At 61.7% G+C, this 208,189-nt stretch carries 207 protein-coding genes, 5 pseudogenes, 1 riboswitch and 1 other annotated feature (1 of these 214 cut by a window edge); of the genes and pseudogenes, 104 read left to right on the plus strand and 108 right to left on the minus strand.

Annotated elements, in window-relative coordinates:
* From OVY29_RS23595 to OVY29_RS23715, 25 genes are all read right to left on the minus strand, one after another.
* On the minus strand, positions 1-58 hold the 5' end (the start) of the coding sequence (locus OVY29_RS23595) for a hypothetical protein (RefSeq protein ID WP_209612877.1). 212 nt of this gene lie to the left of the window's left edge; the window shows 58 of its 270 coding nt (coding positions 1-58); its start codon is at positions 56-58; its stop codon lies beyond the left edge, outside the window.
* 115 nt (positions 59-173) lie between these two features.
* Positions 174-641 carry a hypothetical protein gene (locus tag OVY29_RS23600; RefSeq protein ID WP_313912397.1) on the minus strand — a complete coding sequence of 156 codons (468 nt, stop codon included), beginning with the start codon at positions 639-641 and terminating at the stop codon, positions 174-176.
* Positions 638-916 (minus strand): hypothetical protein, encoded by a 279-nt coding sequence (locus tag OVY29_RS23605; protein WP_209612878.1) that lies wholly within the window; start codon positions 914-916, stop codon positions 638-640. The genes OVY29_RS23600 and OVY29_RS23605 overlap by 4 nt, the downstream gene beginning before the upstream one ends.
* Positions 917-1,170: 254 nt before the next feature.
* Positions 1,171-1,299: a hypothetical protein gene (locus OVY29_RS23610; RefSeq protein ID WP_313912398.1), complete on the minus strand. Its 129-nt coding sequence runs from the start codon at positions 1,297-1,299 to the stop codon at positions 1,171-1,173.
* The gene (fabI, locus tag OVY29_RS23615) at positions 1,296-2,069 is read right to left on the minus strand and encodes an enoyl-ACP reductase FabI (RefSeq protein WP_209612879.1); all 774 of its coding nucleotides are present in this window, start codon (positions 2,067-2,069) and stop codon (positions 1,296-1,298) included. Before fabI ends, OVY29_RS23610 begins: the two co-directional genes overlap by 4 nt.
* Positions 2,066-3,262: an acetate/propionate family kinase gene (locus OVY29_RS23620; protein ID WP_209612880.1), complete on the minus strand. Its 1,197-nt coding sequence runs from the start codon at positions 3,260-3,262 to the stop codon at positions 2,066-2,068. Before OVY29_RS23620 ends, fabI begins: the two co-directional genes overlap by 4 nt.
* On the minus strand, positions 3,259-4,680 hold the full coding sequence (locus OVY29_RS23625; protein ID WP_209612881.1) for a bifunctional enoyl-CoA hydratase/phosphate acetyltransferase: 1,422 nt from the start codon (positions 4,678-4,680) through the stop codon (positions 3,259-3,261). The genes OVY29_RS23620 and OVY29_RS23625 overlap by 4 nt, the downstream gene beginning before the upstream one ends.
* 3 nt (positions 4,681-4,683) lie before the next feature.
* Positions 4,684-6,444, minus strand: coding sequence for a PHA/PHB synthase family protein (locus tag OVY29_RS23630; protein WP_209612882.1), 1,761 nt, complete (start codon positions 6,442-6,444; stop codon positions 4,684-4,686).
* 158 nt (positions 6,445-6,602) lie between these two features.
* A complete protein-coding gene (locus tag OVY29_RS23635; protein ID WP_209613474.1) occupies positions 6,603-8,984 on the minus strand; it encodes a phosphoketolase in 2,382 nt (793 codons plus the stop codon).
* 212 nt (positions 8,985-9,196) lie between these two features.
* Positions 9,197-10,063 (minus strand): F0F1 ATP synthase subunit gamma, encoded by an 867-nt coding sequence (locus tag OVY29_RS23640; protein WP_209612883.1) that lies wholly within the window; start codon positions 10,061-10,063, stop codon positions 9,197-9,199.
* A complete protein-coding gene (locus OVY29_RS23645) occupies positions 10,060-11,580 on the minus strand; it encodes a F0F1 ATP synthase subunit alpha (RefSeq protein ID WP_209612884.1) in 1,521 nt (506 codons plus the stop codon). Before OVY29_RS23645 ends, OVY29_RS23640 begins: the two co-directional genes overlap by 4 nt.
* On the minus strand, positions 11,561-12,313 hold the full coding sequence (locus tag OVY29_RS23650) for a hypothetical protein (protein WP_209612885.1): 753 nt from the start codon (positions 12,311-12,313) through the stop codon (positions 11,561-11,563). Before OVY29_RS23650 ends, OVY29_RS23645 begins: the two co-directional genes overlap by 20 nt.
* Position 12,314: 1 nt before the next feature.
* Complete coding sequence (locus tag OVY29_RS23655; RefSeq protein WP_010405656.1) at positions 12,315-12,557, minus strand: F0F1 ATP synthase subunit C; 243 nt, start codon at positions 12,555-12,557, stop codon at positions 12,315-12,317.
* Positions 12,554-13,258 carry a F0F1 ATP synthase subunit A gene (locus OVY29_RS23660; protein WP_209612886.1) on the minus strand — a complete coding sequence of 235 codons (705 nt, stop codon included), beginning with the start codon at positions 13,256-13,258 and terminating at the stop codon, positions 12,554-12,556. Before OVY29_RS23660 ends, OVY29_RS23655 begins: the two co-directional genes overlap by 4 nt.
* Entirely contained in the window at positions 13,255-13,521 is a 267-nt protein-coding gene (locus OVY29_RS23665) for an ATP synthase subunit I (protein ID WP_313912399.1), read from the minus strand. Before OVY29_RS23665 ends, OVY29_RS23660 begins: the two co-directional genes overlap by 4 nt.
* Positions 13,518-13,799, minus strand: coding sequence for an AtpZ/AtpI family protein (locus OVY29_RS23670; protein WP_313912400.1), 282 nt, complete (start codon positions 13,797-13,799; stop codon positions 13,518-13,520). The genes OVY29_RS23665 and OVY29_RS23670 overlap by 4 nt, the downstream gene beginning before the upstream one ends.
* Positions 13,796-14,206: a F0F1 ATP synthase subunit epsilon gene (locus OVY29_RS23675; RefSeq protein WP_209612887.1), complete on the minus strand. Its 411-nt coding sequence runs from the start codon at positions 14,204-14,206 to the stop codon at positions 13,796-13,798. Before OVY29_RS23675 ends, OVY29_RS23670 begins: the two co-directional genes overlap by 4 nt.
* Positions 14,203-15,621: a F0F1 ATP synthase subunit beta gene (gene atpD, locus OVY29_RS23680; protein ID WP_313912401.1), complete on the minus strand. Its 1,419-nt coding sequence runs from the start codon at positions 15,619-15,621 to the stop codon at positions 14,203-14,205. The genes OVY29_RS23675 and atpD overlap by 4 nt, the downstream gene beginning before the upstream one ends.
* 171 nt (positions 15,622-15,792) lie before the next feature.
* Positions 15,793-17,031 (minus strand): hypothetical protein, encoded by a 1,239-nt coding sequence (locus tag OVY29_RS23685; RefSeq protein WP_281822825.1) that lies wholly within the window; start codon positions 17,029-17,031, stop codon positions 15,793-15,795.
* Positions 17,032-17,243: 212 nt separating this feature from the next.
* Positions 17,244-18,008 carry a polyphosphate kinase 2 gene (gene ppk2, locus OVY29_RS23690; RefSeq protein WP_313912402.1) on the minus strand — a complete coding sequence of 255 codons (765 nt, stop codon included), beginning with the start codon at positions 18,006-18,008 and terminating at the stop codon, positions 17,244-17,246.
* A gap of 82 nt (positions 18,009-18,090) precedes the next feature.
* Positions 18,091-20,499, minus strand: coding sequence for a heavy metal translocating P-type ATPase (locus OVY29_RS23695; protein ID WP_010405647.1), 2,409 nt, complete (start codon positions 20,497-20,499; stop codon positions 18,091-18,093).
* A gap of 102 nt (positions 20,500-20,601) precedes the next feature.
* Positions 20,602-21,351: a Bax inhibitor-1/YccA family protein gene (locus tag OVY29_RS23700; RefSeq protein WP_375713690.1), complete on the minus strand. Its 750-nt coding sequence runs from the start codon at positions 21,349-21,351 to the stop codon at positions 20,602-20,604.
* Positions 21,352-21,513: 162 nt separating this feature from the next.
* Complete coding sequence (locus tag OVY29_RS23705) at positions 21,514-22,188, minus strand: methyltransferase family protein (protein ID WP_010405645.1); 675 nt, start codon at positions 22,186-22,188, stop codon at positions 21,514-21,516.
* Positions 22,185-22,448 carry a DUF2933 domain-containing protein gene (locus tag OVY29_RS23710; RefSeq protein ID WP_010405644.1) on the minus strand — a complete coding sequence of 88 codons (264 nt, stop codon included), beginning with the start codon at positions 22,446-22,448 and terminating at the stop codon, positions 22,185-22,187. Before OVY29_RS23710 ends, OVY29_RS23705 begins: the two co-directional genes overlap by 4 nt.
* Positions 22,449-22,513: 65 nt before the next feature.
* Positions 22,514-22,780 (minus strand): hypothetical protein, encoded by a 267-nt coding sequence (locus OVY29_RS23715; RefSeq protein ID WP_010405643.1) that lies wholly within the window; start codon positions 22,778-22,780, stop codon positions 22,514-22,516.
* Positions 22,781-23,248: 468 nt separating this feature from the next.
* Here OVY29_RS23715 and OVY29_RS23720 point away from each other — a divergent pair.
* The 28 genes and pseudogenes from OVY29_RS23720 to OVY29_RS23855 all read left to right on the plus strand — a co-directional run.
* Positions 23,249-23,488 (plus strand): annotated as a pseudogene (locus tag OVY29_RS23720) (IS110 family transposase); the annotation flags it as partial.
* Between the two features lie 169 nt (positions 23,489-23,657).
* On the plus strand, positions 23,658-24,887 hold the full coding sequence (locus OVY29_RS23725) for a site-specific integrase (protein WP_066489022.1): 1,230 nt from the start codon (positions 23,658-23,660) through the stop codon (positions 24,885-24,887).
* A complete protein-coding gene (locus tag OVY29_RS23730) occupies positions 24,884-26,251 on the plus strand; it encodes a tyrosine-type recombinase/integrase (RefSeq protein ID WP_313912368.1) in 1,368 nt (455 codons plus the stop codon). Before OVY29_RS23725 ends, OVY29_RS23730 begins: the two co-directional genes overlap by 4 nt.
* Positions 26,248-27,252: a tyrosine-type recombinase/integrase gene (locus OVY29_RS23735; RefSeq protein WP_066489027.1), complete on the plus strand. Its 1,005-nt coding sequence runs from the start codon at positions 26,248-26,250 to the stop codon at positions 27,250-27,252. The genes OVY29_RS23730 and OVY29_RS23735 overlap by 4 nt, the downstream gene beginning before the upstream one ends.
* An 87-nt stretch (positions 27,253-27,339) precedes the next feature.
* A pseudogene (locus OVY29_RS23740) lies at positions 27,340-28,122 on the plus strand (IS110 family transposase); the annotation flags it as partial.
* Between the two features lie 456 nt (positions 28,123-28,578).
* Positions 28,579-28,938, plus strand: coding sequence for a hypothetical protein (locus OVY29_RS23745; protein WP_010405642.1), 360 nt, complete (start codon positions 28,579-28,581; stop codon positions 28,936-28,938).
* A gap of 139 nt (positions 28,939-29,077) precedes the next feature.
* Positions 29,078-29,440: a hypothetical protein gene (locus OVY29_RS23750; RefSeq protein ID WP_313912403.1), complete on the plus strand. Its 363-nt coding sequence runs from the start codon at positions 29,078-29,080 to the stop codon at positions 29,438-29,440.
* A gap of 174 nt (positions 29,441-29,614) precedes the next feature.
* Positions 29,615-30,094 carry a MerR family transcriptional regulator gene (locus OVY29_RS23755; protein WP_010405640.1) on the plus strand — a complete coding sequence of 160 codons (480 nt, stop codon included), beginning with the start codon at positions 29,615-29,617 and terminating at the stop codon, positions 30,092-30,094.
* Positions 30,095-30,096: 2 nt separating this feature from the next.
* The gene (locus OVY29_RS23760) at positions 30,097-30,312 is read left to right on the plus strand and encodes a hypothetical protein (RefSeq protein WP_010405639.1); all 216 of its coding nucleotides are present in this window, start codon (positions 30,097-30,099) and stop codon (positions 30,310-30,312) included.
* An 86-nt stretch (positions 30,313-30,398) separates the two neighbouring features.
* Complete coding sequence (locus OVY29_RS23765) at positions 30,399-30,737, plus strand: hypothetical protein (protein WP_010405638.1); 339 nt, start codon at positions 30,399-30,401, stop codon at positions 30,735-30,737.
* Between the two features lie 102 nt (positions 30,738-30,839).
* Positions 30,840-31,304: a heavy metal-responsive transcriptional regulator gene (locus OVY29_RS23770; RefSeq protein WP_010405637.1), complete on the plus strand. Its 465-nt coding sequence runs from the start codon at positions 30,840-30,842 to the stop codon at positions 31,302-31,304.
* A gap of 80 nt (positions 31,305-31,384) precedes the next feature.
* On the plus strand, positions 31,385-31,762 hold the full coding sequence (locus tag OVY29_RS23775) for a hypothetical protein (protein WP_137902814.1): 378 nt from the start codon (positions 31,385-31,387) through the stop codon (positions 31,760-31,762).
* Complete coding sequence (locus OVY29_RS23780; protein WP_033963148.1) at positions 31,759-32,130, plus strand: DUF1622 domain-containing protein; 372 nt, start codon at positions 31,759-31,761, stop codon at positions 32,128-32,130. The genes OVY29_RS23775 and OVY29_RS23780 overlap by 4 nt, the downstream gene beginning before the upstream one ends.
* Before the next feature lie 165 nt (positions 32,131-32,295).
* Positions 32,296-32,652: a hypothetical protein gene (locus OVY29_RS23785; RefSeq protein WP_313912404.1), complete on the plus strand. Its 357-nt coding sequence runs from the start codon at positions 32,296-32,298 to the stop codon at positions 32,650-32,652.
* 12 nt (positions 32,653-32,664) lie between these two features.
* A complete protein-coding gene (locus OVY29_RS23790; protein WP_313912405.1) occupies positions 32,665-34,644 on the plus strand; it encodes an FAD-binding oxidoreductase in 1,980 nt (659 codons plus the stop codon).
* Between the two features lies 1 nt (position 34,645).
* Entirely contained in the window at positions 34,646-35,329 is a 684-nt protein-coding gene (locus tag OVY29_RS23795) for an iron reductase (RefSeq protein ID WP_029622672.1), read from the plus strand.
* A complete protein-coding gene (locus OVY29_RS23800; protein WP_313912406.1) occupies positions 35,326-36,021 on the plus strand; it encodes a cytochrome c3 family protein in 696 nt (231 codons plus the stop codon). Before OVY29_RS23795 ends, OVY29_RS23800 begins: the two co-directional genes overlap by 4 nt.
* A gap of 86 nt (positions 36,022-36,107) precedes the next feature.
* Positions 36,108-37,511 carry an NRAMP family divalent metal transporter gene (locus tag OVY29_RS23805; protein ID WP_010405628.1) on the plus strand — a complete coding sequence of 468 codons (1,404 nt, stop codon included), beginning with the start codon at positions 36,108-36,110 and terminating at the stop codon, positions 37,509-37,511.
* Positions 37,512-37,976: 465 nt separating this feature from the next.
* Positions 37,977-38,231: a hypothetical protein gene (locus OVY29_RS23810; protein WP_313912407.1), complete on the plus strand. Its 255-nt coding sequence runs from the start codon at positions 37,977-37,979 to the stop codon at positions 38,229-38,231.
* A 72-nt stretch (positions 38,232-38,303) separates the two neighbouring features.
* A complete protein-coding gene (tnpA, locus tag OVY29_RS23815) occupies positions 38,304-38,651 on the plus strand; it encodes an IS66-like element accessory protein TnpA (RefSeq protein ID WP_313912408.1) in 348 nt (115 codons plus the stop codon).
* A complete protein-coding gene (gene tnpB, locus OVY29_RS23820; RefSeq protein ID WP_313912409.1) occupies positions 38,648-38,995 on the plus strand; it encodes an IS66 family insertion sequence element accessory protein TnpB in 348 nt (115 codons plus the stop codon). Before tnpA (OVY29_RS23815) ends, tnpB (OVY29_RS23820) begins: the two co-directional genes overlap by 4 nt.
* A gap of 59 nt (positions 38,996-39,054) precedes the next feature.
* Positions 39,055-40,686 carry an IS66 family transposase gene (tnpC, locus tag OVY29_RS23825; protein WP_313912473.1) on the plus strand — a complete coding sequence of 544 codons (1,632 nt, stop codon included), beginning with the start codon at positions 39,055-39,057 and terminating at the stop codon, positions 40,684-40,686.
* A gap of 153 nt (positions 40,687-40,839) precedes the next feature.
* Positions 40,840-41,187: a Tn3 family transposase gene (locus OVY29_RS23830; protein WP_313912410.1), complete on the plus strand. Its 348-nt coding sequence runs from the start codon at positions 40,840-40,842 to the stop codon at positions 41,185-41,187.
* A gap of 74 nt (positions 41,188-41,261) precedes the next feature.
* Positions 41,262-41,618 (plus strand): IS66-like element accessory protein TnpA, encoded by a 357-nt coding sequence (tnpA, locus tag OVY29_RS23835; RefSeq protein ID WP_145204632.1) that lies wholly within the window; start codon positions 41,262-41,264, stop codon positions 41,616-41,618.
* Positions 41,615-41,956, plus strand: coding sequence for an IS66 family insertion sequence element accessory protein TnpB (tnpB, locus tag OVY29_RS23840; RefSeq protein ID WP_145204634.1), 342 nt, complete (start codon positions 41,615-41,617; stop codon positions 41,954-41,956). Before tnpA (OVY29_RS23835) ends, tnpB (OVY29_RS23840) begins: the two co-directional genes overlap by 4 nt.
* A 60-nt stretch (positions 41,957-42,016) precedes the next feature.
* Complete coding sequence (gene tnpC, locus OVY29_RS23845; RefSeq protein ID WP_145204637.1) at positions 42,017-43,681, plus strand: IS66 family transposase; 1,665 nt, start codon at positions 42,017-42,019, stop codon at positions 43,679-43,681.
* Positions 43,682-43,708: 27 nt separating this feature from the next.
* Positions 43,709-44,729, plus strand: a pseudogene (locus tag OVY29_RS23850) (Tn3 family transposase).
* Between the two features lie 77 nt (positions 44,730-44,806).
* Positions 44,807-45,922: an IS110 family transposase gene (locus tag OVY29_RS23855; protein ID WP_075151936.1), complete on the plus strand. Its 1,116-nt coding sequence runs from the start codon at positions 44,807-44,809 to the stop codon at positions 45,920-45,922.
* Between the two features lie 478 nt (positions 45,923-46,400).
* Here OVY29_RS23855 and OVY29_RS23860 read toward each other — a convergent pair whose 3' ends face one another.
* The 8 genes from OVY29_RS23860 to OVY29_RS23895 all read right to left on the minus strand — a co-directional run bounded on the left by OVY29_RS23860 (position 46,401) and on the right by OVY29_RS23895 (position 55,157).
* The gene (locus tag OVY29_RS23860) at positions 46,401-47,567 is read right to left on the minus strand and encodes an acetyl-CoA acetyltransferase (protein ID WP_313912411.1); all 1,167 of its coding nucleotides are present in this window, start codon (positions 47,565-47,567) and stop codon (positions 46,401-46,403) included.
* A complete protein-coding gene (locus OVY29_RS23865) occupies positions 47,564-49,072 on the minus strand; it encodes an AMP-binding protein (RefSeq protein WP_313912412.1) in 1,509 nt (502 codons plus the stop codon). The genes OVY29_RS23860 and OVY29_RS23865 overlap by 4 nt, the downstream gene beginning before the upstream one ends.
* Entirely contained in the window at positions 49,069-50,244 is a 1,176-nt protein-coding gene (locus OVY29_RS23870; RefSeq protein WP_313912413.1) for an alpha/beta hydrolase, read from the minus strand. The genes OVY29_RS23865 and OVY29_RS23870 overlap by 4 nt, the downstream gene beginning before the upstream one ends.
* A 39-nt stretch (positions 50,245-50,283) precedes the next feature.
* Positions 50,284-50,919 (minus strand): VOC family protein, encoded by a 636-nt coding sequence (locus OVY29_RS23875; RefSeq protein WP_313912414.1) that lies wholly within the window; start codon positions 50,917-50,919, stop codon positions 50,284-50,286.
* An 89-nt stretch (positions 50,920-51,008) separates the two neighbouring features.
* Positions 51,009-51,644 carry a 3-isopropylmalate dehydratase small subunit gene (gene leuD / locus OVY29_RS23880; RefSeq protein WP_313912415.1) on the minus strand — a complete coding sequence of 212 codons (636 nt, stop codon included), beginning with the start codon at positions 51,642-51,644 and terminating at the stop codon, positions 51,009-51,011.
* Positions 51,641-53,059 (minus strand): 3-isopropylmalate dehydratase large subunit, encoded by a 1,419-nt coding sequence (gene leuC, locus OVY29_RS23885; protein ID WP_313912416.1) that lies wholly within the window; start codon positions 53,057-53,059, stop codon positions 51,641-51,643. The genes leuD and leuC overlap by 4 nt, the downstream gene beginning before the upstream one ends.
* Positions 53,056-53,970 carry a hydroxymethylglutaryl-CoA lyase gene (locus OVY29_RS23890; protein WP_313912417.1) on the minus strand — a complete coding sequence of 305 codons (915 nt, stop codon included), beginning with the start codon at positions 53,968-53,970 and terminating at the stop codon, positions 53,056-53,058. Before OVY29_RS23890 ends, leuC begins: the two co-directional genes overlap by 4 nt.
* On the minus strand, positions 53,967-55,157 hold the full coding sequence (locus OVY29_RS23895; RefSeq protein WP_313912418.1) for a CoA transferase: 1,191 nt from the start codon (positions 55,155-55,157) through the stop codon (positions 53,967-53,969). The genes OVY29_RS23890 and OVY29_RS23895 overlap by 4 nt, the downstream gene beginning before the upstream one ends.
* A 282-nt stretch (positions 55,158-55,439) precedes the next feature.
* Between OVY29_RS23895 and OVY29_RS23900 the strand changes: the two genes are divergently transcribed.
* Positions 55,440-56,489 carry an amidohydrolase family protein gene (locus OVY29_RS23900; RefSeq protein WP_313912419.1) on the plus strand — a complete coding sequence of 350 codons (1,050 nt, stop codon included), beginning with the start codon at positions 55,440-55,442 and terminating at the stop codon, positions 56,487-56,489.
* Between the two features lie 12 nt (positions 56,490-56,501).
* Here the strand turns inward: OVY29_RS23900 and OVY29_RS23905 are convergent, their stop codons facing one another.
* The gene (locus tag OVY29_RS23905) at positions 56,502-57,479 is read right to left on the minus strand and encodes a zinc-binding dehydrogenase (protein WP_313912420.1); all 978 of its coding nucleotides are present in this window, start codon (positions 57,477-57,479) and stop codon (positions 56,502-56,504) included.
* A 176-nt stretch (positions 57,480-57,655) separates the two neighbouring features.
* Between OVY29_RS23905 and OVY29_RS23910 the strand changes: the two genes are divergently transcribed.
* Positions 57,656-59,128 carry an MFS transporter gene (locus OVY29_RS23910; RefSeq protein ID WP_313912421.1) on the plus strand — a complete coding sequence of 491 codons (1,473 nt, stop codon included), beginning with the start codon at positions 57,656-57,658 and terminating at the stop codon, positions 59,126-59,128.
* Between the two features lie 174 nt (positions 59,129-59,302).
* Here OVY29_RS23910 and OVY29_RS23915 read toward each other — a convergent pair whose 3' ends face one another.
* The gene (locus tag OVY29_RS23915; RefSeq protein ID WP_313912422.1) at positions 59,303-59,863 is read right to left on the minus strand and encodes a recombinase family protein; all 561 of its coding nucleotides are present in this window, start codon (positions 59,861-59,863) and stop codon (positions 59,303-59,305) included.
* A gap of 169 nt (positions 59,864-60,032) precedes the next feature.
* Complete coding sequence (locus tag OVY29_RS23920) at positions 60,033-60,455, minus strand: MerR family transcriptional regulator (protein WP_039330852.1); 423 nt, start codon at positions 60,453-60,455, stop codon at positions 60,033-60,035.
* Between the two features lie 76 nt (positions 60,456-60,531).
* Between OVY29_RS23920 and OVY29_RS23925 the strand changes: the two genes are divergently transcribed.
* The 8 genes and pseudogenes from OVY29_RS23925 to OVY29_RS23960 all read left to right on the plus strand — a co-directional run bounded on the left by OVY29_RS23925 (position 60,532) and on the right by OVY29_RS23960 (position 68,759).
* Positions 60,532-60,927: a mercuric transporter MerT family protein gene (locus tag OVY29_RS23925; RefSeq protein WP_014072602.1), complete on the plus strand. Its 396-nt coding sequence runs from the start codon at positions 60,532-60,534 to the stop codon at positions 60,925-60,927.
* 12 nt (positions 60,928-60,939) lie between these two features.
* The gene (locus tag OVY29_RS23930) at positions 60,940-61,269 is read left to right on the plus strand and encodes a heavy-metal-associated domain-containing protein (RefSeq protein WP_004213249.1); all 330 of its coding nucleotides are present in this window, start codon (positions 60,940-60,942) and stop codon (positions 61,267-61,269) included.
* Between the two features lie 37 nt (positions 61,270-61,306).
* Complete coding sequence (gene merA / locus OVY29_RS23935) at positions 61,307-62,725, plus strand: mercury(II) reductase (protein WP_313912358.1); 1,419 nt, start codon at positions 61,307-61,309, stop codon at positions 62,723-62,725.
* Between the two features lie 91 nt (positions 62,726-62,816).
* A complete protein-coding gene (locus tag OVY29_RS23940; protein ID WP_014072601.1) occupies positions 62,817-65,786 on the plus strand; it encodes a Tn3 family transposase in 2,970 nt (989 codons plus the stop codon).
* A 61-nt stretch (positions 65,787-65,847) separates the two neighbouring features.
* Positions 65,848-66,159, plus strand: a pseudogene (locus OVY29_RS23945) (integrase core domain-containing protein); the annotation flags it as partial.
* A gap of 108 nt (positions 66,160-66,267) precedes the next feature.
* A protein-coding gene (locus OVY29_RS23950; protein WP_313912423.1) for an IS5 family transposase occupies positions 66,268-67,022 on the plus strand; the annotation gives its coding sequence in 2 pieces (ribosomal slippage) (positions 66,268-66,586 and positions 66,586-67,022; 756 coding nt in all).
* A 93-nt stretch (positions 67,023-67,115) separates the two neighbouring features.
* A complete protein-coding gene (locus tag OVY29_RS23955; protein ID WP_313912424.1) occupies positions 67,116-68,123 on the plus strand; it encodes an IS110 family transposase in 1,008 nt (335 codons plus the stop codon).
* Between the two features lie 273 nt (positions 68,124-68,396).
* Positions 68,397-68,759: a DUF3703 domain-containing protein gene (locus OVY29_RS23960; protein ID WP_313912425.1), complete on the plus strand. Its 363-nt coding sequence runs from the start codon at positions 68,397-68,399 to the stop codon at positions 68,757-68,759.
* A gap of 43 nt (positions 68,760-68,802) precedes the next feature.
* On the opposite strand, the gene OVY29_RS23965 is transcribed toward OVY29_RS23960, so the two are convergent.
* The 18 genes from OVY29_RS23965 to OVY29_RS24050 form a co-directional block, all read right to left on the minus strand.
* Positions 68,803-71,286 carry a heavy metal translocating P-type ATPase gene (locus OVY29_RS23965; RefSeq protein ID WP_313912426.1) on the minus strand — a complete coding sequence of 828 codons (2,484 nt, stop codon included), beginning with the start codon at positions 71,284-71,286 and terminating at the stop codon, positions 68,803-68,805.
* Positions 71,279-71,890 carry a cation diffusion facilitator family transporter gene (locus OVY29_RS23970; protein ID WP_313912427.1) on the minus strand — a complete coding sequence of 204 codons (612 nt, stop codon included), beginning with the start codon at positions 71,888-71,890 and terminating at the stop codon, positions 71,279-71,281. The genes OVY29_RS23965 and OVY29_RS23970 overlap by 8 nt, the downstream gene beginning before the upstream one ends.
* 148 nt (positions 71,891-72,038) lie before the next feature.
* Positions 72,039-72,512, minus strand: coding sequence for a hypothetical protein (locus OVY29_RS23975; protein WP_313912428.1), 474 nt, complete (start codon positions 72,510-72,512; stop codon positions 72,039-72,041).
* A gap of 19 nt (positions 72,513-72,531) precedes the next feature.
* Positions 72,532-75,777, minus strand: a complete 3,246-nt coding sequence (locus OVY29_RS23980) for a CusA/CzcA family heavy metal efflux RND transporter (RefSeq protein WP_313912429.1) — start codon at positions 75,775-75,777, stop codon at positions 72,532-72,534.
* A 3-nt stretch (positions 75,778-75,780) separates the two neighbouring features.
* On the minus strand, positions 75,781-76,932 hold the full coding sequence (locus OVY29_RS23985) for an efflux RND transporter periplasmic adaptor subunit (protein ID WP_313912430.1): 1,152 nt from the start codon (positions 76,930-76,932) through the stop codon (positions 75,781-75,783).
* A 2-nt stretch (positions 76,933-76,934) separates the two neighbouring features.
* Complete coding sequence (locus OVY29_RS23990; protein WP_313912431.1) at positions 76,935-78,209, minus strand: TolC family protein; 1,275 nt, start codon at positions 78,207-78,209, stop codon at positions 76,935-76,937.
* A 562-nt stretch (positions 78,210-78,771) separates the two neighbouring features.
* The gene (locus tag OVY29_RS23995; RefSeq protein WP_313912432.1) at positions 78,772-79,155 is read right to left on the minus strand and encodes a copper-binding protein; all 384 of its coding nucleotides are present in this window, start codon (positions 79,153-79,155) and stop codon (positions 78,772-78,774) included.
* Entirely contained in the window at positions 79,152-82,286 is a 3,135-nt protein-coding gene (locus OVY29_RS24000; protein ID WP_313912433.1) for an efflux RND transporter permease subunit, read from the minus strand. The genes OVY29_RS23995 and OVY29_RS24000 overlap by 4 nt, the downstream gene beginning before the upstream one ends.
* The gene (locus tag OVY29_RS24005; RefSeq protein WP_313912434.1) at positions 82,283-83,515 is read right to left on the minus strand and encodes an efflux RND transporter periplasmic adaptor subunit; all 1,233 of its coding nucleotides are present in this window, start codon (positions 83,513-83,515) and stop codon (positions 82,283-82,285) included. The genes OVY29_RS24000 and OVY29_RS24005 overlap by 4 nt, the downstream gene beginning before the upstream one ends.
* The gene (locus OVY29_RS24010; protein WP_110300199.1) at positions 83,512-84,753 is read right to left on the minus strand and encodes a TolC family protein; all 1,242 of its coding nucleotides are present in this window, start codon (positions 84,751-84,753) and stop codon (positions 83,512-83,514) included. The genes OVY29_RS24005 and OVY29_RS24010 overlap by 4 nt, the downstream gene beginning before the upstream one ends.
* A gap of 474 nt (positions 84,754-85,227) precedes the next feature.
* Positions 85,228-85,578, minus strand: a complete 351-nt coding sequence (locus OVY29_RS24015) for a hypothetical protein (RefSeq protein WP_409581504.1) — start codon at positions 85,576-85,578, stop codon at positions 85,228-85,230.
* A gap of 161 nt (positions 85,579-85,739) precedes the next feature.
* Entirely contained in the window at positions 85,740-86,420 is a 681-nt protein-coding gene (locus tag OVY29_RS24020) for a cytochrome c3 family protein (RefSeq protein WP_244182013.1), read from the minus strand.
* Between the two features lie 44 nt (positions 86,421-86,464).
* Positions 86,465-87,193 carry a hypothetical protein gene (locus OVY29_RS24025; protein ID WP_110300202.1) on the minus strand — a complete coding sequence of 243 codons (729 nt, stop codon included), beginning with the start codon at positions 87,191-87,193 and terminating at the stop codon, positions 86,465-86,467.
* On the minus strand, positions 87,193-89,100 hold the full coding sequence (locus OVY29_RS24030; RefSeq protein ID WP_110300203.1) for a 2Fe-2S iron-sulfur cluster-binding protein: 1,908 nt from the start codon (positions 89,098-89,100) through the stop codon (positions 87,193-87,195). The genes OVY29_RS24025 and OVY29_RS24030 overlap by 1 nt, the downstream gene beginning before the upstream one ends.
* Before the next feature lie 25 nt (positions 89,101-89,125).
* Complete coding sequence (locus OVY29_RS24035; RefSeq protein WP_110300204.1) at positions 89,126-89,467, minus strand: hypothetical protein; 342 nt, start codon at positions 89,465-89,467, stop codon at positions 89,126-89,128.
* An 86-nt stretch (positions 89,468-89,553) separates the two neighbouring features.
* Positions 89,554-90,012, minus strand: coding sequence for a heavy metal-responsive transcriptional regulator (locus tag OVY29_RS24040; RefSeq protein WP_110300205.1), 459 nt, complete (start codon positions 90,010-90,012; stop codon positions 89,554-89,556).
* A 122-nt stretch (positions 90,013-90,134) separates the two neighbouring features.
* Complete coding sequence (locus tag OVY29_RS24045; RefSeq protein ID WP_110300206.1) at positions 90,135-90,485, minus strand: hypothetical protein; 351 nt, start codon at positions 90,483-90,485, stop codon at positions 90,135-90,137.
* A gap of 397 nt (positions 90,486-90,882) precedes the next feature.
* Positions 90,883-91,056, minus strand: coding sequence for a hypothetical protein (locus OVY29_RS24050; RefSeq protein WP_313912480.1), 174 nt, complete (start codon positions 91,054-91,056; stop codon positions 90,883-90,885).
* Between the two features lie 24 nt (positions 91,057-91,080).
* Here OVY29_RS24050 and OVY29_RS24055 point away from each other — a divergent pair.
* Positions 91,081-91,131, plus strand: a pseudogene (locus OVY29_RS24055) (hypothetical protein); the annotation flags it as partial.
* A 196-nt stretch (positions 91,132-91,327) separates the two neighbouring features.
* Here the strand turns inward: OVY29_RS24055 and OVY29_RS24060 are convergent.
* From OVY29_RS24060 to OVY29_RS24070, 3 genes are all read right to left on the minus strand, one after another.
* Entirely contained in the window at positions 91,328-93,613 is a 2,286-nt protein-coding gene (locus tag OVY29_RS24060; protein ID WP_279629506.1) for a heavy metal translocating P-type ATPase, read from the minus strand.
* A gap of 190 nt (positions 93,614-93,803) precedes the next feature.
* Positions 93,804-94,235, minus strand: a complete 432-nt coding sequence (locus OVY29_RS24065) for a DUF411 domain-containing protein (protein ID WP_244182016.1) — start codon at positions 94,233-94,235, stop codon at positions 93,804-93,806.
* Positions 94,235-94,909, minus strand: a complete 675-nt coding sequence (locus OVY29_RS24070) for a class I SAM-dependent methyltransferase (RefSeq protein WP_110300208.1) — start codon at positions 94,907-94,909, stop codon at positions 94,235-94,237. Before OVY29_RS24070 ends, OVY29_RS24065 begins: the two co-directional genes overlap by 1 nt.
* Before the next feature lie 174 nt (positions 94,910-95,083).
* On the opposite strand from OVY29_RS24070, the gene OVY29_RS24075 reads away from it, so the two are divergent.
* The 9 genes from OVY29_RS24075 (at position 95,084) to OVY29_RS24115 (ending at position 102,283) form a co-directional block, all read left to right on the plus strand.
* On the plus strand, positions 95,084-95,362 hold the full coding sequence (locus tag OVY29_RS24075; RefSeq protein ID WP_110300209.1) for a hypothetical protein: 279 nt from the start codon (positions 95,084-95,086) through the stop codon (positions 95,360-95,362).
* Positions 95,359-95,799 carry a periplasmic heavy metal sensor gene (locus OVY29_RS24080; RefSeq protein ID WP_110300210.1) on the plus strand — a complete coding sequence of 147 codons (441 nt, stop codon included), beginning with the start codon at positions 95,359-95,361 and terminating at the stop codon, positions 95,797-95,799. Before OVY29_RS24075 ends, OVY29_RS24080 begins: the two co-directional genes overlap by 4 nt.
* The gene (locus OVY29_RS24085; RefSeq protein WP_110300211.1) at positions 95,796-96,362 is read left to right on the plus strand and encodes an RNA polymerase sigma factor; all 567 of its coding nucleotides are present in this window, start codon (positions 95,796-95,798) and stop codon (positions 96,360-96,362) included. The genes OVY29_RS24080 and OVY29_RS24085 overlap by 4 nt, the downstream gene beginning before the upstream one ends.
* A gap of 246 nt (positions 96,363-96,608) precedes the next feature.
* Positions 96,609-98,486, plus strand: coding sequence for a copper resistance system multicopper oxidase (locus OVY29_RS24090; RefSeq protein ID WP_110300212.1), 1,878 nt, complete (start codon positions 96,609-96,611; stop codon positions 98,484-98,486).
* A complete protein-coding gene (locus tag OVY29_RS24095; RefSeq protein ID WP_313912435.1) occupies positions 98,483-99,574 on the plus strand; it encodes a copper resistance protein B in 1,092 nt (363 codons plus the stop codon). Before OVY29_RS24090 ends, OVY29_RS24095 begins: the two co-directional genes overlap by 4 nt.
* A gap of 16 nt (positions 99,575-99,590) precedes the next feature.
* Positions 99,591-99,980 (plus strand): copper resistance protein CopC, encoded by a 390-nt coding sequence (locus OVY29_RS24100; protein WP_110300214.1) that lies wholly within the window; start codon positions 99,591-99,593, stop codon positions 99,978-99,980.
* Between the two features lie 31 nt (positions 99,981-100,011).
* Positions 100,012-100,914, plus strand: a complete 903-nt coding sequence (locus OVY29_RS24105) for a CopD family protein (protein ID WP_167398603.1) — start codon at positions 100,012-100,014, stop codon at positions 100,912-100,914.
* Positions 100,915-100,944: 30 nt separating this feature from the next.
* On the plus strand, positions 100,945-101,469 hold the full coding sequence (locus tag OVY29_RS24110; RefSeq protein WP_110300216.1) for a YybH family protein: 525 nt from the start codon (positions 100,945-100,947) through the stop codon (positions 101,467-101,469).
* 172 nt (positions 101,470-101,641) lie between these two features.
* The gene (locus OVY29_RS24115) at positions 101,642-102,283 is read left to right on the plus strand and encodes a GNAT family N-acetyltransferase (protein ID WP_146215407.1); all 642 of its coding nucleotides are present in this window, start codon (positions 101,642-101,644) and stop codon (positions 102,281-102,283) included.
* Positions 102,284-102,676: 393 nt separating this feature from the next.
* On the opposite strand, the gene OVY29_RS24120 is transcribed toward OVY29_RS24115, so the two are convergent.
* Positions 102,677-103,063 (minus strand): MerR family transcriptional regulator, encoded by a 387-nt coding sequence (locus OVY29_RS24120; RefSeq protein ID WP_110300218.1) that lies wholly within the window; start codon positions 103,061-103,063, stop codon positions 102,677-102,679.
* 109 nt (positions 103,064-103,172) lie between these two features.
* Here OVY29_RS24120 and OVY29_RS24125 point away from each other — a divergent pair, with 109 nt between their 5' ends.
* From OVY29_RS24125 to OVY29_RS24135, 3 genes are all read left to right on the plus strand, one after another.
* Entirely contained in the window at positions 103,173-103,889 is a 717-nt protein-coding gene (locus OVY29_RS24125) for a glutaredoxin family protein (protein ID WP_110300219.1), read from the plus strand.
* Positions 103,890-104,239: 350 nt separating this feature from the next.
* Positions 104,240-104,602 (plus strand): antitoxin Xre/MbcA/ParS toxin-binding domain-containing protein, encoded by a 363-nt coding sequence (locus OVY29_RS24130; RefSeq protein WP_110300220.1) that lies wholly within the window; start codon positions 104,240-104,242, stop codon positions 104,600-104,602.
* Positions 104,599-105,132 carry an RES domain-containing protein gene (locus OVY29_RS24135; RefSeq protein ID WP_313912436.1) on the plus strand — a complete coding sequence of 178 codons (534 nt, stop codon included), beginning with the start codon at positions 104,599-104,601 and terminating at the stop codon, positions 105,130-105,132. Before OVY29_RS24130 ends, OVY29_RS24135 begins: the two co-directional genes overlap by 4 nt.
* Before the next feature lie 945 nt (positions 105,133-106,077).
* Here the strand turns inward: OVY29_RS24135 and OVY29_RS24140 are convergent.
* From OVY29_RS24140 to OVY29_RS24155, 4 genes are all read right to left on the minus strand, one after another.
* Positions 106,078-106,746, minus strand: coding sequence for a hypothetical protein (locus OVY29_RS24140; protein WP_146215408.1), 669 nt, complete (start codon positions 106,744-106,746; stop codon positions 106,078-106,080).
* A gap of 66 nt (positions 106,747-106,812) precedes the next feature.
* Positions 106,813-108,069, minus strand: coding sequence for a DEAD/DEAH box helicase (locus tag OVY29_RS24145; RefSeq protein WP_313912474.1), 1,257 nt, complete (start codon positions 108,067-108,069; stop codon positions 106,813-106,815).
* On the minus strand, positions 107,997-109,580 hold the full coding sequence (locus OVY29_RS24150; RefSeq protein ID WP_313912437.1) for a type IV secretion system DNA-binding domain-containing protein: 1,584 nt from the start codon (positions 109,578-109,580) through the stop codon (positions 107,997-107,999). Before OVY29_RS24150 ends, OVY29_RS24145 begins: the two co-directional genes overlap by 73 nt.
* Positions 109,573-109,866 carry a ribbon-helix-helix domain-containing protein gene (locus OVY29_RS24155; protein ID WP_313912438.1) on the minus strand — a complete coding sequence of 98 codons (294 nt, stop codon included), beginning with the start codon at positions 109,864-109,866 and terminating at the stop codon, positions 109,573-109,575. Before OVY29_RS24155 ends, OVY29_RS24150 begins: the two co-directional genes overlap by 8 nt.
* A 457-nt stretch (positions 109,867-110,323) precedes the next feature.
* Between OVY29_RS24155 and OVY29_RS24160 the strand changes: the two genes are divergently transcribed.
* Entirely contained in the window at positions 110,324-110,656 is a 333-nt protein-coding gene (locus tag OVY29_RS24160) for a hypothetical protein (protein WP_067490225.1), read from the plus strand.
* A 48-nt stretch (positions 110,657-110,704) separates the two neighbouring features.
* On the opposite strand, the gene OVY29_RS24165 is transcribed toward OVY29_RS24160, so the two are convergent.
* The 3 genes from OVY29_RS24165 to OVY29_RS24175 all read right to left on the minus strand — a co-directional run bounded on the left by OVY29_RS24165 (position 110,705) and on the right by OVY29_RS24175 (position 113,283).
* Positions 110,705-110,956 carry a hypothetical protein gene (locus OVY29_RS24165; protein WP_231727470.1) on the minus strand — a complete coding sequence of 84 codons (252 nt, stop codon included), beginning with the start codon at positions 110,954-110,956 and terminating at the stop codon, positions 110,705-110,707.
* Between the two features lie 433 nt (positions 110,957-111,389).
* The gene (locus tag OVY29_RS24170) at positions 111,390-111,953 is read right to left on the minus strand and encodes a hypothetical protein (protein ID WP_313912439.1); all 564 of its coding nucleotides are present in this window, start codon (positions 111,951-111,953) and stop codon (positions 111,390-111,392) included.
* Positions 111,954-112,290: 337 nt separating this feature from the next.
* A complete protein-coding gene (locus OVY29_RS24175) occupies positions 112,291-113,283 on the minus strand; it encodes a DUF2493 domain-containing protein (RefSeq protein ID WP_054735694.1) in 993 nt (330 codons plus the stop codon).
* Between the two features lie 697 nt (positions 113,284-113,980).
* Here OVY29_RS24175 and OVY29_RS24180 point away from each other — a divergent pair.
* Positions 113,981-115,279, plus strand: coding sequence for a DUF5623 domain-containing protein (locus OVY29_RS24180; protein ID WP_313912440.1), 1,299 nt, complete (start codon positions 113,981-113,983; stop codon positions 115,277-115,279).
* A 303-nt stretch (positions 115,280-115,582) separates the two neighbouring features.
* Entirely contained in the window at positions 115,583-115,819 is a 237-nt protein-coding gene (locus OVY29_RS24185; protein ID WP_054735701.1) for a hypothetical protein, read from the plus strand.
* 37 nt (positions 115,820-115,856) lie between these two features.
* On the opposite strand, the gene OVY29_RS24190 is transcribed toward OVY29_RS24185, so the two are convergent.
* From OVY29_RS24190 to OVY29_RS24225, 8 genes are all read right to left on the minus strand, one after another.
* Positions 115,857-116,192 carry a single-stranded DNA-binding protein gene (locus OVY29_RS24190; RefSeq protein ID WP_313912441.1) on the minus strand — a complete coding sequence of 112 codons (336 nt, stop codon included), beginning with the start codon at positions 116,190-116,192 and terminating at the stop codon, positions 115,857-115,859.
* 469 nt (positions 116,193-116,661) lie between these two features.
* Positions 116,662-117,066 carry a hypothetical protein gene (locus OVY29_RS24195; protein ID WP_313912442.1) on the minus strand — a complete coding sequence of 135 codons (405 nt, stop codon included), beginning with the start codon at positions 117,064-117,066 and terminating at the stop codon, positions 116,662-116,664.
* The gene (locus tag OVY29_RS24200; protein WP_313912443.1) at positions 117,047-117,349 is read right to left on the minus strand and encodes a type II toxin-antitoxin system prevent-host-death family antitoxin; all 303 of its coding nucleotides are present in this window, start codon (positions 117,347-117,349) and stop codon (positions 117,047-117,049) included. The genes OVY29_RS24195 and OVY29_RS24200 overlap by 20 nt, the downstream gene beginning before the upstream one ends.
* Positions 117,350-117,424: 75 nt before the next feature.
* Entirely contained in the window at positions 117,425-117,796 is a 372-nt protein-coding gene (locus OVY29_RS24205) for a hypothetical protein (protein ID WP_313912444.1), read from the minus strand.
* Positions 117,790-118,305: a hypothetical protein gene (locus OVY29_RS24210; RefSeq protein WP_313912445.1), complete on the minus strand. Its 516-nt coding sequence runs from the start codon at positions 118,303-118,305 to the stop codon at positions 117,790-117,792. Before OVY29_RS24210 ends, OVY29_RS24205 begins: the two co-directional genes overlap by 7 nt.
* A 183-nt stretch (positions 118,306-118,488) precedes the next feature.
* Positions 118,489-118,995 carry a DUF736 domain-containing protein gene (locus OVY29_RS24215; RefSeq protein WP_313912446.1) on the minus strand — a complete coding sequence of 169 codons (507 nt, stop codon included), beginning with the start codon at positions 118,993-118,995 and terminating at the stop codon, positions 118,489-118,491.
* Positions 118,996-119,197: 202 nt separating this feature from the next.
* Positions 119,198-119,545: a hypothetical protein gene (locus OVY29_RS24220; protein ID WP_058456870.1), complete on the minus strand. Its 348-nt coding sequence runs from the start codon at positions 119,543-119,545 to the stop codon at positions 119,198-119,200.
* A gap of 73 nt (positions 119,546-119,618) precedes the next feature.
* The gene (locus OVY29_RS24225; RefSeq protein WP_155645944.1) at positions 119,619-119,756 is read right to left on the minus strand and encodes a DUF3768 domain-containing protein; all 138 of its coding nucleotides are present in this window, start codon (positions 119,754-119,756) and stop codon (positions 119,619-119,621) included.
* Positions 119,757-119,775: 19 nt separating this feature from the next.
* Here OVY29_RS24225 and OVY29_RS24230 point away from each other — a divergent pair, with 19 nt between their 5' ends.
* A complete protein-coding gene (locus OVY29_RS24230; RefSeq protein WP_066564845.1) occupies positions 119,776-120,927 on the plus strand; it encodes an IS110 family transposase in 1,152 nt (383 codons plus the stop codon).
* A 255-nt stretch (positions 120,928-121,182) separates the two neighbouring features.
* On the opposite strand, the gene OVY29_RS24235 is transcribed toward OVY29_RS24230, so the two are convergent.
* The 4 genes from OVY29_RS24235 to OVY29_RS24250 form a co-directional block, all read right to left on the minus strand.
* Positions 121,183-121,509: a hypothetical protein gene (locus OVY29_RS24235; RefSeq protein WP_313912447.1), complete on the minus strand. Its 327-nt coding sequence runs from the start codon at positions 121,507-121,509 to the stop codon at positions 121,183-121,185.
* Between the two features lie 59 nt (positions 121,510-121,568).
* A complete protein-coding gene (locus OVY29_RS24240) occupies positions 121,569-123,242 on the minus strand; it encodes an ATP-binding protein (RefSeq protein WP_313912448.1) in 1,674 nt (557 codons plus the stop codon).
* Between the two features lie 103 nt (positions 123,243-123,345).
* Positions 123,346-123,981 carry a DUF7007 domain-containing protein gene (locus tag OVY29_RS24245; RefSeq protein WP_409581505.1) on the minus strand — a complete coding sequence of 212 codons (636 nt, stop codon included), beginning with the start codon at positions 123,979-123,981 and terminating at the stop codon, positions 123,346-123,348.
* A gap of 47 nt (positions 123,982-124,028) precedes the next feature.
* Entirely contained in the window at positions 124,029-125,315 is a 1,287-nt protein-coding gene (locus tag OVY29_RS24250; protein ID WP_313912450.1) for a hypothetical protein, read from the minus strand.
* 67 nt (positions 125,316-125,382) lie between these two features.
* On the opposite strand from OVY29_RS24250, the gene OVY29_RS24255 reads away from it, so the two are divergent.
* Positions 125,383-125,880: a hypothetical protein gene (locus tag OVY29_RS24255; protein WP_313912451.1), complete on the plus strand. Its 498-nt coding sequence runs from the start codon at positions 125,383-125,385 to the stop codon at positions 125,878-125,880.
* A 23-nt stretch (positions 125,881-125,903) separates the two neighbouring features.
* Here the strand turns inward: OVY29_RS24255 and OVY29_RS24260 are convergent, their stop codons facing one another.
* The 11 genes from OVY29_RS24260 to OVY29_RS24310 all read right to left on the minus strand — a co-directional run bounded on the left by OVY29_RS24260 (position 125,904) and on the right by OVY29_RS24310 (position 134,459).
* Complete coding sequence (locus OVY29_RS24260) at positions 125,904-126,245, minus strand: hypothetical protein (protein WP_313912452.1); 342 nt, start codon at positions 126,243-126,245, stop codon at positions 125,904-125,906.
* Between the two features lie 14 nt (positions 126,246-126,259).
* Complete coding sequence (locus OVY29_RS24265) at positions 126,260-126,526, minus strand: Txe/YoeB family addiction module toxin (protein WP_081095537.1); 267 nt, start codon at positions 126,524-126,526, stop codon at positions 126,260-126,262.
* The gene (locus OVY29_RS24270; RefSeq protein ID WP_060977715.1) at positions 126,523-126,777 is read right to left on the minus strand and encodes a type II toxin-antitoxin system Phd/YefM family antitoxin; all 255 of its coding nucleotides are present in this window, start codon (positions 126,775-126,777) and stop codon (positions 126,523-126,525) included. The genes OVY29_RS24265 and OVY29_RS24270 overlap by 4 nt, the downstream gene beginning before the upstream one ends.
* Positions 126,778-126,872: 95 nt before the next feature.
* Complete coding sequence (locus OVY29_RS24275; protein WP_313912453.1) at positions 126,873-127,073, minus strand: hypothetical protein; 201 nt, start codon at positions 127,071-127,073, stop codon at positions 126,873-126,875.
* A 17-nt stretch (positions 127,074-127,090) separates the two neighbouring features.
* Entirely contained in the window at positions 127,091-127,465 is a 375-nt protein-coding gene (locus OVY29_RS24280) for a DUF6927 domain-containing protein (protein ID WP_313912454.1), read from the minus strand.
* A complete protein-coding gene (locus OVY29_RS24285) occupies positions 127,462-129,384 on the minus strand; it encodes a reverse transcriptase domain-containing protein (protein WP_024018999.1) in 1,923 nt (640 codons plus the stop codon). Before OVY29_RS24285 ends, OVY29_RS24280 begins: the two co-directional genes overlap by 4 nt.
* Positions 129,385-129,975: 591 nt before the next feature.
* Positions 129,976-130,269, minus strand: coding sequence for a hypothetical protein (locus OVY29_RS24290; RefSeq protein WP_313912455.1), 294 nt, complete (start codon positions 130,267-130,269; stop codon positions 129,976-129,978).
* 12 nt (positions 130,270-130,281) lie between these two features.
* Positions 130,282-130,923 carry a hypothetical protein gene (locus OVY29_RS24295; RefSeq protein WP_231471959.1) on the minus strand — a complete coding sequence of 214 codons (642 nt, stop codon included), beginning with the start codon at positions 130,921-130,923 and terminating at the stop codon, positions 130,282-130,284.
* 47 nt (positions 130,924-130,970) lie between these two features.
* A complete protein-coding gene (locus OVY29_RS24300) occupies positions 130,971-131,363 on the minus strand; it encodes a hypothetical protein (protein ID WP_313912456.1) in 393 nt (130 codons plus the stop codon).
* Positions 131,332-132,282, minus strand: a complete 951-nt coding sequence (locus OVY29_RS24305; RefSeq protein ID WP_313912457.1) for a zincin-like metallopeptidase domain-containing protein — start codon at positions 132,280-132,282, stop codon at positions 131,332-131,334. Before OVY29_RS24305 ends, OVY29_RS24300 begins: the two co-directional genes overlap by 32 nt.
* Before the next feature lie 83 nt (positions 132,283-132,365).
* Positions 132,366-134,459 (minus strand): ParB/RepB/Spo0J family partition protein, encoded by a 2,094-nt coding sequence (locus OVY29_RS24310; RefSeq protein WP_313912458.1) that lies wholly within the window; start codon positions 134,457-134,459, stop codon positions 132,366-132,368.
* Positions 134,460-134,880: 421 nt separating this feature from the next.
* Positions 134,881-134,935 (plus strand) — a sequence feature (sul1 is cis-regulatory element that is thought to sense ions involved in sulfur or methionine metabolism; They are found in Alphaproteobacteria).
* A gap of 38 nt (positions 134,936-134,973) precedes the next feature.
* On the opposite strand from OVY29_RS24310, the gene OVY29_RS24315 reads away from it, so the two are divergent.
* The gene (locus OVY29_RS24315) at positions 134,974-136,458 is read left to right on the plus strand and encodes a SulP family inorganic anion transporter (RefSeq protein WP_292948227.1); all 1,485 of its coding nucleotides are present in this window, start codon (positions 134,974-134,976) and stop codon (positions 136,456-136,458) included.
* 188 nt (positions 136,459-136,646) lie between these two features.
* Here the strand turns inward: OVY29_RS24315 and OVY29_RS24320 are convergent, their stop codons facing one another.
* The 4 genes from OVY29_RS24320 to OVY29_RS24335 are packed head-to-tail and all read right to left on the minus strand — an operon-like array spanning position 136,647 to position 142,147.
* Positions 136,647-139,742 carry an efflux RND transporter permease subunit gene (locus OVY29_RS24320; RefSeq protein WP_313912459.1) on the minus strand — a complete coding sequence of 1,032 codons (3,096 nt, stop codon included), beginning with the start codon at positions 139,740-139,742 and terminating at the stop codon, positions 136,647-136,649.
* 1 nt (position 139,743) lies between these two features.
* Entirely contained in the window at positions 139,744-140,856 is a 1,113-nt protein-coding gene (locus OVY29_RS24325; protein ID WP_292941642.1) for an efflux RND transporter periplasmic adaptor subunit, read from the minus strand.
* Positions 140,850-141,263 carry a PaaI family thioesterase gene (locus tag OVY29_RS24330; RefSeq protein ID WP_292941640.1) on the minus strand — a complete coding sequence of 138 codons (414 nt, stop codon included), beginning with the start codon at positions 141,261-141,263 and terminating at the stop codon, positions 140,850-140,852. The genes OVY29_RS24325 and OVY29_RS24330 overlap by 7 nt, the downstream gene beginning before the upstream one ends.
* Positions 141,260-142,147 (minus strand): alpha/beta fold hydrolase, encoded by an 888-nt coding sequence (locus tag OVY29_RS24335; protein ID WP_292941638.1) that lies wholly within the window; start codon positions 142,145-142,147, stop codon positions 141,260-141,262. Before OVY29_RS24335 ends, OVY29_RS24330 begins: the two co-directional genes overlap by 4 nt.
* Before the next feature lie 74 nt (positions 142,148-142,221).
* On the opposite strand from OVY29_RS24335, the gene OVY29_RS24340 reads away from it, so the two are divergent.
* Positions 142,222-142,695, plus strand: a complete 474-nt coding sequence (locus tag OVY29_RS24340; RefSeq protein WP_292941636.1) for a MarR family winged helix-turn-helix transcriptional regulator — start codon at positions 142,222-142,224, stop codon at positions 142,693-142,695.
* Between the two features lie 138 nt (positions 142,696-142,833).
* Here OVY29_RS24340 and OVY29_RS24345 read toward each other — a convergent pair whose 3' ends face one another.
* From OVY29_RS24345 to OVY29_RS24370, 6 genes are all read right to left on the minus strand, one after another.
* Positions 142,834-143,466 (minus strand): tyrosine-type recombinase/integrase, encoded by a 633-nt coding sequence (locus OVY29_RS24345; protein WP_292941634.1) that lies wholly within the window; start codon positions 143,464-143,466, stop codon positions 142,834-142,836.
* Between the two features lie 231 nt (positions 143,467-143,697).
* Entirely contained in the window at positions 143,698-144,000 is a 303-nt protein-coding gene (locus OVY29_RS24350; RefSeq protein WP_313912461.1) for a HigA family addiction module antitoxin, read from the minus strand.
* Positions 144,000-144,281: a type II toxin-antitoxin system RelE/ParE family toxin gene (locus OVY29_RS24355; RefSeq protein WP_313912462.1), complete on the minus strand. Its 282-nt coding sequence runs from the start codon at positions 144,279-144,281 to the stop codon at positions 144,000-144,002. The genes OVY29_RS24350 and OVY29_RS24355 overlap by 1 nt, the downstream gene beginning before the upstream one ends.
* A gap of 98 nt (positions 144,282-144,379) precedes the next feature.
* Positions 144,380-148,597, minus strand: coding sequence for a strawberry notch-like NTP hydrolase domain-containing protein (locus OVY29_RS24360; RefSeq protein ID WP_409581506.1), 4,218 nt, complete (start codon positions 148,595-148,597; stop codon positions 144,380-144,382).
* Between the two features lie 113 nt (positions 148,598-148,710).
* Positions 148,711-148,977, minus strand: coding sequence for a WGR domain-containing protein (locus OVY29_RS24365; RefSeq protein WP_081095480.1), 267 nt, complete (start codon positions 148,975-148,977; stop codon positions 148,711-148,713).
* Between the two features lie 406 nt (positions 148,978-149,383).
* Complete coding sequence (locus OVY29_RS24370) at positions 149,384-152,275, minus strand: Tn3 family transposase (protein ID WP_313911111.1); 2,892 nt, start codon at positions 152,273-152,275, stop codon at positions 149,384-149,386.
* 125 nt (positions 152,276-152,400) lie between these two features.
* Here OVY29_RS24370 and OVY29_RS24375 point away from each other — a divergent pair, with 125 nt between their 5' ends.
* From OVY29_RS24375 to cobJ, 13 genes are all read left to right on the plus strand, one after another.
* Positions 152,401-153,021: a recombinase family protein gene (locus tag OVY29_RS24375; protein ID WP_008832583.1), complete on the plus strand. Its 621-nt coding sequence runs from the start codon at positions 152,401-152,403 to the stop codon at positions 153,019-153,021.
* A complete protein-coding gene (locus OVY29_RS24380) occupies positions 153,018-153,548 on the plus strand; it encodes a GNAT family N-acetyltransferase (protein WP_007686150.1) in 531 nt (176 codons plus the stop codon). The genes OVY29_RS24375 and OVY29_RS24380 overlap by 4 nt, the downstream gene beginning before the upstream one ends.
* A gap of 37 nt (positions 153,549-153,585) precedes the next feature.
* Complete coding sequence (locus OVY29_RS24385) at positions 153,586-154,596, plus strand: TonB-dependent receptor domain-containing protein (RefSeq protein WP_313912476.1); 1,011 nt, start codon at positions 153,586-153,588, stop codon at positions 154,594-154,596.
* A gap of 113 nt (positions 154,597-154,709) precedes the next feature.
* Complete coding sequence (locus tag OVY29_RS24390) at positions 154,710-155,501, plus strand: ABC transporter substrate-binding protein (RefSeq protein ID WP_160328032.1); 792 nt, start codon at positions 154,710-154,712, stop codon at positions 155,499-155,501.
* A complete protein-coding gene (locus OVY29_RS24395) occupies positions 155,498-156,484 on the plus strand; it encodes a FecCD family ABC transporter permease (RefSeq protein ID WP_039330624.1) in 987 nt (328 codons plus the stop codon). Before OVY29_RS24390 ends, OVY29_RS24395 begins: the two co-directional genes overlap by 4 nt.
* Positions 156,481-157,263 carry an ABC transporter ATP-binding protein gene (locus OVY29_RS24400; protein WP_052241777.1) on the plus strand — a complete coding sequence of 261 codons (783 nt, stop codon included), beginning with the start codon at positions 156,481-156,483 and terminating at the stop codon, positions 157,261-157,263. Before OVY29_RS24395 ends, OVY29_RS24400 begins: the two co-directional genes overlap by 4 nt.
* Entirely contained in the window at positions 157,260-158,240 is a 981-nt protein-coding gene (locus OVY29_RS24405; RefSeq protein WP_052241778.1) for a DUF6925 family protein, read from the plus strand. Before OVY29_RS24400 ends, OVY29_RS24405 begins: the two co-directional genes overlap by 4 nt.
* An 89-nt stretch (positions 158,241-158,329) precedes the next feature.
* Positions 158,330-158,561: riboswitch (cobalamin riboswitch) on the plus strand.
* 180 nt (positions 158,562-158,741) lie between these two features.
* On the plus strand, positions 158,742-159,779 hold the full coding sequence (cobW, locus tag OVY29_RS24410) for a cobalamin biosynthesis protein CobW (protein ID WP_039330625.1): 1,038 nt from the start codon (positions 158,742-158,744) through the stop codon (positions 159,777-159,779).
* Positions 159,780-159,787: 8 nt separating this feature from the next.
* The gene (gene cobN, locus OVY29_RS24415) at positions 159,788-163,066 is read left to right on the plus strand and encodes a cobaltochelatase subunit CobN (protein WP_039330627.1); all 3,279 of its coding nucleotides are present in this window, start codon (positions 159,788-159,790) and stop codon (positions 163,064-163,066) included.
* On the plus strand, positions 163,063-164,190 hold the full coding sequence (locus tag OVY29_RS24420; RefSeq protein WP_039330629.1) for a cobalamin biosynthesis protein CobG: 1,128 nt from the start codon (positions 163,063-163,065) through the stop codon (positions 164,188-164,190). The genes cobN and OVY29_RS24420 overlap by 4 nt, the downstream gene beginning before the upstream one ends.
* Positions 164,190-164,819 (plus strand): precorrin-8X methylmutase, encoded by a 630-nt coding sequence (locus tag OVY29_RS24425; protein WP_039330631.1) that lies wholly within the window; start codon positions 164,190-164,192, stop codon positions 164,817-164,819. Before OVY29_RS24420 ends, OVY29_RS24425 begins: the two co-directional genes overlap by 1 nt.
* Entirely contained in the window at positions 164,816-165,553 is a 738-nt protein-coding gene (gene cobI, locus OVY29_RS24430; protein ID WP_039330633.1) for a precorrin-2 C(20)-methyltransferase, read from the plus strand. The genes OVY29_RS24425 and cobI overlap by 4 nt, the downstream gene beginning before the upstream one ends.
* Positions 165,550-166,326, plus strand: a complete 777-nt coding sequence (gene cobJ / locus OVY29_RS24435) for a precorrin-3B C(17)-methyltransferase (RefSeq protein ID WP_039330635.1) — start codon at positions 165,550-165,552, stop codon at positions 166,324-166,326. Before cobI ends, cobJ begins: the two co-directional genes overlap by 4 nt.
* Here the strand turns inward: cobJ and OVY29_RS24440 are convergent.
* Positions 166,290-167,051, minus strand: a complete 762-nt coding sequence (locus tag OVY29_RS24440) for a cobalt-precorrin-6A reductase (RefSeq protein ID WP_039330637.1) — start codon at positions 167,049-167,051, stop codon at positions 166,290-166,292. The two genes, cobJ and OVY29_RS24440, sit on opposite strands and share 37 nt — an antisense overlap.
* Between OVY29_RS24440 and OVY29_RS24445 the strand changes: the two genes are divergently transcribed.
* From OVY29_RS24445 to cobU, 16 genes are read left to right on the plus strand one after another with little or no spacing between them, the layout of a single operon-like run.
* Positions 167,050-168,258 carry a bifunctional cobalt-precorrin-7 (C(5))-methyltransferase/cobalt-precorrin-6B (C(15))-methyltransferase gene (locus OVY29_RS24445; RefSeq protein ID WP_039330640.1) on the plus strand — a complete coding sequence of 403 codons (1,209 nt, stop codon included), beginning with the start codon at positions 167,050-167,052 and terminating at the stop codon, positions 168,256-168,258. The two genes, OVY29_RS24440 and OVY29_RS24445, sit on opposite strands and share 2 nt — an antisense overlap.
* Complete coding sequence (locus OVY29_RS24450) at positions 168,255-168,620, plus strand: cobalamin biosynthesis protein (protein WP_039330641.1); 366 nt, start codon at positions 168,255-168,257, stop codon at positions 168,618-168,620. Before OVY29_RS24445 ends, OVY29_RS24450 begins: the two co-directional genes overlap by 4 nt.
* Positions 168,617-169,402, plus strand: coding sequence for a precorrin-4 C(11)-methyltransferase (gene cobM / locus OVY29_RS24455; protein WP_039330643.1), 786 nt, complete (start codon positions 168,617-168,619; stop codon positions 169,400-169,402). Before OVY29_RS24450 ends, cobM begins: the two co-directional genes overlap by 4 nt.
* Positions 169,399-170,712: a cobyrinate a,c-diamide synthase gene (locus tag OVY29_RS24460; protein ID WP_039330645.1), complete on the plus strand. Its 1,314-nt coding sequence runs from the start codon at positions 169,399-169,401 to the stop codon at positions 170,710-170,712. The genes cobM and OVY29_RS24460 overlap by 4 nt, the downstream gene beginning before the upstream one ends.
* Positions 170,613-171,431 (plus strand): uroporphyrinogen-III C-methyltransferase, encoded by an 819-nt coding sequence (cobA, locus tag OVY29_RS24465; protein ID WP_230962559.1) that lies wholly within the window; start codon positions 170,613-170,615, stop codon positions 171,429-171,431. The genes OVY29_RS24460 and cobA overlap by 100 nt, the downstream gene beginning before the upstream one ends.
* Positions 171,428-172,192 (plus strand): precorrin-6A synthase (deacetylating), encoded by a 765-nt coding sequence (cobF, locus tag OVY29_RS24470; RefSeq protein WP_039330650.1) that lies wholly within the window; start codon positions 171,428-171,430, stop codon positions 172,190-172,192. The genes cobA and cobF overlap by 4 nt, the downstream gene beginning before the upstream one ends.
* On the plus strand, positions 172,182-172,808 hold the full coding sequence (gene cobO, locus OVY29_RS24475; protein ID WP_039330652.1) for a cob(I)yrinic acid a,c-diamide adenosyltransferase: 627 nt from the start codon (positions 172,182-172,184) through the stop codon (positions 172,806-172,808). The genes cobF and cobO overlap by 11 nt, the downstream gene beginning before the upstream one ends.
* Complete coding sequence (gene bluB, locus OVY29_RS24480; RefSeq protein WP_081095568.1) at positions 172,805-173,452, plus strand: 5,6-dimethylbenzimidazole synthase; 648 nt, start codon at positions 172,805-172,807, stop codon at positions 173,450-173,452. The genes cobO and bluB overlap by 4 nt, the downstream gene beginning before the upstream one ends.
* Positions 173,453-173,477: 25 nt before the next feature.
* Positions 173,478-173,885 (plus strand): DUF1636 domain-containing protein, encoded by a 408-nt coding sequence (locus tag OVY29_RS24485; protein WP_039330657.1) that lies wholly within the window; start codon positions 173,478-173,480, stop codon positions 173,883-173,885.
* On the plus strand, positions 173,882-174,898 hold the full coding sequence (gene cobT, locus OVY29_RS24490; RefSeq protein WP_039330659.1) for a nicotinate-nucleotide--dimethylbenzimidazole phosphoribosyltransferase: 1,017 nt from the start codon (positions 173,882-173,884) through the stop codon (positions 174,896-174,898). Before OVY29_RS24485 ends, cobT begins: the two co-directional genes overlap by 4 nt.
* Positions 174,895-175,464 carry a histidine phosphatase family protein gene (locus OVY29_RS24495; protein ID WP_039330661.1) on the plus strand — a complete coding sequence of 190 codons (570 nt, stop codon included), beginning with the start codon at positions 174,895-174,897 and terminating at the stop codon, positions 175,462-175,464. The genes cobT and OVY29_RS24495 overlap by 4 nt, the downstream gene beginning before the upstream one ends.
* 13 nt (positions 175,465-175,477) lie before the next feature.
* Positions 175,478-176,194 carry an adenosylcobinamide-GDP ribazoletransferase gene (gene cobS / locus OVY29_RS24500; protein WP_039330663.1) on the plus strand — a complete coding sequence of 239 codons (717 nt, stop codon included), beginning with the start codon at positions 175,478-175,480 and terminating at the stop codon, positions 176,192-176,194.
* Entirely contained in the window at positions 176,191-177,180 is a 990-nt protein-coding gene (locus OVY29_RS24505) for a threonine-phosphate decarboxylase (RefSeq protein WP_039330665.1), read from the plus strand. Before cobS ends, OVY29_RS24505 begins: the two co-directional genes overlap by 4 nt.
* Positions 177,173-178,126, plus strand: coding sequence for an adenosylcobinamide-phosphate synthase CbiB (cbiB, locus tag OVY29_RS24510; RefSeq protein ID WP_039330667.1), 954 nt, complete (start codon positions 177,173-177,175; stop codon positions 178,124-178,126). Before OVY29_RS24505 ends, cbiB begins: the two co-directional genes overlap by 8 nt.
* Complete coding sequence (locus OVY29_RS24515) at positions 178,114-179,577, plus strand: cobyric acid synthase (protein WP_039330669.1); 1,464 nt, start codon at positions 178,114-178,116, stop codon at positions 179,575-179,577. The genes cbiB and OVY29_RS24515 overlap by 13 nt, the downstream gene beginning before the upstream one ends.
* Positions 179,570-180,076, plus strand: a complete 507-nt coding sequence (gene cobU, locus OVY29_RS24520) for a bifunctional adenosylcobinamide kinase/adenosylcobinamide-phosphate guanylyltransferase (RefSeq protein WP_039330671.1) — start codon at positions 179,570-179,572, stop codon at positions 180,074-180,076. The genes OVY29_RS24515 and cobU overlap by 8 nt, the downstream gene beginning before the upstream one ends.
* A gap of 359 nt (positions 180,077-180,435) precedes the next feature.
* Here cobU and OVY29_RS24525 read toward each other — a convergent pair whose 3' ends face one another.
* Positions 180,436-181,446 carry a site-specific integrase gene (locus OVY29_RS24525; protein WP_230960947.1) on the minus strand — a complete coding sequence of 337 codons (1,011 nt, stop codon included), beginning with the start codon at positions 181,444-181,446 and terminating at the stop codon, positions 180,436-180,438.
* A gap of 193 nt (positions 181,447-181,639) precedes the next feature.
* Here OVY29_RS24525 and OVY29_RS24530 point away from each other — a divergent pair, with 193 nt between their 5' ends.
* A complete protein-coding gene (locus OVY29_RS24530) occupies positions 181,640-182,566 on the plus strand; it encodes a hypothetical protein (RefSeq protein ID WP_058803369.1) in 927 nt (308 codons plus the stop codon).
* Between the two features lie 5 nt (positions 182,567-182,571).
* On the opposite strand, the gene OVY29_RS24535 is transcribed toward OVY29_RS24530, so the two are convergent.
* The 4 genes from OVY29_RS24535 to OVY29_RS24550 form a co-directional block, all read right to left on the minus strand.
* Positions 182,572-182,853, minus strand: coding sequence for a WGR domain-containing protein (locus tag OVY29_RS24535; RefSeq protein ID WP_082660524.1), 282 nt, complete (start codon positions 182,851-182,853; stop codon positions 182,572-182,574).
* 1,013 nt (positions 182,854-183,866) lie between these two features.
* Positions 183,867-185,120 (minus strand): replication initiator protein A, encoded by a 1,254-nt coding sequence (locus tag OVY29_RS24540; RefSeq protein WP_082660526.1) that lies wholly within the window; start codon positions 185,118-185,120, stop codon positions 183,867-183,869.
* Positions 185,121-185,298: 178 nt separating this feature from the next.
* The gene (locus OVY29_RS24545) at positions 185,299-186,315 is read right to left on the minus strand and encodes a ParB/RepB/Spo0J family partition protein (protein WP_058803371.1); all 1,017 of its coding nucleotides are present in this window, start codon (positions 186,313-186,315) and stop codon (positions 185,299-185,301) included.
* Positions 186,312-187,511 (minus strand): AAA family ATPase, encoded by a 1,200-nt coding sequence (locus tag OVY29_RS24550; protein ID WP_058803372.1) that lies wholly within the window; start codon positions 187,509-187,511, stop codon positions 186,312-186,314. Before OVY29_RS24550 ends, OVY29_RS24545 begins: the two co-directional genes overlap by 4 nt.
* Positions 187,512-187,733: 222 nt before the next feature.
* Here OVY29_RS24550 and OVY29_RS24555 point away from each other — a divergent pair, with 222 nt between their 5' ends.
* Positions 187,734-191,951: a strawberry notch family protein gene (locus OVY29_RS24555; protein ID WP_058803373.1), complete on the plus strand. Its 4,218-nt coding sequence runs from the start codon at positions 187,734-187,736 to the stop codon at positions 191,949-191,951.
* Between the two features lie 314 nt (positions 191,952-192,265).
* Here the strand turns inward: OVY29_RS24555 and OVY29_RS24560 are convergent, their stop codons facing one another.
* Together OVY29_RS24560 and OVY29_RS24565 are read right to left on the minus strand one after the other, a co-directional pair.
* On the minus strand, positions 192,266-193,003 hold the full coding sequence (locus OVY29_RS24560) for a type II toxin-antitoxin system PemK/MazF family toxin (RefSeq protein ID WP_062344765.1): 738 nt from the start codon (positions 193,001-193,003) through the stop codon (positions 192,266-192,268).
* 33 nt (positions 193,004-193,036) lie between these two features.
* Positions 193,037-194,158, minus strand: a complete 1,122-nt coding sequence (locus OVY29_RS24565) for a hypothetical protein (protein WP_058818313.1) — start codon at positions 194,156-194,158, stop codon at positions 193,037-193,039.
* 698 nt (positions 194,159-194,856) lie between these two features.
* Between OVY29_RS24565 and OVY29_RS24570 the strand changes: the two genes are divergently transcribed.
* From OVY29_RS24570 to OVY29_RS24615, 10 genes are all read left to right on the plus strand, one after another.
* Positions 194,857-196,974, plus strand: a complete 2,118-nt coding sequence (locus OVY29_RS24570; RefSeq protein WP_058803376.1) for a ParB/RepB/Spo0J family partition protein — start codon at positions 194,857-194,859, stop codon at positions 196,972-196,974.
* A gap of 82 nt (positions 196,975-197,056) precedes the next feature.
* Positions 197,057-198,007 (plus strand): ArdC family protein, encoded by a 951-nt coding sequence (locus OVY29_RS24575; protein ID WP_058803377.1) that lies wholly within the window; start codon positions 197,057-197,059, stop codon positions 198,005-198,007.
* Entirely contained in the window at positions 197,976-198,368 is a 393-nt protein-coding gene (locus OVY29_RS24580) for a hypothetical protein (protein ID WP_058818314.1), read from the plus strand. The genes OVY29_RS24575 and OVY29_RS24580 overlap by 32 nt, the downstream gene beginning before the upstream one ends.
* A gap of 26 nt (positions 198,369-198,394) precedes the next feature.
* Entirely contained in the window at positions 198,395-199,057 is a 663-nt protein-coding gene (locus OVY29_RS24585; protein ID WP_231729645.1) for a hypothetical protein, read from the plus strand.
* Between the two features lie 12 nt (positions 199,058-199,069).
* The gene (locus OVY29_RS24590) at positions 199,070-199,363 is read left to right on the plus strand and encodes a hypothetical protein (RefSeq protein ID WP_066684523.1); all 294 of its coding nucleotides are present in this window, start codon (positions 199,070-199,072) and stop codon (positions 199,361-199,363) included.
* A 591-nt stretch (positions 199,364-199,954) separates the two neighbouring features.
* Positions 199,955-201,877: a reverse transcriptase domain-containing protein gene (locus OVY29_RS24595; protein WP_024018999.1), complete on the plus strand. Its 1,923-nt coding sequence runs from the start codon at positions 199,955-199,957 to the stop codon at positions 201,875-201,877.
* Complete coding sequence (locus OVY29_RS24600; RefSeq protein ID WP_156416647.1) at positions 201,874-202,248, plus strand: DUF6927 domain-containing protein; 375 nt, start codon at positions 201,874-201,876, stop codon at positions 202,246-202,248. The genes OVY29_RS24595 and OVY29_RS24600 overlap by 4 nt, the downstream gene beginning before the upstream one ends.
* A 16-nt stretch (positions 202,249-202,264) precedes the next feature.
* Complete coding sequence (locus OVY29_RS24605; RefSeq protein WP_058456862.1) at positions 202,265-202,465, plus strand: hypothetical protein; 201 nt, start codon at positions 202,265-202,267, stop codon at positions 202,463-202,465.
* Positions 202,466-202,575: 110 nt separating this feature from the next.
* Positions 202,576-202,926, plus strand: coding sequence for an antitoxin Xre/MbcA/ParS toxin-binding domain-containing protein (locus tag OVY29_RS24610; protein WP_054590611.1), 351 nt, complete (start codon positions 202,576-202,578; stop codon positions 202,924-202,926).
* A gap of 4 nt (positions 202,927-202,930) precedes the next feature.
* Entirely contained in the window at positions 202,931-203,425 is a 495-nt protein-coding gene (locus OVY29_RS24615; RefSeq protein WP_058456863.1) for an RES family NAD+ phosphorylase, read from the plus strand.
* 7 nt (positions 203,426-203,432) lie between these two features.
* Here OVY29_RS24615 and OVY29_RS24620 read toward each other — a convergent pair whose 3' ends face one another.
* The gene (locus OVY29_RS24620) at positions 203,433-203,930 is read right to left on the minus strand and encodes a hypothetical protein (RefSeq protein ID WP_058803380.1); all 498 of its coding nucleotides are present in this window, start codon (positions 203,928-203,930) and stop codon (positions 203,433-203,435) included.
* A 67-nt stretch (positions 203,931-203,997) separates the two neighbouring features.
* Here OVY29_RS24620 and OVY29_RS24625 point away from each other — a divergent pair, with 67 nt between their 5' ends.
* From OVY29_RS24625 to OVY29_RS24645, 5 genes are all read left to right on the plus strand, one after another.
* Positions 203,998-204,813, plus strand: a complete 816-nt coding sequence (locus tag OVY29_RS24625) for a hypothetical protein (protein WP_313912463.1) — start codon at positions 203,998-204,000, stop codon at positions 204,811-204,813.
* Between the two features lie 74 nt (positions 204,814-204,887).
* Positions 204,888-205,568: a hypothetical protein gene (locus tag OVY29_RS24630; RefSeq protein ID WP_313912464.1), complete on the plus strand. Its 681-nt coding sequence runs from the start codon at positions 204,888-204,890 to the stop codon at positions 205,566-205,568.
* Positions 205,569-205,578: 10 nt separating this feature from the next.
* Complete coding sequence (locus OVY29_RS24635) at positions 205,579-206,010, plus strand: hypothetical protein (protein ID WP_152998738.1); 432 nt, start codon at positions 205,579-205,581, stop codon at positions 206,008-206,010.
* Entirely contained in the window at positions 206,000-207,316 is a 1,317-nt protein-coding gene (locus OVY29_RS24640; RefSeq protein WP_058803396.1) for a hypothetical protein, read from the plus strand. The genes OVY29_RS24635 and OVY29_RS24640 overlap by 11 nt, the downstream gene beginning before the upstream one ends.
* 140 nt (positions 207,317-207,456) lie before the next feature.
* Positions 207,457-207,666 (plus strand): hypothetical protein, encoded by a 210-nt coding sequence (locus tag OVY29_RS24645; protein ID WP_054136348.1) that lies wholly within the window; start codon positions 207,457-207,459, stop codon positions 207,664-207,666.
* A 128-nt stretch (positions 207,667-207,794) separates the two neighbouring features.
* Here OVY29_RS24645 and OVY29_RS24650 read toward each other — a convergent pair.
* On the minus strand, positions 207,795-208,189 hold a 395-nt coding region (locus OVY29_RS24650), incomplete at its 5' end, for a hypothetical protein (protein ID WP_313912465.1).

The following is a 208,189-nucleotide window of genomic DNA, read 5'->3' on the forward strand; positions in this document are numbered from 1 at the left end:
CTGCCGCTGCGTATAGCGCGAGCCAGTTGGCGATCTCTGTTTGAGACAGAGCTGTCATAGGCAAAACTCCAATCTCCACACGCGCAATGCCTCGACGTTCTCATTCGAGGATCGATTCCGCCGCAGGCGATCGCCGAAACGGCAACACGGCTGACCTGACTGATGTAACAACCTCATTTTAACAATGCGCTGGCCACGTCACCATAGCGAAGGGGGTGAACCCGATCTCGCGTCGGAAACCGACCCAGATCCAGCGTCTCGTCGCCGAATATGAGTGCTACCGAAGCCACCGCATAGGCCGCAGGCCGAGAATGTGGCAGCAGCCAAATCACGCGCCGCGTGCTGATGCGTCGCCTGATTTCGGCGAGACCGCGCTGCAATGTCCGTCCTGGTGGGTCGTTGGAGCCAATTGCCATGATGGTCATACCGTAGTTCTTGGCCGGTTTGCGCCATGCCCGGATCTGCTTAGCCGACGCGCGCTCCACGGCCATGACGTCGCAGTGCAAGGCAGCCCGCGCGTTGATCGCTTGCGCCGTACCTACACCGATGCTGTCGCCGAGAATGAGGCACTCGAACATTTCTCTATGCCCCAGGGCCAGGCGCCTTACCGCCTGGAGCGGCGCCGCGACGGGTTCGCTCAAAAATTGGCACATTTACCTCGACAAAGCGACTCGAGCTGCGCCTCGAGGTCGTCCAATTCCGTCTCGGCGATGATATAAAAGTCTTCCTCCGCAGCGAAGAATCGCTCGATATGGTCTTCTTCTCGCGCAGCCATCACGGCGGGCCTTTCCCCGAGCTGTTCGGGCCATCGACTGACGACGAAATCCACGAGAGCGGTGTGCGCCGCCGCATGGTTGTCGTGGATCGTAATGAACTCCGCGCCTTGGTGTATAATCACCAGAACGGTCGCCTCCATAGTCTCGCTCCCTAGCAACCAAAGCCGATCGACAAAAAGGCGGTGCGCCGCAATTCCCTGAGGCCTCGCACGGTACGGCGCCTGTCCGATGCCGTGGATCCTGCGCGGCGGATCAGCGCCTCGAAAAGGGTGACGGCTATCGCAGCCTCTTTAGAATGATCGCGACCGCTCCTCAGGAGCGCCAACAACGGATCCAGATCCTCCATGTAGCCTCCAGCGCCTAATTTCTAATACGCAGCCCGAGGAATGATCCCTCATGGAGCTGCGGCATCGTTCACTTCCAACGGAACCGACGGCTGCGCCGGCACCATTTTCGACAACTGATCGGCCGGCGGCGCATCGATAGTCCGGCAAATGCCCGCCTCACTGTCGACGACCGTCATGCCAGCAAGTGCTGACCACCATCGACCGGGATGATCGTGCCGGTGATGCGGTGAGCTGCGTCGCTCACCAGAAACGCGGCCAATGCGCCGACATCTGCGATATCGACGCGGTGGCGGGCCGGGGCGCTGGCGGCGGCGCGTTCAAGCAGTTCGTCGAATCTTTCCAGGCCGCTTGCCGCGCGCGTCGCGATCGGTCCGGGCGAGATCGCATGCGCCCGGATGCCCTTGGGCCCGAGCTCCGCCGCCACATAGCGCGTCGCACTTTCCAGGGCAGCCTTCACCGGCCCCATCAGGTTGTAATTCTCCACGACCCGTTCCGAGCCGTAGAAGGTGACACAAAGCAGACAGCCGCCATCGGTCATCAGCGGTTCGGAAAGCCGTGCCATGCGCAGGAAGCTGTGGCACGATACGTCCATCGCCGTCGCAAAGCCCTCGGCCGAACTGTCGACGACGCGGCCATGAAGATCCTCGCGTGGCGCATAGGCGATCGAGTGCAGCACGAAGTCGAGCCCGCCCCAGTGCGATCTGACCTGTTCGAACAGCGCTTCCAGTTCGCCCGGAACCCGCACGTCGCATGGTGCCATCCACTCGATGCCGAGCCGTTCGGCGACCGGGGCGACATGGCTTTTCGCCTTCTCGTTGAGATACGTTGCGGCCAACCGCGCACCACAATGTGCAAAGGCCTCCGCGCACCCGGCCGCAATACTGCTTTCGTTGGCGATCCCGACAATCAGCCCGCGCTTGCCCGAAAGGTCGACGAGCGGCTTCATAGCTGAGCCCCTGTATCAGGTCCGAGAAGCGCGACGACATGATCGGCGATCACGCGTTCCTCGTCTGTTGGGATGACGCGTACGATCACCCTGCTGTCCGGCGCGCTGATGACAGGCGCGTTCGTCGCATTGGCATCGGGATCAAGCATCACCCCAGCCCAGGCCAAGCGCTCGCAAATCGCGGCCCGGATCATCGAATCATTCTCGCCAATGCCGGCGGTGAAGACGAGACCGTCGAGACCGCCAAGCGCGGGGATGAGAGCGGCGGCTTGGCGGCCGGCTTGCTGGACGAAGAGGGCGACCGCCTCCTGCGCTTCCGGCGCGTCGCTTGCATGCAACGTACGCATGTCGCCTGAAATCCCGGACACACCGAGTAGGCCCGACTGCTCGTAGAGCAACGTCTCCACCGCCTGTGTGGCCATACCGAGCTGAGTCTGAAGATGAAGCACCACGCCGGGGTCGATCGCGCCCGAGCGCGTGCCCATCATCAATCCATCAAGCGCCGTGAAGCCCATGGTCGTATCGACGCTCGCGCCGGCACGCATTGCGCACATGCTCGCGCCGTTGCCGAGGTGCGCCGCGATGACGCGGCCTGCGGCCAGTGCAGGGTCGATCTCGCGGAGGCGGCCCGCGATATATTCATAGGACAGACCGTGAAAGCCATACCGGCGCACGCCCTGGCCGTGAAAGGCGCGCGGAATCGGCAGGCGCGTCGCCAATGGCGGCATGCCATGGTGAAACGCGGTATCGAAGCAGGCGATCTGCGGGAGCAAAGGCGCCAGCACACGCAAGGCCCGGACCGCGGCGAGGTTATGCGGCTGATGGAGCGGCGCCAGTGGGATAAGGGCGTCGAGCGCATCCAGCAAAGTATCATCGATGATCTGCGGCGCGGCGAAGCGAACGCCGCCATGGACGATACGATGGCCGATCGCGGTGACCTTGCGGTCTCCCAATTGGGTTGCGGCCCAGGCAAAGAGGTCCTCGAGCAGATTCTCGTGGGAGAGTGCGTCCCCGCCCGGCCACGTCTTTTCGACGATGGTCTCGCCGCCCGCGTCGCGCGCGATTAGCCGGGGGCTGGAGCCGATCGCCTCGATCTTGCCACCCGCATCGAAGTCGAGCTGTCCGCCCGACAAGCGATAGAGCGCGAACTTGATGCTCGACGAGCCGGCATTGAGGCTGACGATCGCCTTCATGCCGGGCTCGCAATCGGGCCGGGCGTCGCCTTGGGAGCGGCGCGCGCCAGCAGGACCGCGACGGCGCAGGACGCCAGGCTGGTCCGCAGCGAATCCGCCCGGCTAGTCAGGATGATGGGCACGCGCGCGCCCAGCACCACGCCGGCAGCGTCGGCGCCGCCGAGGAAGGTGAGCTGCTTGGCGAGCATGTTGCCGGCTTCCAGATTAGGAACGACGAGGACTTCGGCGCGCCCTGCAACGGGGGAGACGATGCCCTTGTCCTTTGCCGCCTTCTCGCTGATCGCGTTGTCGAAGGCGAGTGGACCGTCAAGGACGCCCCCGACGATCTGTCCGCGATCGGCCATCTTGCACAAGGCGGCCGCATCGAGCGTCGAGCGGATCGCCGGATTGACCGTCTCCACGGCCGACAAGATCGCGACCTTCGGACAGGCGATGCCGATGACATGCGCGAGGTCGATCGCATTACGGATGATATCGGCCTTGTCTTCCAGGCTCGGCTCGATGTTGATCGCCGCGTCGGTGATGATGAGCGGCGCTGGATGCCCGGGGACGTCCAGCAGATAGGCATGGCTGATGCGGCGCTCGGTTCGCAGGCCCGTCGCAGCCGGAACGACAGCACCCATAAGTTCGTCGGTGTGCAGCGATCCCTTCATCAGCAGCAGTGCTTCGCCCGAGCGGACCAGTTCGACCGCACGCTCCGCGGCGGCATGGCTGTGGGGCACATCGATCAGGCGGAAGGCACCGATATCCTTGCCGGCGTCCTTGGCAGCCGCACGGATGCGAGCCTCGGGGCCGATCAGGATCGGCACGATCAGGCCGGCTTCGGCAGCGGCTGTCGCAGCCAGGATCGCGGCTGCGGTGCAGGGATGTGCGATCGCCGTGGGAACGGGCTCGACGCTTCTCGTCATCTCGATCAACCGGCGAAAGCCGTCATGATCGGAGAGCTGGATATCGGGCAGCGCCATGCGCGGGCGCCTCACTTTCTCGGTCGGCGCCTTGACCTCGGCCTCGCCGTTGATCACCTCCTCGCCGGCCTGGTTGACGCAGCGACAGTCGAAGATGACGATATGATGTTCGGCGCGTTTCTCGCGTACCGTGACCGACGCGATGATCGTGTCCCCCAGCCCTACGGGCCGCTTGAACCGAAGGCTTTGGCTCAGATAGATCGCGCCGGGCCCAGGAAGCTGCGTGCCGAGCACGGCGGAGATCAGACCACCACCCCATAGGCCGTGCGCGATCACCCGCCCGAACATGTCGCCGGCGGCATATTCGGCATCGAGATGCGCCGGATTGACGTCGCCCGAGACCAAGGCGAACAACTGGATGTCCTGTTCGCCCAAGGTCCGCGTCACGCTCGCCGTCTCGCCCACGACGATCTCGTCGAAGGTCCGGTTCTCGATCATTTCGAGGCTGCTCATTGCTCAGCGCTCCAGCACATAATGGCCTGGCGCGTCGCAGAGCGCTGCGAGGCCCCTGTCCGGATTACCCATCGGCGGCGGGGCCTGCGGCGCGCCGGAATGATCGCCGAGCCATGCCACCCAGTCCGTCCACCACGGTCCCTCGCGCGCCTCGGCCTGGTCCAGCCAATCGTCCGGATCGAGCGCGGGGCCGTCGAGGACGCGGGTCGCGACATGATAGCTGCGGTGGCGATGCCCGGGCTCGGACACGATGCCGGCATTGTGGCCGCCGCTGGTCAGGACGAAGCGGATTTCGGCGCTGCTTAGCCAGTGCAGCTTGTGGACCGACTGCCACGGCGCGACGTGATCGCGCTCGGTCCCCACCACGAAGATCGGCTGCCGCAGCGACGAGAGCGTAATCGTGCGCCCGTCGACCTTGAACCGGCCTTCGGCCAGATCGTCGTCGAGAAAGAGCGCGCGCAGATATTCGCTGTGCATGGCGTAGGGCATGCGGGTGCCGTCCGCATTCCACGCCATCAGGTCGGTCATGGGCTCGCGCTCGCCCATCAGATAGGTGCCCAGGATCTGGGACCAGATCAGGTCGTTGGACCGCAATATCTGGAAGGCGCCGCCCATCTGGCTACTGTCGAGATAGCCGCGGCTCCACATCATATTGTCGAGCAGGTTGAGCTGCGCCTCGTCGATGAACAGGCCAAGCTCGCCCGGCTCGCTGAACTCGGTCTGCGCCGCGAACAGGCTGAGCGATGCGAAGCGCTCGTCGCCGTCGCGGGCCATGGCGGCCGCCGTGATCGCCAGCAGCGTTCCGCCGAGACAATAGCCGACGCCGTGGACCTTGTCCGAGCCTGTGATCGCTATGACCGCGTCGAGCGCCGCCATCGGCCCGAGGCGGCGATAGGCGTCGATATCGAGGTCGCGGTCCGCGCTCTGCGGATTATGCCAGGACAGGACGAACACGGTATAGCCTTCGGCCACCAACCAGCGGATCAGCGAGTTCTCAGGCGACAGGTCGAGAATGTAATATTTCATGATCCAGGCGGGCACGATGAGGACCGGCTCGGGGCGAACCGTCCCGGTCGTCGGCGCAAATTGGATGAGCTCCATCAGCGCGTTACGGAAGACCACCTTGCCGGGCGTGATCGCCACCGTCTCGCCGGGGCGGAACGCCTCCGTCCCCACGGGCGGCTCGCCTCGAGCACGGCGCTCCGCATCCTCCATCCAATGCTTCGCACCCTCGATCAGGCATTGGCCGCCGGTTTCGACGATCTTGCGCTGGAGCACGGGATTGGTCGCGAGGAAGTTGGTGGGCGCGACCACATCCAGCATTTGGCGCGCGGCAAACGCAACCATCTCTTCGTGATGCCTGGACACGCCGCTGATCCCGGTGGTCGCGGCGTGCCACCATTGCTGGGTCAGGAGGAAGGATTGCGAGATCAGGTCGAAAGGGAACCCGCGCCAGGCCGGATCGGCAAAACGCCTGTCCTGCGGCAGCGGCTCGATCGCCGGCGCGGCATCGCCCTCTCCTACACGCCGCGTCGCATAGTCGGCGATCCGCTGGACCTTGCGGCCCGCCTTGCCGACAAGCTGCAGTCGCCTGCCCGGCGAAATGGCGAGGTGGGCACACCAGTCCAGCCAGGCTTGCAGCATCGTCACCGGCGACAGGCCGGAGGTCATCTGCGCGATCACCGCGGCCGAGGCATGGTCGAGCGTCTGGGCGATGCCATCGAGCGGGTCGCACTTGGCACAGTCTGCGGACGTATCGATCATGCAGCGTTTCTCCGTGGGACGTCGCGGCATGCCCGGCATGCCTCGAAACAACATTACGTAATGTCCCCAGATGCTTGTCCTTTGACGGGCGCACACGCAGAATGACGGCCATGTCTCCCGAGGCGCGGCTCTCCCAACCCGCCCGTCTCGGTGACCCGTCAGGCTCCGGAGGGCCACCGCCAGTCGCGAACGGCAGGCATATCGATCCCGTGTGCCGCAATGTACCGCTTGTGCTCGACCAGTTCATCATCGATCGTCTGCTTGGCGTAGGCGGCCGCGCTATCGGGCAGCTCGACGTGGTCGATAACCTTCCCCATGAGATGGAAGCGGTCGAGATGGTTGCGGACCACCATGTCGAAAGGCGTCGTCGTCGAGCCCTCCTCTTCGAACCCGTGGACGTGGATATTCTGGTGGTTGGTGCGCTTGTAGGTGAGCCGATGAATCAGTGCCGGATAACCATGATAGGCGAAGATTACCGGCTTATCCGTCGTGAAGAGCGCGTCGAACGCGCTGTCGCTGAGCCCATGAGGGTGCTGGCTGTTGGGCTGCAAGGTCATCAGATCGACGACGTTGACGACGCGGACCTTGAGCTCGGGGAGCTGCACGCGCAACAGGCTGACCGCGGCTAGTGTCTCCAGCGTTGGAACGTCGCCAGCACACGCCATGACGACATCCGGCTCCCCGCTGCGGTCGTTGCTGGCCCAATCCCAGATACCTATGCCGCGCGTGCAGTGCTTGATCGCCGCATCCATGTCGAGCCACTGGGGCGAAGGCTGCTTGCCGGCGACGATGACGTTGATTCGGTCCCAACTGCGCAGGCAATGGTCGGTGACATAAAGGAGGGTATTGGCGTCGGGCGGAAAGTAGACCCGCACGATGTCAGCCTTCTTGTTGACGACATGATCGACAAATCCGGGATCCTGATGGCTGAAGCCATTATGATCCTGGCGCCAGACATGAGACGTCAGCAGATAATTGAGCGAAGCGATCGGCCGACGCCAAGGCACCTCTTTTGCCGTCTTTAGCCATTTGGCGTGCTGGTTGACCATCGAATCGACGATGTGGATGAACGCCTCGTAGCAGGAAAACAGGCCGTGGCGGCCCGTCAGCAGATAGCCCTCCAGCCATCCCTGGCAGCAATGTTCGCTCAGCACCTCCATGACGCGTCCGCTGGGATCGAGATGGACATCGTCCGCAATCGTCTCCGCGTCCCAGCTGCGGTCGGTGGCTTCGAAGATCGTCTGCAACCGGTTGGATGCCGTCTCGTCCGGACCGAAAACGCGGAAGTTGCGGGCCTGGGCGTTCTCCCGCATCACGTCGCGCAGGAACTTGCCCATCACCTGGGTCGCCTCGCCGTCGCTCTGGCCGGCATGCGAGACCGGCACCGCGTAGGAAGCGAAGTCAGGGAGGCGGAGCGGGCGCATCAGAGCCCCGCCATTGGCATGCGGATTAGCACTCATCCGCCTGTCGCCCGCCGGTGCCAGGGCCGCGATTTCGGGTCGAAGCCGCCCGCCATTATCGAACAGTTCTTCCGGATGGTAGCTGCGCATCCATTCCTCGAGCAGCCCAAGATGCTCGGGCCTGTCCATCGTGAAGGGGACCTGGTGGGCGCGCCAGAAGCCTTCGCTCTTCTGCCCGTCGACGATCTTGGGCCCGGTCCAGCCCTTCAGGCTGCGCAGGACGATCATCGGCCAGAGCGGACGCGTCGTGATTCCGCCCTCGCGCGCGGCTTTCTGGATCGCGTGTATCCGATCGACCGCCTCGTGGAGCGCGGCCGCCATCGCCTGATGCATCGCGTCCGGCTCCTCGCCGTCGACGAAGATCGGCAGGTAGCCATAACCGCGAAACAGCGCGTCGAGCTCAGTGTGCGAAATGCGCGCAAGGACAGTCGGGCTTGCGATCTTGTACCCGTTGAGATGCAGGATTGGCAGGACGGCCCCGTCGGTCGCGGGATTGAGGAACTTGTTGCTGTGCCACGAGGTCGCAAGCGGCCCGGTCTCCGCTTCGCCGTCGCCGACGACGCAAGCAACGATCAGATCGGGATTGTCGAAGGCGGCGCCAAACGCATGCAGAAGCGAATAGCCCAGTTCACCACCTTCATGGATTGAACCGGGCGTATCGGGTGACGCATGACTGGGAATGCCGCCAGGGAAGGAAAATTGCCGGAATAGCTGGCGCAGGCCATCTTCGTCCGGACCGATGGCAGGATAGACCTCGCTATAGGTGCCCTCGAGCCATGTGTTGGCGACGACACCCGGTGCGCCATGACCAGGCCCGGCGATGAAGAGCGCATTGAGACCGCGCGCCTTGATGACACGGTTGAGGTGCACATAGAGGAAGTTGAGCCCGGGGGTCGTACCCCAGTGTCCAAGGAGCCGCGGCTTGACGTGATCCATCTTGAGCGGTTCGCGGAGCAGTGGATTATCGAGCAGATAAATCTGGCCAACCGAGAGATAATTGGCGGCGCGCCACCAAGCGTGGATCAGGCCGATCTCATCGCTGGAGAGTGGCTGGCCAGTCGCCTCGGGCTGCGGGTCCATGGTCATTCTTCCTGAAACTGAAAGGGCATGCGTTCCCGGCCGCCGAGCCGGAGCGGGTGTTTGCCGGAACGCTGATGCGCCACCGCGCAGCGCTCGAACGGCTTGCGCACCCATGAATGGCGCAGGCCGCTCGCAACATGCGTATTGATACGGATGGCAGTGCCGCACAGTCTGCAAGGCAATCACGTCGCCACCGGCGTCAACTCAGAGCCCTACTCCGATACCGTCCGGGTTCGGCCGCGTGCGCGTGCTCCGGCCGCGAGTTCAACCACCTCGGCGGTGATTTCCTCCTGGCGCGTCAGCCGTTCCTCGCGTTCAAGCGCCTGGAGTCTGGCGTCGATATTGGTTTTCGCGGCAGCCATCGTCGCCATGCGAGCCTCGTTTTCAGCGGCGAACGCCTCGGTGGCCGCTTCGCATAACTGGGCGAAGACATATTCCTGGGCCAAGCGCTCGACGAGGTCGCCGGCGGGCAGATTAATCAGGGGTATCGACCCCGTCGGTTCCGGCGGAAACATGTCGGGATCGAGCGGCAAGAGACTACGGCGGACGACCGATGCACCATGCCCTGCCGTCCAGACCGGATAGATCATTGCGACCGGGACCGCGCCGGCCACGGCCACATAGTCGTAGAGGGCGGCGAGCAGCTCGGTTGCCATATCGGCAAGCGCAGCGGCGCGACTGGGAAGGCTGGTGGCCCAAGCGACGGGCAGTGACCGCTCGGCAGCAAGCGCGGCGGCACGGTCGCCGACGAGGAAGATGTGCGCCACTTGGGAATCGCTCGCAGCTGCGTTCAATATCTGCTCTGGAAAGGCGCCCGCGAACCCCTGCTCCGCGCCGAAGACGATAAGACCGGCCTTGCCCTTTGGGGTGTTCAGCGGGGGTGCAGAAGATCCTGTTTGTAGCTGCCGCGCCTTCCCAATCGCATGACCCGCCGTCGCGGCATAGGCGCGGATCGCGGGCAACAACGCGCGGCCCTGCTGGGCACGGGCGCCGGCGATGCCGCGCATCGCATTGACCACCGCACCGAGTTGCCGCACCGTTGCAATCCGTCGCCCTACATCGGCCAGACGATCGCTCATATCGCGGCGCCGGCGCTGGAGCCGGCGTTCATCCGCTGTAGGGCCGCCAACAATGCGGCGCGCAAGTCCGCATCCATTGTCCCCTTATCCTCGACCTGCCCGACGAGAGCGGACGCATTGGCATCGAGCCATGACGGCAGCGCCGCGCGGATCGCAGCGATGTCGGGGATCGCCACGGCATCCAGGAGGCCCTCGGTGAGCGCGATCGCCAGCGCCACCTGATCCACGACCCGCAGAGGCTCGAAGCGCGGCTGGGCGAGCAATGCGCGCAGCCGCCTGCCACGCTCGATCTGGGCCTTCACGCGCGGCTCCGGCTGCTCGCCGAAGCGGGTGAACATCTCGAGCTCGAGGAACTGGGCATAGTCGAGCCGCATCGTGCCGCTCGCGTCCCGCAACGCCCGGGCCTGCGTCTTGCCGCCTACGCGGCTGACGCTGGTGCCGACATCGACCGCGGGTTTGTGGCCTTCGGCGAACAACCGGGTGTCGAGCACGATCTGCCCGTCGGTGATCGAGATCAGGTTGGTCGGGATATAGGCGCTGACATTGCCGGCATCGGTCTCCGCAATCGGCAGCGCCGTGAGCGAACCGCCGCCCTTTTCGGGCGACATCCGGGCGGCGCGCTCCAGCAGCCGCGAATGGAGGTAGAAAACGTCGCCCGGATAGGCCTCGCGTCCGGGCGGCTGGCCGGTCAGCAGCGCGATCTCGCGGTGCGTGGCGGCATGCCTGGTGAGGTCGTCGAGCACGACGAGCGCATGACCGCCCTGATCGCGGAAATATTCCGCCATGGTGAACGCGGCAAATGGCGCGACCCATTGCAACCCCGGTGCGGAAGCCGGGCTCGCGACCACGAAGATGCAGCGTTCCGGCGCGCCATGGCGGCGCACCTGATCGATCACGCGCGCGACACTGGAGGATTTCTGGCCGATCGCGACATAGATGCATATCATGTCGCTCGACCGCTGGTTGATGATCGCATCGACGGCGAGCGCGGTCTTGCCGGTCGCGCGGTCGCCCAGGATCAGCTCGCGCTGGCCGCGGCCGAGCGCGAACATCGCGTCGATGACCAATATCCCGGTCTGCACCGGCTGAACGACGAGGTCGCGCTCGATAATCGACGGCGCGGGACGCTCCACCGGCTCGAACCGCTCGGCGACGATCGCCGGCCCGCCGTCGAGTGGCCGGCCGAGTGGATCGACGATACGGCCGAGCAGTCCCCGCCCCACTTGCGTGCGCACCACTGCGCCGGTGCCCGAGACGATGTCCCCCGCCTCGATGCTGTCAGCATCCTCGAGCATCACGCAGCCGATGCGATCGCGGTCGAGCGTTTGTACGAAGCCCGCCTGACCTCCGGCAAACTGCAGCAATTCGTCGAGCCGGGCCTCCGCCAAACCCGAGACCAGCGCTACGCCATCGCCGATGGATTCGACGCGGCCGATCTGGCGGACCTGTGCGCCGATTTCCGCCGCGGCCACGCGCGTCGCGGCCCGGGCAAGCCATTCATCCGCGGAGCCCGGCATGATCGTCCTCCTTGAGTGCCGCCAGCTGCGTGTCGAGATCGGCTCGCCAGCTGTTGCGGACGAGCATGTGCGGTCCATGGAGCTCGAACCCGGCAATCAGCGCGGGATCGACGGTGAAAGTCGGTGCTGCAAGCCCCGGCAGCGCCTCTGCGAGCTTTTGCACGCACCGCGCCTGGGCCTCCCCATCGAGCGCGGCCGGCGTCACGATGGCGAGAGGAGCGTCACCGGCCAGGGCCCGGCGTTCCTCGATCGGCAGGCGTTCGATCCGTTCGAGCAGGGCAGCGAACATCATATCGGTGGTGGCCCCGGCCGGTAGCCGGTGCAGCAACGCAGACGCCATCTGTCCCGCGAGCACCGCCGCTTTTTCCTCTAGCTGTATCGCCATGCCCTTTTGCGCGTCCTCGACAGAAGCAAGCGCCAGCTTCGCTTTTGCATCGGTCTCGGTCCTGGCCGCATCCAGGAGGCGGCTGCGCTCGGCCTCTATGCTGGCCAGCAAATCTGTCCGGCGTGCGTCTCCATCGGCGGCGAAGGCGTCGCTCTGCGCCTTGAGGTCCGCTTCCTGCTTGAGCGCAGCTGCCTTTGCAGACTCCGCATCGGCGAGCAGCTGGTCCATAGCGGTCTGGCGCGCGGCGATAGCCCCCATCACCGGACGAAACAGAAAGCGTGCGAGCAGCCAGACGAGGATGACGACGTTGATCGCCTGCAGCGCCAGCGTCCACCAGTCGATACGCATGTCAGGCGAAGGGATTGGCGAAGAGCAGCAGCAGCGCGATCACGAGACAATAGATCGCCATCGTCTCGATCATGGCCAGGCCGACGAACAGGGTGCGCGAGACGGTGTTCGCCGCCTCTGGCTGGCGGGCGATCGCATCCATCGCTGCGGCGACCGCCTTGCCCTGGGCGAGTGCCGGCGCGATCGCGCCGATGGCGATGGCGAACGCCGCGCCGAGGATGCTGACGATGTGGATCCAGTTCATGAAGAGACCTCGTGGTTCGGCGCTTTCGGGGATGGGTTCGCTTCGCTGATGGCGCTGCCGATAAAGACCATTGCGAGCGCGCCGAAGATGTAGGCCTGGACGGCTCCTGTCAGCATCTCGAGCGCCATTAGCGGGATCGGTACGAGCAACCCCGCAAGGCTCAGCACGACGCCGATCATGAACACGCCGCTCATGACATTGCCGAACAGGCGCACCATCAGGGAGAAGCTGCGGGTAAACAGTTCAACGAGATTGAGCGGCGCGAGCAGAATCGACGGCTGCGCGAAACTGCGCAGATAACCGCGCGCGCCAAGCGCCCGGACACCGAACCAGAGCGTCGCGCCGAACACGATCAAGGCCAGCGCCGCATCGGTTTCAAGGGCCGCCGTAGGCGGTTCGACGCCCGGCAAGAGCGATGACCAGTTTGCGACCAGCAGGAAGATGAAAAGCGTCCCGATCAAAGGCAGATAGGGCTGGGGTTCCGCTTCCATCGTCTCGCGAATCTGGCGCGCGATCACATCGACCACCAGTTCCAGCGCCGCCTGGGTCTTGGTGGGACGAAGACCGAGCCGCCGGGTCAGTAACCAACAGCCGATCGTCAGCACCGCCATGATGCCCCATGTCGTGACGACCGGCTGGCTGATCGGAACCGGTCCGATCGTGAACAGAATATGGCTTTCGAGCGGCGAGGCGATCTTCATGACACCGCTCCCAGTCGGTGGAGCACGACCTGTCGCGCCGCCATGAACCCGGCCGCAGCCGCAAGTAGGTCCCCCCAGCCCTGCCTTGCGGCAACGAGCAGCACGCCGAGCGTCAGAAGCATCCGGCCGAGCCGCAGGCCGAGCGACAGCATGAGCGATCCGCCATGGACGAGCAGGTCAGCATCCTTCGCGATAGCGAGGTAATGTGCTGTTCCGGCAGCGGCGCCGAGCAGCAGAAACAGGAGGACGGCCCAGGGCGTCATTGCCGCCCGATCCACTTCCAGGCCGACCAGCAGCCCAGGCTCACGCCCAGGATCAGCAGCGGCGCGGTCCAGAAGATGCCGCTGGACAGCCGATGGTCGAGCCAGCGCCCGATCGCGAGCGCGATCAGCGCCGGCACGACGACCTGCCAGCCAAGCACACCAATCTGGCCGAAATTGGGCGCAAAAGAGGGCAATCCCCGCGCCCTGCGTCGACGTTCGGCGCGCTGTTTGACGGCGTCCACGAGCCGTTCCTGCTCGGGTGGCAGATCCTCGGTCATAGACCGATCTCCGCCGGCCCGCCCTGCAGCGCCTCGACCATGCGCCGGATCGCGCGCATGCGCAGCCGCGTCGCAGCGGTGCGGCCGCTGCGTTCGGCGTCGCCGCGCTCCCGGTAACCCCTAAGCACTACGGTCTCGAGTTCGTCGAGATCGTCGCCGACATGCGCCTCGCGCGTCGCGATCTCGACCTCCTTGCCGCCACTCACCGTCAGAATGCCGTTGCGCACCGCGCAGTAGCCGGCGCGACCTTCCATGTCGCGCCAGGAGACGACCGAGATGTCGAGCGCGGTCAGGAAATCGGCGTGGCCGTTCAGGATGCCAAAGCTCCCCGTGGCATCCTCCGCGCGGATCGCAGCGACCTCTCGGTCGACCATGATCGCGGTGGGATCAGTGATGCGCAGCCTCATGGCCTGGGCCCCACCTTGCCGCGTGCCTCTTCCAGGTCTCCGACCATATAGAAGGCGCTTTCGGGCCAATCGTCGGTCTCGCCGGCGAGGATGGCGCGCACGCCTTCGAGCGTGGCGTGAAGCGGCACGGATCGTCCGGGCTGGCCTGTAAACGCCTGCGTTACGGCAAAAGGCTGCGTCAGGAAGCGCTGGAGCCGGCGGGCACGACCAACGATTAGCCGATCCTCCTGTCCCAGCTCTTCCATGCCGAGCAGCGCGATGATGTCCTGCAGCTCGCGATAATGGGCTATCGTCTCGCGGACTTTTTGGGCCAGCGCATAATGGTTCTCGCCCACGACCAGCGGATCGAGCAGGATCGAGGTTGACGCAAGCGGATCGATCGCCGGGTACATGCCCTCCGCGGCCATGCTGCGCGACAGGAGCACATTGCTGTCGAGATGCGCCGAGATCGCCGTCACGGCCGGATCGGTGAAATCATCGGCGGGCACATAGACCGCTTCAATCGCGGTCACCGATGCTCCCGCAACCGAGGCGATCCGCTCCTGGAGCGCCGCGACTTCGCTCGCAAGCGTCGGCTGATAGCCCACCCGCGACGGCATCCGGCCCAAGAGTCCCGAGACTTCGCTGCCCGCCTGGACGAAGCGGAAGACATTATCCATCAACAGCAGCACATTGCGCTTCTGCTCGTCGCGAAAATATTCGGCGATGGTAAGCGCGGTCAGACCGACCCGCCAGCGCGCGCCCGGCGGCTCATTCATCTGTCCGAAGACCAGCACGGTCTTCGCGATCACGCCGGACGTGCGCATGTCGGTGAGCAGTTCATGCCCTTCGCGCGAGCGCTCGCCGATACCCGCAAAGACAGACACGCCCTCGTAGCGCGCGACCATGGCGTTGATCAGTTCCATCACCAGCACGGTCTTGCCAACCCCGGCGCCGCCGAACATCGCCGCTTTGCCGCCCTGCGCGAGCGGCGCAAGCAGATCGATCACCTTGATCCCGGTCTCGAACATCGTCGTCGCTGTGCTCTGGACATCGAGTGGCGGCGGTTGGCGATGGATTGGGCGAAGCGGAACGTCCACGGGAAGCGCTGCCCCACCGTCGCCGAGGACGCCGGTGGCATCGAGCAGGCGGCCCAGGACCGCATCGCCGACCGGGACCATGATCGCCGCACCCGTGGCCTCGACGTGGACGCCGCGCGCGAGTCCGCTGGTGGTCTGGAGTGCGACCGCTCGGACGGTCCGCGCGTCGACATGGCTCTGCACCTCGGCGATGTGCATTCCCGTTGGGGTTGCGATGCGCAGCGCATCGTTGACTGGCGGGAGCGAGCCGGCGGCAAATTCCACGTCGAGCACGGGACCGCGGATCGCGCAGACGCGTCCGCTCGCCTTATCGATGTCGGTTGCCGCGCTGCTCATCTCAAGCTTCTCATAACGGGAGCTAAAGCGAGATCGGGCGCCATCGATATGCGGGACAATACGGATGCTCGTCTCTGCGCCGCGGCTTCGCCGGATCGCTCATGCAAACCGGTCTGGCGAAGTTTGATGCGTCCCGAATTCCAGGACGCCAATTCCGATGCTCTGTCCGGCTCACGCCTCGCCGGTGGCGCACCTGTCGCAGTCCTGCGACGGATCGCCGCCGCCCGTCAGCAGCACCGGCGCGAAACCACCACCGGCGGTGCGCATATTGGTGGTTTGGCCCTGATATAGTCGTGCAGCGGCAACAAGCGGCTCCCCATCATAGGTGTAGAGACGGACGTCGATCTTGCGCTTGACCATCTCTCCATCCAGCCGGATGGTCCGCTCGCTTGGCCGCACATAGGCTTGGGCGACGTAGTCGCTCTCCAGTATCTCGGCCCATACCGATTTCGTCAGCTTGTCGCCACGATACGCCGCTTTGCTTCCATAGCCTCCCGCTGGCTTGAAGAAGAATTGCCTGCGGCCGGCCCAAAGCCGCTTGGCGGAAGCCTCGTCGACCCGTTCGGTTGCCGGAATGCCGGTATCAAGCGTGTCGACTATTGCCTGGTCGAAACCCCATTCCCGCAGCAGCGCGGTGTCGGACAGCAGGGTGAGATTGCGCTTGTCCGCGAATTTCGCGTGGACATGGGGATTGGGCGTTACGACCACCGAGCCGTCAAGATATGCCGCTCGCAATGCCGAGTGCTCGGGTCGATCGAGCGAGAAATCGACGAGCCGGTTGTAGATGAGATCCACATTCCGGTCCCCATAGCGGAGAGTGCCGGACGCATAGTCGAATTCAGAAGGATCGGCGATGCAGACGCTATGGCCGGCCCGCTCCAGCATATGGCGGGTCAGCAGAAATTCGGGAAACAGATATTGCGATACGGGATCGTCATCGACGATGGCGATGGAGACCGGTTCGCCGCTGCCGCGTTGATAGCGCCATTCCTTCGAGAACATGGCCGCGACCACGGCCTCGAACGAATCTGCGCCAAGAAAATCTGTCGACTCGGAAGGGCAGCAGACTCGTTGTGCCCGCGCGAGCACGGCATTCAACATTGCTCCGCCAGCATTGGTATTTATTTCGATCAGGGCCGGGCCGCGCTCGCTCAGATGGAAGTCATAGCCCATGAAGACGCCGTGCGGACCAAAGTCCTGTCGAGCACTCGGGGGCGCCCAGTCCATGGTGGCGGCCAGATAATCCGGGTGGCGCGCGACCGTCTCGATCGCGGCGATGATGCGCCGCATCCCGGCGAGCTGGGATGCATTGATGAACACCGCCACGTCCGAAAACAGATGCGGGCGCGTTTCCAGAAATGACGCCCCCATCGCCAGATCGCCCGTCTCCAAGATGAGCGCGTCGCTCAAGGCGAGGCGATCCAAGGTCAGACACACGCATTCCAGACATCCGTTCTGCAGGCTTGAGATCCTGGTTTCCTCTAGGCTCGGCACGCTATCGCGTTCCCTGGAATAGCGACGGGACCCAGCGACATAGCCTGATCCTTCTTTGGCTCATGCAAATTTCATTTCACGTGAGCGACGACGACCTCGCCCGCCGCGTGATGACGCAAAAGGCCCGCTCACTGCGCGATCAGCCCCTGTTCTCGGGCGGCATCGTCATAAAGGAAGGCGGTGTTGGGATCAGGGTGGCCATAGCGATCAGAATCCGTTTCCCCCAGCCGGGTCAGCAGATCCCTGATCAGTGCGAGGCGTGCCTGATGCTTGTCGTCCCCGCGAACCACCGTCCAGGGTGCCGCGATGCTGTGCGTGCGGGCGAGCATTGCATCGCGCGCCTTGCTGTAGGCCTTCCAGCGCTTGTTCGCCTGGTCGTCGATCGGGCTGATCTTCCACTGTTTGAGCGGATCCTCGCGGCGGGCGGTCAGGCGCTTCTTCTGCTCCTCCCTCGAGATATCGAGATAATATTTTACCAACGTGACCCCGCAATGTTCGAGCAACTGCTCGAACATCGGCACGGTCGTCAGGAACTCCTCATATTCCTTATCGGTGCAAAACCCCATCACGCGCTCCACGCCGGCGCGATTGTACCAGCTCCGATTGAACAGGACGATCTCGCCGGCAGCCGGCAGATGAGGGACCCAGCGCTGGAAATACCAGGACCGGCGATCGTGATCCGATGGCGGCCCGAGTGCCACCACGCGGGTTTCGCGCGGGCTCAAGTGCTCGACGACACGCTTTATCGTGCCGTCTTTGCCGGCCGCGTCGCGCCCTTCAACGATGACCAGCACCTTGCGGCCATCCTCGATAATTCCCCGCTGCAGGGCGGTGAGCCCGATCTGGAGCGCGCGCAGCTGCTCGGCGTAACGGGGCTCGTTCTTCGCCTTCACCACCGGTTCTTTCTCCTGTCGGCAATCATACACACCACGGTAGCGGGCCGCGAGGGGCCGGGGCCGCACTCGTGGGCCGGTCTCAAACAGCGGCACCAACGGCATTGTGCTCCACCGCTGATGCCCGACTCATGCCGCCCCGACTGATACCCGCCAGCCGGGTGCGCTTCAGCAGCAGCGCGTTGACCGCGACGAGTGCGGAGCTGCCCGACATAGCCAGCGCAGCGACCTCGGGGCTCAGCAGCACCGGATAGAGCACACCTGCCGCGAGTGGAAAGGCGATCACATTGTAGCCGACCGCCCACCACAGATTTTGGTGCATCTTGCGAAGCGTGGCGCGTGAGAGCGCTATGGCACCGACAATATCATAAGGATCGCTCTTCATCAGGACGACATCGGCGCTTTCCATCGCGACGTCAGTGCCCGCCCCGATCGCAAACCCTACGTCGGCCTGGGTAAGCGCGGGGGCATCGTTGACTCCGTCACCGACCATGCCGACACGCTGGCCCTGGGCCTGCAGCTCCTTGACCTTCTCCGCCTTTTGACCGGGAAGCACGTCGGCAAGGACGATGTCGATGCCAAGCTCATCGGCGATTCGCTTGGCCGTGCCGGCGTTGTCGCCGGTAATCATCGCGACCTTGACGCCGCGCTCCCGAAGCGCCGCGACGGTCGCCTTCGCGGTTGGCCGCGCCGCATCCGCTATGGCGATCAACCCGAGAATCTCGCCGCCGCGCGCAACATGGACGACGGTGCGCCCAGCCCCTTTCAGGCGTTCGCCAGGTTCCTCGAGGGCACCCAGCGCGACTTTTCCTTCATCCATGAGGCGCCGGTTGCCAAGCAGCACGGTTGCGCCCTCGACTTGGGCGCTGGCGCCCTTCCCCTCGATATTGGCAAAGTCGCGCGTCTCAGGAAGGGTGATACCGGATGCACCTTCGAGGACCGCGATCGCAAGCGGGTGGTCGGAGTTGCGCTCGATCGCGCCGGCGATGCGAAGCACCTCGTCCCGGGTTATGCCTTCCGCTGTGACAACCTCGACAACGTTGGGCCGGCCCATGGTGAGCGTGCCCGTTTTGTCGAACACGATGACGTCAAGCTTGGTCGCATCCTCGAGCGCGCTGGCATTCTTGAACAGGATGCCGTTCATCGCGCCAAGGCCGGTGCCGACCATTATCGCCATCGGCGTGGCAAGGCCAAGGGCGTCCGGGCAGGCGATCACGAAGACCGTGATCGTCATGGTCAGCGCAAACAGCAGTGTCCCACCCAGCATCCAGTACCAGATGGCGAACGTCGCGAGACCGATCAGAATTGCCGCGAGCACCAGCCACTGCGATGCCCGGTCGGCGAGCAGTTGTGCCGGCGCCTTCGAGTTCTGCGCTTCCTGGACGAGCTTGACGATCTGGGCGAGCGCGGTGTCGGCGCCCACCTTGGTCGCACGGTAGCGGAAGCTGCCGCTGCGGTTGATCGTCGCGCCGATCACTGTGTCGCCGGGCGCCTTCGACACCGGCATCGATTCGCCCGTGAGCATCGACTCGTCGACCTCGGATTTGCCTTCGAGGATTTCGCCGTCGACAGGAATCTTGTTGCCCGGCCGGATCAGCACGACATCGCCGGCCAGTACCTCCGCGGTCGGCACTTCGACGTCCTTTCCGTCGCGCTCCACGGTCGCCATAGGCGGCGCCAGATCCATGAGCGCGCGGATTGCCTGGGACGCGCCGGCGCGGGCGCGCATCTCCAGCCAATGGCCGAGCAGGATGAAGATGAGCAGGACCGCGGAAGCCTCGTAAAATTGCTGGCCCTTGAACAGGAATGTCGACGCCACGCTGAACAGATAACCGGTACCGACGCTCAACAGGACGAGCACCGCCATGTTGAGCACACCGTTTCGAAGCGCGCGGATCGCGGCGACCACGAAGGGCCAGACCGGATAGAGGATCGCGGCGCTGGCAAGCAGGAACAGGGTCAGGTCGAGACTGAGTCCGAACATCGGTTTCAGCAGGGGATGGTCCAGGCCCATTGGCGACAGCGCGAAGATCGGCAGGCCAAAAACGAGGCTGACGATAAACCTGTTGCGCATGTCGCGCGCCATCGTCGCCATGTCCTTGCCGTCGCCATGGCCCATCTCGTGCGCCATGGCGTCGTGTTCGGCCGTCACGGGCTTGCGATCGGGAGCAACCGATTTGGCGGCGACTCCATCGGAACGATGATCGGCAGGGTGCGTCGCGGCGGGCAAGACAGAGGACAGGGTTGTGCTTCCGATCACGCACACATGCCGCGGGACGAGCCGGCCGCCGCAATGGAAGCCGCAATCCGCGATCTTCTCCTCTATCGCGGCTTCGCTGGTGCGCGCTTCATCAAAGCTGACGGTGACGCTGTCGGAGGCGGCGTTCGCGGAGACCCGCGTTACGCCGGGAACCCGCAGCAACTGCTTTTCGACCCCGAGATGGTCGAGTGTTCCGAATGATCCACGCAGATCGAAGGTCGACGTCTTCAAGGCAGGTCTCCGAAATCGAGGCAAGGCGCTGCCGACGGGTCGGCAGCCATAGATGCGCCCGCCGCGAAGGCCTGCGCGTGTGGGCCAGTCATCACGGCTGACCTATTGCCGCCGATCACCCATGAAGCGCAGCAGGAACAGGAACAGGTTGAGGAAGTCGAGATAGAGCGTCAGCGCTCCCATCACGACCGCCTTGCCGCGAAACTCGGTACCGGCCACATCGAAGTAGACGCTCTTGATCTTTTGCGTGTCAAACGCGGTCAGGCCCGCAAACAGAAGCACGCCGATCGCGCTGACGATGAGATCCAAAGTGGACGACCGCAGGAACATGTTGACAATCATGGCGATGAGCAGGCCGACGACGCCCATGATCAGGAAGGTCCCGAACGCCGACAGGTTCCTCTTGGTAGTGTACCCCCACAGGCTCAGGCCTCCGAAGGCTGCGGCCGTAACGAAGAATGTGCGTGCGACACTCACGCCGGTATAGGCGAGAAGGATGGTCGACAGCGACACGCCCATCAGGATCGCATACGTCCAGAACAATGCCTTGACGGTGGGTTCGGACAGCCGGTTGATACCGACGCTTAGCGTGAAGACGAGGGCGAGCGGTGCGAAGACCGCTATCCATCCGAGCAGTGTCGGAGTGCCGCTCGCGGCGAAAAACACGGCGCGTACCCCGGCGCTGTTCGCAACCAACATCGCGACGATCCCGGTCAACAACAGACCGCTGGCCATGTAGTTGTAGACTGCGAGCATATATGTTCGCAGTCCCGCATCGGAGGCGACCGCGGGGATTACCGGATTCCTGCCAGCAGTAAGCGGCGATGTGGTCGGTTTCAGCGGATCTGCCATAGCCAGTGCTCCTTCTCGGTGTGGCGGTTTCAAGGTTCAGTCACTTCGGCGAGGCGACCGGCACCGTACATGCAGCCGCGCCAGTCTGTGCGCCGCGTCCCGATGCCGGGCGGACGGCTGAGCGGTTCCCTCGGGATTTGCGCCGGTCGGCTGGTAGGGAATTCATCGCTGACCCGCTCCTGCGTCACGCTTTGCCCCGAACAGGCGCGCGAGGTGGGGCACGAACGGTGGAACGGTCTTTGTGTAGCGACGATAGGCATCGCCAAATTCGGCCAGCGCCTCACGCTCCTCGGTCCGCGCCAACCGCAAATACATGACGACGAGCACCGGGAACATCGCGAGCGTCAGGATCGTCGGCCATTGCAGCAGGAACCCGAATATCACCAATACGAACCCGACATATTGCGGGTGCCGCACATAGGAATAGATGCCCTGGGTCGCGAGCTCGTGGACCTTTTGCGCGTCGTACAGCGCCTTCCAACCTGTCGAGATCAGAATGAACCCGCCGCCGATCAGGAAAAAGCTCATGATATGGAATGGCCCGGCATGCGGATTAGCCCGCCAGCCGAAAAGCATCTCAAGCAGATGCCCGGCATCATGTGAGAACCAGTCGATATTGGGATAATGGCTCTGCAGCCACCCGGACAGGACATAGAGGGTCAGTGGGAAGCCGTACATTTCGACGAACAGCGCCACAAGGAACGCGCTGAATGCGCTGAACGATCGCCAGTCCCGAGTGGTTCGCGGCTTGAAGAAACTGTAGGCGAACAGGATGAACACCGCCGCATTGACGACGACGAGATCCCAAAGGCCATAGGCTTGCGCATGGCCCGTCACTGGCCCTGAACCTCATGGGGCGAACGATCGGCCCCCGGCTGCGGTGTTCCATCGTGACTATGCCCATGTCCGTGATGCATGAAGAGGTGCATCAGGGGACACGACAGCAGCAGCAGAAAGGGCAGCGCGCCAAGTACATGCGCGCGATGCTCCGTGAACAGCAGCACGAAACCGAGCGCAAGAAAGCCCATCATCACGATGCCCGCGCGCGACGTCAGGAAATTCTCTTTCCCAGTATGTGCCGGTCGTTGCCGTTCCATGATCACGTTTCCTTGAATATAGAACTCGTTAAAAATTGCTGATTGCTCACTTGCGCTGCGCCGTCCTAGGGACGCTGCCAATGACCGATCCAATTGTGGAATGCGGCGAAGAGACCTCCCACGGCTGCTCCGAAGACGATCGACCAGCACAACCCCGCCCCCAGCGCGACGAACGATCCCGGCGGAGCTGGCGTGAACATCGTCACAAACATGTGTGACCCGATCGGACCGAACAAAGTCGCCGCGAGCCAGCAAAGCACGAAGACAGTGGAAAGAGCGGCAGCGCTGCTCGCGGCACATCGTATCACACTGAGCTTGCTTGCATCGGTCATGACGGCTTCCTTTCCCCCCAAATTTGGGCCGGATCGAAGACAGCCACTATACGTATTCCACCCAAGGCTTGGTCACTCGACGCTGGTCGATGCTGCCGTCAGCGGGAGGGCATCGCCCATGCCGCAGTCCTTGGCGTGACAACCATAAACCGCCGCATCGTACGGGAGAGATGCGCGTGGTCATTGAACCTCGCATCCGCTGCGGCTGCCATAAGGGGCCGCCAAGCGCTCGGAGGCCGCGCATAGCCCTGCAAGGCCAATGAGCCTTGCCGGACATCGTGGCCATTCCGGTCGGTCTGGGATTGTCTCTTGACCTGATTCTTCTTTTCGGGCTGGCGATGTTCGGTCTCTATCTATGGTGCAGGGCCGAGCGGGAATCCGGCTGGGTCCTCCCCTTATGGGATGGCCCGCCCCTTTTCACCAGCATCAGGTATGATGCTGGTGCTTGAAAGGGAAAGGAGCGGACCGATGTCTATTGTGATCCTTGGCGTTGATTTGGGCAAGAATGCCTGCAGTGTCGTAGGCGTTGATGCAGCAGGCGCTGTCATCGTGCGTAAGTCGATGCGCCGACAGACACTTATCGATTACGTGACCAAGCTTCCGGCTTGCGTGATTGCAATGGAGGCGTGCTGTGGTGCCCACCACCTTGGTCGACTTTTCGCCGCGCAGGGGCACGAAATCAGATTGATGTCGCCGGAGTACGTGCGCCCGTATGTGAAGTTATGGCGAGGTGAGCATAAGCGGACTAATCACGAGGTCCCCATAATGCGGAGGAACGCGGCCTGATTGGCGGATTTTCGTTGTTTTCGGATCGACTTGCTTCGCATTATTTGGCGCCGAACCTCTGCGGGTCAATAGACCAGCAGAGGAGCCGCCAATGTCGGATAAACATCACGAACTAATCGCCACACTTAAGTCGTCGCTTATCGGTCAGCGATACAGCCCGGTGGTGGCGAGGAATTACTGCGCCTACGCTTCTGGATTTCTCGATTATCTGGAGCAGCGGGGTATCCCCGTCACGGGCGTGATCGACGTGCATGTGGAACGATATCTGCGGCACGCAATCGTCCAGTTCGAAAAGCAGCGTGGTCGACGTCCCAGTGCGCGCTGGCACGAGGTCCCACGCTCCGGAATTCACGCACTGATGCGGCTTGTTCACGGCCAATGGCCGCCAGCCATCAAGCCAGCCTGTGAGGCCGATGAGGTCCGATTTTCAATCTGTGACGAATACGAAATCTGGCTGCGTGAGGAACGCGGGATGGCTTGCGCGAGCGTCGCAGCGCTGATGTGGGAAGCCCGGAACTTCCTGGCTTGGCAGATCGATTGCGGAAACGACGGCTTGGCGGATCTGAGCGTCACTGACGTTGACCGTTATATGGATTTGCGCGCGCCGAAACTGACGCGCTGTTCGCTGAAGTCTGTGGCAGAGCGGCTTCGCTCGTTGCTGCGCTACCTCCATATCACAGGTCGCGTTACGACGGATCTGTCAGGGCATGTGCTGGCGCCGACGCTTTATGCATATGAAGGCGTACCTTCGGTCCTGAGCCGTGGGCAGATCATCGCCGTTCTGGAGAGTGCCGAGAAGGACAAGTCACCGGCGGGGTTGCGGGATTATGCGATCCTGCAACTCCTCGCAGCCTATGGTCTGCGGTCAGGTGAAATCCGCCATCTCCGGATCGAGGACATCGACTGGCGAACGGAAGCCATCCATGTGCGTCACCACAAGACGCGAGCCAGCACATTCCTGCCCCTTCTTGAGCCGGTCGGCGAAGCGGTGCTCGCCTATCTGCGATCCGGGCGCCCCTCGACCGATGCCAGGGAGATCTTCGTTCGTACACGCGCGCCCTACCGAAAGCTCGATAAGCTATACAGCATGGTTCGGCGGCGGCTCCGTGACGCTGGCGTTCAACCGCCTGGTAAGTGCGGCCCCCACATCTTCCGTCATGCGCGCGCGGTCGAAATGCTGCGCGCCGCGGTGCCTCAAAAGGTCATCGGCGACGTGCTGGGACATCGTTCGACAGGATCGACGGCTCCCTATCTCAAACTTGCTACCGAAGACCTCAGGGCCATCGCGCTAGACGTGCCGGGAATGGAGTTGGTGGCATGACCGCACGCTGGCCCGATCCCGACCGAGCGATCATTGGCCGCTATGTCGCGAGCCTTGATCTGCGCAGCACGAAAAGCCGAGCCGGTTATGCCCAGGTCTTGCATGGCTTGCAGGATGTCGCTGAACGTTACGAGGCACTGGATCAGGAAGTGCTGCTGGCCTGGCTACGAGAATCGGCCGTTCGTCGAGCGCCGTCCACGCTCTTGCACCGCACCCGCATCGTTGACCGGTTCCTCGAACGCCTGGCGAAAATCGGCGCGATCCAACGCAATCCCGTCGCCGCTCTGCGCGATGAGTGCAATATCAAGCAGTGCATGCCGATCTGGCGGGCATTGGCGTCGCGGAATCCGCAAGAGGCACTTGCCGAACTCCGCCAGCCCAGACCGTTCGGAAGCGTGCTGGGCGAAATAATGGCCGAGCATGTCGCGATGATGCGGCGCAGAGGATACAAATACACATCGCAGCCCCAGTTGCTTTTGCGGTTCGACCGGTTCCTCCAGTTGCATCCGGGACCGGAAGCCGAGCCGCTGAGCTCCATGATGGATCGATGGGCAGCAACGAATGGCACGCTTCATCACGCTGAGGAATGCGAAAAGCTCGCGCGCGTCTTTGCGAAAATCCTGCGTCACCGCGACCCGTCGATACCCATGCGCCGACCTGACCCGAGACCGAGGAAGGAGGCCTCCAAGCAATGGCGAACGCCTCATATCTACTCGCCTGCCGACGTTCGGCGGATGCTCGAGATCGCACGTAACTACCCGTCGCCGCAGGCACCACTTCGCCCACAGAGCATGTACACCATGCTGCTCCTCGCCTATTGCGCGGGCTTGCGGCGCGGTGAGCTTGCCCGTCTAGATCTTGGTGATGTTGACCTGCACGCGGGTAGCATTACCATCCGGCAGACCAAGTTCTTCAAGACCCGCATTTTGCCACTACCGGGCAGCGTTGTAGTCGAGCTTCGGGCCTACATCGATGCGCGCCGGCGTGCCGGTGGATCACAGGACGCACGGTCGGGTCTGTTCTGGCACGAGCGAGGCGACGGCCATTACACCCCGGAAATGATCACCTGGTTGCTCTCCGACGTCATACGCCGCGCCGGGTTGAAACCATTGCGAGGAAAAGCAGGCCCGCGCGTGCATGACCTGCGCCACTCGATGGTCGTGAACAGAATCCTCGAATGGTACCGAACGGGCATCAATCCGCAGGAGCGCTTGCCGTTCCTTGCGACTTACCTCGGCCATCGGGATATCAACTCCACGCTGGTCTACATTACGGTCACGCAGGAGTTGCTGCACCTCGCCAACGAGCGGTTCCGCACGATGGGCGCACAATGCCTCAGCCTGGGGCGGGAGGCGCAGCCATGAGCAAAGCCGACCCGTTCCCGAAACTGTTGCGCGCGTTCTTCTACGAATGGCTGGTCGAGCAGCGCAACGCGTCCATCCATACGGTTCGCTCATACCGTGACACCTGGCGGCTGTTGCTGCGGTTCGTCGCACAGCGTGCAGGAAAGAAGGTGGTGGTTATCACGCTGGCCGATCTGACCGCCAGCGCCGTCATTGCGTTCCTCAGCCACGCCGAACATGAACGCGGCGGCACAATCGGCACGCGCAACTGCCGGCTTGCCGCGATCCGCAGCTTCTTCCACTTCGTGGCCACCAAGGATCCCGCGTCGATCGCCCAATGCGTCGAAATCCTCCATATCCCGATCAAGCGTGCTCCCGTGTCGGCGCCGAGCTATCTGGATCCGGCGGAAGTGACGGCGATCCTCGCTCAGCCAGACCGTTCGACCGTTGAGGGTGCGCGCGACCATGCGCTGTTCTCGTTCCTCTACAACAGCGGCGCACGGATACAGGAAGCGCTAGATCTATGCCCCGAGGCGATCCGGTTCGAAAGCCCGAGCTGCGTGCGTCTGACCGGCAAGGGGCGGAAGGAACGCATCTGCCCGCTATGGCCGGAAACGGTCCTGCTGTTGCGCAAACTGCTCGAGCGGCAGCCACGGGCGCCTGACCAGCGGCTGTTCGTCAACCGCTATGGCGAACCCCTCAGTGCCTCGGGGGTTCGGTTCAAGCTTGCTGCCTACGTGAGGTCTGCGGCCGAAACCATGCCAACGCTATGTGCCAAGCATGTGACGCCACATGCCTTCCGCCACGCCACCGCCGTGCATCTCATCTCGGCGGGCGTCGACGTTACAATCATACGCAGCTGGCTCGGCCATGTGAGCCTCGATACAACCAACCACTATGCCAGGGCCAATCTGGAAACGAAGCGGAAAGCCCTGGAACAGGTCGCCGCTCCGACCACACCTGGCGGCAAACCATCCTGGAAACGCGATGCAAGCGTGCTCGCCTGGCTCGACAAGCTCTGAAATAATGAGGAGGAGCATGGCCCAGAAAGGCGAAAATCCGCCAATCAGGCCGCGTTCCTCCGCATTATGGGGACCTCGTGATTAGTTAAAGCGCAGAAGAATGATGATCGTGATGCGGAGGGGATTGCCGAGGCCGCCTCGCGCCCGACGATGCGCTTCGTCGAACTCAAGACTCAGGAGCAGTTGGACATCCAGACCCTCCACCGCGTCAGGTCCCGCCTGGTAGCCGAGCGCACAAACCTCATCAACCAACTGCGGGCGATCCTGCTGGAGCGGGGGACCATTTTCCCGGCCGGACGGCGCAAGCTGGAGCTGGGCATTGATGCCATGCTGGCCGCCGAAGATACGACCCTATCACCACGCTTGAAGCAACTGGTGGGTGAACTGCGTGCCGAATGGCACGAACTTGATACCAAGGTCGAGGCACTGAACGGCGAGTTTGTCGAACTGGCTCGCAATGATGCAGCTGCCCGGCGGCTCACGTCCATCCCCGGCATCGGTACATTGAACGCAACCGCTTTGATTGCAGCCGTGGGCGATGCCAGCAGCTTTGCCAAAGCGCGAGACTTGGGTGCCTGGCTCGGCCTGGTACCCAGGCAACATACTACCGGCGGCAAGCCCCGGCTGCTCGGCATCTCCAAGCGTGGCAACACCTATTTGCGCACTTTGCTCATCCATGGCGCCCGGGCAGCATTACCGTCACTGGCGCGCAGCGAAACCCCGCTGGGACGTTGGTTAACAGGAATGATCGAGCGAGGAGTTCATCGCAACGCAATCGTCGTCGCATTGGCGAATAAACTGGCGCGGATCGCTTGGGCAGCCCTCCGCAAAGAAGTGAGCTTCGAACGCGGCTATCCAGCAGCGGCATAACGGATCGGCTGCGTGCTTCTGCACGCGTAGCCCAACGATGTTTGCAGGAAGGATCGTGAAGATGGCCTGACAGTCGATCGGCGTCTGGAAAGCCCGGGCAAAAAAATGGCACCTGTTGCCGGTTCCCTTATTGTGGCTCCAGACGTGCGGATGTCCATCTTGGCCACGGGATGCTCCCGTGAGACCGCATACGTTGACGCAGACTGATCAGAACACCGTAAAATCCTACTTGCAAACGGGGCGGGCCATACGTTTTTGTGCGATGTTCCAAGCAAATGAGTAGCGAATAGAGAAGCGTAAGACGCAAAGATGTCTCCCCGGAGCCTTTGATCCGTCCTCGTAACATTACGCATATTGAGTCGGGAGCTGGGTCCATAGTTCTGGTGGCGAAGAAAGGTTCTTCACCGCCAGGTTTCCTCGGCGGGTCTTGTAAACTCAGCCAAGGAGGCTTCCACCATGTTGCTCAAGAAGAAGATCACCATCGCGCTTGCTGGCCTCGCCATGCTCGGCGCCGCGCCCACCTTCGCCCAGGGCATCGGCCACAGCTTTTTCATGCGCGGATCGATCGTCGGCAAAGACTCGACCGGAACGGTCGTCTGCGTCGGCAAGGCCGATGGCGCGACTGTCGGACAGGTCCTCGAGGTCTACCGTGTGCAAAGCACGCCTGGTCCTTCGAAGACCCCCGGCGCGGGCTTCCGTCGCGTGGCCGTCGGGCACGTCAAGATCGATCATATCTTCGATGACCATTTCGCGCATGTGAGCGTCGCCGATGGCACTCCCGCGGTCCACGACATCGTCGAACTCCGCAAGAAATAAGCTGGCAGCGGGGACTGCGATCGCCGTCCCCTACCATCAACGCGACACCTCGCTGCGAAACCAGACCGGCACCAGCGCTCGCAATCAAACGACGAACACCGGACTTGGCGCTCGGGGACATGAATTGAAAGGAATCGAGATGCGTTTCAGGAAATCAATATCGCTGGCCCTCGCTGGTATCGCCCTCGCCGGCGCGGTTCCCGCTCTGGCGACCGGCATCGGCCACACATTCTTCATGCGCGGAGCCATTGTCGGCAAAGACACGACCGGAACGATCGTGTGTGTCGGCAAAGCCGATGGCGCGACAGTCGGACAGGTGCTCGACGTCTATCGCATGAAGACGCTGCCCGGCTCCGGCTTCAAAGGAACTGGCCTCGCTTATCGTCGAGACCTCATCGGCCACGTCAGGGTCGACCATATTTTCGATGACCATTTCGCGCATGTGAGCGTCGCCGACGGCACGCCCGCAGTTCACGACATCGTCGAGCTCCGCAAGAAATAAGGGAGTGCCGGGGAGGGGCTTGCCGCTCCCCATGATGCCTGATGGCGACCGCAAGCAACGAAAAATCGCGCGGCGTTTGAGCGGACAGGAGAGCGGCGATGATCGACCGACGTCCAAATATTTCTCTTGACCCTGGACCTAGGTCCAAGCGGCACGGTGCCTCCGAGACTTGCGATGTCACGGCTTAGAATCGGTGAGCTGGCCGAGGCTGCCGGCGTTCGAAAGGATACCATACGCTATTATGAGCGCACCGGCCTGCTCCCCGCTCCGCAACGGACCAGTGCAGGATACCGCGTCTATCATCCTGCAGACGTCGAACGCATCAAGTTCGTTCGCGCTGCACAGGGGCTCGGTTACACCCTCACCGAAACGCAGGCGCTCCTGCTGGTGCGGGCCGGAGACGCCCTCGCCGGGTCGGAGATCCTCGCCGTCACGCGGGTCAAACTGCGCGAAGCACTGGCCAGGGTGGAACAGCTCAAGCTTATCGAAACAGGCCTTGAGCAGCTGGGTGAAGCGCCCTCGCACGAAGCCGAAAGCGACCCTTGCCCGATCCTCTTTCTGGTTCGGGACGGGCGGCTGTCTCAATTGGCCGCAGATCAACCAGAACAAATTTCCGTGGGAGAGGACCACACCACCTGCACCGGGAAGGACTGAACATGAAATACTCTATCTCGCTGGGATTGCTACCACTGGCGCTGCTCGGCGCTTGCGCGACCATTCCGCCGACTAGCGCGCAGATCGCGAGCTGCAAGGCCATGGAAGACAATATGGGTCTCGCGACGCCCCATGATCACAACGAGATGAAGGGACAGGGGCGCAACCCGATGAATCTCTCGCACGATCGCTGCCTGCAGATTCTCAAGCAGCAATGACACCCTGATCCGTCGGTCGAGCACGCTTATCAAGCTCGTCCGACGGGATTTGCGTTCGACCGCTCACTCTCATTCGGAGACACATCATGAAGACTCACCTCACGAATACGTCCGGGAAGATCGTCTCGGGGCTCACAGCCCTTGCGCTTCTCGGAACGCTTGCTGCGTGCGGCAAGAAGACGGACGGCACGCAAAACCAGGCTGCCTCCAATGCCTCTGCAAGCGCGCCCGGCGCGCTTGAAAACGACACCGCCGCCGCCACGGACTCTGTCGGGACCGACAACGCGGCGGCCGATATGGATGAGCGCCACCGTCAGGATATGGACCACAGCGACATGCGCCGGGGTGGGCCGATGATGCCCAATGGCGCCCCGCCTACGAGCACGCCCGACAACAGTCAGTCCGCCCCGATGAAGGACATGTAAGCAAAGCGGGCGGGAACGCCCGGCGCTGCCTGGGCCGAGCAAGATCAAATCGAAGGAATAATGCCGCGACCTTTCGAATGGTCGCGGCAACGGAGACGCGCCATGACATATTTCACGATCGGAAAGCTGTCGCGTGCGCTCGGCATCCGTCCCGATACCATCCGCTATTACGAGCGCAACGGTCTGCTTCCTCCGCCCGCCCGGTCTTCTGCCGGTTACCGCACCTATGGCGACGCCGATCTCGAGCGCGTGCGGTTCATCCGCAAGGGGCAGCTGCTGGGTTTCACGCTTCGCGAAATCGGAAGCCTGCTCGATTTGCGCGCGTCCGACACCGCGACAACTGCCGATGTCCTGGCCATCACCGAGAGCAAGATCAATGAAGCGACCACCCGTATCGATGATCTGACCCGCATCAAGACCGCCCTGTCCGCCCTGTCCGCCCAATGCTCGATCGACATTCCCATCGCGGATTGCCCGATCCTCGCGCATCTCGCGAGCATTCCCAGGGAAGACGCACCAGGGCACGGAAACCCTCCTGCAGCCGGCGCGGTGAAGGCGCCCTCATGAGACCCGTTTTGCAGCGCTTGGGTCCGCCGTTGCTTTGGCCCGGCCGGTCCCCGTCGCTCCGCCGCCGAGCAGGTTTGGCCTTGGCTATCGTCGCTGCAGCTGGCGGCCTGGCCCAGCCTTCTGTTGCGGAGAGCCAGCCCGCCCAGGGTCGTGGCACGAAAACGGATCTTGTCGGTATCTGGTCGTTCGATGCCCGGTCCGGATGCGAGACCGGCACAGCCTGGGAGTTCAGGGCAGACGGCTCTTACAACGAACTCCGTTTGCCCGACCGGACACCGCGCGCCACCGGGAAGTGGTACGAACTCGGTGACACCATCTTCTATTCCCTGGCGCGGCCGGAGACCGCCGCCCCGGGGCCGCCCGAAAAACGCATGGTGATCATCGAACGCGAACCCGATCGCCTCGTCGCATTGGGCGGTCGCAGGGTTCGCCACGTGATGCACCGGTGCCCGCGATGACCGAGAGCCTCATCGTGGAGGGCATCCACTGGATCACGCGGGCAATTGAAGTCACGGGGACGGCGATCATCGTCGTGGGCGCGGGTTCTTCGCTGATCAGATTCCTGCAGCAATCCGTGAAAGGTCCGATCGACCAGCATGTGGTGGGCAGCTTCAGGTCGAGCCTTGGCGAAGCCATTCTTCTCGGACTCGAATTCCTGGTCGCGGCCGACATCATCAACACCATCGCGATCCAGCCCACGCTCAGCAGCCTCGCGGTCCTTGCCGGCATCGTACTGATACGAACCTTCCTGAGTTTCTCGCTCGAGGTCGAGATCAAGGGCCGTTGGCCGTGGCAGAGAGCGACAGGAACCCCACGCGATGATTGAGTGTCGTCGCCGGCTCCTGGCGGCCAGGCGACGACGCCGGGCGAATAGGAAATTACGTATATTGGCCAAAATCCATCTGTGGTCCCTCAGAACCGTGGCCAGCCGGATGATCGGCCAGGTCATTGCAATGGAGTATTGATTATGATCATGACAGGTTCTTTCCGCTTGCGCGCGCTTGCGCTGGCAGGTTCCATCTTGCTGTCGCCCGCCATCGCTTCCGCCCAAGGGCAAGCCGCCGGCCAGACTTCGGCCCAGCCCGCGCCTCCCGCCGACAGGTCGATGCCGGCAGGCGGCATGATGGAGAAGCACGACGCGATGCCGGGCATGGCCGGCATGCCGATGCAGCACGACAAGATGCCCGCGGCCATGCCTCCGATGGCGAAGAAGGCCGGATGCTGCGGCATGAAGAAGAAGCCGATGGCCAAGCACAAGGCCGCCCCGCACCGCCATCCGAAACCCGCCGCCGCGAAGCCGGCGCCGATGCCCGCGGACAAGCCGATGCCCATGAAGGATGACATGTAAGGAAGTCCTCAGGTGACGCGCCCTCACAACAACATCACCGGCCTCAAGCTATCGCGGGCTTTGAGGACGAGCGGTATCGCACTCGCGCTGGCGATGATCTCCGGATCACCGCCAGCGTCGGCGCAGATGGCCGAGTCCGAGCACGCGTCGCATCATCCAGCGGGCGGAGCCGCCGCGCCAGCGGCGATGCCAGCGGGCAACGTGATGGGGGCAGCAGCTCCGGCCGCGGCGAAAGCTGCCGATCCCATGGCGGCGATGATGAAAGGGATGATGGCGCCGTCGCCGGGTGCCAAAATGGGCGCGGGACCGGCGGGATGCTGTGGGAACGGCGGCGCCAAACCCTTCTACCCCTCGCTGATGGACTGGCCCGTCCTGACCGATGAGGCACGACGGACGGTACGCGCCGCGGCTCTCGCCCGCCTGGGGTCGGGCGCCGAGGTCCTGACCGCGGAGCAAGCCCGGCTTCACCACGCTCTCATGTCGAACGACACGAAAGGAGCCCAGGATGCGATCAGGGGCGCTCGCGAAGGCCTCGCACTCGCGGACAGCGGAGCAGGCGCGCTCAGGGGCCTCGAAGAGGGCCGCCCTCCCCGGCAGATTGCCCTGAGCTGGTTCAAGACCCAGTCGGGTTTTGCCGACAGCGACCAGATGGCATACGGAAACGAGCTGGCGGGCCTTTCCTGGTGGCACCTGATCGCGATGGCGCTGCTGGCGGCGGCTCTGGTTGCGGCGCTGCTACTCCGATGGGCGCGGCTGCGCCGCATCGCAAGCTTGGTGGAGCGGCTCGCACCAGGCGGGGCTACACCACCGGCCAGGCCGGCCACCTCTCCGGCCCCGGCCGCTATCGTGCCGGCGCCCGCTGCTCCTGCAGGCGCAGCTACGCCCGGAAGCGCCACGCCGGCAGCGCCGCGACTGTGGAAAGGCGTCCTGCGGATCACCGCGATCTTCGACGAGACCCCGAGCGTCAAGACGTTCCGGCTCATGGAACCGAACCGCGGGCCGATGCCGTTCACGTTCCTGCCCGGCCAATATGCCTCGATCACCTCGGAGATCGAAGGCCAGAAGGTCCGCCGATCCTACACGATCTCGTCATCGCCCACACAGCGCGACTATATCGAGCTCACGATCAAGCGCGAACAATATGGGCTGGAATCGCGCCATCTCCATGATCATGCCGCCACGGGCGACCTTCTCGAGATTGCGGCGCCCGCGGGCCGGTTCTTCTTCACCGGCAAGGAAGCCGAGGGGATCGTCCTGATCGCCGGCGGAGTCGGCATCACACCGATGATGAGTGTGCTGCGCAGCCTGACGGACCGCTCCTATGAACACGACATCTACCTCCTCTACGGTGTCAACACGCCGACGGATCTGATCTTTCGCGAGGAATGCGACTATCTGGCGCGGCGCCACCACAAGCTTCACATCGTCTCCATCGTCGCAAAGCCCGAAGGGACCGACTGGGCCGGGCCTTCCGGTTATTTGACGGCCGATTTCATCGCCGCTTCCGTTCCCGAAATCGCCAGCAGGCGCGTTCACCTGTGCGGCCCGCCGCCGATGATGGACGCGGTGAAGGCGGCGCTTGCGCAGCTCAAGGTGCCGGCGGAGCAGGTCAAGACCGAGGAATTTGCCCCCCCCAAGGGCGGCCCCGTCCTTGAAGATGAACCGGCAGCGACCGCGACCGACAGCCAGGCATCGGCCACCCCGCAGACGCCGCCCGCCATTCCTTCTGCGCAGGCGACGATCTCATTTTCGAAGTCCGGCAAGAACGGCGCGCTCGCGCCCGACCAATCCGTCCTCGAGGCGGCCGAGGCGATTGGCGTGGCCATCGACTATGAATGCCGGGTCGGCATCTGCGGAAGGTGCAAGGTCCCCTTGCGGCAAGGCCAAGTGACGATGGAAGTGGAAGACGCGCTTGCCGCCGACGAGAAGGCTGACGGCATCATCCTCGCCTGCCAGGCAAAATCGGTGGGTGATCTCGTGGTGGACGCATGAAATGACCGAAACCGAGAAAGTAACGGTCGGCGCTCTGCTGAGCGCTCTTGCGCTGCTGGTCCCGGCCTTCCTGCTGCATTCCGCACCGCGTTTCCCCGGGAGCCTGGCAGGCGGACTGTTCGGCATCGCCGCCGCCCTGCTTTTCGTGCTTCTGCTCGTCTACAGCATCGTAAAGCGGCAGGCGTGGGTCAAGGAGCGCACGCAGCGCCTCGTCTCCCTCGGAGGACTGCTCAGCTTCCATGTGTATGCCGGCGCGATCGGCGCTCTGCTCGGAATCATCCATTCGGGGCACAAGTTTCAAAGCCCGATCGGCATCGCCCTCGTGATCGCGATGCTGACTGTCGTCGTCACGGGCTTCATTGGCCGATATTATCTGGCGCAGGTCGGGCAGGAATTGCGGTTTCAGCAAAAGGAACTCAAGGTTCTGCGCGACCGCTATGATGTGCTTGCCGCCGTATCGGCCGATCTGCGCCATCAAAGCGTCGTTGATCCGTCAGGGTTGCCGCTGGACTCGCTCCTTGGCGCAATATCCGACCTCGAATTCACGATTACTGCACGCGACGTCATCAAGGCCACGCTCGACAAGTGGGTCGTCGTGCATATTGTCGCTGCGATCATCATGTACGGATTGCTGACGATCCACATCTGGAGCAGCGTCTACTTCGGCTTGCGGTGGTGGCCATGAAGCGGACTGGTATCGTCTGCCTGATCCTCGCGACACTGGTCCTGGCCACCGCGATCATCATCCCCCTTACCATTTACCGCTCGGGCAGCGCCGCGCTGCCGCAATGGACGGCGTCGGTTCGACCCGGTTCGCTGTCGAACGCCCATGCTTTTCTCGAGGGCAAATGCGAGAGTTGCCATACACCCAATCGGGGCATCAAGGCCGAGACCTGCATAGCCTGCCACGCAGCTTCGCCGGAAATCCTGAAGAAGCCTTCGACCGCTTTCCATGTCAACATCAAGGAATGCAGTGGCTGCCATATCGAGCATCAGGGAAACACGCTCCGTCCGGTCCGGATGGATCACCAGGTTCTCGAGCGCATCGCCGAACGGGCGACAGGGCGTGACACTCCTCTCGATTGCCAGTCCTGTCACGCCCCCCGCGACAAGCACCTGGGGTTCTTCGGCAGTGATTGTGCAAGCTGCCACACCACAACGAGCTGGAAAATCAGCGGGTATCTGCACCCCAGCCCCAAATCCACCGAATGCTCGCAGTGCCACAAGCCGCCGCCGAGCCACAACATGATGCACTTCGAAATGATGGACAAGATGATCAGCGGTGAAAAACGGGCGCGGGTTGATCAATGCTTCAGTTGCCACCAGACCGACTCGTTCAACAATATCAAGGGTGTCGGCATGGTCAAAGTGCACTGAAAATCCTCGCCAAACCCGACCTGCCATCGAAGAGCCCTCCAATTATCAAACCCGGCGACATCTTCGCCCAGGCGAGGAGTGTCACCGTGAACGCGCCCAATGATCCTGCGGAACGCTGTGTCCCCTTGCCCGGGCAGGCCGGGCAAGGGACCACGCTTCTTGAAGCCGATCTGCACTTGCCGCCGACCCCTGGCCAGGCCGCGGGCGAGGGGCAAGTGGCGATCCCGCACGCTCACCGGCTTCAGAGTATCGGGCGGATTTTTGGCCCGGGATTCATTGCCGGGGCGGCCGACGACGATCCAAGCGGGATTGCAACCTATGCGCAAGCGGGAGCGGCTTACGGTTACACGCTCGGTTGGACGATGTTGCTTACCTGGCCGCTCGCCGCAGCTGTGCAGGAGACGTGCGGGCGGATCGGCAGAACGACGGGCGAAGGTTTGACGGCGGCGATCAGCAAGCGCTGCCCGCTCGCGCTGCTCCGAACGGTCGTTCTGCTCCTCGTGGTCGCCAATGTCATCAACCTTGGTGCTGATCTGGGAGCGATGGGTTCGGCAATGTCGCTCATCGGCGGCGGCGCGCCGCACCTCTGGGTCATCATATTCGCCTTGCTCTCAACGCTGTTAGAGACCTTCCTCGACTACAAGCGCTACGCGCGTTTCCTGAGATGGATGACGCTGGCATTGCTGGCCTATGCGGCTACGGCATTTGCCGTGCACCTGTCATGGAGCGATGTGCTGCGTGGAGTCCTGCTACCGAGCATGCCGGACTCAAGCGCCTGGATGCTGGTAGCCGCGATCTTCGGCACCACGATCAGCCCCTATTTGTTTTTCTGGCAGGCCTCCCAGGAAGCAGAAGATGCCAGAGCTAAAGCGAAAAGCCTTTCGACATCGGAAGTCAGCGCCGGCGAAGAGCGCCGGATTAGCCTCGATAGCTGGTTCGGTATGTTTTTTTCAAACCTCATTGCCATTTTTATCATCATAACCACCGCCGCGACCTTGCATATCGCTGGTATTACGCAGATCGATACGGCCGCGCAGGCGGCCGAAGCACTCAGGCCGCTGGCGGGCGACTTTGCCTTTGCACTTTTTGCCAGCGGTATCATCGGGACCGGCCTTCTTGCCGTCCCGGTTCTAGCCGGCTCGGCGGCGTATGCGGTCTCCGAAGCCTTTGGGTGGCGTGCGGGCCTTGGGCTGGCACCTCGGAATGCCAAGGCTTTTTACAGCGTGATAGCTTCGGCCGGCATTCTGGGCATTCTCGTTCATTTCTCGCCGATCAGTCCCATGCAGGCGCTGCTGTGGAGTGCTGTCATCAACGGCTTTGTTGCAGCCCCACTTATTGCCCTGGTGATATGGCTCGGCTCGGATTCCGAAGCGATGAACGGTCACCCCATTCCCCGGCGGCTGCAACTGCTCGGTGGCGCGGCCTGTCTGGTCATGGTTGGCGTCGCCATCATGACGACGGTTTCGTGGATCGCGCCGGCCGCGCGGTAAATGATGATTGGCGCCTAGCGATCCAGCTTTCGCACTGACAGGTCAAGCTCGGCTTGAGATTGAAGCTTTCCGCCTCAGCCAATGCAGCATCGCGAATCCGAACGACGCGCGGCCTCGCTCAGGACGACATCGGTCAGCAAGTCTTGTGAACATTACGTAACGCTACGTGTGTGTGCCTGACATAAATCAAGGAAATGCAAGCCAATCGCCCAAGCCACCGCGCAAGCACTGACGCCTTAAAGCCGGCTTGGGTGCGCAATCCTGCGTCCAAGCTGCTCGGGCCGTGGGGACAGAATATCGGCCTTGACTCTGGACGGTGGTCGAAGCCCGACAACATGGTCGGGTCACGAATCCCACTCCTCAGAAACCGGCGTCCTGCCGCGGCGCGATCATGAGGGAGCAGCGGACGCGGCCTCCAGCCAGTGTAAGCCACTCCCAGAGACACTTTCATATTTGAGGTTGAGCATGAACCACTCTGTGATCATTCCCCCGCTCAAGCGTATTGCCGTGATAGGAACGTGCGTTCCGAGGCAGTGTGGCATCGCCACCTTCACCAACGATCTGCAGCAGGCATTGAAGAACTGCGATTCCGATCTTTCTTCAACGACGATCGCGCTGACGGACGATGCCAACACTTACGCCTATCCGCCCGATGTCGCCCTGGAGATCCAGCAGGCCACGCCCGCGTCCTATGGTATCCCTTCGCTGAGGGCCGCTTGAGCGTGGAGGCGAGTGCGTCGAGATAGTGACGGTGCAAGTATCGGTGCTTGTACCGGTGTTAGCGACGGTGCCATGTCCCAGATCACGGTAATATCGGGCGTTGAGCGGCGCCGCATGTGGAGTCACGAGCAGAAGCTGGCGCTGGTCGAAGCGACGATGATGCCGGGCGCGAACGTTGCGGAGATTGCGCGACGCGCCGACGTCCGGCCGAGCCAGATCTACCGCTGGCGTCGTGACCTTCTTGATCCGACGCCGACGCCGGCATCGGGGTTCGCGCCGGTGGTTGTCGGCCCTGACCAACACGAGGCGCCGGAACGCCCGCTGGCGATGGTAATCGAGTTGGGCGGCGCGATTGTGCGGATCGCCGCCGACGCGCCCGCGGCGCTGGTGACGGCGACGCTCAGATCGCTGAAGCGATGATCCCGATCCCGAGTGGGGTCCGCATCTGGATTGCGACCGGGCGGACCGATATGCGGCGGGGCATGCATGGGCTGGCGCTGCAGGTGCAGCAGGTTCTCAAGCGTGATCCCCATGGCGGCGACCTCTACATATTTCGGGGGCGCAAAGGCGATCTTTGCAAGATCTTGTGGCACGACGGGATCGGTCTGTCGCTTTACGCCAAGAGGCTGGATCGCGGGCGCTTTGTGTGGCCGTCGGCGACCGACGGCGTGATCGCGATCACCGCGTCGGCGATGGCCTGCATGCTCGAGGGCATCGATTGGCGCAACCCGCAGATGACCTGGCGTCCCAGTGCGGCGGGATGAGCGTTGCGGCACCGTAAAGGCTTCAGGATTCCGCGGTTTTGTGCCATATTGCCAAGGCGATGGCGGGGCGTTCCTCTTCCGATATTCTGGCGCTTCGCCAAGCGGTTGACGAGGCCCGCGCGCGCGCCGAACGCGCCGAAGCCGAGGCGGCTCGCGCGAAGGCCGTTGCCGCCGATGCGGAGGCCCGCAACGCATTGCTCGAGTTGCAGATCGAGAAGATGCGCCGCGCGCTTTACGGCCAACGCTCCGAACATCGTCAGCGCCTGATCGACCAGATGGAGCTCGGGCTCGAGGAGGCCGAAGCGAGCGCCGGCGAGGATGAGGTACTCGCCGCGGCTGCCGCGGCGAAGATATCGGTCGAGCCGTTCACACGCACCCGACCGACCCGCCGGTCCTTTCCCGACCATCTGCCCCGCGAACGCATTGTCGTACCCGCGCCGACGAGTTGCCCGTGCTGCGGTTCGGAGAAGCTGTCGAAGCTCGGCGAGGATATTACCGAGACGCTCGAGGTGATCCCGCGCCAATGGAAGGTCATCCAGACCGTGCGCGAGCGGTTCGCCTGCCGGGCCTGCGAGAGCCTCGCCCAGCCACCGGCGCCGTTCCATGTCACTCCGCGCGGATTGATGGGGCCCAGCCTGCTCGCGATGATCCTGTTCGAGAAGTTCGGGCAGCATCAACCGCTCAACCGCCAGCGCGACCGCTATGAGCGTGAGGGCGTGCCTCTCAGCCTGTCGACGCTCGCTGACCAGGTCGGCGCCTGTGCCGCCGCGCTCCGGCCGCTCTATCTCCTCATCGAGGCGCATGTCCTCGCCGCCGAGCGGCTCCACGGGGACGACACCACGGTGCCCGTTCTCGCCAAGGGGAAGACCGACATCGGAAGGCTGTGGACCTATGTCCGCGACGACCGCCCCTTCGGCGGCCGAGCCCCGCCGGCGGCGCTGTTCCATTATTCGCGAGACCGGCGCGGCGAGCATCCCGTCCACCACCTGACGAGCTATGGCGGCATCCTCCAAGCCGACGCCTATGCCGGCTATAATGAGTTGTTCCGGCCTGGCCGGTCGCCGAAGCCGCTCACCCGCGCGCTCTGTTGGGCACACGGCAGGCGCAAGCTGTTCGAGCTTGCCGATGCCGCTCACCAACTCAAGCGGCGGCGGCGCGCCACACCCGTCATCTCGCCGATCGCTCTCGAAGCGGTGAAGCGGATCGACGCGATCTTCGACATCGAGCGCGCCATCAATGGACGGGACGCCGCAGAACGGTTTGCCATGCGCCAGGAACTCGCCGCGCCGCTGGTCGCCGAGCTTGAGCGCTGGATGCGCGACCAGCGTGCGGGCCTTGCTCGCCACAACCCCGTCGCCGGCGCCATCGACTATATGCTCAAGGACTGGAACAGCTTCACCCGTTTCCTCGATGACGGTCGGATTTGCCTGACGAACAATTGCGCCGAACGAGCCTTGCGCGGCGTGGCCCTCGGCAGGAAGGCGTGGCTATTTGCCGGCTCCGACCGCGGCGGCGAGCGCGCCGCGTTCATGTACACGCTCATCACCACCGCTCGGCTCAACGACGTCGACCCCCAAGCATGGCTCGCCGATGTCCTTGCCCGCATCGCCGATATCCCACAGCAGCGGCTCCACGAACTGCTTCCATGGAACTGGCAAGCAGGGCAGACGCCAATCGCTGAAGCGGCCTAAACCGCGGCCCTCACCGAAGGAATACCTTCAACCTGATGCGAGCCGAGGGTCGCCTGGGGCTCGCCGTACCGGACAGCTTCGATGCATGGCGCAAGGAGCGTACCGTGACGCTCGATGCCCGGCTGAAGGCACTCGCCCAGGCGGCCGCGGTCGATGCGATCCCAGACGCCACCTTGTGACGACAAGGGACTCTCGATCAGCCCGATCGGCGAGGAGGAGCGTGACCGGATCAACGCGCTCAGCCGTCGTCTTTATACTCTCGTGCCCCGCGTCAGGATCACCAGCCTGCTCGCCGAAGTGCATCGCTGGACGGGATTTCTCGACAGCTTCACCCATTACCGCACCGGAGAGACCGCGGGCGACGAGGCGGCGCTGATGGCCGCGATCCTCGCCGATGCGACCAATGCCGGGGCCGAGCGCATGGCGGAGAGCTCGCGCGGCGTCACCATCCACCAGATGATGCTGATGATCGATCGCCATCTTCGTAACCGTCCGGCCTGACCCGCTTGCCGAAGCGCAGAGGAGTGCGCAGGACGTCCTTAAGGTCGCACATAAGGACGCGCTTAAGGACAGCCATGACGCAGGTGACGGTGTTGACGGGGGCTGCTCGCCGCCGGGATTGGTCGGATGAGGAACGGCTCGAGATTCTTCGTGAGGCGTTTTCGCCTGGTGCCAAGGTCCAGCACGTTGCGCGGCGGTACGACGTCTCTCGTAGCCTGATCTATCAGTGGCGTCGTGCGGCTCTGCGCCGGGTGCAAGAGGCGTTCGTCCCGGCGGTGATCGACAATACGCCGGAGCCGGCCGTGGTCCCCACCGCACCGACCGAGCCGGAAGCGGCGATCGTGCTGGAGCTGACCGATGGTCGGCGGATGCGCATTTCGGCATCGACGCCGCCGGCGTTGGCAGCGGCTGCGCTGAGGGCGGTGCGATGATCCCGTCGGGTGCGCGGGTGTGGATCGCGATGGGCCATACCGATATGCGGCGCGGGATGCAGAGCCTGGCGGCGATGGTCCAGCAGCACTTCACCAGGGACCCGTTCGCCGGCGATCTCTGGGTCTTCCGGGGCCGCTCCGGATCGCTGATAAAGATTATCTGGCATGATGGGATTGCCATGTCGCTGTACACACGGCGGCTCGAGAAGGGTAAGTTCATCTGGCCCTCCGCGAAGGACGGCGTGGTGTCGCTGACGAGTTCGCAATTGGCCTGCCTGCTCGACGGGATCGACTGGCGCAACCCGCAGTATAGCTGGCGTCCGCAGAGTGCCGGATAACTTCACAAGACCGCGCATTTTCGGCTTGCCCTCGGGGCCTGGGGATGATTCACTTCGTTCATGGAAGCCGCCGTTTCGCCCTTTCCGGACGACGCCGATGCGCTCAAGGCGCTCCTCGCAACGGCGCTTCTGAGGGCTGACGAGGCTGAGCAACGCGCCGCAAGCGTCGAGGCCGAGCTGGCCAACGCCCGCGCCCTCGCGAGCGCCACCGAAGCGCTGATCGCACACCTCAAGCTGCAGAACGCCAAGCTGAGGCGTGAGCAGTTCGGCCCCAGTGCCGAACGCACGGAGCGGCTGCTCGCGCAGTTTGAGCTCCGGCTCGAAGACCTCGAAGCCGACGCGGCCGAGGACGAACTCGCCGCCGAAGCCGCCGCGGCAATGACGGCAACCGTTTCCGCTTTCCAGCGCAGGAAGCCGGTCAGGAAGCCATTTCCCGACCACCTGCCGCGCGAGCGCGTCGTCGTGCCCGCGCCGTGCTCGTGCCCGGCTTGTGGGGGCGGGCGCCTGTCGAAGCTCGGCGAAGATATAACCGAGACGCTCGAGGTGATCCCGCGTTCGTGGAAGGTCATCCAGACGGTGCGTGAGAAGTTCGCCTGCCGGGATTGCGAGAAGATCACGCAGCCGCCCGCACCCTTCCACGTCACCCCGCGCGGATGGGCTGGCCCCAGCTTCCTCGCCATGCTGCTGTTCGACAAGTACGGCCAGCATCAGCCGCTCCACCGCCAGGCCGAGCGCTTCGCCAGCGAAGGCGTGCCGCTCAGCGTGTCAACACTGGCTGACCAGATCGGTGCGGCCTGTCAGGCGCTCATGCCAGTCTTCCACCTGATGGAGGGCCACACCTTCGCCGCCGAGCGCCTGCACGGCGACGATACCACCGTGCCGGTCATGGCCAAGGGCAAGACCGTCACCGGTCGATTATGGAACTATGTGCATGACGATCGACCCTTCGGGGGCAATGATCCGCCCTCGGTCGTCTTCTACTATTCCCGCGACCGATGCGGCGACCATCCACGGCGCCACCTCACGGCCTGGTCAGGGATTCTGCAAGCCGACGCCTATAGCGGCTACAATGAGCTCTATGCGCCCAACCGGCAGCCCGGGCCGATCCTCGAGGCGGGATGCTTCGCGCACGCGCGGAGGAAGTTTTTCGAGCTCGCCGACGTCGAGGGCGCGGCACGCAAGAAGAGCCGCGGCAAGAAGGCGCCGATCGTCTATCCGATCGCGCTCGAGGCCGTGCAGAAGCTCGACGCCCTGTTCGCGATCGAGCGCGACATCAATGGCAAGAGCCCGGCCGAGCGCCTCGCCGTCCGTCAGGAACTCAGCGCGCCGTTGATGGCCGAGCTCCACAAATGGCTGAACGCGCAGCTGGCCCGGATCTCGCGCAACCACGACCTCGCCAAGGCCATCAACTATATGCTGCGCCGCTGGGACGCGTTCACCCGCTTCCTCAGCGATGGCAAGGTCTGTCTCTCAAACAACGCCGCCGAGCGTTCACTGCGCTGCGTGCCTCTCGGGCGCAAGTCGTGGCTGTTTTGCGGCTCGGATCGCGGTGGCCAGCGGGCGGCGGTCGCCTATTCGCTGATCCTGACCTGTCGACTCAACAACGTCGATCCGCAGGCATGGCTCGCCTACGTCCTCGCCCGCATCGCCGACCATCCCGTCAGCCGCCTCGACGAACTGCTCCCGTGGAATTGGAAGGCCGCCCAAGTCGCGCTCGCCGCCTGATCCAAACTGCGCCGCGGTACTCGGCGTATGCTTACCCATCTTCGCCCCGAGACCTACGCGATCGCGACGGCCGTGCTGGTCGATGCGCAGCAGGCCCACCCGTTCGCGGCGGTGTGGGGCGACGGTCACGTGTCATCGTCCGACGGGCAGTTCTTCCCCGCCGGTGGTCGCGGCGAGGCCAGCCTCGACTATAACGCCAAGTACGGCAAGCGCCCCGGTGCCTCGCTCTACGGGTTCCTCTCCAACCGGTTCGCCTCCTTCTTCTTCTCCCGGCTGATCTCGACCTCCGAGAGCGAAGCGCCCTATGTGCTCGACGGGCTCGTCCACAATGAAAGCTCGATCGAAATACACGAGCATGCGACCGACACCGCGGGCGCGACCGAGACGACCTTCGCCATGTTCCACGCGTTCGGCTACCGGCTCATCCCGCGCATCCGCAACCTGGGCGATCGCCGGCTGTTCGTGATCGCCCCCGACAGCGCCTACGATCCGCTCGACGCGCTGATCGGCGGCACGATCAACATGAACAGGATCGAGCCGCACTGGGACGAGGTGCTGCGGCTCGGCGCCTCGGTCGCCGCCGGGCTCGTACCCCCTTCAGTAATCCTCAAGAAGATCGCCGCGACGCCTCGCCAGAACGGGCTGTCGGTCGCGCTGCGAGATCGGGCGGATCGAGCGCTCGATCTTCATCTGCGACTGGCTCCTCGATCCCAAGCTGCGCCGGCGGTCCAACGCCATCCTCAACAAGGGCGAAAGCCGCCATGCCCTGGCGCGCGCCGTGTTCCTTCATCAGCTCGGCGAACTGCGCAACCTCGTCGTCAACGCGATCGTCCTGTGGAACACCATCTATCTCAGCCGCGCCGTCCGCTTCGTCCACGACCAGGGGACCACGATCCCCGATGCGCTTCTCGCCCAGGTCGCGCCGCTGCCCTGGAGCCATATCGCGCTGACCGGCGATTATCTGTGGAACGAGATCGACCGCCCCCTCGAACGCTACCGCCCGATCCGCGCCAACCGCTTCAATCCCAAGAACTTCGTGTTCCCTTAGACCCAATGACTGCCTGAGCCATGAGGGCTTTGATCTGCGATGCTTCACCTGCGGAGGGTCAGCAACGGAGATGATCGATGGCAAAGAGATTGAAGTACATCGGGCTGGACGTGCACAAGGAGACGATCGCGGTGGCCGTGGCGGAGGGCGAACGCGGCGGCGAGGTTCGCTTTCATGGCACGATCCCGAATGAAGACGATGCCGTACGCGGTATGGTCAAGCGTCTGGCTGGACCTGGCATCACCCTTGATTTTTGTTACGAGGCGGGACCTTGCGGCTACGGCCTGCAGCGCCTTCTGACCCGACAGGGGCAACCCTGCATTGTCATTTCCCCCTCAATGATGCCGAGACGTCCTGGTGACCAGATCAAGACCGATCGGCGCGATGCAATGACGCTGGCGCGCCTGCTCCGCGCCGGAGAGCTGGCCCCGATCTGGGTGCCGGATGAAGCTCATGAGGCAATCCGCGATCTCATCCGTGCGCGGCGGTCGGCGCAGGAAGACACTTCGGCTGCCAAGCAATCGGTGCGCAGCTTCCTGCTTCGCCATGATCGCAGATTTTCCGGAAAGTCGGCATGGACCAAAACCTACTGGCGCTGGCTGTCGGAGCAACGTTTCGATTTCGCGCATCAGCAACTGGCTTTTGAGGAGGCCAAGCGTCGTGTCCTGGAGGCGCAGGCACGAACTGCACGCCTCGAGGCGGCGCTCGTCGAAGCGGTCGATGGCTGGCGGTTCGCACCGCTGGTTCGCAGTTTGCAAGCCCTTCGCGGTGTTCGCCTGATTGTCGCGGCAACCCTGGTCGCGGAGGTCGGCGACTTGACGAGGTTTCAGAACCCCAAGCAGTTGATGGCTTACCTCGGGCTGGTCCCGTCGGAATATTCGAGTGGCGCGCGAGTTCAGCGTGGCCGGATCACGCGCGCCGGAAACGCTCATGCCCGCACCATGCTGGTCGAGGCGGGATGGACCTATCGACTTCCTGCCCGCGAAGAGCGACGTTACCGGGATCGCGTTGCGGATCTTCCCGAAGATATTCAGGCGATCGGTTGGAAGGCTCAGGTGCGGCTATGCCAGCGGTTCCGCCGCCTCTCGGCGACAGGCAAGCCGCAACCCAAGGTCAACACGGCGATCGCCCGTGAACTTGTGGGTTTCGCCTGGGACATCGCCCGTCGCGTGCAACCGGTGGTGGCGGTCTGACCCGCCAGGGGTAGAGCTTGGGCTCTGGCCTTTGGCGACATAGGCATGGCCGGTGTGTCGCGGGCGCCCGACTGTGATGGGCAATCCTCGGTGTACGTTGGGGCAGGCAAGTCCGATGCCCGTGCTTAGAGTGAGGAAGGTCCAGCGACGGAAACGGGTATTGCGGTAATCAATCCGCGGATGAGAGCGTGATCAATCGTCGTCGATCAGGAGCCCGCGGCACTCCGGCCATGCCAAATTCACCGCTAGCCCAAAGGCCAGCGGACGCGTAAACTCGCCTTGTAACGCAGATGGCAGTCATGAGAGCGTACACGGCTGAAGAAACTCCCACGGGGCCCTAGGAAGATCGACGTCGACAGGGCGCGCAACGACGCCGCCGATGATGAGCATCGGAACTTCAATCCTGGTCATGCGCGCCGCCTCTGGATGCCGCGAGCTTCTGCGCGGAACGCCGGGAACCCTGCGCGGCTGTCCGCCGTCAATGTATCCGTTCCAACGCTGTGGCGTAGTTCGCCACCGCCGTCCCCCCCATGTTGAACACCGCCCCGACGGAGGGGCTGGCAAGTTGCATTCCCGCCGGCGCTTCGCCGCACAATTGCATCGCGGCAATGGCGTGCATCGATACGCCAGTAGCACCGATCGGATGTCCCTTCGCCTTCAGCCCGCCCGAAACATTGACCGGCAGCTTGCCCGTCTTTTCGGTCAAGCCTTCCAGGATCGCATGGGCCCCTTCGCCGGGCGCCGCAAGCCCGATCGCCTCATACTGCATCAGCTCGGCGATGGTGAAGCAGTCGTGCAGCTCCGCGAACGACAGGTCCGACAGCTGCAAGCCTGAGCGCTCCATCATCTTGCCCCAGGCTACTTGGGCACCGTGAAGCTCGGTGGCGTCGCGGGCGGACATCGGCAGGAAGTCGGTAGCGTGAGCACGACCGCGCAGGCGCACCGCCCGCCGCATCGTCCGGGCGGTCTCGTCATCGGTCATCACCAGCGCTGCCGCACCGTCGGATACCAATGAGCAGTCGGTGCGCTTCAGGGGACCCGCCACGCGGGGATTATCGAGGCTCTCCTGCCTGCAGAAATCGTAGCCGAGGTCCTTTCTGATCTGCGCGTACGGATTATCGAGGGCGTTGCGGTGGTTCTTGGCCGCTATCGCGGCCAACGCATCCGACTGGTCGCCAAAGCGGGCGAAATATTGACTCGCAATGTCGCCAAATACACCGACAAACCCGCCTTTGACATTGCTCTGCTCCGCGAGGTAGGAAGCACGCAACAGGTTGTCCCCGATCGCGGGCCCCATGGTGTCGGTCATCTTCTCCACGCCGACCACGAGCACGATACGTGCGTCGCCCGCCTCGATAGCGCGGGCACCCGCGTAGACGGCGGCAGAACCCGACGCGCATGCATTCTCGACACGGGTGGCGGGCTTATGGCGAAAGATCGGATACGCCTGTAGGACCAGCGCCGCGGTAAAATCCTGACGGGAGAAGCCGGCATTGAAGTGACCGAGGACGATCTCGTCCACGTCCTCGGCGGCTATGCCGGCATGGTCCAGCGCTTCCCGGGCCGCACGGACGACCAAGGTCTCCACGGTCTCCTCCGTGAGCTTCCCAAATGGTGTATGTCCCCAACCGACGATCGATGTCATGATGCTTCCTCGTGGGTGTGGGCGAACTGCTCGATCAGCACGCGCTTCAATACCTTGCCGTAATTGCTCTTGGGCATCGCATCGAGGAAGATGTAGCGCTTCGGCCGCTTGAAACGCGAAATCCGCTCGATGCAGTGAGCGTCGAGAGCGGCATCATCCACCGAGCCGTCCGGCTCGCGCACGACCGCTGCGACCACAACCTCGCCCCAATCGGCGTCGGGCAGCCCGATCACGCTGACTTCGGCTACGTCGGGATGGGTCAGCAGCACTTCCTCCACTTCCCGCGGATAGATGTTGGTGCCCCCCGAGATGATCACATCCTTCGACCGATCGCGAAGGGTGAGGCAGCCCGTCTCGTCGAAGCTGCCCATGTCGCCCGTGTAGAGCCAGCCATCCTTCAGCGCGGCCGCCGTCGCCTCTGGATTGTTCCAATAGCCGCGCATCACGATGTCGCTGCGGCAGATGATCTCGCCGATCGTGCCAACCGGCGTGTCGCTTCCCTGCTCATCAACCACGCGCACCTCGACCCCCGACCGCGGCCAGCCGACAGAGCCAAGCACTGCATCGTCCGCGCCGACATGGTCCCGCTGGCGGAGGCCGGTGATCGTCATCGGAGCCTCTCCCTGGCCGTACAGCTGCCGAAAGACCGGTCCCATCACCTCGAGCGAGCGCTTCAGCTCCTCCAGATACATCGGTCCACCGCCGTAGAGCACCGAGCGGATGGCGTGACGGGAGCGTCCCGAAGCCTCCATTTCGACTCGAAGCCGGCGGACCATGGTGGGCGCGAGGAAGGCGCCTGCTCCACCATGAGCGTCGGCCAGAGCCAGAAACTCGGATGGATCGAAGCCGTTCGAGGCGGGAATCACCTGACGGGCGCCACGCAGGGCGTAGGGCAGCATGTAAAGGCCAGAACCGTGGGACATTGGAGCCGCATGGATGATGCAGTGGTCGTGCTCGACCGCATCCAGGTCCGCAACGTGGCATAGCGACATCGCGACGAGGTTGCGGTGCGTCAGCATCGCGCCCTTCGAGCGTCCCGTGGTACCGCTGGTGAAGAACAGCCACGCCAGATCGTCCGCCTTTACCGCGATCGGCGGAGAAGCTGGCTGAGCGCACATCGCGGCATAGGCTTCGGAATCGATCGTCACGACCCGTTGGACGCTTCCCTCCAGCTCGGGGGCCAGGTCCCAGGAGCCGAATGCGAGCGATGCCCCAGCGTCGGCGGCAATTTCGCGCATTTCGCGCCCGTGGAGCTTCGCGTTGACGGGTACCGCGACCATTCCCGCAGCCCAGATGCCGAACATTATCTCCGGATATTCCGGACAATTGGCGGCTCCGACTAGGACACGGTCGCCTGCCGAGCCGATCGCGCGCAGCGCCACGCCGAGGCTCAGCGATCTTTCATGCCATTCGGCGAAGGTCAAGTGCTGCCGCGTCCCGTGGAACACCGCTCCTTCGCCTGCATAGCGGCGGGCGCTGTTCTGCAGGAAAGTAAAGAGGCTCACGTACCGAGGCCCCGTTCCTCAAGCCAGCGCGCCGTGAGCGTCGTCACTTCTCCCAGCTTGTCAGGCTGCCCAGCATAATAATGGGTCGCGCCCTCGATCGTGGCGAACGTCTTGTCCAAACTCGCCGCTGCCTCGAAGACGGCGTGGATATGCGGCTGCGGCACTGCGTCGTCGGCGCTATTCTCGATGGCCAGGAAAGGCACGGTGATCGCGGGTGCGCAGTGGAGAGCGTCTGCATTGGTGTCATCGATCGACCATTGCGACAGCCATGCCCTCAAGGTGGAAAAGCGCGCGAGGCCGACAGGCCCGTTGTTAACAGTCTCAGGATTGCCGAGATAACACCAGCCGGGACGCCGATCGTTGCGGTCAAGCGAGGGATCGAGAAAGCGCGGATCAGCCAGCGTCCGGTGCACCACGAAGCCCCGCTCGACCTCTCCAGTCCGGAGCGCCTTCAGATGTTCGAGCGTCTGCTTCACCCAAGCGGTGATGCGACGCATTCGGGCAAGCTGGGCGGCGCGATACCGATCGATATAATCGCCCGAGTAAGGCGGCCGCTCAGGATTGTCGGGCGCGTAGATATCCAGGTCGGCGTCCCTGTCGTCAGGATCGAGCTCGTTTCGTACCGACGGATCGATCCAATCGAGGAGAATCCGCGCACGGGAGGTGTGCGCAGCCTGGAAGATAACGGCATCGGCCGGAATCAGCCCTGCGGAGGCGACGTTCACCGGGTCGCCCGCCGGGCTGTGTGTAATGGTCGGGCGCTCGGCCTGTGACTGATAGAACAGGGCGAGCGAGCCGCCGCCACTCCACCCGACAAGAACGATATGCTCGTAGTGCCACACATTCTTTGCGTGGGCGATATACGTGCCGAGATCGAGCAACACCTTTTCCATTATGCACGCGCTGTCGTTCCGTGCGTAACGGCTGCCGGCGCATAACACATGGGCACCGCCGCGAGCGGCTGCACGAGGAATCGGCAGAAGCTGCAGCGTCGAGGCGGGATGCATCATGACCTGCAACGTGCGCGAAGGCGCGTTGCGGGGGCGGATTAAGACACCCTCTAGATTGACGGCCCCCTGGTTGCCGGCAAAGCCATAGGTCTCGGTGAACGACGACGCCTCGTCATAGGCAAGGTGGACCCATTCGAATTCGAGTTCATGATCTACCAGCATGCGTCGGAGATTCCCTGCTTCGGCAAGCCGCGATGCCCCTCAATAGCCACTGTAGCGCCTGCGTTGATCCCGGATCAGCTCAAGCAGCGATTCCGCCACGTCCCTTCCCTCGGTCGCGGCCTTTTTCTTCGTGTCGCACCACAATTTGAGGTCGATGTGTCCCTGCTCGGTATGCTGATTCCAGTCAGGGTCGAGTGGCGCGGTAATCTCCAGGCGGACGCCGTTGGGATCGTGGAAGTAGATGCTGTAGATGAGCCCCTTGTGATCGGTCGGCCCTACCAGCGCGATCCCGTTCTGCCGCAACCAGTCCGCCCAGCGGTCGACTTCCTCGCGATCGGCTGCCTGCAGGGCGATATGATCGAAAATATCATAAGCGGGATGGGTCGCCTCGGCGCGGTCCGGTAGGCCGGGAGCCTCGAAAAAGGCAATGGTGGAGCCGTCCTGCATCCTGAAGAAGATGTGGAAATAGGCAAAATTGTCCCCGGTGGACGGGATGCTGTCGTCGAAGATGGTGCTCGCAAGCTCCATCCCCATGATCTTCGTATAGAAATTCGCGGTGGCTTCCACGTCATGGGTTACCCATGCCGCATGATTCAACATCAAAGGCGTCAAGCCGGAACCAGATACGGTTTCGGTCACGGCATCGGCCCGCTCGGCTTGAACAACTTCTGTCATCAAAAAACTCCTAGTGCATATATTTGCGATCAGCTGTTCAGACCAGTTTAGGCGCGACCGGCAACGCGCGCTGTCCCTGATCGCCGGGACTAACTATCGGTAAGGTCGATATCGGACGAAATCGACGGCCGCCAGTAGCTCGCCCGAGCATCGTGGGCCTCGATCGCCCCACTCAACGCCAGCGTCGAGTCTATATCGTCGCGCCCATCCATGAGTCTCTGCCGGCGTTCGGGTGAAACGTCGAACGGATAGGTGTGGCCATCGACGCTGGTAAGCAGCTGGCGCGGCAGATCGACGGCCAGAAGCGCGGTCTCAGGCATTGAAACCGTCTCGATCAGCTTCTCGCACTGCGCGCGCGGCAGCTCGATCGTGAGCATTCCGTTCTTCGTGCAATTGTTGGCGAAAATGTCGGCGAAGCTTGGCGCTATCAAGCATCGAATGCCAAAGTCGAGCAATGCCCACGGCGCATGTTCGCGGCTAGACCCGCAGCCGAAATTGTCGAGCGCGACGAGAAACACAGCGTCGCGCCAAGGCTGCCGATTGAGCACGAAATCCATCTTCATCCCACCGGCTTCGTCGGTTCGCATCGTATGGAACAGCGCGTCGGCCAGACCTTCGCGGGAGATCGTCGAGAGGAAACGCGCCGGCAGAATTTTGTCGGTGTCGATGTTCGCGAGAGGCAGCGCCGCTCCAATGCCTTCCAGGTGCCGGAAAGCCCGGCTCATAGCGACTGCTCCTTGAATTCGCGGATGTCGACCAGCGCTCCCGCGATGGCGGCGGCCGCCGCCATCGCGGGCGAGACGAGATGGGTTCTTCCGCCCGGCCCCTGTCGGCCCTCGAAGTTACGGTTCGACGTCGAAGCGGCGCGTTCGCCTGGGCGAAGCCGGTCGGCGTTCATCCCGACGCACATCGAGCAGCCGGCATCGCGCCATTCGAATCCAGCATCGAGGAAGATCCGGTCGAGCCCCTCCGCCTCGGCCTCTGCCTTGACCGCGCCAGAGCCCGGCACCACCAAGGCGCGCAGGCCATAAGCCACATGCCGGCCCTTCGCTACCGCCGCGGCCGCGCGCAGATCTTCGATCCGACCGTTCGTGCAGCTGCCGATGAAGACGGCGTCGAGACGGAGCCCGGCGAGGCGCTGCCCCGGGTTGAGGCCCATATATTCGAGCATGGCAGCCATCTGCGCCGCCCGAAGCGGATCCTGCTGGTCTCCCGGGTCCGGAACGCGGCCGGCGATCGTCGTGACCGCCTCTGGGGTCGTGCCCCAGGTCACCATCGGAGCGATTACGCTGGCGTCGACTTCCACCTCCCGATCGAAGCGCGCGCCGGCATCGGACGCCAGCGCCCGCCATTCGGTAGCTGCTTCGTCGAACGCCTGCGCCTTCGGCGCGAATGGCCGCTTCCGCAAATAGGCGAAAGTGGTCTCGTCGGGAGCGATCATGCCAGCGCGTGCGCCTGCCTCGATCGACATGTTGCACACGGTCATGCGACCAGCCATGTCGAGGCCGCGTATCACGCTGCCCGCATACTCGATGACGTAGCCGGTGGCTCCCCCGCTGCCGATCCGACCAATCATCGCGAGCACCACATCCTTCGCGGTCACGCCCTGTCCTAGAGACCCCTCGAAGCGCACCAGCATCGTCTTCGAGGGCTTTTGCACCAGCGTTTGCGTAGCGAGCACATGCTCCACTTCGGAAGTGCCTATCCCGAACGCCAGGGCACCGAAGGCGCCGTGCGTGGAGGTATGGCTGTCGCCGCATACTATGGTGGTGCCGGGAGCGGTAAGGCCGAGCTCCGGGCCGACCACATGGACAATACCCTGCCGCCTGCTGAGCAGGGGGATGTAGGGCACTGCGAATTCGCGGACGTTGGATTCCAGCGTCTCCACCTGGACCCGACTCAGCGGGTCCGCTATGGTCAAGCGTCTTTCACTGGTCGACACATTGTGGTCCGCCACGGCCATGGTGCGCTCCGGGTGCCGAACCGTGCGTTTCGCAACGCGGAGGCCCTCGAATGCCTGCGGGCTCGTGACCTCGTTGACCAGGTGAAGGTCGATAGCGATCAGCCGTTCGTCGCCCGGCAGATCCGCTATCAGGTGACGGTCCCAGATCTTGGCGAACATGGTCTTCGGAGCGGTCATGCCGCAGGCTCCCGTCGTCGCCGCGAAGCGAGCAGCGCGTCGCGAACCCGCCCGCCCGTAAGAGCGCCCGGCAGGACCGCGCTCTCGGCAGCAAGATCGATGAGACTATTGAGGTCGATGCCGGTTTCGATGCCCATCTGCTGGAACGTCCAGACGACGTCCTCCGTTGCAACATTACCCGTCGCCCCCGGCGCGAATGGGCAGCCGCCGAGGCCGGCAACGGAGGCGTCTATCACCGTAACCCCCGAGGACCAGGCCGCCAGCACGTTGGCGACGCCGAGCCCGTAGGTGTCATGGCCATGAAACGCCCATCCCGATACATTGGGGAAACGTGCAAAGACCGACCGGAACAGCGCGGCTACCCTGTCGGGCGAAGCCCTTCCGGTGGTGTCGCACAATGCGATCTCCACGTCGGCGCGGATCGCGACCAGATCCTCGATCAGCTCCAACGCTGCTTGCGGAGGCACGGGGCCCTCGAACGGACAGTCGAACGTCGTGCCAAGATTGATGCGGAACTTCGTTCCTTCCGAGGCACCGGCAACTATCGTACGGAAATCCGCGACCGATTCCTTCGGCGAGCGGCGGACGTTGTTGCGATTGTGCGCCTCCGATACGGACAGCACGAAGGCAAGATGCCTCGCGCCCGCTTCCAAGGCCGCAGCGGCCCGCCGAGGGTTGGGCACGAGTACCTGCGGGTCAAGTCCTGGAAGCGCGTTCGCGGCGGCCAACACCTCGGCGGCGTCGGAAAGCTGAGGCACCGCGCTGTCGCTGACGAACGCGGTCACCTCCGCACGCCGAATCCCGGCTTCGTGGAGCCGCCGCATCATCGCAATCTTCGTGCCGGTCGGCACCCGTGGGACGATTGGCTGCAAGCCGTCGCGGAGCGCGACGTCGACCAGCTCGACCCTCATCCGATCACCCCCTCTTCGCGCATCTGCAGGATCGCCTCAGGTGAAAGACCCAGCATATCGCCGAAAATTTCCGCATTATGGGCGCCAAGTTCGCAACCAGGCCAGCTGACCTCGCCCGGTGCCTCGACCACATGGGGAACGATGCCGGGATGCAGGACGGTCCCGAAGGCAGGATCGGCCACTTCACGTACCATGCCGCGCTCACGGAACTGGGGATCCTGAGCTATGTCCGCAACCGTGAACACTTTCGAGTTGGGGATGTCGGCTGCGTTCAGCACTTGCTCCAACTCTACGGCCGGCATGGTCCTGGTCCAGCCCGAAATTACCCCGTCGAGCCGCGTCGCATTGTGCACTCGGTTGCGATTCCCGGCAAAATCGGAGTGTAAAAGCTCGGGGGCATCGATGAGGGCAACCAGTCGGGCAAACAAGCGATCCGAATTCGCGGCAATCAGGATCCATGCGCCGTCCGAGGTAGGATAAGCGTTCGAAGGGGCGGCGGTGGCGATGGCGCCTCCGGTTGGCTGCTTCACTATATTAAGCGCACCGAATTCCGGGAGCATACCCTCCATCATGCTTAACACCGATTCGGTTAGCGCCACGTCCAGCGTAAGCCCAGCTTCGCCGGGACTTCGATAGCGACGGCAGAGAGCGGCCACGATTCCGAAGGCCGCGTAGAGGCCGGCGATACTGTCTCCGATGCTCACGCCGACGCGCACCGGCGGGAGCCCGGTTGTGCCCGGGCCGTGATTGGTGAGATGACGGAGACCACCTATCGCTTCGCCGATGACTCCGAACGCCGCACGATCGCGATACGGGCCGTCCTGCCCGTATCCCGAGACGTGAGCTATGATCAGATCCGGACGCGCGCGCCGCAACTCGTCGTCGCCGAGACCCAGTTTCGCAAGCTGTCCCGGACGAAAATTTTCGACCACGGCATCGCATTGGGTGGCCAAGCTGCGCGCCAAATCGCGCCCCTTCTCCGTCTTCAAGTTTAGCGTAACGCTGCGCTTATTGCGGCCATGCACCGACCACCAGACCGACTTCCCGTCGATGTGCGCCCCCCATTGCCTGACGGGATCCCCATCGGGCGGCTCGAGCTTGATGATGTCGGCGCCCAGGTCTGCGAGCAGACGCGTGCAGAACGGAGCCGCGACGAAATGCCCGATCTCCAAGATACGCAGCCCCACCAACGGCCCGTTTCGAATGCCTGCGTCTGGGCGGGATCGGGCTTGCTCGGGAGGTGATTGCGCGGAGTCGCTCATGCCGGCCGTCTAGCCCCGCCATCTTCCGAGTGATCGTCCCTCCGCGGAGGGACACTGCGGCGACCTGGCGCGACCGGTACCTGGACGCGGGGACATTCGGCGATGCCGGACAGGTGTAGCGGTAGCAACTGGCGTCAGATCGACTCGCCCGACAGTCAGGCCGATCGAAGGCTGCTCATTGCGCCGCGATCGAAGGGAACCTCAAGGATGATAATCGACGTTCACCACCATTACCTCCCGCCGCGCTACTTCGAGGAATTCGACAGGCTGCTGCCCGAGCGGATCGACGCGGTTCGCCATTACGGGCGCATCGCCGGCCATGACCGCGAGGCCGGCTACACAACCACGCCGGCGATCGACCCGATATGCTGGTGCGACGAGACGCTGCAGTTGGAGGCGATGGACGCTGCCGAGGTCGACCATGCCGTGCTGTCGGCAGCCTGCTTCCAGGATTGGATGACGATGGATGCGGCGAGGATCATCAACGAAGGAACCGCCCACCTCGTCAGCCGTCATCCCGATCGCTTCTCGGGCATGATATCCGTTCCGCCGGATGGCGGCGAGGAAATGGTGGAAGAAATCCGGCGTGCACGTGACCTTGGTCTATGCGCTGTCAACATGACGACGACACATAGGGGACGTTATCCCGATCACAAGGATTTCCGGCTAATGTTGGAAACGGCTGCCAACCTCAAACTGCCGGTCTACGTGCATCCGAGCTGGCGCGGGCCGCTGCAGCACATGGAACGCTGGAACTTGGAACGATCCATCGGCAAGCCGACCGACCTGAATCTTGGGATCGCTAATCTCATGTTCGGCGGCGCGTTTGCGGAATTACCCGACCTACGGATGGTTTTCGCTCATCTCGGCGGGTCGCTCCCCGTCACGATGAGGAGACTCTTCTTCGGCCAGCCGGGATGGCTGAGCGCGCCCGACTATGATTATCCGACCCTGCTCAAGCGCCTGTTCGTCGATACCGCTCCCGGCATGTGGCAGTCACCCCTTGAGATACAATGCGCCGCCATGATCCTTGGCGTCAGCCAGATGCTGATGGGATCGGACTATCCGCTGTCGAACGATCCGGCCGGCGTCCTGAAGGCGTCAGTCGACCATGTGCGCCTCACAAACCTTTCCGACACCGAAAAGGAAAGGATATTAGCGACGAACGCCATCGAGGTGTTCGGGCTTCACCATCTCGACGCCCTCAGCAACAAAGGTGGGGCACAGCAGATTCATCCTGCTGCCGGCTGTTGCTGATGCGCCACCGGTCTAGCAGTCGAGAAGGATTTTTCCGAAGTGCTGGTTGCCGGCCATATAGGCATGCGCTGCCACCGCATCCGCTAAGTCGAAACGGCGATCGATCGGCAATGACAGGCTGCCCGACTCTACTGACGGCCATAACTCATCCGTGACCCCACGAACGATGTCCCGGACCTGCTCCAGCGACCGAGTGCGAAAGGTAACGCCGTGGAAGCTGATGCGGCGGAGGGCATGCAGGTTGAAGTCGAACTCGCCGATAGTACCCCCCAGCCGGCCGACGTTGACGATCCTTCCCGCGATCGCTGTACCCTTCATCAGCTCGCCGAAGCACGGGCCGCTCACCATATCGACGGCGACGTCCGCGCCCTTCGAATCGGTCACTTCAAACAAGGCCTGCGACCAGTCGGCAGCACCGGTGTCGATCGTCCCATCGGCGCCGAACGTCACGAGCCGTAAACGTTTATCGCCGGAACGGGCCCCGCCTATCACCTTGGCGGCGCCAAGGATCTTGGCTATCTGTAAGGTCGCGAGACCTACCGCGGAGGTTGCGCCGTGGACGAAGACCGTCTCGCCTCTCCGCAACCCGGCGACGACCAGCGCATCATGCGCCGTCATGAGCGCCAGCGGCAAAACCGCGGCTTGGGCGGCCCCTTCGCCCGACCTGAGCTTGAAGATGCGATGCTGATCCGCCACCGCATATTCGGCATAGCCGCCGGTGCCGGAGCAGGCGACCCAATCCCCTACCACGCAATCCGTGACTGTCGATCCAATCTCGACGACTTCGCCTGCCCATTCCATGCCGATTGGCTTTCCGTACGAATTGGCACTTGCGACTCCCATTCCCTTCGCGGCGGCGAGATCCGCCCGGTTCATTCCCGCCGCTACGACGCGGACGAGTATCTGTTCGTCGGAGGGTGTGGGCCGAGCGACCTCAGCGACCGTCAATCCCTCGGCCGTCGCGATTCCTGCTATCATGGTCGTGGTCATGGAATCCCCTATTTTGCGTCCCAGGTCCAACAGGCAACATTGACCGCACGCCTAGCCGACTCCCGAGAGGCTGGCCCGTCCCTAGACAGAGGGACGGGCCAGCCTCGCCGCCTTCGGCGGGGACAGCGCCGAGCGCTCTCCCGCAATATGCGGATAGAAGTCACGGAAAATCGACTATGAACGATCGCGAACTGGCTGAGTCGGCCACTGCCGGAAATGTCGCCGAGAAACGAATAGTGCCGACTGTGGCGGCACAAGCGATTAGCTCCGAGCTGGCCGACGGGCTCCCGGTACCGCGTCGCTACTGGGCCATGACGGCTATGTGGTTCGCGTTGGCGATGTCCGTCCTCGACACGTCCATCGCCAATATCGCACTGCCCGCCATCGCGGGCGATCTGAGCGCCAGCGCCGCGCAATCCATCTGGGTGGTCAACGCCTACCATATCGCGATCGCCATGGTGCTGCTCCCGATCGCTACGCTCGGCGAGATCGCCGGATATCGCCGGATATACATTTCCGGTCTCGCTTTGTTCGTGGCAGCCTCGCTCGCATGCGGGCTGGCGCCCAGCCTCACGGGCCTTGCCGTGGCGCGCTTCGTCCAGGGCCTCGGCGCTGCTTCCACGATGGCCATCAGCGGCGCTCTCCTGCGCGTCATCTATCCGAAGGCTAGGATGGGGAGGGGCATCAGCTACAATGTGCTGATCGTGGCGATTTGCTCGGCGGCCGGACCGAGCCTTGCCGCGGCAATCCTGGCTCTTGGATCGTGGCGTTGGCTGTTCGCGATAAACATCCCGCTCGGGCTGGTCGCCTGCATCCTCGCCTATTACTATCTCCCCTCGGCTGAGGGTGCGACCAAACGGTTCGACTATTTGTCCGCCATTCTGAATTGTTCAGCCTTCGGCGCCTTGTTCCTCGCTTTGTCCGACGCCGCCCAGGGAACGATGTCCACGCTCACCGTGGTCGAGCTCGCGCTCGGGGTCGCTTCAGGCGTATTGCTCATTCACCGATCATGGGCGGCGGGGGATCCGATGGTTCCGCTCGATCTGCTGCGCATCCCGATATTGCGCCTGTCCTACTCGACCTCCTCCTGTGCATTCGCGGCGCAGATGATCCTCATGGTGTCCCTGCCCTTCTACCTTCAGGGCCATTTCGGGTTCAACGAGGTCAGCACCGGCTTGCTGATCACGCCGATGCCGGTCGGCATCGCGATTGCTGCGCCGATAGCCGGTCGCCTCGTCGAGCGGATACCGGCCGGCCTGCTCGGCGGAGTAGGCTTGTTCGTCGTCGCGGGCGGCCTCTGCCTGCTCGTACTCACGCCTATCCGTTCGCCACTTCTGCTGCTGATCGTCGCGATGGTGACGTGCGGGCTCGGCTTCGGGCTATTCCAATCGCCCAATAGCCGAACCATGCTGGGCGTCGCCCCGATACGCCGGAGCGGAGCCGCCGCCGGTATGCTCGCGACAGCACGGCTGGTGGGGCAGACCGTCGGGGCGGTGCTAGTTGCTTTGCTGTTCCGCAGTTTCGGCGATGCCCATGTGGCGCCGGTGCTCTTCGCAGCAGCGCTCTCCGTAGTCGCTGCTCTGCTCAGCCTGAGAAGGTTGCGCCTTGCGAGCGATCCGCATTTCGCCTCGGGCGGCGACCGGATATGAGGTGCTACAGGCGAGGCGTGCCCCACTGGTACTCGTGAAAATGGCTCAGCCGGATACCGTCGACAGCAGAAAGTACCGAAGAATGCGCCGACAATTCCTTATTGACCTCAACCTCATCATATCAAGGTTTGTTCGCCAGACACCGATTTCGCGGACATAGTGTGAACGTCGACGTCAAGCGGTCGGTCGAAGATATTGGTAGAGGGTTTCGCGGCTGATCCCGAGGTCCCGGGCAACCGTGGCCTTCGGTTCACCCTCGGCAATGCGTTTCTTCAGTTCGGCCACCTTCTCATCGGTCAGGGCCTTTTTCCTGCCGCGATATGCGCCGCGCTGCTTGGCGATGACGATGCCTTCGCGCTGCCGTTCCCTGATGAGCGCGCGCTCGAACTCGGCAAAGGCGCCCATGACCGAGAGCATCAAATTGGCCATAGGGGAATCTTCGCCAGTGAAGGCGAGGCTCTCTTTCAGGAACTCGATCCGGATGCCGCGGGCGGTCAGCGACTGCACGAGCCTGCGCAAATCATCGAGGTTGCGGGCGAGGCGATCCATGCTGTGCACGACCACCGTGTCGCCTTCGCGGATGAAGGACAGCATGGCTTCGAGCTGGGGGCGTTTGACATCCTTGCCCGAGGCCTTGTCGGTGAAGATCTTGTCGAGCGCCACGCCCTCAAGTTGGCGATCGACATTCTGCTCGAAAGCGCTGACCCGGACGTAGCCGATCCTCTGTCCCTTCATCACTGGCTCCCCCACCAAACCGTCAGGTTGAAATCTATGGGGTTGGACGACGAGCGTCAATAAATGAGTTTCTACACCCTTTCCTGACATATGCCGATCAATCGACCTGACGTCCGGTTAGGCTATACTCCAAGCTGACATCACAAAATCAAATCCCTCAAAGATGGCGTCAATTGCCTTGATGGGGTAAAAACTGGAGTGCTTCCAGGATGGGACATTCGGCAACGTCATCTCCAGTGCATCTGGCTAACGTGGTCGCCAGCGTCACCTCTATCTTCTGCAAATCTGCAATGCGGCGGCGGACATCTTCAAGGTGGAGTTCGGTTCTCGCCATAACCTCCGCGCAGGTTTGTGCACCGGTATCGGTGAGCGACAACAATGACCGTATGTCATCCATTGCATAGCCAAGGTCGCGCGCGCGCAGGATGAACTGCAACCTTTGCACCAGTTCCGGCGAATAGACGCGGTAGCCGTTGGAACTGCGAGGCGGCCCCGGCAGCAATCCCACCTTCTCGTAATAGCGGATGGTTTCGAGATTGCAGCCTGTTTTCCGGGCAAGCTGGGCACGCAAGATGCCGACCTGTTGCTCCATGAAAATACCTCTTGAGTCTGTAGTGGCTACAGAGCCTACACTGCGAATCACTCAGTTGGAACAAGGGATTCAAGCCATGGTCTCAACGCCGGAAGCGGGACAGCCAGCCCTCACCGAAAACCACGAGCCGAAGCAGGCAAACTGGGTTGCGGCGGGCGCATTGATCGGCGCGGGGCTCGCCTCGGCTTGCTGCGTCGTCCCGCTACTGTTGGTTATGCTCGGAATTTCCGGCGCGTGGATCGCCAACCTGACGGCGCTCGAACCTTACAAGCCCTATGTCGCAGGCGTAACGCTCGCGCTGCTCGGCTACGGCTTCTGGCATGTCTATTTCAAGCCGAAACCGCCCTGTGAAGACGGTTCCTACTGCGCTCGTCCACAATCGGCTTGGACCACCAAGGCGGTGCTGTGGCTGGGCCTTGCCGTCGCCATCCTGGCGCTCACCATCGACTGGTGGGCACCCTGGTTCTATTGAAAGGAAATACCCATGAAAAAGACAGTATGTATCGCTATGGCCGTGCTGGCTATGGCTGGCGGCGGGGTCGCCTATGCAGTTAGTGGCACGGCGCAAGATCGCCCCGCGGCTACCGCAACCGCTCAGAAGCAAACCACCTTTGCCATAGAGAACATGACCTGCGCCACCTGCCCGATCACCGTGAAGAAGGCGATGGAAGGCGTCGCCGGGGTAACGGCGGTCACGGTCGATTTCGCAGCCAAGACCGCGCGCGCAACCTATAACCCGCGCCGCACCAATGCTGCTGCGATTGCCGCTGCATCAACCAACGCGGGTTATCCGGCGCGCGCTATTCAAAACTGAGCGGGGCGCCGCCAGCGCCTCAAGAAAGCGATAAGCAATGAACGACTGTTGCAACCGCCCTGGGCGGGAAGGATTTGACGTGGCCGTCATCGGCGCGGGTTCTGCCGGGTTCTCCGCCGCGATCGCCGCTGCCGATCTGGGCGCGAAAGTGGCGCTCGTCGGTCACGGCACGATTGGCGGCACCTGTGTCAATGTTGGCTGCGTTCCTTCCAAGACGCTGATCCGCGCCGCCGAAGCGGTGCATGGTGGGCTTGCCGCCGCGCGCTTTCCCGGCCTTGGGGGCGCTGTCCAGATGGATGACTGGTCCGTATTGGCGGCGTCGAAGGACGATCTTGTCACGACGCTGCGCCAAAAAAAATATGTCGATCTGCTGCCCGCCTATGACGGTGTGAGCTATATCGAGGGCAAGGCACGCTTTGCCGATGGTGCGCTGATTGTCGGCGATGCGCCCATGAAGGTCGGCAAGGTCATATTGGCGATGGGTGCGCACGCCGCCGTGCCGCCGATTCCGGGGATGGACAGCGTGCCCTACCTAACCAGCACATCGGCGCTGGCGCTGGATCGCTTGCCCAAATCGCTGCTGGTGATCGGTGGCGGGGTGATCGGGGTAGAACTGGGACAGATGTTTTCGCGTCTGGGCGTTGATGTCACCATCTGCTGCCGAAGCCGCCTGCTCCCCGAAATGGACCCGGAAGTGAGTGCCGCGCTGAAAAACTATTTGGAAGCCGAGGGCGTGCGGGTTTGCGCAGGTGTCGGCTATCAGCGTATCGCCCAAACACAGAGCGGGGTCGAATTGACCTGCGAGGGGCATTGTGACACCGTCGCGGCGGAACAGGTGCTCATCGCCACCGGACGCCGACCCAATAGCGACGGGCTTGGGCTGGAGGAGCGCGGCATAGTGCTTGCCCGTAATGGTGGAATCGTCGTCGATGACCACCTCGAAACGTCGGTTCCAGGCATTTACGCGGCGGGCGATGTAACGGGACGGGACCAGTTCGTCTACATGGCCGCCTATGGCGCAAAACTGGCCGCGCGCAACGCGGTGACGGGCAACCAATACCGCTACGACAATTCCTCCATGCCATCCGTCGTCTTCACCGACCCGCAAGTCGCCAGCGCCGGCCTCACTGAAACGACAGCACGGGCGCAAGGCCTGGACATCAAGGTTTCGCTGCTCCCGCTCGATGCTGTGCCAAGGGCACTGGCAGCACGCGATACGCGGGGTCTCATCAAACTGATTGCCGACAAGGCGAACGACCGTTTGCTGGGCGGCCAGATCATGGCACCCGAAGGCGCGGATTCGATCCAGACACTGGTGCTGGCGATCAAACACGGCATGACCACCCTGGAATTGGGTGCAACGATATTTCCTTACCTGACCACTGTGGAAGGCCTCAAACTGGCGGCCCAAACGTTTGATAAGGATGTCGCCAAACTGTCTTGCTGCGCCGGGTGATTGCTCGGGGATCAACCGGCAACGAATGGCCTCCCTCCAGTGCAAGCCGCTTTGGTGTCAATTTTGTAATTCGCCTCAGCGGGAGAGCAAAATGGCACGACGCCGACTTCTGACCGGAGACGAGCGCCGGCGCCTGTTCGATCCTCCTGTCCAAGAAACCGCGATCATTGGGCATTATACCCTTTCTGCGGAAGATGTTGAATTGGTTGGGCGCCGCTATGGTCCAGCAAATCGCCTCGGTCTGGCTGCACAAATCGCTTTGATGCGACATCCCGGCTTTGGTCTGCAACCCGAGATCGGGCTTCCCGACGTCATTCTTCAGTACCTCGCGGCACAGTTATTCGTCGATCCTTCCTCCTTCTCTGCATATGGTCAGCGCGCGCAAACCCGTACCGATCATGCCGATCTCGTGGCGCGTTATCTTGGCATACGCCCGTTTCGACGTGGCGACCTGGCACTTGCCCTGAATCTTGCCGCGCAAGCCGCCGAGTATACAGACAGAGGTGAACCGATTGTTCGCGCCCTCATGGTTGGCCTGAAGGGTGAGCGGTTCATTCTTCCGTCAGGCGACACACTGGAACGCGCCGGTCTTGCTGGCCGGGCACGCGCACGCAAAGCTGCCGCAGCCGCAATCGTCGAAGGCCTCAGCTCTGCTGAACTGACACGGCTAGACGAACTCGTAATCAACAACCCGGATTTCGGCATGACACCGCTGGCGTGGTTGCGTAATTTCGAAGAAGCCCCGACTGCGGCCAATATCAATGGCTTGCTTGAGCGCCTGCGCTATGTTCGCGGCATAGGTATCCACCCGGTAGTTGGGGGCGCCATTCCGGAATTCCGCTTTGCCCAATTTGTCCGCGAGGGCGGCGTGGCACCGGCATTCCTGCTTTCGGATTACAGCGTCAATCGCAGGCGGGCGACGTTGACGGCCGCAGTGATCGACCTTGAGGCCAGACTTGCCGATGCCGCGATCCAAATGTTTGACCGACTTATCGGCGGCATGTTCACGCGCGCGCGGCGTGGGCGCGAGCGTCGCTACCAAGATAGTATTCAGTCGGTGGGGCAACTCATGCGGCTGTTTGGCGCCACGATTACAGCACTTGATGAGGCTGTCCAGAATGGCGGCGATCCGCTCGAATTGATTGACGAAGCGGTGGGCTGGCACCGGCTTGTTGCGGCAAAGGCCCAAGTAGATGCCCTTGCTGATCTTGCCGGCGAGGACGCACTGGTAACGGCAACCGAGCGTTACGCCACGCTACGGCGTTTCAGCCCGGCATTTCTGGACGCCTTCACCTTCAAGGCGTCTGGAACAGGGACGGCACTGATCAAAGCCATCGATGTCATTCGCGATGCGAACACACGAAAGTCGCGCGACCTTCCCGATGGCGTTCCACTGCCATTCCCCAATCGGCAGTGGAAGCGTCTCATCACCGAAAGCGGCCGTATCGACCGCCGACGTTATGAAATTGCGATCATGGCAACCTTGCGTGATCGTTTGCGCGCCGGTGATGTATGGATCGAGGGAACCCGCAACTATCAGCGCTTCGATGCCTATTTGCTGGGTCGGCGCGACGCCGCCAAAGTGGCGGATGTGCTTCCGTTCGATTCAAATGCTGCATCCTACCTCGCTGACCGGGCACGAAATCTTGACTGGCGGCTGCGCCGATTTGCCAAGCAGTTGAAAACAAACAAGCTTGAGGGAGTGTCGCTCGAACGAGACCGGCTCAAGCTTCAGCAAATGCCGCCTGTCACCCCACCGGAAGCTGAAGCCCTCGATCGCAAGCTCGATACCCTGCTTCCCCGCGTGCGCATCACCGAGCTGCTGCTTGAAGTCGCCGAACGCACTGGTTTTTTGAACGCATTCCGTGACCTGCGCTCAGGCAAGGAGCACGACAACCCCAGCACGGTACTCGCCGCAATTCTGGCTGATGGCACCAACCTCGGGCTGGAGCGGATGGCCAATGCCAGCGAAGGCGTCAGCTATGCCCAACTCGCATGGACCCACAACTGGTATCTTTCACCCGAGAACTATCAGGCCGCGCTGGCCATGATCATCTCAGCCCATCACGAATTACCCTTCGCGCGGCATTGGGGCGCTGGCACCAGTTCGTCGTCCGATGGCCAGTTCTTCCGGTCGGGGCGGAGCCGTTCAGGGGCGGCGGACGTCAATGCCAAATATGGCGCCGAACCTGGCGTGAAAATCTATTCTCACCTTTCCGATCACTTCGCATCATTCGGATCACGGATCATGTCCGCGACGGCAGGTGAAGCGCCTTACGTGCTCGACGGGCTTGTCCTGGGCGCCGGCAACCTTCCGTTGCATGAGCACTATACCGATACCGGCGGCGCCACCGATCATGTTTTCGCACTCTGCCACCTACTCGGGTTCCGCTTCGCGCCCCGGCTGCGCGATATTGGCGACCGCAAGCTGGGTTCGATCGCTGCGCCATCGACATACAAGGGCATCGAAAATCTGATGGGCCGCACCATCAAAACGGCAGCGATCGAGGCCGATTGGGATGACATCGTCAGGATTGTCGCCTCAATCAAGGATGGCACGGTGGCGCCGTCAGTAATCTTGCGAAAACTTGCCGCCTACAAACGCCAGAACAGGCTGGATTTTGCATTGGCTGAACTGGGCCGTATCGAGCGCACTTTGTTCACGCTCGATTGGCTTGAACAACCGGAACTGCGACGTGCCTGTCAGGCCGGTCTCAACAAAGGCGAGGCGAGGCACACGCTTGCCGCCGCCATCTATACCAACCGGCAGGGTCGGTTCACCGATCGCTCGCTGGAAAATCAGGAATTTCGCGCATCTGGGCTGAACCTGCTGATTGCGGCGATTTCCTACTGGAACACGGTCTATCTCGACCGGGCCGCCCAGCACCTCAACGCTGTCGGCACGACGTTCGATGCGGCACTGCTTGCGCACCTTTCTCCGATGGGCTGGGCGCACATCAGTCTGACCGGCGATTACCTCTGGGAGCAGGCCAGGCGACTTCCAGCAGGTGAATTCCACCCACTCAACGAGCCAATGGCGCGGTTGAAGCGTGTAGCGTAGCCCATGTTCCGCTTATGTCCGAGAAATCGTTGTCTGGCGAACAAACCTTGAGGTGACGCCTGACAGGGGAACCCAATACCTTGCCATGAACTACACCCAGCGCCTGGCAGAGGCCAACCTCGTCCCGTCGGTGGGCAGCGTCGGCGACAGCTATGACAATGCCTTGGCCGAGACGATCAACGGTCTCTACAAAGCTGAAGTGATCTGGCGGCAGCGATCCTGGCCGAGCGTATCAGCCGTCGAAATGGCAACCCTGCGCTGGGTCGACTGGTTCAACAATCACCGCCTGTTCGGGCCCATCGGGCATATCCCGCCCGCCGAGGCTGAAGCGAACTACTATGCAGCCAGAGACACCCTCGATATGGTCGCATGACTCAATTGAAACTGCCTCCGGAAAACCCGGGACGCTTCAGGACCTATTAAATGGCTTGCATGAGGCATGATTGGTTGATTCAATGTCAGCGTGAAGGAGGCGCTGTCGATGGATGTTCCGTTTTTGCTGAGTGAGGCGCAGATGCGCCGGATTGAGCCATTTTTTCCGCTATCGCATGGCGTTCCCAGGGTTGATGACCGGCGGATCGTGTCGGGCATTATCTATGTCATCAAGCACGGGCTGATGTGGCGCGATGCACCCAAGGATTACGGGCCGCATAAAACGATCTACAACCGCTTCATCCGCTGGAGCCGCTTGGGTGTGTTCAACCGCATCTTCGCCGAACTCGCGGGCAAGGCCGGTGAACCCGAGCGGATCATGATCGATGCCACCCATCTGAAGGCGCACCGCACCGCCGCCAGCTTGTTAAAAGGGGGGCTCTTTCCCGATGTATTGGGCGCACCAAGGGCGGCCTGAACTCAAAGCTCCATGCCGTCTGCGATGGCCTTGGCAGACCGATCATGCTGCTGCTGACCGAAGGCCAGATGAGCGACCACAAGGGCGCTGCCCTGCTGTTTTCCGGGCTTCCCCGCGCCAAGGAACTGCTCGCCGACAAAGGCTATGACAGCGACTGGTTCCGAGCTTCGCTCACCGCGCAAGGCACCACCCCGTGCATCCCGCCGCGCAAAAACCGCAAGGTCCAGTACCACTACGACCCGCAGCTCTACCGTCAGCGCCACAAGATCGAAAACGTCTTCGGGCGAATAAAAGACTGGCGACGCGTCGCAACCCGATACGACCGATGCGCCCACACCTTCATGTCCGCCATCTCCATCGCCGCAACATGCTGCTACTGGTTGTGATCAATGAGTCATCGTGTAATTGCGGCTGCTTCCCTCGGGCCTTGGTTGAGGCGCACACTTCTGGTTGTCGTATCCTGAAGGAAGGAAGCAGCCATGAAGCACTATGCCGGATTGGACCTGTCGATGGAATCCACGCAGGTCTGCATCGTTGATGACAATGGTCGGAAGGTCGTGTCGGAGAAATTGGAAAGCTCTCCGGAGGCGATCGCCATGATGCTGGAGCGATACGGTCAAATCGAGCGGGCGGTGATCGAAACGGGTCGCATGTCGCCGGCGATTTGCCTTGGTCTGCGTGAACTGGGTGTCCCGGTGGTGTGCATCGATGCCCGCCAGGCGCACCAGAGCCTCAAAGCAATGAAGGCGAACAAGACCGACCCTCACGATGCCGCCGGCCTCGCACAGTTGGCGCGCACCGGCTTCTACAAGGAGGTGCATGTCAAATCTCCGGCAGCGCATGGCGTTCGCAGCGTCATCACCGCACGCAGCCATCTGGTGGAAGCGCGTGTCCGGCTCGACAACACGATCCGCGGTCTCTGCGCGACGTTCGGCTATCGACCCGGCGCAGGTCAAGGGAAGGCCTTCCTCGAACGGATCATGAAGGCTGCCCACATCCCGGGCCTTGGCGACGCCATCGCATCCTTGCTGTCCGTGCGCGCAGAACTGGTCGAGCAAATCAAGGAAATGGACCGCCGCCTGCGTATCATCGCCAGCCAGTCACAGGCTTGCGAAATCCTGATGACCATACCGGGCGTGGGCGTGCAGACATCTGCTGCCTTCGCCGCTGCAGTCGATGAAGCCGGACGCTTCCGACAATCACGCAATGCCGGGGCCTACTTCGGCCTTGTGCCCCGACGTCATCAGTCGGGCGAGCTCGACTGGACAGGCAGGATCACCAAACAGGGCGACAGCACGGTGCGCAAGCTGCTCTACGAAGCTGCCAACTCGATCCTCACCCGGAGCCGTGAGACCTTCGCCCTGAAAACATGGGCCATGAAGATCGCCAAGCGCCGGGGCCTTAAAGAGGCTCGCGTCGCACTCGCCCGTCGGCTCGCGGTCATCATGCATGCTATGCTGCGCGACGGTACTTTGTTCCAAGCGTGAGGTAGGGTAGAACCTGTTTGCCAGCGGTGAAGCGTTAAAGCTGATCCGAGGGCGGTGTCCCGCGAGGGAACGCAGGGACGAACGATCTGCGAAGGTAGTCAGATGGGCTGCAAAGCCCGCTTCGAGTCAATGCAACGTTCGCCTCTGTGAGACCCGATACAGCACGACCAGGCTTCGGCCCGGCCAGTGCGGACAGATCCATGAAACCCTCAAGGGATCAACACCGCCTAGCTCTGCAATTACAGATCCTGAGCCTAGTAGGTCGAAAACAAAATGAAGATTGGTGCGATGAGCATTATTCGGACAGCCTATCGAAATGAACTGGCAGAATTCCGCGCTGCGCGTGCCAGCGGCGATTATGTTGGCGCGTGGCATAGGCTCGAACGCGGGCACATCATCGCTCAGGGTAGTCTGCCGTTGCATCTCCACTCGCATGGCGTGATGCTGGCATTCGCGGTGTCGCGGCGAGAATGGGCCGAGGTTGCAGGTCAGGCGCTACGTCTGCTTCTGGCACCATTGGGCACGCTGACCGGTCGCACGCCGATGGGGAACACCGGGCGATCGGACGTCAGTGCTTTTGCCACTATGCCAATACCGGCGGACATCGCGCAGATCGTGAATGCGGGCCGTGATTGATTGTCAGAGCGAGCGCTGCCTTACGGTTAGAACCCCCAATTGGTCAGTCGCGGTACGCCAAGAGCCTGAGTGCATTGACCACTACAATGATGGTTGAGCCTTCATGCACGGCCACCGCTGGACCGATGCCGAGTCCCATGATCGTGGCGGGAACCAAGAACCCGACTACGCCGAGGCTCACAAACACGTTCTGCCGGATGATCCCGCGGGTATGCCGGCTTAGGCCCACAGCGAATGGCAAGTGCGCCAGGTCGTCGGCCATGAGGGCAACGTCGGCTGTCTCCAGCGCCACGTCCGATCCTGCCGCCCCCATGGCGATGCCGACCGTAGCACTGGCCATGGCCGGTGCATCATTGACGCCGTCGCCAACCATTGCGACCCTGTCTTCGCCCGCAAGCTTCTTGATCACGACAACCTTGTCTTCCGGCATGAGATCGCCCCATGCTTCGTCTATCCCGACGTCCTTGGCGATCGCTTCGGCAACCTTTTGGTGATCCCCCGAGATCATGATCATCCGGGTGATGCCCAACTCACGCAAGCGAAGCAGCGCGGATTTGGCCGCTTCGCGAGGCGTATCGAGCAGGCCGATCGCCCCGAGGTCACGGTCCCCTTTCCGGACCAGCATCGTCGTTCGTCCGTTTTCGCGCAGTGACGCTATCGCGTCCTGTGCCTCCTGCCCCAGCGCCGGAATTGCGTCCTTCCCGAACATTTCGGATTTGCCGATCCACACTGTCTCGCCGTCCACGGTCGCGGTAACACCCCGGCCGGTAAGACTCCTGAGATCGGCGGCATGGGGCAGGGCGCGCCCCGCCAGACGTGCGCTACCATCCCTGACGATCGCCTGGGCCAGTGGATGATCGCTCAATGCTTCGACAACGACCGCAGTCGCAAGCAGTTCACTTTCATCAGTGCTTCCCAGAGGGACGATGTCGGTAATGCGCGGGCGGCCTTCGGTCAAAGTGCCGGTCTTGTCGAATGCTATTGCCTTGAGCGAACCGAGATTTTCCAAAGGTGCGCCGCCCTTGATGAGTACACCGCCGCGCGCTGCGCGCGCCACTCCAGATAAAACCGCGCTTGGCGTCGCAATGGCAAGCGCGCAGGGGCTCGCTGCCACCAGCACCGCCATTGCGCGGTAGAAGCTGTCGCGGAACGGCTCGTCCACCACGGTCCAGGCGAACAGCAGCACGAACGATACAACCAGAACTGCGGGGACGAAGACCCGTTCGAACCGGTCGGTAAAGCGCTGCGTCGGGGATTTTTGCGTCTCCGCTTCGCTCACCATCTTCACAACTTTCGCGAGCGCGCTTTCACTGGAGCGGCGCGTCACCTCAATCTCGATCGCGCCGCTGCCATTGATCGTACCGGCAAATACCCGGCTTTGCGGATCAACCATATCGGGCTTGGCGCGTGCGGCGACCACGTCGGCTACCGGTATCTTGTCGACCGGGATGCTTTCGCCGGTAACGGGCGCCTGGTTGATAGCACTCGTTCCCTTCAGGACGAAGCCGTCGGCGGGCAAGCGCTCGTTCGGACGCACGATGACGATGTCGCCGACCACCATTTGTTCGACGTCGATTTCACTGGTCGCCCCATCGCGGCGCACCGTTGCGGTCTCAGGTGCGAGCTTCGCCAAGGCTTCAATTGCCTTCTTGGCACGGCCCATGGCATAATGCTCCAGCGCGTGTCCGAGACTGAACAAGAACAGAAGTAGTGCGCCTTCGGCCCACGCCCCCAAGGCGGCTGCCCCGGCGGCGGCGACCAGCATCAGGGTGTCGATCTCGAACTTCTTCAACCGAAGGTTGTCAATCGCCTCGCGCAGCGTGAAGAAACCACCGAAAAAATAGGCTGCCATATAGCAGGCGGTCAGGAGCCAAGCGGGCGGACCAGCTATCAGCTTCTCAATTGCGAAGCCGATTCCCAGCAGCGCGCCGCAGGCGAGGGCAAAGATCAGTTCAGTGTTGGGGCCCGGAAAATTAGCGTGGCTGTGATCGTGACCATCACCGGAGCTATGCCGTTCCTCGGCCGCACCATGGCTACCAGCCCCATGATCATGACCGGCATGGTCATCGGCACTGACCCGCTTTTCGATGCCAACCTTGAGTTTGCGAAGGGCCGAAAGCACTTCCTCTTCGGTGGTCATGCGGCGATCATATTCGACCCGCACAGACCCACCTGAACTGGCGCTGGCCTGTACCACGCCGGGCAAGGCGCAAAGCGCATCGCTGATCGTTCGAGCGCGACGCTCATGGTTGATCCCCGTTGCTTGCCAGATAGCATGGCCATAGCGCTCGGTGATTTCAGCGCCGGCTGCGCGCACGATTTCGCGCAAACGCGGCAAAGGCAGCTTGGCAGCGTCGAAATGGATGCACAGCGCTGCTGGCGTATCGTCGTCGACACAGATGACATGCGCCCGCTCGACGCCTTCGCGCTTCGTCAGCGTTGCTACGAGACGATCGAGACATGCGTCAGCTGCGTCGGGAAGGTCGGGCAATAGCACCGGAATGTCGAGTTCGAGCTTGTCATTCATGACGACCTCCCGTCGTTGTATTGGGTTCGGTGCGTGCGTCGCGCAGGATTTCGACGCCGCCCTTGATGGCGATGAGCGCGGTAGCGAAACCGACGATCAGGTCCGGCCAGTTCGTACCCAGCCAGAACACCAGCACGCCGGCAATGAGGATGCCGCCGTTGGAAATGAAGTCGTTGTAGCTGAAGGTGGTCGCGGCCCGGAGATTGACGTCCGGTTCCTTGATGCGTTGAAGCAGCCGAAGGCAGAGGTAGTTTACCGCGCCAGCAATCGCGGACATCACCATCATGGTGGGCCCGATGGGCTCGCTCCCCTGGATGAAGCGCCGCCCGACATCGAGCAGGATGCCACCGGCAAACAGCAGCAGCATGACGCCTGAAGCCATCGCTGCGCGGGTCTTCCATGTTTGACCCCGGGTCAGTGCGACAAGGCTCAGCGCGTAAACGGCCGTATCGGACAGGTTATCGACGCCATTGGCGATCAGCGCGCTCGAGTCTGCGAAAGCGCCGGTAGCAAAGAAGCCCCCCGCGATTGCCGCATTGAGCAGCAGCACGATCCAGAGCGTGCGACGCTCCTGCGAGTTGTCATTGTCGTTCACGGCAATCACGGCTTTCTCTCCCTAACCACGCGGCTCGCAAGGCTCTGGAGTACGCAAGGGGCGGGGCAGCCGGACAACGTGCTATCTTGGGGGAGCAGACGATCCCGGCGGTGCTTGAGTGCACCAAGGTCGCCTTGCTTCATGATCGAAAAGAATCTCATCTTTTTCGTCCTCGCTCGCAAACAACCTTGGCCCCTTCGCCAGTGACGAGGACCAGATTGGTGTCCCGAAAATGGGCACTGAGGTTGGCGCTGCGGTACTGAAAGCCCTGTGCAGGCGCATTCAGGACAAGCGGCTCGCCTTCATAAGATTTGCGGACTTCCATGGTGAGACCTTCGTTCTTGAAGTCCACAAACCGGCTTTGCCCATCAGTACATTGGTATGGATGTCGACCCGATTGGGCGGATCCGTCCGGGATCTGCGACGCGTGGATATCTCGCTCCGATGTCGGCATTTGCTCTGGATCGCCCGAGCACGCTGAAAAGCCCGCCGCCATGGCAACGATAGAAATCAAAGGCCTGAGTTTCCGCATAGGCTGGCTCTGGGTTTCTGAACTGCGGACGGGCATTGATGCCAAAACTGACAATCGAGCCTCCTGTGCAGTTGCGACAAAGGTAAGCGGGGCGATCACCGACCGCCCCGCTGGATTTTCATGACGACGTCTCCACGATAGTCTGCCCGTGGTCGGCGCCTTCGAACGCCTCATTGTAGTGTTCGGGCTGTCTGATGGTCTTCTGGCCGAACCGGGCATAAAGCGTCGGCAGGACAAACAGTGTCAGCAGGGTAGCCGAGATCAAGCCACCGATTACCACCGTTGCCAGGGGCTTCTGGACCTCGGCACCGGCGCCGGCGCCCAGCGCCATCGGAACAAACCCCAGACTCGCAACAAGGGCTGTCATCACGACTGGTCGCAGGCGCTGCATGGCTCCCACATAGGCCGCCTCCTCCCGGGACATCCCAGAGCGGATCAGATCCTGGATCGAACTGACCATGACCAGGCCATTGAGCACAGCAATGCCTGACAACGCGATGAAGCCAACGGCGGCGGAAATCGAGAAGTCCATTCCGCGTGCGAACAAGAGCAAGACACCGCCAACCAGCGCGAAGGGCACGCCGGTGAACACGATCGCTGCATCTCTGGCCGAACCCAATGCGCCGTAAAGCAGCACCAGGATCAGAATGAAGCAGGCCGGGATGACAAGCTTCAGTCTCTCGCTTGCTGACTGGAGGTTTTCAAATTGACCTCCCCATTCCAGATAGACACCAGCTGGCAAGCGAATCTCCTTCGCGATGACCTCCTGGGCATCGGCGACAACCGATCCTACGTCCCTGCCGCGGACATTGGCCTGGACCACCACACGCCGCTTGCCATTCTCGCGGCTGATTTGATTGGGTCCGTCGACCACCTGGATGTCGGCAACACTGGAAAGCGGCACACTACCGCCACCCGCGACAGGTACAGGAACCTGCTCCAGCACGCTGATGTCCGAGCGTTGGGCCTCCGCGAGACGCAGCACCACCGGAAACCGGCGATCGCCTTCGAAGATCTGCCCGGAAACCCGGCCACCAAGCGTGGCTGTCACCGTATCCTGAACGTCTTGAGACGTGACCCCGAGCCGCGCCATTGCGTCGCGATTGACGCGAATGTCGAGCATGGGAAGACCGGTTGTCTGCTCGACTTTCACGTCAGCTGCGCCCTCGGTTCGGCGGAGCACCGCGGCAATCTCCTCGGCGGTCCGGTTCATCTGGTTGAAGTCGTCGCCGAAGACCTTGACTGCTATGTCACCGCGAACGCCGGCGATTAATTCATTGAATCGCATCTGGATGGGCTGGGTAATCTCGTAGGCATTGCCGGGAATCTTCGAAAGATTGCTCTCGATCCGGCTTACAAGCTCTTCCTTGGGAAGCTCAGGGTTGGGCCATTCCTCACGCGGTTTCAGGATCACGAACATGTCGGTCGCGTTCGGTGGCATCGGATCCGAAGCAAGTTCTGCCGTGCCTGTTTTGGAATAGACGAATGCGACCTCGGGTTGCTTCGACATCATTCGCTCGATCGGCACCTGCATCGCCTGGCTCTGCTGGACAGACGTGGCCGGGATACGCAGCGACTGGATCAGCAGATCGCCCTCATCGAGCTGCGGCAGGAACACCGAGCCGAGGGTTGTGAACGCCAGTGCCGCCACCACAAGGCTGGCGACACCGGCTCCGATCGTTACCGTCGGGCGCTTCATCGCCCGCCCGAGGCCAGGCTCATAACGCTTCTTGAGCCATGTGATGATGCGGCCATCCTTCTCCTCTACCTTTTTGGACAGCCAGATTGCGATCATCGCCGGAACGAATGTGAGCGAGAGAACAAACGCGAAGGCGAGGGCGATGATGACGGTCAGCGCCATAGGCACGAAGGTCTTGCCCTCGACGCCTGTCAGGGTCAGCAAGGGGACGTAAACGAGAATAATGATGGCCTGCCCGTAGACAGATGGCCTGATCATCTCACGGGCAGCAGAGGCGACGGTCGCCAATCGCTCTTTGACGCTGAGGAGACGTCCCTCGTGGTGCTGTTGCTCGGCAAGCCGCCTCAAGGCATTCTCGACGATGATAACGGCGCCATCAACGATCAGGCCGAAATCGAGTGCGCCGAGACTCATCAGGTTGGCGGACACGCCGACACGCAGCATCCCGAAACCAGTCAGCATCATCGTAATCGGAATCACCAAGGCAGCGATCAGCGCTGCCCGGAAATTGCCGAGCAAAATGAAGAGCACGACGATGACCAGCAAGGCGCCCTCAGACAGGTTCTTGGCAACCGTTGAGATAGTTGAATTGACAAGTTCCGTGCGGTTCAGGACGGGTTGGATCACCACATCCGGGGGCAGGGATGCGTTGATTGTCTTGAGTTTCTCGGCGACCGCTGTCGACACAATGCGGCTGTTTTCTCCGATCCGCATGATCGCGGTGCCGACGACAACTTCGGTTCCGTTCTCCGACGCCGAGCCCATGCGAATAGCCTGACCCGTCTTGACGGTGGCCACCTGCTCGACCGTGATCGGCACGCCATTGCGTGTCGCGATAACAGTTCTTCCCAATTCAGCGGCATTGCGGATCAGTGCGTCGGAACGCACCGCCAGACCTTCGCCGTTGCGGTTTACAAAGCCGCCGCCCACGCTGGTGTTGTTCTGCTCCAATGCATTGCCAAGTTCGGTCAGGGATATGCCAAGCGAGGCCAGCTTCTGCACATCGGGCACTACAAGAAACTGCTTGGCATAGCCGCCGATCGAATCGACGCCGGCAAGGCCTGGGGTGCCCTTGAGCAGAGGGGTGACAATCCAGTCCTGTGCCGTTCGCAAATAGGTCGCCTTGTCGACTTCGGTCGTCAGCCGCTCACCCTCGGGCGTGATATAGCTACCGTCCGGCTGCTGGCCCGGTTCGCCCGGCTTGTGCTTGTCGTCATCGCGGTGGTCTAGCCGGACCGTGTACATGTACACTTCGCCCAAGCCGGTCGCGATCGGGCCCATTTCGGGGTTTACACCATCGGGGAGGTTTTCCTGCACCCCCTGCAACCGCTCACCCACCTGCTGGCGTGCGAAGTAGATGTCCGTGGAGTCGGAAAATACGGCCGTGATCTGGGCAAAGCCATTGCGGCTCAGGGATCTTGTGTATTCAAGACCCGGGGTCCCGGCGAGCGCCGTTTCGATCGGGAAAGAGACCTGCTTCTCGACCAGTTCGGGTGACAGCGCGGGCGCTCGGACGTTGATCTGCACCTGGTTGTTGGTGATATCCGGCACGGCGTCGATCGGCAGCCGGTAGAGTGAATATGCGCCAATGCCGGCGGCAATGACGGTGAGAAGCAGGACGAGCCAGCGCTTCTCGACCGCCCATGTAACAATGCGGGCGATCATGGCTCAATCCTCATGACTGGCTTCGCCCTTGCCGATTTCGGCTTTGAGCGTGAAACTTCCGGTGGTGGCGATCTGTTCGTTGCCTTTCAGCCCCGACTTGACGATCACGGTATCGCCCGATGCGTCTCCGAGCTGAACCGGGACTGCCTTGAAGCCGGTGGGGGTGCGGACGAAAACGAACGATTTCCCCTCGAGGCTTTGGACCGCTGTTGATGGCACGCGGATAGCGCCGCTACCGCCGCTGCCCGTGAGCTCTATGGCGACCATGACCGGCTCGCCAACCCGCCATTGTCCGCCGCCATTGTTGAGCGTGGCAATCGAAGGGACGAGGCGCGTCTGGGGGTCGAGAGCTGGCGAGACGAATGTGATGCGGGCGCTCGCTTCGCGCCCCGCCGCCCTCACAGTCACCAGATTGCCAGGCCGAACCCGCCCGGCATCCTCAGGCTTGAGGTTCAGCGCGATCGACACCTGACCCAGATTGGCGATACGATAGAGCTCGGCGTCGGCCGCAACCGTTTGCCCCAGCGTGACCGGACGGCCGATGATCTGGCCTGAAATCGGAGCTGTGATGCCGAGCCGGTTCAGGCCGGCGCCGCCGACACCCGCAGCCGAGACCATGCTTTGTGCCTGCGTCAGCGCGATGCGTGCTTCCGTTGCAACCGTTCGAGCGGTGATGAGATCCTGTTCGGGCGAGACCTTTTCGTCAAACAGCCGTTGCTCTCGCGCAAGGTTTGAATTGGCCAGAGCAAGGCGCGCCCGAGCGGCTTCGACCTCGCCCTTCATCTGGGCGACGTCGCGGCTTTCGATTACGGCGATTGTCTGACCGCGCCCGACCGTCTCACCGAGATTGCGTGTAAGCGCCACTACACGCCCGCCGATGGCCGCAGAAACCACCTGGGTGTTTTGCGGATCACCTTCAATGATAGCCGGTAGTTCGATCGTGCCGGCGCCGCCAACGACAGGACGACCCACCTCGACACCCGCTGCAGCAATCTGCTCGGCCGTGAGGGTCACTTGCCCTTCATTCGCATGGCCGGCTTCAGCGCTCGCGTCTGCAGAACCGGAAGCAGTCTGCTCCTTGGATGGATCAGCGCCCCCACAGCTTGCCAAAAGGAGCGCACTGATCGTCGCTCCAACAAGATAATGCTTCTTCATGATTAGTACTCCGCATTGGGCGCACGGGCGGTCAATCGCTCCAATTGCGCTCGGGCATTCTGATAGGCGGCAAGTGCATCGATCGCTGCGACCCGCGTCTCTGCAAGGGTGCGTTCGGCGTCGAGCAATTCGAGCTGTCCAAACTTGCCTTCGCGGTAACCGATCCGTGCAATGCGCGCGGCTTCCTGGGCGCTGGCCAACGCAGGGCCCGCTGCAGCGCGCGCCGTGGTGGCTGCATTGGCCGCCTCGGCCTGCGCATCAGTGATCGCTTGCTCGATATCCAGGGCCGTCAAGCGGCGCAGAGCATCAGCTTGGGTTTGCTGCGCAGTCGCCTGAGCGATTGCCGCGCGCCCGTTGTTGAAGACCGGAATCGGGATAGTGACAGTGAATACCGCAGCCAGATCGTTGGTCGCCTCAAGTCGGCGGATAGCGGGGCCGACGTTGAGGTCAGGGACCCGGTTTGCGCGGGCAAGCCGCACGCCGGCTTCGGCTATCGTGAAATCGGCGTTTGCTGCTGCGAGGGCAAGGGTGCCAGATGGGTCCACCGGCACAGCCGGTCCATACACATTTGTACCCGGGAGGATGTCGAGCACCGATTCATCAAGTATGCCACTGATAGGCTGCCCGATCCGACGCACCAGATTGATCCGGGCTGCTTCAGCCAGACGAGCTTGCCGTTCAACATTGGCTTCCGCGTAGGTGACAGCAACATCTGCACGTTGCCGTTCAAGAGGCGAGGCTCGTCCCGCCTGCACCCTTATGCTTGCCGCGCGCAGTGCATCATTGGCAATCCGGGCCTGGTCTCTCGCCGTGGCAAGACGCCGTTCGGCCGCTACCGCTTCAACATAGAGTTGAGTAACCTGCAACCTGACATCGGCGGCAATGATTGCATGCTGAATTTCCGCGCGGGTCAGCTGCGCCTTGGCTACGGCGATGCGGGCGCTTCGCTTGCCGCCGAGTTCTATGGGGATTGCAGGTCCGATAGTCGTTTCGGCGCTCCGAAGGCCGCCATACTGACCGGAACCGGCGAAATTCTCGACCATTCCTTGGAGGACGGGGTTTGGTCGCAAGCCTGCGACAATCTGACCGGCCTTTGCTGCTTCAACCGCTGCTCCCGCAGCTTCTGAAGCTGGCGCCGCGCCTCCGGCAGCCGCGACAGCTTCCTCGAGAGTAAAAACTTTGGCAGCGGGGATAACCTGCGCATCCACCTGCGGTTGCGCCTGCACCACCGATGTGCAGGTCGCAGCAGCCAGAACGGCTGCTCGAACGATGTTCATTTGTAATTCTCCTGACAGATAACCTCAGCCGGAAATTCCGGCCAGTGTCATGTGTCAGGCGTTTGGCGGCCTCAGACCCGGTTCGGGCGCGCTAGAATCAAGCGGAGGCGTGGACCGCGCGAACAGCGGCACTGAAAGCGAGCCAAATCGGGGCGCAACGCCGATATCAGCTGGAGCCTGGATCGCCGGACAATGGCAAATGCCGTGGTGATGGGGGAGGGCCTTGTCAGCCGTGCCCTGCTCGCTCCCGCTGCTCTTTTCGTCATTAAATTCAGCGGCGCACTCTGACGCCGGCGCACCCGGCAGTTCCCCGGCCTCGAGGGTGACGCTCGTAACGAGCGCTGACAATACGAGTGTCAGAAGGAGACGCGAGAGGAACAGCACACTGCCTCCTAGCAGGCATCAGCCCGGGTGTCATGCGGAATAACCCAGCACAGGCACCAGAAGAACTCGCCGGAGATGCATGGCCGTTGCAGTCGCCAGCCTCTGGCAGGTTTCTTCGAAATCCTGGTCTGGTCCGTTATTTTCCAAGCGACCATTTGCAGACCGCTGAAGCTCAACCCTATTCAACGGCCGGATTTTGTGCGGATATCCTCGTTATCCGCCCTACCTTGCCATCCCAATCGATCTCGAAATCCACCCTGTCGCCCACCTTGACCCCACCAAGTTGCTCTGGTTCAGCGGTGAATTCCATAGTCATGGCGGGCCACTCCACGCCGCTCATCGGTCCGTGATCAAGCGTGATCGCCCCCTTGGCGGCATCGATGGCGGTGACGGTACCGACCGCGACACCATGCTGCATTGCTCCGGCGGCAGGCATGTCAGCCATATCGCCTGACTTGGTGTTGCCGCTCGGGACAGCTGCGGTGGTGTCCGATTTCTCCTGACAAGCGGTAAGGGCGGCCATCAGCGTAAAGCTGCATGCAAGAATAAGGACCTTCTTCACTTAACTTCTCCTTCGGGTGGAGCAGGATGAACATAACGTCTGCGCATCAGCAGATAAGCAGCCGGGATGACGAGCATCGAAAGCAGCGGAGCGGTGAGCATGCCGCCGACCATGGGTGCAGCGATGCGGCTCATCACTTCTGACCCGGTGCCGCTCCCGATCAGGACCGGCAGAAGGCCTGCGAGGATCACCGCAACCGTCATCGCCTTCGGCCGCACCCGGAGCAATGCGCCTTCGCGCACCGCGTGAGCAACATCGCCAGACGCAGGCGCCTCGAGTGCCTGTTTCAGGTAGATCAGCATCACCACTCCGAACTCTGCCGCAACGCCGGCGAGTGCGATGAAGCCCACTGAAGTTGCAACTGACTGGTTGTAGCCGAGCCAGTAGAGCATCCACAGCCCTCCGGTGAGTGCAAAGGGGAGCGTGACCATGATCAACAGCGCCTCGTCCCAACGGCGGAACGTGAGGTAGAGCAGGGCAAAAATGATTGCGAGCGTGACGGGGATGACCAGCTTCATTCGCTCTTTGGCGCGGACCATGAATTCATACTGGCCAGTGTACGATACGCTGACACCTGGCGGCAAGGTGACCTTCGTGGTCAAGGCTCGGTTGATGTCTCCCACCAGCTGCTGCATGTCGCTCTGGGTCCCATCGACATAGATCCAGGTGACCGGCCGGCCGTTTTCGCTACGCAACATTGGCGGTCCATCGCTTATTCGCAAAGCTGCAACTGTGCCGAGCGTGATTTGCTGGCCTGAGGGAGTAAGCACCGGGAGATCCATGAGCTTTTCGACACTGTCGCGCATTTCGCGCGGATAGCGTACACTGATGGGGTAACGAGCAAGCCCTTCGACCGTCTGACCGATGGTCTCGCCGCCAATTGCTCCCGAAACCACGGCATGAACGTCTGCGACATTAAGGCCGAAACGCGCAGCGGCGGCGCGGTTGACATCGATATCAATATAGCGCCCGCCAGAAAGCCGTTCTGCGATCGCAGATGAGACACCCGGCACGCCCTTTACCACCGTCTCGATGCGCTTTGCGGCTTGGTCGATCTCCGTGAGGTTCGATCCGGCAACCTTGATCCCGATCGGGCTCTTGATCCCGGTGGCCAGCATGTCGATGCGGTTACGGATCGGCGGAATCCAGAAGTTTGCAAGGCCTGGCACTTTTACCCTCGCATCAAGTTCATCGCGAAGTTTTTCAGGGGTCATGCCTGCTCGCCACTTGTCGCGGGATTTGAAACGGATCGTCGTCTCGAACATTTCGAGCGGGGCAGGGTCGGTTGCGCTGTCAGCACGGCCGGCCTTTCCAAAAACACTCTCAACCTCGGGCACGGTCTTGATCAGCCGGTTGGTCTGCTGGAGCAAACGGCCAGCCTCAGCTGCCGAAAGGCCGGGCAGTGCCGAGGGCATATAGAGAAGGTCGCCCTCGTCCATTTGTGGCAGAAACTCGGCTCCAATACGAGAAGCCGGCCAAATGCTGGTGGCGAAAACCAGCATGGCGATCAGCAAGGTCTGTTTCGGGCGCCTGAGCACCCAGTCGATCAGGGGGCGGTACATGCGGGCAAGAAAACGGTTAAGCGGATTTTCCTCCTCGCTCGGGATCCTGCCTTTGATGAGCAGGCCCATCAGCACCGGAACCAGCGTGATCGACAGTATCGCCGCGGCGGCCATGGCATAGGTTTTTGTGAAAGCAAGCGGCGCGAACAGGCGGCCTTCCTGGCCTTGCAGCGCGAAGATCGGCAAGAACGAGAATGTGATGATGAGGAGGCTGAGGCACAGCGCGGGACCAACCTCGCTGGCTGCAGTGGTAATCAGCGCCCAACGCGTCGTCGTGTCAGGCTCTGTGTCCTCGTGCTCGTGACGCCAGCGCTCAAGATGCTTGTGCGCGTTCTCGATCATCACAACCGCGGCATCGACCATCGCGCCGATCGCGATGGCAAGGCCGCCCAATGACAGGATATTGGCATTGAGGCCCTGCAAGCGCATCATCATGACCGCCATCAAAATGCCCAGCGGAAGCGTGAGGATCGCTACCAGCGCGGAGCGCGCGTGCCAGAGAAACAGCGCGCAGATCAAACCAACAGCAATAAACTCCTCAATCAGCTTCGCAGTCAGGTTTTCGATTGCGCGGTCGATCAGGCCAGAACGATCATAGGTGGTAACCACTTCGACGCCCGGAGGCAGACTCTTTGTGAGCTCGTCGAGTTTGCTGCGAACACCTTTGATCACATCGCGCGCATTCTGGCCCTGACGCATGACAATCACGCCCCCGGCGACCTCGCCCTCGCCATTGAGTTCCGCAATTCCGCGCCGCATTTCAGGCCCAAGCTGGACGATGGCGACATCATCCACGGTCACCGGTACGCCGGAAGCGGCGGTGCGGATCGGCACGGCGCGGAAATCCTCGATCGATCTGAGGTAGCCGCTTGCACGCACCGTATACTCTGCGCCCGCCAGCTCGATGCTCGATCCGCCAGTTTCCTGATTGGCCCGCTTCAGAGCTTCAACGACATCCTCACTTGTCACCCCAAAGGCGGCAAGCTTAATCGGATCGAGCACGACCTGATACTGCTTCACCATACCGCCGATACTGGCGACCTCGGCAACACCCGGTACGGTCTTCAGTTCGTACCGAAGAAACCAGTCCTGCAGTGACCGGAGTTGCGACAAATCGTGCCGCCCCGTCTTGTCAACAAGCGCGTATTCATAGACCCAGCCAACCCCTGTTGCGTCCGGACCGAGAGATGCGCTTGCGCCTTCCGGTAGACGACTTTGCACCTGGCTGAGATATTCGAGTACGCGGCTGCGCGCCCAGTAAAGATCGGTCCCGTCATCGAAGAGGACGTAGACGAAACTGTCGCCGGTGAATGAATAGCCGCGCACCACCCGCGCGCCGGGCACCGAGAGCATGGTCGAGGCGACTGGCGTGGTGACCTGATTTTCGATGATCTGTGGGGCCTGCCCCGGCCATGATGTTCGGATGATGACTTGCACATCGGACAGGTCGGGCAGGGCGTCGACCGGTGTGTTGCGCAGTGATACAATTCCCGCGACGGCCAGAACGAGCGCGGCGGCGATAATTATGCGGCGCCGCTTGATCGCGGCACGGATGATCGCGGCAATCACTGCTTATCTCCAATGGGTCTGGCAGAGACACCAGCGAGACTTGCTTCGGAATCGAGCAGGAATTGGCCGGAGACTACGACCTTTTCGCCAGCGGACAGTCCTGCAACAATTTCTGTCTTGTCGCCGCTCTCCCGCCCAGTGCGAACTTCAGCGGGGCGGTACCGGCCATCGGGAAGGGCCAGCATGATGAGCGTGCGCGCACCGGTGCGGATCAGAGCGTCTCTCGGGACCAGCAACGCGGACCTGTTGTCTCCGTCAAAACTGACAGTTGCGAACATGCCTGGGCGCAGGCGTCCCCCGCGATTGGCAAGTTCGATCCGCACGGTCATCGTGCGGCTGTCGGGCTGCGTGATCGGCAGGATCGCTGTGACCTTGCCGGTGAAGCTCTCACCAGGGAAGGCGCTGAGTGCTATCCTTGCTCCTTGACCAATACGGATGAGGTTCGCCTGCGCTTCCGGCACTGCGGCATTAAGCCAGACTGTCCTGATCCCGCTTATCTGTGCAAGGCTCTGCCCTGCCGCGACCGTCATTCCCTCACGCACGTCAAGCGCCTGTATCGCACCAGCAATTGGTGCGCGAATAGTCACAGTCCCGTTGGTTCGGCCGGTTCGCTCGACCTCATTGATCAGTGCATCTGACATGCCCATGAGCTTCAGACGCTGCCTGGTTGCGTGGGCGAGGTCTTCCTGCCCGAGCCGCTTGACTGCCAGAAACTCGCCTTGCGCGCCGCCCCATTCGGGGAACTGGAGATCGGCGATTGGTGCGCCCGCACCGATCACATCGCCCGCGGCACGGGCGTAGACGCGGGTGACAAAGCCGCTCGAACGCGACTGGACAATAGCAATATCGCGCTGATTGAAATCGATCGTGCCTGTAACCGTCAGGCCCGATGGGAGAGAGCCAAATGTCACTGTTGCGACGCGCATTCCGAGACTTTGTCTCGCATCGGCATCCACGCGCACACCTGGCCCTGCGTCCGGAACTTCATCGGCATATTTCGGGATGGTCTTCATTCCCATCGAAGAGAGCGAGTTGGGATTGTTGTAGCGTTCGGTCGGCACCATGGGATCGTACCAGTAGAGGATCTTGCGGCCGTTCTGCGCCGCGCTCGTATCACTGCGTTGTGAGGGGTCACGCTTCCCTAACCAGAACCCGCCAACGCCAGCAACGGATGCAACTGTCAGAAATGCCGCAGCCCATCGCGCGGTATTTTTTGGGTTCATTGTCATGGCTTGACTCCTCGATAGGTGTAGCTGATCCGCACAGCGTCGCGGGCCGCGTCGGCTTCGCGCGCCAGCGCGTCGACTTCCGCTTCTGCGAGAGCAAGCGATGACAAGAGCGCGCTGCCCAGGTCGAGCCTGCCAGCCGCATAGCTCGCCAGGTCGAGCTCAGCCCGGCGCTTGGCGAGTGGGACCAGCACCTTTTGTGCGTTCGCCACAAGCTCAACATGCATGGCATGAGTTGCAAGGTCGGTTTCGAGTGACGCGAGGATTTCTCGCTCTGCGGCGACCCGCGTCAGATGCGCCCGCGTCTCGCCGAGAAGGCTGGCAGCGATTCTGGGGTTCTGCCGACGCTTGGCGAACAGCGGCAGATCTATACTCACACCGACCGAGACCATGTCGCCGAAGGCCGGGTCACGGCGGCCGTAGCTTGCGCCAATCCGCCAGTCGGGATGCTTGTCAGCACGGGCGAGCCCGGTATCGGCTTCAGCGCCGGTGATCCCGGCATCTAGCGCCTTCAGGCGTGGAAGCAATGAGATATCTTTAGTCAACGCATTGCGGTCTATGGCGAAAACAGGAGGATCGCCCATGACATCGGCAGTAGGATCACCAGTAAAGCGGATCAGCTGGGCGCGTGCGCGCGAGACCTCTGCGGCCAGTTCACTGCGCCGATCATTGACGGCGGCACGCAACTGCTCGGGTTCCAGCGCCAGGGCTGGACGAGCAGAGCCTGAAGCCAAGCGGGCAGAGACGGTCGACTGAAGATCGTTCAGAGCTTCGTCGAGTTGCTTCAGCTGTGCCAGTTGCCGCTTGGCGTAATGGAGATCGATCCACGCAAGTGCGGTCGCGAGCCGAACATTCTGAGCCTCAATCGCCAGCTCAGCCTCGGCCATGCCAATGTCCGCGATTGCCCGTGTGCGCTGCGCACTACGTTTGGCCGGATTGGGAAATGGCTGCTCGATCCCGATCCGCGTCATCGTCATGCTATCTGCAGTAAAGCTATAGGCCGGCGGGCCGGAGACCGGAAAATTGTCGATACCGAGGTTGAGGCTCGGATCGGGCAAGCGCCCTGCGGCCACCGCCGCATCTCGACTTGCCTCGACGCCGGATACGCCAGCCCGGATCGATGGTGCATCGCGCGTGGCACGTTCGATTGCCGCCTCGAAGGAGAGCGGTTCGGCAAGCGCCGCACCAGACACTGCCGCGAGAAATGGTGCCAAAAGAGGCAGGTAATGGATTGTTTGCATGAAGCTCTCCTCGTGGAGGCTACCGTGCCGATATAGATGGCCGGGCTCGGACTGACGCGGCGCCGACGGAGAAGATACCTCCGCCGACGCCGCGTGCCCGGCCAGTTATTTTCTGGTTATCGGCCAGGCAACGGCCTTAGCCGATTGCGGGAACCCGGGCCTTGCCGGACATGTCCATCGTGCAGCCCGATGCATCAGCCTTCATCGCGGAGCACTTGCACGCGGCGCTGTTCGCCACGTCATCGCTGATCCATACGCGGACGAGCGCCGGCGTTGTTGGTCTCGGCCCTAGTTGAGATCGGGAGCGCCATTCCCAATGGCCGCCTTCAGGCGCCTGGGCGAAAGCAGCAGAGACGGGGGCTAGAAGCCCTATCGCAGCGGCGAGCAGAAGTCCTGTCTTCATGAGTATTTCCTTGCTTGAACGATTTAACGGCGCGCAGGCAAGCAGACGGGCCCGCAGCGCTACACTTCGGCTCAAGCAAGAGGTGTGGGCGGCTCGGGCTCAGGGCCGATAATGCGGCCTGTCAACGTGGCGACAGGCCTTCGCGCTGGAACCCAGGCGTGCAACAACATCGGCTCTGTGATCGGCAGCAAAGGAACCAGCGCCACCGGCACAGCGCAGCCCATCTTCGCAACGCATTCGGGCGTCATGCCTTCACAGGGCTTTTCGGGCTTATCCGGTTGAGCCACCCCCATCATCTCGGCGCAGCCGGGGTCCATCGCGCCAGCATCAACGTTTTGATCAGCCCAGGTCAGGGGCATGCTGTTCGCGAACGCGGTTTCCTGGCCCAGGAGACCCAGCAAAGCTCCGACAAGCATGATCAAGGAGAAAAGCCGCCGCACACGATCATAATCGGCGTGGATGCGAAACGTGTCAAATCTATTCGATCCTTTCTCTCAGTTTGCGAGTTAAACCCGCACATCCTCCTCCGGGCTGCTCACCGCTGCTTTGGCTGGCGGGAGACCTTGCGATCAGCGCCATCCGCTCAATGGTGGTCGTATAGCCCAAGGTTACGGATGTTGTTCCAACTGTCGGTGGTGTGGCATGCGGCACATTGATTGACCGGAGCGCGTTCCCTCGCAACGCGCTGAGAGACCATTTCGAAGTGCATCATGAAGTGACTGGGCGGTGCTTTGTGGCACTCGGCGCACTGGCCTGAGTTGACCGATGGGTGCCTGAAGGCGTCGATCTTCCAGTCGACCAGAGTATGGCAATCCTGGCAGTCCTTGCCGAATGAACCTTGATGCCGATCGCGCGCCGCATGGCAGCTTATACAATTGAGCGCGTCCGTGGTCTCTGCATGTGTTTTCGAGATGCGTACATCTCGGGTCCGAAGCGGACCGCGCCAAAGGTCTGGATCGAGCAAGGCCTCATGATCCATGCGAGCAAGGCTCGCGCCCCCGTCATGTTCAACATGACAGCTTGTGCACTCTTTCGCTTTGGCATGAAAGCGGGTCGACGCCTTGGTCCCGAAATCGGTTTGGATGTGGCAGGTGATGCATTTCTGCGCCTCAACGCCTTGGTGCGGTGTGTGGCAGGTTTCGCAATTGCGCCGAAGCGAGGCGTGAGCGGGCGACAAAGGTCCAGGTTCAATCAGCGCGGTCCAACCTGCAATCGCGCGGCTTCCAGCGGAATGGGTCGTCAGCGGGACGATGACGACGAGCATCGCCAGTACCAGGGCATATATGCCGTAGAGGAGGCGCGCGCCATTCACAGCCAGCGAAACCCGAAGTAATAGCCAGCCCAGATGTGGAGCAGCAGCAGCGCATAGAGAAGTGTGCTGGTGACGACATGGATCGCTCGCCATCCCCCAAACAGGCCGGCAGCCGCGCGTTCGGCGCGCACGGCGTATTCGGCATCGGCAAGAGCCTCGGCACGTCGTCTGGCATCAGCGATATCGGCGAGCTCGAATTCGTCGGCCGGGGCGAACAAGAACCGCCAACCTTTGCTTTTCGGTCGACCTCCGCCTGCAATGGGCACGGCTCTTGCAAGATCCGCTTCGAGTCCCAACCGGAGCACTGCAAGTTCGGATGTACGGGCGCGGACGGCTCTTGTGATCTGGACCAGGAAATAACGACCGACAAACCCGCTCCAGACGACCAGTATGACAGTGCCGGTCAGTGCGATGCCGAGCGGGCTCTCGAACTTGTGTGCCGCGTGGACAAGTGCGAGGATTGGCCCCGCCACACCCGCATAGATGTGTATCGCCAGCAAAGTCCGCTTCTCGATCCTATGATCGAGCCATCGTCCAAAACGCCCAATACGCCGAGCGGCGACATGAACGAGAGGAAGGAGCATCAGTACCGCAGCCGCGATCCCGGTCAAGCTTCCCGCCAGACTGCCGGGAAAGCGCGGCGACGCATGAACCACGAAACCGAGTGGAAAGAGAAGCACGAAGGCTGCCGCCAAGGTCATCAAGATGTCGCCGCGCTCGCGCATCAAGCTTCCACCACCAAAGGACCTCGGGTGCAACGTGCCTGACAGGCGAGCACATAGCCTTGTGCCTTGTCGTCGGGGTCGAGACCGGTCTCGGTCTCCATCGCGGTTTCCCCTGCTAGCAGGCGGGTAACGCAAACCCCGCATTCGCCAACCCGACACGAATAGGGGATCTCAACACCGGCTGTTTCGGCAGCCTCGAGGATCGTCTCGTTGGTGTGGAGTGGCGCCGAAACGCCGGCTACCGAGAAGGTTACCGTTGTTGCCGCCAACCGTGCACGGGCCGACGCAACGGGCAGGGGTCCCGCCTGCGCGGCACTCTGCTCGCCAGGTTCGTCGATTGGCAGCGAAGCGGGTCCGAACGCCTCGCTGAATATCTGCGCCTCGGGCACCCCGATCTGCATCAGGATTTCGCGCATGGCGGCCATCATTGGCGGTGGCCCGCACAGATGGATGCGCCGTCCGACGATTTCGGGAACCGCGCTTTCAAGCAACTCGCGGGTGATGTGTCCTTTGGGTCCATTCCAGACCGTTCCCGGCGATCGTTCCATCGATGCAAAAACACTGAGATTGGGGTGGCGGCGCTCGAGCTGTTCGATCTCCTCCCGGAAGACAAATTCGTCGGTCGAGCGGGCTGCGTAGACGAAGAAAATCTCGCCGGGCCAGGCCGTATCGGTCAGGAAGCGCAGTACTGACATCATCGGCGTGATGCCGACGCCGCCGGCAATCAGAACGATGCTCTCAGCTTCGCTCCCGGTGAAGGTGAAACGGCCGAATGGTCCTGCAATTTGAACCCGGTCGCCGGTTGTGACGCTATCGTGCAGATGGCGTGAGACAGCGCCCTGCGTCTCGCGCTTGATGGTCAATTCAACATAGGCGCGCTGCGTCGGTGAAGAGGCGATCGTGTATGACCGCTTGGCTTTGGTGCCGTCCTCCTTCAATACCGCGATTTGCAGGAACTGGCCGGGCAGGAAGTCGAAAGGAAGCCGATCGGAGCCTGGGAGCACCAGGCGGAAGGTCTTGACCGTCGGCGTTTCGTTGAAGATTTGGGCGACGCGCAGCTCGCCGCTCCAGGGGCGAGGTTTGCCCGTGGGGGCAAGACCAGAGAGGTCCGGGTGACGTGCCGACTTGCTTGTAGGGCCGGAGATGCGCGGGCTGGCGATAGCCTGGCCAGGGGCGATCGGCGACGGGCCTGCCAAGTCGGTCGCCGGCGCCGCGTGCGGGACCGGGACGACGAGTGCCCTGACACGGCGTAGCCGCAGCATCTGCAGAGCTAACAGCGCTCCCAGTGCGAGCAGGGTGGCCGCCATGAACAGCCAATGTCCCGGCGTAAGGCCCCACAGCCGTCCTGCCATAGAAGCGTGTGTGTCGGCGGGCGTAAGCCCCGTTTCCAAGCGGAACCATTCGTTGGCGACGCTGGCGCCGCTTCTCTGTCCGTTGAGGACAGCAGTCGTGGCCGAGCCGCTTTCGATCAGCGCTGCTGCCTCGCGCAGCTGGGTTGCAATTTCGGTGCCGTCGGTCTCGCCGGGACCATGTGCTTTGCTTGTGACTTCGCTCGCCAGGCGCAAACCGCGATGCACCCGCGCGTTCGCCTCGACGGCCGCGCGCTCGCGCGCCGGTCGGTCGAGTTCTGGAAATGCCAGCAACGCGGAATAAGTGCTGGTCTGCTTGCCCATTTGCATCTCGCCGCCCATCATCTCGTCCATGATCTTGGACATGGGGTTGGCGCCGGATGGGGCGGCAATAGGAGACGGTGAGACTGTCTGCGGCGCAGCATCCGATGTCGCGGCGCCACCGGGATGATGCGCGGCATGATCGTCGGCTGATTGCGCGGCTGCCGCCTGGCCGATGATGGCGGCAGCCGCGATGAGGAAATGCCGCGCGAGGCGTTTCGTGAAGACGATACTCATGTTGGCCTACGCCCGGCTGTTTCGCTTACATGTCGTTCATCGGCATCGGGTCGGCCTTGTCCTTGGGCGGAGCGTCGGTGGCGGCCTTGCTTCCCATGCCTTTCATCCCCGGACCATGCGAAGCAGCCGGCCCCATCTGATCGTGGGGCATGGAGCCATCCTTCATCGAATCGTGCATGGCTTGGCCCTCGTTCATCTGATCGTGCATTTCGCGTGCAATTTCTGACGGGTCGTCTTCTGGAGTGCTGGTATCGGTCTTGGTGGCAGCGACGTTGTCGGCCTCTGATGCCGGGCTACAGGCACCCAGCGCTGCGGTAATCGCGAGCGCCGATACGAGCGGGGCCCATTTGGGGCTAAGCAAAGCCATGATCGTTCCTTTCTTCTGAATGAAATTTCTCTATCAGGCAGCGCTGGCTGGCCAAGGCCGTGCGCGGGAGACGTCTTGCGAGGAGGTCAGCTAGCAACCTGTTGAGGGGGGTTTTCGGACCACTGCTTGAGCTGGCGACGGGATTGCGGATGGGCGATATACCCGAGGATCGGGCAGTCACTGACAGGCACATCCACAGGACAATCCGCGACCAGCTGAGCAAGAGCTCTTTTGATTCTCCGGAGCTGAGAAAGCTTGTCCGACAGACTGCGGATCTTCTTTTCTGTGAGTTCGACAACCTCGGCAGCAGACTTGGCCTGAGAGTGCCGCAACGATAGCAGCAGCACGATCTCGCTCAGTGTAAACCCGAGCAGCTGCGCGGTCTTGATGAAGTTGACCCGTTCTACATCGTCGCGCCCATAGATGCGATAGCCGGAGGCCGTCCGGTCGGGTTCGGGCAAAAGACCAGAGCGCTCATAATAGCGGATGGTGTCGCGCCGCACGCCACATGCTGAAGCCAGCGCCCCGATGGTGTAACCTTGCATTTGCGGCTCCTTTCAGATGGGTTCGCTTGTTCCCAGACCCGTAGGCATCGTCTCATTGGGGCCATGCATCCATCTTGGGCTGGAGCGGGGCAGCCGCCGGCCTGCGTTGCCCCGCTCACTGCTCATTTGCGGCTGAGCTCGACGATGTCGTGCTCCTTGAGCTTGCCGTCGGTCACCTGCGTGCGAGCAAAATGATCATCGATGATCTCGGTGATCTTGACCTCGCCAACCTTCACCCGCTTGTAACTCGTCTGCTCGGGTCTGTGCGCGTGCCGGTACTCAACCCGGTAAACATCCAGAACCTGACCGGTCTGCGCGCCGTCGGCCTTGCCGATGCAGATCACCGGGCCCGTATCCTCCATCGCGACGACGTGCCCGCGCATGAAAAAGCTATGCTCCATGCCCTGGGCGATCAACGGTGAAGCGCTGATCAGCGCGGCGCCGATCAGCAAGGATGCGAAAATTTTCTTCATATCACGATGCTCCTACAAAAGGCCGCAGCCGCTGCCGCAGCCAGCGATCAAACTGTTAATCCTGCGCACAAAATCAGAAATTTATGCAGACATACTTCGGGACGAAAAGGCGCATGCTCCACGTCTGATCGCAGCACCGAACGGGCTTATGCACCTTCGACCATGGTCCTAGGTCAAGGGAAATCTGGATCATTGATCTTCGTCAAAATGCGATCAGAAAAATCTGAAAAGCGACCATTGACCAGGGACCGTAGTCCGGAGCGTAGAACGCCAAACGACCTGACAAAGGTCTCAACTCATTTGGAGAAAAATGATGTCGAACAACCATCTCGACTGCCTTGCCGCATGCAACGCCTGCGCAGATGCCTGCGATACTTGCACCGTCTCATGTCTCAGGTCAGATCAGGTTCAGGCCATGACGCGATGCATCGAGCTCACGCTCGATTGCGCAGCCCTTTGCCGCCTCGCGGCAAGCTTTATTGCGCGCAAAAGCAGCTTCGCCAAGCAGCTTTGTTCGCTCTGCGCGGAGGTATGCGAAAGCTGCGCCGCTGAATGCGGACAACATGCTCATGATCACTGCCAGGCTTGTGCAGCTGCATGCCGCAAATGTGCCGAGGAATGCCGCAAGATGATCGCAGCTTCCTGATCCAGCCGAGGTCGCCGTCGCTCGGTTACCCGGACAACGGCGACCTCATTTACCAACTACATAGATGAGCACCGAAGCGGCGCGACAAGCGGTCGCGCAGTCTGACTTCTTCTGGTTCCCGAGGCCAGAGATGTTTACATCCTGCACCGGCAGAAGTGCAAGAATCCTGGAATTCAGAAATCTGTCCTCGTAGAAGTCACAGAGAAATCTGTCGAAGCCGCAACGAATTGCCGATCACGCTCACCGAAGACAGCGCCATGGCCGCAGCAGCAATGATGGGTGACAGCATGATCCCGAATACGGGATAGAGTATTCCCGCTGCCACCGGAATGCCTGCGACATTGTAGGCAAAGGCAAAGAACAGGTTTTGGCGGATGTTTTTCATGGTAGCATGGCTGAGGCGGCGAGCGCGCACAATCCCGGTCAGATCACCTCTCAGCAAGGTTACGCCGGCGCTCTCGATCGCGACATCGGTCCCCGAACCCATCGCGATACCCACATCTGCGGCCGCCAGTGCCGGTGCATCGTTTACTCCATCGCCGGCCATGGCGACGATGCGTCCTTCATCCCGCAGCCGTTTCACGATCGCGCTTTTCTGATCCGGTAGCACATCGGCTTCAACATCCGCAATGCCGAGACGCCGGGCGATTGCTTCGGCGGTGACGCGATTGTCACCTGTCAGCATGATGACATGAATGCCTGCTTGAGCCAGAGCAAGGAGCGCTGCGGGCGTCGTCTGCTTGACCGGATCGGCGATGCCGATGGCGCCGGCAGCCTGGCCGTCGATGCCAAGAAAAATGGCTGTTGCGCCCTCACTGCGCAGGTCATCTGCGCGCTCCGCAAGGGCGCCCAGCTGGATGCCCTGTTCGCCAAGAAAACGAGCATTGCCCGCAACGAGGCTGCGGCCATCGACCTGGCCGATGATGCCCTTGCCGACGGGTTGATCGACATTGGTCGGCTCGCTGATCGCGAGCCCTCTGATTTCGGCTTCGCGTACAATCGCCAACGCCAGCGGATGTTCACTACTGCGTTCAAGACTGGCGGCAAGGCGAAGAAGATCGTCCTCATCGAAGCCGCGAGCGGTTTCGATAGCAACGACAGCCGGCTTGCCTTCCGTCAGTGTTCCGGTCTTGTCGACCACCAGCGTGTCGATCTTCTCCATACGCTCGAGGGCTTCAGCGTTCTTGATCAGGATGCCGGCCTGCGCGCCGCGTCCGACGCCCACCATGATTGACATCGGCGTGGCCAGACCAAGCGCGCAGGGGCACGCAATGATCAAGACGGCCACGGCTGCGATCAGGCCGTAACCCATAGCCGGCGAGGGTCCCATCAGCGACCAGGTGACGAAGGCTATGGCAGCGACTGCGATAACTGCAGGCACGAACCAACCAGAGACTGTGTCGGCAAGCCGCTGGATCGGTGCCCGGCTGCGCTGGGCATCGGCAACCATCTGCACAATGCGCGCAAGCATGGTATCGCGTCCGACCTTTTCAGCGCGCATGATCAGGCCCCCGGTCTGGTTGATTGTGCCACCGACCAGTTTAGCACCAGCTTCCTTGCTCACCGGCATCGACTCGCCGGTCACCATGGATTCGTCGATCGTGCTGCGGCCCTCGACGACCGCGCCATCGACGGGCACTTTTTCTCCCGGACGCACGCGCAACGTGTCGCCGACCAGGACCTGGTCCAGCGCAATCTCTTCATCGCTGCCATCATCGCGAACACGGCGAGCGAGCTTGGGGGAGAGATCGAGCAATGCACGAATCGCGCCGCTGGTCGTCTCCCGGGCCCGCAATTCAAGCAGCTGGCCAAGCAGGACGAGCACCGTGATAACCGCTGCGGCTTCGAAATAGACAGCAACCGAACCGTCATCGGAGCGAAACGCTGGCGGAAATATTCCCGGCACCAGAGAGGCGGCCATGCTGTAGATCCAGGCGACCCCGGTCCCCATGGCAATCAGCGTGAACATGTTGAGACTGCGACTTTTGATCGATGCCCAACCGCGCTCGAAAAATGGCCAGCCCGCCCACAAAACCACGGGTGTTGCCAGCACCATCTGGATCAGGTTTGCAAGGTTTCCGTCCAGAACATGACGCAGGCCTGTCATGTGCCCACCCATTTCGAGCGCGACCACCGGCAAGGCAAGCACGAGGCCGAACGCGAAGCGGCGCTTCATATCCTTGTATTCGTCCGATGGCCCATCGCTGAGGGTCGGGGTCATCGGCTCAAGCGCCATGCCGCAGATCGGGCAGCTTCCTGGGCCGGACTGCTGGATCTCCGGATGCATCGGACAAGTCCAGATTGCGCCTTTTGGAACGGGACTGGGCAGCTGGGGGGAATCGCTTATGTACCGGCCAGGATCGGCAGTGAACTTAGTAAGACAGCGCGCGCTGCAGAAATAGTGATGAACGCCAGCATGGGTGAGGACATGCTTAGCGGTTTGCGGATCGACCTTCATCCCGCAGACCGGATCCGTTGCCATCTCCTCCAGGTGAGGCTGGTGGTCATTCTCCCCGCGATGGCGATGCTGCGTCTCGGTCATGTTCATGCTCCTTGGGTAGCCCATTGCACATGGCGATGTGGTTTCAGCCTTAGATCGAGAGGATATGCGGCCCTCTTAAGGTTGTAAGGCCCGGCTGCGGCTCGAAAGCTCTGCGACTAAACGTCAGCGTCTAGTAGCTCTTGAAGACCATCGGCTTGGCCGTGCCGAATGCGATCACATTGAACCGGTCACGAGGGCGCCCCGGCACTTCCATCCCCGGCGAACCGAGCGGCATGCCGGCGACCGCCAGACCCTTCACGCCTTTCGGCTTGGAGGCAAGCACACGCTTCATATCTGCAACCGGAACGTGACCCTCGAAAGCCACCCCATCGATCAGCGCGGTATGGCACGACACCAGATCTGCGGGCAGGCCAATCTTGCGCTGCAAGCTTGATCGTTGTCGGTCATCAATGACCTGGACTTTGCGACCGAACGCTGAGCGCACCTGTGCGGCCCACTTTTCGCAACATCCGCAGCCCGGATCACGGTGCATGACGATGTCGTTAGCCGCCAAGGCGGATGACGACATCAGAGCGAGCAAAATCGCGAACTTCTTGACCATTAGTGCAATCCTTTCATGATGTCTTCACTGCTTGGCACAACAAAGATCGAAATCGTCCCTGTCGGCGTATCCAACTGATAGCTTGATGACACCGTGCGGCCACCAAGCTTTCCGAGCTCGGCCTCAAGGAAACCATCGATATGGGGCTGGGTGTCGGTCTGTCCGTCGATCAACTGGATAATCCGAAAGGCTTGTCGCATGAACCAGCTGGTCGGCCGGGCGTAATCGGCAACAAACACTTTGCCGCCGGGGGCGGCAGCGGCAAACATTGCGGCGAGCCCGGCTCGCTTGCCCTCGAGTGGCACCTGATGGAATACGAGGCTCGACACGACCTTGTCGGCCGGGCCGCAGGCTACCGCATCCTGCGCGAAACCCTTCTTCCATTCGATGGAAACGCCTGCGACTGCGGCTTTCTCTCTTGCGATCGCCAAGGCTTGCCCGTCAGGGTCAAGGCCAATGATGGTGGCTTGGGGTTCGCGCTGCTTCATAACGATCGCAAGCGATCCTGTCCCGCAGCCCACATCGAGGATCGTTTCCCCAGCCTTGGGGTCAAGCAGGTCCAGCAAGGCACTGCGCCAGCGACGTTCGCGCGTCAGCAATGCCACGCCGCGGTCATACAATTTTGTCGAAGCAAACCGGCCCGCAGCCGGAGTGAAAGTTGGGGTTTCGCTCATGCTGCATCCTCGTACTGTCAATCACGGCAAGTCGCCGACTTTGCGATCGATCCCTTTGTCCACACACACTGATACGCATGTCGCCGCATTATCCCTCACGATGGTTGGGCAAAAATATTTTGAGGGATCTTATCATAAGATGCGTATGTGAAATGAACGTCCGGGAGATTGTAAATGTATGACCTTGACCATTCGCTGCGGGCCCTTGCTGCACAGCCCATTCCCGCGCACCTCGCTATGATCGACGAGGCCGTGTTCGCAGGTCTGGAGGCACATCGGCGCGAAGTTGGTGCCGGATCCCGGCTGATGGGCCTCGCCGGCGCGTTTGCGTTAGTGCTCGGCGTCATCTCCGGTACATTGGCGGATGCCAGCCCCGCGATAGCCCAGCCACTTTCGCCTTTTTCGCCCGATAATCCTCTGGCGCCCTCCACGCTGCTGGACGTTCATTCATGACCCGGACAAAGCGCCTGCTCGTGATTGGGCTTGTTGCATTTGGGGCAGCTCTTGGGGGCACGTATCTTGGCCGTGAGCTGCTTGCGAGCACAGGCGAGGACGAGACGGAGTTGCATGCGCTCCTGCACAGCGAGCTTGACCTTGACGCGCAGCAGGCGGCAAAAATCGAGTTGATTGAACGCCGTTTTTCAACCCGCCGGAAAGCACTCGAGCTCGAGATGCGCGCCGCCAATGCCCATCTTGCCGAAGCGATGGAGGCCGAACACGGCTACGGGCCGGAGGTTTCGGCTGCGGTCGATCACACGCATCAGGTGATGGGCGAACTGCAAAAAGAAACGCTGGAGCATCTTTTCGCCATGCGCGCGGTGCTTACGCCCGACCAGGCAGCACGGTTTGACCGTACCGTAACAAAAGCGCTGACACCAGAAGTGCAGTGACTTTCCCGCTCAGCCAGGGGAGCGACAGCGAACTTGCGGTTCTCGCACTTGCTGGTCGTCAGGATGCTTACCGGGAACTGCTGGCACGCTACCGTGAGAAAATCTTCCGGTTCGTGGCTGCGTCGGTTGGAGATTCTCAAGAAGCAGTAGACCTCACGCAGGAGACGTTCGTTGCAGCATTCGCTTCACTTGGAAAATATGATCATGACCGACCATTCCTGTTCTGGCTGAAGCGTATCGCGCTCAACAAGTGTCGCGACTGGTCGCGAAGACGAAAAGCCCGGGCATTCTTCGTTCGGGCGGAGCCGATCGAGCTCGCATTCGAAGTCGCTGATGACGCCACATCCGGCGATGTGCAGGCAGAGAGCCGGGCTGAACTGAAGCGGGTTTCAGCCGCTATCTCGCGCCTTCCGTCACGGCTCAGGGAAGCGCTCGTGCTTCGCACGATTGATGGGCTAAGTCAGTCAGAAGCGGCTGCTGTGCTGGGGGTAAGCGAAAAGGCGGTCGAGACGCGACTGCATCGCGCGCGAGCCCGATTGAAAGCAAATCTCGAAAGCAAATGACCACTGGCCGCCGAATTTAGGCGCGGGGACTATGGGCTGACCCCGAGTGAGCCAGTGCGTCTGGCCGATAAAGCTGGTCATCGTCATGCACAGCGGCCATCGCAAGCAAGTTCGCTGATCGCCCCGAGCTGCCGCCTATCCTGCGCAGCAACCGATCCCGCCCTGCTAGCGTAGTTCATCACTGCAAAAGTCGAGAGACGCGAAAAAAATTTGAGGGGTGTCCGCATCAGGCGCGTATATGCTTGTATGAACACTCCGATCCTTACCCGCCGCCACCTGATTGCAGGCCTCGGTGCCGCGTCAGCCTTTGCCACTGTGCCCGCCTGGGCGCAGGGCCACAGTATCCATCGTGATCAGGGAGGCGGACACGGTCGGGGTGGCCCGCTCATTCCTGCTGGGTTCGGTGAGCTTTCCGGCGAAGTGATCGATCTGACCGTGGCCAGCGGTCATCGCATCGTCGAAGGACGGCGTGGTCCGGGTGTCGCGGTCAACGGGAGCGTACCCGGTCCCTTGATCCGCTTGCGCGAAGGGCAGAACGTCCGTCTCAATGTCACGAACGAACTGGGTTCGGACACGTCAATCCATTGGCACGGCCTGCTCGTCCCGTTCCATATGGATGGTGTTCCCGGCGTGAGTTTCCCTGGCATTCATCCTGGCCAGACATTCAGCTACGAATTCCCGATCCGGCAGTCGGGGACCTATTGGTATCACAGCCACTCCGGTTTGCAGGAGCAATCGGGGCATTATGGCCCTCTGGTTATCGATCCTTCTGGTCCGGAACCTGTCGAGTTCGACCGGGATTACATTCTGCTCCTCAGCGATTTCACGGTGCTCGACCCGCATTTCATCATGAGCCGTTTGCGCACCGGCGAAGGCTACTTCAATCGCCAGCAGAACACGTGGACCGACGACTATCCGCTGTCTGCGCAAGAGCGACGCATGTGGGCCCAAATGCGGATGATGCCGACCGACATCATGGATATCGGCTCTCCGACCTACACTTTCCTTGCCAATGGGCGAGGGCCGACCGAGGGGCTTGAATATCTGTTTCGTGCCGGTGAGCGCGTAAGGTTGCGGGTCATCAACGGCTCGGCGCAGAGCTTCTTCAACGTCCGCATCCCCGGCTTGGCAATGACCATCATCGCCGCAGATGGCCAGAACGTCCGGCCGGTTGAAGTCGATGAATTTCAGATCGGCACGGCAGAAACCTATGATGTGATTGTTACGCCAGGGAATGCGGAGGCCTATGCGATTGTCGGAGAGTCGATGGACAGGTCGGGAATGGCGCTGGCCATGCTGGCGAGCCGTCCCGGAGCGCGGGCGGATGTACCCGCTCTGCGCGATCCACCGCTGCTGACGATGGGCGACATGGGCATGGATCACGGCTCGGGTGGCATGGACCATAGCGCGCCTTCTGCCGATACCGGTGCCAAGGAAGCGATGGGCAGTGCGGGCGCCATGGACCATGCCGCGATGGGTCATACCACACCTGATGCATCAATGGGCGCTTCGGATGACACTATGGCTGGGATGGCAATGGGTGGCATGAGCATGGCCGGCATGAAGATGCGCGACACGACGCTGCTGCCTCCTGATGTCAAGGTCGGCCCCGGCCTCGACATGGTCTCGATGTCTCCGGTGGACAAGATGGGAGATCCCGGTCTTGGCCTGCGGGACGTGGATCACCGCGTGCTCAACTATCGCATGCTGACGGCGCTTGAGCCGAATCGTGACACGCGCGAACCTTCGCGGCTCCTCGAGCTGCATCTCACTGGCAATATGGACCGCTACATGTGGTCTTTTGACGGGCGAATGTACTCTTCTGTCAGTGATGTTCCGATCCGCTTCGCCTGGAACGAGCGGGTTCGGGTGAAACTCATCAACAACACCATGATGGCGCACCCGATCCATCTTCACGGAATGTTCTTCGAGTTGGTCAATGGGGCAGAGCCAGCCCACCAGCCTCGCAAGAACATCGTGATCGTGCAACCGGGCGCCAGCGCTCAGTTTGACCTCACTGCCAACGAGCCGGGTGACTGGGCGTTCCACTGCCACCTGCTCTACCACATGCACGGCGGTATGATGCAGACCGTGACCGTGGTCGGCCCGGGCGGTGCAGCATGAACCTCCGCCCCCTTGTCTCGCTCCTCCTTGCGGGAGCGGCGCTGAGCGCAGCACCGGCGATGGCCCAGCATCAGGGGCATTCTATGCCGATGCCGGCGCCTGCGCCGGCCCCCAGTCCGGCGCAGGCATTGCAGCAGTCAGATCCCCACGCCGGGCATGCCATGCCCGATAGTCCCGCCGCGTCCGATGACAAAACGGTCGATCCGCATGCGGGCCATGCCATGCCCGAAGGATCAATGCCGGCCCCGGATGCCATGGCCGGAATGAAGCAGGAAACCATGGATCACAGTACCATGGATCACAGCACCATGGATGACGCCATGCCTGCATCGCCCGGTCCCGAGATGGAAACCCCCCCACCGCCAGAGGCAGGAAGCGGTCCTCCGCGCGCCGCCGACGCGATCTGGGGCGCCGATGCAATGCGGGCCTCGCGAGACGATCTCAGGCGTGAAAGCGGTGATTTTCCGGTTTTCTGGTTTCAGGGTGATCGTTTGGAAGTCCATGCCCGAGAGGGCGCAGAAGACTACATCTGGGATTTTCAGGGGTATTACGGCGGTCCAACGAGCCGGTTCTGGTTCAAGACCGAAGGTGAGGGAGCGTTCGGCGACAAGCCCGAAAGCGCTGAGTTTCAAGCCCTCTATTCACGTGCGATCAGGCCATTCTGGGACCTTCAGGCCGGTATTCGCCAGGACCTCGCAGGACCCGATACGACCTATGCCGTTCTGGGCATCCAAGGTGTTGCGCCCTATCTTTTTCAGGTTGATGCGGCGGCTTTCGTCTCACAACGCGGCGACGTTACGGCCAGAATCGAGGCAGAGCTTGACCAGCGGATTACCCAGCGCCTGATCTTCCAGCCTCGTGTCGAGATCAACATGGCTGCCCAGGACATTCCGATCCTTGGCGTCGGAGCGGGGATCGACAAGGTCGAGGCTGGCTTGCGATTGCGTTACGAGATTATCCGCGAATTTGCGCCTTACATCGGGATCGAACAGACTTGGCGCATTGGCAACGGCGCGGACTTCGCCCGCGCCCGCGGCGAGGATCCGAGTGCCACCAACTTTGTCTTCGGCATCCGCTTCTGGTTTTGAAACGAAGGAAAATCTCATGAAATTTGCTCCGATTTTCGCAGCTCTTGCAATGGTTGCGGCGCCTTTGGCATTCCCGTCCATGGCTGCTGCTCACACTCGCGTGGTCGCCTCTACTCCGGCAGAGGGCGCAACCGTTGCTGGCACGCGCACGGTCACGCTGACCTTCAATGAAGCGCTGTTGCCCCCCACTGCGGCCGCCAGCATCGTAATGACGGCAATGCCGGGGATGGCGAACCACAGTCCGATGGCGATCCGCAATTTCACCACCGCCTGGTCGAAAGGGAACAAGACCATGACCCTCACTCTTACCAAAGCTTTGGCAAAGGGCAGCTATGAGGTTCGCTGGCAAGCCGCAGGAGCTGACGGCCACCGCATGAACGGCACTGTCAAGTTCACCATCAGCTGATCGCGCTATGGGGTGGGCGGTCGAACCTGGCTTGCGTTTTCTGAATTACGCGGTGCTTCTGGGCATGTTCGGGAGCACCGCGTTTCGATTGATCGCACTTCGGAGCGCCCGCTTTCTCACTGTCCGTAGTCGGGCGTCGCTACGCCTGATCGGGGGTGCTGCAGCTGCGTTCGTGCTTTCAGTTGTTCTTATGCTCGTCTCGGTGGCCGCAATGATGGGCGTGCCCCTATTCGACCTTGATTGGTCGACGATCTCCATGATGGTCTCCGGCACGGATATCGGGATTGCATTTGCCGTTCGCATCGTCTTGCTGTTGCTCGCGCTATGCTTTCTTGTCGCAGTGAGGACCACGACACTCAGCCAGGTGGTCGTCGCCGCCTGTTTCGCGGCGGCGCTTCTCTCGCTCGGATGGAGCGGTCATGCCGCTGCTGGCGAGGGAGGTATTGGACTCTTGCACCGGCTCAACAATGGCGCCCACCTGATCGCAGCAGGGTTGTGGCTGGGCGCCATCATTTGCTTTGTTGACCTCACTGTGAAGTTGCATCGGCGGCCGGATCGAGAGCAGGCTCTCGCATTGCTTTCGCAGATCCATGCTTTCGCGCCGCTCGGCGTGGGTTTGGTGGCAGTGGTGGCCATCACGGGTCTCATAAATTCCCAGCTGATATTCGGTATTCTAAACAGTTTGGTTGTTTTGAGCACACCTTATGGGCTGATGCTGGCTGCCAAACTGATCCTCGTCGGCGGCATGGTTGCGTTCGGCGCCAACAACGCGGCGATCGGACGCCGTTTTGCTACGTCTGGTGAACAATCGGGAAATTCGGTGCGCGACGTCCTAGCGCGGTTGCGCCTCAGTCTGGGAGGTGAGCTTTGTTTTGCCGTTGGCGTTCTGGGCCTCGTAGCTGTTCTGGGCCTCGCGTCGCCAGGAATGATGTAGATCGAAGGTTCACGCAAAAAGGGGGTTTCAATGGTTCGATATGGAGCAGGCCGAATTGCGGGCGTACTGGCGGTCGTGATCTTGCTGATACAAAGCCCAGTATTGGCGCATCCCAGTACCACCGCGAAGGGGAAGGACGTTGAGGAAGGGGCCACAGTAGCTCCGGCCTTGGATGGTCCCGTTGAAGCGGTGGCGAACTTCCATGCTGCGCTAGCGAGGAGCGATACTGCCGCTGCACTTTCACTGCTGGCCGAAGATGTGATCATTTTTGAATCCGGTAGCACAGAAAACAGCCGCGCTGAGTATTCCAGTCATCATCTCAAATCAGATGCCGCTTTCAGCGCCGCAGTTCCGCGCATGCTCGTCAGCAGAACGCACGGTGAGCAGGGCGATATTGCCTGGGTGATGAGCGTCGAGAATGTCGAGGGAACGTACCGCGATCGGCAGATCAAGAGCCGGTCTGTCGAAACGATGTTGCTTCGGCGCGAAAACGGAAGCTGGCAGATATTTCATATTCATTGGTCTTCTGCGGACCAGCGTCGACAACGGTCCTAGACCAGCGCCAGCCAATGTCCTGTCGAACATTAGGCTGGAGAAATCAGCTTTTCAGACTGGATCGGTACGTCGGCACATGAGGCCTCCTTGCCGCCCATCCGCACTGAATGACGACCCTGTCTTTCGTAAAGACAGGATGGGGCACAATGGGGCGTCTAAGGAAGCCCTGCAGATGGCCAGCCAAGACAGTGTCGCTTCGATCTTGGAAGCCGAAGATGTGAAGCGTAGAGACGCCTCGCTGAGGGCACGCATCAAGGATTTCCTTAAGCGAGCTTTGTCCAGGATTGTGGATTACCGTATCAACTGGATTTTCGCGCAAAACACAGCTGTTGAATCGCCAGCCCTGCCGCCATCTATCGAAATCGCTGTTTTCGATGAGCAGCATCTCGCCGCCTTTGCACGTCATCCTGACGCGCGTGTCCGAAGTGCAATGAGTTTCGATCGCGCGGGCTGTGTCGGCTTTGTACTTCTGGCCGATGCCGAGCCGGCAGCCTGCATCCATTTCGCCGATAGATCGAGCTATGAAAGTAGCTCGACCTGGCCGCTTGCGGACAACGAAGTCGCTTTGGTCAACGTCACAACTTTGCCCGAGCATCGGTCGCAGCGCTACGCATCTCTCTTGATTGCGCAAGCGACGAGCTTGCTGGTTCCCAGTCGCTATCGACAAGCTTTTGCCTATATCTGGTGGAACCACCACGCATCATTGCGCGCATTCAGAAATGCAGGCTGGCAGCGGGTCGCTATTTCGTTCGAAATATCACGGCGCAATGGACGCTGGCATTCATTACACCTTCCTTGGAAGGTTGGCCGCTAGAAGCGCGCTTTTGGAAGGGCGTTCGAACACAACCCTTGCGTGCACCGTGATGGTCAGGCGTGGCCTTTCGGCTAGGCATTGTGCGTAACCATTCTCGACTTCAAATCGTTGGCCTTACAGCCCTTCGGGGAGTACGGCGTTGCCGAGCATCGATCCAGCGGGCTGCTTCTTCATCAGCGAATTATGCTACTCACCTCCGATGCCGCCGCACCTTGGAGACTTCCAGACGGCCCAACTGCACCTTGCAATTGGGCAAGTCGGCCGGATAACCTCGGAGTGACGGTAAACGCTGGCATTCAGCACCCGCGACGGCGGTTATCAGGAACGTTTTCGCCGAGAGTGATGCAAGAGGACCGGGATTTGCATGGGGAGCGCGAGCAAGTAAACCACGCCTCAGGTATGGGCCGCCGGATTAAAGGCGGCGATGATCGGACATGGCCCGGTGTCCTCTGCGGCACAGGCTTCTGCCAGACGCACCAAGGCTCCGCGCATGGTTTGCAACGTCGCAATCTTTTCGTCGAGCGCCGCGATCCGACTGTTGGCGAGCGCCTGCGCTGCCGATCGGTCAGACGTTTCGAGATCCAAAAGGGTAGAAATCTCATCGAGCGTGAAGCCGGCCATCTGGGCCGCGCGAATTGAGCGCAAACGATCAAGGTCATCGGTGCCATAGCGCCGCGGGCCATGATCACGCGGCGGCTCAGCGACCAGGCCGCGCCGCTGGTAATAACGGATCGTTTCAACGTTTACGCCGCCCGCACGGGCGAAGTCGCCGATTTTCATAAACCTGCTTGATCCCGTATCATGGTACGGAGTTTATAGCGATGGCATTGTCAGCGAATCAAAGGAAATCGCAGTGCCCCAATCAGCAAGATCCGCCGTGCTCTACCGAATGGTCATGCCCGGCCACACCTGCCCTTATGGCCTGAAGGCAAAGCACCTGCTCTCCTCGCGCGGGTATCGGGTAGAGGATCATCACCTGACAACGCGCGAAGAAACCGACGCATTCAAAGCCGAGCATGGCGTGATCAGCACGCCGCAAACCTTCATCAATGGGCAGCGGATCGGCGGCCACGATGACCTCCGCCGCTTTTTCGGCCTCAAGGTCGCTGACCCAAATGTCACCACCTATCGCCCTGTTGTTGCGCTATTCACGATGACAGCGTTGATGGCAGTCGCAACCGGAATTGCGACTGACGGCCAAGCGGTCAGCATCAGCGTGGCAGAATGGTTCATCGCCTTCTCAATGTGTGTGCTGGCGCTGCTCAAGCTGCAAGATGTCGAGAAATTTGCGACCATGTTCCTCAATTATGACCTGCTGGCGCAGCGCTGGGTCCCCTATGCGCGCATCTACCCCTTCGCTGAGGGTCTCGCCGGCGTCCTGATGGTGGCAGGTGTGCTACATTGGGTCTCGATCCCGGTGGCCCTGTTCATCGGCACGATCGGCGCGGTTTCTGTGTTCAAGGCGGTCTACATCGACCAGCGCGAGCTCAAGTGCGCATGCGTCGGAGGATCGAGCAACGTACCGCTTGGTTTCGTGTCACTGACTGAGAACCTGATGATGATCGCAATGGCACTTTGGATGGCAGGCGAGATAATCGTAGGATAGATCATCATTTAACATAATGTATGTTATCAAACTGACGAATTTCTGTTTGTATTGAATGGGTTGCGCCCGGCTTTTCCCTATCGCATCGCAGAAATCGGGTCTTCGCGCCTTGCTGTCGCCGCACGACAATGCCATTGGCATGTGCGAAATTCAAGGGATCGGACCTGCGGATGCGCGAACGCTCTTCCGGGCATCGCGGCAAGGCATGTGCGCCAGCCATCGCTTTCGGCATCCCGTAATCCGTAGCCGCGACGAGCTCTCCCAATGTTCCCGCCTTCTTTGGGATCAGCCTTGACAGAGCCAGGATTGCCGCACACATTGGACGCATATGGTGCAATTGGTGAGGCATTATGGCGTCGGCTGCATTTCTTAGCGAGATCACAGGAAAGGATGGCGTATCGCCTGACCGTCTGTCCGGAGCGTTGCGGATAACCAAGTCCGAGCTGGCTGCGGCGGCGGGCCTGTCACGCGATGCGGTCTCCAAGAGCTCACGGTATGGCAGTGTACCCACCCAGACACGGCTGCGCGAGATGAGCGAGATCATCAATCGCGTGATCCCATGGACCGGAAGTGAGCTTGCGGCCTATGCGTGGTATCGTTCGCAGCCCCTGCCCTCTCTGGGCGATGCAACTGCCGAGGAATTGGTTCGTCAAGGACGCGCCGAGCTCGTCCGCAGCTACCTCGCCCGTATCGCACAGGGCGGGTTTGCTTGACGCTGCCGGTTACGCGGTTCGAAGGGCTGGTATATCGCGCGCATCACCCGGGTTGGGCTTTCGATCCCGAATCCGGCGAGGGTGCCCGGATGTATGGCGGCCGGTTCAACAGGCCGAGCACCGCATGCTTTTACACATCGCTGCGCCTTGAGACCGCGTGGCTCGAGGCGCAACAGGGCTTCGCTTTCAAAGCGCAGCCAATGACCCTGTGCAGCTACCGGATCGATTGCAGTGACATCCTCGATCTGACCACAGATGAGGGTCTTGCAGCAGCTCTGGTCACGCGGGCCGAACTCGCATGCGCCTGGGAAGTGCTGGCCGCCGATCGCAAGCCCGTGCCCACCTGGGAGCTCGCTGACCGCCTGATCGAAGCCGGATGCGCTGGAATCATTGTCCCGTCTTTTGCGGCGCGGGCTGGCGAGAGAGATATCAATCTGGTCCTGTGGCGTTGGACGCGAGACAAGCCGCACAAGGTCACCGTCGTCGATGACGATAATCGCCTGCCCAAAGACCGGTCATCCTGGCAATGATTGCGGAATTGGTCGCATGGCGTTGGCTCGGTTGGGTTCTCACATTTCGGTTATGACGCTTTCCCAGATCATGAACCCCACGACGCTGAGCATGAGGCAGGTCAGTCCGGCTGACAGTCGCAAGGCTGCCCTCCACCTTTGGGCTCTCGGCCCGCCGATGATCGCATCGCTTCGCCGCCGCCGCCGGGCTCACATCGCGAAAGTCTCTTGTATGATATCGGCAGCGCCGAATGCCAGCAGCGCTGCGGCTACCATGAAAACTGCAGCCCTTATGCCACCGGGAAGCGCAACAGCGAAAAGGATGGCCGCAATCGATACCAGCAATCCCGAAATGCGATGGCAAGTGAAACAGGCGATATCCTCTGCCACCATGCCCCCAGATGTCTGGCTCAGCGCCAGCGCACAACGGTGCCCGTGCGCAGCATTGCAGCGCCGAGATCGCGGCAATCGCTCAACCTGCAAGACGCAACAACGCGACCGTAGCTTTGGTGCGAAGCCCTGCAGCGCATTTGTGGCGCAGAAACCTTTACGTGCCCAGTAGAAAGCCTCCCCTTGGCTCCGCCCAGAAGAGCTACCAGTGCATCACGAGCCTCGACCCCTGAAGACCGCGGGCAAGGGTGGCCTGCCCGGCAACTGCCGTCCAGTTCGCGCGCAGCAATGCTTCCCAGTCGGATCTTCGGCCCTTCCGCGCACCAGATCGGGCCATCTCCATCCCAGACAGCAACCGGCGTGCAGAGGAACGATGCACTGGCAGCCAGCGTCAAAAAACTCATTCCGTAAGCCTTCCTATTTCGCCCCGGTGAAGCATCTTGGGTCGCCTCGGGCCACCCGACCTCCCATAGCGCAGCTGATACAGAAATCAGTGTATTTCGAGCCCAAAGCAAAGACATACCTACGAATACCTGTTCTTTGGCTCACGATCAGGATCCCATCAGAGGTATCGCATTATGCCTGGAGTGAAGAAGGTTGGGACACAGCATTGGGTCGCTTCCTGAGAAGGTGCTCGAACCTGCTTCGCACCTGTTCATCAAACTTGGCGTTTCGGCGCGGTATGTATGGGTTGAGGAGAGCACGATCTGCTGAGCCCTTCGGCGGCAACTCCTGGCAAACCAACACTTGCTCCACGACTTCCAGCATTCGCGCCTGTTTCTCGAGTGGTATGGAGGCCGGTTGTAATGCGCCACATTTGATCATCCTCTCGCGCACTTCCGGCCGAAAGCAGACGCAGGTTGGATTGTAATACTTGTCCAACCACCGATAGTCCGGATGCTTGCTACTCCAGCACACCTCTCCGCTCTCGATCCCGCATAATAGCTCCTCCAGCTTTGCTCTTGTTGCCTCATAACGGGCAGCGCGTGGCTTCAAATGACCGGACGCGATCAGGCGGGCGCGCAAATCAGGGCGGTGTCCAGGAAAGCTGGGGGACAGAAGATTCTTCAGCCTATCTTCGGCTTGGCTGAGGTCGCCATTTTGCCTCAGTTTTGCGCGACCCTGGATGATGTCTTCAACGAGCGCTTCAGCCTGGAGCGTCGAATTCCCTTTGCTGAAGCTCGAGAGTTCGATGCGCGAATGCTGTATCGAGCCGGCTGCAAATTCCACATCGAACAGGGGCACCCGCTCTGCAGGGATATCGATGCCCCCCAGCCTGATAGCCGTGCGCTTAGGAGCGGTGGTGCTGAACTAGCCGTCGGGACTAATGTTGGCCTTCAGCATGGCCACGTCCGCAAGAGTATCGAGCGAGAATGTCAGCTCGTCCTCCGCCGCGTAAACCTCCCGCATGGGGTCCAAAAATGACCGGTAGTATTGCCGCGAACGAGAGACCGCGACGCTCAGCGCGTCGACCGCATAATAGTATGTGCTGCCCGGCTTTCGTTCCGCCTTTCTGATCAGGCGCCCGATCTTTTGGATTGCATTGCGGTAATTGTAGGGGTTCCAGGCGCAGTCGAAGCCAAGATGAAGCTCGGGGTAGTCGAAACCTTCGCGAAGCCGATAGACAACGCAGGCAATTTTGGTGCTCCCTTGGGGGTCGCGCCACGCTTGGAGCTGCGGGTCGATCTCTTCAGCGTCCTGTCCCGATCTAACCTCGCCCAGAATGGCGGTCGCATAGTCTGGTGTGCCGAAAATCGTGTTGATGTATTGCGCGCAAGCCCGCGCGTGCGCCTTGTTGGGTAGCCAGAAAATCGCCTTCGAGCCGCTGTGATTGGCCTGGTACAGGTTTGCCATCAGCCGATACCTGTGTTCCACCAGTGCAGGAACGTCTCGCGGTCGCAGACCCCGCCCCGCGAGTTCCTGAACCTGACGGGTCAGTTTCTCGAACGTACTGTCGGCACAATCCTCATCGATGACGATATTGCTCTGTTCATGTTTGAAGGCCCTCGTCAGGTCGCGGAATTCGTCTGACAATTTGAGCTCGAGCTTCAGCGAGCAATCGACGCGCACCAGGTCGACACTGTTGAGGTGGCCGCTGTCAAATGCCGACTGATAGCCATAGAAGGCGGTGTGGTTCTGCCGCTCGCCCATGGTGCTCTCGTTCAGCATCCACGGTGTTGCCGAGATCCAGACTGTCTTGTGCGCCGTCGACCGAATGACGGGGAAGCACCGCTTCTGTTGGCTGGTCGATTGGAACGCACCTCCCATGTGACATTCGTCAACGAGGGCGATGCGAGGGATGTCCTTGTCGATCAGCCCCTTGATGCAGGATGACACATACTTTCGCCAGGTGAGAAAATGCCATTCCTGCGCGGGGTCGGCGAGACCCTCCTCGACGAGTTCGGCGAGGCTGGAGCGGGCTTGCTTCAACAGGTCAATCGTGTGGGCGAGATAGTAGACCTCGCCAATTCCGAGCGACCGTGCCAGCATCGCCATCACGACCGTCTTCCCAGTCCCGGTCGGGGCTTCCAGATAGGCGTAGTCGCTTCTGGCGAGGATCTCTTCCAGGTTGTCGACGAGATTGACCTGATAATCCCGCGCTCGTCTCGCAAAGGTGCCCTGCTCACAGTGTTGATCACCAGGATGATCGTCGCTGCGGAAAACCACGTGCGCAGGTCGCGGCTCCTTCCCATGTGGAACAGCGCATTGACGGCAAGGTCCATCCAGAGGGTCAAAAGCGGGCGATTGAGGACCAGGTCCGGGTGCGTGGACGTAATGAAAAGGATCGATCCTTCCTTGACCTCGGTGGTCATCCAATTCTTGATCGAGAAGCCGGTTTCGCCCGGAGGTGGTTCGGGCAGGAAGCGGAAAACATTCGCATTGGCGATGAAGGTCGTACGGATCGACTCTGCCATTTTTGCAGCGGCGGGCGACATCATCGGCCCTGCGATCGTGCCTTCAAGTTGAGCATGGATCGACTTCAGATCCGATTGCATCAGGAAGTAGGAAAGCGCGCCGTTTGAGCGCACGCCCATCTTGATCATCTTGACGCACATCTCGACGAACAGGGTGCGGGCTGACTTCTGCCAGAAATCATCTTCCGCGCTGTGGCCGCTGGGAACCAGCGCTGTCGCAGCGCTCATGAATTCGGCGTAATTGTCGCAGTCGTTAAAGATCGACCATGGCACGCAGCGGCGGTCCATCGGATTGAGGATGATGTCCGTTTCGGCATCATAAAAGCTTTCGACGAAGGTGCCGGTCAGATCAAAAATGACGCAGCGATGCCCGTGTTCACGCGCCTGCGTGACGATCTTCTTGAGCTCGGTCGTCTTGCCAGCACCGGTCGTACCGATGAACATCGCATGGCTTTGCTCAAGACGCCAAGGAACCGGCACCCCTGCCAGACGGTAAGGCGCATGCAGACCCGCCCGGACACGGTCCTTCAAGGGCTCTGCGAGGATCTTGTCGGGGTCCACTGCTGGCCTGCGCTTGCGGCACTCGCTGACATGCGCTTTCCAGTTATGGCTGGTGATGGCTTGGGCCAGTTCGCTATGGTTCACAAGCACGGCACCGCGCTCATGGCGCTCGGTCAGAATGTCGGTGCCGCGCCGCTTCGAAAAGTCGACGAACCAGACGGTCAAGGGCACGCAGATAAAGGCAGCACCAAGACCCGCAGAAATGCTGACCTGCACAGCCTTGGCCCAAGCCCTTTCCACGGCAGGGTGATAGGGCACCATGGACATCGTGCCTTGCACCATCTGACCCGATGGAAGCGTCAGGTTTACAGGCTTGTTGGGATTGAGCTGAACCCATCCCCAAGCCTCGGCATAGAGCTTCATCAGGACGAGCTGGACCTCATGGTTCTTGAAGGTCAAACTGACGAGGATGCACAGCAGAAGAACGGCAGTTCCAACCCAGACGTAGAGGGGCATTCTGATGCCCGCCCAGGTCATCAGGATTTCATGGTGGAACAGCTGCGATCCGCGCGTGAAATTGCCTGCGTTCCGCTTCACTTTTCCGCGCGCGGAAGCGTGGGTGAGAGTGGCCGCTTTTTTGCTGAATCTGATGTCTTCAGCCATGATGCTCTCGCACGTTGGAGAGCGCCTGGGCGATCAGGTGTTCGGCATCAGCCGGATATTGCTCCTGGACGATGAGCGAGAGCGCAAGCTGGGTATGCTCGAGGATTGTGACGGCGCGCTCGGCGTTGAGCGACAATCCCGCCTTCAGAAGGGGAATGCCGACTTCCAGAGCAATGCGGATGGCTTCTGACCGCGAGACACCGCGGCTTGTCGCAAGTTGATCGACGATGTCGATCATCCTTGGGCTGAGCGTTACACCGACGCTCTGGAACTGTTTCTTTTCCACTACCACACCTTTTCAGGCGTGGTTCGTCTATCGCAGGACCAAGTATATAACGCTGCAGCCCCCTTGCCAAGAGCTTAGAAGATGCAGCCCGGTGCAGCGCTAAGCCTGTGTATTTTCATACTTATGATGGAGCACTGGACGGTATGCAGCGGGCTGCACCGTGCGAATTTCGAGCAAAAGTTCGGCTAACCAATTGTGAAATATGCAGAACTTCGCTGCATCAGCCTACCGCGCAGAGGTGTACGGTGTGCGCAAAAAATCAGGAACTTGTGCCCTGTGCCAGGTCCATTGTTGTAGGGGGATCACTCGCGCAGGTGGTTCTCCAGCGGGATTGCGCGAGCGAGCCTGACTCGCGAACTCAGCGCAGGCGTTATGTCCGCCTATTGCCGGCGCTGTGGGACGACAGTGGCTCTGGGTTTGGCCATGGCGATGGCGATGGCGATGGCTTAAGCAGGCCATGCTCGGCAAAGAAGTGGCGCGAGAGCAGCAAGCAAAAAAATGCCTCGAACAGACCCTGCGATTGGTGCATCTTCGCATGGTCTTTCAAGGCTTGGAGGAATGCGCAATGGTGTCGAAACTTGAACGCGAACGGTCCGCGCTGGCAGCAGCGGAAAAGGACCTGGAAGAGCGCAGGCAGAAGCTTGCAGAGCTTGAGCGCGAGGAAGCAGAACGAGAGCTAAATCGGCTGATCAAGAAGGTCGGTCAGGATACGGCGATTGCCCTTCTGGAACTGGCCGTCAAGGTGAAGCCAAAGGTGGCGATTTCTGCCCTTGAGAAGCTTGGCGGGTGAGGTCTGGTTTTTGTCGAGTTGGGCGGCGATGACCACCGCCCTGTCTCGTCAGAATTCATCGGCCATCTTGCCGGTGGCGGTGTAGACGATCTGGTCGATCAGATGCATCGGCAGCTCGCCATAGTCTCCCTCCTCGATGAGGATGTACCCGTCCGCGGTCTCAACGACGTGGACGTCGAAGAATGTGTGGTATGAGCGCCGCTCAGCTTCGAGCGTTTTTTCATCAAGGGCGATGATGTTGGGGTTGATCTGACGAAGCACCGAAACGTCGTCTTCGTAGCTTTCCGTTGTGTAGCACATGACCTTGCCTCCTGGCGCTCGGCGGCTCGTCCGCCATGCCATGAAACAGCGCCCCGTCAGTGTGCTGGTCACCGGAGCGAAGCGGAGGCTTGACCGCTAATTTTTCGATGGTGCGGAAGCCGGCGCAGCACGGCTTCTCGGTCGGGAAATTAGTGGTTGACCAGTATGCTGGCGGGGTGCTCATGGCGATGGTGGTGGACGTGCCTGCGGCAGGAGGCATGCGTTCCCAGCGACTTCGCGAAAGCTATGCCCTGGAGCGTGGCTGTTCGGGATCGGCGTGACCCAGGCGGCATGAAAAAAGGGCACCGCGGCAACGTGCCGGGCACCCTTTTCCACCTCGATCCTGCAGGAGGCTGATTGCAGATCGAGCGTTGAATATGGCGAGGAGTTCAGCCGGTTCCTGGCTGCTCGTGAACTGGTGGCTGGGTCGTCACTAGCTCCATTCGAGCAGCGGATGTTGCTCTCCGCAATCGGTGGCGGCGATGAACGCGAGGCTTTCGAAGATCGGAGTGATTCCCGCCTTGACGAAAGCCGCGTAAGTCCGGTGATCCTTGAGCGCTGTCGCGAGCTTCTGCAGGGACAATTGGCCAGATTCATTTGCATGGCGGCCGAGAGAGGTGAGTACCTTAGACGCAAGGTCGCTGCTCATTGTGATGTCACCTACCAGAGCGATGTGTTCACTCACGCGCATCGTGATCGGCGCATCGGATTGCTGGTGCTCGATCCGCAGCATTCGTCCAAGAAACTGCGCTTCCTCGACGATCGCGATCATCTCCGCACGATGGTCGAAGCATGATGCGAACGCGGCGATGGCAAGCGCGTTGGCATTGATCTCGAAGTTCAGGGGCGCGGCCAGGAATTCGCCTGGATCTGCATCGATTGTACTGTTGGCGGTGTGCAGTCTGCGCATCAGCGCGGCGAGCTCTTGCGGGCGTATCTGAGCCGGTACCGAATGGAGCCTTGTCTCGATATCCTTGACGCGGAATGTGACGAGCATCTTTGCCTCCTGTCGCTGCTCGTCTCCTCCATCCCCCTCTCCTTTCTCACTTCCTGAGCTTGTGGCTGAATGCCCACAAGGGGTCTCGTCCAGCCTGAGGATTTCCGGTCGGCCCATTGTCCGGATGCAGCCGCTGGCGCGGCAGCGATGCCCGCAAGATGAGAAGCATCGAGCACGGGCAATGCGCGCCGGGCCAAGGTAAAAGTGCGGCTGATACATTCAGGGATCGCGATGCTCGCGGCAGCGGGCGAAGGGGGTTCGATGCCCCCAGAGCCCGCCCCTTGCGCAAAAGAAGAACGGAAGGCCCCGGCATAAGCCGGAGCCTTCCGAAGAGCGCTCAGCCGAAGGTGCGCGAGCGCGTTTGCCCCTGATCGCTGATGCGGCGAATGTGCAGCGGCACGCCAGCCTGACGGAGGCGCTGTGCAAGGTTCGACTGGATGCCGGATCCTTCTCCGATGATCGCTTCAACCGGGTTCAATTTGACGATGCTCTCGTTGCGCAGGAACGGAGCGCGGTTGCCGTGGCGCTGGTCGGGAACGAACAGGATCGTGTTGACCCCGTTCTGCTGCGCCCATGCACCCGCCATGGCGTCGACGCCCTTGCGCATGCCGGTCGTGCCCAGGACCATGTTCGGGATCCGGGACTTGATGTCGTCGAGGATTGCCCAGATCATCGCGAAATCGTGCCAATCCTTCTGTCCACCTGACACGATCACCAGCGGGCCATCGGGCTGGAATTGCGCCCTGCGATCCTTGGCGCGTGCTGCGAGGAAATCGCGTGCCTGCACCTGGCTTGCGGTCACCCCGTTCTTGCTGACTTGCGATCCCCGTGCGGCCGTGAAGGGGCGACCGGTTTCGACGCGGTAGACGTCAGCTGCATGATCGCGCATCGCCTCGAGCGCTTCCCGGCACCCTTGCAGTGTCTGGCAGAGCTGTTGTGTTTCCTCGAGCTCGACAGCGTAGATTTCCGAAGGGTCGAAGTGGCGTGCCATTTCGCCCAGCTTCTTTGCAGCATCGTCCTCGCGTCCTTCAGCCAGGCGTGCGGTCATGTGAAAGGAGTTGACCATGCCCCAGGCGAGCTGCTGCGCGAATTCTTCCATGCGCGTGTCCTTGAGGACATCGAAGATCGTTCCGATTGCCATCTCCACGGCGCGGCGCGCCATGTCGGGATCCGGCATCTCCGCGGCGATTGGAGCCTCGATGATGTTGAGCTTGGCCAGATCACTGTGTTCGAGAAACGCCCCGTCGTAGGATTCCGTGATCCCTTCACGTGCATCGGCGAGATTGATCCGTGCCTGAGCCAGATCTGCGAACGAGTTGAAAACAGTCATAAAAGCCTCCGATTTTTGAAATCGTCCCCACATTGGGAACAGCCAAAAACCCATCGGGCCGGACGAACCGTGTCAGGGACGGCGAGCTCGTCTCGCCGCCGCCTTGGCGGGCGTGGGGGAACCGATTTTCTGCGTGGTGGCTGGCGCGCAGCGACACAGCCTCCCCGCTGAAAATTGGGGGGACCGCGATCCTTGACTAAGGGGCGACCGCCGATAGGTTTCGGCAGGTGTTCCTGTGTGTGTGGAAGAGACGTTCCCGCCCTCGAGCAGATGAGACGAAGGCAGGGCCGGTCAGGCGCTTCAGCGCCACACCGGGCCGCCCCTTCGGCCCTGCGAAGGGGTTACAGCGGGAACACCGCGATTCCAGACTGCCGGCTTCGATGGCAAAGCCGAACTGCCTGAGAAGAAAACCTTGGTTGATTGCACAGACAGGTGCTCCCAATCGGTGTCAAGTTGTACTCAAGGAGCTGCATTTTCCCCCGACTTTTCAACTTGAAGTCGGCCCAGCGACTGTTGTCACGATTCGCCTGATCGATTACAACGTGAAGCGCTCCCGGCAGGAGCATGACGCCCGTCTCCAAGCCAAGCTGTCGATCAGCACTGCCGCGATATCTCACGATCCCTTGCAACATGTTGTTCGGGCTTGAGTGCTGGTGGTTGACGGGCGACGCTGCATTTCAAGCCGCGGAGAACAATCATGTCGATTGCTAACGTCCGGCCGTCCAATCTGGCCAACATAAAGCGCCTCGCGAACCAACTGAAAAAACGAGATGGCATTCCTCATCGACGGGCCCTCGACTTGGCCGCGCGAAGCGCAGGCTTTGAACGATACGAACATGCCCGCACTTCCATAGGGGATAGGTCTACCCGAGTGTTCCTGACCGGTTACTGGGAAGACCAGGAGACGTTCGAGCGGGGTCGGGAATCTCTGCCCGTCACCCTATCGCGGCCGCTCTTGGAACTGGTTTCGAAAACCGAGCTCAAGCTTGTCGGCGGTCTCGCATCCATGCGCGTGGCTGCATCCGACCATCTCGTGAAAGACATGGTCGGGCCAACACGCGAATATGTTCGCGACAGCTTGTGCAAGGCAGCGCGAGCTCTGCGGTTCATGGAAATGACCGGTCTACGTCCTTGCGACTACCTCGAAGCTAGCCGCGCCATGGCTGATCTCGATGAGGAACTGCCCGGCAACGACCATTCGAGCTATTGGAAGCTGCCGGCCAGCGGACAGTTCATACTCATCGATGAGCCCTATTCCGGGCCGATCGTGAGCGATGAACGGGCAGCTTGGGCAAAGCGGAACGGTTGGGAGCTCGGCGCCGCAGACTGGCCTGGTCTGTACTTTCCGTATCGCTGTACCCTCTTCGTCGCTTCCAAGCGTACTGAGGACTTCGATTTTGATGCCCTTGTGAGGAGTATCAACGCACTGCCTGCTCCAGAAACACCAGAGCATTGGGCCGGGTCCTCGATGCCCAATCACGACATCTTTGTCTCGCCGCAAGCGGCAACGCCGCAGGACAAGCGCCGAGCAAAGGCTAAGGGCACCATCGTTGCGCGCCCATCTCGGCAAACGCTCCCCTATCACCGCGATATGATCGGATACGATCGCAAGCCGAATGGCAGCATGACGCTGGCTCAGCATCAGCTAGCAGGACGTTTGCTGCGGGCGATCCTACAATCGAACAGCAAGCCCGGAGCGGTGAACTGGCGCGTCGACAAGCTCATGAGCGTGCTCGTAGATTGGCTCTACGCCGACCTGCCGCTTCGACAACTGAACGCCCTGGATGACCCCGTCAGCCTCTATTATGGCGACATGTCTTCAGACGATCCGCTGTTCAACCGTGCCAATTCGCCAAGCGGTGTGGAAAGCCTCCTGATCGAGTTGAAGGCGCTTCTCGAAAGCTCCTATCCGCAATGCGCTCCTCTGCGGAAGCTTACCGGAAGGATCGAGACCGCCTTGAAAATCACGCGATCGGGCGCAGGACGAAAAATCTGAGAGCGCCGCAGCCAGACAGGGTTGGGTCCGCGCGTGCCGAGACGGCGGCAGTTGCCGCCGACGAGCGCGCCGCGACCCAATCCGTCAGTGATCGTCACCCGTATGGGCCGAGACCCTGAAAGGGACTCGGTGGAGCCGGGCCGTCCTTGGCTGCCGGACGCAGTCCCGGCGCCAGGCCGGCAGGCGGAATAGAGCGCGATCCCGGCCGAAGGCCAGGGAGACGGCATGCAGCAGGTAGTATTTCCTCTGCCTGCCCCCTGTGATCCTTGACTCGCAATGTTCCTATGATGTTCTAATCATCGCATGAGCAGCAAACGTCTCGATACCCTCGCCGATCTGGTTCGCCATGGCCTCAATGCACAGGTTGAATGTCTCGGATGCCACCGCGTTGTGATCGTCCCCGCAACCAAACTGCGAGACCGATGCTTTGCCAAATCCATTCCGATGAAACTGGAGATCGTCGCGCGACACCTGCGCTGCAGCTGCGGGCACCGTGGGACGAAGCTGGACGCCACCGGCGTCCAGCTTTCGCCATCGTGACACGGTTTTGGGCGACGCTTGCGCGCCGCCCTGCCGTTCAGAGAAACTCGACGTTCTCGGCGATGATCTCGCAGCCGTAGCGGTCATTGCCTTCGCCGTCCTGCCAGCGCGAGTAGTGGATGCGGCCCGTCACGGCGAGCTGGTCGCCCTTGGCCTTGTGCTGGCGCAGCGGAAGCCCGAGGCCGTTGAAGACGGTGATTTTGTGGAATTCGGCGTCCTTGACCGGGTAGCCCGTCTCGGGGTCCTTCTGGACCTTCCCATCGCGGATGACGGGACGTTCGGTCACGAGGATGAGTTCGGTGATGCGGGTGTCGCTGCGATCGCGGGCGACGGGATCCTTGGCGAGACGGCCGACGAGGTTGACGATGTTCATTGCAAGAGCCTCCTTGGTGCCGACGGCTCGTCCGCCGGTGCCCTTATCGAGCCTCGGCGGGAGAGCTGGGACACCGCGCGCCCTCGCGCGGGAAACCTCGGAAATCGAGGTGGTGCGGGCAGCCCGGCTTGCCGGGCAACACGGCTCGCATTTCTGCAGGTTGGCCCTAAGCTCGACCAGAGAGGCAGGGGCACTGGGCGGCGGACGTGCGGGTGGCACAGGGGCGGAAGGCGTGACTGGACATCAACCTCTGCGCGTCTCGGCTTGCTGACGCTGGCGTTGGTCGCATGATTGATCGCCTGTCCTCGCCGATTTCGGGGAGCGAATAGTCCCATTGCGGCAGTCGTCCGGAAGACCTGACCTTGGCGATTTGGGTGTGCCAATCCGCAGGGTTGCCGCCTTTGGCCTCGCGTGGATGCACGATCGGACAAGGCCCCCACGGGGCCTGCCTGCCTGAACGCTGCGGCAATCAATCCCGATCGACGGGAGCTGCTCTCCAGGCTGCAATGGCATCGATGATCTTTGCCGTGAACCGCGGTGGGAAGCGCCCGGCAATGTACCCAGGCTGCTTCATCAGGGGTCGGATGTCGAACCCGGGCCAGGTGAAGCGGTTGAATTCCGAAACGACAATGGCGCTGCCCGGAGCGAGCCCAGCTGTGCGTGCGATCTCATCGGGGATTGCGACAGCGTTCTTGCGCCCCTCGCCCTTGGTCGTGATCGCCGCGACCAGGTAGCGTGACCCTTCTACACCAACGACGACGACAAAGCGTTCCTTGACGCCTTCGTCGCGGCCCCGTCTCTGCTCTTCCTCGAAGAGATAGACGTATCGGAGGATATGGCCTGCGGCGGGGCGGTCAGTCTTCCCAGCGGTCATTGGCGAGTTCGCTGTCCGAAGGCCGTGCATTGGCGAAAGCTTGCCGGTCGGCTTCGGTCATGTCAGACGAAGCGACAGCTTCGATATTCATGTGGCCGGCGATCACACCGCGTGCCGCCTCTTCGAGATGGCGGAAATATTCGCTATCTGCGATGACATGCCGCTCGCGGCCATGGCTGGTGAGGACGACCGGCTGTTTGGTTGCGAGATCGAGGAACTCGCCGGTGTTGTTGTGAAACCGGGTCAGGGGAATCCTGGGGTGCTCATTCGACGGCGCTGGCATGGTGGTATCTCCTCTTGGCCTCAAAATAGCAATTATGGCCAAAATAGCAAGATTTCTGTGGCGAAGCTTGCCGCGCTAGCCGCCCGCCTCTGTCGCCAGCAGCTCCGGCAACAATGCGGCGAGGCCCGCATCAATCGCAAAGCCCAGAACCCTTGCGAGGCGGCAGGCTCGAACGATTGACCCGTCTGGAACCCCAAGCGCCTTTTCCATGTGCTCGAGGCTTTCGCCAGCGCCGGGCTCACGGACCGCGTGAAGCTTGCCCGGCTCGGCGGTGACAGCAAAGGGCCAGGTCATCGCGACACCGACAACCCTTTCGTCGAGCATGAGCAGAGTATCGCCGGCAGCGATGGTCTCGTCGGTCTGAACCGCATCGTAGGCATTGCCCGTCGAAGCAAACGCATGGATCCGCCAGGCGCTGAAGGCGAAGCGCTCGCTATCGGTCAGCATGGTACACCCCCTTCGGCGAGGGCGCGCTGCGCCGCTTCCGGAAAGGCCGCGGTGAGGTTCCGGTGGATCGGCCCGGAGGACTCCGGAAAGAATGCGCCGGTGCTGCTCGGCCGTGTGATCCGCAGCGCGCTTGCGACGGCATCCAAGACGAAAACCGCTAGCTGATCGCTGGCCGTCAGCTTGCCGAACTCAGGCGGTGCAAACCCGGCTTGATGCCAGAAGGCGATGCCGGTCTCGAGGGTCTCGATATAGCTGGCATGGCTGCCATCGTCCTGGTCATTGTCAATGCTCGCCTCGACCGTCCGGTAGGTTCCGAAATCATGGGCATTGGCCTTGATCCGAAGGATCATTCCGGCGGGCGGAGGCCCAGCCACTGCGAGCAGCGCAGCCCTGTAGAGCATGGCTTCGGCGGTATTCACGAGGTCGAAATTGGGGGTGTGCCCGATCTGCGCGCAGTCTTCGTTTGTGGGGGCGCCGCCAAGATCGAGAGTCCAGTTTGTATGTGCCATTCAAGCCTCCTTTGCTTGAACGGAACCGCCCCCTTCCCTTTTGCTGGCCGTGTTCCCGCAGCAGTTCTGTGGAGCCCGACAGCAGGCTGCAAAAGAAAAGGCCCGCCCGCGACACATGCGCGGACGGGCCTTCCTGGTGTGACCGGCGCGGGTCGCGGCACCGGTCACGGGGGCTGATGACAATCAGGCATCAACGCTTTCGCGCGCCTTGGTCTTGGCTGCAGGCTTGGGCGCGGTGCTCTCGCCCAAACCGTCGCCCGTGGCAGCGGCGCTGTCAACGCTGCGGTCGCTGGCCGGTTCGTCGCCGGTGGCGGTGAGCGGCGGCAGGGCGCCTTCGCTCTCGCTGCCGAAGCCGTCGAGCGAGGCCTTGGGCTTCGAACGGCGCCAGGCGACATTGAAGCTGCCGTCGTTCTGCTGGAACATGGCGACCGGGATCGGCGCCGAGAGGCTGGGATCGTCGATCTGGCCCGACAGGAAGCATTCACCGGTCTCGTTCGACGAGTATTCCCACAGCGCGCCGATCTTGACCCAGCTGCGGCGGTCCGCCGAGAGCGCCATAAGGTCGAACTTGGGTGCGCGCTCATTGCTGGATTCGAAGGCCCGCAGCGCAACCGTCGCGCTGAAGGTCAGGGTGGTGATGCGGCCGATGTGAACGCCTTCTGCGTTGGCCTTGAGGGTGCCGATGTTCATGTCACATTCTCCTGATGCTGTCCGAACCCCTTGTCCGGAACACCTTCTCCCATCCCCCCTCTCCTCCGGGCCCGTGGCCCGGCCCGTGCGCCAGCCACCGCAGGCGCGCGTCATCCTGTCCAGCCCAGAGGGCTGAGGAGCCTCGATGTGTGGTTTGGAGATGAACCGGCCCTGCTTCGAGCCATGCGCGGTCCGTGCCGACCTAAGCTTCCGGCTCGGTGTCCTTGATCTGGCTGACACGCGCCATGAAAGCCTTGGCTTCGAGCTGATTGGGTCCGTCGCGCGTGGCGAGGCATGCCATCCTGTCGATCTCTAGCTGTGCGGCAAGACTTGCCTCGATCTGGCAGTAGGGTTCGAGTACGCGGATTGCGTCAACCGCGCGGGGCAGCTCGCCGAAGGCAGTGCCGACCCACACGAGTTCGGTCTCCTCCCCGTCCTCGTCAGGCGCGCTCAGAACCTGCGCAAAGTATGTCTGCAAGGGGCGGTCCCAGCCAACATAGGCACTTGCCGCCGCAACCCCGTCACGAAGCGGTACTTTGTGTCTGCTCATGCGCTTTTTACCTCCCCATCAGGTTTTGGGCGGCTGCCGGGTGACGCAGCGATATGCCTGTCCCTCACAATGATCAGTAGTCCGCAGGCCGCATCAGCGTGACGACGCGCCGTGTCATCGCTGGATTGGCCGGATCCTCGGACCCGAATGCCAGTTCGGTGTCGTAATAGATCCTATGCAGGCCGGATCGGCTATGCCGTTGTTCCGTCAAACCCCACGGAGAACGCTAAATGGAGAACTCGTCGTCAGATTACTGCCCCAAGACTTCTGTCATTGTCAGCGTTGAGCTCAGCAAGCGCAACTGGCTTGTTGCTTCGCTCTCGCCAGGAGCCGCGAAGCCTTCGCTACGGACAATTCCTGCCGGGAACAGCGCGGCACTGATCAGTCACCTTCGCAATCTTGAGTGCAAGGCCGCTGATCGTATCGGTGAACCTGCCGCCATTCGCCTGTGCTTCGAGATTGGATATGATGGCTTCTGGCTCGCAAGGCTACTGCGGTCGAACGATATCGATACATATGTGCTGGATCCCGCCAGCTTCCTCGTGTCGCGGCGAGGCAGGCGCGCAAAAACCGACCGGATCGACGCCGAAGCAATGATCGGAATCCTCAAAGCCTATCTCGCTGGCGACAAAAGCGTGTGCCGTGTCGTGGACGTGCCCTCCCCCGAGGAGGAGGACGCGCGCAGAGTAATGCGGGAGCGCGGCGATCTCGTGCACGAGCGCACCCGAATTATCTCTCGGATCAGGGGGCTACTTGCATTACAGGGCATACGATCTGTCAAAGCCATCAAGGGCGGTGACTGGTCAAAACAGCTCGACGACATGCGCACCGGCGATGGGCGGCCTTTGCCACCAAACCTTCGTCGACAAATTGAGCGCTGTTTCGAACGGCTCGCGTTGCTCAACGATCAGATCAAGGACATCGAGCGGGACCGCGCTGAAGTTGTGCTCCATGAGGAGTCTACCTTCCCATGCCGAGAGAAAGCGGTTCGCCTTGAGCAGCTGAAGGGCATTGGTCCGAACAGCGCGGCAATGTTGGTTGCTGAGGTTTTTTGCCGAAAGTTCGAAAGCCGACGACACGTCGCGGCCTTCCTTGGGTTAGCTCCGGCGCCCTTCGCCAGCGGCGACGTGTCGCGTGATCAGGGCATCAGCAAAGCCGGTAACCGAAGCACACGTGTGCAGATGGTGGAACTTGCCTGGTGTTGGTTGAAATATCAGCCAAGTAGCGAACTGACCGTTTGGTATCGCAACCGGTTCAAAGGCAACGGCGCTCGCGCGGCAAAGGTGGGGATCGTTGCGCTCGCCCGAAAATTGTTGATCGCGCTTTGGCGCTTTGTGGAGACCGGTCTGGTCCCTCAAGGTGCCGAGCTCCGCGCCGCCTGATGCCTATGTTGCAACAGGCTCGATAAGGCGACGCGGATTGGTGTGATGCGTGACCGGGAAAGTTGATGGCGCCTGAAAACGCCCAGTAGTAGTTTGGTCCGCATCCGCCTTTGCTCGATCCGGGGATGTGAATACGGATTATGGTGCGCGGGAACGGCCGCGACCGGATACAAGTCTATGCACGGATAGTGCATCAGCTGACCTCGGAACGAATGAAGCCAATCCTTGAGCATTGCGTGTGGGGCCCCCAACGCGTCAACAGAAGGAACCGTTCAATGCGATCTTGACAAGGCCCGGATCATACAAATCGACTTTCATCAGCACCTTGATGCCATCGACATCCATGCTTGCAAAGTCTCGCTCCGGCGAATCCGTGGCGAAGGTGCAATGGCGCAGAGCGGCCATCATCCGAGCCTGTGCCATTATGCTGTCTTCCACCGTGTCGCCGCCGAGTTCGGCTAGAAGCCCGGAGGTCATGACGATGCGGGCCGTTCGGTCACGGCCCTGGCGTGCGGCATCATTGAGCAGCGCGATGCGCTCGGTACGCTGCCGAGCGCAAGAGAGGTCGGATGTGTCATCCATTGGAGGTCTCCTCCTGATCAAAAGGGCGATCAGCGGGCAACCTGACGGCCTCGCGAGCCTCAGCCCGCAGACTGACAAGCGGACAGCTGAACATCGATCGCGGTCCCGGGTGCGACGGTAATGGCAACCTGCCGATCCTTGGGAATGACCCAGAGGATTCCGGCGAGCGTGTCACGGATGCGCGCCGCAATGGCCTCGTCCTCGCCGAGCAGCACCCGGGCCGCGAGCTCGCGCGCATCGCGCAAGAAGTGCTCGTGCTGGGTGTCCCAGGAATCTGCCTCGCTGTCGTCGCTCGCGCAGAAACAGACGTTCTCGATCAGATCGACCAGCGTTTCGGGGGTCAGGTCATCACCCGGAACATAGGCGATGCGGATCTGGTCGATGCCGCTGTACCAGCCATCTTCGTTTACGACGAAGGCGACATCTGCCGGAATCCGTTCCTCGCGCTCGGTTTCGGTGGCGCGGTGAAAGACGCAGAACCTCAGTTCGATCGTCTCGGCACGCACATGGTCATCCAGCGGAGGGAAGCTGCCGTTCTCGGCGATGACGTGGTCCCGTTCTCCGGCAGCAACATAGAAGCGCACGTTGCCTAGCTGATGCAGCGCGTCATACCAGCCATAGCCTGCGTAGGCAGGATGGTTCTCGACGAGGTGCGGGCGCAAGGGGTGCTCGCGCAGCGCGCGCTCCAGTCCCTGCCCGATATCGGGCTCGAGATCCGCGACAAGGATCGCGTCCGCACCTGCTGCGACCTCCTCATATTCGACATTGACGTTGTCGCTCTCCGCGATGGCCGCATGCCAGCGGGGTAGCCAAGGGTCGGCCTCCGGCAGGGCAACCCCCCGATCGCGGGCTTCCTTCCAGTTCTCGAAGGAAAGCCGGTGCTGGCCTCTGTGCGCCAGCGCGGCATAGATCGTTCGCTTGCACGCTGCCTGCAGCGCCGCAAAGGCGGCGTTCTCGACGAATTCCTTGCGCGCCGGGAGCACAAGGGCAAGGCCCGGGGTGGCCCCGATATCGAGCCGTGCATGGTAGGTCTTGCCGCCAAGGCTCTCCGAGACGCTGGCAAGTTTGCGGGTGAGCACCATACCATGGAAATTCGTCGTCGGGTCCTGGTGATATTCGCGGCCCTCGAACACGCCGATCTGGCTGCCGTTCCACTCGGCGATGTAGATCGCCTTGGCGAGGAAGTCCTCGCGCGGCATTTCCGTGCCATTAAAGAAAACCGGCAGCGGGTAGAACTTCGCGACCTCGCGCAGAATCCGCTCGGTCGTCTGCTCGCTCACCCCGGGCATCAGGAAGGTGATGGTCGTCCCAACCGGGCGAGCAAGGGGCACCACGGCAATGTCCTTCGCGCCGGTCCAGCCATCCGCTGGGACATGGACCGACCATCCGGTGTCGGCATCGGCATGACGCGTGCTGATCCGGGTATCCTTGCCCGCGAGGCTGAAGACACCCATGCCTGCGGGGTCTTCGGCCTCATGGATGTGCTGGCTCCAGCCCGAATCCCCCAGTGCAATCATGGTCTGGGGATCGGCTACCCCGGACCCATCATCGACAAGGGTCAGGCGCGCTCCGTCCTGATCCGCGCAGCAGGCGATATCGATCCGGGAAGCGCCAGCACGGCGACTGTTCTGGAGGAGCTCGCCGAGGATATCGCCGATGGTGCCGTTAAAGAGGCGTGTGACTTTGGTGATCGTCTTCGGGCTGACGCTGGGTCGGATGACTGTCGGGTTCATGGCAAAGGGCCCTTCATCGCACTGGTTCGCCCTTCCCCTCCCCCTTCCCTCCAGATCGGCGGATCGATGCCTGGCCAGAGCCGGGCGGCCTTCGGCCTGCTCTTCAGCCCACTCGTTTCGGTCGCAGGGCCTCGGACATCGGGATGATCTCGTGCGCCGTATCGCGCAGCGCTGTGACCTCGCTCCGCACAGCGTAGAGGTCCTTGGCGATGAGCGCGCACACTTCGGCCTCGCCATAGTTTGGCCGGCCAAGGTGATCGACGCGCTCGACTTGGCGGGCAATCACGCCGACTTTGCCTTCCGGCACCCATTCGGCCCAATCGCCCCAGGCACTGGTCACGCAGAATTCGCCGATCGCGGCGATGTAGGCCTTACGCGTCCGCAGGATCGTGGAGGCATTCTCCTCGACGGCCTCGCCGGTAAAGGCGCTGAACCGGTCCGGATGCCAACATTTGGCGGTATCGCGGGCAAGCTGCAGAAAGCCTGCGGAGCAGGAGCCCTGCCCATCAAGCTCGCTGGAAAAGGCAAGGATCGGGAGCGACCAATCGCAGTCTTCTTCGTAGGACCCTCCCTCGATCTGTAGCGCCGACGGCATGGCGGCCTGTCTCTGATCGGACAGAATGATGCCGCCGTGGCTGGCGGTCATCACCGACCAAATCCCGGGGCCAAGCTGATCGGCCTGTTGGACAGCACCCCAGATCGATGTCGATGGGCGCGGCGACGGAGCAAAGCATGTCATGAGCGAACTCTCCTTCTTCAGGTTCGCTCACATCCTCCCCCTCCCCTTCACTCGAGAATGCGGCGGGCTTCGCTGATAATTGCCTCAGGCGTCACGCTGCTGACGGCCATGGATACGACAAGCCCGGCCTGACCGAGACGCTCGCGCTCGATGCTGCGCAGCTCAAGATAGTCAGCATCATCCGACTGCAGGATCTGGAGCGCGAACTTGCACTCCACCCCGCTATGCTCATCGAGCAGCGCCACCAGGAAATCCGGCCTCGCCGACCCCGCAGCCAGCGTGATGTCAAAGAGGACCTTCTTGACTGCCATCCTGACACCGAGGCGGCGCAATTCATACTGGGCCTGTTGGAGTGCGCGCAGCACGTCGCGATCGTGTTCACGCTCGGCGGGCACGAACTGGTTCCCGCTGAAGACAGGCTGGGCATAGGCGCGCAGCGCCAGGTATCCTTCGCGCCGACTATGCTCGCCGACGACGGCCAGCACGAGAAAGGGTGGCTCGACCTCGGCCCGGATGATCCCGGTGTGCTGGATGCGATTGCGGATTTCGACAGTTCCTAGCCCCGTCACCACCTCGCTCGATGTGACCTCGCTCGCTTCGAGAAGCAGAAAGGCCTGCGGTGCAAACTCGGGCGGCCAGGTCTCGGCCGCAGCCCGCAATCGGGCATGGACCCGCCGTTTCTCGTAATCGATCGCGTTGGTGTAGAGATGATCCGACAGCCGGATGCCCGGCGCGATGTCGAAGCCCTGAGCGGCGCGCTTGAGGTGGCGCATTTCTTCGCTGATCGAGCCTGCGCGCCTGCCACTGGGTGGTAATTCGCGAAGGATGTTCGAGCCTGCGCGCTCGAGCAGCAGCCAGAGCAGCTTGCCGAGGCGCGGAATGGCGACGCCGCGTGAGCGGTCGTCAGGCTCTATGTCCTCTGGCCTCTGTGCAAGCTTCTCCGGCGCCTTCTGGTGTGCGCTGAACAGGCCTTTTGGAAGGCCGATGGCATAGAGAGAATCCTTCACGGTCTCGCGGATGCGCGGCGGCGCCTGCGGCAGATGAAACGGGCATCCGGGCTCGTGGCCTGGCCGTGAGGTAAGACGCCGAAGGTAATAGGTTTCCTGAAAACTGAGATAGGCCGCGCTCATCAGCGGCGGCGGACGCTCTGCCCCAAGGCAGTCGCAGGCGATCCATTTGTGGTTCTCTCGCGCGGTCGAGACCAGTGAGACGCAAGCGCGGTGGTCGGCCTCGCTGCCCCGGCCTGTATACCACCGCACCAGCGCAGCCTTCAGCTCGTCGCTGATGGCGACCCTGCCGGTCTTTCCTGTGGTGTCCTTACCTACCAGCCACATGCATGATCACGCCTTGACCCTGTCGTTTGTTCACTATATGTTCATAATCTGCAGGAGCCCATGAATAATGAACAAGGTCTTTGATATCGGCAAGTTCGACCTCGATGTCACGCTGCGCGACGCGGCGCTTGATCCGAATTGCCGTCCAACCAAGCGCATGCTCGCCAATGCCTCGATCGGCGTGGAGCCTTTCGATGCTTATTACTCGGCGCGCGAGCTCTATGAGACCTTGCAGGGCGTCTTTCAGGGTCTGCCCAATGCCAAGGCCCGGCTGACACAGATCCTGTCCTGCCATTGCGATGACTATCAGCGCTGTCTTTACTACGCGCTGGCAGGGCGCGGGGTTGTCCAGATGCTCGACGATCTCGAATGGCTTTTCGGGCTCCTCGGGCCGCGCTGCCAGATGTCGGGGCACATTCTGCGATCGGGCCAGCACCCTGCGCCGATGGTCAACCCTTACGTCTCGTCAGAGCCTGATGGCCCTGTTCCTGCCCGCAATGCCGACTTTACCGAAGGCCCATCGTGGTATCTCGATCCCGGCCTCGGAGGGATGATCGAGGATTAGACATTCCGGTCACATTGCTATGCTTAGGCATGCACGCCTGCGTCCACGGCATCAATATAAGTCAGCACGTCCTGCACGCGGTCGCAGCGCACAAGCTCCATCGCAGTCTGGCCTGAAAAACCGGAAAGCGCCTCAGAACGGTACCAGGCATAGGCCATGATGACAGAACCGAAACGCGGTTCCACCTTGCTGAGGACCTCTATCATCGAGCCGATGCGGCGCTGAATGTCATCTGATTCCATGCGGCGGTTAGCATCTTTGTCGAAACCGAGCGTGCGTGCGAGTTCATCGCCGGTTGTGCCCAGCTGCGCTATCAGTTTGCGCAGATCACGCGCGCCATCTTCCGCATCGCGATGGGATTTCATGCACGAGCCTCAGTTCAATAGTGAAACCGGCATTGGGCAATCTCTAGCTGTTGCTCGTTTCCTTTGCCAGTGACGCGATAGACCAGACGGTCTTCTTTGGTGATCCGCCGCGACCACCAGCCTGCCAGGGAGCCTTTGAGAGGCTCAGGCTTTCCTGTTCCTTTGAAGGGCGTTCGCTGGCATTCCTTGATGAGATCGTTGAGCCGGGTGAGAACCTTGTCATCGGCTTGCTGCCAGTGAAGATAATCCTCCCAGGCATTGTCAGCAAAGACCAGCTTCAAGGCTCGATCAGCCCGCGCTCATTGCCGCCTTGGCCATCCAGTTGCTCGATCGACTGCCTTAGGCGGTCGGAATTGGTGCGGTTCGAAAGGAGGTACATGGTCTCCTCGATCGCATTCCAATCTTCGAGCGAGACCATCACGATCGACTCTGCTTTCTGGCGCGTGACCACGACATGTGTCCGGTCACTGACCACTTGATCCATGATGCCTTTCAGATTGGCGCGCGCTTCTGAGTAGGTGATAACATCCATAGCTTCATCCTTTCCCGGAACATTGTACTGGTATTGGTACAATTGCAAGCGTGAACAAGTGATGAAGGGCAAGAGCCCCATTTGTCCGAGATAGCCTACAGGACGACAACCTGAAGCTCGATCAAACCGGGATGGCCCTCTTCTGCAGGCATAACGCAGAAGGGCTGGAGCTTGCTGTCCGTCCTCACCACGGCATGGCTCTGCCCGGAATTTGCTGTCATCCGGATGGCGAGGCGCTCGGCATTGGCGCGTCCGCACAGGATCGCCCTTCTGGGATCGAGGCTCTGAGGCAGCATGGGTTACCTCCCGAGCGTTACGGCGTTGCCGGGAAGAATGTGCGCGGCGCACGCTTGGGGGGCACGACTTCGAACCGGCGCTCCATCAATCTGCTGATGCGGAACCGGCCTCGCCCATCGGGCGTGCTGAGTTCAATCTTCGCGCCGCGCTTTGTCACCCTGAATTCGGCGTGTTCGCTCCCGTCGGTGAACTTCATGGGTTCAGGCAGCCGGATCATGTCGCCATCGGCGATCTTGCGTTCCTTGAGCCGCAGCTGGCGGTAGCACCGGTTGCGCCAGTCGAGGGCGTAAGGGTGATTGGTTGGCCCCAGTTCCTCGAGGATACTTCTGGGGCACCTGGCTTCCACCGGCCCGGAGTTTTCATCCAGTCGGGTAGGATTGGTGCTGCTCATGGAGTCAGCCCTGATCCCCCCGCCGAACCGCACGTGCAGCTTTCACCGCATGCGGCTCTCCACTGTGACGAACCATCACTTTGCCGTAGATCGGGCAGGCGGCCTCTGTGAGTATCCCAGTGGCATTGCTCGCACAGGACCACCGTCCTGCGGGCGCGTGCCACCTTCATTCTCACGACAAAACCGCGGTGCGAAACATCGGCCATCCCCCGGATATGGTGCACCTGACACGGAACATCGGATCGACCGCAAGCCTCGCATTGCTTGGCATTCTGACGATCAACCCAGTCCGTACGTGAGTGGGTGAACACCTGCGTCCAAGGCTGGATATCAATCCTGGACGAGGTGGCCGGATCACGTTTCAGATGAGCCAGTTTCCAGACTTTGACCGATCGGGGCTGGCCATCGACGTCGTAGCCGATGGTGAATTCCTGCCCCGTCCTCATGCGGGCCACGACCGCTCGCACATTGGTTTTGTGCTTGCTGGCCAAGGTCTTGAACAAGCTCCACCGCTGGAGAAACTCAAGCCTGTTCAGCTTGAAGCTCACATCCTTGGCGAGAGCATAGTAGTTCGCAAAACCCCGCAATTCGGCGTTGTAAGCTAGGACGATCTCAACGTCGCTGCAGCTGAGCAGCAGGCTACGATGACGCGGCTTCAACACCGACAGATCACCATAACCTTTTGCAGAAGCGAACGCGTGGACCTTCTCCCAAGGGACATGCAGCTGCATCACTTCCGACGGCGGCCTACGAAGGAAGCTGACGGAACCTTGTCGGCTCCGGACAACCCGTTGGCGTGTCGTATATGTGCGGACCTCATATCCAAGGAAGGCGGCTCCATCGCTCGCCTTGCGGATACCGCTTTTCTCCTCGGACACCGTGAGCGCCAGCGCCTCGGTCAGGAATGCCCTGACTTCGGCGAACACGCTTCGTGCATCCTCCTTGCTACCGATAACCCCAATCATGAAGTCGTCCGCGTAGCGACAGTAACGAAGTCGGCGATAACCGGGGTCCATCGCGTCTCTCGACGGGATGGACCGCTTTTGCGGCAGTAAGGTTTGGATTTTGGCCAAGGAGGCCGCAACCTTCACCTCGTCGACATTGTCTTTGGCCCGCAGCATGGTGACGCGCTTCCGTTGTTTCTGGATGCGCCCAGCCAGTCGCCCATATTCCGGGTTCGTGGCACGGACCTTCCCCCTCTCGAAAGCCGCGATCCGTTCCGCCATGAACATATCGAGTTCATGGAGGTAGATGTTGGCCAAGATTGGAGAGACGATACCGCCCTGCGGAGTGCCGCTGTAGGTCCGGGTGTGAACCCGGTCTTCCATAACACCCGCCTTAAGCATGCTGCCGATCAAGCCGATGAATTTCTCGTCATCGATCCTTTTCCGCAACAGCCGCAGGAGGATGTCGTGGTCGATGTTCTCGAAGAACCCCGCGACATCCACATCTACGAGCCATTTCACCCCCGTCCATACGGCTTTGACGTGTTCAAGCGCCGTATGACACGACCGGCCCGGCCGGAATCCATGGGAGGCGTTCGAGAACACCGGTTCATAGATCCGTTCGAGCAGTTGCCGCGCCACTTCCTGAACGAGGCGGTCGTCGCGCGTGGGAATGCCCAGCGGACGCCGTTTGCCCTTGCCTTTCGGGATAAACACCCGACGCACTGGTTTGGGATCATAGGTCCCTGCCGTCACGCTGGCGATAATCGGGTCGAGGTCTTCCGGTCCGAAGTCCGCGAAGGTCTCGCCGTCAATACCCGGCGTCATCGCACCCTTGTTGGATCCGATCTTCTGGAGCCCCTCCTCCCAAAGGAGGCGAGACCCCATCAGACGATAGAGTCCATTCACCCTTTTGCCCGACGCAACGAGCGCCGGAATGGCCTCCAACCGGCCTTTCACAGTTTCTGGCAGCATCAGCACACCCCATGATCGGTGGTTGAAGAATCACAGCTGCCGCCCTTCCCCCGGTCTTCCCCGCTTTCGGCCCGATCGCTCGAGACCTTATACAGTTGCACCGCCGCCTCCGAAGAGGTCGATGTCCCGGGCATTACCCCGGGCATTTGAGTAATATGGCGGCTCCGTACCCATGCAGGCCGGCAGAAGCCGCCTGTTTAGGGCATCCCGTAGTTACGCTGAATGGAGATGCGGCGCGGTTAGGTGTCCCGTTCGTCCACTAAACCCCTCGACGAGAGGCGCACCGGATGGGCTGAGAAACAGGCGGCCAAGACATGAGACCGCTGTCATCATCCGGACCTGGCGTGACAGTCGCTTTCGCCAGTATCGCTATATAGATTGCTGCAGACTGGGATTTAAGCAGTGTAGCCTTCACCATACGCACCTTGCCCTGACCGTCATCGCCTCCATTTGCGACTAAGACGCATCTGGCCTTTTCCGAACATGCTATTGTTCCCCGTCCCTTTCGGGATTTCAGACCTTGTGAGGCCCGAGGTTAGTCCGGCGAGCAGAGGCATTCTCAACTTACCTCATCATCACTGATACTCCATTTCAGCGCCGCAACGGCGCACTGTCCTTGTAGCCGAACAGGAAGCCGTCGGCTGCCTTGGGGTTCCAGCGGACCAGACAGATCACCGCGGAGATGGCGTGGGTCTGGTTGTTCGGTCCATAGCGCTGGACAGCCGCGTAATAGGCCCCGGTTGTGGACACGCTTCTGATGACCCGGCATCCTTCGAAGGTGCCGGTTTCTTCATTCTCGCGCTCCCATGTGAGCTGATTGTCGAGATAGGCCTTGGGAGTGTCGAAGCCCCCCATTCCGGCACGGTGCATGTAAAGCCAGCCCATGCTAGTTCTCCTTCAGATGAGCCCCGGCTGCGCCGGAGGTGCGATCTTCAATTCGCGCGCGATCCGCGCCGTGAGTGCGGGAATGTCTGCAAGGGCGGTGATCGGCGCTTTGCGCATCACCGCGCCAGGCGGTTTCCAGAACGGGTTGCGCCAAGCGAGACCCGGCTCGCCGAACCGTTCCGGGCTGATCCGGACATAGATACCTTCGGCTTCCAGCACATGCTCGCCCGCGAGCTGTTCCTGTGATGTGTAATAGCTGATGCGGTAATCGGCATGCTCGAGCCCGATCCCTGCTGCGATCTGGCGGAGCGCGCGCGTGCCCTCGCGCCGATAGTGGCGCAGCTCTTCGGGACGATAGTCGATCCCGCGCTTGACCAGCGCAATGATCGCCGGTCTGTGCTTAAGCTCGGCAAGGCGTTCGATGCACTGGGACCGCAGCGCCTGGTCGTCTGCCTCACATTCGGTTGGCCTTCCGTCGGCAATCCGCTGAAGGTGGCGGGTGAGGAGCAGCACTGCTGGGCAGTTTGCAGCCTGCCGGCCTGCAAGGCGGACATCATCGACGGCCTCGTTCAATGCCCGCAGCGCATTCTCGAAGGTTGTCAGTCCATCAGGCTGGAGTGCGCGGCGGTAACGGTAATCGATGTCGCAGGACATGAGGCTTCCTTTCCATTGCAAGATGCAATGGCCCCATCCCCCTTCCCTCAATGCAGGCTGCGACGATGTTCGCCCGGGTTCTGCAGCGGCAACGGCTCGTAGATCATCGGTCGTAGGAGCGTGTTTGGCGCAATCTGTTCGAGGATTCGCGCAACTGCCGAGACGGCAACGCCCGCCTCGGTTGTCTGGATGATGAGCGCTGGGCCTTGACCCGGAGCTGTGCCAAGCGACCAACCGGCGTCCCCCTTGCCGAGAAGACCGTCCAGCACCTGGCGTGGATCCCTCTGGGGGAACAGGCCTGCGATATACTCAGCCAGCACACCGCCAATGGGCGCCCTCCCCCGGCCTGCAACATCGCCGGCATAACGGTAAAGCTGAGTGAGGCGAACAACCTCCTCGGGGGTTGGCTCAAGCATAAGCCGGAACTGGCGCCGTTTCATCGGCTTCCTCCCCTTCATCCTCCGCAGGTTCGCTCTGGTAGCCCGAATAGGCAGCAAGATGGTTGAATGCCTGATCGGCCTTCGCGGCCGCGGTGATGATGGCCGTCTTGTCCGCCTTGAGGATCTCCAGCCAGTGCGAGACATAACTGGCATGGCTTTCGTGGAGGTCTGCCGGAAGGCCCAGTTCGTAGCAGATCCGGGCACTCACCTGCTCTGCTACCAGCTCCTCGAAAGAGTATGCCTTGTCGCCGAAACGCTTGCCAAATTCGCGGGCGAGCCGCGAGGCATGGCCCGACCAATGCCCGAGTTCATGCGCTTTCGTGGCCACGAACCCGTCTTCGGTGTTGAAGACATTGGGGTGCGGAAGCTGAATATAATCAGCGCCCGGCGAGTAGAATGCGCGGTCTCCGCCGAGGCGTATGTCAGCCGGAACGGGTGAGAAGAAGCGCTCGATGGCAGCGGCCTTCTGCGAAGGCGTCGGCGGCGCTTCGGGCACCGGGCTCGGATAGAAATGCGGCGGCAGGCCATCGATCTGAGAGGCGTTGAACACGCTGTAGGCGCGCATGAAGCGGATTGTTTTTGACGATTCCTCGCCCGTTGCATGGTCGATCGCAGTCTTCTTCGTGCTGTTGAAGTAGATGCTCGGCTCGGCGGTCTCGCCCTTGCGGACCTGTCCGCCAAGCTCGATGGCCTGGCGCCAGGTCATCCAGTAGCGTGAGCCATGACCATAGTGGTCGGCGACCGCCCAAAGATAGAGGCGGTTGATCCCTGTGTAGGGGACGCCTGCAGCGCGCAGCGGCGCTCCGCCCATACCTGTCTTCTTCCAGGGTCGGCGCCAAGGCAGCGTTCCGGCCTCAATTGTCTTGATGATCAGATTGGTGATTTCCTGCGCGACGTCGCGCTTGGGTCTTTGGCACATTGGCCTGCTCCTCAACAAAAAAGAGGCCCGGCTCACTCAGGCGAGTGGCCGGGCCAGGTCATCAGGAGGGGTGATTTGCCGCCTCAGGCGGCTACCGCCGCTTCTTCACAGGCGACTTCAGGTTGATGGTCATCGATCAGCTCGCCGGCCTCGCTGTCGGCTTCACCGTCATCGCCATCGCAGACGTCGGCGACAGGGTCGCTTTCGTCGGTGTCCGGGATGACCGGATCAGCGGGATTGGCGGCAATCGTGAACTTCATGCCTTCGGGGAGCCAGGCCAGCGCTGCTTCCTTGACGTCCTGTTCAACGATCGCCTTGCCGGCGAAGATCGTCTCGCAGGTCTTGGCAAGGTCAGCCTTCTTCGATGCGGCATAACGCGCCGCAAGATCGCTGCCGCCGACTTCGGTCAGTGCCGCAAGACACGAGGTCTTGCTCACGCGGTCGAAGAAATTTTCGGCTGTCGGGCGCCACATCGCTGCAACGTCGATGTCGAGCATACTGCCGATGACAGCATGGATCGGATGGTATTCCGAACCATAGCCCTTCTTGGCTTCGAGCGAGATGGCCACCGCATAGGCGAGCCACGCCGCCTTGGCTTCGTCGGCAAGTTCGCGGAAGGCAAAGAAGCGCTGGGCTGCACAGCCATGTTCCTGCCATGCCGTGTCGAGCGCGTTTTCGGCCTCGGCGAGAATCCCTTCGGCTGTGGACTGCGAAAGTTCTCCGGTCACAGGATCGCTCGGTCGTCCGCCCTTGATCGAGGTTCCCCGGTTTTCATAGCTGCGGCTGTCAGCCAGCGCGAAGATGGCGAAGTCGAGCGCGAGCCCGGCATCGCTGAGGAGGGATGCCGACAGGATATTGCGGCGCTGAACCGAAAGCTCGTCGAAGAGGCGGGCGCTGATCGGCTTTTCCGTGCCCGGCGCAACTGCCTCGGGCCTGGAAGGTGCAGCGCTGCCTCGCTTGGTGGAACCTGGGACCGGCTCTTCGGCCGTCGCTGTCACTTTGCCATTCTCATCGGTCTCGAACGACAGGCGCTTTTCGCTGTAGTAATCGGACTCGAGGACCATTTCGCCGCGGGTGGTGAGAACCAGGAACCGTCCGGCCTCACTGCGCCATTCTTCGGGCAGTTCGCGCACCGGGTTATTGAGGTCACTGCGCTCAGCATCGAGATCCTCATACTCGGCCTCGAGCTGCCCAAAATCGGCCTCGTCGCCTTCATTGCCTTCGTCGATGATCTCGCTGATTTCTTCCATTCGGGCATCGATCGCGTCAATTCGGGCTCGTGCTTCTTCGGAGAGCGGCGCGGGCGGCAGCCGGACAGCATTGACGCCCATTTCGCTGCGCGCCTGCCATGAATTGGTCGACGCCACCGGGCTGATCCAGGCAAGGCCAGTTTCAGCAGCAATGCGCTGGGCTTCGGTCTCCATCTTCTCCGCCGCAAGCTTGTGGGCGATCTCGATGTCGATCCAGCGATCATCTGCCGCTTCGCTGAAGAGGTCGCGCTCGATTTTGCCGCCGGCGGCCACATAGGCATCTTCGCCGATCAGCAGCGCGATTGGGTCATTGCCGCGCATGGAACCGCTCGCCACCATCCGCCGGATGGCATCGCCGCTTGGGTTATAGGCGTAGCGCATCTGCTCAAAGACCCGCAGTTGCACCTCGTGCTGATCTGTCGCGGCGTAAGCCTTGGCGATCTCGAGAGTGACATCGCCCTTGGCAAGCGCCTCGAAGATCGGCTCGGAGAGGTTGGCAAGACGCAGACGGCCTTCCACGAAACGCTGGGTCAGGCCAAAGCGTTTGGCGACTGCGGCAACATCGCTGCCTTCCTTGATGAAGTGTTGGAAGGCGCGGCATTCTTCAGCTGGCGACATCCCGACGCGCTGGAAGTTCTCGGCAAGCGAGGCCTCGCCTGCTTCCTCTTCGCTGCCCTCAAGCAGCTTGCATTCGATCTCGGTGTCGGGGGCCCAGGCACCGCGCGCGACAATCATCTCGATGGCCCGCAACCGGCGGCCACCGGCGATCACGGCATACTTGCCGCGCTTCTTGCTCTTGGTGACCAGCAGGTTCTGCAAAAGGCCGCGTGCTTCGATGTCGGCGGATAGCTGGATATCGTCTTCTTCGCTGCGCGTTTTGCGCACATTGGCATCGCTCAGATAGAGCCGGGAAAAGGGAATAAGCATCGTGGTCACTCCTGATGTGCACCCGGCAATCACCCGGGCACACATCCCCTCCCCCTCCCCTTCTGATATGCGGTTCACGCAGGCCTCGGGGTTACTCGTTGTCGCCGCGCGAATGGAAAGCGTGGCATGCTCCGGATTTGGAGCGCGCGGCTCGTCAGAGGTCAGAATGCCGCAATTGCTGGATGCTCATGTGGAGGCGATCCTGGGATCGCCACAATTCGCAGCCCGAGCAGACCGATTCGGGTGACGACCGCAGCTCAACCGCTCGCGGCTGCCAGACTAGCCTGATAGTTCGGCCCGAAGCGGACATGCCGCTTTCGGGATGGCGCATCGGCCCAGCTCATGGCCGGGAATGGGTGGATAGCTGCCGCTGGCACCAAGCCTTGTGATCCAGACGGTTTTGCACCATAGCGCCCGCATCGACGGACCTGCGGTATCGCGGGTGGCTCGGCCCGGCGCCTATCCCCGGGACAATCCGGCACCTTGCTGCCGATGATCGTATCTGGACTGCATCATGACATTCACTGCCACGCTTCGGCGCGACTGGCTTGCGAACCCGCGAGCCGACATTCTGGCCGGCATCGTCGTAGCGCTTGCGCTCATTCCCGAAGCTATCGGCTTCTCGATCATCGCCGGGGTGGACCCGCGCGTCGGGCTGTATGCCTCGGTCGCGATTGCGATCATCATTTCCTTCACGGGCGGGCGGCCCGGCATGATTTCTGCTGCGACCGCAGCCGTGGCGGTGCTGGTCGTGCCGCTGGTGCGCGATTACGGGGTCGAATACCTGTTCGCCGCGACCATTCTGATGGGGATCATCCAAACCGTAGCGGGTCTGCTGCGGCTTAATCTGGTGATGCAGTTCGTCTCGCGCTCGGTGATCACCGGCTTCGTCAACGCGCTCGCGATCCTGATTTTCATGGCCCAGCTGCCGCAGCTGACCGGCGTGACCTGGCAAGCCTATGCGATGGTCGCTGCCGGACTTGCGATCATCTACCTCCTGCCACGCCTCACTACCGCGATCCCGGCGCCGTTGGTGGCGATCGTCATCCTCACGATCCTGGCGGTGGCGAGCGGCGCCCCGGTCAACACGGTCGCCGACATGGGCAACCTGCCCCAAGGCCTGCCCAGTCTGGTCTGGCCCGATGTGCCGCTGACGTGGGACACGCTGCGGATCATTGCGCCCTATTCGGCTGCGATGGCGGCGGTGGGCCTGCTCGAATCGCTGCTGACCGCGCAAATCGTCGACGACATGACCGATACCGGCAGCGACAAGCGCCGCGAATGCGCCGGGCAGGGCACCGCCAACATCGCCGCCGCGCTGGTCGGCGGCATGGGCGGGTGCGCGATGATCGGGCAATCGGTGATCAACGTGACGTCGGGCGGACGCGGGCGGCTCTCCACCTTCACGGCGGGCGCATTCCTGATGTTCCTGCTGGCGGTGCTTGGGCCGTATGTGGGGCAGGTGCCGATGCCCGCGCTGGTGGCGATCATGATCATGGTGTCGATCAGCACCTTCAGCTGGAATTCGATCCCCAACCTGCGTCGCCATCCGTGGCCGTCATCGGTCGTGATGCTGACCACGGTCGCGGTGGTGGTGGGCACGCACGACCTGTCGTTGGGCGTGCTGGCGGGCGTGCTGCTGTCGGGCATCTTCTTTGCGGGCAAGGTGCAGCGGATGTTCGGCGTGGAGCGGAACCTGTCCGAAGACGGTCAGACCGCGCATTACCGTGTGCGCGGCCAGATCTTCTTCGCTTCGGTCGAGCGGTTCGTGGCCGCAATGGACGTGGCCGAAACCGCGCCCAACGTGGCCATCGACATGACCGCGGCGCATTTCTGGGACATCTCGGGCGTCGCCGCGCTCGACAAGATCGTCGCCAGATTGCGGCGCGACGGGCGCAACGTCGACGTGGTCGGCTACAACCGCGCCAGCGCCGACATCGTGGACAGGTTCGCTCTGCACGACAAGACCGGGTTCGAGCTTGGGGTAAGCCCGCACTGACCTGACAATGTCCGATTTGGGGTCGTTTCCTGAATGTCGGCTGCTGGCAAGAAACGCGCAGAAGCTGACTGGCAGGTTCCGTCACCATAAGCCGAACGGCAGGAAGCTGCCTTCGTTGAAAAAATCTGCCATTTAGGAACCGACCCAAAGCGGTCATAGGGAGGGATCACTAAAAGGCGAGAGGCGGTTTAGCCATGCAGCCTGTTTCGAGCCATGGTGCGAAAACGCCCAGTAAGCCCTCTTAGATCACCCGCAGCAGAGTAGGCGGCGGGCACCACCAGCAACGTCAAGAATGTGGAAGTGGTCAAGCCGCCGATGATGATAAAGCCCATCGAATTGCGCCACTCAGCGGCATCCGACTGAGCTAGCGCGACTGGCAGCATCCCGAATACCGCCGCCAACGCTGTCATCAGGACGGGCCGCAGACGTTCGGGCGCTGCCTTGCGCATCGCCGAGGCGGGATCCATGCCTGCGTCCCTATACTGGTTGGCGAGATCGACCAGAAGGATGCCGTTCTTCATCACAATCCCCATCAGTGCAATCATGCCGATCTGAGCAAACAGGCTCATTTCCTGCCCCCCTGCCCACATGAGAAAATAAGCGCCTGAAAATGAAAGCGGCGCAGTGAGCATGATGATGATTGGCTGCCCGAAGCTGTTAAACTGGCTTGCCAGCACGATGTACAGCGCCACGATTGCAAGTGCGAACGCGAAGACGATTGCCTCCCCCGTCTCGGCCAGTCTTCGCGCTGTGCCCTCGGTCCGGATCGAAAGTCCAGGCGGCGGCGGGTTGGACGCAAGGAGGTTCTCGACCTTCGTAACCGCGACGCTCAGCGCTACGCCGGGGGCTGTATTCGCCTGCACTGAAATCTGGCGCGATCGATCAATACGGTCGATCTCCGCGGCGCTTAATGCCACTTCGACATCGGCGATTGCTGCCAGATCGACCAGCGTGCCTTGTCCGGTTCTGAGTGGCAGTGCCTGAACATCCGAGAGGGTCTGCCGATTAATTTCGTCGAGGCGCACGCGGACATCATAACGCCGCCCGTCGGCTTCGAAGGTTCCCGCATCACTGCCTCCGACCAGCGTGCGAGAGGCTGCGGCAAGGCTTCGCGCGGATATGCCGAGGTCCGCTGCGCGGTCACGATCAAGCACAATCTGCAATTCGGGTCGGCCGCCCTCATAGGTCGAGCGGACGTCGACGAAATCGGGCCGGGAAGTGAGTTCACCTTGCAGCCATTGGGCATAATCGTTGATCGCCGCTGTATCACTTCCGGTGATGATAAGCTCGATCGCAGCTTGCCCGACACCTCCGCCCGAAACCCATGGAACCTCCGCCACAGATACCTCGCGCGCTCCGGCGACACCTTTACTGAGGGCGTCGCGCGCGAAGGTCATCAAATCATCTTGCGACAGATCTCGGGTTCGCTTGGGGGTCAGCCCGACATAGATATCGATTTCGTTGACCTTGGGATTGCTGCCGCTTCCCGCGCTTGCAAACACCAATTCGACTTCCGGATTTTCGCGCAAGACAATATCCGCTTGCTGTGCCGCGTCGCGCGCTCCGGCGATTCCCGTGCCAAGGGGTAGCTTGACCGTCGCGAGAAATTCTGACCGATCAGTGGAGGACATAAAGGTGCTCGGCACAAGCGCGGCAAAAAATCCGCCGACAAGAACGCTCGCCAAGGCGCCAGCAAGCACCACATACCGCCTGCCAATGGCCCAGCTGACGAGTCGTTCGTAGCGAAGGCGCATCCCGACATGAAATCGCTCTATGCGTCCCAGCCAGCCATCTTCCGGATGTTCCGGGCGCAGCAATCGGGCCGACAGGGCCGGGGTCAACGTAAAGGCAACCAGCATCGAGACGCTGACAGAAAACACGATTGCCAGTCCATATTGGAAGAAGAAACGGCCGACTATTCCCTCCATGAAGGCGATCGGAACGAAGACCGCCAGCGTAGCGAACGTGCCTGCCAGCACCGCCAGTGCGACGCGCTTGGTCGCAGCATGTGCCGCCTCGGTTGGATCAACACCGGCATCGACATCGTTCTGGATTGCCTCGACCACGACGATGGCATCATCCACCAACAGACCAATCGCCACAGTCAGCGCCAGCAAGGTGATCATGTTGATGGTGAAATCAAATGCGGCGAAAGCAACGAAGGTAGAAACGATCGAGGTCGGAATGGCGAGGAGAACGATGATCGTCGCGCGCCAGCTCAACAGGAACAGAAAGGTCACGGCGACTACCAGCAACACCGCGATGAAAAGATCGAACAGCACGTCGCCGATTGCCTGTTCGATGAAGCGCGATGTATCGCGGGCGATAACCAGGTCGACCCCATCCGGTGCGCTTGCGCTTATGTCCGCGATTGCCGCCCGGATCTGCTCGGCAACTGCAACGGTGTTTTCACCGCTCTGTTTGCGCACTTCGAGCACCACACCAGGCTTGCCATCGAGCTGCGCATAGCTGGTTTCATCTTCGACCGAATCTTCGACGCGGCCGACATCTCCGATACGGACGGTCTGGCCATTCGGGCGGTAGGCAATCGGAATCCTTGCGAATTCGGCTGCGCTCGCCGCTTCGGCGAGCGTGCGGATGCCGAATTGGCGTGTTCGCCCCTCCGTCACCAGTCTTCCGCCCGGAAGCTCTGCATTTTCACGCTGGATTGCCGAGAGGACGTCGTCTGCCGTGATGCTGCGCGCGCGCATCGCGGACGCATCCAGCCAGATGCGCATTTCGCGCTCGCGCCCGCCAACCAGCTCGACCGAGCCGACCCCGGGCACGCGCTGCAACCGCTCCTTCACCTCCTCGTCCGCAAAGGTGGTCAGATCGCGGATAGGCATATCGCCAGACAAGAGCACCGACAGGATAGGCGCAGCATCTGGATCGACTTTCTCGATCACCGGCGGCTCGGCGTCAGCGGGCAGATCAGCGCCAAGCCGTGACATCTTGTCACGGACTTCCTGCGCCATGAGGTCGGCGTCTTGCTCGAGCTCGAATTCGAGATTGACGATGCTCACCCCTTCGGCGCTGACAGAACGCATCTGTCGCAGGCCCGCGATGGTGTTGAGCTGCTCTTCGACGATATCGGTGACTTCGGTCTCGATCGTCCCAGGCGACGCCCCAGGCAGCGTGGTGGTCACCGACACGTAGGGAAATTCGACTTCGGGAAACAGATCGACTCCGAGACGGCCGAAGGAAACAAGGCCAAGCACGACGAGCGAGACAATCAGCATCGTCGCAAAGACTGGACGCCGGATCGAAACATCGGCCAGCCACATATTACTTCTCGTCGGTCGTGCGGCGCGGCTTCACCTGCTCGCCGTCGCGCAAGGTTGCCGGAGGATCGATGATCACTTCCTCGCCTGCGGTCAGGCCTGACCGGATCCGCACCCTGTCGAGGTCGATACTGTCGAACCTGACCTCGCGGCGCTGAGCCTTACCATCACGGATGATGAAAAGATGGGCGGCGGAGCTGTCGCCGAGAATGGCTGTTCGGGGCAGAATGATGGCTGGTTCGGGCGGGATCTGGATCTCGGCTCGCGCTGCAAGGCCGGAGCTTATCCGGTAGTTGGGATTGGCGATCGGCAGCCGCAATTCGATCATCCGGCTTTCAGGATCGACCCGGTCGTTGATGATGTAGACGATGCTATCGAACGGCGCGTCGAACCCTTCGATGAAAACGCGCGCTGGCATGTCTCGCCGCAGCATGTCGACATATTCCTGCGGCGCGTTGACAATCGCCGCGACGGTGCCGAGCTCCTGCAGTTGAAGAGCGGCCGACTGACCGCCTCCCGCGAAGCGATTGTTGAGATAGACCCCCTCATCAACGAGGCGCGCGGTTACGACGCCGTCATAAGGCGCGCGCGTAATCGTATCGCTCAGGGCCTGCTGCGTGGTGCCGAGTGCAGCAACAGCTTGCGCCTTTTGCGCGCGCGCAACGGCAAGCTGAGTCTCAACCGCATCGACCTGCGCTTTCGAAACGAAACCCTTCGGCGCAAGAGCTATCACGCGTTCATAGCGCCGTTCGGCTTCAATCGCTTGAGCGGTCGCAAGATCAACCGCAGCTTGTGCCTCAGCCACGTTCCGCTGATAGTCGGCTTGTCTGATGCGAAAGAGCGGCTGTCCGCGTGACACCCTGTCACCGACTTTCACAAAGATCCGTTCGACCGGGCCTTCGGTGAGCGCTCCGATTGCACTGCTTTGTTTGGCTGCGATAGTTCCGAACGCCTTCACCGGTTCGTTGAGCAATTCGGTCCGGGCGATCGAGGTCTGAACCTCACGCGGGCCTTGCGGTGCTTCTTTTGCAGTCTGGTCCTCAGCCTCGCCGCCTGAACAGGCAGGCAGCAACAAAGCGACGGCTATCAATGCAGGCACAGAAAGGCGCACTAGCATATGTAGGCGCCTCTGCCGCTCGCCAAAAGTTTGTCGTCAGGCCCAAAAATGCGGGCTTCGGCGACACTGATCTGGCGTCCGGTTTTGACAACCTGTCCACGCGCAATGAGCGGACCAGCGGTCGCGGGCCGATGATAATCGACCCTGAGGTCGGCCGTGGCCGTAGCCCGAGTGCCCAGCATAACCAAAGCGTAAAGGCCGGTTAGATCGATCAGCGCTGCCAGCACGCCGCCATGTGCCGCGCCAACCCCGGGGTTGGAGACAATTTCATCGCGCCAGGGCATCGTGAGCTCAAGCCCGTGTTCCGAGCAGGATTGGATTTTCAGGCCGAGCCATTGATGGAAGGGCGCAATGTCGAGCATGTCTTGCAAGCCCGCCCGGTCAAGCACCATTGGCTGTTCGCTCATTGCCCCGATCCTGTGGGATTATGGTGGCGATTCAGAAAGCCGAGGATCGCATTCGAAAATGCATCATTGGAATCGCCCACGACCATATGCGTGGCGTCTGCGATGTCGGTATACTCCGCATGGGGGGCGACCTGCTGCAGGTGTGCAACCGCTTCTTCGGAAACAAGGTCGCTCGCCGCGCCGCGAATGAGATGGAGCGGAAGTGTCAAGCTGGCCGCCGCCCTGCTGAGCTCCTGAAACTGAAGCTCCTGATTATCGGGATTGCTCCGTTTGGCAGCCATGATGTTGCGGATGAACGCTGGATCCCAATGCCAGTAAAAGCGGCCATCATCCTTTTGCCGGAGATAATGGCGCAGGCCTGCGCCAGCGCCGCGCTTGCTGCGGTGTGGCATGTAGCGTGCGATAACCCCCGCCGCTTCATCAGGTGAGGCAAAGCCGGTTTCGACATGCTGCTCCATGAACCCGACGACCCGCATCACGCCGTCAGGCTCCATGCGGGGCGCGATATCCACCAGTGTCAGCGATGCAAAGCTGCCGTGGGCGAGCTCTCCCTCAGCAAGCAACCCCGCCAGTCCACCAAGCGATGCACCGACCAATGCGGGCTTGCGGTCCATACCGGATGCGAGCGCGACAAGATCGGCCGCGAAGTCACGTATTTCATACGCCCCGGCATCGGACCACGCGCTGTCACCGTGGCCGCGCATGTCAAAAGCAATTGCGCAATACCCGGCGTCAGCAAGATCGGTCGTGACCCGCTTCCATGCTCTCCGGGTCTGCCCACCTCCATGAGCAAGCAAGACCGGCATTGCGTCAGGCGCGCCGGTGATCTCGGCTGCGAGGTCGAAGCCGTCGGCGCCCTTGATGCTGGCTGTTACGATGTCCATAGCATTTTGCTATACTGTAAGGTGCCTTACAGTAAATATCTTTATTTTCGTATCGGGAAAGCTATGACCGGATCATGGTAACGCACTCGGATCAGGCTGCCGATGAAGCTGAGACGAATTTTCTGACCGACACCGATCGGCTCGTCTTCCTGATGGAAGGGGTGACGCGGCGGCTGCGACGCACATTCGATACCTCCTTCGAACAATTCGGACTCACCCGAACTCAGTGGCGCGCTTTGGCATATCTTTATCGAACGCCTGGCATGACGCAGACCGAACTTGCCCGGGAGCTTGAGCTGGAACGAGCAAGCGTTGGCCAGGCCATTGACAGGCTTGAAGAACTTTCGCTCGTTGAGCGACGTAGCGCAGTGAACGATAGGCGCGTTTGGCACATCCAACTTATGCCTGCTGCGGTTGAGTTATTACCGAAGCTTAGGACCGAGGCCGACGCGGTCTACGGGCGCCTGCTTGCCGGGACGGACATTGATGAGCTGGGCCGGTTAAGTGCGATGTTGGCCGCGATGCAGGACAATTTGGGTCGCAATTAGACGCGCTGGATTCTCGATGTCTCCACTGACGGTTCCGACACCGGACGTTCAGCTTCCCACCCACTTGTTGCCGGTTCGGCGATCTCAGCTTTTCACCACAAGCGGCCATCGGAGCTTGCCCGACGGCCGCCATGATGGTCAGATTTCGATACGCTCAGCGAGGACCAGTGCATCCTCCACGTCGACACCGAGATAGCGGACAGTGTTCTCGATCTTGGAATGCCCCAGAAGAATCTGGACCGCACGTAGATTTCCCGTTGTCCGGTAGATCATGGCCGCCTTGGTGCGCCGCATGGAATGGGTGCCGTAGTCTTCCCGCCGCAACCCGACAGCGGTTACCCATTCATCGACAAGCCGAGCGTATTGCCGCGTGCTCATTGGTTGGCCGGAATGGATCCTGCTTGGGAACACGAAATCATCGAGGCTTCCTCCCCGCCGCAGCAGCCATGTCGCCAGGCTCGAGCGGGCGTCCGCGGTGATTTCAAATTGCACGGGTCGCCCGGTCTTCCGCTGAATAATCATGGCGCGGTCGCGGACCTCTGATCCGGCCACGAGGTCGCCGCTTTTGAGCTTCACCAGATCGCAACCCCGCAGTTTGCTGTCGATCGCCAGGTCGAACAGCGCACGGTCGCGGAGCCGCTCCTCGCGATCAAGGAAGAACCGGATCGCCAAAATCTGTTTCTGGGTCAGTGGCCGCTTTGTGCCGACGGTTCTGCCGGCATTCCACACAACGCGGTTCTGCATGGCGGGGTCGAAGTGAGAATAGTTCATCATCTTTCTCCATGGCCTTGATTGGTCAGGTAGAAAGAACGGGAAACAAATGTGACTTTGCCTTTGATCGGGCCGAAGGATTGGGACCCTGCGATCTAGCGGGACAGAATTGGCCTATGTCGGTCCGAAACCATAACCTCTTGGCCAGTAAGCGCATTGTCAGTCAGGCGGGACATCCGATGGAGGAAGTTCCAACGTGACTGCGATCATCGGCGACCCAATTGAGTCCTGCTATGCAGGCTCGCGCACGCGCTCGATAGAAATCCTCTCCGATCCGCCTTTGGCTTGCGCAAGATCATAGGCGGACTGCATCCGCAGCATGGTGGCGGCAGAAACACCAAATGCCTTCTCGAATCGGATCGCCATCTCCGGGGTCAGCGCAGCCCTGCCATTCAGCAAGCGGCTCAGTGCAGGCCGAGTAACCTTGAGATGATCTGCGGTGCTCGACACATTCATGTTGTAAGGCTTCACGATCTCTTCGAGCAACCAAGGGCCCGGGTGGATCGCGAAGCTGTCATGGAGCTTGATAGCCATCAGTGATAGTCCTCCAGGTCGAGATCAGCGACGGTGAGTTCGTCGATCATTGTGAATGTCAGCCGCCAGTTTCGGGTTACCGTCATGGCAAAGTATCCCTCCCTGTCGCCAGTGAGGGGATGAAACCCGAAATTCGGCGGCACCGCCAGCTCATCCAGGCTCTCTGCCGAGGCAATAAACGCCAGCATGCGACGGAGCCGGTCAGTCTCCATCAGTCCTGCCGGCTTTCCGGTCTCAGCAAATCTGCGAAGCGCCTTATGGTGGATGCTTCCGATTTCCATGGAGGTGTAATCCCATAAGTTACACAAAGAGTCAATAGGGGTGTAACCCCTGAGGCTACACCTCGGTCATTGGGGCGGCAGCTTGCAAAACACGCAACTCACACGTGAAGCAGATCGCTGATCACCGATGAAGCGGTCGCTGTTGGAATAAACACCCGGGTACGAAACGAGATGATTTCCGTGAAGCATCCGATGCTCTTCAGCCAGGGCAGCTGATCGACAGGTGCGCCCACGATTTCATAGCGCTGCTCGCCTGCCACGCGCGAGCATTTGATGGTCGCCTCGAACGGCTTCTTGATTGGGATTGTCCGGCTTTCGCTGAGCGCCCTGATGATCGTATCCGGGCTGAGTTCAACGGTGGAGGCAATATCGAACTTCTCGAGCAGCTTCGCCACATCGAGCTCGTGGACCATGCGGCCGAGCCAGCTTCTGCCCTCTTCGTCGACGATGCGCCGGACCTCCAGATAGTCGATAGGCAGGCTCGACCAGATCGGCAGGAGAAGTCCGGTCGCAAGGTACACGGTCTCTGTCGTTAGCCGTTCGGCAAGCTCCGCAACCTCGCTTTGCCACAGCTTCTCGAAAGTCCGGCGCGGAGCTTCTTCCCAGGCCGATTCCGCAAGGTCATCGAAGTGGTGGTATTCGCGCCGGAGCGGACGGTGGAGGATAAACCGCCTGATGAGTTCGCCCTGTTCGGTCATGAAGTGCCGCGAAGGTTCGGCCAGGGCTGCTTTCCCGCTCTTGGTATTGTGGAGCAGAATGCAGCCGTCAGCGTAGTCGCGGCGCTCAAGGACACGCTCAAGCGAGATCGGCCGTGCTCTCGTCTTGAGAGCCAGCTGCAGCAAGTGTGACGTGGCGCCGGTTCGCCCGTCGGTCCGCAGGACGATGTCTTCGACAACCTCGGCCTGTTCAACCCGAAGGGTTTCGACGCCAACATCGAGCGATCCGGCCTCGCGCGCAGCCGACACCCGCGCTTCGACCAACCCCAGAAATTCCTCGAAGATCGCATTCTGCATTCCGATCGGCAGCGCGAGGATGCGGTTGAGCCAGCGCTGGATCGGCGGAAGGTCCTCTTCGAGAATGCCGTCTTCCGAGACAATCTTGAGCCCGCTACGGCGCTGGAAATCGATTAGCGTTGCGCTCTTGAGCTTGCCGTCCGCCAGCAAGGCAAACCAGGTCGAGAGAGCCGCCTTGGCATATTCGCTTTCGAGATTGTCGGCAGGGTCAAAGAGGTTCTGGCCGCCCGTCTGCCGTTGACCCCGCGTCAGCGCCCCCAGACTGTCGAGCCTGCGCGCAATGGTGCTGGTGAACCGCAGTTCCCCCTTACAGTTCGTGGTTACAGGCCGGAACAGCGGTGTGTTGGCTTGATGGGTCCGGTGCGTCCGGCCCAGCCCCTGGATGGCGCGGTCGGCGCGCCACCCCGGCTCAAGCAGGAAGTGGATGCGCCGCTTCTGGCAAGCTGCGTCAAGGCTGGCGTGATAGGACCGCCCTGTGCCGCCCGCGTCGCTGAAGACAAGGATCGGCTTCCTGCCATCCATGAACTGGTCGGTCTCGGACTGGTTCGTCCGCGGCGAGCGGGTCTCGAGCCGTTGCTGGCCGTCGCTTTGGGTTATGAGCCGCTTGCTGCGCCCGGTCACCTCGGCGACCCTCTCCGGTCCGTAGTGCTCGATGAGCCCGTCCAGCGCTGGCTTGATCGGCGGCATGGCGCACAGATGCTCGATCATCTCGCTGCGGCGGGCGATCGCAGTCTGGTTGTGGACTGGACGGCCTTCCTCGTCGAACATCGGTGCCGAGCGCTGGGTGCCTGTATCATCGACGAACACCTGCATCTGTTGTGTGGGGAAGGCGCGCTCGAGGTACTCGATCACGGCGTCGAGCGGGCTGAGGTCGAGGTCGAGCTCCGCGCGCTCTTCTGGCGAGAGGCTATCAAGACGGCGATCAAGGATGCTTTCGGCGGTCGAAACCAGTTGGACGACGACCACCTCATCGCGGTCCAGATGGAGATTGATGGCAGCGATCAGCGTGGGCAGCTTCATCGACAGCAGCAGCTGGTTGAAGAACCGCTGCTTGGTGCTTTCAAACCGGCTTCGCGCTGCGGCTTTCGCACCACTGTTGAGCGTTGCACCGTCGATTTCGTCGACGACGCCGGTCAACTCCAGTGCCTCCTCAAGGTTCTGATGGATGATCGCCCAGGCGTAGGCATAAGTGTCGTAAACGGCGATCTGTTCGGCTGTCAGATCATGTTTCAGGATCTCGTATTCGACGCCTGCGAAGCTGAGTGCGCGCGCCTGATAGAGGCCCAGTGCCTTGAGGTCCCGCGACACGAGTTCCATCGCAGCGATGCCCCCTGCCCTGATCTGGCTGATGAAATCTTCCCTGTTGGCAAACGCGGTGCCAGGTCCCCACAGACCAAGCCGCACGGCATAGGCAAGGTTGTTGACCTCCGAGGCTCCGGTCGCCGAGGCGTAGAGAACCCGGGCATCGGGCAGATTGTTTTGCAGCAGCACGCCGGCGATGCCCTGCAGCGATCCGCTTTTCGTGCCGCGGGCGCCCTCGCCCCCTGCAACACCGCCCATCTCGTGGCTCTCATCGAAGGCGATGACACCGTCGAAATCCTCGCCCGCCCAATCGAGCAGCTGCTTCAGGCGGGTGGCGTCCTGTCGCTGGCTACGAAGGGTCGGGTAGGTGATGAACAGGATCCCTTCGCGAAACGGAACCGCCTGATCGATCTTCCAATTGGAAAGCGGCTGAATGTCGGCCGCAAGGCCGCCGATAGCGCTCCAGTCGCGGCGCGCGTCTTCGAGCAGGCTTTCGTTCTTCGAGATCCAGATGGCCTTACGGCGTCCCGCAAGCCAGCCATCAAGGATGCAGGCGGCGATCTGCCTGCCCTTCCCTGCCCCCGTGCCATCGCCAAGGAAATAGCCTTTGCGGTAGGCGCGCCCATGCTCGTCGAGTTGCAGGCCAACGCTTTCTTCAGCGGGAACGAACAGGCCAGGCAGATACTGCTGCCACGCGTTCCCGGCATAGATGACAGTTTCGATCTGGGCCTCGGATAGCAGGCTTTCTTGCAAGACCCGATCCTGCAGCGCCGGGACATAATCCGGGATTGGTGCCGGGATCGAACCCATGGCCACGCTTTCGACGAGCGGTGTCGGATGTTCGCGTGCACCAGCAATATCGACCCGGCTTGGCCGGTACGGGATGTAGACCCCGCTTTGCTCACCGAGCACGCGCGGCTTGTCTAAGGTACTGAACGCCAGCGCTGCAATCGTTGGGGCTTGGGCTACCCTCGCTTTGACGGGCTTTGTGATCGGCGTTGCGCGCATGGCTTTGAAGAGCGCACCCGGCTTTGCTTTCGGCGGCACCGCGCGCGGTTCGCAGTCGGGCTGGGCTGTCACGCGTTTGATGATTGGAACCGCAGACGCAACGTCTGCAACTGTCTGCCGCGCCAAAACTGCAGGTCTGATCTGCCCCGGGATCTTGTCGATCACGTACAAGCGCACGGCCACGCTGGTGCCCTGCTTGTGATAGCATTTGTCGAGCCGGATGGATGTGCGGACTGTGCAAGAGGCAAAGGTGTCTTCGTAGATTTTCGCAAGCTTTGCGCTGGTCGTGAACCAGTCCGGCATGATCGCGACGATCCTGCCCCCCTGCTTGAGGCGCGTTATGGCAGCGCGCAGGTGACGCACCGCTGCGAACTCGTCTGCTCCTCGCCCCATTGATCGGGAGAACGGCGGGTTCATCAGGATTAGGCTTGGCTGCACAGCCGCGTTGAGATGGGAGGCCAGCATGGCCCCATCGATCCCTGTTGTGGCGGCCTGGGGGAACAGCAGAACCAGCTTCTCACGCCTGCGCGGATCGATTTCGTTGAGATGTAATGCGCTGACATCGGGCAAAGTTGCCACCAGAGCGCCATGTCCGGCGCTCGGCTCAAGAACGATATCGGTTGCAAGCGGCTGCGCCAAAATCACGCAAAGCGCTGCGAGGTCTGCGGGCGTCGAGAATTGCTGGAACCTGATCTGGTCTTCACTTCTGACCGTATGTGTCGGCAGTGCCTCGATAAGCGCACTGATCTCCGAAATCTGGTGCAGCATCTGAGGCTTGTTCAGCATTCCGGCCATGTGGCGCGTCAATGCCGCCTCGAGCAGGTCAAAGGCGTCCCTCTGGCTCCAGGTGCCGTTTGCGGAGCCCTCCCCGTAGAGCTGGCGCATCGTCTCAAACAGGCGTTGCTTGTTCGCCAGTCCGGCTGCGATGGCGTGCTGGATTTCGGTGATTGCTGCGTCCAGCTTCTGGCTGGATTGTTCAAAAAGGTCGGTCACGGTCTGCTCCTGATGCTGAACCGCATCAGGCCTTCCCCCTCTCCCTTTGGCGAAACTGGGGAGTTTTTGGAGAAGTGTTCAGCTCTGAAGAGCCACCTAATTGTTGAGGGAAGTCACTCGACTGCCTGGTAGCGAACACCAATCCGCTTAAATGCGCTTTCGCGCCGGATCCGGATCTGCTGTGCGATTGTGTCTGCCTGTCTTCTATCTGGAAAGCTGGTGGTCACCCCCTGCCCTTTCGTACCGATTCGTCCCCAGCGCCGCTCAACGGTTGTCCAGCCAAACAGATCCGTCTCAATCCAGAGATGATAGTCGCGCGCGACGTTGCGGGACGGGTCTATTGCTTGCCAATGCCATGACTGGTTCTCTGGAGTTTCCATTCGGAAATAGTGCCAAGATCATTTGCGGTCGGTCCAATTGGAATTCTGAATCACAGAAGCCTCTGTGATTCAGGGACTCGATTTTGCTTATGAAAGCTGGGGTGCCGATCGAAGACTGTTCCCCGCTAGGGCAATGCGTCGTCCGAAAAGGAATGTGGGCCCACGTAAGGTTCGCTCTTGCATTTCGTCATCAATATATTCTGGAAAAACTATAACTTCCAACGGGTTAGATGGGTTACAGTTAAGTTAGACTAGTTAAGAGGCCGATGTGATGCTGCGACTCGCTGTATTCTCTGATGATTTTCCACTGCGCGGTTCCCGATGTGTCGGCATTGTGTTCCTGAAAGTTCGAAGGCGTGTTCCCGAAAGTTCGCTTTTGGGGGCGTTTGCGGGAGGGGGCGGAATCCTACGCTAAGGATTTGGGCCAGCGATATTCCCCGGTTAGATTGATGTGTTCCCATCCCAACGGCGAGACGTGGGCGAGTAGATCAGGCTCGATATGGGTACCGCTGGCGGCCCGGGTATTGACGACCTCGCCGAGCTTCATGGTGTTCCAGAATATGATGATGGCGGCGAGCAGGTTCATTCCGGCGATGCGATAGTGCTGGCCTTCGCCGGATCGATCCCGGATTTCACCTCGGCGGTGGAAGCTGATGGCGCGCTTTAGGGCGTGGTGGGCCTCACCCTTGTTGAGGCCGATCTGAGCCTGGCGCTGGAGGCCGGCATCAAGAATCCAGTCGATCATGAACAGGGTTCGCTCGATGCGGCCCACCTCTCGCAATGCGAGGGCCAGCTCATTCTGGCGCGGGTAAGAGGCGAGCTTGCGAAGAATCTGGCTGGGGGCGACGATCCCCGCTGCGATCGTCGCCATGATGCGCAGGATGTCGGGCCAGTTGCGCTCGATGAGCGGTTCATTGATCTTACCTCCGACCAGCGCTCGCACATTGGCCGGCGTCGCGTTGGGCGTGAAGGCATAGAGTCTTTTCTGAGGGAGATCGCGGATACGGGGGGCGAACCTGTAGCCGAGCAAGGCGCAGGCGGCGAACACATGATCGGTGAAGCCGCCCGTGTCGGCAAAATGCTGGCGAACGCGGCGGCCCGCGTCATTCATGAGCAGCCCGTCCAGGATATAGGGAGCCTCGCTGACCGTTGCCGGGATCACCTGGGTTGCGAACGGCGCATATTGATCGGACACATGGCTGTATCCCTTGAGGCCCGGGACGTTGCCATATTTCGCGTTGATCAGATTCATCGCCTCGCCCTGCTCGGTAGCAAGGAAGAACTGCCCGTCGCTGGATGCCGATTGCCCTTGTCCCCAGAAGGCGGCCATGGGCAGGGCGGCGTGGGCCTCCACGATCATGGCGAGCGCCCGATCATAGGCGCTGCCTTCGACATGCCAGCGCGCGATCCGCAGCAATTCCCAGAAGCTGTGCGTGTTGGTCGCCGCCGCCATCTTGCGCAAACCGAGATTGACGCCTTCCGCCAGCAACACGTTCATCAGGCCGATCCGGTCGCTGCAGGGCGCGCCGGTGCGCAGATGCGTGAACGCCTCGGAAAATCCGGTTCGCTCATCGACTTCCAGCAACAGATCGGTGATCCTCGCGGGCGGGAGCTGTTGATAGAGATCGAGCACGAGATCCTCGGCCCCTTCGGGCGTGTCGGCCCTCAGCTTGTCGATGTGCAGCTTGCCGTTCTCGATGATGCCGCCTGGGATCGTGCCGGTTCGCGCCGCGCGGCCAAACTCCTTCAGCCGTGTATCCAGTCGAGCCCTGCGCTCGGCCAGCCATTCGCCGGGTCGCAGCGGCACGGCGAGCCGCGCGGTCTGCTCTATCGCCTGTGGCGGGACCAGAAGCTGCTTGAGGTCGCCATAGCGGCGCGATCCCGCCAACCATATGTCACCGGACCGGAAGGCGTCGCGGATGTGGAACAGCACCGCGATTTCCCAAAGCCGGTGGTCGCCGCTGGGCTCAGCGCGAAGATGACGATGCCATTTCGAGTTGGGACGTAGAAAATCCACCGGCGGATCGACCTTGATCCCGTTACGCAGCATCGCAACGGCCGCCAGAAGAGGCGTGGCGATCGGCGCCGCCTGCATGTCGAGCAGGCGCAGCATCCTGGGCGCGTAGAGGCGGAAACGGTGATAGCCGTCCAGCACACGGCTGAGCGGGTCGGCCGCGAGCACGTTGGTCAGCGCGGAGGCCGTGGCGACAAGGGTTCTGAACCGTTCCCAGCCAGGCCCGGTGGCGATTATCCCGTCCAGGGCCGTGCCATCGTCCTGCGCTCCAAGCAAAGCACCACCGATTTCGGCAAAGGACTTCAGCGTGTCCCGAACGGCCGCCTTTGCGTCGGCGATCCTGGTGTTGCAAAGGCGTTCGGAGGCCCGATAGAGACGGCCTACGATGCGATCGTGGGTCTCCACGATGACATCGGCCAGCGATGACCGCCATTCCAGGGTGCAGACAGCGAGGATCGCAAGCCGCCTGTCTTCGGGCAGATCACGCATGCCGTCGGCGTAATAGCGCTCGCCCTGCCGGCGAAGCCGGGTCACACGATGCGCCGGCACGCCGTCCAGCAAATCCGCCGGAAGATCGAACCTTTGAAGATATTCCAGTCGATCCATCAGCCGGTTAGCGGCTGCTGAATTTGCGCCAACCTCGAACTGTCGCAGCCATACGAAGCGCGTGACGCGACCATCCACCGTATCCTCCAACAGGTGAGCCAAATTCTCGCTCAGGGTTGGCGTGATGCGATGGGCGATAAGATCCTCGATCCGGCGCTCGGCCTCAACCAGCGCATCGGCGCAAAGGCGCTCGATCGTCGAGGAGCCGGGAAGGATCGTGCGGGTGCGGCGACACTCCGCAACGAAGCGACGGGCAAGATCCTCATTCGATGTCGCCGCCTCGGCTTCCCGAGCGATCCATTCGCGCAAATCCCGTGCGCCCCGCCCCGAAAAGGAGCGATAGCCGTAGATTCGGCGAAGGTCCGCCAGATGCTCGTGCCGGGTCTCCTCGCGCGCGGCATAGAGGAGTAGATCGTCGCTGGTCAGGCCGAGCTGGGCCGCGATGAAATCCGATACCTGCGCCGGGATCAACTCGCCAGGAGCGAGCACCCGGCCCGGGTAGCGCAGGACGCACAGTTGCAGCGCGAAGCCAAAACGATTGTGGGCGCGCCGGCGCTGGCGGATATGCCCGAGATCCTCATCGCTGAGGGTATAGTGCCGCAGCAGCTCACCTTGATCGACCGGCAAGTGAAGCAGCGCCTCGCGCTGTCGATCGGTCAGGGTCACGCGACGCGGCATACATGCTCCTTATTCTTTCCGAGCTACGGTTTGAGATAGCTTGATTGAGATGCTGGTTAAGATACACAATAGCCCAATCTTATGTGCTCATGTTCGTCACCGCCTCAAACCTTCGTTTGTGATCCATGCTGATCGGCTACGCCCGCGTGTCCAAAGCCGACGGCTCGCAGTCGCTCGACCTGCAGCACGATGCCCTTCGCGCTGCCGGTGTCGAGCCAGGCAATATCTATGATGATCGTGCATCCGGTAGCCGTGATGATCGCCCCGGTCTTGCCGCCTGCCTGAAATCGTTGCGCGACGGCGATGTCCTCATCGTTTGGAAGCTCGACCGGCTCGGCCGAACGCTCACCCACCTGGTCAGCACGGTGCAGAATCTGTCGGATCGCGGTATCGGTCTGCGGGTGCTCACCGGCAAGGGCGCGCAGATCGACACCACGACGCCATCGGGCCGGATGGTGTTCGGCATTTTTGCCACACTGGCGGAGTTTGAGCGGGATATGATCCGCGAGCGCACCATGGCTGGCCTGGCCGCTGCCCGCGCGCGGGGACGCAAGGGTGGCCGCAAGTTCGCCCTCTCCAAGGCCCAGGTGCGGCTCGCTCAGGCTGCTATGGCCCAACGCGACACGTCCGTTTCCGACCTCTGCAAGGAACTCGGGATCGAGCGCGTCACTCTCTACCGCTATGTCGGTCCCAACGGGGAACTCCGGGATTACGGTCAGCGCGTGCTTGCTGCCAAAACGCGATGATGATGACGGGAGCCCCGATCAAACTTACCCAAGCGGACGCCGCAGACGTTGCAGACCTGTACAACCGTTGCAGCGACTATTTCCTGTTGCAGGACGGGGCCGCGCCCACGCTGGACGATGCTCGCGAGCTTTTCTCCGATGTGCCGCCCGAAAAGAGCGCCCACAATCAAGCTGTCCTGGGATGGAAGGGGCCTGGCGGCCTATATGCAATCGCGGCCATCCTCCGCGATTATCCGCGTGATGGCACATGGTATCTCGGCTTCATGATCGTAGATGCCGCACAGCGTGGTCGTGGCGTCGGACGCTCAATTTACTCGACGGTCGAAAGCTGGGCCGCTGCGAGAGGTGCCACAGAGATTCGGTTGGCCGTGCTGGAAGCGAATGAAGCGGCAGAGCGATTTTGGCGTTCTCTCGGCTTCATTGAGTATCGGCGCGTTGGGCCAGACACCTTCAAAATGCGTAGCCATCGCCGGATAGAACTGAGCCGTCGCCTTTCTGGCGCGACCGTAGAAGGCAGCAACAAGTAAGATCTCGCGCCGGCTATCTGGGCGAGCTTGGCGTAGGATTCCGCCCCCTCCCGCAAACGCCCCCAACAAGGGTAACCGCTACAAAGGCTCGTTCGAATCGAGCCTGCGGCTGGGCACCGACGCCATCCGGCATCGCCTGACCGCCGCAATCGACGTCGAGCGCGAAGAATTCCAGAACACCACACCGTCATCCTTCGCGTTTCAGGGAAAAAGATCGACCGACAATGTCGGGATTGTCGGGCAGTATGAACTGCTGATCAACGACGCATTCTCTTTTGGTGCATCGATCCGCCATGACGAAAATGATCGCTTTGATGACCCCACAACTTGGCGGGTTCAAGGCAGTTATTCGCTCCCGACTGGTACCCGTGTTCGCGGTGCCTATGGAACGGGGGTCAAGAATCCGGGCTATTTCGAGCTCTATGGATTTTCCGATGGCCGCTATATTGGCAACCCTAACCTGAGGCCCGAGAAGTCGGAAGGGTGGGAAGCCGGCATCGAGCAAAGCTTCAGCGATGGCAAGGCCACCATAAGCGCGACCTATTTCGATAGCCGCCTGAAGGACGAAATTTTCACGACCTTCCCCGCTCCGACCTTCATAGCGACGCCATCAAACCGTGCAACTTTGTCGAAACAGCATGGCATTGAGGTGGCCCTTGCCGCCCGTCCAATTCCCCAGATCAGGCTGGACGCCGCCTACACATGGCTTCATGCGCGAGAAAACGGCACAGTCGAGGTGCGTCGCCCCAAGCATATCGGCAGTTTCAACGCGACAGTGTTCAGCAAGGATGAGCGCTTTTCGGGTACGTTGACAGTGCGCTACAACGGGCGTCAGACCGATGTCGCGTTTACAAATCCAAGCTTCATTCCGGTGCGCGTGTCCCTGAGGGAATATGTACTGGTTAACCTGAATGCCGAATACAAGTTGCGCCCCAACATTTCGTTGTTTGCGCGCGTAGAAAACCTCATCAACGAGCAATACGAAGAGGTGTTCAGTTTCGCCACTCCGGGCCGCGCAGGCTATGGTGGCGTTCGCGTCCGCTTCTGATGTTCCGCAAGGCGCTCTGCCTCCTTTGGATGATCTCCGTGCTTCCGGCTCTGGCCGGTTGCACGGAGCCGTCTGGTAGTCGCAGCCAGGCGGCAGCAAAGCCAGTCCATGTCATGTCGATGAACCAGTGCACGGATCAGCTTGTCCTGGCATTGCTGCCACCTGAGCGGATCGCGTCGGTCACTTGGCTGTCGCGCGATCCCGACGGCTCCCTCATGTTCCGCGAGGCTGCGCGTGTCGACATCAACCATGGAATGTCGGAGGAGGTCCTGCGCCAGAAGCCGGACCTGGTTATTGCCGGGGCATTTACGACGCCGGCAACACGCGGACTGCTTAAGCGATTAGGGTTTCCAATGATCGAGGTCGATCATGCGGAAACCTACGAAGATATCCGCAAGATAACCCGACAGGTCGCCAAGGCAGTAGGAGAGCCCGCTCGCGGCGAGGAATTGATCGCAAAAATGGACCGCCAACTGGCCGACCTTGCGCGCGATCCGGGCCCGCCGCTACGAGTGGCTGCGTGGGATGGTGCTGGCTTCAATGCAAGCACGGGGTCTCTCTATGACACTGTGCTCAAGACAGCCGGTGCGACCAATGTTGCCAACACACTGCAGAAGAGCAGCTACGGCAAACCGGATATCGAAATCCTGCTCCTTTCTGCTCCGTCCCTGCTGGTGAAAGGCGCCGGGGTAGGTCGCCGCCCGGGGCTTCGCGAAAACGTCGAGCGACACCCTCTAATCCGTCGCTACTGGGACGGTGACCGTACGCTGACGATCCGACAGGCGTACTACGTTTGCGGAACGCCGATGGTGACGGAAGCCGCGATGCAGTTGCGCAACGAACTTCGTTCAGCGGCTCTCCATGCCCGCTCTCCCCTTCCCTTTGCCGGTGGGAAATCGCTATGACCCGGTGGCTTGTTCCCATGCTGGTCAGTTGTCTGCTCGCCAGCGCTTTCGCTTCGGTGCTGGCTGGCTCCGTCTGGTTGACACCACGCGAAGCGTTTCAGGCGCTGGCTTTCGATCATGCGGATCTGGCTGGCCAGATCGTCACCCAGATCCGCCTGCCACGGGTTGTCCTTTCGATGGCCATCGGTGGCATCCTTGGCCTCTCGGGTGCCGTCATGCAGGGGCTGTTGCGAAACCCGCTGGCTGACCCCGGCCTGCTGGGCGTTTCGGCAGGTGCCTCGCTCGGTGCGGTCATCGCCATCTATTTCGGCTTTGCCGCCAGTTTTACCCTTGCCGCTCCGCTGTTTGGTCTGACAGGTGCATTCGTCACCACAGGCATTGCCTTCATCCTTGCGCGGGGAGGCGGTACCCTATCGCTCATCCTGGCCGGGGCAGCAGTCAGCAGCATAGCCAGTGCAGGCGTCAGTCTGGCGCTCAACCTCTCCCCCAATCCTTATGCCGCTTACGAGATCATGACCTGGCTGATGGGTTCGCTTGCCGATCGAAGCTGGGATCATGTCCGCCTTGCCACACCCTTTATCCTTGCCGGGGGTACGATGCTTCTGCTGACGGGCCGAGCTCTGGATGCTCTTGCATTGGGTGAAGCGCAGGCTGAAAGCCTGGGGATTGCGGTTTCACGAACGCGCATGCTGGCGCTGATCGGTACGGCCCTTGGCGTCGGAGGCGCAACCGCCGTATCCGGAACGATCGGTTTCGTAGGCCTGATTGCGCCTCACCTTGTCCGGCCTCTGGTCGCCCATCGTCCAGGCAAGGTGCTCATCCCGGCCATGCTGGTTGGAGCCGTTCTGGTAACCCTCGCCGACATCGCGTCGCGCACATTGGTATTCCGGGGCATGCCGCTAAATCTCGGGGTGTTCATCAGCCTGATCGGGGCACCGTTCTTCCTGTGGCTGGTCCTTCATGTCCGGAGACGCACCGCATGAGCGCGCTGCACTTTCATGGTGTTTCGGCGCGCCGGGGGCAGCGTCTGGTCCTTGACGGGATATCGGCGCGTGTTCCATCGGGCCATCTGACTGCTGTGATCGGCCCCAATGGCGCCGGCAAGAGCACCTTGCTGGACATCACATCGGGCCTCAAACGCCCGGTGCAAGGTTCGGTCGAACTCGATGGCAAGGACCTCCACCGCCTTGGCCGCCGGGAACTTGCCAAGTTGCGTGCCTATCTGCCGCAACGTGCGGGGGTTGATTGGCCGATCACCGTAGAGCGCGTGGTTGCGCTCGGGCTGACTCCGGCGCTGCCAGCATTCGGCACCATACCGTCCGCTCTGCTTCCCGCCATCGACGATGCACTGCTCGCCTGCGATCTGCTGGGTTTGCGGGATCGGCCAGCCACGCAATTGTCGGGTGGCGAACTGGCGCGGGCAATGCTGGCCCGCGCGATTGTCGGCGATCCAGCGCTTCTGATCGTTGATGAACCAACCGCGGGTCTGGATCCACGCCATGCCATCGATGCCGTCCAGCGTCTCAAGGCCCGGACCACGGCCGGGTGCACGGTTGTCATGGCGATCCACGATCTTGATCTGGCCTTGGCCTTCGCGGACTCGATCCTCGCAATCCGCGATGGGCGATTGCTTGCACACGGTCCGACGCACGAAGTCGTCACCGAAAGCCTACTCACCTCGCTCTATGACGTTCCGGTCCGGTTATCTCGTGACGGGGACGGCATTTCCGTCCGCTTTCTCAAGTCCGGGGTATCATCATGAACCAGATTTCCTTTGACGAACTGGCACGTCTCGCGTGCGACCCTGGCCATGGCTGGAGCATCGGCACATTCGGTGCGATCGGCGAATTCATTCGCGACGAGGATGAGCCGGCCACGGTTCAAAACGACCGCGACAATATCGAAATCGTGACCGCTCGCGGTGCCTTGCGGATCAGGCATTCGGATAGCTTTGAATGCCTTGCCTGGGATAGCCTGTCCTCTGATGGCGAAAGCTGGGGTCATGCAATGGCGCTCTGCGCGCCTCTGACTGGTTCGGTCGATCGGGCTGTCGTATCTTTGGGCGCCGATACCGACGCCATTCGCAGGGAAGACCAGTCGAGCCGCCTGTTCGACATGGGCGTTTGTAACGGCACCATAAGGATGTGCGCCCGCACTGACGACGAAGCGCTGATCGGGGCTCTCGAGGCTCTTGAAGGTCAGGACCTGCTGTCTTCGCCAACAGTCATGGCCGAGGTTCTGCGTGCGCAGCCCCACCGGGTCATGCTCTCGCCTGCCGGACGGATCGAAGTCTTCCAACCGATTCCGCCTCCGGATGGGAAATCGCCGGAAGGCCCGCACACCCATCTGCTTGCCAAGCTTATCGGGAAGGGTCGGCCACATGGCGCCAACGTCCCCATTCCGGATGGCTATCAGTCGATCCTGAACATTCACCCTCGCTCACCTTGGCGGAACGCACTGGGTGAACGGCACGATTTCGTGCCCGATACGGACACCGCCTTTTCACCTATGCTTGAACGCTTTGGCCTTGATCAGGATCGTGCCGTGGACGCACATATCCGCACCGCTGTGGCTGAAGGCGCAAACCCTGAATTCTTTGATTGGCCCGACACACGGCGGGGCCGAACGAAAGCCCGCATCGTCCTGCGCCGTCTTGCCGCTGCCGGTCACGAGCACGTGGGTCCCTGGCGCGTCTGGTTCGACCGCGCTCCCGTTGAAACCGATGAAACGGAACAGTGAGGTTGCGCCTGCAATTTCAGCGCGAACTTTGATTGGCATGATCGAAGTTTGGGTCTAGAGATATTCAATGATGATGCGGGTTTGCCCGTGCCATCGATGATCGCGCCGGTGCCCCCAACGGGGCTTAATCGGGAATGCGGTGCGGGAGCGTAGCTCCCAAATCCGCGGCTGTCCCTGCAACTGTAAGCGGATAGCGCGATGCACATTTTTCCTGCGCGTGCAGGAAAAGCCACTGGACCGCGCATGAACGCGCATCTGGGAAGGCGTGCATCAAGCTGTGACCCGCGAGCCAGGAGACCTGCCGGCGCTCTGGTCGCTCTTGCCCGGGTCCAGGGGATGGCCAAGGCACGGTACTCTTCCGTCTGAGCGACGAAGCTGTGCGGCTGGGGCTGCACGGCCGCGTGGTTTCGGGCGTCTGTCGCGCCAGCCCGTTGTCGCGCGCCGACCGGACCTGTCCGGCAAGCCCTGCCCGGTGTCGCTCTGGCGCGCGGAGGAACTGCCATGTCGGACCTGTCAAAGGTACCCGTCACGATCATCACCGGCTTTCTGGGTGCCGGTAAGACCACGCTGATCAGCCACCTGATCCGCAACGCTGGCGGACGCCGATTGGCTGTGGTCGTCAATGAATTCGGTACTCTGGGGGTGGATGGGGACATCCTACAATCCTGCGCCATTCCCGATTGCCCGGCGGAAAACATCGTCGAACTGGCCAACGGCTGCATCTGCTGCACCGTGGCGGACGATTTCATTCCCACCGTAGAGCGCCTGCTCGCGCTTGATCCGCGCCCTGACCATATCCTGATCGAGACATCAGGGCTGGCCCTGCCCAAGCCCTTGCTCAAGGCCTTCGACTGGCCGGCAATCCGCAGTCGCATCACGGTGGATGGCGTCCTTGCGCTGGCCGATGCCGAAGCGGTTGCTGCCGGACGGTTTGCCCCCGATCTTGCAGCGCTGGAGGCCCAGCGCGCCGCAGACCCGGGGATCGACCACGAAACCCCGCTGTCCGAAGTCTTCGAGGACCAGCTTGCCTGCGCCGATCTCGTTTTGCTGACCAAGGTTGATCTGGCCGGACCTGACGGAGTCGCTGCCGCAAGGGCAGCCATTGCGGCCGAAGCACCCCGCCCCGTGCCTGTGATCGAGATAGCCGAAGGGATTGTCGACCCTCGCGTGATCCTTGGACTTGGAGCTGCCGCCGAAGACGATATCGCTGCCCGGCCCTCGCATCACGACAATGAGGATGATCACGAGCACGACGATTTCGACAGCACCGTCATCGCGCTCGGCGAGATTGCCGATCCCGCCGATTTGGTGGCGCGTATCGAAACGCTCGCCCGCGACCATCGCATCCTGCGGGTAAAAGGCTACGCTGCCGTGACTGGCAAGCCCTTGCGCCTCTTGGTGCAGGCCGTCGGGTCGAGGGTTCGTCACCAGTACGACCGCCCATGGCGCCCCGATGAGCGGCGCCAGACCACCCTGGTCGCCATCGCCGAGCATGACGATATCGACGAGCCTGCCATTCGCGCGGTGCTGGCAGGCTAAGCTAGGCCGTGCACGTCATCTTTCGCGAAACGCATGGGATGGAGGAAACGGCCATCCCACAGGATCTGGGGCAGGAGCCTGCGGATCTTGTCGTCCTGTCCTTCTCGGACAGCGATCTTGGTGCGTTCGCGGAAGGCTGGCGCCAGGCGCAAGCGGCGGATCCGGCATTTCCTTCGTTGCGGCTCGCCAATCTTGCCGCGCTGATCCACCCTTTGTCGGTCGACACCTATATCGAAAAGACATTGGCCGGGGCAAAGGCCGTGCTGATCCGGCTGATCGGCGGCACGCCCTATTGGAGCTACGGCCTTCAACAGGTCGAGACCCTCGCCCGATCGCGCGGGATTGCGCTTGCTGTCCTGCCTGCCGATGGTCGGCCGGATTGGCACCTCGACAGTGTCTCCACGCTTCCTGCCGCCACGCTGGCCAAGCTTTGCCAGTTGTGTGACGAGGGCGGCGCGGCAGCGGCGCGCGCGGCCCTGGCCGCTCTCGCGCACGCCGCAGGGCTTGGCGTCAGCACTGTGACGCAATGCACGGCTTTGCCGGCAACTGGCGGATGGCACCCCTCCTGCGGGATCATCGATCCTGCCAGCTTCAGGCCCAATGCGGATCGGCCGCTGATCCTGATCGTCTTCTACCGTGCGTACCTCGCCGCACACGACCTGCACCCGATCGCCGCGCTTCATTCCGCGCTTGAACAACGCGGCTTTGACGCGCTCTCGATCTTCGTCCCCTCGCTCAAGCCCCCTGAGGTCAGGGCACAGGTGGATCGCTGGGTGCGTTCGCTGGCGCCTGCAGCCATCGTCAATGCCACGGCTTTTTCAGCGCGGGGCGAGGATGGCGGAACGCCGCTCGACGGGGGGGGCGTTCCGGTCTTCCAGATCGCGCTTGCCACCGCACCGCGCGCAGGATGGGCGCGCACATCGCGTGGCCTCTCGCCGGCTGACCTTGCCATGCATGTCGTACTCCCCGAGATTGACGGGCGCATCTTTGCAGGCGTGTCGAGCTTCAAGGAAGCGGGCGAACGCGATCCGGCACTCGGCTTCGCTCCCTATTCGCACCGCGGCGATGACAACCGGATCGCAGCGGTCGCCGACCGCGTGGCGCGCTGGATCGGGCTGGCCCGCAAGCCGGCATGCGAACGCCGCGTCGCCCTGATCCTGTCGACCTACCCCGGCAAGGCCTACCAGATGGCGCACGCCGTGGGTCTTGACGCGCTGGCCTCAGTCGATGCGATTGTCGCCGATCTGGCAGAGGCCGGGTACAAGGTCAGCCGCCCCACCGATCTTGCCAGGCAGCTGGCGACCGAGCATCTGGTCTGGCCTTTGAATGCCTATCGCACTGCCATGTCCGCCCTGCCCGAGACGCTGCGGCAGGACCTTGCCTCGGCATGGGGAGAGCCGGAAGACGATCCGCTGGCTGTCGATGGGGCATTTCGCTTCCCGGCGCTCACGCTCGGCCAGGTGCTGGTGGCGCTTCAGCCCGAGCGGGGCGAGCCTATCAGTCGCGATGCAGACTATCACGACCTCTCGCGCTGCCCGCGGCACGCCTATGTCGCCTTCTACCTGTGGCTGGGCCAGCAGGGTACGGATGCGCTGGTCCATGTTGGCGCGCATGGTACGCTGGAATGGCTGCCGGGGAAGGCTGTAGCGCTGTCTGACGCTTGCTGGCCCGAAGCGCTGACACAAGCGATGCCGGTCATCTATCCCTTCATCGTCAACGATCCGGGCGAGGCAGCGCAGGCCAAGCGCCGCATCGGTGCTGTCACCATCGGCCATGTGCCGCCGCCGCTCGTCCCGACCGGAAGCGGCGCCGGGCTGGGCCGGATCGAGGCTTTGCTGGACGAATTCTCCAATGCCGACGGGCTGGACCCTGCCCGCCGGGACCGTCTGCAGAAATCCATCCGCGAGGAAGCTGCCGCGCTGGGGCTGGAGGCAGAGCTCGGCCTTGATACCGCCACCACTCTGGTCGAAGCGATCACCCGGATCGATCGCTTCGTCTGCGATGTGAAAGCCAGCCAGTTCGGTGACGGTCTCCACGTTTTCGGCCGCGGTGAACAGGGCGCGGCAGAGCGGAACGGGCTTCTGGCTGGGCTGGACGGCCGATGGATCGCTCCCGGACCATCTGGCTCGCCCCATCGCGGACGAACCGATGTGCTGCCGACGGGACGCAACCTCTACACGATCGATCCGCGCGCAGTACCTTCGCGCGCAGCGCATGCACAGGGCGTCGTGCTCGCCGAGGAGCTGCTCCGCCGCCATCTGCAGGATCACGGCGACTACCCGCGTGGCCTTGTGGTGGATCTGTGGGGTTCGGCCACCATGCGCACGGCTGGTGAAGAGTTTGCGATGGCGCTGCACCTTCTGGGGGCAAAGCCGATGTGGGACATGGCTTCAGAGCGCGTGACGGGGGTTGAGATTCTCCCACTCGCCATGCTCGACCGCCCTCGCCTCGATGTAACGCTGCGCGTTTCGGGCCTGTTTCGTGATGCCTTTCCCACCCTGCCCGCCTTGTTCGGTCAGGCCGTCCGGGCGCTGTGCACCAGGGACGAACCCGCCGACTGGAACCCTTTCGTTGCCTTGGCCCCAGCGCCGCGCGTCTATGGTCCGCGTCCGGGCCGGTATGGACTCGGGATCGGAGACGCGGCCGAAACCTATACCGATGATGCCCGGCGTGCGGCGGGCGAAGCATGGCTGGCAGCCTCCGACCACGCGCTGGATAGCGTTTCCGATTCCAGCACGGGAAGCGAGGCTGACCCCGATGGCATCCGTCTGCGAGTGGCCAGCGCGGACGCCTTCGTCCACCTGCAGGACCTGCCTGAAACCGACCTCTTGCTGGCCGCGGACTATGCCGGGCACGAGGCAGGCTTTGCCGCAGCCCAGGCGATTGTCGGAGGCAAGGCCGCACTCTATCATCTCGACAATCGGGACCCGAACAACCCGGCGGCCCGCACGCTGACCGAAGAAATTGCCCGCGTGGTCCGTGCCCGAGCCGCCAATCCAGGCTGGATCGCAGGAATGATGCGCCACGGCTTTCGTGGGGGCGCGGAACTGGCCGCGACGCTGGACCATCTTGGCGCTTTCGCACATCTTTCCGGCAGCGTGCCGCCGCAGCTGATCGACCTTTATCACGAGGCAACGCTCGGCCAGTCCGAAGTTCGCGCCTTCCTCGAACGCGAAAATCCCGATGCACTGGCGGCGATGGAAGCGCGCTTTGCCGCGCTGCATGCCGCGGGCCTCTGGCGCACCCGGCGAAATTCCATCCTGGCCAGCCTGCGGGAGGCACCATGACCGGATTTGCCGTCAAGGGCTGGTGCCCGGACGCATGGCACCCGATGATATCCGGCGACGGCCTACTGGTGCGGGTCAAACCCCGGCTCGGGCGGCTGACACGGGAGCAGGCGCTGGCCCTTTGCGATGCGGCCGCCACCTGCGGCAGCGGGCTGATCGACCTGACGCGGCGCGCCAATCTGCAGATTCGCGGCGTTGCCCAAGATCGCTGGCCCTTGCTGATCCAAAGGCTGATTGCGCTGGAATTAGTGCAGCCCGAGCCTGCACTCGAAGCGCGGCGCAACGTCCTTGTCGCGCCCGACTGGCAGGAGAACGACGACACCCACCGCATCGCCAACGCCCTGCTGGCCCGGATAGGCGAATGGCCCGATCTTCCCGGCAAGGTCGGGTTCGTCATCGATGCCGGCCCTGCCGCTGTGCTGACCGGCGCATCCGGCGATTTCCGTGTCGAACGCGGCACGGACGGCAGCCTCATCCTTCGCGCCGATGGTTGCCTCACCGGATCAAGCCTGTCTCCAGGCACGGAAGCGGACGCCCTGATCGCTCTCGCTCACTGGTTCGCCGCGAGCGGCGCCGCCGCAGCCGGGCGCATGGCCCGTTGGGATGCGGAACTTCCCGCATGGGCAAAAGGTGCGATCGCGCCTGCAATGGCTGAACCGGGCCATGTGCTTGGCACCGGACATCATCCATCGATCGCGCTGGCGTTCGGGCTGATAGAGGCTTCGGAGCTCGCCATCCTGCTCGAATCCGGTTCTGCTTCTGGACTGCGAACAACACCGTGGCGGCGGCTGTTGATCGAGGGGGCGGCGGCTGCCCGGACCCACCCGTCCACCGGCGCTAAACCTGATCCGCTGCCCCATGTGGAAGCCTGCCCGGGCGCACCATTGTGCGCACAGGCGACGGTTGAAACCCGTGCGCTTGCGCGCCGACTTGCGCCCTATGTCTCGGGACGGCTGCACGTTTCGGGTTGTGCCAAAGGCTGCGCCTGCTCGCAGGTGGCCGATGTCACGCTGACCGGACGCAACGGCAGGTTCGATCTGGTCCTTGCTGGCAAAGCCGGATCGCCTCCGTCCCGCTCCGGCTTGAGCGCCAGCGAAATCCTCGCGCATTTTGGAGCCGTCTGATGCCCCATGTCTATGAAACCGACGGGGCAGCGATCTATCGCCAGTCGTTTGCCACGATCCGCGCCGAAGCCGATCTCTCCCCTTTCGCGCCAGGCGAAGAGCAGGTGGCAGTGCGGATGATCCATGCGGCCGGGATGGTCGGACTTGCAGCGCATATCCGGTTCTCGTCGGGATTTGCCGATGCGGCACGCGCTGCGCTGGCCGGCGGCGCGCCGATACTGTGCGATGCGCGGATGGTGTCTGAAGGGATCACCCGCGCCCGGCTTCCCGGGAGCAACGCAATCATCTGCACGCTGCAAGATCCTGCGGTGCCTGACCTTGCACGCAAGATCGGCAACACCCGATCCGCTGCCGCGCTGGAACTGTGGCGGCCCATTCTGGCGGGTGCGGTCGTGGCGATCGGCAATGCACCAACCGCGCTGTTTCATCTGCTGAACATGCTGGAAGACCCCGCCTGCCCACGCCCTGCGGCGATCATCGGCTGTCCGGTGGGCTTCGTGGGAGCAGCTGAATCCAAGGCTGCCCTCTGGGCCGCTCCTCCTGCACCCTGCTGCGTCGTCGAGGGCCGCCTTGGCGGCAGTGCCATCACCGTGGCGGCCATCAACGCGCTGGCGAGTACGGCCGAATGAACGCCGGCACGAACATCGGCACCATTCACGGTGTCGGGCTTGGTCCGGGTGCGGCAGACCTGCTGAGCGTGCGCGCCGACCGGCTTGTACGCACGGCGCACCACGTCGCCTATTTCCGCAAGGCTGGGCGGCCCGGCCAGGCAAGGCGCATCGTGGAAGGGATGCTCCGCGCTGACGTGATCGAGTTTCCGATGGAATATCCGGTAACCACCGAAATCCCGGTATCCGATCCTCGCTACAATGCCTGCCTGTCGGCGTTCTACACGCACTGTTCGGAGCGGCTTGCAGCGATTTCGCAGCAGGGTGAGGACGTCGTCGTGCTGTGTGAGGGCGACCCGTTCTTCTACGGCTCCTTCATGCACCTCCATGCCCGCCTTTCAGGCCGCATACCGGTGGAAGTCGTCCCTGGCATCACGGGCATGTCTGGCGCCTGGACCGCGACGGACCTGCCGATCACCTGGGGCGATGATGTGATGACCGTGGTCATGGCCACGCTGCCGGAAGCCGAGCTTGCCCGCCGGATCCGCGAGACTGACGCGCTGGTGGTGATGAAGATCGGTCGGAACCTGCCCAAGCTTCGCCGCGCCGTGGCAGCCGCCGGGCGCATGGATGCGGCATGGCTGGTCGAACACGCAGCGATGCCCGGACAGCGCGTCACCATGCTGGCCGAGGCTGAGGCGGTGACCCCCTATTTCTCGATCCTGCTGATCCATGGTCAGGGGAGGCGACCATGACCGGGGAAAAGGACAAGGGTTGGCTAGCAATCGCCGGTCTGGGACCAGGAGACGAGGCACTCGTCACACCCGAAGTCACCGCCGCGCTGGCCGGGGCTACGGACGTGATCGGGTACATTCCCTATGTCGCCCGGATAGCTGCACGCGAAGGCCTGACGCTTCACCCCTCGGACAACCGGGTGGAGCTCGACCGCGCCGCTCTGGCGCTCGATCTTGCGGCGCAGGGCCGCAGGGTCGTTGTCGTATCGTCAGGTGATCCGGGGGTGTTCGCGATGGCCTCGGCGGTATTCGAAGCGCTTGAGGCAGGTCCTTCCCGCTGGCGGACGCTGGATATCAGGGTGCTGCCGGGCATCACCGCCATGCTGGCCGCCAGTGCACGGGCCGGGGCACCGCTGGGTCACGATTTTTGCGCGATCAATCTTTCCGACAACCTGAAACCCTGGGCCATGATCGAAAAGCGGCTGCGGCTGGCCGTGGAGGCGGACTTTGCCTTGGCGCTTTACAACCCCCGCTCGAAGGCACGTCCCGAAGGCTTCGCCCGTGCGCTGGCCTTATTGAAGGAGCTGTGCGGCGATGATCGCCCGATGCTGTTTGCCCGCGCCGTCACAACGCCGCAGGAAGATCTGCGCATCGTGCCGCTGGGCAAGGCGCACGATGAAATGGCCGACATGCGCACCACGGTGATCGTGGGATCAAGCCGGACGCGGATCATCGAACGTGCGGCAGGCCCTATCCTCTATACGCCCCGGTCCGTTGCGGAAGTGGCCTCATGACCAAGCCATTCCAGCACATCTTCTGCGCGACAGACCTCGATCCGGTCACCGATCACCGGGCGGTCGATCATCACGACCGGAAGCTTGAGCTGGCGCGCAGCGACAAGCTTTGCCTCGGCGCCCGTGCCACCGGCGTTCTTGCACACAACAAGGTCGATCATGTGAGACTGCATCAGCAGCCGATCACCTTCAGCCGTAAACGGCCCGCGATCGATGACAAGGTCGTGGGAGGGCAGGCCTGGGGGCGCAGCCGGAGGGTCAACAAAGCGCAGCAGGTAGTGATGCTGCGGCTGTGCGGCAAAGGCTTCCACATGCATTCGGCCCAGCGCGAGCAGGATGCGGCGCGGCGTGCCCGCAAGTTTGGCCACCGCAGCGGCAGTGTCTCTCACGCATGTCCAGCGATCGCCCGACCCGGCCTCCCATGCGGGTCTGGTCAAGGCGATATGGGCAATCCCGGCAATCCGCGCGGCCTTTATGGCATGTGCGCTCATAGTCGCGGCAAAGGGATGCGTCGCATCGACCAGATGCGTGATGCGATGGTCTTGGAGATAGGCCACAAGCCCCGCCACCCCACCAAAGCCGCCGACGCGGATCGGCACCGGCTGTGGCCGCGGGTTGTCGGTCCTGCCCGCGTAGCTGAGTGTCGTCGCAACCTGCGCTGCCGCAAGCAGGCGCGCCAGTGCGCTCGCTTCGGTTGTTCCGCCAAGCAGGAGAACATTCGGCATGGCTGACATGGACCCTCGCGCATGGTTGACGATCATCGGCATCGGTGAAGACGGCGTGGACGGCCTGTGCTCAGCGGGCCGGGCCGCGCTGGCCAGGGCCGAACTGGTCATGGGATCGGCGCGCCATCTAGCGCTGCTTCCCGCGCTTACCTGCGCGGTCTTCAAATGGCCAGTTCCCTTTGCCGACGGCATAGCCGAACTGCTGGCGCATCGCGGGCGGCGGGTGGTCATGCTGTCATCGGGCGATCCGTTCTGGTTCGGCGCAGGCGCAAGCCTTGCGCGCCATCTCGGTCCGGCGGAATGGGTTGCGCACCCCGCGCCATCGACCTTCAGCCTTGCTGCCGCCCGGCTGGGCTGGCCGATCGAGGAAACGGCCTGCCTCGGCCTGCACGCAGCGCCGCTGGACCGCTTGTGCCCCCATATCGCACCCGCCCAGCGCGCCATTGTCCTGCTGCGCGATGGCGATGCCGTTGCCACGGCGGCGCAATATCTGACCAGCAAGGGCTTCGGCCCATCGACGCTTCATGTGATGGAAGCGCTGGGCGGCCCCCATGAACGCCTCCGCGTGACGACCGCGCAAGCCCTGCCGTTCGCAGACATTGCCCATCCCGTTGCCGTGGGCATCGCGTTCGCCGGTTCAGGCAATGTCCTGCCCGTCACATCCGGCAGACCGGATGCGTGGTTCGATCACGACGGACAGATCACCAAGGCCCCGGTGCGCGCCCTGACCCTCTCGGCCCTCGCCCCGCGTGCCGGTGAATGGCTCTGGGATATCGGCACGGGTTCTGGGTCAATCGCGATCGAATGGCTGCTGGCTCATCCCGCCAACCGGGCGACCGCGTTCGAAGCCGATCCGCTACGGGCCGGCCGCGCCCGCGCAAACGCCAAGGCTCTGGGTGTAGACCGGTTGGATGTGATCAATGCCCGGATGCCCGAAGGCCTGCCGGAAGGCCCCCATCCGCATGCTGTGTTCATCGGTGGCGGCTTGTCCGACCCGCTGCTCGATGCCCTCTGGGCCCGGCTGCCTGATGGAACGCGGCTGGTGGCGAACGCCGTGAGCCTTGAATCTGAAGCCGCTCTTACCCGTTGGCATGGCGCAAAGGGCGGCAGTCTGCTGCGGATCGAACTGGCCGATGCCGTGCCCCTTGGCCAGCGGCATGGCTGGAAGGGGCGCTATCCCGTGGTACAGTGGAGCGTCACGCTATGATCGTGGCTGGCTTCGGCTTTCGGCGCGGCGCAGGCCTCGCTTCGCTGCGGGCGGCGCTGGAACTGGCGCAGGACGGGCTGCCCCCTATAACCCATTTGGCGACCGCCATCGACAAGACGTCTGCGTTGGTACCGCTTGCAGAGGCACTGGGACTGCCGATGACCGGCATCCCATCGGCGTCCCTGTCCACCACGCCTACGCCCACCAGCTCTGCCGCCAGCCTGAAGGCACGCGCGACCGGCAGTGTCGCAGAAGCCTGCGCGCTGGTCGCCGCTGGTCCGGGCGCCCGCCTTTTGCGCACGCGCCACATCTCGCCCGATCGCATGGCCAGCTGCGCCATTGCCGAAGGATCACAGCCATGACCGTCCACTTCATCGGCGCCGGCCCCGGCGCACCCGATCTTTTGACCCTGCGAGGGCGCGACCTGATCGCCGCCAGCCCGGTCTGCCTCTATGCCGGTTCGCTGGTTCCCGTGGCTGTACTCGATCACTGTCCGCCCGGTGCCCGCATCGTCAACACCGCGCCCATGACGCTGGACGAGATCATCGCCGAGATAGCGGAGGCTGACGCCGCAGGGTGCGATGTTGCCCGCCTCCATTCGGGCGACCTGTCCGTCTGGTCGGCAATGGGCGAACAATTGCGCCGCCTGCGCGCACTGGACATTCCGTTTACGGTCACGCCGGGTGTTCCCGCCTTCTCGGCGGCAGCGGCGGCTCTGGAAGCCGAACTGACCTTGCCCGAGCTCGGCCAGTCGCTGGTACTCACGCGCACGCCAGGGCGGGCCAGCGCGATGCCGCAGAGCGAGAGCCTCGCCAATTTCGCTGTGACGGGCGCGACTCTGGCTATCCATCTATCGATCCACAACCTCGCGCGGGTCGTGGCCGATCTTGCTCCCGCCTATGGCGCGGATTGCCCCGTTGCGGTCGTCTGGCGCGCCAGCTGGCCCGACCAGCGGATCGTCCGGGCCACCCTCGACACCGTCGAAACAGCCATCGCCGGCAGCATGGAACGAACCGCGCTGATCCTTGTCGGACGGGTGCTGGGGGCGGAGGACTTCGCACAAAGCAGCCTCTACGCCCACGGCTACGACCGGCGCTTCCGCCCACAGGATGCGAGCTCGCGCTTTGCAGGAGCCGGGGAATGAGCGTTTCAGGCCTGATGATCGCCGCTCCGGCATCGGGAACGGGCAAGACTACGGTCATGCTGGGCCTGCTGCGAGCGCTGGTTGAAGACGGCGCGGTGGTCCAGCCCTTCAAGAGCGGTCCCGACTATATCGATCCCGCCTTTCACCGCGCCGCCTGCGGCCGTGCGTCGTTCAACCTCGATACTTGGGCCATGAATGGCGAGCTGATCGCTGCAATCGCGGGAGAGGCTGTTGGCGCGGACATGGTGCTTGCCGAGGCTTCGATGGGCCTTTTCGATGGTGTCGCGAGCCGGGGTGCCGTTGGCAATGGCGCCAGTGCGGACATTGCACGGACAATGGGCTGGCCGGTTGTGCTGGTGCTGGACGTGTCCGGACAAGCCCAATCCGCCGCTGCAACGGCGCTCGGTTTCAAGCATCTGGATGACACGCTGCCGTTTGCAGGCGTGATCCTGAACCGGGTGGCCAGTCCCCGCCATGAACGGCTGGTGCGCCGGGGGATGGAAGCGATAGGCATGCCTGTGCTGGGTGCCCTGCCCCGGCGCGGCGATCTCACCCTGCCAGAACGCCATCTCGGTCTGGTCCAGGCTGTCGAGCATCCCGATCTCGAGCGGGCGATATCGGACTATGCCGCATTTCTGCGTGCAAATGTCGATCTGAATGCCATCCGCCATGCCGCCAGCAGCAACAGCGCCCCGCCTCCGGCCCCCGGCCAACTGCCGCTTCCCCCTGCCCAGCGGATTGCCATCGCCCGCGATCCCGCCTTTTCCTTCGTCTATCCCCATGTGCTCGAAGGTTGGCGGCGGGCTGGCGCGGAGATCATGCCCTTCTCGCCATTGGCAAACGAGGCCCCTGCCCGCGATGCCGATCTTGTCTGGCTGCCGGGCGGCTATCCGGAATTGCACGCAGGGACCATCGCTGCAGCGACGAACTTCCTGACCGGCCTGCGCCATCACGCCAAGACCCGCCCGGTCCACGGCGAATGCGGCGGCTACATGGTTCTGGGCGAGGCCTTGGTGGACAAGTCGGGAGAACGGCATCGTATGGCCGGCCTGCTGGGGCTTGTTACCAGCTATGCACAGCGCAAGATGCATCTCGGCTATCGCCAGGCCGAACTGCTGGCACCGATAGCCGGACTGGCCAAAGGCAAAAGACTGCGCGGCCACGAGTTCCACTACTCGACGATCCTCGAGCAGACAGACGCAGCGCTGGCATGTGTAACCGATGCAGATGGCGTCGCGGTTGCCGAAACAGGCTCGTATCGCGGCCGCGTGACCGGAACCTTCTTCCACATGATCGCGAACGCATCGTGAAAGGGTTCGTATCATTTGTGGGTGCGGGCCCTGGCGATCCCGAGCTGCTGACCCTTAAAGCCGTTTCTCGTCTTGAGACAGCGCAGGTGGTCCTGTTTGATGATCTGGCTGCGGGACCGATCCTGGCCCGCGCGCGCGATGACGCTGAACTGGTAGCGGTAGGCAAGCGCGCCGGTCGGCCATCTCCAAGTCAGGCCGAAGTCAGCCGTCTTCTGGTGGACCATGCCCTGGCCGGGAAGCATGTCATCCGGCTCAAATCGGGAGATGCTGGCTTGTTCGGCCGACTCGAAGAAGAAATTGAGGCGCTTCGCCATGCGGGAATCTCGTTCGAGATCATTCCTGGCGTCAGCTCGGCGACCGCCGCAGCGGCAGCTGCCGCGATACCACTGACACGACGCGAGCACGCTAGACGCGTCCAGTTCGTAACCGGACATGGCAAGACTGGCACTTTACCCGAAGACCTCAATCTATCAGCGCTTGCCGACCCTTGTGCCACAACGGTCGTCTTCATGCCAAAGCGCACATTTCCGGCGCTTGCTGCGCAGCTTGTCGCGGCAGGACTTGCGGACGATACTGCAGCCTTGTTGGCAGAAAACATTAGCCGACCGGACCAAAGACTTACCAGAAGCACTATTGCCGGACTTGCTCGGTCACTTGCCGACGGCGGATCGGATGCAACCGCACTGGTGATCTACGGCCCCATGATGGAGGAGGCATGATCCACCTCCATCTGATCGGCATAGGCACCGGGAATCCCGACCACCTGACGCGTGCTGCAATACGCACAATCAACGCGGTCGATCTCATTCTGCTGCCCCGCAAAGGCGATGCCAAATCAGATCTCCTGGACCTGCGCCACTCCATCTGTGGCGCCGCATTGGCCTCACCGGTCCGCATGGCCGAGTTCGACATGCCCGTTCGCCGACAGGATGGCGACTACACGCAGGCCGTCGACGATTGGCACGATGCGATTGCAGCGATTTGGGCAGAGCAGATAGCAGTTCACCTTCCTGATGGTGGGCGGGTCGCGCTGCTCGTGTGGGGCGATCCGTCGCTTTACGACAGCACACTGCGTATTGCCGATCGGCTCCGGACGGCTGGGGTCGACCTAACTGTTCGCGTCGAACCCGGTATCACCAGCATTCAGGCTCTTACGGCTGCTCACGCCATCCCGCTGAACGCCTTGGCCGAACCTGTCACGATCACCACCGGCCGCAGGTTGCGCCGGGAAGGCTGGCCGCTGGGAGTGCACACGATCGTCGTCATGCTCGATTCCGGCTGCGCCTTCGAAGTCCTCGATCCTGCTGGCATCACGATCTGGTGGGGTGCCTATCTGGGCATGTCGCAAGAAGCACTGGTGCATGGGCCACTTGCCGATTCTGCGCCGCAGATTGCCGCGCGCCGCGCGGAACTGCGCGCTCGCCACGGCTGGATCATGGATGTCTACCTGATGCGAAAGGAACGAGCCGATGCCTGCTGACCGCGAAGAAGAAGCTGCAAGCGCAGATGCGCGCCATGCCGAGAAAATGCGCAAGATCCAGGCTGCGCGTAGCACCATGATGGCCACCAAGACCCGCGAGCAGGGGCTGCTGATCGTTCACACTGGCACGGGCAAGGGCAAGACAAGCGCTGCACTCGGTATGGTCGTGCGCGCAATAGGACATGGCATGAAGGTCGGGGTCGTCCAGTTCGTCAAGGGCGCGATGGCGACAGGCGAAAAGACGGTGTTCGACGCTTTCCCGGAAAATGTCGAGTTCAAGCCGATGGGTGAAGGTTTCACCTGGGATACGCAAGACCGGACACGCGATATCGCTTCGGCACGTACTGCCTGGGATGAAGTCTGCCGCATGATCGCCGATCCGGCTTACCAGATGGTGGTAGCCGACGAACTCAACATCGTCCTTCGGTATGACTACCTGCCCTTGGATGAGGTTCTTAAGGCGTTTGCCGCGAAACCCGAGATGAAACATGTCATCGTCACCGGACGCAATGCGCCCGATGCACTGATCGAGGCGGCCGATCTCGTCACCGAGATGACCATGATCAAGCACCCTTTCCGCTCGGGCGTGAAGGCGCAGGCAGGGATCGAGTTCTGAGCGATCTGCCGCCCCAGTTCGATGCCGAGTTCGCGGCTCGATTTGCGCAGCTGCTGCGCTGGCGACGCGATGTGCGGCACTTCGAAGCCCGTGCTGTCGCGGAAGAGGAGATGTGTGCGCTGCTGGAGTGTGCCTCCCTCGCGCCTTCGGTCGGGAATGCGCAGCCCTGGCGGTTCGTGCGCGTGCGTTCATCCACCCTTCGTCAGGCGCTGGCCGACCATGTCGATGCACAGAACGCACAAGCAGCGCAGCAATATGCCTGCCAAGCCCGGCAGGAACTGTATCGTTCGCTCAAGCTGCATGGCCTTCGCGAAGCCCCGGAACTGATCGTGGTGTTCTGTGATGAGCAGCCCAAAGCAGGCCATGGACTTGGCATTGTCAGTATGCCGGAGATGTTGCGCTATTCATGCGTGCTGGCGATCCACACACTCTGGCTGGCGGCAAGGCTCCGCGGCATTGGCGTCGGATGGGTATCGATCCTCGAGCCCGGTGTCATCCGCGCCTTGCTGGACGTACCCGCCGACTGGTCGCTGATTGCACTGCTGTGCTTCGGATACCCCCAGGACCCGTCCCAGACACCCGAATTGGAGCGGCGGGGCTGGCAAGCCCGGGAACCTGTGACCAACCGAGTGTTCGACCGATGACCCCCAATCTATGGAGCAAGAAATTATGTTGATCCCCGTCGAGGACGGCCCTGCCGTAGTAGCATGCAACACCTGCCGACACAGCAGCACCGCAAAGGAGGATGACGCCGGTGTGCGTGGTGGCGCGCGTATGGTCGAGGCCCTGCGCGCCGTGCAGGCACGCGATGAACGCTATTCCGGTATCGCGGTGCAGGAAATGCCCTGCTTGTTCGCCTGCAGCGAATTCTGCACGGTCCATCTTCGTGCGCCAGGCAAAGTCGGGTATGTTCTGGGCCGCTTCACTCCCGATGAAGATGCCGCCGCTGCCATCCTCGATTATGCCGTCCATTATGCGCAAAGCGAACATGGCCGGGTTCCGTTCAAGGACTGGCCGCAGGGCGTCAAAGGCCACTTCATCACCCGCACACCGCCGCCGGGCTTTGTCGCGCAATGAGCACGTTTTCTTCCGTCGATGCCTTTGATGCTGCCATTGCCGATATGCCTGCGCCAGATGAAACAGCAATGGCCAGCGCGCGCAACCGGCAGTCGCAACTGACCAAGCCGCCAGGATCCCTGGGACGGCTGGAAGAGATCGCGATCTTCATGGCCGGTTGGCAAGGCCACGAAAGACCCCGGCTGGAACGGGGGCGTGCAGTCGTGTTTGCGGGCAATCATGGCGTCACGGCACGGGGCGTGAGCGCCTTTCCTCCCGAAGTCACCCACCAGATGGTGGCCAATTTTGAAGCAGGTGGCGCTGCCATCAACGCGCTGTGTGCCGCTGCCGGGCTCGATCTTCAGGTGCTGGCGCTGGAGCTTGACCGGCCAACCGCCGATTTCACCTCAGCCCCGGCCATGACCGAAAGCGAATGCCTTGCCGCGCTGTCTTCCGGGGCCGCCATGGTCGAAGCCGGCCTTGATCTCCTTGTCCCTGGCGAGATGGGCATCGGCAACACCACGGCCGCTGCAGCCCTCTGTGCAAAGGCGCTGGGAGGCGGTGCAGGCGAATGGGTCGGCCCGGGAACGGGGCTCGATCCGGCGGGCGTGGCGCGCAAGATCGGTGTAATCGAAGCGGCACTCGTCTTCCATCAGGTTGCACCGTCAACGCCTTTCGAAACCCTGCGGCGTCTGGGCGGGAGGGAAATAGCCGCAATGGCAGGTGCAATTGTCCGTGCAAGGCAACTTCGGGTGCCGGTGCTCCTGGATGGCTTCATCTGCTGCGCTGCCATCGCGCCGATCTTTGCCGCCGAACCTGCAATTGTCGACCATTGCCTGGCAGGGCATTGTTCGGCCGAACCTGGTCACAAACGGTTGCTCGAGCGGTTCGGTCTCGCACCGCTCCTCACTCTGGGCATGCGCCTGGGCGAAGGGAGCGGCGCTGCGGTCGCGGCCCAGATCGTGCGTTCAGCTCTCGCCGCACACAACCAGATGGCCACTTTTGCCGAAGCTGGCGTGGCTGCTGGCGTATGAGCGAGTTTTTCCTGCACCTCATGCGGCATGGCGAGCCCATCCACCCCGGTCTGCTTCTCGGAAGGACCGATGCGCCTACGACGCCCGAGGGCGTCGCATCATGCGTGGCACAGGTCGAGGAACTGTCGTTCCAGTCGATTGTATGTTCCGATCTCCAGCGCTCGGCAGAGGCAGCAAGAGCTATCGCCGATCCAAGAGGGCTGCACCCGATCCTCGACTCACGGTGGCGCGAACTGGACTTCGGCGACTGGGACGGTCTGGCACCCGCTAAGGTCGACAGTGCCGCGATCAGCGCGTTCTGGGACGACCCGGACGCCAATCCGCCACCCGGTGGTGAGCGCTGGTCTGCTCTGGTTTCGCGCGTGGAAGCGGCCTTGGCCGCAATCCCGCCGCAAGACACGCTGGTCGTAACGCATGGCGGAGCAATCCGGGCTGCGCTGGCCAGCCTGTTCGGCTTCGGACAGCGGCAGGTCTGGGCGTTTGACCTTCCCTATGCCGCGCTGATCAGCCTGCGGGTCTGGCCGGGAACGCCGCGCTCAGCCCAGATCGCGGGCCTTTGGACATGAAGCGCCCGATCGCATGAAAGGCTTCCTCATCGCACTCCAGTTCCTCACCCGTTTGCCGACACCCCGGCTCACGGTTTCTGCCGAGGAATTCGCCCAGTCCATGCGCTGGTTTCCAGCTGCTGGGCTGGTGATTGGCCTTATCGTTGCCGGGGCCGCCTGGGTTGGAGCAAGGACCGATCCCTGGACCGGAGCCCTTGCCGCCTTGATCGCCTGGGTTCTCGTCACCGGAGCCCTTCACCTGGACGGTCTGGGAGATATGGCCGATGCCAGCGGCGCGGCCCACAAGGACCGCGAGCGGCTCCTGGCCGTCCTGGCAGATCCGCATGTCGGCAGCTTCGGCGTAACGGCCATCACCATGCAACTGCTGACCAAGCTCGTGCTGCTGCATGGCATGATCGAGCACAGCCAGTTTCTGGCACTGATCTGGGTGCCGGTCGCCGCGCGCATCGCGCCGCTGGCATGGACCTTGTTGCTATCGCCGTTGCACGATGGCCTTGGTGCGCGCTTTCGGGGCGCGATCAGGCCGATCGATCTGGCGCTGTGGGCCGCAGTACTTCTCGCCACCACGGTGGCGTTTCCTGCATTGCTCATTGCGGTTCCTGCTGCGGCACTATGGGGCCTGTGGATCAAGCGCGCTATTGGCGGCATCTCGGGCGATGGACACGGCGCCGGAATTGAACTGATCGAGGCGGCGCTGCTGCTGGCGCTTGTCGTGATGGCGGCCGCATGACCCGCGATCGCTGGACATGGCACGGCGGCGGCCTCTCTGCGGCCCGCGCGCATTTCGGCGACGATGCGCGTGGTTGGATCGATTTTTCCACCGGGATCAATCCGCATGTCTGGCACGGTGCAGGGGCGGTGGAGATCGATTGGCGTGCCCTGCCAGACGAAATGGCCCTGCGCGCGCTGGAGCAAGCGGCCGCCGCCAGCTTCGGGTGTCATGCCGATCATGTCTGCGCGGTGCCAGGCACCGAAGTTGGCCTTCGCCTCGCCGGCAGGGTGCTGGGCGATGACGTCTGCCACGCCGTTCCATCCTATCGCACCCACGGCGAGATGGCGGCCTCCAGCCATCCCGTAACGCTTGGCAATCTGGCGCTGGCCGATGGATCAAGCCTGATCCTTGCCAACCCCAACAACCCGGATGGCGTCCTGCTTTCTCGGGAAGCCTTGAGCGATCTTCTGGTGCGGCGTGGTCGGAAAGGGTGGCTGGTAATCGACGAAGCCTTTGCAGACTGCCACCCCGACCACAGTTTCGCCGACCAAGTTGATGATCGGCACAGACTCCTGATCTTTCGGTCCTTCGGGAAATTCTTTGGCCTCGCCGGATTGCGGCTCGGTTTTGTGCTGGGCCCTCGTCCGATCCTGGCGAGTCTGCGTAAGCAGCTAGGTGCCTGGCCGGTCTCGGCGGCTGCGATCGCCATCGGCACCCGCGCCTATCAGGATATCGCCTGGCAGGACGCGATGCGGGAGCGCCTCATCGCCGAGGCCACCAGCTTCGATCAGCGCTTGGCCTCGTTCGGTTTGTTGGCAAGCGGCGCATGCCCACTCTTCCGGCTGATAACGACGCCGGACGCGTCACACCTGTTTGAACGTCTTGCCCGGGCTGCGATCCTCAGCCGCCCCTTCGCCGATAAACCGGATTGGTTACGCTTTGGCCTGCCCGCCAACGACGAGGCGATGGAGCGTCTCTGTGCCGTGCTCGAAGACCATGGCTGAACCGTTCGCGCTCATGGCCCTGGTGCTGGATGCTGCCATTGGCTGGCCTGGCGCGCTGTATCGCCGTGTCGGACATCCGGTCGGCCTGTTTGCCCGGATCATCAATGCCTGCGAAGGCGCATGGAACCGGCCAACTCACTCAGACGGCATACGCAAGACGCTCGGCGTCATGACCGTTCTGATACTGCTGGTGCTGACAATCGGGGCTGGACTTGGCCTTACCGCGCTCGCCCGGCACCTGCTGGGCTCATGCTGGTGGCTTGGTGCCGCAGCACTGGCCTGGCCCGCTCTGGCCCAACGCAGCCTCTACGATCATGTTCTTCCCATCGCAGTCGCACTGGAGCAGAATGATCTCGAAAGTGCGCGCCATGCCGTCTCCATGATCGTCGGGCGTGATACCGACACCCTTGATCGCGCGGGTGTGGCACGAGCTGCAATCGAAAGTCTGGCCGAAAGCTTTTGCGACGGCATCGCCGCGCCGCTGTTCTGGCTGGTTATCGGCGGCCTGCCCGGCGTCTGGGCCTACAAGGCGATCAATACGGCAGACAGCCTGATCGGCCATAAGGAAGCGCGCTGGCGCGCCTTTGGGTGGGCTGCGGCGCGCACGGACGATGTGATGAACCTGCTGCCGGCTCGGCTTGGCGGCGTCGTGGTATGTCTTGCCGGCGGCGGAGGGTGGGCCACGCTGTGGCGCGATCACCGCCGCCACGCCTCACCCAATGCAGGCTGGACCGAGGCGGCCATGGCGGGCGCGCTAGATCTCGCGCTCGCGGGACCAGTGTCCTACGATGGTGTGACCCATGCCAAGGACTGGATCGGCAGCGGGCGGCGCGATGCTGGCGCTGCTGACGTCAGGCGCGCTTTGCGCATTTATGTCCGCGCCTGCCTGTTGCTCTGGGCCATCGTGGCCGCTCTCACCTGGAAGGATATCGTATGGGCGCTCTGATGTTGCAGGGCACGGGTTCCGATGTCGGGAAATCGGTGCTGGTTGCCGGGCTGTGCCGCGCCCTTGCCAATCGCGGGCTGAGCGTTCGCCCGTTCAAGCCCCAGAACATGTCGAACAATGCTGCGGTTACCGTCGATGGCGGCGAGATCGGCCGCGCCCAGGCTTTGCAGGCTCTAGCATGCCGGGTCGAACCGCACACCGACATGAACCCGGTACTGCTCAAGCCTCAGGCCGACCACACATCGCAATTGGTCGTTCACGGCAAGGTCCGCGGCACGCTGGGCGGTGGCAATTTCCGGCACAAGCGTGGCGAACTGCTGCCCGAGGTCATGGAAAGCTGGCACCGGCTGCAGGCGCAGTGCGATGTCGTCGTGGTTGAAGGCGCCGGCTCGCCGGCGGAGATCAACCTGCGGGCAGGCGACATCGCCAACATGGGCTTTGCCCGTGCTGCCGGTGTGCCAGTCGTGCTGGTCGGCGATATCGATCGCGGCGGCGTCATTGCTGCGCTCGTTGGCACGAGGGCGGTATTGGACCCGGACGACGCGGCGATGATCCGGGGTTTTCTCATCAACAAGTTTCGCGGCGATCCGGCGCTCTTTGCCGACGGTTATCGGCAGATCGAGGCGCTTTCGGGCTGGCGAGGCTATGGCGTGGTGCCCTGGCTGCGCGCCACTGCCCATTTGCCAAGCGAAGATGCGGTCGTGCTTGAACGAACCGCACGCGAAACCGCCGGTCGCCTGAAAATCGCCTGCCCGATCATCCCCCGGATCGCCAATTTTGACGATCTCGATCCGATCAAAGCGGAAAGCTCGGTCGAACTGGTCATGGTACCGCCAGGCCAGCCCATCCCCGGTGATTGTGCGCTGATCGTCCTGCCCGGATCAAAAGCCACGATCGCTGATATGAAGGCGATGCGCGAACAAGGCTGGGACATTGATATCCTTGCGCATCATCGGCGCGGTGGAAAGGTCCTGGGCATCTGCGGCGGCTATCAGATGCTCGGCCGCCGCATCGCCGATCCGGAAGGGATCGAGGGACCACCTGAAGATATCCCCGGTCTGGGTCTGCTGGATGTCGAAACGGTCCTGACCGGAGATAAGGCGCTGCGCCAGGTTGCAGGCACTGCGCTCGATCAAGCCTTCACCGGCTTTGAAATGCACATGGGCGTGACCAGCGGTCCCGATTGCCGTCACCCCTTTGCGCTGCTCGGCGAAGGGCGGCCCGACGGCGCAACCAGTGCAGACAGGCAAGTCACGGGCACTTACGTCCACGGAGCATTTGCCAGCACGGCGCTGCGTTCAGCTCTGCTCGGCATGCTCGGCGCGCAGTCGGACGGGATCGACCATGATGCGAAGGTGGATGACGCGCTCAATGCGATCGCGGCTGAGCTTGAACATCATCTCGATGTGGATGGTTTGTTGAAACTCGCAATGGGGAAAGACGATGCGTAGCCTGTTCGTGATTGGCGGAGCGCGCTCGGGCAAGAGCCGCTATGCACAGGCCAGAGCCGAGGCGACCGGCCTGTCGCCAGTCTTCATCGCTACGGCTCAAGCTTTCGACGAGGAAATGCGCAACCGTATCGTTCGGCACCAGGCGGATCGCGGCGTGGAATGGGAAACGGTCGAGGCCCCCCTTAAACTTGCGGAAGCGATCGAGTTGCATGCCTCACCCGACCGGGTCTTGCTGGTGGACTGCCTCACGCTATGGGTGACCAATCTCCTGATCGGCGATCACGATATCCCGGCGGCAGTCCGCACACTCATTGAGACCATCACGGTTGCGCAAGGGACCCTCATACTCGTCAGCAATGAGGTCGGATTGGGCATCGTCCCGGAAAACCAGTTGGCGCGCCGGTTTCGGGATGAGGCCGGGTTTCTTCATCAACGTGTCGCGGCTTGCGCGAACGAGGTGCAGTTGCTGTGCGCTGGCTTGAATTTGCAGTTCAAATGAAAATGTCCCATTGTATTAATGGCATATTTGGAATTCAAATTGCGCGAGAGCCGGCCAGAAAGACCGCCAGAAGCTGGATCATGGCGCTGCCCATGGCGATGGTTGGCTGCCCGGTTTGGAAGGCGTTCATAACGTTGATGCGGCTTGTCGGGACATCTTTTTCCGCGACGAGAGTGCCTATCTGGTGGCGGAAAACTCTAGACCCAAGCGGTTCAAAGTTGGGTAGCAGTGCAACTTGGCGTCGGACTCTGCTCAAAATCGGTTACATTTCAGACCACCGTCACGGTGTATGTGCGCGCGGTAAGTGTCGCGGTGGCTCCCTTGGTCCTTGGGGCACCGCGTTTCAGCCTGAACCTAGGCTAGAGAAAGCTCTTGCCAGCGTGGTTCTCAAACAAAGCCGCATCTCGGACATAGCCAAGCAGCACCTCCACCTTTTTCTGTCGCGAGACCTCCTGCATTTTTGGCAGTGAAGCACCAGCCTTCGCAGCTTCGGTCAGGAATCCCGATCGAAGCGAGTGCGCCCCGACCGCAGCCGGATCGAGACCGACCTTCTCGGCGTAGCGCTGGATCAGGCGAGCAACCGAGCGATCTGACATGGGCTCCTTCGTCATCAAGCCCTGAGCATCGGTTCGATAGAAAAGGGGCCCCGCCTCCCCTCCCCTGACGCTCAGCCATTCGTTGAGGCGGGGACCGGGCTTGAGCACCTTGCCCGACGGAACTGCGATGACCTGCCCCTCCCCCTCCTGGTCGGTCTTCGAGTGCCGGATCGTCAGCTTGAGCCCTTCGCGCACGAGCTCGAGATCGGCGAGCTGCAGAGCGACCAGCTCCGAGCGCCGAAGTGCTGCTGCAAGGCCCAGCGCCATGACCGCACGGTCACGGATTGCCCTCGGGCTCGATCCTTCTGCAGCCGCAATCATCCGCGCCAGATCGGCCGCCAGAATGGCGCTCTTCTTGCGTGTCGGCCGTGCGCGCTGCTCGCGCCGAATGCCGGCGAGCGTATCGGCGATGACATCGCGGGGATCACGGTGCTGCGGCGCCACGTGCCCCGCCTGCCTGTGGTGCCAGGCAATGGCAGCAAGGTGCCGCCCGATCGTACTGTCCGCCCTCCCCGCTTGAGCCAGTGACGCCAGCCAGGTTGCAACCACCTCGGGCATCGCGGGCATGGGCTCAAGGTCGCGCGTCCAGCACCATTCTTCGAACTGCCGCCAGTCGCTGTCATAGGCGCGGACGGTGTTCGCGGCCTTGGATCGCGCCCTGTAGGAACGGGCGGCCTCGATTTCGGCGGCGAGCTGCGGAGGGATTGCCTGTCCGAGCGAGACGAGGCCCTCATCGATCGGCACCTCAACGATCAGCCCGGTGCCGTCAGCCAAAGCGCCTCTCCTTCATGCTCGATCGCGCCGCTGGTTTCTTCGGCGTTCTGCCCTTGGGAGAGCGGCGGCGTCGCAGCGGATTTGAGGCACTCTATATAGATTGTCGTGTTGTCCGTGAAGGGTTCTTATCGGACAGCAAACCCACCGTACAAGCTGGGTATACTTTTTATGCCATTTATATACTATCTGGCCGATGGTATCCGCCCCAGCACCTTGGCAACTGACGCTTGCCCGCATCGAAGGCGCCCTCCCCTTCATCTCACCCGAGTTGTCCGAATGCCTTGCGCTGGCCTCACTTCGGCGCCTCTGGCGCGTGCATGTGCGCGATTATCCGTTTGATAATCTTGGAATTGAACACAATCCGGGGCTCGAAGCGAGCGAGCTGATGCGCTCGTGGTATTCCGAGGAACGCCGTCAGTTCTTGTCGTGGATTAGCCGGCGAGGACACCCTCCCCTCGCCCATGCTGCCAAGCTGGTCATGGCCGCCAAGAACCACTCTGAAGGGTTCACCGAGACCTATTGGCCCGCCGATCGCGCGCTGGAGCGGCTTGACGCGCTGCTACCAAGCCGTGACCCGATGAGCACCTTGCTTGAATGGCTGACGGAACTGAGAACGGAAGAAATCGACTTTCTCGAAGGCGGCAGCGAGATGGTCCAGGTCGGAGGGTTCGCGGTAACACGTATGGCACCGCGTGGGGCGGCCTGGGCGGCATCGCTCGCTGCTGCCATGCGGCCACACTTGTTTGGGCTGGGCTCGGCGCCAATGGCGCTTGCTGGGGTCATGCCGCGGGCTCTGTTCCGTGAACTTCACGAGGAACCCCTGCCCGTCCTATTAGGCCGTGCGCTTCAGGCTACCGCTGAGAGTGCAGCCGCAGACCTCCGTGCCATGCAAAGGGCTCACCTGCAGGCTGAGGGAGCACTTTCAGGCCTGTACGCCTCCTCGACGGCTCCCCTGGCTTGGCGTCTGGTAGCCGGCATCGGACCTCTCACCCGTGCGGAGCTTGCCAGAGGCCTTGGGGTGACCAAGCGAACCGCTTCACAATCAGTTGCGGCTATGGTGACTGCCAGCATGGTCAGCCTTCGAACTTCCGATGGAGCAATCGTCCCAACGGACACGTGAACGTATCATGGACCCCGGAATACTTCCCGGTAGCAAACGCCAATTCGATGATGTGAGGTCGCTCTGCGACGCAGCAACTGTTCTACGAACTTTGTCGCCCTGCCTGCGTCGGCGAAGGATAAGATGCGTCGCTGTCCACGCGTTCCAATCCGCCCCCACGAGAATTCAACAATCGTGACACCGAACAGGTCCTGGCTTCGAGATATGACGTACCGCCTTGCAACATTGAGATCGGGATCTTTGGCTTCGAGCCAGATCTGACATTCCCTTTGTCCAACCTCTAACATGCGGAGGACTATGCGATAGCCACGTGAAGTTAGGCCAATCGGAAGTTTGAATCACAGGTCCCTGTCGTGATTCACGGAATCGATCTTAAGGCTGTGACCAGCGCTAATCTGCCGAGTTGCCATTCTGGTGGAATGTACGCATCGCACGCAAAGCGGTCATCGTCGAAGGGATATGTCGGCCTTCCTTAATCTTGAATCAAATCAATAACAAATCCGCCGCAGGCGTGAACGTTAGGGGATTTAGATTCTAAGGTTAAGAGGTTACCTGCTCGTGATCAGCCTGCAAACTCCTGATTTCTCGCGAGTCGGGGCGGCTATGCCGAATCTGAAAACACGATGTTCGGTTTCTGATAGCACGACCGCCAGATTCTAATAACACGTCATCTGATGCCCGATCACACGTTCGCCACCTCCCCGCCCTGTTGATAACTTTGAAAGCGCGGCTGTGAGCGTGAGGCCAGAGGATCAGTTAGCGTTCCGATTCACATATGATGCGCCGATCCCAAACTTTCTGATCCCCCATTTGCTCCTAGGCTGAAACGAACGTGTTTTCGGAAATGTGGTATTTCCGGTCGAACGTGTTTTCAGGAATGGTTTTTGGAGGCATTTTCCATCGTCCAGATTGAAGGCCGACCTGTCGGGTTTCTGGATCGCAGTGACTGAAGTGGAGCCTCAGGCGATCTGCCAGCTGGCTTGAGCGCTGCACAGTAGATCGCTGATTTCAGTCAAAGATGGACGGCAGAAGCACGGCTGTAGGGTCTATGCCGGTACTCTTGGGCCTAGTCAGCGATTTATTTACCTGGCGCCGAACGTAGACGCGGTCCTCTGATCGGGCGGGCTAAGCGAAGTGATTCCCGAAAACACGTTCGCTAGCTGCCGTGCATGATGAGACTGTTCTTATTCTTACGATAGATCGCTATGCCTGCGGCAGAGCGTAATCAGGCCTGAAGCCGAGCGGCAGCTCTACCAGCGCGCCGGGCGCCGCTACCAAGTCCTGCAGAAGGTCGCGATCTTCAAAAGCCCGGAAGCGTATGCTTGTTGCGCTCGTGGTGCTTCTTCATGAAGCCGTAGAACCGTTTCGAGTAGTTCCTTGGCAACTCATGCGGATTGCTGTTCAAAAAGGAATCGAATTGCCGCATCAGCACATCGAGATCCCAACCAGGACATTCAGCACGGATGGCCTGATAGATTTCGGGGTCAAGAGTGTCCTGAGCGCCCCCTCCCCTTCGTCGTGACTGAGATTGGCTCGCATTGCTGTCCAATGCCGCTGATGCATCGGCTTGCTGTTCGGGGCGCAAGCTCGCGCTTGTTGTTGCAAGGAGCTTGCGCACGAGGGCAGGATCAACGAATTCCTGCGGAGGGCTGACCTTGGCTGCCTTTTCGGGGGTTGCGCGCTGAATGCGCTGGGGTCTGCTCTCCGTGGCGACAGAGCCACTATGTTCGGTTTTTCCAGAAGGTTTTTCGAGATGGCGACGCATCACCATCTTTAGCTTTGGACGCGGCGTCTCTGCTCCAATGACCTCCAGACTGATATCCGGCAGGTTGTTAGCTCGCGCCAATTCAAGAATCTTGTTCTTGAACGAGGGTAGGGAGCTTTCGCTGCCGCTTTTCTGATGAAGAGTTTCGAAGCCAATCGTGAAACCTTCTGGCCCATTGCCACCAGCGTGCTTGCGAGCTGCGCGGTAGAGCCATTTCCCAAGTCCGCTCGTTATCTCGAAATACAGAGGCGAAATCGCAAGGACATTTCGCTTGTCCATGACCCCGTCGAAGAACCACTTAGAAAGCGTGATTTCCATCCCAAGCGAACGCTGGGTTCGCTCATCAACGAGATGAGTATAGCTATCGATCCACGAAAATGTGGTCTCGCGGGATTTGGAGTTCGCTCGGATGTTCGTCTTGATCGTCGTGGCCTGAAGGCGATCAAGCGCTGCGATCAGTCGCTCATAGGCGCGCCCGCTTACACCCCAGCAGATTCGCTTGAGAAGATCGCCAGGTTGAACACGAATGGTCGGCGACAGGTCATTGTCACCCCGCTCGCGCAATTCGTTGAGGTGGGACGCCAGATAGATCATGATATCTGCATCCCAGATGGTCGCCATCCCATAGGCTGGGTTGGCTGATACATGCACGGTGACCGACTTGTCCGGACTGAGGTACTCAATGGGTTTCAGGCGCTTCTTCTTCGAAAGGCTGAAGAAAGGGCGCTGCATGGTCTCCTGATAGTCCCGCAGCGAGATATCGCTGAAATCAGGCAGCGTGAAGAACATCTCGAACTGCACCCGGCGACCGGAGGAGGACTGATCTTTCTCGCTCACGTTCTTCGCCTAGTAAATCTGCCGCTGTCCCACATGTGGGACAAGTGAGCTAAACATATGAAATAAAACGATAAAAGCCACATTTTCAGAGTGGTAAAGGCATGGCCATAGGTGGGTCCAAAACCCTCCTTCATGGGGCAGGCCTTTTCAGAATCTTCGCCTTCTCAATCAGAGGGCGCAATGCATCAAGGATTTCGTCAGCGCTCAAATCAGTGGGGTTGATCGTTATCGTGAGCCCTCGTGCACGATCCTTTTCGATGACACCAATGGACGATCCTGCGGCTTCGATTACGGCTTTCTGGGCACGGCCAGGCCTGCCCGAAACTGCCTTGAGCAGACGGACAACAACCTGAGGGCCAGAAATTGGCTCTTCGTCTCCGGATTGCCGGAAACTTTGTTCCGCAGCGATTTGCTTTGCTGCTTCCTCCATCCTGGGGCGCAGCGATGGGTTGCGTATGGCTGGAAGAAGCTTGTCACCGTACCGGACCTGAAGTTCCATTGGCGAGGCAAATGCGCTTACGATTGTTTGCGGGATCTCTGTCAGGCCGATGTACCGGGCGAGCGTAGATTTCGAGATCTTCACGCGTTCAGCAAGCCGTGCCTGAAGGCCATCGTAATAGGTGTCGACTGCTGCCTTGTAGTTCAAACCGCGTTCTAAGTCTGAGATATCTTCCCTCTCGCGGTTCTCGATATCAGCAAGGCGGAACGCAGCTTCGTCATCGAGATCTTCGATAATCGCTACGAGCTCGATATCCGGGTAGTGATTGGCGTTGAGCCACGCGACAGCCCAGTGACGCCTTGTGCCAATGATCAGTTCGTACTGCAGCTCACCTTGCTGCTTACGACGCACGACTACTGGGATGCGGTTCCCGTTTTCTGCTTGGATCGACTCAATCAGAGATCGCAAACGGGGTTCGGTGAGCTGTTCGTAATCACGGGCGTTTCCCGGCCAGATCGAACATTCTGCAGGTTTGAGCCGGATGGTCGGGCGCTTGACCATCCGCGCTGCTTCCGTGAAGCCTTCAAGCCGACGTGTTGTGAAATTGCGCGATGCAGTTGCCCCTGCAGCGTCCTTGGCTTCAGAGACGGAAGGCTGGTCAGGGGCAGGGGAGGCGAGGGCCTCGCCAATCAATGAACGACGGCTCACGCTGCAACACTCCCTGCCGTGTCAGATGACCGTCTCGAAATGCTCTTCGACGGCCACTGCTCGTGTATTTCGTTCAGAACTTCTCCGAAGACTGCGTTGAGATTGTCCCGGCAACGCTGGTAGGTTGCGTGCGCAGCTGAAGGCTTGCTTTCATAGATCGACCGGAATGCTTGAGTGGCATTCTTGATTTCCTCAGAAGCCAGAATTGGCTGATTCAGCAGGAAATTGGCATATGTGGCCTTCATCATCTTCCACATGTCGGCTTCACCTGGCTTGCTGGGGGTGTAGGCCGAGCAGACGACGCGAATGAACCCATAATCAACAGGCGTTCCGTGATCCTCGAGGATCTCGATATTCTCGGCGATGGTGTCCATGAAATGGATGGTTGAAAGATAGTCGAGCTGCCTTGCCGGAACCGGGATGAGCATACCTGTTGCGGCGGCCATCACATTGAGGCCCAGGAACCCCATGGCCGGCGGAGGATCGAGCAAGACGACGTCGAAGTCCTTGATGATACTGTCGATGCCAATTCGGAGACGCTGAAGTCCCTCGCGCACTGCTTGTCCGCCCTCCGTCAACGTTGCCGTGAGGTCCCACTCTGCATCCTGCAGGCCAAGGCTTGACGGCACTATTTTGATTGTAGGCCAAGCGGTTTCTCGGATTGCCTTCCTGAAATCATCGAATGTACTGCGAGGCGACAGGAAGTTTCCTAAAGTCTCCTCTTCATCGATAAGTGCTTCGGGCTGGATGTCGAACATAGTTGTCGTTGACGCCTGCGGATCGCAGTCGATCACGAGAACGCTATATCCGTTCAGTGCGAGAAAATCGGCGAAATGCTTGGTAATCGTACTCTTGCCGACGCCGCCCTTGAAATTCTGCACGGCTACTACGACCGCATTCTCATGGGCTAGCTTGCCCGGATGAATGTTCAGCGCCTTGCGAATATGAGTAAGGTCTTCGAGCGTGTAATAGCGACGGCCATTGTTAAGCTGCTTCGGAGGCGCGAGACGTCCCTCCTTCTCTGCCTTGGCAAGCGCTTCAGGCGTTCTTCCGACCAATTCCGCTGCCGCCGTAGGCCCAAACGTGATATCCAGGACCTTGCGTTCATCAGGTTTGAACACCACAGCTTTGACCCGATCGCGCATCATTTCGCAGGATCTGGTCATATTTCGCAGTGTGTTCACGGTGTAGGACATGCGTCTGCCTTTCGATGAATCGCAGTTCTGCGACCCAGTTCGTGTTTTATGATCATTTTCGGCGGTAGAAGTCAAACCGATATCTTCGGGATGGTGCCGGTCCCGAATCCTCGTCGCTGCCGGGCACCCCTTGTCGCATAGCCCGTAGTGATCACGGGCTCATAAACCCGAGGCGAGAGGGAAGGGGGATGACCTGATGCGGTTCAGCATCAGGAGCAGACCGTGACCGACCTATTTGAACAATCCAGCCAGAAGCTGGACGCAGCAATCACCGAAATCCAGAACGCCATCGCCACCGGAATGGCGAACAAACAACGCCTGTTTGAGACGATGAGCCAGCTCTACGGGGAGGGCTCCGCAAACGGCGCCTGGAGCCAGAGGGACGCCTTTGACCTGCTCGAGGCGGCATTGACGCGCCACATGGCCGGACTCCTGAGCAAACCTCAGATGCTGACCCAAATTTCGGAGATCAGCGCGCTTATCGAGGCGCTGCCGACACATACGGTCAGAAGTGAAAACCAGCTCAGGTACCAGCAATTCTCGACGCCCGCTGACCTCGCAGCGCTATCCGTGATTTTGGCGCAGCCGCTTGCAACCGATATCGTTCTTGAGCCGAGCGCCGGACATGGCGCTCTGGTGGCAACTTTGCCCGATGTCCGCGCATTGCATCTCAATGAGATCGATCCGCGCAGGCGGGAGAAGCTGGCTCTGCTGTTCCCCCAGGCCACCACCACGGGGATCGATGGAGCCATGCTGGCATCGCATCTCGACGCTGCTGTGCAGCCCAGCCTGATCCTGATGAACCCGCCGTTTTCCCGCTCAATGGGACGAGGAGCAGACGAGTTCGCGGCTGTGCGTCACCTGCGCGCTGCCATAACGCGGATAGGGCAGGGGGGGCGGATCGTCGCGATCATGCCGGACTGGTTCACGACGAGCGCGAAGCTTGCGAAAATCTACGACGACACCTTCGCCTCTTGCACGGTCCGCACATCAATCCGCCTCGATAAATGCTATCACAAGCAGGGCACTAGCGTGGCTGTGCGCTTGTACGTGATCGACAAGATCCCGGGGCAAACCAGACCAGCAGTTTTGGCGCGGGAAACGGTTGCAGACGTGGCGTCTGCGGTTCCAATCATCAAACGCGTGACAGCCCAGCCCGACTGCGAACCGCGCGCGGTGCCGCCGAAAACAAAGCCGGGCGCGCTCTTCAAAGCCATGCGGGCAACGCCGATCACAAAGCCCGTCAAAGCGAGGGCAGCCCAAGCGCCCAAGATCGAAGCACTGGCGTTCAGTACCCTGGACAAGCCGCGCGTTCTCGGTGAGCAAAGCGGGGTCTACATCCCATACCGGCCAAGCCGGATCGACATTGTTGGTGCACGCGAGCATCCGACGCCGCTCGTCGAAAGCGTGGCCATGGGTTCGATCCCGGCACCGATCCCGGATTATGTCCCGGCGCTGCAGGATCGGGTTTTGCAGGAAAGCCTGCTATCCGAGGCCCAGATCGAAACTGTCATCTATGCTGGGAACGCGTGGCAGCAGTATCTGCCTGGCCAGTTCGTTCCGGCTGAAGAGGGCGTAGGCCTCCAACTCGACGAGCAAGGACGGGCCTATCGCAAAGGCTATTTCCTCGGCGATGGCACGGGGGCAGGGAAGGGCAGGCAGATCGCCGCCTGCATCCTTGATGGATGGCTTGCCGGACGCCGGAAGGCCATCTGGGTATCGAAGAACGAGAGTCTGCTCGAAGACGCGCGCCGCGACTGGAGTGCCATCGGCGGCCTTGCTGCCGACATTCAGCCGCTTTCGAACTGGAAGATCGATCAGGCGGTTCCGTTTCGCGAAGGAATCCTGTTCGTCACTTACCCGACCCTTCGGAGCCAGCGTCAGGATGCCACGCGCCTCAAGCAACTACTGGACTGGGCGGGCGAGGATTTCGACGGTGTCATCGCCTTCGACGAGAGCCACGAGATGGGCGGGGTTGCGGGAGGCGAGGGCGCCCGGGGCACGAAAAGCGGATCCTTGCAGGGCATCGCCGGCGTACTGCTGCAAAACAATTTGCCCAATGCCCGGGTTATCTACGCCTCTGCAACCGGGGCCTCGGAGGTCAACAACCTTGCCTATGCCGTGCGGCTCGGTCTGTGGGGACCGGGCACTGCGTTTGCCAACCGCGAAGATTTCATCAGCCAGATCAGGGCAGGGGGCATCGCAGCGATGGAACTCGTGTCGCGCGACCTCAAGGCACTCGGGCTCTATCAGGCGCGCGCGCTCAGCTTTGCAGGGGTCGAATACGACATCCTGAAGCATGATCTGACCGCCGAGCAGATCGCGGTCTATGATACTTATGCGGATGCCTGGGCGATCATCCATCAGAACATGGAGGAAGCGCTGGAGCTCACCGGCGTGGTCGATGAAATCGGCGGCGCAACGCTCAACAGCGGCGCAAAAGCTGCGGCACGCAGCCGGTTTGAAAGCACCAAGCAGCGGTTCTTCAACCAGCTGCTGCTGTCGATGAAGCTGCCAACGCTGATCGCTGCCATCAATCATCATCTGGACCGGGACGAGGTGGTGGTGGTTCAGCTGGTCTCGACTGCCGAAAGCATCCTCGATCGCCGTCTCGACAGCCTTTCGCCAGAAGAGCGCGCGGAGCTCGACCTCGACCTCAGCCCGCTCGACGCTGTGATCGAGTACCTCGAACGCGCCTTCCCCACGCAACAGATGCAGGTATTCGTCGATGATACCGGCACCCAGCGCTCTGCACCGATGTTCGACGAGGAAGGCCGTCCCGTCCACAACCAGACTGCGATCGCCCGCCGCGGCGAGATGATCGAGCACCTGTGCGCCATGCCGCCGATCAAGCCAGCGCTGGACGGGATCATCGAGCACTATGGCCCGGAGAAAGTCGCCGAGGTGACCGGGCGCAGCAAGCGGCTCATAACCCAGAGCGACGGGCAGCAGCGGCTCGAGACCCGCTCGCCGCGGACGAACCAGTCCGAGACCGACCAGTTCATGGATGGCAGGAAGCCGATCCTGGTCTTCAGTGATGCGGGCGGCACCGGGCGGTCCTATCACGCCAGCCTCGATGCAACTTGCCAGAAGCGGCGCATCCACTTCCTGCTGGAGCCTGGATGGCGAGCCGACCGGGCCATCCAGGGGCTGGGCCGAACGCACCGGACGCATCAAGCCAACACGCCGCTGTTCCGGCCTGTGACCACGAACTGCAAGGGGGAACTGCGGTTCACCAGCACCATTGCGCGCAGGCTCGATAGCCTCGGCGCGCTTACTCGGGGCCAACGCCAGACGGGCGGGCAGAACCTGTTTGACCCTGCCGACAATCTCGAGAGCGAATATGCCAAGGCGGCCCTCTCGACATGGTTTGCCTTGCTGGCGGACGGCAAGCTCAAGAGCGCTACGCTGATCGATTTTCAGCGCCGCAGTGGGCTCAAGATCGTCTCCGACGATGGCGTGCTCGAAGAGGACCTTCCGCCGATCCAGCGCTGGCTCAATCGCATCCTCGCGCTGCCGATCGGGATGCAGAATGCGATCTTCGAGGAGTTTCTGGGGTTGGTCGAAGCGCGGGTGTCAGCAGCGCGCGAGGCCGGATCGCTCGATGTTGGCGTCGAAACCCTGCGGGTTGAACAGGCCGATATTGTCGAGGACATAGTCCTTCGGACCGATGAGCGAACCGGCGCCACGTCGCATTTGCTGCAGCTAGCCCTCAAGACCAGAGCACGGCCGATCTCGCTTGAGCGTGTCCTTGAGCGCCGCGACTATGCCGACGGCTGCATTCTGCTCCACAATATCAAGAGCGGGAAGGCGGCCTTGGCCGAACCTTCGCGGCACTTCATGACAGAACAGGGGGATTTGATCCGGCGGGTTATCCTCCACCGTCCGCTTCGCCGCGAATACCACCACTTCGATGACCTCGCCGAATCCGCATGGGAGGAAGTCCCGCGCAGGACCTTCGAGAAGCTGTGGCAAAGCGAGGTTGCGGAGCTTGCCGAACGGCTAACGACGGAGACCGTGTACCTTGCGACCGGACTTCTCCTGCCGATCTGGTCGAGCCTGCCTATCGACTATCTGGAGGTCCGGCGGATCGTGGACGAAGAGGGCAGAAGCTGGCTCGGCCGTATGGTCCACGAACTCGACGTGGCGAAGCTGCTCGAGAAATTCGACATTGCCTCCACCGTTGAACTCAGCCCGGAAATGATCATCAGGTCGCTCGGCGAAGGCCGGACAGTCCCGATCAATCAGCCCTTCGAGGCGACCTTGAAATGCTCCCGCGTGGCAGGCGAGCAGCGCTATGAAATCGTGGGGGTCCCGCCTGAACAGCTGCCTTGGCTCAAGAGCATCGGCTGCTTTACGGAAATCATTGCGTTTCGCACACGGGTGTTCATCCCGACAAAGGCAGCGCTGTCGGTCATAGGCGCGATGTTTCGAGCATGATGAAAAGCAATGCTGGGAACATCGATGCCGGAGCCCTGACGTCCCACGGTTTTCCTCTTGGTCTGCACTATCTGTGCAGCATGGAAGGCCACGAAGTGGGGCATTCCTGTCAGTGTCGGTGGCGTTTGCTAGCAACGGCTCGCGCCAGAATCAGATGTTTCCTGCTTGTTCGCAACGACGAGTGAGGCTGGCCGGTTGGGGAGGGCGACAGTGCTCGTAGCACCCTCGGCGCAGCCGAAGCCGATCAGCTTCGACAGTTCGGGTCAGTCGAGTGGATGGAGTCAGCGACGTGACCGCATCACCGACACCGCTGCCTACTTCTTTCTCAGCGTCAGGGTGTTCGGCCCCAAAGCCTTTGCAGGTACGGCAGGCGGTACCTGAACTGGCGTGGCCCCCGCCGCTACAGCGGTCTGCGCAGGTCCGAACGCAGCGCCCAGAACCTTTTGCACTACCGCGAAGATCGCGGTCAGATCGTGCGGCTCTACCTTGGGAAAGACAGCCTTCCCATTGTGGACCAATGGGCGGAGGCGGTTGATGTTGACCGTGTAGAGATGGTCGCAGACGACATAGGCGATCCGCCCTGCAGCCTGCCCTTTGGGATTGGGATTCCTGGAGAGCTGATGAAAGTTCGTCCCCGCTTTCTGCTGCGCGCTCGTAACGGGCAGGATAATGCAGGTGTCGTGTAGCGAATTGGCCGCGCGAATAACAATGCCAGGGTGCTCTTTCACGAACTCGGGCGCATAAGCGTCGTGCGGAAAATCGATCCAATACATTTGGCCCATGCGCGGTCGGCTTACGATACGCCGTTCGCGGCGGCTGATTGGCACATAGCCCGCTTTGATGATCTCATGATGCAACGGAAAAGGATGCCCGGCTTCCGTCAGTAAATGGGCCACGTCCGGCATGTTTGTGAAATCGATCGGCACATAGCCCTGTGCCAGCAACTCTTCGTCTGTCGGGATTGGCACATAGCCCGCTGCAAGCAGTTCGGCCTCGGTCGGGAACGGCACTTCCATAGTCGGCTGATCATCTGAATTGTCGTCATTCGGCATGGAGAGGCTGCTTTTTCCCGGCGGTTGGTTGTCTCATTGCGGCGTGCTGGTATTCATTGGTCGACTATATTCACCCCGTAGCGCATCGAGTGCTATTTGGGTGTAGCCAGCTTCGTAGATTTCGATCTGGGTTCGGCGCTTGTAATAGGAAAGCCGACGACCCGGCGTATCCGCCTCGATCCGCATACGCGCCACGCCCCGGATACCTGGCGCGCGACGATGCTGCGCGAGGGTCACTAACATGTCGATGCCATAGCGTTCGAGCAGGTTGCTGCGCTCTTCAGAAAGATTGGCCGCAGCGTCGAGCATCGTGCGGGTGAGCTGATAGACATCGTCACCCTCACCCTGATGATACAGGGCGCCGGGATCGACTGGAAACAGCGGCTCGGCATCCGATTCCTCGCTGTCGAAGATCCATGCTTCATACCAGACGGCCCCGATCTTCTCGAGCATCGCCACCCGCGCCCAGAAATCCCCCCAGGCTCCATCCTTGTTGCGGCTTTTCGAGCGATGATAACTCGCCCAATCACCTTTCGCAGACTTCGACCCACCGACGAGGCGAAGTGCCCAAACGGAATGGATGCCGATCTCAAAAACCTTTCGAGCAGGATAATCGTCGGGCGGGGTCTGGCTCAACGCGCCGATTGGCACACCGAATGTCGCATCGAGCTGGACCAAACCATAGAGGTCCACCAGCATTCGCAGTAAGAGCGCGTCGCCGGTCTCGCGGACACGGCGAAGCATTGAAGCCTCAGTTTCAATTCCCGTTACCAACGCGACCGGCAGAAAGATGGGGTCGCTGTCGAGAGGGATCGGCTGCAGGCGATATTGCGGATAGAGCTTCGTCGAGCGGTCGGTGTGCGCAACGAACCCATGCTGGATCAGCTCGTCGATCGCGACCTTGGCCCGTGGCTTGCCCATTCCTGCATGCTGTTCGCAAGCCTTGGTCGACCATTTGCTGAGCTGATGGTCGCTGCCGGTCCCGGCAAGCAGCACAATATATGCGGTGACGAGGTTCAGCCTGTTGTTAGTCTCAACCTCCCATAGGCGTTCCCATGCTGCGCGATCAATGGCAAGAAAGTTGCCGCCTCGCCCCTTCCCCCGAATGCGATCGGCACCGACTGATTCGGCTTCACGGGACGCCGAATCGTCCAAAGGCGCATTTTTCGATCGTTCCACGAGGGCGTGGTAACACGTCTTTCTGTCCCCATCAAGGTATTCAATGCAATCAAGGGTATCAAGGCAATCAAGAACAATGGAACATATCAAGGGAATCAAGGAAAATGGATCATGCCGTATAACGGCCTGGCTCGCAAGGAATGTCTGAAATCAGGGACTTAGGATTCAAACGCGAGTTGAATTTTAACGCCTTTGGCCTATATAGAACTCACAGCTCAGGCTGCTCGGCTTAACGGCCTTTTGGAATTACACCGCAAGGTGCTCGGGGAGAGCTTCGCAAGAGGCTCTCCCCTTTCCTCATCCAGATTCCTTTAGCATCAAGCGCTTTCCGATCACCGATCGCGCATTGTGCGTTCAGCTCTCGCCTTCAGGCAGGTGCTGTCGAGAAGCGATGAAAACTGCCTTTCAAAGCTCGACTAGCTAACGTCGCATTCTGGCTCAAAGCCGGTCTGGTTACGCCGCGAATGGTGGCCATCCCAGAATCGCGAGCTCCAACCCTTTCGGCATTTTGTTCTTTTATGAGTCGCTCCGTCCAGCTCAAGACCATGTTATGCTGTTCACCCTCAGGGGAGAAGATGGTCAACTCTTAGTCCTGCGTGAAACGCAGATCGGAAGGGGAGGGGGAGGGGATGTGTGCCCGGGTGATTGCCGGGTGCACATCAGGAGCGACCACGATGCTTATTCCCTTTTCCCGGCTCTATCTGAGCGATGCCAATGTGCGCAAAACGCGCAGCGAAGAAGACGATATCCAGCTTTCCGCCGACATCGAAGCGCGCGGCCTTTTGCAGAACCTGCTGGTCACCAGGAGCAAGAAGCGCGGCAAGTTTGCCGTGATCGCCGGTGGCCGGCGATTGCGGGCCATCGAGATGATCGTCACGCGCGGTGCCTGGGCCCCCGATACCGAGATCGAATGCAAGCTGCTCGAAGGCAGCGAAGAGGAAGCAGGCGAGGCCTCGCTTGCCGAGAACTTCCAGCGCGTCGGGATGTCACCGGCTGAGGAATGCCGGGCCTTCCAGCACTTTATCAAGGAAGGCAGCGACGTTGCCGCGGTCGCCAAACGCTTCGGCCTCACCCTGCGCTTCGTGGAAGGCCGCTTGCGGCTAGCGAACCTTGCCGAGCCGATTTTCGAGGCACTCGCCAAAGGCGATGTCACACTCGAGATCGCCAAGGCCTACGCAGCGACCGACCAGCACGAGGTGCAACTGCGGGTCTTTGAGCAGATGCGCTACGCCTATAACCCAAGCGCCGATGCCATCCGGCGTATGGTGGCGAACGGTTCCATGCGCGGCAATGACCCGATTGCGCTGCTGATCGGCGAAGATGCCTATGTGGCCGCCGGCGGGAAGATCGAACGCGACCTCTTCAGCGAAGCGGCAGATGATCGCTGGATCGACATCGAGATCGCCCACAGGCTTGCGGCCGAGAAAATGGAGGCCGAAGCCCAGCGGATCGCTGCTGAAACTGGCCTTGCCTGGATCAGCCCAGTGGCGTCGACCAATTCATGGCAGGCGCGCAGCGAAATGGGCGTCAATGCTGTCCGGCTGCCGCCCGCGCCGCTGTCCGAAGAAGCACGAGCCCGAATTGACGCGATCGATGCCCGCATGGAAGAAATCAGCGAGATCATCGACGAAGGCCATGAAGGCGGCCCTGAAGGCGACGGGGCCGATTTCGGGCAGCTCGAGGCCGAGTATGAGGATCTCGATGCTGAGCGCAGCGACCTCAATAACCCGGTGCGCGAACTGCCCGAAGAATGGCGCAGTGAGGCCGGGCGGTTCCTGGTTCTCACCACCCGCGGCGAGATGGTGCTCGAGGCCGATTACTACAGCGAAAAGCGCCTGTCGTTCGAGACCGATGAGAATGGCAAGGTGACAGCGACGGCCGAAGAGCCGGTGTCAGGTTCCACCAAGCGCGGTAGCGCTGCACCTTCCAGACCCGAGGCAGTTGCGCCGGGCACGGAGAAGCCGATCAGCGCCCGTCTGTTCGACGAGCTTTCCGTGCAGCGCCGTAATATCCTGTCGGCATCCCTCCTCAGCGATGCCGGGCTCGCGCTCGACTTCGCCATCTTCGCGCTGGCTGACAGCCGCAGCTATGAAAGCCGGGGAACCTCGATCAGGGGCGGGCACCCCAGCGATCCGGCGACCGGAGAACTTCCGCAGTCCACAGCCGAAGGGATTCTCGCCGAGGCCGAAAGCGCGCTCGACAAGGCATGGCAGGAACATGGGTGTGCGGCGCAGCGCTTCATTGCCTTTCGCGAACTTGCCGACGAAGCCAAGGCGGCGTGGCTCGCCTATGCGGTGGCCATCTCGCTCGAAGCCAAGAAGGGCTATGGTTCGGAATACCATCCGATCCATGCCGTCATCGGCAGCATGCTCGACATTGACGTTGCAGCAATGTGGCGCCCGACAGCCGAGAATTTCTTCGACCGGGTGAGCAAGACCTCGTGTCTTGCGGCACTGACCGAAGTCGGCGGCAGCGATCTTGCGGCGCGTTATGCCGCATCGAAGAAGGCTGACCTTGCCAAGACCTGCGAGACGATCTTCGCCGGCAAGGCGATCATTGAACAGGACGTCAAGGAAGCAGCGCTGGCCTGGCTCCCCGAAGGCATGAAGTTCACGATTGGTGCCAACCCCGCTGATCCGGTCATCCCGGACACCGACGAAAGCGCCCCTGTCTCCGGCGCCTGCGATGGCGATGGCGCTGAACCTGAAGCTGAAGCCGATAGCGAGGCCGACGAGCTTATCAATGACCATCAACCTGAAGTCGCCTGTGAAGAAGCGGCGGTAGCCGCCTGAGGCGGCAAATCACCCCTCCTGATGACCTGGCCCGGCCACTCGCCTGAGTGAGCTGGGCCTCTTTTTGTTGAGGAGCAGGCCAATGCGCCAAAGACCCAAGCGCGACGTCGCGCAGGAAATCACCAATCTGATCATCGCTACAATCGAGGCCGGAACGCTGCCCTGGCGCCGGCCCTGGAAGAAGACTGGGATGGGCGGAGCGCCGCTGCGCGCGGCAGGCGTCCCTTACACAGGGATCAACCGCCTCTATCTTTGGGCGGTCGCCGACCATTATGGTTATGGCTCGCGCTACTGGATGACCTGGCGGCAAGCCATCGAGCTTGGCGGAAAGGTGCGCAAGGGCGAGACCGCCGAGCCGAGCATCTACTTCAACAGCACGAAGAAGACTGCGATCGACCAGGCGACCGGCGAGGAATCCTCGAAAACAATCCGGTTCATGCGCGCCTACAGTGTGTTCAACGCATCGCAAATCGACGGGCTGCCGCCGCATTTCTATCCGAGCCCGGTGCCTGAAGCGCCGCCGACGCCCTCGCAGAAGGCCGCTGCCATCGAGCGCTTCTTCTCACCCGTTCCGGCTGACATACGCCTCGGCGGAGACCGCGCGTTCTACTCGCCGGGCGCTGATTATATTCAGCTTCCGCACCCCAATGTCTTCAACACCGAAGACGGGTTCGTGGCGACGAAAGCGCATGAACTCGGGCATTGGTCGGGCCATGCCTCGCGGCTCGCCCGCGAGTTTGGCAAGCGTTTCGGCGACAAGGCATACGCTTTCGAGGAGCTGGTGGCCGAGCAGGTGAGTGCGCGCATTTGCTATGAATTGGGTCTGCCGGCAGACCTTCACGAAAGCCATGCCAGCTACGTCTCGCACTGGCTGGAGATCCTCAAGGCCGACAAGACGGCGATCATCACCGCAGCCGCGAAGGCCGATCAGGCGTTCAACCATCTTGCGGCCTATTCGGGCTTCCAGAGCGAACCTGCCGGCGAAGAGGGGGAGGAAGCCGATGAGACGGCGCCAGTTCCGGCTTTTGCTTGAGCCGGCACCGCAGGAGGTCGTTTGCCTCACCCAGCTTCACCGTTATGCGGGCGATGTTGCAGGCCGGAGGAGGGCGCCGATCGGCGAGGAGCTGGACCAGCATATCGCAGGCCTGTTCCCCCAGAGGGACCCGCGCCAGGTGCTGGACGGCCTTCTCGGCAAGGGGGGCGTCGGTTGGTCGCTTGGCACAGTTCCGGGTCAAGGCCGATCGCTCATCATCCAGACAACCGAGGCGGGCGTTGCGGTCTCGGCAATAGCGAGGATCCTCGAACAGATTGCGCCAGGGGCGCTCCTGCGACCGATGATCTACGAGCCGTTGCTGCTGGAGAACCCGAGCGAGCACTGCGGCAGCCTGCATTGAGGAAAGGGGGATGGGGCCATTGCATCTTGCAATGGAAAGGAAGCCTCATGTCCTGCGACATTGATTACCGTTACCGCCGCGCACTCCAGCCCGATGGGCTGACGACCTTCGAAAATGCGCTGCGAGCATTGAACGAGGCCGTGGATGATGTCCGTCTGGCAGGCCGGCAGGCCGCAACCTGTCCGGCAGTGCTGCTGCTGACGCGCCACCTTCAACGCATTGCTGACGGAAGGCCGACCGAATGTGAGGCAGACGACCAGGCTCTGCGGTCCCAATGCATTGAACGCCTTGCCGAGCTCAAACACAGGCCTGCGATCATTGCGCTGGTCAAACGCGGGATCGACTATCGTCCCGAAGAACTGCGCCACTACCGGCGCGAGGGCACGCGGGCGCTGCGCCAGATCGCAGCAGGGATCGGGCTCGAGCACGCCGATTATCGCATCAGCTATTACACCTCACAGGAACAGCTCGCGGGCGAGCATGTGCTGGAAGCCGACGGGATCTACGTCCGGATCAGCCCGGAAAGGTTCGGCGAGCCGGGTCTCGCCTGGCGCAACCCGTTCTGGAAACCGCCTGGCGCGGTGATGCGCAAAGCGCCGATCACCGCCCTTGCAGACATTCCCGCACTCACGGCGCGGATCGCGCGCGAATTGAAGATCGCACCTCCGGCGCAGCCGGGGCTCATCTGAAGGAGAACACGCATGGGCTGGCTTTACATGCACCGTGCCGGAATGGGGGGCTTCGACACTCCCAAGGCCTATCTTGACAATCAGCTCACATGGGAGCGCGAGAATGAAGAAACCGGCACCTTCGAAGGATGCCGGGTCATCAGAAGCGTGTCCACAACCGGTGCCTACTACGCGGCTGTCCAGCGCTATGGACCGAACAACCAGACCCACGCCATCTCCGCGGTGATCTGTCTGGTCCGCTGGAACCCCAAGGCAGCCGACGGCCTCCTGTTCGGCTACAAGGACAGTGCGCCGTTGCGGCGCTGAAATGGAGTATCAGTGATGATGAGGTAAGTTGAGAATGCCTCTGCTCGCCGGACTAACCTCGGGCCTCACAAGGTCTGAAATCCCGAAAGGGACGGGGAACAATAGCATGTTCGGAAAAGGCCAGATGCGTCTTAGTCGCAAATGGAGGCGATGACGGTCAGGGCAAGGTGCGTATGGTGAAGGCTACACTGCTTAAATCCCAGTCTGCAGCAATCTATATAGCGATACTGGCGAAAGCGACTGTCACGCCAGGTCCGGATGATGACAGCGGTCTCATGTCTTGGCCGCCTGTTTCTCAGCCCATCCGGTGCGCCTCTCGTCGAGGGGTTTAGTGGACGAACGGGACACCTAACCGCGCCGCATCTCCATTCAGCGTAACTACGGGATGCCCTAAACAGGCGGCTTCTGCCGGCCTGCATGGGTACGGAGCCGCCATATTACTCAAATGCCCGGGGTAATGCCCGGGACATCGACCTCTTCGGAGGCGGCGGTGCAACTGTATAAGGTCTCGAGCGATCGGGCCGAAAGCGGGGAAGACCGGGGGAAGGGCGGCAGCTGTGATTCTTCAACCACCGATCATGGGGTGTGCTGATGCTGCCAGAAACTGTGAAAGGCCGGTTGGAGGCCATTCCGGCGCTCGTTGCGTCGGGCAAAAGGGTGAATGGACTCTATCGTCTGATGGGGTCTCGCCTCCTTTGGGAGGAGGGGCTCCAGAAGATCGGATCCAACAAGGGTGCGATGACGCCGGGTATTGACGGCGAGACCTTCGCGGACTTCGGACCGGAAGACCTCGACCCGATTATCGCCAGCGTGACGGCAGGGACCTATGATCCCAAACCAGTGCGTCGGGTGTTTATCCCGAAAGGCAAGGGCAAACGGCGTCCGCTGGGCATTCCCACGCGCGACGACCGCCTCGTTCAGGAAGTGGCGCGGCAACTGCTCGAACGGATCTATGAACCGGTGTTCTCGAACGCCTCCCATGGATTCCGGCCGGGCCGGTCGTGTCATACGGCGCTTGAACACGTCAAAGCCGTATGGACGGGGGTGAAATGGCTCGTAGATGTGGATGTCGCGGGGTTCTTCGAGAACATCGACCACGACATCCTCCTGCGGCTGTTGCGGAAAAGGATCGATGACGAGAAATTCATCGGCTTGATCGGCAGCATGCTTAAGGCGGGTGTTATGGAAGACCGGGTTCACACCCGGACCTACAGCGGCACTCCGCAGGGCGGTATCGTCTCTCCAATCTTGGCCAACATCTACCTCCATGAACTCGATATGTTCATGGCGGAACGGATCGCGGCTTTCGAGAGGGGGAAGGTCCGTGCCACGAACCCGGAATATGGGCGACTGGCTGGGCGCATCCAGAAACAACGGAAGCGCGTCACCATGCTGCGGGCCAAAGACAATGTCGACGAGGTGAAGGTTGCGGCCTCCTTGGCCAAAATCCAAACCTTACTGCCGCAAAAGCGGTCCATCCCGTCGAGAGACGCGATGGACCCCGGTTATCGCCGACTTCGTTACTGTCGCTACGCGGACGACTTCATGATTGGGGTTATCGGTAGCAAGGAGGATGCACGAAGCGTGTTCGCCGAAGTCAGGGCATTCCTGACCGAGGCGCTGGCGCTCACGGTGTCCGAGGAGAAAAGCGGTATCCGCAAGGCGAGCGATGGAGCCGCCTTCCTTGGATATGAGGTCCGCACATATACGACACGCCAACGGGTTGTCCGGAGCCGACAAGGTTCCGTCAGCTTCCTTCGTAGGCCGCCGTCGGAAGTGATGCAGCTGCATGTCCCTTGGGAGAAGGTCCACGCGTTCGCTTCTGCAAAAGGTTATGGTGATCTGTCGGTGTTGAAGCCGCGTCATCGTAGCCTGCTGCTCAGCTGCAGCGACGTTGAGATCGTCCTAGCTTACAACGCCGAATTGCGGGGTTTTGCGAACTACTATGCTCTCGCCAAGGATGTGAGCTTCAAGCTGAACAGGCTTGAGTTTCTCCAGCGGTGGAGCTTGTTCAAGACCTTGGCCAGCAAGCACAAAACCAATGTGCGAGCGGTCGTGGCCCGCATGAGGACGGGGCAGGAATTCACCATCGGCTACGACGTCGATGGCCAGCCCCGATCGGTCAAAGTCTGGAAACTGGCTCATCTGAAACGTGATCCGGCCACCTCGTCCAGGATTGATATCCAGCCTTGGACGCAGGTGTTCACCCACTCACGTACGGACTGGGTTGATCGTCAGAATGCCAAGCAATGCGAGGCTTGCGGTCGATCCGATGTTCCGTGTCAGGTGCACCATATCCGGGGGATGGCCGATGTTTCGCACCGCGGTTTTGTCGTGAGAATGAAGGTGGCACGCGCCCGCAGGACGGTGGTCCTGTGCGAGCAATGCCACTGGGATACTCACAGAGGCCGCCTGCCCGATCTACGGCAAAGTGATGGTTCGTCACAGTGGAGAGCCGCATGCGGTGAAAGCTGCACGTGCGGTTCGGCGGGGGGATCAGGGCTGACTCCATGAGCAGCACCAATCCTACCCGACTGGATGAAAATTCAGGACCGGTGGAGGCCGGGTGCCCCAGAAGTGTCCTGGAGGAGTTGGGGCCAACCAGTCATCCTTATGCCCTCGACTGGCGCAACCGGTGCTACCGCCAGCTCCGGCTCAAGGAACGCAAGATCGCCGATGGCGACATGATCCGGCTGCCTGAACCGATGAAGTTCACCGACGGCACCGAACACGCTGAATTCAGGGTGACAAAGCGCGGCGCGAAAATTGAACTCAGCACGCCCGATGGCCGAGGCCGGTTTCGCATCAGCAGATTGATGGAGCGCCGATTTGAAGTCGTGCCCCCAAAGCGCGCGGTGCGCACATTCTTCCCGGCGACGCCGTAACGCTCGGGAGGTGATCATGCTGCCTCAGAGCCTGGACCCCAGAAGGGCGATCCTGTGCGGGCGCGCCAATGCCGAGCGTGTCGCCATTCGGATGACCGCAAATTCCGGGCAGAGCCATGCCGTGGTGAGGACGGACAGCAAGCTCCAGCCCTTTTGCGTTCTGCCTGCAGAAGAGGGCCTTGCCGGCGCGATCGAATTGCAGGTCGTGGTTTTGTAAGAGCGGGTAACCTCTTCGGCAAAACGGGAACACCTGCTGGGTTTGACACCCAAACCTTGATTACCGCAGATATTGACGCTATATCGCGTCAGAATTCATGGGAAAGTGCAATGGCGATTCAAAACTACGCTGACAACGGCGCGTTTGCTCCGCGCAAGATCGTCGACGCGCTGCGGACGACCAGCGACGAACTCGCACGCTCGCTGGGCCTCGGCAAGGATGCGATCCAGCGCAAGGACCGGATCGCGTCCGACCGGACGCAGCGCCGCCTTCGCCAGATGGTCGAGGTGCTCAACAAGGTCGAGCCGCGCTTTGGTTCGGCGTTGTTGGCCTATGCCTGGTACCGCTCGGAACCACTGCCGGGTTTCTCGGGCCAGACTGCCATGCAGCTCGTGCAGAGCAACCGGGCCGATGACGTGCTGACCTATATCGACGCGGTCGACGCCGGCGTCCACGCCTAGTCCAATGCACTTTACCGGGCTGCTCTACCGCGCCCACAATCCGGTCTGGTCCCGTGAACCCCTCTCAGGGGAGGGGGCCGCCCGATTTGGCGGACGGTTCAATCGCATGGGGCGCACGGCGCTCTATACTTCCCTCGCCCCTGAGACCGCGCTGCGCGAGGCCAATCAGGCTGGCACGCTGCAGCCCACCACGCTGGTGGCCTATCAGGCCGACATCGGGCCGCTGCTCGATGGCCGGGACACGGCTGCATTGCATCCCTTCGGCATCACACCGGCTGAACTCGCCGACCCGTCATGGCGTGATCGGATGCTCTCCGGCAAGCCGGTCCCGACGCAGGACCTGGCGGAGGCCGCGATCGCGCAAGGCTATGCTGGCATCGTTGTCCCGAGCTACGCCCGCGGCGCCCCCGCAGACGCGCTCAATCTTGTCCTATGGGACTGGGACGGGCGCATCACGCTTGTTGATGACGACGACCGACTTGGCCTTCGCAATAACTGATGGCCTCTTATTCCTCGATCATCCCTCCGAGGCCGGGATCGAGATACCACGATGGGCCTTCGGTAAAGTCGGCGTTGCGGGCAGGAACAGGGCCATCAGGCTCTGACGAGACGTAAGGGTTGACCATCGGTGCCGGGTGCTGGCCCGAGCGCAGAATGTGGCCCGACATCTGGCACCGCGGCCCGAGGAGCTCGAAGAGCCATTCGAGATCGTCGAGCATCTGGACAACCCCGCGCCCTGCCAGTGCATAGTAGAGGCAGCGCTGATAGTCATCGCAATGGCAGGACAGGATCTGCGTCAGCCGAGCCTTGGCATTGGGCAGGCCCTGAAACACGCCCTGCAAGGTCTCATAGAGCTCGCGCGCTGAGTAATAGGCATCGAACGGCTCCACTCCGATCGAGGCATTGGCGAGCATACGCTTGGTTGGACGGCAATTGGGATCAAGTGCCGCGTCGCGCAGCGTGACATCGAGGTCGAACTTGCCGATATCAAAGACCTTGTTCATTATTCATGGGCTCCTGCAGATTATGAACATAACGTGAACAAACGACAGGGTCAAGGCGTCATCATGCATGTGGCTGGTAGGTAAGGACACCACAGGAAAGACCGGCAGGGTCGCCATCAGCGACGAGCTGAAGGCTGCGCTGGTGCGCTGGTATACAGGCCGGGGCAGCGAGGCCGACCACCGCGCTTGCGTCTCACTGGTCTCGACCGCGCGAGAGAACCACAAGTGGATCGCCTGCGATTGCCTTGGGGCAGAGCGGCCGCCGCCGCTGATGAGCGCGGCCTATCTCAGTTTTCAGGAAACCTATTACCTCCGGCGTCTTACCTCGCGGCCAGGCCACGAGCCGGGCTGCCCGTTTCATCTGCCGCAGGCGCCACCGCGCATCCGCGAGACCGTGAAGGATTCGCTCTATGCCATCGGCCTTCCAAAAGGCCTGTTCAGCGCACACCAGAAGGCGCCGGAGAAGCTTGCACAGAGGCCAGAGGACATAGAGCCCGACGACCGCTCACGCGGCGTCGCGATCCCGCGCCTCGGCAAGCTGCTCTGGTTGCTGCTCGAACGCGCAGGCTCGAATATCCTGCGCGAATTACCGCCCAGCGGCAGGCGCGCAGGCTCGATCAGCGAAGAAATGCGTCACCTCAAGCGCGCCGCTCAGGGCCTCGAAATCGCGCCGGGCATCCGGCTGTCGGATCATCTCTACACCAACGCGATCGATTACGAGAAACGGCGGGTCCATGCCCGATTGCGGGCTGCGGCCGAGACCTGGCCGCCCGAGTTTGCACCGCAAGCCTTTCTGCTTCTCGAAGCGAGCGAGGTCACATCGAGCGAGGTGGTGAGCTGCGCTACGCCTCGACCTACAGCAAGGGCCAGCTGCTCGAAGTGACGCGCCAGAACGCCCCCGGAGGGCTTGTTCGGGGGCGGTACGATGTCGAAAGCATAGACGTGAAGGGCCGGGTCATGCTGCGCGATGAAAGCGGCAAGCTGATCAAATTCGATCCGGCGGCGATCGACCCTTCGGACAAGCGCGATGCCTTGAGGCTCTCCGAAAAGCACAAGGAGACAATCTACGAGGGCGACAAGATCCGCTGGACCGAAAAGGATGATGCCAGGGGGCTGATGAAGTCCGAGGAGGCGAGGATCCTCGGGATCAGGGATGGGATCGTCACGCTCGAGAACAAGGCAGGCGAGATCGTAGAACTCAAGCAGAATGACCGCATGCTCGAGCGCATGGGCCTGGCCTATGCGATCAACATGCATCAGGCGCAGGGCGACACGCGCGACATGGCGATCGGTGAGATGCACTCATCGGCCAGGCACTTGTCGAACCAGCGTCTGGCGCTCGTCATGATGACCCGGGTGCGCGACGACATCATAGTCGTCACCAACGACCGCGATCGGCTTCTCGCACAGATCGGCCGCAACCCGGGCGACAAGACCAGCGCACTCGAAACCCTCGGCGAAAAGCAGGTCGAGGCCAAGCGCAGCGGCCGCGAGGCTGGCGAATTCCGGCCCACAATTCCCGATCATTTGAGGGCGCCCGAGGACAGGCAAGCAAATGCCTCACGGATCGATCCGGCGAGCCTTCGGGCAACGCCCCAGCTCGATGTGCCCGAACGCAACATCGAACGCAGCCGATAGGAGGAAGATCGTGACACAGATGGGCCATGCCAAAGCGGGCACGCCGCCTTCAGACACTTTCGAGATTCACCTCACGCAGCAGCTGACCCTGACCAATCTGGTGAACGAGGCAGGACTCTCGGAGATTGCGCGTGCCGCTGGCGGGGACAGCTTTGTGGTCTGCGACCTCAATACGTACGGGGTTCAGGGATGCGCTGATCTGCGAGCCGCCCTCCATAACCAGAAAATGGCCGCCGAGTTGGTGGCGATAGGTCTGATGATCCTTGTCGCAGTTCTGGTGGGCACGATCGCGGCCGCCTTTGTGAGGCTGGTGGCGCAGCGGGCGGCTCCTCCTTGGGAGCGGTGCGCCGTTGCCTTTATCCCGCTGCGCAGGGGTCGGGCAAAGCCCCGGAAAGATGCGGTCAACATCATAACCAGGAAGGAGAAGAGGCATGGCGCTTGAATACAAAGACGCAGGGACCGTCGGAAGCAAGCGTGGGGCGAAGGACGGGGCGCAGCACAAAAAGGTTGATCTGCGCGATCTCCACATCCGCAATGCCGGCGGTCAAAGTACCGTTCAGAAAACGAGCGAGTTCAAGCGCAGATCACCCAACAGCTACTTGAAGGGCGAAGCGGCAAACAATCTGGCACGCCGGGTCTTCAAAGAGCATAGGGCCGGAAAGTCGGTACGAGAAATCGCGGGCTGCTTTGAGCTTTCTCAGACCAAAATCCGCGTTCTCGTCAATCGCGGCCTCGATGCCGAATTTCGCGACGTGACAGCACCAAGGATGATCCAGCAATACTGCGATGAGGGACGACAGCTCGATATCCCCCTTAATGTACTTCTCGGTAAAAGAACGGGCGTCCATTGCTGGACCTCAAAAATGCTGAACGAGGGAGCGCTCCTGCGAGAGGTAAAGGCGCTCTATGAAGACTTCACGCTCGAGCACCTCCAGCACTGCATCTACAATTGTGACGCTCACCTAGCAAAGATCGAGGCCCTGATCGGGCCGCTGCAGTTGATGAGCGTCGAAGCATTTCATCACCGAGCCCGTCAACGGGTTGCGGCTTACCGGAGCCAAAATCGCTTCCACAAGATCCGCTATATCGACTGGGACACACGCCCTAACTCATACTTTGCTTGTACCAACCGATACGAACAGTGGCACGACTGGGTACTGCACCCCCGAGTGAACGAATGTTTCAACCCTAACCAAACACTACACGATATCATTGCAAGAATGGAATCGGTCTTCAGTGCAGCAATCTATTATAGGAATCAGGAAGCCGCCGAGGCTGAGTATCGGCACCTTGAGCGGCTTATTGCCGAAAACAACGGACCCAGAGAGTTTACCCAGTTCGTTGCCCAGGGGCGCGCCATATGGCGCAAGCGAAAGGCCGATAGAGCCGAAGCAGCGTACAATTCGACGCCAGACCCTATCGTCGAGGCTCGCCAGCGCGAATCCATTGCGAGAAGCCGGCTGATTACACACGCCGGCACGATAGCGATCCGGATGGCCCTGATGTTTGGCAGCATCATACTCCTCGCCCACGAGATGAGTGTGATCAACGACCCACAATATCTGGCTCGGATGAATGTTCCCGCAATGAGCTTCTACATCACCGCATTCATTGCCGGTGCTGCCGCCGTTGCGCTGGCGTTATTCACGTTCCAGTCGGCTCGAGGCTTCAGCCAGCAAATAAAGGAGCACCGGTCGGCCAAAGCCAGCCTCGACCACCAGATGGACCGAGGATCAGCGCTTACATGACGAACTGCACTTCAACTCCAATTTCAAGCGGCAGCCCTTCCCAAGCCCGATCCGCCAATGCCCAGAAGCAGTCGGCATGAGCCTGCGCCTGCGCATCCAATCTTCCAGACCGTCAATCACCACATGAAGGAGAGCATGAAATGGCATTCGATTACGAAGATGCAGGCACTTTCGGCAGCGAGCGCGAGGCAAAAGACTGGGCGCAGCGCAACAAGGTCGATCTGCGCGATCTCCACATTCGCAACGTCGGCGGCCAGCGGGTCGAGGTGGGTATCCGCAAGAGCGCCTACGATCAGCGCGAGAATTACGACAACCGGCACGGCCAGAGACAGGACGGCTTCTGGCGATGATGAAGTCCACCGCAGCGTGCCTGATTTGGACCACTGGCTTGTTGCACGACGCGAACGGAGCTCAGAATTTCGGCCTGATGGAGTTGTGGCGTATTGAAGCCGCTGGTTCCGCGGCTTCCAATATCTTCTTATGCAGCCAAAGCAGATTGCACGTTGCCAGGAAAAAGCAGGAGAGCGAAGGCATTTGCAATCTGCCGGGCGCTTGATTCAGACAAGCCAGTCACATCCCCCACCAAGGCCCCGCCATCGAAAAAGCTTTTAGGCTCAAGGCCAGAAGCGATCAGTTGATAGGTTCGGAACAGAACCCTTGCCATTTTCCCATCGGCAGACTGTCTGATCATCTGGTCATAATCAGAATCCAAGCTGATATGGTCCCAATGGACCGAGAAGTGTTTTCTTGCTTTTGCCACGTGCAGGAACGGTATCTTGCGGCGTTGGCACTCATAGAACCAAGCATCGCGAGCGGCCGAATCTCGCTTGTCGATCATTTTCCAAGCGGGGTTAGGCCATGGGATCCCTTTGA

The organism is Sphingopyxis sp. SE2, assembly GCF_032227185.1.
GTDB lineage: Bacteria > Pseudomonadota > Alphaproteobacteria > Sphingomonadales > Sphingomonadaceae > Sphingopyxis.

Coding starts and splice junctions, on each gene's coding strand:
- OVY29_RS23605 (WP_209612878.1), bottom strand. CDS start 916: ATGGAGGCGACCGTTCTGGTGATTATACACCAAGGCGCGGAGTTCATT.
- OVY29_RS23610 (WP_313912398.1), bottom strand. CDS start 1,299: ATGACGGTCGTCGACAGTGAGGCGGGCATTTGCCGGACTATCGATGCG.
- fabI (WP_209612879.1), bottom strand. CDS start 2,069: ATGAAGCCGCTCGTCGACCTTTCGGGCAAGCGCGGGCTGATTGTCGGG.
- OVY29_RS23620 (WP_209612880.1), bottom strand. CDS start 3,262: ATGAAGGCGATCGTCAGCCTCAATGCCGGCTCGTCGAGCATCAAGTTC.
- OVY29_RS23625 (WP_209612881.1), bottom strand. CDS start 4,680: ATGAGCAGCCTCGAAATGATCGAGAACCGGACCTTCGACGAGATCGTC.
- OVY29_RS23630 (WP_209612882.1), bottom strand. CDS start 6,444: ATGATCGATACGTCCGCAGACTGTGCCAAGTGCGACCCGCTCGATGGC.
- OVY29_RS23635 (WP_209613474.1), bottom strand. CDS start 8,984: ATGGACCCGCAGCCCGAGGCGACTGGCCAGCCACTCTCCAGCGATGAG.
- OVY29_RS23640 (WP_209612883.1), bottom strand. CDS start 10,063: ATGAGCGATCGTCTGGCCGATGTAGGGCGACGGATTGCAACGGTGCGG.
- OVY29_RS23645 (WP_209612884.1), bottom strand. CDS start 11,580: ATGCCGGGCTCCGCGGATGAATGGCTTGCCCGGGCCGCGACGCGCGTG.
- OVY29_RS23650 (WP_209612885.1), bottom strand. CDS start 12,313: ATGCGTATCGACTGGTGGACGCTGGCGCTGCAGGCGATCAACGTCGTC.
- OVY29_RS23655 (WP_010405656.1), bottom strand. CDS start 12,557: ATGAACTGGATCCACATCGTCAGCATCCTCGGCGCGGCGTTCGCCATC.
- OVY29_RS23660 (WP_209612886.1), bottom strand. CDS start 13,258: ATGAAGATCGCCTCGCCGCTCGAAAGCCATATTCTGTTCACGATCGGA.
- OVY29_RS23665 (WP_313912399.1), bottom strand. CDS start 13,521: ATGACGCCCTGGGCCGTCCTCCTGTTTCTGCTGCTCGGCGCCGCTGCC.
- OVY29_RS23670 (WP_313912400.1), bottom strand. CDS start 13,799: ATGACCGAGGATCTGCCACCCGAGCAGGAACGGCTCGTGGACGCCGTC.
- OVY29_RS23675 (WP_209612887.1), bottom strand. CDS start 14,206: ATGAGGCTGCGCATCACTGATCCCACCGCGATCATGGTCGACCGAGAG.
- atpD (WP_313912401.1), bottom strand. CDS start 15,621: ATGAGCAGCGCGGCAACCGACATCGATAAGGCGAGCGGACGCGTCTGC.
- OVY29_RS23700 (WP_375713690.1), bottom strand. CDS start 21,351: ATGGCAGATCCGCTGAAACCGACCACATCGCCGCTTACTGCTGGCAGG.
- OVY29_RS23710 (WP_010405644.1), bottom strand. CDS start 22,448: ATGGAACGGCAACGACCGGCACATACTGGGAAAGAGAATTTCCTGACG.
- OVY29_RS23715 (WP_010405643.1), bottom strand. CDS start 22,780: ATGACCGATGCAAGCAAGCTCAGTGTGATACGATGTGCCGCGAGCAGC.
- OVY29_RS23725 (WP_066489022.1), top strand. CDS start 23,658: ATGTCGGATAAACATCACGAACTAATCGCCACACTTAAGTCGTCGCTT.
- OVY29_RS23730 (WP_313912368.1), top strand. CDS start 24,884: ATGACCGCACGCTGGCCCGATCCCGACCGAGCGATCATTGGCCGCTAT.
- OVY29_RS23735 (WP_066489027.1), top strand. CDS start 26,248: ATGAGCAAAGCCGACCCGTTCCCGAAACTGTTGCGCGCGTTCTTCTAC.
- OVY29_RS23745 (WP_010405642.1), top strand. CDS start 28,579: ATGTTGCTCAAGAAGAAGATCACCATCGCGCTTGCTGGCCTCGCCATG.
- OVY29_RS23750 (WP_313912403.1), top strand. CDS start 29,078: ATGCGTTTCAGGAAATCAATATCGCTGGCCCTCGCTGGTATCGCCCTC.
- OVY29_RS23755 (WP_010405640.1), top strand. CDS start 29,615: ATGTCACGGCTTAGAATCGGTGAGCTGGCCGAGGCTGCCGGCGTTCGA.
- OVY29_RS23760 (WP_010405639.1), top strand. CDS start 30,097: ATGAAATACTCTATCTCGCTGGGATTGCTACCACTGGCGCTGCTCGGC.
- OVY29_RS23765 (WP_010405638.1), top strand. CDS start 30,399: ATGAAGACTCACCTCACGAATACGTCCGGGAAGATCGTCTCGGGGCTC.
- OVY29_RS23770 (WP_010405637.1), top strand. CDS start 30,840: ATGACATATTTCACGATCGGAAAGCTGTCGCGTGCGCTCGGCATCCGT.
- OVY29_RS23780 (WP_033963148.1), top strand. CDS start 31,759: ATGACCGAGAGCCTCATCGTGGAGGGCATCCACTGGATCACGCGGGCA.
- OVY29_RS23795 (WP_029622672.1), top strand. CDS start 34,646: ATGACCGAAACCGAGAAAGTAACGGTCGGCGCTCTGCTGAGCGCTCTT.
- OVY29_RS23800 (WP_313912406.1), top strand. CDS start 35,326: ATGAAGCGGACTGGTATCGTCTGCCTGATCCTCGCGACACTGGTCCTG.
- OVY29_RS23810 (WP_313912407.1), top strand. CDS start 37,977: ATGAACCACTCTGTGATCATTCCCCCGCTCAAGCGTATTGCCGTGATA.
- tnpA (WP_313912408.1), top strand. CDS start 38,304: ATGTCCCAGATCACGGTAATATCGGGCGTTGAGCGGCGCCGCATGTGG.
- tnpB (WP_313912409.1), top strand. CDS start 38,648: ATGATCCCGATCCCGAGTGGGGTCCGCATCTGGATTGCGACCGGGCGG.
- tnpC (WP_313912473.1), top strand. CDS start 39,055: ATGGCGGGGCGTTCCTCTTCCGATATTCTGGCGCTTCGCCAAGCGGTT.
- OVY29_RS23830 (WP_313912410.1), top strand. CDS start 40,840: ATGCGATCCCAGACGCCACCTTGTGACGACAAGGGACTCTCGATCAGC.
- tnpA (WP_145204632.1), top strand. CDS start 41,262: ATGACGCAGGTGACGGTGTTGACGGGGGCTGCTCGCCGCCGGGATTGG.
- tnpB (WP_145204634.1), top strand. CDS start 41,615: ATGATCCCGTCGGGTGCGCGGGTGTGGATCGCGATGGGCCATACCGAT.
- tnpC (WP_145204637.1), top strand. CDS start 42,017: ATGGAAGCCGCCGTTTCGCCCTTTCCGGACGACGCCGATGCGCTCAAG.
- OVY29_RS23855 (WP_075151936.1), top strand. CDS start 44,807: ATGGCAAAGAGATTGAAGTACATCGGGCTGGACGTGCACAAGGAGACG.
- OVY29_RS23860 (WP_313912411.1), bottom strand. CDS start 47,567: ATGACATCGATCGTCGGTTGGGGACATACACCATTTGGGAAGCTCACG.
- OVY29_RS23870 (WP_313912413.1), bottom strand. CDS start 50,244: ATGCTGGTAGATCATGAACTCGAATTCGAATGGGTCCACCTTGCCTAT.
- OVY29_RS23875 (WP_313912414.1), bottom strand. CDS start 50,919: ATGACAGAAGTTGTTCAAGCCGAGCGGGCCGATGCCGTGACCGAAACC.
- leuD (WP_313912415.1), bottom strand. CDS start 51,644: ATGAGCCGGGCTTTCCGGCACCTGGAAGGCATTGGAGCGGCGCTGCCT.
- leuC (WP_313912416.1), bottom strand. CDS start 53,059: ATGACCGCTCCGAAGACCATGTTCGCCAAGATCTGGGACCGTCACCTG.
- OVY29_RS23890 (WP_313912417.1), bottom strand. CDS start 53,970: ATGAGGGTCGAGCTGGTCGACGTCGCGCTCCGCGACGGCTTGCAGCCA.
- OVY29_RS23900 (WP_313912419.1), top strand. CDS start 55,440: ATGATAATCGACGTTCACCACCATTACCTCCCGCCGCGCTACTTCGAG.
- OVY29_RS23905 (WP_313912420.1), bottom strand. CDS start 57,479: ATGACCACGACCATGATAGCAGGAATCGCGACGGCCGAGGGATTGACG.
- OVY29_RS23910 (WP_313912421.1), top strand. CDS start 57,656: ATGAACGATCGCGAACTGGCTGAGTCGGCCACTGCCGGAAATGTCGCC.
- OVY29_RS23915 (WP_313912422.1), bottom strand. CDS start 59,863: ATGAAGGGACAGAGGATCGGCTACGTCCGGGTCAGCGCTTTCGAGCAG.
- OVY29_RS23920 (WP_039330852.1), bottom strand. CDS start 60,455: ATGGAGCAACAGGTCGGCATCTTGCGTGCCCAGCTTGCCCGGAAAACA.
- OVY29_RS23925 (WP_014072602.1), top strand. CDS start 60,532: ATGGTCTCAACGCCGGAAGCGGGACAGCCAGCCCTCACCGAAAACCAC.
- OVY29_RS23930 (WP_004213249.1), top strand. CDS start 60,940: ATGAAAAAGACAGTATGTATCGCTATGGCCGTGCTGGCTATGGCTGGC.
- merA (WP_313912358.1), top strand. CDS start 61,307: ATGAACGACTGTTGCAACCGCCCTGGGCGGGAAGGATTTGACGTGGCC.
- OVY29_RS23940 (WP_014072601.1), top strand. CDS start 62,817: ATGGCACGACGCCGACTTCTGACCGGAGACGAGCGCCGGCGCCTGTTC.
- OVY29_RS23955 (WP_313912424.1), top strand. CDS start 67,116: ATGAAGCACTATGCCGGATTGGACCTGTCGATGGAATCCACGCAGGTC.
- OVY29_RS23960 (WP_313912425.1), top strand. CDS start 68,397: ATGAAGATTGGTGCGATGAGCATTATTCGGACAGCCTATCGAAATGAA.
- OVY29_RS23965 (WP_313912426.1), bottom strand. CDS start 71,286: ATGAATGACAAGCTCGAACTCGACATTCCGGTGCTATTGCCCGACCTT.
- OVY29_RS23980 (WP_313912429.1), bottom strand. CDS start 75,777: ATGATCGCCCGCATTGTTACATGGGCGGTCGAGAAGCGCTGGCTCGTC.
- OVY29_RS23985 (WP_313912430.1), bottom strand. CDS start 76,932: ATGAAGAAGCATTATCTTGTTGGAGCGACGATCAGTGCGCTCCTTTTG.
- OVY29_RS23990 (WP_313912431.1), bottom strand. CDS start 78,209: ATGAACATCGTTCGAGCAGCCGTTCTGGCTGCTGCGACCTGCACATCG.
- OVY29_RS24005 (WP_313912434.1), bottom strand. CDS start 83,515: ATGACAATGAACCCAAAAAATACCGCGCGATGGGCTGCGGCATTTCTG.
- OVY29_RS24010 (WP_110300199.1), bottom strand. CDS start 84,753: ATGCAAACAATCCATTACCTGCCTCTTTTGGCACCATTTCTCGCGGCA.
- OVY29_RS24020 (WP_244182013.1), bottom strand. CDS start 86,420: ATGCTCGTCGTCATCGTCCCGCTGACGACCCATTCCGCTGGAAGCCGC.
- OVY29_RS24025 (WP_110300202.1), bottom strand. CDS start 87,193: ATGCGCGAGCGCGGCGACATCTTGATGACCTTGGCGGCAGCCTTCGTG.
- OVY29_RS24030 (WP_110300203.1), bottom strand. CDS start 89,100: ATGAGTATCGTCTTCACGAAACGCCTCGCGCGGCATTTCCTCATCGCG.
- OVY29_RS24035 (WP_110300204.1), bottom strand. CDS start 89,467: ATGGCTTTGCTTAGCCCCAAATGGGCCCCGCTCGTATCGGCGCTCGCG.
- OVY29_RS24040 (WP_110300205.1), bottom strand. CDS start 90,012: ATGCAAGGTTACACCATCGGGGCGCTGGCTTCAGCATGTGGCGTGCGG.
- OVY29_RS24045 (WP_110300206.1), bottom strand. CDS start 90,485: ATGAAGAAAATTTTCGCATCCTTGCTGATCGGCGCCGCGCTGATCAGC.
- OVY29_RS24050 (WP_313912480.1), bottom strand. CDS start 91,056: ATGAGCATGTTGTCCGCATTCAGCGGCGCAGCTTTCGCATACCTCCGC.
- OVY29_RS24060 (WP_279629506.1), bottom strand. CDS start 93,613: ATGGCAACGGATCCGGTCTGCGGGATGAAGGTCGATCCGCAAACCGCT.
- OVY29_RS24065 (WP_244182016.1), bottom strand. CDS start 94,235: ATGGTCAAGAAGTTCGCGATTTTGCTCGCTCTGATGTCGTCATCCGCC.
- OVY29_RS24070 (WP_110300208.1), bottom strand. CDS start 94,909: ATGAGCGAAACCCCAACTTTCACTCCGGCTGCGGGCCGGTTTGCTTCG.
- OVY29_RS24075 (WP_110300209.1), top strand. CDS start 95,084: ATGTATGACCTTGACCATTCGCTGCGGGCCCTTGCTGCACAGCCCATT.
- OVY29_RS24080 (WP_110300210.1), top strand. CDS start 95,359: ATGACCCGGACAAAGCGCCTGCTCGTGATTGGGCTTGTTGCATTTGGG.
- OVY29_RS24090 (WP_110300212.1), top strand. CDS start 96,609: ATGAACACTCCGATCCTTACCCGCCGCCACCTGATTGCAGGCCTCGGT.
- OVY29_RS24095 (WP_313912435.1), top strand. CDS start 98,483: ATGAACCTCCGCCCCCTTGTCTCGCTCCTCCTTGCGGGAGCGGCGCTG.
- OVY29_RS24100 (WP_110300214.1), top strand. CDS start 99,591: ATGAAATTTGCTCCGATTTTCGCAGCTCTTGCAATGGTTGCGGCGCCT.
- OVY29_RS24110 (WP_110300216.1), top strand. CDS start 100,945: ATGGTTCGATATGGAGCAGGCCGAATTGCGGGCGTACTGGCGGTCGTG.
- OVY29_RS24115 (WP_146215407.1), top strand. CDS start 101,642: ATGGCCAGCCAAGACAGTGTCGCTTCGATCTTGGAAGCCGAAGATGTG.
- OVY29_RS24120 (WP_110300218.1), bottom strand. CDS start 103,063: ATGAAAATCGGCGACTTCGCCCGTGCGGGCGGCGTAAACGTTGAAACG.
- OVY29_RS24125 (WP_110300219.1), top strand. CDS start 103,173: ATGGTCATGCCCGGCCACACCTGCCCTTATGGCCTGAAGGCAAAGCAC.
- OVY29_RS24130 (WP_110300220.1), top strand. CDS start 104,240: ATGGCGTCGGCTGCATTTCTTAGCGAGATCACAGGAAAGGATGGCGTA.
- OVY29_RS24150 (WP_313912437.1), bottom strand. CDS start 109,580: ATGGCTGAAGACATCAGATTCAGCAAAAAAGCGGCCACTCTCACCCAC.
- OVY29_RS24160 (WP_067490225.1), top strand. CDS start 110,324: ATGCTCGGCAAAGAAGTGGCGCGAGAGCAGCAAGCAAAAAAATGCCTC.
- OVY29_RS24165 (WP_231727470.1), bottom strand. CDS start 110,956: ATGTGCTACACAACGGAAAGCTACGAAGACGACGTTTCGGTGCTTCGT.
- OVY29_RS24170 (WP_313912439.1), bottom strand. CDS start 111,953: ATGCTCGTCACATTCCGCGTCAAGGATATCGAGACAAGGCTCCATTCG.
- OVY29_RS24175 (WP_054735694.1), bottom strand. CDS start 113,283: ATGACTGTTTTCAACTCGTTCGCAGATCTGGCTCAGGCACGGATCAAT.
- OVY29_RS24180 (WP_313912440.1), top strand. CDS start 113,981: ATGTCGATTGCTAACGTCCGGCCGTCCAATCTGGCCAACATAAAGCGC.
- OVY29_RS24185 (WP_054735701.1), top strand. CDS start 115,583: ATGAGCAGCAAACGTCTCGATACCCTCGCCGATCTGGTTCGCCATGGC.
- OVY29_RS24190 (WP_313912441.1), bottom strand. CDS start 116,192: ATGAACATCGTCAACCTCGTCGGCCGTCTCGCCAAGGATCCCGTCGCC.
- OVY29_RS24195 (WP_313912442.1), bottom strand. CDS start 117,066: ATGACCGCTGGGAAGACTGACCGCCCCGCCGCAGGCCATATCCTCCGA.
- OVY29_RS24200 (WP_313912443.1), bottom strand. CDS start 117,349: ATGCCAGCGCCGTCGAATGAGCACCCCAGGATTCCCCTGACCCGGTTT.
- OVY29_RS24205 (WP_313912444.1), bottom strand. CDS start 117,796: ATGCTGACCGATAGCGAGCGCTTCGCCTTCAGCGCCTGGCGGATCCAT.
- OVY29_RS24210 (WP_313912445.1), bottom strand. CDS start 118,305: ATGGCACATACAAACTGGACTCTCGATCTTGGCGGCGCCCCCACAAAC.
- OVY29_RS24215 (WP_313912446.1), bottom strand. CDS start 118,995: ATGAACATCGGCACCCTCAAGGCCAACGCAGAAGGCGTTCACATCGGC.
- OVY29_RS24220 (WP_058456870.1), bottom strand. CDS start 119,545: ATGAGCAGACACAAAGTACCGCTTCGTGACGGGGTTGCGGCGGCAAGT.
- OVY29_RS24230 (WP_066564845.1), top strand. CDS start 119,776: ATGGAGAACTCGTCGTCAGATTACTGCCCCAAGACTTCTGTCATTGTC.
- OVY29_RS24235 (WP_313912447.1), bottom strand. CDS start 121,509: ATGGATGACACATCCGACCTCTCTTGCGCTCGGCAGCGTACCGAGCGC.
- OVY29_RS24240 (WP_313912448.1), bottom strand. CDS start 123,242: ATGAACCCGACAGTCATCCGACCCAGCGTCAGCCCGAAGACGATCACC.
- OVY29_RS24245 (WP_409581505.1), bottom strand. CDS start 123,981: ATGACATGCTTTGCTCCGTCGCCGCGCCCATCGACATCGATCTGGGGT.
- OVY29_RS24250 (WP_313912450.1), bottom strand. CDS start 125,315: ATGTGGCTGGTAGGTAAGGACACCACAGGAAAGACCGGCAGGGTCGCC.
- OVY29_RS24255 (WP_313912451.1), top strand. CDS start 125,383: ATGAACAAGGTCTTTGATATCGGCAAGTTCGACCTCGATGTCACGCTG.
- OVY29_RS24260 (WP_313912452.1), bottom strand. CDS start 126,245: ATGAAATCCCATCGCGATGCGGAAGATGGCGCGCGTGATCTGCGCAAA.
- OVY29_RS24270 (WP_060977715.1), bottom strand. CDS start 126,777: ATGGATGTTATCACCTACTCAGAAGCGCGCGCCAATCTGAAAGGCATC.
- OVY29_RS24275 (WP_313912453.1), bottom strand. CDS start 127,073: ATGCTGCCTCAGAGCCTCGATCCCAGAAGGGCGATCCTGTGCGGACGC.
- OVY29_RS24280 (WP_313912454.1), bottom strand. CDS start 127,465: ATGAGCAGCACCAATCCTACCCGACTGGATGAAAACTCCGGGCCGGTG.
- OVY29_RS24285 (WP_024018999.1), bottom strand. CDS start 129,384: ATGCTGCCAGAAACTGTGAAAGGCCGGTTGGAGGCCATTCCGGCGCTC.
- OVY29_RS24290 (WP_313912455.1), bottom strand. CDS start 130,269: ATGGGCTGGCTTTACATGCACCGTGCCGGAATGGGGGGCTTCGACACT.
- OVY29_RS24295 (WP_231471959.1), bottom strand. CDS start 130,923: ATGTCCTGCGACATCGATTACCGTTACCGCCGCGCACTCCAGCCTGAT.
- OVY29_RS24300 (WP_313912456.1), bottom strand. CDS start 131,363: ATGAAACGGCGCCAGTTCCGGCTTATGCTTGAGCCAACCCCCGAGGAG.
- OVY29_RS24305 (WP_313912457.1), bottom strand. CDS start 132,282: ATGTGCCAAAGACCCAAGCGCGACGTCGCGCAGGAAATCACCAATCTG.
- OVY29_RS24310 (WP_313912458.1), bottom strand. CDS start 134,459: ATGCTTATTCCCTTTTCCCGGCTCTATCTGAGCGATGCCAATGTGCGC.
- OVY29_RS24315 (WP_292948227.1), top strand. CDS start 134,974: ATGACATTCACTGCCACGCTTCGGCGCGACTGGCTTGCGAACCCGCGA.
- OVY29_RS24320 (WP_313912459.1), bottom strand. CDS start 139,742: ATGTGGCTGGCCGATGTTTCGATCCGGCGTCCAGTCTTTGCGACGATG.
- OVY29_RS24325 (WP_292941642.1), bottom strand. CDS start 140,856: ATGCTAGTGCGCCTTTCTGTGCCTGCATTGATAGCCGTCGCTTTGTTG.
- OVY29_RS24330 (WP_292941640.1), bottom strand. CDS start 141,263: ATGAGCGAACAGCCAATGGTGCTTGACCGGGCGGGCTTGCAAGACATG.
- OVY29_RS24335 (WP_292941638.1), bottom strand. CDS start 142,147: ATGGACATCGTAACAGCCAGCATCAAGGGCGCCGACGGCTTCGACCTC.
- OVY29_RS24340 (WP_292941636.1), top strand. CDS start 142,222: ATGGTAACGCACTCGGATCAGGCTGCCGATGAAGCTGAGACGAATTTT.
- OVY29_RS24345 (WP_292941634.1), bottom strand. CDS start 143,466: ATGAACTATTCTCACTTCGACCCCGCCATGCAGAACCGCGTTGTGTGG.
- OVY29_RS24350 (WP_313912461.1), bottom strand. CDS start 144,000: ATGGCTATCAAGCTCCATGACAGCTTCGCGATCCACCCGGGCCCTTGG.
- OVY29_RS24355 (WP_313912462.1), bottom strand. CDS start 144,281: ATGGAAATCGGAAGCATCCACCATAAGGCGCTTCGCAGATTTGCTGAG.
- OVY29_RS24365 (WP_081095480.1), bottom strand. CDS start 148,977: ATGGAAACTCCAGAGAACCAGTCATGGCATTGGCAAGCAATAGACCCG.
- OVY29_RS24370 (WP_313911111.1), bottom strand. CDS start 152,275: ATGCCGCGTCGCGTGACCCTGACCGATCGACAGCGCGAGGCGCTGCTT.
- OVY29_RS24375 (WP_008832583.1), top strand. CDS start 152,401: ATGCTGATCGGCTACGCCCGCGTGTCCAAAGCCGACGGCTCGCAGTCG.
- OVY29_RS24380 (WP_007686150.1), top strand. CDS start 153,018: ATGATGATGACGGGAGCCCCGATCAAACTTACCCAAGCGGACGCCGCA.
- OVY29_RS24390 (WP_160328032.1), top strand. CDS start 154,710: ATGTCGATGAACCAGTGCACGGATCAGCTTGTCCTGGCATTGCTGCCA.
- OVY29_RS24395 (WP_039330624.1), top strand. CDS start 155,498: ATGACCCGGTGGCTTGTTCCCATGCTGGTCAGTTGTCTGCTCGCCAGC.
- OVY29_RS24400 (WP_052241777.1), top strand. CDS start 156,481: ATGAGCGCGCTGCACTTTCATGGTGTTTCGGCGCGCCGGGGGCAGCGT.
- OVY29_RS24405 (WP_052241778.1), top strand. CDS start 157,260: ATGAACCAGATTTCCTTTGACGAACTGGCACGTCTCGCGTGCGACCCT.
- cobW (WP_039330625.1), top strand. CDS start 158,742: ATGTCGGACCTGTCAAAGGTACCCGTCACGATCATCACCGGCTTTCTG.
- OVY29_RS24420 (WP_039330629.1), top strand. CDS start 163,063: ATGACCGGATTTGCCGTCAAGGGCTGGTGCCCGGACGCATGGCACCCG.
- OVY29_RS24425 (WP_039330631.1), top strand. CDS start 164,190: ATGCCCCATGTCTATGAAACCGACGGGGCAGCGATCTATCGCCAGTCG.
- cobI (WP_039330633.1), top strand. CDS start 164,816: ATGAACGCCGGCACGAACATCGGCACCATTCACGGTGTCGGGCTTGGT.
- cobJ (WP_039330635.1), top strand. CDS start 165,550: ATGACCGGGGAAAAGGACAAGGGTTGGCTAGCAATCGCCGGTCTGGGA.
- OVY29_RS24445 (WP_039330640.1), top strand. CDS start 167,050: ATGGCTGACATGGACCCTCGCGCATGGTTGACGATCATCGGCATCGGT.
- OVY29_RS24440 (WP_039330637.1), bottom strand. CDS start 167,051: ATGCCGAATGTTCTCCTGCTTGGCGGAACAACCGAAGCGAGCGCACTG.
- OVY29_RS24450 (WP_039330641.1), top strand. CDS start 168,255: ATGATCGTGGCTGGCTTCGGCTTTCGGCGCGGCGCAGGCCTCGCTTCG.
- cobM (WP_039330643.1), top strand. CDS start 168,617: ATGACCGTCCACTTCATCGGCGCCGGCCCCGGCGCACCCGATCTTTTG.
- OVY29_RS24460 (WP_039330645.1), top strand. CDS start 169,399: ATGAGCGTTTCAGGCCTGATGATCGCCGCTCCGGCATCGGGAACGGGC.
- cobA (WP_230962559.1), top strand. CDS start 170,613: ATGTGTAACCGATGCAGATGGCGTCGCGGTTGCCGAAACAGGCTCGTA.
- cobF (WP_039330650.1), top strand. CDS start 171,428: ATGATCCACCTCCATCTGATCGGCATAGGCACCGGGAATCCCGACCAC.
- cobO (WP_039330652.1), top strand. CDS start 172,182: ATGCCTGCTGACCGCGAAGAAGAAGCTGCAAGCGCAGATGCGCGCCAT.
- OVY29_RS24485 (WP_039330657.1), top strand. CDS start 173,478: ATGTTGATCCCCGTCGAGGACGGCCCTGCCGTAGTAGCATGCAACACC.
- cobT (WP_039330659.1), top strand. CDS start 173,882: ATGAGCACGTTTTCTTCCGTCGATGCCTTTGATGCTGCCATTGCCGAT.
- OVY29_RS24495 (WP_039330661.1), top strand. CDS start 174,895: ATGAGCGAGTTTTTCCTGCACCTCATGCGGCATGGCGAGCCCATCCAC.
- cobS (WP_039330663.1), top strand. CDS start 175,478: ATGAAAGGCTTCCTCATCGCACTCCAGTTCCTCACCCGTTTGCCGACA.
- OVY29_RS24505 (WP_039330665.1), top strand. CDS start 176,191: ATGACCCGCGATCGCTGGACATGGCACGGCGGCGGCCTCTCTGCGGCC.
- cbiB (WP_039330667.1), top strand. CDS start 177,173: ATGGCTGAACCGTTCGCGCTCATGGCCCTGGTGCTGGATGCTGCCATT.
- OVY29_RS24515 (WP_039330669.1), top strand. CDS start 178,114: ATGGGCGCTCTGATGTTGCAGGGCACGGGTTCCGATGTCGGGAAATCG.
- cobU (WP_039330671.1), top strand. CDS start 179,570: ATGCGTAGCCTGTTCGTGATTGGCGGAGCGCGCTCGGGCAAGAGCCGC.
- OVY29_RS24530 (WP_058803369.1), top strand. CDS start 181,640: ATGGTATCCGCCCCAGCACCTTGGCAACTGACGCTTGCCCGCATCGAA.
- OVY29_RS24535 (WP_082660524.1), bottom strand. CDS start 182,853: ATGTTAGAGGTTGGACAAAGGGAATGTCAGATCTGGCTCGAAGCCAAA.
- OVY29_RS24540 (WP_082660526.1), bottom strand. CDS start 185,120: ATGTTCTTCACGCTGCCTGATTTCAGCGATATCTCGCTGCGGGACTAT.
- OVY29_RS24550 (WP_058803372.1), bottom strand. CDS start 187,511: ATGTCCTACACCGTGAACACACTGCGAAATATGACCAGATCCTGCGAA.
- OVY29_RS24560 (WP_062344765.1), bottom strand. CDS start 193,003: ATGCCGAATGACGACAATTCAGATGATCAGCCGACTATGGAAGTGCCG.
- OVY29_RS24570 (WP_058803376.1), top strand. CDS start 194,857: ATGCTTATTCCCTTTTCCCGGCTCTATCTGAGCGATGCCAATGTGCGC.
- OVY29_RS24575 (WP_058803377.1), top strand. CDS start 197,057: ATGCGCCAAAGACCCAAGCGCGACGTCGCGCAGGAAATCACCAATCTG.
- OVY29_RS24580 (WP_058818314.1), top strand. CDS start 197,976: ATGAGACGGCGCCAGTTCCGGCTTTTGCTTGAGCCGGCACCGCAGGAG.
- OVY29_RS24590 (WP_066684523.1), top strand. CDS start 199,070: ATGGGCTGGCTTTACATGCACCGTGCCGGAATGGGGGGCTTCGACACT.
- OVY29_RS24595 (WP_024018999.1), top strand. CDS start 199,955: ATGCTGCCAGAAACTGTGAAAGGCCGGTTGGAGGCCATTCCGGCGCTC.
- OVY29_RS24600 (WP_156416647.1), top strand. CDS start 201,874: ATGAGCAGCACCAATCCTACCCGACTGGATGAAAATTCAGGACCGGTG.
- OVY29_RS24605 (WP_058456862.1), top strand. CDS start 202,265: ATGCTGCCTCAGAGCCTGGACCCCAGAAGGGCGATCCTGTGCGGGCGC.
- OVY29_RS24610 (WP_054590611.1), top strand. CDS start 202,576: ATGGCGATTCAAAACTACGCTGACAACGGCGCGTTTGCTCCGCGCAAG.
- OVY29_RS24615 (WP_058456863.1), top strand. CDS start 202,931: ATGCACTTTACCGGGCTGCTCTACCGCGCCCACAATCCGGTCTGGTCC.
- OVY29_RS24620 (WP_058803380.1), bottom strand. CDS start 203,930: ATGAACAAGGTCTTTGATATCGGCAAGTTCGACCTCGATGTCACGCTG.
- OVY29_RS24625 (WP_313912463.1), top strand. CDS start 203,998: ATGTGGCTGGTAGGTAAGGACACCACAGGAAAGACCGGCAGGGTCGCC.
- OVY29_RS24630 (WP_313912464.1), top strand. CDS start 204,888: ATGCTGCGCGATGAAAGCGGCAAGCTGATCAAATTCGATCCGGCGGCG.
- OVY29_RS24640 (WP_058803396.1), top strand. CDS start 206,000: ATGGCGCTTGAATACAAAGACGCAGGGACCGTCGGAAGCAAGCGTGGG.
- OVY29_RS24645 (WP_054136348.1), top strand. CDS start 207,457: ATGGCATTCGATTACGAAGATGCAGGCACTTTCGGCAGCGAGCGCGAG.